Genomic DNA, 228,781 nt, shown 5'->3' on the forward strand with positions numbered 1-228,781 from the left:
CGCCCCGCCCCCCCATCGGGCCGGCGCCCGCCGCCCCGCCGGCCCTGGTGCGGAACTTTTGTTCAGGTTGCCCCGTTTTTTGGTAAGCCGCCCGCGGCCGGCCGGGGCGGGGCGCCGCCCCCGCCCCCCCGCGGCTCGCGGACATCGCGGCCCAGTCCGGGGTCAGCGAGGCCACGGTCAGCCGGGTCCTCAACGGCAAGGCGGGCGTGGCCGGCGGGACCCGGCACCGCGTCCTGGCCGCGCTCGACGTGCTCGGCTACGAGCGTCCCGTACGGCTGAAACGACGCAGCGCGGGCCTGGTCGGCCTGCTCGTGCCGGAGCTGACGAACCCGATCTTCCCCGCGTTCGCGCAGGTCATCGAGCAGGTCCTGGCCGGGCACGGCTACACCCCGGTGCTCTGCACCCAGATGCCGGGCGGCGCCACCGAGGACGAGCTGGTCGAGCAGCTGGAGGAGCGCGGGGTCACCGGCATCATCTTCCTCTCCGGGCTGCACGCGGACGCCTCCGCCGACCCGGAGCGGTACGTCCGACTCGCCGCACGGGGCGTCCCGTTCGTCCTCATCAACGGCTTCAACGAGCGGATCGACGCCAACTTCGTCTCGCCCGACGACCGGGCGGCCGCGCGGATGGCCGTGCGGCATCTGGTCGAGCTGGGCCACGAGCGGATCGGTCTGGCGATCGGTCCCACCCGGTACGTGCCCTCGCGCCGCAAGGCGGAGGGCTTCGCGGCCGAGCTGCACCAGCTCCTGGGGATGGAGCGTGCGGAGGCCGAACGGTTCGTCCGTCCCACGCTGTTCGGCGTCGAGGGCGGGCACGCGGCGGCCGACATCCTGCTGGACCAGGGCTGCACCGGCATCGTCTGCGGCTCCGACCTGATGGCGCTCGGCGCGATCCGGGCGGTGCGCGCCCGGGGCCTCGACGTGCCCGGTGACGTGTCGGTCGTCGGCTTCGACGACTCGCCGCTGATCGCGTTCACCGACCCGCCGCTGACCACCGTGCGCCAGCCCGTGCAGGCGATGGCGACGGCGGCGGTGGGGGCGCTCCTGGAGGAGGTGGAGGGGAACCCCGTGCAGCGCACGGAGTTCGTCTTCCAGCCGGAGCTGGTGGTCCGGGGCTCCACCGCGCAGCCGCCGGCCGGCGCGTCGCTGCAACTCCTTGCGTAACTCCCTGCATTGAGGGGTCCCAAGGGTTGACCGGGGCTCGGGGCACTCGTACGGTCACGGCTGAAAACAGTTGCTGTCATTTTCGGCAACTTCTTGCGACAGGGACGTCGTCAGGAGGAATCATGGCCAGAAAGACCGTGGCCGCTGCACTCGCCCTCGTGGCGGGAGCCGCTGTGGCCGTCACGGCGCCGCCCGCCCCGGCCGAGGCGGCGGCACCCGGCCCCAAGGACGTCACCGCGGTGATGTTCGAGTGGAAGTTCGCCTCGGTGGCCAAGGCCTGTACGGACCAGCTCGGTCCGGCGGGTTACGGCTACGTGCAGGTCTCGCCGCCCCAGGAGCGGATCCAGGGCTCGACCTGGTGGACCGCCTACCAGCCCGTCAGCTACAGGATCGCCGGACCGCTCGGCGACCGCACCGCCTTCAAGGCCATGGTCGACACCTGTCACGCGGCGGGCGTGAAGGTCGTCGCCGACACCGTGATCAACCACATGGCGAACGCCTCGGGCACGGGAACGGGCGGGACCTCGTTCTCCAAGTACGACTACCCGGGGCTGTACTCGGGCGCGGACATGGACGACTGCCGGGCCACGATCTCGAACTACCAGGACCGGGGCAACGTCCAGAACTGTGAACTGGTCCAACTGCCCGACCTCGACACCGGTGAGGACTACGTCCGCGGTCGCATCGCCGGCTACATGAACGACCTGCTCTCCCTCGGCGTGGACGGCTTCCGGGTCGACGCGGCCAAGCACATGCCGGCCGCGGACCTCGCGAACATCAAGTCGCGGCTGACCAACCCGGGCGTCTACTGGAAGCAGGAGGCGATATACGGGGCCGGTGAGGCCGTCTCCCCGAGCGAGTACCTGGGCAACGGGGACGTGCAGGAGTTCCGTTACGCACGGGACCTCAAGCGGATCTTCGGCTCGGAGAAGCTCGCGTACCTGAACAACTTCGGCGAGTCCTGGGGCTACATGCCCTCCGGCGCGTCCGGTGTCTTCGTCGACAACCACGACACCGAGCGCGGCGGCGACACCCTCAACTACAAGAACGGCGCGACCTACACCCTGGCGAGCGTCTTCATGCTGGCCTGGCCGTACGGCTCCCCGGACGTCCACTCCGGCTACGAGTGGTCCGACAAGGACGCGGGCGCCCCGAACGGCGGCCAGGTGAACGCCTGTTACAGCGGCGGCTGGAAGTGTCAGCACGCGTGGCGCGAGATCGCCTCCATGGTGGGCTTCCGCAACGCCGCGCGGGGGACCTCGGTCGGCAACTGGTGGGACAACGGCAACAACGCGATAGCGTTCGGCCGGGGCGACAAGGCCTACGTCGCGCTCAACCACGAGGGCTCGCCGCTGACCCGCACCTTCCAGACGGGGCTGCCGGCCGGCGCGTACTGCGACGTGCAGTCCGACACGCCCGTGACGGTCGATGCGGCGGGCCGGTTCACGGCCACGCTGGCATCGAACACGGCGCTGGCGCTGCACGTGAACGCGAAGAACTGCGGCGGCGGCATGACGACCCCGCCGCCGGCCGCCACCGGCGCTTCCTTCAACGTCAACGCCACCACGGTCTCCGGCCAGAACATCTACGTGACCGGCAACCGCGCGGAGCTGGGCAACTGGTCCCCGGCCGCGGCCCTGAAGCTGGACCCGGCCTCGTACCCGGTCTGGAAGCTCGACGTCTCCCTGCCGGCCGGCACGGCCTTCGAGTACAAGTACGTCCGCAAGGACGCGGCGGGCAACGTGACCTGGGAGTCGGGCGCCAACCGCACCGCTACGGTCCCCGCCTCCGGCCGGATCGTCCTGAACGACACCTTCCGCAACTGATCGCTCCTCTCCTCAGGGCCGCCCCGCCGGGGCGGCCCCCCTTCCCGTACCTCCAGGGAGAACCCCCGTGATACGCAAGAGAACGGCGGCCGCCGTGGCCGCCGCCCTGTGCGCGGCGATGGTGCCCGCCCTCCCGGCCGCGGCCGCGCCGCCGCCACCGCCTCCGCCGTCCGACCGGGCGCTCGCCGCGCAGCCCGCGCGGCACGACCTCACGCGCGAGCAGTTCTACTTCGTGCTGCCCGACCGGTTCGCCAACGGGGACACCGCCAACGACCGTGGCGGGCTCACCGGTACGCGTCTCGACACCGGGTTCGACCCCGCCGACAAGGGCTTCTACCAGGGCGGTGACCTCAAGGGGCTCACCAAGAAGCTCGACTACATCAAGGGCCTCGGCACCACCGCCATCTGGATGGCGCCGATCTTCAAGAACCAGCCCGTCCAGGGCACCGGGAAGGACGCCAGCGCCGGCTATCACGGCTACTGGATCACCGACTTCACCCAGGTCGACCCGCACTTCGGCACCAACGCCGACCTGGAGAGGCTGATCGACCAGGCCCACGCCAAGGGCATGAAGGTCTTCTTCGACGTCATCACCAACCACACCGCCGACGTCGTCGACTACAAGGAGAAGAGCTACGGCTACCTCTCCAAGGGCGCCTTCCCCTACCTGACGAAGGACGGTGCCCCCTTCGACGACCGCGCTGCCGCGGCCGACGGAACGTTCCCGCGCGTCGACACGGACTCCTTCCCCCGCACCCCCGTCGTCCCCGCCGAGAAGAAGGACCTCAAGGTCCCGTCCTGGCTCAACGACCCGACGATGTACCACAACCGGGGCGACTCCACCTTCGCCGGCGAGTCCTCCCAGTACGGTGACTTCGTCGGCCTGGACGACCTGTGGACCGAGCGTCCCGAGGTCGTCCAGGGCATGGAGAAGATCTACCAGCGCTGGGTCCGCGACTTCGACATCGACGGCTTCCGCATCGACACCGTCAAGCACGTCGACACCGCGTTCTGGACCCAGTGGGCAACCGCCCTCGACGAGTACGCGGCGCGGCGCGGACGCGACGACTTCTTCATGTTCGGCGAGGTCTACTCCGCCGACCCGGCGATCACCGCCCCGTACGTGACCGAGGGCCGCCTCGACGCCACCCTCGACTTCCCCTTCCAGGACGCCGCCCGAGCCTTCGCCTCCCAGGGCGGTACGGCGGACAAGCTGGCGAACCTCTTCGGACAGGACTACCGCTACACCACCGACAAGGCCAACGCCTACGAGTCGGTGCCCTTCCTCGGCAACCACGACATGGGACGCTTCGGCACCTTCCTCAAGCAGGACAACCCGAAGGCCGGCGACGCCGAACTCCTCCAGCGCTACCGGCTCGCCAACGAGCTGATGTTCCTCACCCGGGGCAACCCCGTCGTCTACTACGGCGACGAGCAGGGCTACACCGGCGCCGGCGGCGACAAGGACTCCCGCCAGACCCTCTTCGCGTCGAAGACCGCCGACTACCTGGACGACGACCAGCTCGGCACCGACCGCACCCACGCGAGCGACGCCTACGACGCCTCGCACCCCCTGTACCGCCAGATCGCCGCGCTCTCCGCGCTCACGAAGAAGCACCCGGCGCTCCGCGACGGCATCCAGGAGCAGCGGTACGCCGAAGGCTCCGTGTACGGCTTCTCCCGTACCGACGCCCGTTCCCGGACCGAGTACGTCGTGGCCGCCAACAGCTCCACCGAGGCGAAGACCGTCGAGATCCCGACCGGCTCCGCGGGCATGGACTTCACCGCGATCCACGGCGGTGACGCCCGCGTCACCAGCGCCGGCGACACGAAGATCAAGGTGACCGTCCCGGCGCTCGGCTCCCTCGTGCTCAAGGCCGCCAAGCCGCTCGGCGCGCCCGCCGCCACGCCGAAGATCGCCCTCAAGGCCCCCGAGGCCGGAGCCACCGGCACCGTCGAGCTCTCCGCCGAGGTCACCGGCGGGCAGCTCAACCGTGTCGTCTTCGCCGCCCAGACCGGCAACGGGAAGTGGCAGGTCCTCGGCTCCTCCGACCACGCCCCCCACAAGGTCACCCAGAAGATCACCGCGCCCGCCGGAACGGCCCTGCGGTACAAGGCGGTCGTCGTCGACAGCGCCGGCCGCACCGCGAGCGCGACCGCCGCGACCACCAGCGGAGCCCCGGCCGTCGAGCAGCCTCCGACCGCCACCCAGCGCGACTACGCGATCGTCCACTACAAGCGCGCCGACGGGGACTACACCGACTGGGGCCTGTACACCTGGGGCGACATCGCCGACGGCGAGGGCACCACGTGGCCCGCGGGCAAGCCCTTCACGGGCCGTGACGCGTACGGCGCCTTCGCCTACGTCAAGCTCAAGCCCGGCGCCTCCTCGGTCGGCTTCATCGCCGTGAACAAGGACGGCGTCAAGGACACCGACGCCGACCGCACCGTCGACCTCTCCAAGACCGGCGAGGTCTGGATCGAGCAGGGCAAGCCCGAGGTTCTCAACGCCGCGCCCGAGGGCGCCTACCCGCCCCAGGACACGACGAAGGCCGTCCTGCACTACAAGCGCGCCGACGGCGACTACGCCGGCTGGGGCCTGCACACCTGGACGGGCGCCGCCAACCCCACCGACTGGAGCAAGCCGCTGGAGCCGGTGCGCACCGACGCCTACGGCGCGGTCTACGAGGTCCCGCTCGCGGCCGGCGCCACCTCCCTCTCGTACATCCTCCACAAGGGCGACGAGAAGGACCTGCCCACCGACCAGTCCCTCGACCTGAAGGCCAACGGCCACGAGGTGTGGATGCTCGGCGGCCAGGAGAAGTACCTGCTGCCGCAGCCCAAGGGCAGCGGCGCCGCGCTGGACCTCACCAAGTCCCAGGCGATCTGGATCGACGAGACCACCCTCGCCTGGAACGGCAGCGACGCCGCCGCCTCCAGCGTGCTCCTCTCCTCCCGCGCCGGCTCGATCACGGTCGAGAACGGGACGCTCACCGGCGACGACCGCCGGGCGCTGCGCCTGAACCGCACCGAGCTGACCGGCGCCCAGAAGGCCGCCTTCCCGCACCTGAAGGCGTACGGGGCCTTCACGGTCGACCCGCGCGACCGCGACCGCGTCCGCGAGGCGCTCAAGGGGCAGCTCGTCGCCGCCCAGTACGCGGCGAACGGCGCCGTCCTGACCGCCACGGGCGTCCAGCTCGCCGGCGTCCTCGACGACCTCTACGCGGCGAAGGCGACCGGGGCCGACCTCGGTCCGGTCTTCCGGGGCGGCCGCCCCACCCTGTCCCTCTGGGCGCCCACCGCGCAGTCCGTCGCCCTGGAACTCGACGGCAAGGCCGTGCCCATGCGCCGCGACGACGCCTCCGGCGTCTGGTCGGTCACCGGCACGCGCGCATGGACGGGCAAGCCGTACCGCTATGTGGTGAAGGTCTGGGCGCCGAGCGTCCGGCAGATCGTCACCAACAAGGTCACCGACCCCTACTCCACCGCCCTGACCACCGACTCGGCCCGCAGCCTGGTCGTCGACCTCGCCGACCCGAAGCTGGCCCCCAGGGGCTGGAAGAGCCTGGCCAAGCCTGCGGCCGTACCGCTGCGGGACGCCCAGATCCAGGAGCTCCACATCCGCGACTTCTCCGTCGCGGACACGACGGCCGTCCCCGCCCACAAGGGCACCTACCTCGCCTTCACCGACACCGGCAGCAAGGGCTCGCGGCATCTGAGGGCGCTCGCCGCCTCCGGCACGTCCTATGTCCACCTGCTCCCGGCCTTCGACATCGGCACCATTCCCGAGAAGAAGTCCGAGCAGACCGAAACCGCCTGCGACCTCAAGGTCTACGCCCCCGACTCCGAGGAGCAGCAGGCCTGCGTCGCCGCCGCGGCGGCCAAGGACGCCTACAACTGGGGCTACGACCCGCTGCACTACACCGTCCCCGAGGGCTCCTACGCCACCGACCCCGAGGGCACCCGCCGTACGGTCGAGTTCCGGCAGATGGTCCAGTCCCTCAACGGCGCCGGACTGCGCACCGTCATGGACGTCGTCTACAACCACACCGTGGCGAGCGGCCAGGCCGACAAGTCCGTCCTCGACAAGGTCGTGCCCGGCTACTACCAGCGGCTGCAGGCCGACGGCTCCGTCGCCACCTCCACCTGCTGCGCCAACACCGCGCCCGAGAACGCCATGATGGGCAAGCTCGTGGTCGACTCGATCGTCACCTGGGCCAAGCAGTACAAGGTGGACGGCTTCCGCTTCGACCTCATGGGCCACCACCCGAAGGAGAACATCCTCGCCGTCCGCAAGGCCCTGGACGCGCTGACCGTGGCCAGGGACGGCGTCGACGGCAAGGCGATCGTGCTCTACGGCGAGGGCTGGAACTTCGGCGAGATCGCCGACGACTCCCGCTTCGTCCAGGCCACCCAGAAGAACATGGCCGGCACCGGCGTCGCGACCTTCTCCGACCGGGCCCGTGACGCCGTCCGCGGCGGCGGCCCCTTCGACGAGGACCCGGGCGTCCAGGGCTTCGCCTCCGGCCTCTTCACCGACCCCAACTCCTCCACCGCCAACGGCAGCCCCGAGCAGCAGAAGGCCCGGCTCCTGCACTACCAGGACCTGATCAAGGTGGGCCTGTCCGGCAACCTCGCGGACTACTCCTTCACCGACACCTCCGGCCGTACGGTCAGGGGCAGCCAGGTCGACTACAACGGTTCCCCGGCCGGCTACGCGGCCGCCCCCGGCGACGCGCTGGCCTACGCCGACGCCCACGACAACGAGACCCTGTACGACGCGCTCGCCTTCAAGCTCCCCGCGGGCACGCCGGCCGCCGACCGGTCCAGGATGCAGGTCCTCGCCATGGCGACGGCGACGCTCTCGCAGGGGCCCGCGCTCTCCCAGGCGGGCTCGGACCTGCTGCGCTCCAAGTCGCTGGACCGCAACTCGTACGACAGCGGCGACTGGTTCAACGCGATCCACTGGGACTGCCGCGACGGCAACGGCTTCGGCCGCGGCCTGCCTCCGGCGGCCGACAACAAGGCCAAGTGGGGGTTCGGAAAGCCCCTGCTGACCGCCCCGGCCCTCACCGTCGGCTGCCAGGAGATCGACGGCGCCTCGGCCGCCTACCGGGACCTGCAGAAGATCCGTACGACCGAGTCCGCCTTCTCCCTCGCCACCGCCGGGCAGGTCCAGGACGCCCTGTCCTTCCCGCTCTCCGGCACCGGTGAGACCCCGGGCGTGATCACCATGCGTCTGGGCGGGCTCGTCGTGGTCTTCAACGCCACGCCGGAGCGGCAGACCCAGCGGGTCGCCGCGCTGGCCGGCAAGGGTTACGCCCTCCACCCGGTCCAGGCCGGGGGCTCGGACGCCGTCGTCAAGTCCGCGTCGTACGAGACCGGTTCGGGCACCTTCACCGTCCCGGCCCGCACGGTCGCGGTGTTCAGGGCCGGGTGAGCGCCTTCTCCAGGAGCGTGACCCCGTAGAACGTGCCGTCGGCGGCGACCTTCCCGGGCTCCTCGCCGACGACCGTGTAGCCCGCGGCTTCGTAGTACGTACGGAGCCGCGGGTTGCCCGTCACACAGTCCAGCCGGGCCACCGCCCTCCCGCAGGCCGCGATCCGCTCCTCCGCATGCGCGAGGAGCACGCGGCCGGCTCCGGCGGGGGCGGCCGCCCGGTCGGTCATCAGCCGGTGGACGTAGCCCGCGACCGGCGGTTGCGGACCCCACGCCGGCTCGTCCTCCCACCACAGCTCGTACGCCCCCACGGCCCGGCCGTCACGAGCCATGAGCCACACCTCTCCGGCGGCCATCCGTGTCCGGAAGTGCTCCGCGTTCTTGTCGCCCGGCTTCCACTGGTCGATCCCGTTGCGGACCATCCAGCCCGCGGCCGTGTCGAACAGCCCCACCAGACGGTCCAGATCACGGTCGCCGGCCTGCCGGAAGGTCACCTGTGCGTCCATGACGATCACCGTAAACGGTCCGGCACCTCGCCGGATCGGCGCCCTCGGACCCCGCTACCGCGCGCCCGGACCACCCTGGGCCGGCACCCGCGGCACCAGCGCCATGAGCCGGTGGGCCAGCTCGCCGAACGGGCCGTCGGCCGGTTCGTCGGCGAGCATGCGGACCAGGATGTCCGCCATCTCCGCGTCGTAGGCCGCGCTCACCGCCGCGAGCGCCGCGAAGTCGTGCACCAGCTGCAGCTCCAGCTCCGCGCGCGGCACCCGCCGCCCGTCCAGCCAGAGCAGCGCCGTCGACTCGGCCAGCGACACCCAGGAGCGGACGACCAGTTCGAGCCGGGCGGAGGGTCGCTCGACGTCCAGGTGGGCCAGGATCTGCTCGTACGCGGCCTGCCGCACCTCGTCGATCATCGCGTTCGTGGTCGACGAGCCCACCGCGGGCCCGCCCCGCATCAGCGCCGCGAACCCCGGCCCGTGATCGTCGACGAAGTCGAAGAACCGGCCCATCACACGCAGCAGACGCGCTCCCAGCGGGCCCTGCGGCGGCTCCAGGAACCGGGCCGCCAGCTCGTCCGCCGCCCGCCGCAGAGCGGCCTCGTACAGGCTCTGCTTGCCGGGGAAGTAGTGGTAGACCAGCGGCCGCGAGATCCCCGCGGCCGCGGCGATCTCGTCGATGGACACCTCGTCGGGAGAGCGGTGGCTGAACAGCTCGAGGGCCACCCCGATCAGCTGCTGCTTGCGCTCCTCGACGCCCATCCTGCGGCGTACCCCGGTCGTCATGCGAACAGCCTAACGGGCGTCCGTTACGCTCCCTCGACATGAGCACCAACGGTTTGAGCCCGAAGCAGGCCCGCCAACTGCGGATAGCCGCCGCGTCCGTGCTGCTGGTCGCCATGGCGGCGGTCCTGGCGATCCGGCTGGCCAGCCGTACGTCGGTGCTGGTCGTGGGCGTGTACGGCCTGGCCATGATCCTCTGCGGTGTCGTGATCGAGCTCTCCCGCAACGGCCGTACGCGGCTGGGCACCTGGCTCCTGGTGGGCGGCCTGGCGGCCGCCCTCGCCTTCGACTGGCTGATCCTGCCCTGACCCGCCCGAGGGCCCGGGGGCCTGTCTCGGCCCTCTAGAGGTCGAGAACCAGCCGTTCTCCGGCGCAGCGCGAGACGCAGATCAGCATCGAGTCGGCGCGCTCCGCGTCCGTGAGCAGCTCGTCGCGGTGATCGATCTCGCCCTCCAGGACCCGCTGTTGGCAGGTGCCGCAGAAGCCCTGCTCGCAGGAGTACGCGACCCCGGGCACCGCGCCCCGGACGGCGCCGAGGACCGACTGGTCCGGCGCCACCGTCACCGTACGTCCGGAGCGGCGCAGTTCCAGCTCGAAGGGGCCGCCGCCGCCCGTGGCGGCGGGGGAGAAGCGCTCCAGATACGGTGTCCGGCCCGCCGGCATCGCCGCGGCCACCGCGTCCATCAGGCCGTCCGGACCACAGCAGTACACCGCCGTCTCCTCGGGCACCTCGGCGAGGAAGCCGAGTGCGGGGCGCCCGGACTCCTCCTCGGCGACCACCGTCACCCGGGAGCCGCCGAGCTTCTCGATCTCGTCGAGGTACGGGAGGGTGGCGCGGCTGCGCCCGCAGTACAGCAGCCGCCAGTCGGCGCCCGCCGCCTCCGCCGCGCGCAGCATCGGCAGGACGGGGGTGATGCCGATGCCTCCCGCCACGAAGAGGTACGCGGGCGCGTCGACCAGCGGGAAGCGGTTCCGGGGGCCGCGGATCTCGATCTCGGTGCCCTCGTGGAGCTGCTCGTGCACCTCGCGCGAGCCGCCCCGGCCGTCCTCCACGAGACGGGTGGCGACCGTGTACGCGTCGGTGTCGGCCAGGTCCCCGCAGAGCGAGTACTGCCGTACGAGCCCGGACGGCAGCACCAGGTCGACATGGGCGCCCGGCTGCCAGGCGGGCAGGCCCGTGCCTTCGAGCCGGAGCCGTACGACGCCTTCGGCGGGCTCGGTGCGCTCGGTGACCAGGACCTTCCGGGTCACGGTCGCGAGCCGGCCGCGGCCGGAGACCGGCTCGTCGAGGGCGGGCAGGGGCCAGAGCGGGGCGGCGTTGATCCGGCGGCGCATGGCCCGCCTGGCGAGGACCGCGGCCCCGGCGAACAGGGCGACGGTGAGCGGACGGGGCATGGTCAGCGGCCTCCGTTGGCGCCGGGGGAGTTGGCCAGATACGCGACGGCCTGGGCTGTGTTCCCCTCCTGGGAGGGGTGGTAGCCGCGGCTGAGGTAGCGCGGGACGGCCCGGAGCAGATCGGGCGTGGACGGCAGCACGCCCTCCCGGCCCTTGCGGACGAGCTGGCCGACCGACGCCCTGCCGTCGAGGAGGGTGGGGTCGTTCTCCATGAAGAAGCGGGTGCCGCGCTGCCAGAGGAAGACCATCGCCGTGAAGGCGGTGGCCCAGGTCCGGGCGCGGCGCCGGTAGCCGCCGTCGAGGTGCATGAACAGTTCGAAGGCCACGGAGCGGTGCTCGACCTCCTCGGCGCCGTGCCAGCGCAGCAGGTCCAGCATCGTGGGATCCGCTCCCCGCCGGTCCAGTTCCTCCGCGTTGAGCACCCAGTTCCCGAGGAACGCCGTGTAGTGCTCGATCGCGGCGATGAGCGCGACCCGCTCCATCAGCCACCAGCGGCGTGCCCGGCCGGGCGGCAGGGTCCGGTCCCCGAGCAGCTTCTCGAAGAACCAGTCCACCTGCGCGGTGTACGGCGTGGGGTCCAGGCCGAGCTTCTTGAGGTGCGGGAGCACGTCGTCGTGAGCCTGGGAGTGGACGGCCTCCTGGCCGATGAAGCCGATGACGTCGTCACGCAGCCGGTCGTCGGTGATGAACGGGAGCACCTGCTTGTACACGTGCACGAACCAGCGCTCGCCGGCCGGGAGCAGCAGGTGCAGCACGTTGATGGTGTGGGTGGTGAACGGATCGCCGGGAACCCAGTGGAGCGGGGTCTCCTCCCAGTCGAAGGAGACCTTGCGGGCCTTGAGTTCGATGTGCTCCGACGCCACCGGTGCAGGCTGCGTATTAGACATGTCGTCAATGTACTGAGGGGTAAGCAACGGACACCAGGGTCGTGCACGCCGATTTTTCCTGCCCCGCCACGCCCGTTGCGGGCAGGTGCCCGTCGTGGCAGGGCGCCCGTTCAGCGAAGGGCCCTCACGCGTGTTCCGTCGGCCAGCGTCCCCGTCAGGTCCGCCCGGCTGCCGGGTGCAGCCCGGACGGCGAGCAGCGGGCCGTCCGCCCCGCCCCTCACCCCGCCCGTGGTCCGCAGTGCCACGAAGTCCCCGCTCCCCGCCGCCAGGACGTACCAGCGGCCGCTCTTCGCCTGCCAGAGCACCCCGGCGAGCACCCGCGGCTCCCGCACCCCGCAGGCCGGGGACTCCTCGGCCTGCGCCACCACCGCGGCGGCCACCCCCGGCGCGGGGACCTGGAACTGGGCGAGGACCCGGCCGCCCGTGCCCCGCCAGGTCTCCGCCCGGGCGCACACCCAGGCCGCCCGGCCCCCGTCCTCCGGCAGCCGCTGCTCGGCGAACGGCCAGGCGTTCACCGACCGCACCCCGAGCGAGCGGACCGCCGTGAGCCGGCAGGCCGCCCGCTCCCAGAGCGACCGCGCCGCCTTCCCGGTCACGTCCACGGGCGCCCCGGGCGGTCCCGAGGTCAGCCGGGCGGGCGCCAGTTCGCCGAGATCGGCAAGGAGCCGCACCCCCGTCGTGTCCCGCACCTGCAGCGTGTTCCAGGCCGCGCACCCCTGTGCCTGGGCGGGGCTGAGCAGCGGCTCCGTGACGCCGTGCACGTCCCTCCCGAGCCGCCAGGGCTCCTTCGCCGGCGCCAACAGGTCCCGCACGGCCGCCTCCCGGACCCAAGGGGCCGTCACATAGCGGACGTCGGCCGTCGTACGGGAGAGCACGAGAGCCGCGGAGCCGGCCTCGTCCGCCCCGTCCGTCCGGGCGAAGTCCAGCGCCGCACCGGCCGTCCCCGCAGACGGCTCGGCGTACCGCACCGCCCGCAGCCCGTCGTGGAACAGCACCACCCGCGAGCCGTCCACCTCGCCCGCGTACAGCAGGTGCGGCGAGCCCATCGGCGGCCCCACCGGCGTCCCCGGCGTCGCCGAGGACCGCACCGAGGCACCGGGCCGAGCCCAGACCGCGAGCGCCCGCCGCAGCAGCGCCCGGTCGTCCACCAGGGCGCCCCGGGCCGGCCAGACCGAGAAGTCCGTCCGCGCCGAGTGCTGCCAGAACCCCGCCGGGACGCGGCGCAGCTTTCCCGGGTCGAGCGCGGCCTCCGCGGCCGGATTGCGGGCGTACGACGGCGCGGAGGCGCCGCCGGGCCCCCAGCCCTCCCCGGGCAGTCCGAGCAGCGTCCCGCACACCAGGACGGCCGCCGCCGCGGCGAGCGCCGCCCTGCCGTGCTGACGGCGGCGCATCAGATCCGTCGGCCGGGCCTGGAGGGAGCACGGATCGAACTCGGGCGAGTCGAGCAGTCCCGCCGCCCCGATGCCCAGCGCCGCCTCCACCTCGCCGGCCGCCACGAGCGCCGCCTCCGCGTCCGGCCCGGCCACCCCGGCCGCCGCGAGCACCCGCCGCACCTCCGGATCGCCCTGGCGCTCCAGCCACCGCAGCACGTACACCGCCCGCGCCGGTCCGGTCAGGGCGGAGAGCCGCTGGTCCAGGGCAAGCTCGTCGGCGCCGCCCGCGCGCGGGAACAGCCGCAGCCCCCACACGTGCGGCAGCAGCGGCGGGAACTGCGCCCGCCGGGGCAGCGCCCGGCGCCGCAGCGGCAGCCCCGCCACGAACGCCTGCCGGAGCACCTCGACCCGGACGTACGCGTACCCGGGGTCGACCGCGTCCTCGGAGCGGAGCGGCCCGGGGATCCCGGCCCCGGAGGTCCTCCGCCCCGGCAGCGAGCGCTGGACGAGCGCGTGCGCCGTCAGCACCCTGCGGTTGCGGCCCAGCGAGGGCGGCAGCACGAGGTACGCGATCCGGACCAGCCGCGGGTAGTGCTCGACGAGCGCGGCCTCGGCCTGTTCGACGTCGACCGGGCCGAAGGGGAAGGAGGCGAGTTCCTGGGTGCTCACATTCAGCAGAACGAGCGAATCATCCGATGGTCACCCCGGCGGACGGGCGCCCAGGGGCGGCCGGAACAGGCCCCGGGCAGCGTGTCGCGGCTCAGGCGGCGTGGACCGTCAGGCGCTCGCGGATCACGTCCGTCACCTCGTCGGGGACGCCGAGCCCGTCCCGTACGTACCGCTCCATCGAGCCGTGCCGGACCGCCACCTCGTCCAGCGCCGCCTGCAGGTACTCCGGTACGACCCCGATCAGCGACAGCGCCAGCTCCGGGTCGCCGCCCTGCGCCGTGAACCCCTCGATCATCGGCGCGAAGGCCTGCCGTACCGCCGGGTTGACCGACAGGTACTCGGCCAGGACCGTCTTCTCGTCCGCGCCGAGCAGGGTCAGCACGACCGCCGCCGCCCAGCCCGTGCGGTCCTTGCCCGCCGTGCAGTGGAAGAGCAGCGGGCCGACGCGCGGATCGCCCAGCGCGGTGAGGAACATCCGGTACGCGACGCGCGCGGAGTCGCTCGACACGAAGGCACGGTACGTCCGGGCGAACGCCTCCCGGGCCCGGCCTCCGCCGAGCGTCTGCTCGGCCAGTATCGGATTGGTGAGCAGCGTCTTCAGCCGGGCGGCGGGCGGCAGGCCGCTGGCGGCCAGGTGGTCGGCGAGCACGTCGGCGGCGAGCAGCCTCACGTCCGACGGGACCCGGTCGGGCCGGTCCGCCCGCTCCTGCGCCGTACGGAAGTCGACGACGGTACGGATGCCGAGCGCGGCCACCGCCGGGTCCGCCGGATCGAGCCGGTCGAGCTGCGCGGACCGGAAGAGCCGTCCCGAGCGGACGCTGCGGCCCTCACCGAGGGGGAGCGCGCCCAGGTCGCGGAGGTTGGCGACGGTGGCGGCGGGGATGGCGGGCATGGCGTCGACTCCTCCGTATCGGTACGTCTCCGGGACGTATCCCACCAAACCGTAACCGATGGGATTCCGGCCACCTCGACGCGACCGGGCGGGCAGGATGGGCGGATGCTGATGCGCACGCGACGAACGACGACGACGGTGGCCCTGGCTCTTCTGGCGGCGACGGTCGCCGTGACGGGGTGCCAGTCGCAGGCGGAGGCGCCCGAGGAGGCGAGCGGCACCCTGGAGCAGATCGCGGAGCGCGCCGGCTGCGCCCCGGACCTCCAGACGGACGCGGCCGAGCTCCGTCAGGCGAAGTGCGCGACGGACGACGGGACGTATGTCCTGACCACCTTCGCGACCGATCGCGGGCAGCGCGAGTGGCTCAACGAGGCGAAGGACTACGGCGGTTCGTATCTCGTCGGCCGCAAGTGGACCGTGTCCTCCGACGCCGGCACGGTGAAGCAGGTACGCGAACGGCTCGGTGGTCAGGTCGAGACCACCGAGCCGCACGCGCCGCACGCGTCGCAGTCCTCCGGAGACGGGTCGGGACCCGGGTCGGGACACGGTTCCGGTCACGGGTCGGAACACGGGTCGGGACACGGGTCCGGAGGCCACTAGGAACAGAGGCCACTAGGCACAGCGGCGCCCGTCGTTGATGCAGCTCACCACCCTCCGCATCAGCCGCTGGTCGAAGACGTTGATGAAGTCGCCGTGGTCGGTGATCGGCTTGTGGAGCTGCTCCGGGAAGGAGTCGACGGCGAAACCGGGGCCGGGGGGCACGTCGTAGACGATCCGCTGGACGAGCTGCGGGATGGCTCGGAAGCCGTTGCCGCAGCGCCCGCTGGCCGGGTCTGCGAAGGCCACATGGGTGCGGTGGTTGGCGCTGTCGGTGTTCTGTCCGTCCCAGCAGCTCTGGAAGCGGAAGGTCCGCACGACCTTGCTGCCCTCGGGGCAGATCGGGTACTTGTCCTTCAGCTGGCGGTTCTCGAAGCCGGTGCAGGACCAGGACGCGTTGGCGTTCGCGTCGCCGTTGGTGAAGGCCTTGGCGTCGCCCGTGATGATCCGCAGGAAGCGGGGCATCGCGGTGACCTTGGAGACCGGGCTGCCGACGAAGTTCAGGGTGACCTGGGCGGGTGTCTGGATCTCGCCGACGTTCTGGTCCTTGCCGCCGCCGTCCGCCTCTGCGTCGGCCTCCGCCTGTCCGTTCTGCAGGCGCAGCACGGGCCAGTAGTACGTCGAACGGTCGCCCTGGTTGCGGCAGGTGGTCCGGCCCCGTGCCAGGTCGTCGTCACTGGCGAAGGCGTCGTTGGCCTGGTTGCCGACGTAGTCGTGCATGTGGTGGGCGCCGTTGCTCACACCCGGCGCGACGATGACGTTGTCCGGGTTGAACTTGCCGTTCTTGTTCGTGCCGCAGTTGGTGACGAACGAACCGCGCGAGGCGCCCCGGCGCTGCCGGGGGAGGTTCACGTTCGGCTGGACCGTGGTGATGTCGACGAAGTCCGAGGCCTCGGGCCCGTTCCCCGCCTGGCCCTGGTCCTGCTCCTCCTCGCCGCCCTCCTCCGGCTCCCCCTCGCCGCCCGTGTCCCCGCCGCCGTCGTCCCCGCCTCCGCCGTCCCCGCCGGCCGGCTGCTCGTCGTCCGCGCGCAGGGTGCACGGCGCGAGACTCTCGACCTGCTGACCGGTCATCTGGCCGATCCGCTGCAGGATGTTGAGCCGCTCGTTCCTGAGCGGGGTCAGGATCTGCTGCTCGGCGAAGGCCGGGTCGCTCTCGACCCGCTCCTTGTTGTCGGCGAGGCGCTGGTACGCGACGGTGATCTGACTGTCCAGCGTGGCGAGTTCGCGGTCCACCGCGGACCGCGAGGACTCCGGGACCTGGGTCAGCTCGTCGCCGACGTCGGGACAGTCGATCGTCGAGACCGCGTTCTGCCGGTCCGGCGGCTGCTGCTGTTGGTTGCCCCAGCCCTGGCCGGCCGAAGCGTAGACATTGGCGGCGATCAGGCCGCCCCCGCCCAGAATCAGGGCGACGGAGGCGGCCACCGCTCGTTTCGCGCGTGTCGAACGTTTTCTTGTGCGTCGCATGGGACTTCATACGGACGGCAGGGCCCCTGCGTTCAACGCAACGGATACGGACATCAGTCCGAGAGAAGCGCCGCCTCCCGCTCCGGGGCGAGTCCCACCGACGGCCGGTCCGTGCGCTGCGGGGCCACCCCGCCGATCGACCGGAGCCACTCCCAGGTGTCCGCGACCGTCTCGGCCACCGGGCGGCAGCGCAGCCCGGTCGTCAGCGCCTTGGAGACATCGGCGTGGTGCATCGCCTCGTACAGCTCGCCCGGCGGGATCCAGATCGGCAGGTCGGACCACGGCTCGACGCCGGCGGCGAGGAGCTTCTCCGGTTCCGTCCAGCGCAGTTCGGCGTCCGAGCCGGTCACCCGCACACAGGCGTCGAGCAGCTCCTCGGTCGTGGTGTGTCCGGGCGGCGAGACCAGGTTGTACGCGCCCGAGAGCCCGGCCGCGGCGGCGTCGGCCGTCCACTCGGCGAAGTCGCGGACGTCGATGTACTGGAGCGGCAGCGCGCGCGGGCCGGGGGCGAGGACCGGGCCGCCCCGGGCGATCCGCCCCAGCCACCACGGCAGCCGGCCGATGTTCTCGTACGGGCCGATGATCAGCCCCGCGCGGACGAAGAGGGTGCGGTCCGGGCCGAACGCCTCGACGGCCGCCAGTTCGCCGCCCCGCTTGGCCTCGGCGTACGGGACGTCGCCGGCGTCCGGCGAGCCCTCGACCAGCGGGCCGTCCTCGGTCAGCCCCGCCGGCTGCGGCCAGGCGTAGACCGAACGGCTCGACACGTAGACGAAGCGGTCCACGCGGTCCGCGAGCAGCCGGGCCGCGTCGCCGACCACCGAGGGCGCCGCCGACCAGGTGTCCACGACCGCGTCCCAGCCGGCATTCCCGTCGGAGACGAGGGCGGCCGACCCGCCCGGGGCCGTACGGTCGCCGATCAGCGAGACGGCCCCGGCCGGGGGCTCGTGGCGACCGCGGTGGAAGACCGTCACCTCCCAACCCCGAGCCAGCGCCGCCTCGGCCACCGCGCGCCCCACGAACTCGGTACCGCCCAAGATCAGAAGTCTCATGCCACGACTGTGCACCGGGGGACCGGGCAGCGCCCAACGATTCCTCCACGGGTGAAAACGGGAGTCGGTCTCCCGCTCCGGGCCGGTGGATGTCACCATGGCCGGATCATGACGGATGCCCGCTCGCCGATACGCGCACTGCGAGCCGCCCTCTTCGCGGCGGTGTGCGTGACGTTGGCCGCTGTGGGGCATTCGTCCATGTCTGCACACTCACTCCCTCCGGGTTCGCTGTACTCGGCCTTCGCCGTCACGGGCGCTCTCGCCTGGCTGGCGGGCGGCCGTCGCCGCGGCGCGTTCGCGATCGCCGGGGGACTCGCGGCCGTACAGGCGGGCCTGCACCTGATCTTCTCGGCGGGCGAGGGGCACGGCGGCGCCGTGGACCACGCGGCGATGGACTCCATGGCGACGGCCGACCACGCGGCCATGGGGCACTTGGCGATGGACCCGGCGACGATGTCGGCGATGGCCTCCGTCATGGAGGGCGCCACCGGCCACTCCTCCGCCGGCATGCTCGCCGCCCACACCCTCGCCGCCCTCGTCTGCGGCCTCTGGCTGGCCAGGGGCGAGGCCGCGCTCTTCGCGCTCGGCCGGACCGTCGGAGCGCTCGCCTTCACACCGCTGCGGCTGCTGCTCGCCGTCGTCCGCGTACCCGAACTCCCGCACCCCGTACGCCCGCGTCCGCACACCCGACGGCTGCACGGCGTCGTCCTCGCGCACACCCTCTCCAGGCGCGGCCCGCCCCGGCTGTCCGTACCCCGCGCCACAGCCCTCGGAGTCCACGTCTGACCCGGGGGCCGAATCCCCCTGTCGACACCGACTCCTAGGACAGTCATGACCATCGACGATCCCGCACGCCCGGACACCGCCGAGGCGCCCTCCACGCCCGACCCGGCCGCCGCGGGCGGCGGCCCGAAGGGGACCTGGAACGCCCTGCGCCCCCTCGTCCTCCGCCTGCACTTCTACGCCGGCGTCCTCATCGCCCCCTTCCTGCTGATCGCCGCCGCCAGCGGCCTGCTCTACGCGCTCTCATTCCAGGCCGAGAAGATCGTCTACGCGCACGAGCTGGAAGTCCCCGTCGGGGACAAGGTCCTGCCGCTCTCGCAGCAGGTCCACGCCGCCACCAAGGTGAACCCCAACGGCACCGTCACGGCCGTCTGGCCCTCCGCCGAGGACGGGGCCACCACCCGTGTCCTCATGGCCGACCCCGACGTCGAGGAGGGCACGTCCCTCGCCGTCTTCGTCGACCCCTACACCGCCGAGGTGCGGGGACAGCTCCCCAGCTACGGCAGCTCCGGCGCGCTTCCGCTGCGCACCTGGATCGACGGACTCCACCGCGATCTGCACCTGGGCGACCTCGGCCGCAACTACAGCGAGCTGGCCGCCAGCTGGCTGTGGGTGATAGCCCTCGGCGGCCTGCTGCTCTGGATCGGCCGCCGCAGGAAGAACCGCCGGGCCCTCTTCGTCCCCGAGCGCGGCCCGAAGTCCCGCCGCCGCACGCTGTCCTGGCACGGCACGGTCGGCCTGTGGGCGGTGGCCGGTCTCGTCGCGCTCTCCGCCACCGGCCTGACCTGGTCGCGGTACGCGGGTGAGCACATCGGCGCGGTCCAGGACCAGCTCGGCGGGGCGACCCCGACCGTCTCCGCGACCCTCGAAGGCGCCGCCGCCGGCGGCTCGTCGGAGCACGCGGGCCACGGCTCCGGCCACGAGGCCCCGGCCGCCGAGGGCCCGGACGTCGGCATCGACGCGGTGGTCGAGGCGGCCCGCGCGAAGGGCATCGAGGGCAGGATGTCGGTCGTCCTGCCCGCCGAGGGCACGGGCTACGTCGTCAAGGAGACCGACACGCAGTTCCCGGTCCACCTGGACTCGGTGGCGGTGGACCCGGCCGACGGCACGGTCATGGACGAGCTGCGCTTCGCCGACTACCCGGTGCTCGCCCAGCTGACCCGCTTCGGCATCGACATGCACATGGGTGTGACCTTCGGCCTGGTCAACCAGCTGGGGCTCGCCGCCCTCGCCCTCGCCCTCATCCTGCTGATCGTCTGGGGCTACCGGATGTGGTGGCTGCGCCGCCCCGGGCGGCCGGTGGCGCGAGGCACCTGGCGGAGGGTCCCGCCGACCATGCTGCTGCCGCTGCTCGCGGCGACGGCGGTCGTGGGCTGGTTCGTCCCGATGCTGGGAGTCAGCCTGGTGACGTTCCTGCTCGTGGACCTCGCCCTCGGCCTGGTGGCCAGGGTGCGGGCGAGGTCCCGGGGATCCCGAACGGCCTGATCAGGGCGTGTACTTGTAGCCGACCCGCCGCACGGTCTGGATCGTGTGGCGGTGCTCGGCGCCCAGCTTGCGGCGCAGGCGCGCCACGTGCACGTCGACCGTCCGCCCGTCACCCACATGCCCGTACCCCCAGACCGTCGTGACCAACTGGTCGCGGGTGTGGACGCGGTGGGGGTGGGCGACGAGGTGGGCGAGCAGCTCGAACTCCAGGTACGTGAGATCCAGCGGCTGCCCGTCCACGATCGCGATGCGCCGGTCGCCGTCGATCTCCACGGGCCCCGGGTCCCCGGCCGCGAGGCCGGTGGCGGGGGCGGCGGCGGTGCCGGGCGTGGCCACGGGACCGACTGCGGACGGCTGCTGCTGGTCGACGGGCACCAGCACGAGGTAGCCGACCATCGGCGGCCGTCCGGGCAGCGTGGGCAGCGCGTGCGGCGGTGCGGGCAGCAGCGTGGCGCCGGGCGGCAGGAAGTCCGCGACCCGCGCGAGGTCGACGACCTCGTCGGGATCGACGGCCCGAAGTCGCGGGCGGTGGGAACGGACGGCGGTCAGGGACGCGGTACCGGTCTGGGTGTGGGCCATGAAAGCTCAGCTCTTTCGCGCGAGTCGGAGACGTACGACGTCGTTCGCGCACCGGCCGAAGGCCACGGAACCGGTCTTGTACCGGTCGGGCGTTAGAGGGCCGACGCGTTCTTCACGCGCCGACAGCACCGGTCGAAGTCATGGTGCTGCCGGGAAGGCCAGAACGGCTCGAGGTCGGTGCGACCTGTCGCGGATCCGTTCTGAGTGAGGGCCATATCCCTAGTGTACTACTCGGGAATAGGCAGGACGACCCCCGTGCCCCGGTCCACCTGCCCGGCAACGCCGAAGGGGCGCCCGCCGGTCGTCGGCGGGCGCCCCTTCGGGGTGAGCGGGGTGGATCAGACCTGGCCGGCCTTCTCCAGGGCCTCGCAGCAGGTGTCCACCAGCAGGCGGGTCACCGTGTACGGGTCCACGTTCGCGTTCGGGCGACGGTCCTCGATGTAGCCCTTCTGGTCCTGCTCGACCTGCCACGGGATGCGGACCGAGGCGCCGCGGTCCGAGACGCCGTAGGAGTACTTGTCCCACGGGGCGGTCTCGTGCAGGCCCGTCAGGCGGTCGTCGATGCCGGCGCCGTAGTTCTTGACGTGGTCGAGCGGCTTCGAGCCCTCGCCCAGGGACTCGCACGCGGTGATGATCGCGTCGTAGCCCTCGCGCATCGCCTTCGTCGAGAAGTTGGTGTGCGCGCCCGCGCCGTTCCAGTCGCCCTTCACCGGCTTCGGGTCCAGCGTCGCCGAGACCTTGAAGTCCTCGGCCGTGCGGTAGAGCAGCCAGCGCGCCACCCACAGCTGGTCCGCGACCTCCAGCGGCGCCAGCGGGCCGACCTGGAACTCCCACTGGCCCGGCATGACCTCGGCGTTGATGCCGGAGATGCCCAGACCCGCCTGCAGGCAGTTCTCCAGGTGCGCCTCGACGATGTCACGGCCGAAGATCTCGTCGGCGCCGACACCGCAGTAGTAGCCGCCCTGCGGGGCCGGGAAGCCGCCGACCGGGAAGCCGAGCGGGCGCTCGCCGTCGAAGAACGTGTACTCCTGCTCGATGCCGAAGATCGGCTCCTGGCCGGCGTACTTCGCGTAGACCTCGGCCAGCGCGGCACGCGTGTTGGACTCGTGCGGCGTCATGTCCGTGTTGAGGACCTCGCACATCACGAGGATGTCGGCACCGCCGCGGATCGGGTCCGGGCAGACGAAGACCGGCTTGAGGACACGGTCCGAGGCGTGGCCCTTGGCCTGGTTCGTGCTGGATCCGTCGAAGCCCCAGATCGGCAGCTCCTCCAGGGTGGCGCCCGTGCCCGGAAGGATCTTCGTCTTGGAGCGAAGCTTCGCGGTCGGCTCGGTGCCGTCGATCCAGATGTACTCAGCCTTGAAGGTCACGGGTCTCAATCCTTTGGCGTGCTGCTGCTGGGGTTCCCCCCGCGCCGCCGGGCGTGGGGGGTGCTGCGGCTCGCGACGCTGCGAGAGCTGCGTGGTGTGTCTGCGCGCAGCTTCGCAACACGGGATTTCCCGCCCGTTGCCCGTTTGTGAACCCCGTGTTACTCAGCTTTCCCGATCTTCGCGGAGCCGCCGTGCGACGACATGGGCGTCGAGGAGCGAGCCGAGTCCTGCGGCCCGGACGCGCCGTACGAGCTCGGTGTACGTCGTGCCCAGCGCCTCCGCCGTACGGCCCAGGTGCCAGTCGGCGTCCGCCAGGCACCGGAGCAGATGGCCCCGTCGGATCTGGCTCGCGGAGAGGCGGAAGGTCTTCAGGTAGAGCGTCCGGCCCTTGCGGTCGGCGATCAGTTCGCCGATGTGCTGTTCCTCACCCGCCCGCAGGAAGGGTGGAAGGAATCGGTACAGATCGTACGAGCCCATCCGGTACACGCGCTCGAAGGCATACGGCGTCTCCTGCAGATCCCGTGCCATCAGCCCGTCGTGGGCCTCCGCCCAGGACCGCTCCTGCGCCCGGGCCGCCGCCCGCAGATCCGCGAGCGTACGGACCGAGCCCCCCTCGTCCCGGATGCGCGCCGTGAACTCCGGTACCGGGGCGCCGTAGCACGCGTACTGGTGGATCAGCTCCCCGTACAGGTCCTCGATCAGGGTCGGGTGGAGGACGCGATAGTCCTCGGGGTGGGGGACGACGAAGGCGGCGGCCAGGGAGTCGGCGACGTACAGCATGACTCCGCACTGCCCCGGGTGGATCTCGAAGACCCGCAGCGCCTCCGCCAGCCCCGGGACGCTCCACCCCGCGTACGCCGCCTCGGTGCGCGGCGACAGACCCTGGCGTACCGCCTGCTGGGACCACTCGTCCCAGACGACTGACGGGCCGCCGAAGTGGAGGGCCAGATATCCCTCCAGGGCGAGATGCAGAGGCAGGAAGCGCAGCCGCTTCTCCGCCCGCCCGTCGGCGCGCCGGCGCTTGGCGAGCCGGTGGTGACGGCGCACCGGAACGACGTCCCGGCCCGCCCCGCCGGCCGCGTCGTCCCCGAGCCGGGTGCCGTACGCGGCCGACTCCCGCTCGTCCCCGGACCAGTCCGCGACGAAGCCGTGCGGGATGTACGAGGTGTAGGTCGTACGGTCTCCGAGGTCGACCGCTCCACCCGCCCCGTACACCTCACGGTGGAGCCGCAGCCCCTCCACCGGCTCGGCCCGCACCAGCGGCACGAGCCGGACACCGCCCCACACCTGGGCCGGCCGCACGTCGAGACCGGTCAGATCGATCCGGGTCATCGGACCGCCTCCCGCAGAAACAGTTCCACCCTGCGGTCGAGATAGGCCCGCAGCTCCGCCAGCCCCGTCCGCCCCTCGGCGAACTGGGCGATCTCCACCAGCGCCGCCAGATCCTCGGCGTCCCTGATCCCCGCGGTCGGCACGCTCGGCGCGAGCCGGCGCACGTCGAAACCGGCCGCGTCGTATACGGGGTTCACATGGACCGCGCTCGTCCGCCGCTCCGGGTCGAGGCGCGTCCGCCAGACGCGGAGCACCTCGCCCGCGAGGCCGGGCGGAGCGTTGTCCCAGCCGTCCGAGACGACCACCAGCCGGTCGGGGGCGGGGCCCTCCAGGGCGTCCAGGATCCGTGTCCCGAGCGGGGTCGGCCCCCAGGGCCGGACGAGCAGCGGATCGGTGGCGCCCGACGTCCAGTGCGCCGCGTACGCCCCCGGCGCGGCCAGCGCGTCGAGGAGGAAGTGGCAGCCGAGGGCGACCGCCAGCGGGCGGCGCCGCTTCACGGACGAACCGGAGGCGGAGTAGCTGTCGTCGAGGACCGCCGCGACCCGGCCCCAGGTCCCGGCGTACGGCCCCGCGACGCGGAGCGCGGCCGCCCGCAGCGCGGCCGTCAGCTCGGCGCGCCGCTCCACCCTCTCCCCGAAGGGGAGGGAGAGGACGTAGAGCGCGAGCCGCGTCAGGGGCATCACGGCCAGATCGCTCGCGCGCTCCGCCCGCAGCCGCTCCAGACGGGTCATCCGGGGAGCGATCCGCTCCAGGAACACCGCGCGCGGTACGCCGTGCTTCGCCGCGAACCCCTCGGCGACGGTGAACGGCAGCTCGTAGAGGGCGGCCTGCTCGTAGCGCGCACGGCGGTAGGCGTCCAGGTACGGGTGCTCGTAGCGGGCCCGGCGGCCGGGCGCGAAGAGGAAGTCCCCCGACTCGGCCGCGGCGAGCGGCAGATGGGCGTGGCGGGCGACGGCCTTCAGCCCGGCGCGGTACTTCACGGCGTCGTGGCCGAGATCGGCGCGGCCGGCCAGCCAGTCCCGGATGATCGCGCGGGTACGCCGGTTGTTGACCTTGGCGGCGCGCAGGGCGCGGAAGAGCCGGTAGACCCGCTGCGGGGGCATGCGCGCGAGCCGGGCGGCGATCAGCCGCCCCTCCGCGCGCTTCCCGTCCGCGCCGCCGGCCTCGTCGGCGGTGCGCAGCAGCTGCTCGACGATCGTCGCCGCGTTGTGGTCGTTGATGTCGAGCGCGAGCGCGGCGGCGTACACGGGCCGGTAGTTGACCCGGACGTACTCGTGCAGAAAGGCGAGCGAGAGCCGCTGTTCCCCGGCGGAGGAGCGGAACTCCCGCTGGCCGGTGGCGGTGACGGCCGCGTTGACGAAGAGCAGGACGTCCTCGGCGGCGATGAGGTCGGAGACCGTATCGGTCGGCGTGGTCATGGGTTCCCTCGCGGTGGCCTGGGTGCCGGCCGGGGAATGGGGGCGCGAACAGCGAAAACGTTGCTTCAGAGGCAGGTCCCGGAAGTCGCACCGGAGTCCCGCGGCCGGCGGAGGCAACGTAACACCGGGGGAGGGGAGGGCCGCCAGTGGATTTGCGGGGCCGGTGTCGGTGCCGACCGGCAGACTGGGGGCATGACCACGCACCTGGGCACGAAGGCCCGTATCGGACTGCTCGGCACCGGCCCCTGGGCCGCGCGGACCCACGCGCCCGCGCTCGCCGCGCACGACGGCGTCGAGTTCGTCGGGGTGTGGGGCAGACGGCCCGAGGCGGCCGCCGAACTGGCCACCGCCTTCGGCACGACCGCGTACGACGACGTCGAGGACCTCCTCGAGGCGAGCGACGCCGTGGCCTTCGCCCTTCCCCCGGACGTCCAGGCCCCGCTCGCCCTCCGGGCCGCCGCCATGGGCTGCCACCTGCTCCTGGACAAGCCGGTGGCCACGACGGTCGAGGCCGCCCGTGAGGTCGCCGAGGTGTCCGAGCTGGCGGAGGTCGCGTCCGTGGTCTTCTGCACGCTCCGCTTCGCCGGGCCCACGGCCCGCTGGATCGACGAACAGGCCGCCGCGGGTGGCTGGTTCCTCGGCGAGGCGCACTGGCTGGGCTCGCTGTACGGCCCGGGATCGCAGAGCGCGTACGCGGCCTCGCCGTGGCGGCGTGAGAAGGGCGGTCTGTGGGACGTCGGCCCGCACGTGCTCTCCGTGTACCTCCCGGTGCTGGGCGACGTCACCGACGTGACGGGCGTACGGGGCCCCGCGGACACGCACCACCTGGTCCTGCGTCACACGTCGGGGGCGACCAGCACGGCGACGCTGACCCTCTCCGCCCCGCCGGAGGCGGCGGAGGCCGCGCTCACGCTGCACGGGAAGCGGGGCCGGGCGGCGCTGCCGGCGTGGGACGGCGCAACGGAGGCCTTCGGCCGGGCGGTGGACGCCCTCCTGGAGTCGGCCAGGACGGGGGTACCGCACGCCTGCGACGCCCGTTTCGGCGCGCGGATCACGGAGATCCTCTCGCTCGCCGAGCAGGCGGCGGGCCCGGGGAGGGAGCCCGCCGCCTGACGGCCGGCCACCTCAGCCCACGCGCTCGATCCGGGCCTTGCGGATCAGGAACTTGCCGGGCTCACGGACCTGCTCGAAGGCCGCGTCGTTGAGCAGGACACAGCTGCCGGAGGTGGAGGTGACCTCGACGGTGGTCGACTTGGCGTTGTCGAGGTTGGTCACCTTCAGGCGCGTGCCGAGCGGGAACTGGTTGCTGGACGCGGCGGGGGCACCGGCCTCGCCGGAGAGCGTGACGGTCGATCCGGCGCAGACGACATCCCCGGAGCCGCCGCCTTCGCCGCCACCCGCGGGCGGGGCGGGCTCGGCGGGCTGCGCAGGCGGGGCGGGCTGCGCCTGGGTTGGTGCCAGTTGCGCGGGGGCCGGGGCGGCGGGGGCGGCCGCCCCGGTATCACCCCCGCACCCCGAAGCCGCCTGCTGGAGCCGGATCTGGGCGATCACCGCTTCCCGGTTGGCGATCCGCGCCTGCGACTGAGCGTCCGGGTTGGCACGCTGGTCCGCGATGAACCGCTCGTTGTTCGCAAGCGCCGTGTTCAGGCCGTCGCAGGCCACGGACGCCTGACTCGTCCCGGTCAGCACCACCGCCGTCCCCCCGGCGAGCACGAGGGCACCGGCGATCAGCGCGACCTTCTTCTTCCGGCTGAGCGTTTTCCTGCGTGACACGTGAGGCTCCGTTCGTTTCCTGTCGGTTCCTGTGGCGTCAGATACGAGGAGCGGACCGGTTCTGCTCAACGCTCAGCCGGGAACGCCGGCCCGCTCCAGAACCGCGGCCATCTCGGACTCGGGGAGCGCGGGGTTGGCTCCGGCGCTGGAGGCCAGCTCAGGGACACGGAGCGCCTCGCGGAGCCGGGGAAGCGGAAGGCGAGGGTCACCGGACGCCGCCTGGCGCGTCCAGACCGCCGGGTCGTGGCTGAGCCGCTCGATCAGGGCGGGTGTCGCGGCCGGATCCCGGACGGCGAGGCGGCGGTAGTTGCCGTCGGGGTGGTCCGCGAAGCGCGCGGCGAGGCCGTCGCGGGGGAAGCGGGGGTGAGTCTCCGCCATCCAGGCGGAGAACGTCCCGCCGAGCCGTGCGAACACCCGCATCAGGACCTCCTCCGGGGTGTCGGGGTGGTGGATGCCCAGGTGGTTCTCCACGATCGGGTCCTCGTCGCGGGCCAGGAGGCGCAGAAGGTCGGGCGGCAGGTGGGGGCTGGTGGCGGCGGCGCGCCGGAGCAGCGCGTGGGCCGACGTCGCGGCGCGGCGCAGCACGTCGGGGTCGGCGAGCCCGTCCCGTACCCAGTCCACGTCGCTGCGGTCGAACTCGGCCACCGTGAAGTCGATCGCCGTGCGCCGCGTCTCGGACAGTTCCGGCCTGAGCGAGACCGCGAGCCGGACGTCCTCGTCGGGATCGACGGCGAGCCGCTCCACGAGGTCGGCTGGCAGCGACGGGTTCGCGGCGAGGGCGGCGAGGTGCGTGCGCTCGTCGACGCACCGCTCGGCGTCGGCGCGGTCGAGGAGTCCGCGCCGCGTCACCTCGGCGGCGGCCTTCGGATCGGCGAGGAGTTCGGCGGTGAGACGGGCGTCCCGCCGGCACTCCCACAGCGCGGCGGCGCGGCGCACCTCGGGATCGGGGTCGGAGGCCAGCGCCGACCGCCCGCCCGGCGGCAGGACGTCCCAGGCGCTCACCGCGAGATGCCGCGCCGCCGGATCGCGGTGCGTGGCGAGCGAGGCGACGAAGGACGGTGCGAGATGCGGCGAGTCCAGCAGGGCTGCCCGGACGGAGGGTTCGGGGTCGTCGAGCAGTCGGGCGCACACGGCGTCCGGCAGCGGTGCGACCGTCGTACGCGGGGGCGGCCACTCGGGCCCGTACGCGAGAGCGGTCCGTGCCTGGGGCGACGGGTCCTCCGCGAGCCGTGCCCGCTGCCCGGGCTCCGCCCGCGGGCTCATCGCGAACGCCACGCGGGCCCGCGGGTCCGGATGCGCCAGGATCGCCGCGACGGCCGCCTCGGGGAGCCCGGCCCGCTGGACGGCGAGGGACGGGCTGTCGGCGCCGCCGTAGAAGGCGATCAGACGCAGCAGCAGCGGGGTCGGCAGCGCCGGATTGCGGGCGACTCCGTCCAGCGCGGACGCGTGGTGCGCGACCATGATCCCTACCCCCGTGTGGTCCCGGCCCTTTCGCCACCATGATCTCCCGTACGGCGGCGCGGAGCCGTGACGTTTCAGCGGGACATGGCGTCCCGTACGGCCTCCTCGGTGCGGCCCACCACCGCCGTGCCGTCCTCCGCGGTGATGATCGGGCGCTGGATGAGCCTGGGGTGCGCCGCGAGGGCCTCGACCCAGCGGTCCCGGTTCGCCTCGTCCCGGGGCCAGTCCTTCAGCTCCAGCTCCTTGGCCACGGCCTCCCCGGTCCGCGTGATGTCCCACGGTTCGAGGCCCAGCCGCTCCAGGACGGCCCGGATCTCGTCCGGGCCCGGCACGTCCTCCAGGTAGCGGCGCACGGTGTAGTCGGCGCCCTCCGCGTCGAGCAGGCCGATCGCGCTGCGGCACTTGGAACAGGCGGGATTGATCCAGATCTCCATGCGCCCCACGGTACCCCCCCGGCCTCCTCCCACCACCCCCCAAACCCCCTCTGGCCAGGGGCGATTGTCAGTGGGGGGCAGTAAAATCGTAGGTGAAGGTGAGGGTCCCGGGGAGGGCCCGCACCCACCGTTCGCCAGGAGGTCGCCCGTGGCCACAGCCATGATCCGGAAGCCGTCCCTCGAACCCTGGAAGCCCCTTCGGAAGCAGCCGCTCCCCGCGGGCCGCCCCCGCGAGTGGTACATCACGCACAACCGCCGCCTGAAGGCCATGCGCCTCGCGATCGTCCTCCTCGACGCGGGTGTGCACGACCCCGCGAAGGCGGGCAACGCGAAGATACGCACCACGGCCGAGCTGCTCGGCATCCACCCGCCCTCGGACACCACCTGCCACATGGTCCGCGCCCTGATCCGCTACGGCCGCTGACCCCGGCCCACCGCCCCGCTCCCGGACAGAGACGAGGGCCGCCACCCCGGAATCCGGGGTGGCGGCCCTCACTGTCGTTCAGCGCCGGTCGACCGCTCGACCGCTCGACCGTTCCGCGGTCTAGAGGTCGAAGTAGAGCTCGAACTCGTGCGGGTGCGGGCGCAGCTGGATCGGCGCGATCTCGTTCGTGCGCTTGTAGTCGATCCAGGTCTCGATGAGGTCGGAGGTGAAGACACCGCCGGCCTGCAGGTACTCGTTGTCCGCCTCGAGGGCGTCCAGGACCGCCGGGAGGGAGGTCGGGACCTGCTGGACGTTGGCGTGCTCCTCGGGAGCCAGCTCGTACAGGTCCTTGTCGATCGGCTCGGCCGGCTCGATCTTGTTCTTGATGCCGTCGAGGCCCGCGAGCAGCAGCGCCGAGAAGGCGAGGTACGGGTTCGAGGACGGGTCCGGCGCGCGGAACTCGACGCGCTTGGCCTTCGGGTTCGAGCCCGTGATCGGGATACGCATGGCCGCGGAGCGGTTGCGCTGCGAGTAGACCATGTTGACCGGGGCCTCGAAGCCGGGCACCAGGCGGTGGTACGAGTTCACCGTCGGGTTGGTGAACGCCAGCAGCGACGGGGCGTGCTTCAGGATGCCGCCGATGTAGTAGCGGGCGGTGTCCGACAGGCCCGCGTAGCCCTGCTCGTCGTAGAAGAGCGGGTCGCCGTTCGACCAGAGCGACTGGTGGACGTGCATGCCCGAGCCGTTGTCGCCGAAGATCGGCTTCGGCATGAAGGTCGCGGTCTTGCCGTTGCGCCAGGCGACGTTCTTCACGATGTACTTGAAGAGCATCAGGTCGTCGGCCGCGGCAAGCAGCGTGTTGAACTTGTAGTTGATCTCGGCCTGGCCGGCGGTGCCGACCTCGTGGTGCTGGCGCTCGACCTGGAGGCCGACGTTCTCCAGCTCCAGGGAGATCTCCGCGCGCAGGTCGGCGAAGTGGTCGACCGGCGGGGCCGGGAAGTAGCCGCCCTTGTAGCGGACCTTGTAACCGCGGTTGTCCTCGACCGCACCCGTGTTCCAGGCGCCGGCCTCGGAGTCGATGTGGTAGAAGCCCTCGTTGGCGGTGGTGTTGAAGCGCACCGAGTCGAAGACGTAGAACTCGGCCTCGGGGCCGAAGTACGCGGTGTCGGCGATGCCGGTGGAGGCGAGGTACGCCTCGGCCTTCTTCGCGATGTTCCGCGGGTCACGGCTGTACTGCTCGCCCGTGATCGGGTCGTGGATGAAGAAGTTGATGTTCAGCGTCTTGTCGCGGCGGAAGGGGTCCAGGCGCGCCGTCGTCAGGTCGGCGCGGAGCGCCATGTCGGACTCGTGGATGGCCTGGAAACCGCGGATCGACGAGCCGTCGAAGGCGAGCTCCTCGGACGGGTCGAACGCCGTCGCCGGGATCGTGAAGTGCTGCATCACTCCCGGAAGGTCACAGAAACGGACGTCGACCATCTTGACGTCGTTGTCCTTGATGAACTTCTTGGCCTCGTCGGCGTTCTGGAACATCCAACTCCTCCTACTCCCGGCCCGGGGAGGGGCGGGGTTGCAGCTCGGTCGTGCGGCCAGTGCGGGGGCACACGCTGGACCCGACCATAGGCAGACGGGATTTCTCAAGCATGACCCATTTGTTTCACCCAAGTTAACCGGCCCGGGTGTCCCTCCGCTTCCCGGCGCCCCTCGGCGACCCGGGCCGAAGTGATCAAAAACGGGCGCAGTACCGTTGTCGGGTGGACAACAGGCAAGCACTCGGATCATGGCTGTCCGGCCCCCGCGCGGCGGCCGAGGACGCAGGTGTCGACTTCGGCTACCGCGGTCAGCAGCTCGGGCTCCCCGAGGAGGGCCCCGGTTCGATCGCCCGCCCGGGCCGCCGGATCGGCGCCCTCGCAGTCGACTGGGCCCTCTGCATGGTGATCGCATACGGCCTGGTCACCGACGGCTACAGCCAGGCGACCGGCAACTGGGCGCTGGTCATCCTCCTCGTCCTGAGCGTGCTGACGGTCGGAACCGTCGGCTCCACCCCCGGCAAGCGGCTCTTCGGCCTCCGGGTCGCCTCGGTGAACGGTGGCCGGCTCGGCCTCGTCCGGGTCGTGGTCCGCAGCATCCTCGTCTGCCTCGCGATCCCGGCCCTGATCTGGGACCGCGACGGCCGGGGCCTCCATGACCGCCTCTCCGGCGCCGTACAGGTCCGGATCTGATCCACCCGCGACGACGGACACCCCGCACCACCACGGACACCCCGTACGACGAAGGGCGCCCCCGGAACCGACCGGTTCCGGGGGCGCCCTTCGTCGTGGAGGTGGTGGGACCTCCGTCGGTCAGCGCATCTTTCCGCCGCGCGGCATCCGCATGCCCTTCGGCATCGGGCCCTTCGGCAGCGGCATGTTGCTCATCAGGTCGCCCATGGCCCGCAGCCGGTCGTTGGCCACCGTCACCTGGGGGCCGGAGAGCACCCGGGGCAGCTTCAGCATGGTCGTGCGGACCTTCTTCAGCGGCACCTGGCCCTCGCCGTTGCCGACGACGATGTCGGTCACCGGCACGTCCACGACGATGCGGGCCATCTTCTTCTTCTCGGCCGCCAGCAGGGGCTTCACCCGGTTCGGGTTGCCCTCGGCCACCAGCACGATGCCCGCCCGGCCGACCGCGCGGTGCACGACGTCCTGGCTCTTGTTCATCGCGACCGCCGGGGTCGTCGTCCAGCCGCGCCCGATGTTGTCCAGCACCGCGGCCGCCGCACCCGGCTGGCCCTCCATCTGCCCGAAGGCGGCGCGCTCGGCACGTCGTCCGAAGACGATCGCCATCGCGAGCAGCGCCAGGATGAAGCCCAGGATGCCCAGGTAGACCGGGTGCCCGATCAGGAAGCCGATCGCGAGGAGGACACCGAGTACGACGATGCCCACGCCCGCGACGACAAGCCCGACCTTGGGGTCAGCCTTTCGGGTCATCTTGTACGTGAGGGCGATCTGCTTCAGTCGCCCCTGGTTCGCAGCGTCACCGCTGCCCGTGTTTGCCTTCCTCGCCATGTCCTGAAGTTTACGTGGCCCGGGAAGCGCGGCCAGCCACGGCCTCCATCACATGCTGGGCCTCGACCCGGTCCTTGGCCCGGCGGCGGTCCTCCAGGACCGAGTTCCAGGCGTTCCGGCGGGCCGTCCGCTGCCCGCCGGCGAGCAGCAGGGCCTCGACGGCCCTCAGGGCGTCGGTGACGGACGGGATGGCGGTGGCACGGACGTGTGTCGCGGCCTGCATGCGGGGGTCCTCCCTCAAGCGTGGATGAGACGAGGTGGGGGGTGGAGCGAGTGCGGCGCTCACGACGCTGTGGCGGTGAGTGAAGCCAGGCTCACAGACTGGTGTTACCAGTGCGTGACCCGGTGGTCAAACACTGATGAAACGTTGATGCGGCCATCTGTACGCATCCGCAGACGCCGACGCGACCCGCACTCCCCTCTGACCTGCGGGGGTGTACGGGTCGCGCCGGATCCGGCCACTACCGGCCGGTAACTACTTGTGCGTGAATTCACACGGTCGTACGCCGATCACGCGCCTGCCGGGCGATGACGCCTCAGACGGCCTGCGTGGCGTTGTCCACGGCGCCGCGCTTCTCGATCGCCTGCTGGTACAGCCGGCCCGCGCGGTAGGAGGAACGGACCAGCGGGCCCGACATCACGCCGGAGAAGCCGATCTCGTCGGCCTCCTCCTTCAGCTCCACGAACTCCTGCGGCTTCACCCAGCGCTCCACCGGGTGGTGCCGCACGGAGGGGCGCAGGTACTGCGTGATCGTGATGAGCTCGCAACCCGCCGCGTGCAGCTGCTGGAGCGCCTCGCTGATCTCCTCGCGGGTCTCGCCCATGCCGAGGATCAGGTTCGACTTCGTGACCAGACCGTAGTCCCGGGCCCGGGTGATGACGTCCAGCGAACGCTCGTACCGGAAGCCGGGACGGATCCGCTTGAAGATCCGCGGCACCGTCTCCACGTTGTGCGCGAAGACCTCGGGGCGGGAGGCGAAGACCTCCGCCAGGAGCTCCGGCACCGCGTTGAAGTCGGGGGCCAGCAGCTCGACCTTCGTACGGCCGTCGGCGCGGCCCGCCGTCTGCTCGTGGATCTGGCGCACGGTCTCCGCGTACAGCCAGGCGCCGCCGTCCTCCAGGTCGTCGCGCGCGACGCCGGTGATGGTGGCGTAGTTCAGGTCCATCGTGACGACCGACTCACCGACGCGACGGGGCTCGTCACGGTCCAGCGCCTCGGGCTTGCCCGTGTCGATCTGGCAGAAGTCGCAGCGCCGCGTGCACTGGTCACCGCCGATGAGGAAGGTGGCCTCGCGGTCCTCCCAGCATTCGAAGATGTTGGGACAGCCCGCCTCCTGGCAGACCGTGTGCAGGCCCTCGCTCTTCACGAGCCCCTGCATCTTCGTGTACTCGGGACCCATCTTCGCCCGGGTCTTGATCCACTCGGGCTTGCGCTCGATGGGGGTCTGGGCGTTACGGACCTCCAGGCGCAGCATCTTGCGTCCGTCGGGTGCGACTGCGGACACGACCGGCTCCCTGTAGCTTCGATTCTTCGGCGCACACCAGGGTACGCCCGTTGTTCGTACGGTTTTGTTTACGCCTGGGCAACCTGTGGCCAGAGCCCGGCATTCCCCGCGATTCCCTACGCGGAGGTGGCGGCCGTCTCGCGCTCGACCGGGCGCGGCTTCAGCTCCGCGTTCTCCAGGACGGCGCGCAGGTGCTTCTCGACCACCGGCAGGACCTCCTCGATCGTGACGTCCCGGCCCAGCTCGCTCGCGAGCGAGGCCACGCCCGCGTCCCGGATCCCGCAGGGGATGATCCGGTCGAACCAGGCGTTGTCCGGGTTCACGTTCAGGGCGAAGCCGTGCATGGTGACGCCCTTGGCGACCCGGATGCCGATCGCGGCCAGCTTGCGGTCCTCGCGGCGCTGGCCGGCGTTGGACGGGGCGTACTCCGGGCCGTTGAGCCGCGGGTCGAACTCCGGATCGCTCAGCCGCGGGTCGAAGTCCAGCGAGAGCCCGCCGAGCGCCGGACGCCGCTCCACCGGGTCGCCGAGGACCCAGACGCCGCTGCGGCCCTCGATCCGGGTGGTCTCCACGCCGAACTCGGCGGCCGTGCGGATCAGCGCCTCCTCCAGGCGGCGCACGTGCGCGACGACGTCGACCGGGCGGGGCAGCTTCATGATCGGGTAGCCGACGAGCTGACCGGGGCCGTGCCAGGTGATCTTTCCGCCGCGGTCCACGTCCACGACCGGCGTCCCGTCCAGGGGGCGCTCGCTCTCCTCCGTACGCCGGCCCGCCGTGTACACGGGCGGGTGCTCCAGGAGCAGACAGGTGTCGGCGATCTCGTCGGCGAACCGGGCGGCGTGCACCTCGCGCTGCTTGTCCCAGGCCACCTGGTACTCGACGGCGTCGTCGCCGAAGCCCAGACGGACGAATCGCAGCTCACTCACGGCAGTGCCTCCTCCTGGTGCGTGGCCGGGTCCGGGGATCGCCCCGGGTCGGCTCGGCACCATGCGTCATTCGCGCCCATGCCACTGTACGGCGGCACCCGAGAGACCGGTCCGGCAGGTGCGACGGCCCCCGCGCGGGGACCCCTCCGTCAGCGACGGCCCCAATCCTCACACGATCGGATGAATGTGGGGCGAAGGAGGCGGTACAGGCGGTGAGGGCCGCTAAATTCACGCCGTTCCATGAGGGGCCGCACGGGCTTCCACCTGGGCCCGGAAGGCAGGAGACCGCACAGCTGATGACGGAACGACCCCCGCAGCGCATCCCGAACCGCCGGCTCGCCGCGCTCATCGCCGAGGCCGGATTCTCCAACGCGGGCCTGGCGAGACGGGTGGACCAGCTCGGCCTGGAGCACGGACTCGACCTGCGGTACGACAAGACCTCCGTGACCCGCTGGCTGCGTGGTCAGCAGCCGCGCGGCACCACGCCCGCCCTGATCGCCGAGGTCTTCACCCGGCGCCTGGGCCGCCGCCTCTCCGCGCAGGACCTCGGTCTGGACGCCTGCGCCCCCGTGTACGCCGGTCTCGAGTTCGCGGCGACACCCGACGAGGCCGTCGACATCGTCAGCGGGCTGTGGAGGAAGGACTCCGGGAGCCACGCGGAGCTGCGCAAGATCGCCTTCACCCCGGCGGGGCTCGTCGTCCCCAGCCGCGACTGGCTGATCGGCCGCGCCGACGACCGGGTGGCGCGGAGCGAGAGCGCCGCGCCGAGCGGGCGGCTCGGCGCGGACGGCCGGCTCGGACAGGACCCCCGGGTGCCGCAGCAGGGCAGGATCTCGGTGCCCCGGCAGCGCGGTACGGACCGGGGACCCGGGCAGCGGGTCTCCAGCGGCGACGTCGCCGCGCTGCGCTCGGTCGGTGAGCTCTTCCGCACCCTCGACCACGCGTACGGCGGCGGCCACGCCCGCCAGGCACTCGTCCGCTACCTCGAGCACGAGGCCGAGCCGATGCTGCGCGGTGTCTACGGGGAGACCGTCGGCCGCCGCCTGTTCGCCGCGGCGGCCGATCTGACGAGACTGGCGGGCTGGACCTCGTACGACATCGCGGCGCACGGCCTCGCCCAGCGGTACTTCGTCCAGGCGCTGCGGCTCGCGCAGGCGGCGGGGGACCGGGCCTACGGCTCGTACGTCCTGATCACCATGAGCCGGCAGGCCGTCTACCTCGGCCACGGGCGCGAGGCCGTGCAGCTGGCCCGGGTCGCCCAGCAGGGCGTCGGCTCCGCCGCGCCGCCCGTCGTCCAGGCCCTGCTCCACTCCGTGGAGGCGCGCGGGCACGGGGTGCTCGGTGAGGCCCGGGCGTGCGGCGCCGCGCTGGCCAGGGCCGAGCGGGCGCTGGAGACGGCCAGGCCCGGGGACGACGTGCCGTACTGGGCGCGTCCCTTCGACGAGGCGCAGCTCTCCGACGAGTTCGGGCACTGCCACCGCGACCTCCAGCAGTACCGGGCCGCGGCGCAGCACGCCGAACGCTCCCTCCAGCTCCGCGCCCCGGGCTTCGCGCGCAGCCGCCTCTTCTGCCGGGTGGTCCTCGCCTCCGCCCGTCTCGGCCTCGGCGAACTGGACCAGGCCTGCGCCCTGGGCGCGGAGGCGGCGCAGCAGGCCTCCGAGATGCGTTCGGCCCGCGCGCTCGAGTACGTCCGCGACTTCGAACGGCGACTGGAGCCGTACCGCGACGCGGCTGCGGTCCGTACCTACCGCGACCGCGTGGCGGCCATCGGCTGACGCCCCCGCGCGCCTGCCGGTCGTGCCCTCCTACGCCGCCGCCTCCGCCGGGGCGCCCTGGGGCACACGGATGCCGAGGTCCGTCAGGAGCGCGTGCGCCGCGCGATGGGCGGAGGCCAGGGCCCCCTGGGGCGTGGACGTGTCCCGATGGTCGCCGCAGACGTAGAGACCGGCGAGCAGGCGGACCGGGCGACGGGCGTCGTGCGGCGGCGGCATCGCGGGTATCGCCTCGGGGGTGTGGTGCAGGGCGAGGAGCTCCCACTCGTCCGTCGACGTCCCGTACAGGGTCGCGAGGTGCTTGCGGACCCGGCGCTCCGCGTCGTCGGGCGGGGTGCCGAGGATCGTCGAGGACACCAGGACGCGGCCCGCGGGTGCCCTCGTGGGATCGACGGCGCTCATGACGGCCGTGTGCGCGACAGGGCCGCCCGGATCGGACTCCAGGATCAGGACCGGGTCGGGGGTGGGCGCCTCGGGGGCCGTGTGGTGCAGCACGGTGACCGCGTGGAAGCGTGGCACGCGCAGCCCCGGCAGCAGCTCGGCCGCCGTACGCGCGCCCGTGGCCAGCAGGACCGAACGGCAGCCGAAGACCCCGTGCTCCGCCGTCTCGACCCGGTTGATCGCGACGTCCGTGACCCGGACCCCCGTGCGCACCGTCCCCGGCGGCAGCGACGCGGCGAGCAGCTCGGGCAGCGAGCCGGCCCCGCCCTCCGGGACGCAGAGCCGCCCGCGCGCGAACGCGCGCAGTGCCAGGTCGGCCTGGCGACTGGACGTGGTCAGGTCGGGATCGCCGAGCAGCGACGCGATCAGGGGCCGTACGGCCGCCTGGACCGTGCGAGCAGGCAGCCGGGCCGTCAGCGCCTCGCGGGCCGTCCGCTCCGGCCGGGCCAGCAGGCGCTGCGCGGGCGTCGCCGCGAGCCGTGCCAGCGAGGCGCCGAGCCGCGCCTGGTCCAGCGAGGCGGCCGGATTGCGGGGGGCGCTCGCGAGGGCGCGCGCCACACTGAACGCTCCCCCCACGCGCCAGGGTGTGTGGGGGGAGCGCCGGCGCGGGTGCGGGAACGGTTCTCCGACCCTCGCGTACCGGCCGTCGCTGTGCACCAGGGCCCCCGGCGCGAACGGTCGCAGCGCCACCCCCTCCAGGCCCCGTGTCCTGAGCAGTTCGGCATGCGAGGCCGTGAGCAGCGGCCCGGTCCGGTCGAGGCGGAAGCCCTCCATGTCGTCGGTGGCCATCCGGCCGCCGACCCGTGGACCGGCCTCCAGGACCGTGACGCCGAGCCCGGCGCTGGTCAGCCGGTGGGCGGCCGCGAGCCCCGCGATCCCGGCCCCGACGATGACGACGTCCGTGGCGACGTCCTTGTGGCGTGCGGTACTGAGCACGTGCCCCTCCCCAGGTCGGCGCGGCTGGTGGGAGGCCTATGCCCCCAACCGGCCCCCGGAATGCCCGCATTCGCATTCAGGGCATGCCAGCCTGGGCCTTCGCCCGGGCCCGCGCCAGCGGCGCGCGCGGGGGTGCACGCAGCACGGGGTCGCACCGTGCGGTGTCAGGCCGCCGCGCGGATCGACTCGTCGATCGTCGGGAAGGCGAAATCGAACCCCGACTCCAACAGGCGGCTCGGCAGCACGCGCTGACTGCCCAGCACATCCACCGCGAACTCCCCGAGCGCCAGGCGCAGCGCCGGCGCCGGGACCGTGAAGAGCGTCGGGCGCCGCAGGACCCGGCCCATCGCCGCCGTCACCTCCCGGTTGGTCACCGGCTCGGGGGCGGTCAGGTTCACCGGCCCCGCCAGGGAGTCGGTGTCGACCAGGTGCCGCAGGGCGGCCACCTCGTCGTGCAGCGAGATGAAGCTCCAGTACTGCCGGCCGTCGCCCATCCGCCCGCCGACCCCGGCGCGGAAGACCGGGAAGAGCCGGCCCCACGCCCCGCCCTCCGCGGCCACGACGAGACCGGTGCGGGCGTAGACGACCCGGATGCCGGCCTCCTCGGCGGGGGCCGCCGCCGCCTCCCACTCCACGCAGACCGAGGGCAGGAACCCCTCGCCCGCGGGCGCGCTCTCGTCCACCGCGCGCGAGCCCGTGTCGCCGTAGTAGCCGAGCGCCGTGCCGCACACCAGGACCTTCGGCGGGTCGGCCAGCGAGGCGAGGGCCTCCGCGATCGCGCGCGTACCGAGCACGCGGCTGTCGCGGATCTCCTTCTTGTACGCCTCGCTCCAGCGGCGCTCGCCGACGCCCGCGCCCGCCAGGTGCACGACCGCGTCGACCCCGACGAGCCCCGCGGTGTCGACGTACAGCCGCGCCGGGTCCCACTCGATCTCGTCCGCGGTCCGGGCGGGCCGCCGCACCAGACGGCTGACGTGGTGGCCGTCGGCGCGCAGCGAGCGCACCAGGGCCGTGCCGATGAGTCCGGAGGCGCCGGTGACGGCGATACGCGAGCGTTGCATGGGGACATCCTGCCCTCCCCGGCCCGGACGTGGCACAGTGGCGCACATGATCGCGCCGGAGACGCACATACGACAGGCCCTCGCCGCCGACGGGGACGCGCTGGCGGAGCTGGACCGCGCGACCTGGTCGCCACTGCACGCCGTGCTCCCGCCGCCCGAGCCCCCGTACGCGCCCTTCTTCGACGACCGGCACCGGCCCGAGGACTTCCTGGTCGCGCAGCGCGGGCCGGACGTCGTCGGCTACCTGCGGCTCGTGCCGCCCACCCCGCTCGCCTGCAACGCGCACGTCCGCCAGATCCAGGGACTCGCCGTCGCCGAGAGCGCCCGCGGCCGGGGCGTGGCCCGCGCGCTGCTGCGCGCCGCATTCGACGAGACCAGGCGCCAGGGCTGCACACGGATCACCCTGCGCGTCCTCGGCCACAACAAGCCCGCCCGCGCGCTCTACGCCTCCGAGGGCTTCGTGGTGGAGGGCGTCCTGCCCGGCGAGTTCTTCCTGGACGGCGCGTACGTCGACGACGTCCTGATGGGCCGCTCGGTCGCGCCGTAGGAAGACCGTCCCTAGGCGTCCGTGCGCGCGGCCACGGCCGGCGTCAACGGGCCCATCCCGCCCATCAGTTCCCGCAGGCAGCGCACCGCGAGCTCGGCCGGCGCGCCCTTGCCGCGGACGGGCGCGTCCGTCTCCGCCCAGGCTTCCAGGGCGACCCGGATCGCGTCCGTGGCCGCCGCCGCCGCGAGCCGTACCTCCAGCGGGTCGGCGCCCGGGCCGGCCAGCTCCGCCACCACCGTGAGCAGCTTCTCCTCCGACTCCTGGTTCACCCGGTACCAGACGGCCCGCAGCGCCGCGTCCTCCGCGGCCGCCCTCAGCAGCCCGCGCGTCCAGCGCAGCCCCTCGGCCGCCTCCTCGTCGGCGGCCGCGAGCGCCTCGGCGATCGACCGCTCCAGGGCGGCCGGCACCGTCGACCCCGGCTCCGCCGCCGCCAGCGACTCCCGCCAGCGGTCCGCGCCGCCCGCGAGGAGCGGGGCGACCGCGTCCTGCTTGGAGCGGAAGTACCGGTAGAAGGTGCGCAGCGCGACCCCGGCGCGCAGGGCGATGTCCTCGGCCGTGGTGCCGTCGGGGCCGCGTTCGGTGAAGAGCTCGGCGGCGGCGCGCGCGATGTCGAGCTGGGTGGCCGCCTTGCGGCGCTCCGTCAGGGAGCCGGGCTTCGAGGAGGGCTTGGTGCTCACCGTACGAAGAGTACGCCGCCCCTGCCGACCATGCATTTCGTGCAAGTATGGCAAATCGTGCCACTCAGGCGTACGGTGTGCCTGCACCGAGAGAATCGCCGTCGAGAGGTCGGACAGGACATGAACCGCTACGAAGGACGCCGCGCACTGGTCACCGGTGGCGGCTCCGGCATCGGCCAGGCCACCGTGCTGCGCATGCTCGCCGAGGGCGGCAGCGTCGTCGCCGCCGACATCAGCGAGGCCGGCCTCAAGGACACCGTCGCCAAGGCCGGCGCCGACGCCGACCGGCTGAACGCCCTCGTCGTGAACATCGCCGACGAGACCTCGGTACGCGCCGGTGTCACCGCCGCCGTCGAGGCGCTCGGCGGCCTGGACGTGCTGGTCAACGCCGCCGGCATCCTGCGCTCCTCGCACACGCACGAGACGACGCTCGACGCCTTCGAGCAGGTCGTCCGGATCAACCTGACCGGCACGTTCCTGATGATCCGCGAGGCCGTCCCGGCGCTCCTGGAGGGCAACGGCTCCGCCGTCGTGAACTTCTCCTCCACCTCGGCGGTGTTCGCCCACCCGTACATGGCCGCCTACGCGGCCAGCAAGGGCGGCATCCAGTCCATGACCCACGCACTGGCCGCCGAGTACGCCAAGCAGGGCATCCGCTTCACCGCCGTGCAGCCCGGCTCCATCTCCTCCGGCATGACCGACGGCTCCGGCGCCAGCGGCCAGTCCACCGGCCCCGGCCTGCCCGAGGACACCGACTGGTCCCTCTTCGCCAAGCTCGCCCCGGCCATCGGCGAGGGCTTCGCCGGCCCCGAGACCGTGGCCGGTGTCGTCGCGATGCTCGCCTCCGACGACGGGAAGTTCATCACCGGCACCGAGGTCCGTGTCGACGGCGGGACGCACTTCTGATGAGCGCCGCCACGGTCTTCGGCGGCCGTACGGCGGTGATCACGGGCGCCTCCTCCGGGATCGGCGCCGGGCTCGCCCGGCACGCCGCCGGCCTCGGCATGAGGCTCGTGCTCGCCGACATCGCCGCCGACCGTCTCACCGCCTTCGCGGACGAGCTGCGGGAGGCGGGGGCGCAGGCCGAGGCGGTCGTCACCGACGTCGCCGACCCGTCCTCCGTGGAGGCGCTCGCCGACCGCGCGTACAGCCGCTTCGGCGCCGTCGACCTGCTGGTCAACAACGCCGGGATCATGGCCATGGGCTACTCCTGGGAGATCCCCGCCGAGCGCTGGGACGCCATGCTCCGCGTCAACGTCGGCGGCTACGTGAACGGCATCCGCGCCTTCGTGCCGCGCATGCTGGAGCGCGGCGAGCGGGCCTGGGTGGTGAACGTGTCGTCGATCGGCGGGCTGCTGCCCAGCCCCCTGATGGCCCCGTACAGCGTCACCAAGTTCGGCACGCTCGCCCTGACCGAGTCGCTGCACTACGAGATGCGGATGAAGGGCGCCCCGATCCAGGTCTCCGTGGTGACCCCCGGGGCCGTGCGGAGCGAGATCTTCCGGGCGGCTCGCCCCGGGGCGTCCGAGCCGCCCGAGGTCACCGGTTTCTCCGACCGTCTCCAGGCCATGAGCGACGAGCACGGCCTGACCCCCGAGGAACACGCGGAGCGGGTCTTCGCGCAGGTCGCGGAGGGCAAGTACTGGGTGGTCCCGCAGCCCGACACCCTCCACGAGGCGCTGCCGGCGCGGACGGACATGATCCTCGGTCAGGTGGACCCCGAGCTGCGGCTCGGCTGACGGACCGGTACAGACCCGGGGTGGGGACGGCCCCCCCGGGTCCGTACCCCACCCTCCTGGTACGGGAGGCCGGGCCGGCTACGCGCCGAAGCGCTCGGGCCGGCTACGCGCCGAACCGCTCCCACAGGCGCGGATAGCGTGCCGCGAGCGCCGTGTCGTCCTCCAGGTCGAAGGCGAGGCCCTCCGGCTCCGCGGGCTGCGGCGGAATCCCCAGGTCCGGTGCCTCCGCGCCGGTGAGCTGCTCGTACGCCTCGTCCGCCGCGAACCCCAGCTCCTCGCCGTCCCCGTCGATCTCCTCGTCGAACTCGTCGAGCAGCTCGGCGAGCGCGTCCGGGTCGTGCACCGCGCCCTCGAAGACCTCCCGGCCCTGCCCGATGAGCCAGCAGCGGAAGTAGTCGAAGGCGTCGTCGCCCGCCCCGTCGAGCAGCACCGCCGCCGCGCCCCAGAGGTCCCAGCGGTACGCGCGGTTGTAGCGGGCCTCGAAGTGGCGGGCGAAGTCGAGCACGGAGTCGGGGTCGAGCTGCAGCAGCCGCTCGACGAGCAGGTCGGCGTGTTCCTCGGGGTCGCCCTCGGCGGCCTCGCGGGTGGAGTCGATGATCTCCCAGAACTCCGTCTCGTCCATCACGGACCAAGCATCGACCTTGGGGAAGGGCGACGCACCCGGAAACAGCCAAAATCAAACCGGACAGGGGGTGTCGCACTTTCCTGTCACGCTCGTTCCATGGAGACCGAAACGAAGCCGCTCAGCGGCAGGATCGCACTGGTCGCGGGCGCCACACGGGGCGCCGGACGGGCCATCGCCGTGGCGCTCGGCACGGCGGGCGCCACCGTGTACGTGACCGGGCGCACCACCCGGGACAGGGTGAGCGAGGTCGGCCGTACGACCGAGACCATCGAGCAGACGGCCGAGCTGGTGACGGCGGCCGGCGGCGAGGGCGTCGCCGTTCCCACCGACCATCTGGAGATCGACCAGGTCCGGGCGCTCGTCGAACGGATCGACGCGGAGCGCGGCCGGCTGGACGTCCTCGTCAACGACGTGTGGGGCGGGGAACACCTGCTCAAGTTCGGCAAGAAGATCTGGGAGACCGATCTGACCGACGGGCTGCGCATGATGGAGCTCGGTGTGCGGACGCACGCGATCACCTCCCGCCTCGCGCTACCGCTGCTGATCCGCCACCCGGGCGGACTCGTCGTCGAGATGACCGACGGAACCGCCGCATGGAACACGCGGTTCCGCGAGAACTTCTTCTACGACCTCACGAAGAACGCCCCGATCCGGATGGCGTTCGCGCTCGCCCACGACCTGGAGGACGTCGGTGCCAGCGCGGTCTGCCTCACGCCCGGCTGGCTGCGTTCCGAACAGATGCTGGCGGCCTTCGGCGTGACCGAGGAGAACTGGAGGGACGCGATCGAGAAGGTCCCGGGCTTCGAGATCGCCGAGTCCCCGCTGTACGTCGGCCGCGCCGTCGTGGCCCTCGCGGCCGACCCCGACCGGGCCCGCTGGAACGGCCAGTCGCTCTCCAGCGGTCAGCTGGCCCGGGTGTACGGCTTCACGGACGTGGACGGCTCGCAGCCCGACGCCTGGGGCTACATGCTCGCAGGCGAGACCGGCACCCCCTCCGTGGACGACTACCGCTGACCACCGCGCCGTCCGGCCTCCCGGCCGTACAGCGCGGAGAGGCCCTCCGCCGCGGCCGTGAAGCGGGAGCGGAGCGGGGCGGGGGACAGGACCTCCACCTCCGGGCCCAGGGTCAGCAGCTGGCTGAAGGCGACCTCCTCGTTCTCCACGCGGAGCGTCGCCGTCAGCCGGCCCCCGCCGTCCGTCGAGGCGGCCGCGAGCGCCTCCTCCGCCGCCGCGCGGTCCGTCACGTACGGCAGCCGGCGCGCCCCCGCCTCCGAGAGCCGCAGGACGACCTCGGCGCGCAGGATCGAACGGGCGAACTCCGCGGCCCGCTCCGACCAGAACGCGGGCAGGTCGAACTCCTCGACCCGCTCGAACCGCTCCTCGCCGAGGGCCACGGCCGCGAAACGGTCCACCCGGTAGGTACGGAACGCCGTACCCGAGCGGGCGCACAGGTACCAGACGCCCGCCTTCAGGACGAGCCCGTACGGTGCCAGCTCGCGCTCCACCTCGGCGTCCCCGCGCCGGTAGCGCGCCGAGAGGAGCCGGTCGTCCCAGACCGCCTCCGCGATCGGGGGCAGCAGCTCCGGCGTCTCCGGCTCCTGGTACCAGCCCGGGGCGTCGAGCAGAAAGCGCTGCGCAGCCGAGTCCGGGGCGTCGCGCAGCGAGGGCAGCAGCGCCGCGGACACCTTCAGCCGGGCCGCCGACGCCGCGTCCTCCAGGCCCATGTCCCGCAGCGCGCCCGGCAGTCCGGACAGGAACAGCGCCTCGGCCTCGCCGCGCGCGAGGCCCGTGAGCCGCGTGCGATAGCCGCCGATCAGCCGGTACCCGCCGGCCCTGCCCCGGTCCGCATACACCGGAACCCCCGCCTCCGAGAGGGCGAGGGCATCACGGGTGATGGTCCGTTCGGACACCTCCAGCTCCGCGGCCAGTTCGGCCGCCGTCATCGACGGACGGGACTGGAGCAGAAGGACCATCTTGATGAGCCGGGCTGCGCGCATGACCCCCATCATGCGCGCACGCACCGACAGCCGGGCCGGAGTCCGGCCCGCAGGCCTTACAGGCCGTAGCGCTCGCGCGCCTCCTTCACGGCCGAGGCCGGGACCTCGCCGCGGCGGGCGAGCTGGGCCAGGGCCGCGACGACGATCGACTGCGCGTCGACACCGAAGTGGCGACGGGCCGCGTCACGCGTGTCCGACAGACCGAAGCCGTCCGCACCGAGCGACGACCAGTCCTGCTCGACCCACTGCGCGATCTGGTCCGGGACCTGACGCATGTAGTCCGAGACGGCGAGGACCGGGGACTCCACGCCCTCCAGCGCCCTGCGGATGTACGGGACCTGCTCCTCGCCGCGCAGCAGCGCCGCGTCGGACTCCAGCGCGTCGCGCCGCAGCTCCGTCCAGGAGGTCGCGGACCACACGTCCGCGCCCACGCCCCACTCGGCGGCGAGCAGCTTCTGCGCCTCCAGGGCCCAGTGGATGGCCGTACCGGAGGAGAGCAGCTGGATCCGCGCGGCGTTCGCCGGCAGGTCGAGACCCGCCGACTCCGCCGTGTTGAAGCGGTACAGGCCCTTGACGATGCCCTCGTCGACCCCGGCCGGCTTGGCCGGCTGCGGCATCGGCTCGTTGTAGACCGTGAGGTAGTAGAAGACGTCCCGGTCCTCGCCCTCGGCGCCCTCGCCGTACATCCGGCGCAGGCCCTCCTTGACGATCGCCGCGACCTCGTAGGCGAACGCAGGGTCGTACGTCAGGGCGGCCGGGTTGGTCGCCGCGATGACGGGGGAGTGGCCGTCGGCGTGCTGCAGGCCCTCACCGGTCAGCGTCGTACGGCCCGCCGTGGCACCGACGAGGAAGCCGCGGCCGAGCTGGTCGCCGAGCTGCCACATCTGGTCGGCCGTGCGCTGCCAGCCGAACATCGAGTAGAAGATGTAGAACGGGATCATCGCCTCACCGTGCGTGGAGTACGCGGTGGACGCGGCGATGAAGTCGGCCATCGAGCCGGCCTCGGTGATCCCCTCGTTGAGGATCTGGCCGTTGACGGCCTCCTTGTAGTACATCAGCTGGTCGCGGTCGACCGGCTCGTACGTCTGGCCCTTCGGCGAGTAGATGCCGAGCGACGGGAACAGCGACTCCATACCGAAGGTACGGGCCTCGTCCGGGACGATCGGGACCCAGCGCTTGCCGGTCTCCTTGTCGCGGATCAGGTCCTTGACCAGACGGACGAAGGCCATCGTCGTCGCCATCGACTGCGAGCCGGAGCCCTTGTCGAAGGCGGCGAACGCCTTCTCCGCCGGGGCCGGCAGCGGGGCGAGCGCGTGCGAGCGGCGGGCCGGGGCCGGGCCGCCGAGCGCCGCGCGGCGCTCCTGGAGGTAGCGGACCTCGGCGGAGTCGGCACCGGGGTGGCCGTACGGCACCACGCCGTCGACGAACTGCGCGTCCGAGATCGGCAGACCGAGGAGGTCACGCATGTTCTTGAACTCGTCGGTCGAGAGCTTCTTCATCTGGTGGTTCGCGTTCTTCGACGCGAAGCCCTCACCCAGGGTGAAGCCCTTCACGGTCTGCGCGAGGATCACCGTCGGGGCGCCCTTGAACTCCAGGGCGGCCTTGTACGCGGCGTACACCTTGCGCGGCTCGTGGCCACCGCGGGAGAGGTGGAAGCACTCGAGGATCTTGTCGTCGCTCAGCAGCTGCGCCATCGCGACGAGCGCCGGGTCCTTGCCGAAGAAGTCCTCGCGGATGTAGGCGGCGTCGCGGGTCTGGTACGTCTGGACCTGCGCGTCCGGGACCTCGCGGAGGCGGCGGACGAGGGCGCCGGTGGTGTCGAGCGCGAACAGCTCGTCCCAGGCGTTGCCCCACAGCGACTTCACGACGTTCCAGCCGGCGCCGCGGAACTGGGCCTCCAGCTCCTGCACGATCTTGAAGTTGGCGCGGACCGGGCCGTCGAGGCGCTGCAGGTTGCAGTTGATGACGAAGGTCAGGTTGTCCAGACCCTCGCGGGCGGCGAGCGCGAGTGCCGCCGTCGACTCGGGCTCGTCCATCTCGCCGTCACCGAGGAACGCCCACACGTGGGAGGCGGAGACGTCCTTGATGGCGCGGTTGGTGAGGTAGCGGTTGAAGCGCGCCTGGTAGATGGCGGAGAGCGGGCCCAGACCCATGGAGACGGTCGGGAACTCCCACAGCCAGGGGAGGCGGCGCGGGTGCGGGTAGGAGGGGAGGCCGTTGCCGCCCGACTCCTGCCGGAAGTTGTCGAGGTGGGCCTCGTTCAGGCGTCCGTCGAGGAACGCACGGGCGTAGATGCCCGGGGAGGCGTGGCCCTGGATGTAGAGCTGGTCGCCGGAACCGTCGGCTTCCTTGCCCTTGAAGAAGTGGTTGAAGCCGGTCTCGTAGAGCCAGGCCGCCGACGCGAACGTGGCGATGTGGCCGCCGACCCCGTGCTTGGCACCGCGCGTCACCATGGCGGCGGCGTTCCAGCGGTTCCAGGCGGTGATCCTGCGCTCCATCTCCTCGTCGCCGTCGATGACGGGCTCCGCGGAGGTGGGGATGGTGTTGACGTAGTCCGTCTCCAGCAGCTTGGGCAGGGCCAGGCCCGTGCCCTCGGCGTGCTGCAGCGTGCGGCGCATCAGGTAGGCGGCCCGGTGCGGGCCGGCGGCCTTGGTGACGGCGTCCAGGGAGGCCGCCCACTCGGCGGTCTCCTCGGTGTCACGGTCCGGGAGCTGGTCGAGCTCACTCGGAATCTTGCCTACGGGATCGGTCATGATCGCCGCCTTCCGGACAGATGGGGGTGGAGAAGGGGTGCCTTGTCTGGCAGGACAGGGCGAAGGGCCGGGTAGCGGCCCGCCGAAGACTGTAAGCCGCCGATCGATGATCGATCAAAGGGTAGCCGGGGAAAACCGCTCCAGATCGCGAAAGTCGGCACAGGGTGCCGCGAAAACGGGCACCGGGTGCCTTGTTTTCGCAGGTGGGAGGCCGAATGAGAGGCCCCTCGCACGAATGAGCGGGCCCGTGGAGGGCCCGCTCATCGGGTACGGAGGGGGGTCGGGCGCCGCGCGTCGCGCCGGTGCGTCAGGCTCTCGGGGCGCAGCCGAGGACGTGGGCCTTGACCAGGGAGCCGATGTTCGGGTCGCCGCGCCGGAAGGCCTCCACGAGCTCCTGGTGCTCCTCGGCGTACGACTTCTGGACCGTGCCGAGCCAGCGGATCGACAGCGCCGTGAAGACCTCGATGCCCAGGCCCTCCCAGGTGTGCAGCAGCACGCCGTTCCCGGCCGCCTTCACCAGCTCGCGGTGGAAGCCCACCGTGTGCCGTACCTGGGCCGTTCCGTCCGCCGTCCGGTCCGCCTCGTACAGCGCCGCCACATGCGGCTCCAGGGCCGAGCAGTCGGCCGCGAGCCGGGTCGCCGCGAGCTCCGCCGCGATCTGCTCCAGACCGGCCCGGACCGGATAGCTCTCCTCCAGGTCCGCCGCGGTCAGATTCCGCACCCGGACGCCCTTGTTGGGGGAGGACTCGATCAGCCGCAGCGACTCCAGCTCGCGCAGTGCCTCGCGGACCGGCGTCTGGCTGACCTCCAGCTCGGTCGCGATCCGGCGCTCCACGATCCGCTCGCCCGGCTTCCAGCGGCCGCTGACGATGCCCTCCACGATGTGCTCGCGGATCTGTTCGCGCAGCGAGTGGACGACGGGCACGCTCATGAAGCCGCTCCTTAAGGGACGCGTTGACTCTCAAGACAATACGGCGGCGCCCCCGCCCGGAAACACTTCCGGGCGGGGGCGCCGCAGGTGAGGCTTGTTACGTTGCCAATCGGGCCTCGCCCTACAGGCCGAGGTCGACCTCGAACTCGCCGGCCTCCAGGATCGCCTTGACGGCCGTCAGGTAACGGGCCGCGTCGGCGCCGTCCACCAGGCGGTGGTCGTAGGAGAGCGTCAGGTACGTCATGTCGCGGACGCCGATGACGGTGCCCTCGGCGGTCTCGATGACGGCCGGACGCTTGACCGTGGCACCGATACCCAGGATGGCGACCTGGTTCGGAGGCACGATGATCGTGTCGAACAGCGCACCGCGCGAACCGGTGTTGCTGATGGTGAAGGTCGCACCGGCCAGCTCGTCCGGGGTGATCTTGTTGCCGCGGACCTTGCCGGCCAGGTCGGCCGTGGCCTTGGAGATGCCGGCGATGTTCAGGTCGCCCGCACCCTTGATGACCGGCGTCATCAGACCCTTCTCGGAGTCCACGGCGATGCCGATGTTCTCCGAGTCGAAGTACGTGATGGTGCCCTCGTCCTCGTTGATCCGGGCGTTGATGACCGGGTGGGCCTTCAGGGCCTGGGCCGCCGCCTTCACGAAGAACGGCATCGGGGACAGCTTGACGCCCTCGCGGGCGGCGAACGCGTCCTTGGCACGGGCGCGCAGCTTCATCAGCTTGGTGATGTCGACCTCGACGACCGAGGACAGCTGGGCCTGGCCGTGCAGCGCCTTCATCATGTTGTCGCCGATGACCTTGCGCATGCGGGTCATCTTGACGGTCTGACCGCGCAGCGGCGACGCCTCCAGGGCAGGGGCCTTGGGAGCGGCGGCCGCGGGAGCGGCGGCGGGGGCCGGGGCGGCCTTCTTGGCCTCGGCGGCCGCGAGGACGTCCTGCTTGCGGATACGGCCGCCGACGCCGGAGCCCTTGACGGACGCCAGGTCGATGCCGTTCTCGGAGGCGAGCTTGCGGACCAGCGGGGTCACGTAGGCGCCGTCGTCCGCCGGCTGTGCGGCGGCGGGGGCGGGCGCGGCCGGAGCCGGGGCGGCCACGGGGGCCGGAGCGGCGACCGGAGCCGGGGCGGCGGGCGCGGCCTGGGCCGGAGCCGGGGCGGCCGGAGCAGCCGGAGCCGGGGCCGGGGCGGCCGGAGCAGCCGGAGCCGGGGCCGGGGCGGCCGGAGCAGCCGGAGCCGGGGCAGGGGCGGCGGGCGCGGCCTGGGCCGGAGCCGCCGGAGCCGGAGCGGCGGCCGGAGCGGCACCCTCGGCACCGATGACGGCCAGCTTGGCGCCGACCTCGGCGGTCTCGTCCTCGGCGACGACGATCTCCAGGAGGACACCGGAGGCCGGGGCCGGGATCTCGGTGTCGACCTTGTCGGTGGAGACCTCGAGCAGCGGCTCGTCGGCCTCCACGGTCTCGCCGACCGACTTCAGCCAGCGGGTGACGGTGCCCTCGGTGACGGACTCGCCGAGCGCCGGCAGGACGACGTCGGTGCCCTCGGCGGAGCCGCCGCCGGAGGCGGCCTCGGCGGTCGGGGCCGGGGCGGGCTGCTGGGTCTCGGCGGACGGCTGGGCCTGCGGGGCCTCCTGCGCCGGGGCCTCGGCGGCGGCGGCCGCCGGAGCCGGGGCGGCAGCCGGCGCACCGGAGCCGTCGTCGATGATCGCGAGCTCGGCGCCGACCTCGACGGTCTCGTCCTCGGCGACCTTGATGGAGGCGAGGACGCCCGACGCGGGGGCGGGGATCTCGGTGTCGACCTTGTCGGTCGAGACCTCGAGCAGCGGCTCGTCGGCCTCGACACGCTCACCCTCGGCCTTGAGCCAGCGGGTGACGGTGCCCTCGGTGACGCTCTCGCCGAGCGCCGGCAGGGTTACGGAAACCGACATGGTTTCAGTTGCTCCTAACGAATTGCGGTAAGTGGTCGTCGCGCCCGTGATGACGTGAGCGTCAGTCGTGGGAGTGCAGAGGCTTGCCGGCCAGCGCCAGGTGCGCCTCGCCGAGCGCCTCGTTCTGCGTCGGGTGGGCGTGGATGAGCTGCGCGACCTCGGCCGGCAGCGCCTCCCAGTTGTAGATCAGCTGCGCTTCGCCGACCTGCTCGCCCATGCGGTCACCGACCATGTGGACGCCGACCACGGCACCGTCCTTGACCTGGACGAGCTTGATCTCGCCCGCGGTCTTCAGGATCTTGCTCTTGCCGTTGCCCGCGAGGTTGTACTTCAGGGCGACGACCTTGTCCGCGCCGTAGATCTCCTTGGCCTTGGCCTCGGTGATGCCGACGGAGGCGACCTCGGGGTGGCAGTACGTCACCCGGGGCACGCCGTCGTAGTCGATCGGAACGGTCTTCAGACCGGCCAGGCGCTCCGCGACCAGGATGCCCTCGGCGAAGCCGACGTGGGCCAGCTGCAGGGTCGGGACGAGGTCGCCGACCGCCGAGATCGTGGGCACGTTGGTACGCATGTACTCGTCGGCGAGGACGTAGCCGCGGTCCATCGCGACACCCTGCTCCTCGTAGCCGAGACCGGCCGAGACCGGGCCGCGGCCGATGGCGACGAGCAGGACCTCGGCCTCGAAGGTCTTGCCGTCGGCCAGGGTGACCTTGACGCCGCTGTCGGTGTACTCGGCGGACTGGAAGAACGTGCCGAGGTTGAACTTGATGCCGCGCTTGCGGAACGCGCGCTCAAGAAGCTTGGAGCTGTTCTCGTCCTCGACCGGGACCAGGTGCTTCAGGCCCTCGATGACCGTGACGTCGGTGCCGAAGGACTTCCACGCGGAGGCGAACTCGACGCCGATGACACCGCCGCCGAGGATGATCGCGGACTCCGGGACGCGGTCCAGGGTCAGCGCGTGGTCCGAGGAGATGATCCGGTTGCCGTCGATCTCCAGACCCGGCAGCGACTTCGGTACGGAACCGGTGGCGAGGAGGACGTGGCGACCCTCGACGCGGCGGCCGTCGACGTCGACGGAGGTCGGGGAGGAGAGCCGGCCGTGGCCCTCGATGTACGTCACCTTGCGGGAGGCGACCAGACCCTGCAGGCCCTTGTACAGGCCCGAGATCACGTCGTCCTTGTACTTGTGCACGGCCTTGATGTCGATGCCCTCGAAGGAGGCCTTGACACCGAACTGCTCCGCCTCGCGGGCCTGGTCGGCGACCTCGCCGGCGTGGAGCAGGGCCTTCGTCGGGATGCAGCCGTTGTGCAGGCAGGTGCCGCCGAGCTTGTTCTTCTCGATCAGTGCGACGTCCAGGCCCAGCTGCGCTCCGCGCAGCGCCGCGGCGTAACCGCCGCTACCGCCGCCGAGGATCACTAGGTCGAAAACGGTGCTGGCGTCGTTCGCCACGTCACGTCCTCCATGCATGTGCGCCGGGCGCCGGTCTCCGATGACCGGGCGGCGGCTGGTGTTCGGCCGCTTTTTCTTCGGCCCTGTGGTGGGGGCCCTGTCCTGCCGAGAACCCATCTTCGCACTTGTTGCCGGACGGCGGGACGCGGGGCCGGTGTGTGAGACCGGGCGATCGTCCGTACGGGCGGGTAACACCGGCGTACGAACCTACGGATTTCGTCGAGAGCGCAACGGCCCCCGGGAGCCTCCCGGGGGCCGTGACGTTCGGGACGGGCCCGAGGGGACGGTCAGAGCTCGCCGTCGGCTGTGCGCTCCGCCAGCTTCACCAGCGTGCGGACCGCGGAGCCCGTGCCGCCCTTGGGGGTGTAGCCGTACGGCGCACCCTCGTGGAAGGCCGGGCCCGCGATGTCGAGGTGGGCCCAGGTGATGCCCTCGCCGACGAACTCCTGCAGGAACAGACCGGCGACCAGGCCGCCGCCCATCCGCTCACCCATGTTCGCGATGTCCGCGGTCGGGGAGTCCATGCCCTTGCGCAGGTCCGCCGGGAGCGGCATCGGCCAGGACTGCTCGCCGACCTCCTCGGCGATCTCGTGGATCGCGGTGCGGTAGTCGTCGTCGTTGGCCATGATGCCGAAGGTGCGGTTGCCCAGGGCCAGCACCATCGCGCCGGTCAGGGTCGCGACGTCGACGATCGCGTCCGGGTTCTCCTCCGAGGCCCGGGTGAGGGCGTCGGCGAGGACGAGCCGGCCCTCGGCGTCGGTGTTGAGGACCTCGACGGTCTTGCCGCTGTACATGCGCAGCACGTCGCCGGGGCGGGTGGCCGAGCCCGACGGCATGTTCTCGGCGAGCGCCAGCCAGCCGGTCACGTTGACGGCCAGGCCGAGGCGGGAGGCGGCGACGACGGCGGCGAAGACGGCGGCGGCGCCGCTCATGTCGCACTTCATCGTCTCGTTGTGGCCGGCCGGCTTCAGGGAGATGCCGCCCGAGTCGTAGGTGATGCCCTTGCCGACCAGGGCGAGGGTCTTCTCCGCCTTCGGGTGGGTGTAGGCGACGCGGACCAGGCGCGGGCCGCGGACGGCGCCCTGGCCGACGCCGAGGATGCCGCCGAAGCCGCCCTTGACGAGCGCCTTCTCGTCGAGCACCTGCACCTTGAGGCCGTGCTCCTTGCCCGCCGCGGTGACGGCGGCGGCGAACGTCTCGGGGTAGAGGTCGTTCGGCGGCATGTTGATCAGGTCGCGGGCGCGGTTGATCTCCTCGGTGACCGCCTGCGCGCGCTCGGCGGCGGCCTTGAAGGCCTTGTCGCGCGGCTTGGCGCCGAGCAGGGCCACCTCGGCCAGCGGCTTCTTCGCGTCCTTGCCGTTCCTGGCCTCCTGGTACGCGGTGTAGGCGTACGCGCCGAGCAGCGCGCCCTCGGCGATCGCCTCGGCGTCCTCGGGGGCGGTGACCGGCAGGGCGAACGCGGCCTTCTTGGCGCCGTTCAAGGCGCGGGCGGCGGTGCCGGCGGCGCGGCGGAGCGCCTCGGCGCCGTACGCCTCGCCGTCCTCGGGGGCGGAGCCCAGGCCGACGGCGAGCACGACGGGGGTCTTCAGACCGGCGGGGGCGGGCAGCTTGATGGCCTCACCCTCGGCACCCGCGGCGCCCAGGGTCTCCAGGACGGCGGCGAGCCTGCCGTCGAACGCCTTGTCCACGGCCTCGGCGCCGGGGGCGACGACCAGGCCCTTGCCGGACTTCGCGACACCGACGACGAGGGCGTCGGCGCGCAGCGTCGCGGCCCCGGCTGTGCTGAGAGTGAGAGCAGTCACGGTGGTGAAATCTCGCTTCCATTGAGTTCTGTGGCGGTCGAGGGATGGGCCGACCATGCCCGCCGCATCGTATTTCGGCCCGGAGAGCGCCGAGAACGAGCCTACGCTCGCTCTACGTGTTCGCTCACGGCGACGGTGATTCACTCATCCGTGGTGTCTCTTTCACGTTTACCCCTCAAGGTCGGAGAGCTCGTCCACACTCGCCTCATTCGCGCAAGGGCGGCAGCCGCCCCTTTGCACCATCCGCAACATCTCCACGGGTCCTTCGCATTCGACGGGCCCGTCGAGGGGGGACACCACCGATGGACTCTGCTGGATCCCGCACGCCCCGAACCTCGGCCTCGGGCCTGGGGCGTACGCCCAGGACCGCCGCGCTGATCGCGGCCGCGCTCCTCGCCACCGTCGTTCCGACGGCGGGCGCGAGCGCTGCCGCACCGCCGGTCCCGCGGATCGACCTGACCGTCCTGGTCGTCGACGACGGAGGCGGCGCGGTGGAGGCGATCACCGCCGAGCTGCGCTCCACCGGTGTCCCGTACCGCCGGGTCGATCTGGCCGATTCCGGCCGTCCGGTCATCGATGCGGCCTTCCTCAGCGACACGGTCTCGGGGCGCCCCCGCGCCAAGTACCAGGGCGTCGTCCTGCCCCACGAGGCCGCCTTCGGCCCCGACTCCGCGGAGCAGGCCGCGCTCACGGCGTACGAGAAGAGCTTCGGCATCCCGCAGGTCGACGCCTACACCTGGGCCCACCCCGGTGTCGGGCTCGACTACACCAGCGACGGGGGCTTCTCCGGCCCCCTCGACGGAGCCGCCGCCGCCGTCACCGCCGTCGGCAGGACCGGCGCCTTCCGCTACCTGGACGGACCGGTCACCTTCGAGGACAACGACCCGTCGATCTCCGAGAGCTACGGCTACGCGGGCCGTCCGCGCGAGGGCTTCACCAGCCTCCTCGACATCCCCGTCGACGGCGGCGGACGGGCCAGCCTCATCGGCGAGTACGCCCACGACGGCCGGCGCGAACTGGTCGTCACCTTCGCCTACAACCAGTACCAGCGGCAGTTCCGCGTGCTCGCGCGCGGCATCGTCGAGTGGCTCACCCAGGGCGTCCACCTCGGGCAGAACCGGAACTACTTCTCCGTCCACGTCGACGACGTCTTCGCCCCCGACGCCCGCTGGGACACCACGCGGAACTGCACCCCCGGCGACTTCGACTGCCCCGGAGGCGACGGCGAGGCGGGCGAGAACCCGGTCCGGATGACCGCCGACGACGCCGCGTACGCCGCCGCCTGGCAGAAGTCCGCCGGCTTCACCATGGACATGGTCTACAACGGAGGCCAGGGCGAGCAGTGGAAGACCGAGCACGGCGGCACCGACCCGCTCGCCGCCCGGCTGATCGCCGACCGCGCCCAGTACCGCTGGATCAACCACACCTACACCCACCCCTTCCTGGGCTGCGTGCAGGACAACAGCACCGTCCCCTGGCAGTGCGCGAAGACCGCGGCCGGAGCCACCCAGTGGACGAGCCGGAGCACCATCTCGGCGCAGATCCGCGACAACCACAACTGGGCCGTCGCCAAGGGCATCTCCGTCGACCGCACCGAACTCGTCACCGGCGAGCACTCCGGCCTCAAGACCTCGCCGCAGCAGACCGTCGACAACCCCAACCTGTCCGGGGCGCTCTCCGACAACGGCGTGAAGTGGATCGCGAGCGACAACTCCCGCGAACCCCAGCAGCGCGCCGTCGGAGCCGCGAAGACCGTCCCGCGCCACCCCATGAACGTGTACTACAACGTCGGCACGGCCGCCGAGATGGCCGACGAGTACAACTGGGTGTACACCTCGCGGGCCCACGGCGGCAGCGGGATCTGCGAGTCCAACCCGGCCTCCACCTGCCTGCCCGCCCCGCTCGACACCGCCACCGGGTACGCCACCCACATCGTCCCGCAGGAGGCCCGCACGGCCCTCTCCCACGTGGTGGCGAACGACCCCCGCCCGCACTACGTCCACCAGTCCAACCTCGCCGAGGACCGCATCCTCTACCCCGTCCTCGACCGGGTCCTGGCCGACTACCGGGCCCTGTTCGCCGACAACACCCCGCTGGTCAACCCGCGCCAGCGTGACGTCGGCACGGAGCTGGACCGCCGCACCTCCTGGGACCGGGCGCTCGCGGCCGGCCAGGTCACCGCGTACCGCATCGGCGAAACGGTCACGGTGAAGGCGCCTTCCGGGGTGACCGCCCCCGTCACCGTCCCCGAGGGAACCCGCAAGCAACTCCTGCTCGGCACCGCGGCGTTCGGGACGCCCTACGCCGGAGCGCGCTCGGCCTGGACCGGCCCCGAGGCGCTGCAGTCCACGACCACGCTCAAGCTCCCGACCGCCTGACCACGTGCCCGTACGTTCTGGGGGAAACGAACATGCCGAGCAGTGGCCGTCACGTCACCATGCTCACGGAAGGCACCTATCCGCACGTCCACGGGGGAGTGAGCACCTGGTGCGACCAGCTCGTCCGGGGCATGCCCGAGGTCGACTTCCAGATCCTCGCCCTCACCGGCAGCGGCCGCGAACCCGTGACCTGGGAGCTGCCGCCGAACATCTACCGGCACACCGCCTTCCCGCTCTGGGGCACCGCCCCGGAGCGGGGGCGGGCCCCGCGGGGGCGTGAGCGCCGCCGGTTCGTCGACACCTACGAGCGCTTCCTGCTCTCCATCCTCGACCCCGGCTCGGGCTGCGACTTCGGCGAGAGCCTCTACGCCCTCGCCGAACTGGCCCGGCGCGGCGGCCTCACCGCCGCCCTGCGCTCCGAGCGCGTGCTGCGCTCGCTGATGTGGATCTGGACCATGCCGCATCTGCCGACGGCAGCCGCCCGGCCCACCGTCCACGACGCGCTCACCGCCACAGACCTGCTCGAACACGCGCTGCGCCCGCTCGCCGCCCGGATACCCGACGACAGCGTCGCGCACGCGGTCTCCAGCGGACTCGCGACCCTGCCGGCGCTGACCGCCCAGCACTTCGAAGGAGTGCCCTTCCTGCTGACCGAACACGGCATCTACCTGCGGGAGCGGTACCTCGGCTACCGCACCGAGGCCCAGCGCTGGCCGGTCAAGGCCCTGATGCTCGGCTTCTACCGCGAGCTCAACACCCTCGGCTACCGCAAGGCCGACCTGATCACCCCGTGCAACCAGTACAACCGGCGCTGGGAGGAGCGCGGCGGCGCTCCCGCGGACCGGATCCGGACCGTCTACAACGGCGTCGACCCGGCCGCGTTCCCCGACGCCGGCCCCGAGCCGGAGGTCCCCACGCTCAGCTGGTGCGGCCGCGTCGACCCCATCAAGGACCTGGAGACGCTGATCCGGGCGTACGCCATCACCCGCGCCGAACTGCCGGAGCTGCGGCTGCGGTTGTTCGGGCCGGTCCCGGCGGGCAACGAGGACTACCTGACCCGTCTGGAGAAGCTCGCCGCCGAGCTGGGCGTGACCGACGGCATCACCTTCGAGGGGCGGGTCTCCGACGTCGCCCGCGCCTACGCGGCCGGAAGCGTGGTGATGCTCTCGTCGATCAGCGAGGGCTTCCCGTTCTCCCTGATCGAGGCGATGTCCTGCGGCCGGGCCACCGTCTCCACCGACGTCGGCGGCGTCCGGGAGGCCGTCGGCGACACCGGACTGGTCGTCCCGCCCCGCGAGCCCGCCGTGATGGCCGCGGCCGTCACGGAGCTGCTGCGGGACGGGGCGCGCCGGGCCGAACTGGGTCGCATGGCCCGGCAGCGGGTCGTCGACCGGTTCACGCTGCACCGCTCGGTGGACGGCTTCCGCCGGATCTACCGCGAGCTCGCCGGCCGGCCCGTCCACACCGCGCCCGAGGCGGAGGACTGGACGGCGCTCCTCACCGACCCCTGGCGCCAGGAACTCGTGGGCGGAGGCTCCCTGTCATGAGCGGCTCCCTCTGGCTGAAGAACGGCACGATGCGCGACACCCTGCCCGCGATCCCACGGCAGCGCGTGGACGACACCCCGCACGGCACGGCGTACGCCGACGATCCCGTCGGCGAACTCGCCGACCGCCTGAGCGCGTTGGCGGCCCACGCCGTGCACCCGGACGAGATAGCCGCGATCCTGGAGTCCGACGGCATGACGGACGACCACATACGGCTCACCTACGGCCGCGCCGACTCCTTCGCCCTCGCCGAGGACATCTACGCGCGCGTGGAGCGCCACCACCCCGGGCCCGAGGCCGCGCCCGCGGGCCCGTGGCACATCGGGCTCACCGGCTGTCTGCTGCGCGGTCTCGTCTTCGCGCTGCCCGGGCTCGCCTACGTCCTGGGAGCCCCGCTCCTGGGCGGGGCGAGCACCACCCCGCTGATCGCGGGGGCCGTGGCCGGGTGGGTCTGGAACCAGGCCCTCTCCCACCGCGCGTACTCCTGGCTCGGTCTGGGCGATCCCCAGGCCGCCGCCAGGGCCCTGCTCCTCGGCGCTCCGGCGGGCGCTCTCCTCGGCTCCGCGGTCGCGTTCGCGGCCGCGGAGCCCGGCGAGTGGCCGGCCGTGGTGTTCGCGGCGGGGCAGGCTCTCTACCTGGGCGCCGCGACCGTCCTGCTCGTCCTCGGCCGCGAACGCGCCCTGCTCTGCGCGCTGTCACCGCTCCTGGGGGCCGTGCCCGCGTTCTGGTACGACCTCCCCGACCCGTTCAGGGCCGGTCTGCCGGCCCTCTCCCTGGCGGCCGCGATCACCTTCGCGGCGGCGGTGCTGCGCCCGGGGCACCTGCGGCGGCCCCGCTCGGGTCCCCCGCTGGCCGCCTCCCTCCCGTACGGCCTGTTCGGCCTCGGCACCGGACTCCTGGTGCTGTACGCGGGGACCGGCGACGCCCTCGTCACGGGCGCGGGGCCCGTGGTCGCGCTGACGCTCTCCATGGGGCCCGCCGAGTGGCTGCTCCACCGGTTCCGCCGTGTCAGCCTCGCCCGGCTGCGCACGCTCACCACGGCCCGCGCCTTCCGGCGGGCCGCGGCCGGGAACCTCGTCCACTGCCTCGGTGCCTACCTCGTCGTCCTCCTCGCCCTGGCCGCCGTCGGCACCCTGCTGTGGCCGGGAGCCGAGGCGCTGGGCGGCGCACGGCTGCTCGGTCTCGTGCTGGTCGGGGTCGTGCTCTGGCTCGGCCTGCTCCTGCAGGCCTTCGGCGCGGTGCGCAGCGCGGCCGCCGTGTGCGTGGCCGCCGCCGCGACCCAGACCCTCGTACCGAGTGCGGGCCCGGCCGTCTCCGCCGTGGCCGCGGCCGTCCTCGCCGTCCTGACGTGCGTGCTCCTCGTCCGCCCGACCGCCCACCGCGCCTGAGGAAGTCCGTGATCCCCTCCAGCCCCTCCCTGCTCGTACCGTTCTACGAGCACCCCGCCGACCGGCCAGAGGAATGGGACGCCGTGGTCGCGGCCGCGCCGTCCCTGTACGGCGTCGTCCTCAACCCCGCGAGCGGCGCGGGGACGGCCCCGGACCCCGGCTTCGCCGTCGTCGCCGAACGGCTCCGCGCGGCCGGGGTCCGGGTCCTCGGCTACACCGACACCGCCTACGGGCGGCGCCCGCACGGCGAGGTCGTCGGCGAACTGCTGCGCCACCGCGACTGGTACGGAGCGGACGGAGCCTTCCTCGACCAGGTGCCGACCGCGCCCGAGGCCCTCGCCCATGTCCGTCGCATATCCGTCGCCGCCCGCGCCGCGGGCGCCCGCACCCTGGTCCTCAACCACGGCGCCCATCCCGACCCGGGCTACGCCGAACTCGCCGACCTGCTGGTCACCTTCGAGGGCCCCTGGGACTCCTACCGGGGCCTCGATCTTCCGCTCGCCGACCACTACTGCCACCTGGTCTACGCGGCCCCGCGCGGCGCGCTCCCGACGACCCGCGTCCACTGTGCGGTCCCCGGCACGGGTTCCCACCCCTGGGGCACCCTTCCGCACGCCCTCGCCCGGAAGCCCGACCCGGCGCCGGCCGGATAGGGGGCGCGCCTTCTGCCGGCGACGGACACCGCTCAGGACGTGGGGACCGTGCCCAGGGTCAGGGCGACGAGCACCACCGTGGCCGTCACCTCCTCCACCGCCCCGAACACGTCGCCCGTCACCCCGCCGAACCTCCGCACACAGCGCCGCAGCAGCAGGGCCGCCGCGGCGAGACCCGCGCCCGCCGCGAGGACGTGGCGCAGGGCGTCGTAGGGGGAGAACAGCGCCCCGGCCGCGGCGCAGGTCACCAGGACGGCCGCGGTGACGAGTGACGCGGCGCGGGCCGGGACGGTGGCGGCGACCATCGCACCCAGGCCCTCGGGGCGGGCCGCCGGGATGCCCTCGCGGGAGGCGTGGGTGAGGGCGAGCCGGGCGACGGCCGCGGCGAGGACGGCGCCGACCGCGCCGTACGCCCAGCCCTCCTCGTACAGCCGGTACAACGCGCCGACCTGGGCGAGGAGGACGAAGAGCAGCACGATCACACCGAACGGACCGATGTCCGACTGCTTCATGATGCGCAGCGCGTCCTCGGCCGGCTTCGCGCTGCCGAGCCCGTCCGCCGTGTCCGCGAGTCCGTCCAGGTGCAGGCCGCGGGTCAGCAGGGCCGGCACGGCCGCCGTGGCGACGGCGGCGAGCAGCGGGCCGGAGCCGAGCAGCAGGAGCACCCCGCCGGGCGCGGCCGCGAGCAGCCCGACCACGAGGCCCGCGAACGGGGCCCACAGCATGCCGGCGCGCGCCGCGTCCCTGTCCCAGCGGGTGATGCGGGCGGGGAGCACGGTGAGGGTGCCGAAGGCAAAACGCAGGCCGTCCATCCGGGCAGGGTAGGCCAGCCCCTCAACCTGTAAATTGCGCATATCGCGTATACGGTGCAAATCCGAAGCAGGTGGCATGGGTCACTGGTTCTACCGAAACTTCGTCGAGCCGGGAAAGCTCCCGCTGCTCATCGCCCTCTTCTCGTTCGTGGTGACGTTCCTGGTCACACGGACGATCGTGCGGATGATCCGGGCGGGGAAGGGCCCGTTCGGCAATGTGGAGTCCGCCGGCGGACTCCACATCCACCATGTCGTACCGGGCGTCGTCCTCACCGTCGTCGGCGGCTTCGGGGCCGTCGCCAGCGGCCGGGAGGGCGTCACCGCCTGTGTCTTCGCGGTGGTCTTCGGGGTCGGCGCGGGGCTCGTCCTGGACGAGTTCGCGCTGATCCTCCACCTCGACGACGTCTACTGGAGCGACCAGGGGCGCAAGAGCGTCGAGGTCGTCGTCCTGACCGCCGCCCTGGTGATGCTGGTCCTCGGAGGCTTCTCGCCGCTGGGCGTCAACGAACTGACGCCGGACCAGCGGCAGAACCGGGGCACGTTCATCCTCACGCTGCTCGTCAACTTCCTCTTCGTCCTGATCACCCTGGTGAAGGGGAAGTTCCGGCTGGCGGTGCTCGGGACCCTGGTGCCGTTCGTGGCGATCGTCGGGTCCGTCCGCCTCGCCCGGCCCGGCTCCTGGTGGTCCCGGCGCCTCTATCGGCGCCGTCCCAAGGCCCGGGCCCGCTCCCGGCTGCGCACCTATCGGCACGACCGGCGCTGGGACAAGGTGCGGCGCAGACTTCAGGACGTGATCGGCGGCTTCCAGGAGCGGGTGCCGGGCCGCAGCTCCGGATCGGGGTCCGACGGCGGCGGCTGACGGCGCTCCCGCCAGGACTCGACCGCCATGAGCGCCAGCACGGCGGCGATCGCCGCGAGGTGTTCCTTGCCCGCCAGGTTCGTCTTGACCAGGACCTCCACCACCATGGCGACGACCACGAGCGCCCCGGTCCACCGGGCCCGGTAGCGCCCGCAGACGTACACGGCGAGGCCGACGACGGCCGCCGACGGGCCGGTGTCGACCACCTGCGCGTCGGAGGCGGGCAGCCCCAGCGGGCCGTCCGGACCGAGGGCGATGCCGACGCGCGCGTACAGCGTCCCGGCCAGCGTCGCGAGAGAGGCGATGGCGAGGGTACGCCACCGCCCCAGGCATATCTCGGCGATGCCGAAGACCAGCAGCAGCTGCGCGAGCGCGCCCCACACCGGCAGGTCGAGCGCCGGCACGAAGAGGGAGAGCGGGGTGCGCAGCAGGGCGAGCCAGAGCGGGTCCTCGGCCCGGACCGAGCCGATGTTCTGGACCGGCTGGTATCCCCAGTCCTGGTTCTGCACGAGCTGGAAGAGCGCCGTGAGGCAGACGGCGCCCAGCGTCATCGGCACCGCCCGCCACCGCCGGGTCACGAGCGCGGTCCGTACGGCGGAGTGCAGCGGCCCCCACTCGCGGCGGGCGAAGTCCGTGAGTGCGGACCTCACCGCTTGCCCTCCAGGTGCTTGCGGTGCATCCACTTCGGCAGGCCGGGGGCCTCCAGGAAGCCCTCGGCGCGTCCGGCGGCCAGGCCGATGCGCAGCAGGTCGGCGCTCTTCTCGAAGAGCATGAAGCGGGGCTCCCAGATCGGTCGGTACTTGGCGTTGGCGCGGTACAGCGACTCGATCTGCCACCAGCGGGAGAAGAAGCTGAGGAGGGAACGCCACATCCGCAGCACGGGTCCCGCCCCGAGCTTCGAGCCACGTTCGAAGACGGAGCGGAACATGGCGAAGTTGAGTGAGACCTGAGTGATCCCGATCTCCTCGGCGCGCTGGAGGAGCTCGATGACCATGAACTCCATCAGGCCGTTCTCCGCGTCCCGGTCACGGCGCATCAGGTCGAGCGAGAGGCCCTTGGGGCCCCAGGGGACGAAGGAGAGCACCGCCCGCAGCGCCCCGGTCTCGTCGCTGCACTCCAGCATCACGCAGCGGCCGTCCCGGGGGTCGCCGAGCCGGCCGAGCGCCATGGAGAAGCCGCGTTCGGTGGTCCCGTCGCGCCAGTCGTCGGCCTTGCGGAGCAGCTCGTCCATCTCGTCGGCGGGGATGTCCTCGTGGCGCCGGATCCGGACCTCGTAACCGGCCCGCTTCACCCGGTTGTACGCCTGCCGCACGGTCCGCATGGCCCGGCCGTCGAGGGTGAACTCGTCGGTCTCCACGATCGCCTCGTCGCCCAGCTCCAGGGCGTCCAGGCCGTGCCGGGCGTAGACGGTGCCAGCCTCCTCGCTCGCGCCCATGACGGCCGGGATCCAGCCGTGTTCGCGGGCCTCGGCCAGCCACGGCTCGATGGCGCCGGGCCAGGCCTCGGGGTCGCCGATCGGATCACCCGAGGCGAGCGAGACCCCGCCGACGACCCGGTAGGCGATGGCGGCCTTCTCGCTGGGGGACCACACCACGCTCTTCTCGCGCCGCAGCGCGAAGTAGCCGAGCGAGTCGCGTTCGCCCTGCTTCTCCAGGATGTGACGCAGCCTCTCCTCGTCCTCGTCCGTGAGCGGGTCGACCGCCCGGCGCGAGCGGAACGCCGCGTAGAGGACGGCGATGATCAGTAGCGTGGAAAGCACGTTGATGGCGACGTCGACCCAGCCCGGGGTGGCGATCCCGTCGAAGCGCGAGTCGTCGGCGGCCAGGGTGATCAGCCGCATGACGCCGTACCGCCAGCGCTCGAGGAACGTCGAGGTGCCCGCCGAGGTGTTGGTGACGGTCACCAGGAACGAGGCGAGCAGCGAGGTGACCAGGAGCCCGCCGACCGCGACGACCGCGGCGAGCAGCGGGTTGGAGCGGTCGCCCTTGGCGTAGAACTCCTTGCGGCCGAGGACCAGCGCGAGGACGAACGCGGCCGTCAGGGTGAGCGAGACCCAGTTCTGGGGGTGCTCCCGGATCTCGGCGAAGGCCATGGCCAGGGCGAAGAGCAGCAGGAAGAGGCCGCTGAGGACGATGTTGAGGATCCACGCGGCGCGCTTGCGGCGGCGCATGGTGATCGCCAGGAAGAGCGTGAAGACGCCCGAGGCGAAGCCCGCCGTCAGCAGGTAAGGGGTGAAGTAGTCGTCGGTGTTGTGCCGACGGAGGTCCTGGCCGAGCGAGACCCAGACGGCGCTCAGGAAGTTGATGAACGTGACGGCGCGCAGGTACCAGACGGCGAACGCGGCGCTGCGCCGCGAGCGCGGGGTGGTGCCCCGGGGCGTTCCTTCGGCGGACAAACGGACCTCTCCCATGAAAAGCGATCATATGGGGCATCGCTCGCCATGGCGGGGCGACGGAAGCGGCCGTCCGCCCGATGGGGGTCCCCCAGGACGGAGTCCGCGGGGGGAGACCGCACGGGAGGACCGCTTCCGGCGCCGTGATCCGTCTAGCCCTCCTCGTCGGGCGCGCCGACCGGCGCGTCCTCCGGAACGGTCTTCTCCGGACGCTCGGGCAGCTCCGCCGCCAGCGCGGCGGCGGCCCGGACGAGAGGCAGAGCGAGCAGTGCCCCGGTTCCCTCGCCCACAGTGACGCCGTGATCGAGCAGCGGGTTGAGCGCCATCCGGTCCAGCGCCTTCGCCTGCGCCGGCTCACCGCTCACCTGGCCCGCCAGCCACCAGTCCGGAGCCCGGAACGCCGCCCGCTGCGCCACCAGCGCGCAGGCCGCCGCCACCACACCGTCCAGGATCACCGGCGTCCGGCGCACGGCGCTCTGCAGCAGGAAGCCCGTCATCGCCGCCAGATCCGCCCCGCCGACCGCGGCGAGCAGCTCCAGCTGGTCGCCCAGGACCGGCCGTGCGCGCCGCAGCGCGTCACGGACCGCCGCGCACTTGCGCATCCACGCCAGGTCGTCGATGCCCGCGCCACCCCGGCCGGTGACCACCGAGGCGTCCGTCCCGCAGAGGGCCGCGATCAGGGTCGAGGCCGGCGTCGTGCCGCCCACGCTCAGATCGCCGAGCACGACCAGATCGGTCCCCGAGTCGGCCTCCTCGTCGGCGATCGCCATGCCGAGCCGGATCGCCGCCTCGGTCTCCTCGGCGGTCAGCGCGTTCTCGAGGTCGATCCGGCCGGTGCCGCGTCGCACCCGGTGCCGTACGACCTCGGCGGGCAACAGCTCCGGATCGCAGTCGAGGCCGGCGTCCACCACCCGTACCGGCACCCGCGCGCTACGGGCCAGCACCGCCACCGGGCTCGCCCCGTCCAGCACCGCACGGACGAGCTCGTGCGCGGTCCCGGCCTCACGGCCCGACACCCCGAGCGAGGCCACCCCGTGGTCGCCCGCGAAGAGCACCACCTTCGGCTGCTCGATCGCCCGCACCTCGACCGACCCCTGCGCCGCCGAGAGCCACTCGCCGAGTTCGTCGAGGCGGCCGAGCGCACCGGGCGGAACGATCAGACGCTCCCGGCGTTCCTCGGCGTCACGTCGCACCCCGCCGTCGGGGCGCTCGATCAGATCGGAGAAGTCGTCCAGGTTCAAGGCTCTTCCTCGTGACGTCGGTCGGCGATGGAATGGGTGATCGAACCCTACCCGCGCAGCACCAGCGCCTGGCCGGAGACGACGAGGAGCACCTGCTCGCACTCGTCGCCGAAGGCCGCGTTCAGCCGGCCCAGCTCGTCCCGGTACCGCCGACCCGACGCGGTGGCCGGCACGACCCCCGACCCCACCTCGTTGGTGACGGCGACGACCGTACGGGACGTGGCGCGGACCGCCGCCACCAGCTCCCCGACCCGCTCGCGCAGTGCCTCCTGCCCGCCGTCCGCCCACCGCTCCTCGTCCCAGGCGCCCACCCGGTCCATGGCGTCCGTCAGCCAGAGCGACAGACAGTCGATCAGCAGCGCCGGACCCCCGTCCTCCCGCAGCAGCGGTACGAGATCACAGGTCTCGGCCGTACGCCACGAGCCCGGCCGCCGGTCCCGGTGCAGGGTCACCCGCTGCGCCCACTCCGGGTCGCCCTCGCGCGTCCCGCCGGTCGCCACGTACAGCACCTCGGGGAAGGTCTCCAGACGGCGCTCGGCCTCCACCGACTTGCCCGACCGCGCCCCGCCGGTCACCAGCGTGCGACGCGGTACGTCGGGCACGGCGTGGTACTCGCCGACGTACAGGGTCGTGCCGTCCGGCACCGTACGCGCCCCGGCGGCGGCGAGCCGGCGGTCCAGCTCGGCACCGTTCGGCACGGCGTGGTCGAGGTGGACGGCGATCACGTCGGTGCTCGCCCCGACCGCCCCCGTCGACCGCAGCCGGGCCAGCGCGTCCGACCGGCCCGTGACGTCCATGACGACCATGTCGTACGGCGGCCGGTGATCGTCCGGCAGGCCGGCGGGGGAGCCGCCGGGCGGGAGGTAGAGCAGCCGCTCGCCGTCCGGCGAGGTCACCTCGTACCCGGTGCCGGGCGAGTCCATCGACACGGCCCGCACCCGGTGCCCGCTGATCAGCGTCAGCTCCCGGCCGTCCGGCACCCGCCCGGCCGCGGGCAGCCCGGCGGGCACTTCCACCGCGGGCCCGTCATGCGGATGCGTGAGGAGCACCTGCCGTACGCCGACCAGCGAATGCCCGGCGCGGGCGGCCGCCAGTGCGGCCCCGGGCGTCAGATCGAGCAGCAGCGACTCGTCCACGAGCAGCGAGGTGGCCGCCCGCGCCCGGTCGCCGCGGGAGGACGCGCACACGGCGCAGGGACATTCGGGGCGGGGGAGCCCGAGCGGGGCGCCGGTGCCGAGCAGAGTCAGTTCCACCCCTTGATCCTCCCGCGTCGCCGCAAGGGGTGCGCGCCCGGCTACGCTGCGGGCAGGAAACCGATCATCCGGTGAACCTCAGGAGGCGGACATGGCATGGACGTGGCGGTTCGAGAAGGCCGACGGCTCGGAGACGGCTCCCGCGGTGGAGCCGGAGGACTGGACCACTCAGGGCGACGCCGAATCCTGGATCGGTGAGGTCTGGAAGGAGCTCCTGGAGGGCGGAGTCGAGCAGGTGACCCTCTTCGAGGACGACGGGAAGATCTACACGATGTCGCTCACGAGCGCGGCCGAGGCCTAGGCCGCCGCGTAGAGACGCCGAGGCGGTCCGGACCCGAGGGCCCCGGACCGCCTTTGTCGTGTCCGCGCGGGCCAGGGCCCGCGGTGCCGGGGCCACCCCTCGCGGCCTCGGGCGGCGAGGGCCGCCGCCGAGTGCCGGGCCGCGCCTGCGGCGCCCGGGTCACCGGCCGTCGGCGGCGCGAACGAGGCGTCGGACACGGGAGACATCCCTGCCCGGAGTCATGTTCGTCGAGGTCCGCACGCCTGGGTGGAGGCGGCCGATCAAGGGCGCGGGACGCGTCGGCGTCAGCCTCGTACCCCGCACAGGTGCAGCAGCGCCGCGACCCTCCGGTAGGGCTCCGTCCGCCCGGCCCGGTCCTCCGCGGCGAGCAGCCGCTCCAGCTCCTCGGCGGCCGGCAGTCCCACATCGCCCGCCACGCCGTCGGTCAGGACCCGCACGCCGTACCAGGCGTGCAGCGGTGCGGCGATCCCCGCCAGCGTCGACGTCAGCGCGTCGAGCCGGTCGGCCCGGACCTTGAAACCGTTGTCGTCGGTGTACGTGTCCGACTCGAAGCCGGACAGCGCGCCCGACCAGTCCCCGGCCAGACCCGGCCGCATGGCCAGGGAGTCGGCGTTCCGCACGACCAGGGAGAGCAGACCGCCGGGCGCCAGCATCCGCGCGAGGCCCGCGAGGAGAGCGTCCGGCTCGTCCGCGTACATCAGCACGCCGTGGCAGAGCACGACGTCGAAGCTGCCCGGCAGGAAGTGCACGCCCGTCTCGCGGCCGTCGCCCTCGACCAGCCGGACCCGCTCACGGATCCCGGCCGGCTCGGTGGCCAGCGACTCACGGGCGGCCTTGAGCAGCTCGGGATCGGCCTCGAGACCGGTCACCGTGTGACCGGCCCTGGCGAGGCGCAGCGCCTGGGTGCCCTGCCCCATGCCCGCGTCCAGGATCCGAAGCCGCTGGCCCACCGGGTAGCGGCCGGCTATCTGCTCGTCGAGCTGGCGGGCGACGAGCTCCTGGCGGACGGTCTCGCGCAGCCCGCCGTACCCGCTCGGCCAGGGGGAGGTGGCGGGCAGCAGCGGACCGCCACCCGTACCCGTACCCGCGACCGTCTCGGAGCTTCCCGCGCTCAGGGCCGCTCTCCGCGCTTGACCTGCGGCTTCGGCAGTCGCAGTCGGCGCATCTGGAGCGTACGCATGAGGCCGTAGGCCACGGCACCGCGCTTCGGCTCGTTCGGGAAGCGCTCGTTGAGCTGCTTCTTCAGGCGGAGCCAGATGCCGATCGAGTCGATGACGATCATCACGATCACGCCGAGCCAGAGCAGCAGAGAGACGTTCTGCAGCACAGGGACGCGGATCATCGACAGCACGAGGATCACCACGGCCATCGGGAGGAAGAACTCGGCGATCGCGAAGCGCGAGTCGACGAAGTCGCGCACGAAGCGACGGACCGGACCCTTGTCGCGGGCCGGCAGATAGCGCTCGTCGCCACTGGCCAGCGCCTCGCGCTGGCGGGCCAGGTCGGAACGGCGGGCCTCGCGCTGGCGCTTGGCGGCCTCCTTGCGGTCGGTCGGCACCGTCGCGGCGCGACGGCGCTGGGTCTGCGCGTCACTCCGCTTCGGGGTCGGGCGGCCCTTGGGGGCCTCGGGGTCGCGGGGCTGCTTGGAGAGGTCCGCCGTCACCTTGTCGGTGGGGGCCTTCTCTTCCTTGGAACGGCTACGGAACACAAAGCCCAGGGTACGTGGTGGGGGGTGTGGACCCCAGTGCGGCCGGGAACGATCTGGTATCGGCCCGCGTCTGTGGGGGTACGTACGGACGACACGCACGGTTTCCCCGAGGTCCATCTACTCCCTGGGCCGGAGAGAGCCCGTTCGCACTCGTCCTTGGGGAGGAGCACATCCGGCCCCGAACAGTGCGTCAATGGAGACAGGGCCCGTACTGTGGATCCTGTTGGAGTGCTTGAGCCGAGTCCGTCAGAAGGGGGCGCGCGAAGCCCATGAGCGGTGTCATGAAGCGTATGGGGATGATCTTCCGCGCGAAGGCAAACAAGGCCCTTGACCGGGCCGAGGATCCGCGCGAGACCCTCGATTACTCCTACCAGAAGCAGCTGGAGCTCCTGCAGAAGGTCCGCCGGGGCGTCGCCGACGTGGCGACGTCGCGCAAGCGGCTCGAACTGCAGCTGAACCAGCTCCAGGGCCAGTCCGCGAAGCTGGAGGACCAGGGCCGCAAGGCGCTGGCGCTCGGCCGCGAGGACCTGGCCCGTGAGGCGCTCTCCCGTCGGGCGGCGCTCCAGCAGCAGGTGAGCGACCTCGAGGTGCAGCACCAGACGCTGCAGGGCGAGGAGGAGAAGCTCACACTGGCGGCGCAGCGCCTCCAGGCCAAGGTGGACGCCTTCCGTACGAAGAAGGAGACCATCAAGGCGACGTACACGGCCGCCCAGGCGCAGACCCGGATCGCCGAGTCCTTCTCCGGCATCTCGGAGGAGATGAGCGACGTCGGCGTGGCCATCCAGCGCGCAGAGGACAAGACGGCACAGCTCCAGGCACGCGCCGGCGCCATCGACGAGCTGCTCGCCTCGGGCGCGCTCGACGACCAGTCGGGCCTGGCCAAGGACGACATCCAGGCCGAGCTGGACCGGCTGTCCGGCGGCACGGACGTCGAGCTGGAGCTCCAGCGGATGAAGGCGGAGCTGGCCGGCGGGCCCTCGGCCTCGAAGCAGGCCATCGAGGGCGGCAACGGCGCCGCCACGCCGCAGGACCAGCAGCAGTCCCAGCCGCGCTTCGACAAGCAGTAGCGAGCGGTAGCGGGCCGGAGCGGGCAGGAGTAAGCAGGAGAGCGAGAAGCGGCACCGAGCGGTAACGAGCCCGAAGGACGCGTCATGATCGTACGGATCATGGGGGAGGGCCAGCGGACGCTGGCCGACAGCCACGTCGCCGAGCTGAACAAGCTGGACGACAAGCTGCTCGCAGAGATGGAGTCGGGGGACTCCGACGGCTTCCGCCGCACCCTGTGCGCCCTGCTCGACGAGGTCCGCCGGCTCGGGGAACCCCTCCCGGACGACGCCCTGGAGCCCTCCGAACTGATCCTGCCGTCGCCGGACGCGACCCTCGACGAGGTGCGCGAGATGCTCTCCGACGACGGCCTGATCCCGGGCTGAGCCGCACGACTCCAACGCACCGGTGCCCCGCCCCTCGCCCGAGGGAGCGGGGCACCGGTGCGTCGCACCCCGTACCGTTGCCTGTCGTGACCACCCTCGACAGCGGCTTCCAGCGGGGCCGGCAATGGCTGCGGGCGCACCCCCTCGCCTTCGACGGGGCCCTCGCGTCCGCCGTGCTCGTCTGCATGATCACGGCCTCCTTCGCCGACCCCCACGGCAGCCGCAACGGCCCCACCTTCGGCGACCGCACCCCCGACGCGAGCAGCGTGCTCCTCATGGTGCTCGGCGCCGGCGCCCTGGTCCTGCGGCGGCGCGACCCCCTCGCCGTCCTCGCCTTCACCGGCGCGGTCACCCTCGTCGAGCTGATCACCGACAACAGCCCGGCGCCCGTCACGATGAGCACCGTCATCGCGCTCTTCACGGTCGCCGCCCGTACCGACCGCCCCACCACCTGGCGCGTCGGCCTCACCACGATGGCCGTGCTGACCTGCGGCGCGATGCTGTTCGGACCCACCCCCTGGTACGCGCAGGAGAACCTCGGCGTCTTCGCCTGGACCGGTATGGCCGCGGCCGCGGGCGACGCCGTCCGCAGCCGCCGCGCCTTCGTCGACGCCATCCGGGAGCGGGCCGAGCGCGCCGAGCGCACCCGGGACGAGGAGGCCCGGCGCCGGGTCGCCGAGGAGCGCCTGCGGATCGCCCGCGATCTGCACGACGTCGTCGCCCACCACATCGCGCTGGTCAACGTCCAGGCCGGGGTCGCCGCCCATGTCATGGACAGGCGGCCCGACCAGGCCAAGGAGGCCCTGGCCCACGTCCGCGACGCCAGCCGCTCCGCCCTCAACGAGCTGCGCGCCACCGTCGGCCTGCTCCGTCAGTCGGGCGACCCGGAGGCGCCCACCGAACCGGCGCCCGGCCTCACCGTCCTCGACGAGCTCCTCGCCACCTTCCGTCACGCCGGACTCCCGGTCGAGCTGGCCCGCGCCTCCGACGACGCCGAGCTTCCCGCGGCCGTCGACCTCGCCGCGTACCGGATCATCCAGGAGGCGCTGACCAACGTGCAGAAGCACGCGGGCCCGGAGGCCAAGGCCGAGGTGAGCGTCGTCCGGGTCGGCCGGACCGTCGAGATCACCGTCCTCGACAACGGCGTCCCGCAGCAGCCGGCACCCCCCGACGGCGCCGGCGGCCACGGACTGATCGGGATGCGCGAGCGTGTCGGTGCCCTCGGCGGCACACTGACCGCGGCACCCCGGTACGGCGGGGGCTTCCGCGTCCAGGCGATACTTCCCGTGACGGCCCGTACGGGGGAGGACGCATGACCATCCGAGTGCTGCTCGCCGACGACCAGGCGCTGCTCCGCAGCGCGTTCAAAGTGCTCGTGGACTCCGAGCCGGACATGGAGGTCGTCGCGGAGGCGGCGGACGGGGCCGAGGCGGTCGCGCTCGCCCGGTCCACCCGGGCCGACGTCGTCCTGATGGACATCCGGATGCCGGGTACGGACGGACTGGCCGCCACCCGCCTCATCACCGCGGACCCCGAGCTCTCCGACGTACGGATCGTCATGCTGACCACCTTCGAGGTCGACGAGTACGTCGTGCAGTCGCTCCGCGCCGGGGCCTCCGGCTTCCTCGGCAAGGGGGCGGAACCGGACGAACTGCTCAACGCCATCCGCATCGCCGCCGCGGGGGAGGCCCTGCTCTCGCCCGTCGCGACCAAGGGCCTGATCGCCACGTTCCTGGCGCAGGGCGGAAACGCGGGACCCGACGGCGACCCGGACTCGCCGGCGTACTCCGAGCGGCTGGCCGCCCTCACCACCCGTGAACGCGAGGTTCTCGTCCTCGTCGCGGGCGGCCACTCCAACGACGAGATCGCCGAACGCCTGGAGGTCAGCCCCCTCACGGTGAAGACGCATGTGAACCGGACCATGGCCAAACTCGGTGCGCGGGACCGGGCCCAGCTCGTCGTCACGGCGTACGAGTCGGGGCTGGTACGTCCAAGGGTGGAGTGAGGGAGTACTCCGGCGTACTCCAGACGCGGTATGCGCCGGATAAGGATTTGGACCCCGGGGCCGAGGATCCGGCGCTTCCCATGGCTGATCGTGTAGGCGGGCACCCATCACCGCCCGCCTGCCGAGCACGCCACAGAAGAGAGACCCCATGTCCTGGCTGTCCAGATTCAGCCTCGCGCAACGGGCCCTGATCGGGCTGATGTCCATCGTGGCCATCGTCTTCGGGGCGATAGCCATCCCGCAGCTGAAGCAGCAACTGCTGCCCTCGATCGAGCTCCCGATGGTCTCGGTCCTCGCCCCCTACCAGGGCGCGTCGCCCGACGTGGTCGAGAAGCAGGTCGTCGAACCGCTCGAAAGCACCATCAAGGCCGTCGACGGCATCAAGGGCGTCACCTCCACCGCCTCCGAGGGCAACGCCCTCATCATGGCCACCTTCGACTACGGCGACGAGGGCACCAAGCAGCTCGTCGCCGACGTCCAGCAGGCCGTGAACCGGGCCCGCGTGGCGCTTCCCGACGGAGTCGACCCGCAGGTCGTCGCCGGTTCCACCGACGACATCCCGACCGTGGTGCTCGCCGTCACCTCCGACAAGGACCAGCAGGCGCTCGCCGACCAGCTGGAGCGCACGGTCGTCCCCGCCCTCGAGGACATCGACGGCGTCGGCCAGGTCTCCATCGACGGCGTCCAGGATCTCCAGGTCTCCGTCACCCCCGACGACAGGAAGCTCGCCGCGGCCGGCCTCACCACCATGAAGCTCGCCGAGGCCATCCGGTCGGGCGGCGGCACGGTGCCCGCGGGTTCCTTCTCCGAGGACGGCAAGAGCCGCACGGTGCAGGTCGGCGGCGGCTTCACCTCGCTCCAGCAGATCCAGGACCTGCGCATCAAGCCCGAGAAGGGCGAGGCCGTCCGCCTCGCCGACGTGGCCACGGTGAAGCAGACGGAGGCCTCCCGGGTCTCCATCACCCGTACGGACGGCAAGCCGAGCCTCGCCGTCATGGCCACCATGGACAACGACGGAAGCGCCGTCGCCATCTCGGACGCGGTCAAGGACAAGCTCCCCGAGCTGCGCGCGGACCTCGGCTCGGGCGCCGAGCTCACCGTCGTCTCCGACCAGGGCCCCGCGGTCGCCAAGTCGATCTCCGGTCTGACCACGGAGGGCGCGCTCGGTCTCGTCATGGCCGTCCTGGTGATCCTGGTCTTCCTCGCCTCGATCCGCTCCACCCTGGTCACCGCGGTCTCCATCCCGCTCTCGGTCGTCCTCGCCCTGATCGTGCTGTGGACCCGTGACCTCTCGCTCAACATGCTGACGCTGGGCGCCCTCACCATCGCCATCGGGCGGGTCGTCGACGACTCGATCGTGGTCCTGGAGAACATCAAGCGGCACCTCGGCTACGGCGAGGAGCGCCAGGCGGCGATCCTCACCGCCGTACGCGAGGTCGCGGGCGCCGTGACCTCCTCCACGCTCACCACCGTCGCGGTCTTCCTGCCGATCGGTCTGGTCGGCGGCATGGTCGGGGAGCTCTTCGGCTCGTTCAGCCTGACGGTCTCCGCGGCCCTCCTCGCCTCGCTCCTGGTCTCGCTGACCGTCGTCCCGGTGCTCTCGTACTGGTTCCTGCGCGCCCCCAAGGGCACGTCGGAGGACCCGGACGAGGCCCGGCGCCTGGCGGAGGAGAAGGAGAGCCGGAGCCGGCTGCAGCGCCTGTACGTCCCCGTTCTGCGGTTCGCGACCCGGCGCCGGCTCACCAGCGTGGCGATCGCGATCGTCGTCCTGGTCGGCACCTTCGGCATGGCCCCGCTCCTGAAGACGAACTTCTTCGACCAGGGCGAGCAGGAGGTCCTGAGCATCAAGCAGGAGCTGGCTCCCGGCACCAGCCTCGCGGCCGCCGACGAGTCAGCGAAGAAGATCGAGAAGGTCCTCGCCTCCACCGACGGGGTGAAGAACTACCAGGTCACGGTCGGCTCCTCGGGCTTCATGGCCGCCTTCGGCGGCGGCACGGGCGCCAACCAGGCCTCGTACCAGGTCACGCTGGACGACTCGGCGTCGTACGAGAAGACCCGTGACGCCATCGACAAGGCCCTCGGCGAGCTCGACGGCATCGGCGACACGACGATCGCGGCGGGCGACGGCTTCGGCAGCCAGGACCTGAGCGTGGTGGTCAAGGCCTCCGACGCGGACACCCTGAAGAAGGCCTCCGAGGCGGTCAAGGCGGAGGTCGCGAAGCTGAAGGACGTCACCGACGTCCAGAGCGACCTGTCGCAGTCCGTGCCGCGGATCTCCGTCAAGGCCAACGCGAAGGCCGCGGACCTCGGCTTCGACGACACGACGCTCGGCATGGCCGTCGCGCAGGCGGTCCGCGGCACCCCGGCGGGCAAGGCGATCCTCGACGACTCCGAGCGGGACATCGTCCTGACCTCGGCGAAGCCGGCCACCACGATGGAGAGCCTGAAGGCGCTGCCGCTCGGACCGGTCAAGCTCGGCGACATCGCCGACGTGAAGCTGGTCCCGGGTCCCGTCTCGATGACCCGGATCGACGGCTCGCGGGCCGCGACGATCACCGCCAAGCCGACCGGTGACAACACCGGCGCGGTGAGCGCGGACCTCCAGTCGAAGATCGCGGCCCTCGACCTCCCGAAGGGCGCGACCGCCTCCATCGGCGGTGTCTCCGAGGACCAGTCCGAGGCGTTCGTCAACCTCGGCCTCGCGATGCTCGCGGCGATCGCGATCGTCTTCATGCTCCTGGTCGCGACCTTCAAGTCGCTCGTCCAGCCGCTGATCCTGCTGGTGTCGATCCCGTTCGCGGCGACGGGCGCGATCGGTCTGCTGGTGATCACGGGCACGGCGATGGGCGTCCCGGCGATGATCGGCATGCTGATGCTGATCGGCATCGTGGTGACCAACGCGATCGTCCTGATCGACCTGATCAACCAGTACAGGTCGCAGGGGCTGGGGATCGTCGAGGCGGTCGTCGAGGGCGGCCGTCACCGGCTCCGCCCGATCCTGATGACGGCCCTGGCGACGATCTTCGCGCTGCTGCCGATGGCGCTCGGCGTCACCGGCGAGGGCGGCTTCATCGCCCAGCCGCTGGCGGTGGTCGTGATCGGCGGTCTGATCACCTCGACGCTGCTGACGCTGCTGCTCGTCCCGACGCTCTACGCGATGGTGGAGCTCCGCAAGGAGCGCCGCGCGAAGAAGAAGGCGGACAGGAAGGCGAAGAAGGCGAAGAAGCGGGACGGCACGCTCGACAACCCCGAGCAGCCGGACGGGACCCCCGCGGACGCGACGCTGCTGGACGCGCTCGACATCTGACGCCCCACACGGCGAAGGGCGCCCCGCTCTGTGCGGGGCGCCCTTCGGCGCGTCTACCGGAGAACCGTTACGGCAGCGCCAGCATCCGCTCCAGCGCCAGCTTCGCGAAGCTCTCCGTCTCCTTGTCGACCTGGATCCGGTTGACCAGGTTGCCCTCGGCCAGCGACTCCAGCGCCCACACCAGGTGCGGCAGGTCGATCCGGTTCATGGTCGAGCAGAAGCAGACCGTCTTGTCGAGGAAGACGACCTCCTTGTCCGGGTGCGCGTTGGCCACGCGGCGGACCAGGTTCAGCTCCGTGCCGATCGCCCACTTCGAGCCGGCCGGGGCCGCCTCCAGCGTCTTGATGATGTACTCCGTCGAGCCGACGTAGTCCGCGGCGGCGACGACCTCGTGCTTGCACTCGGGGTGCACCAGCACGTTCACGCCCGGGATCCGCTCGCGCACGTCGTTGACCGAGTCCAGCGAGAACCGGCCGTGCACCGAGCAGTGGCCGCGCCACAGGATCATCTTGGCGTTCCGCAGCTCCTCGACGGTCAGGCCGCCGTTCGGCTTGTGCGGGTTGTACAGGACGCAGTCGTCGAGCGACATGCCCATCTCCCGCACCGCCGTGTTCCGGCCCAGGTGCTGGTCAGGCAGGAACAGGACCTTCTCACCCTGTTCGAAGGCCCAGTCGAGGGCGCGCTTGGCGTTGGACGAGGTGCAGATCGTGCCCCCGTGCTTCCCCGTGAAGGCCTTGATGTCGGCCGAGGAGTTCATGTACGAGACGGGTACGACCTGCTCGGCCACGCCGGCCTCGGTCAGCACGTCCCAGCACTCGGCGACCTGCTCGGCGGTGGCCATGTCGGCCATCGAGCAGCCGGCCGCGAGGTCGGGCAGGACGACCTTCTGGTCGTCCGTGGTGAGGATGTCGGCCGACTCGGCCATGAAGTGCACACCGCAGAAGACGATGTACTCGGCCTCCGGGCGGGCGGCCGCGTCACGGGCGAGCTTGAAGGAGTCGCCCGTGACGTCGGCGAACTGGATGACCTCGTCGCGCTGGTAGTGGTGGCCGAGCACGAAGACCTTGTCCCCGAGCTTCTCCTTGGCCGCGCGGGCGCGCTCCACCAGGTCGGGGTCGGAGGGCGACGGAAGGTCGCCGGGACATTCCACTCCGCGCTCGCTCTTCGGGTCGGCCTCGCGGCCGAGCAGCAGCAGGGCGAGCGGCGTCGGCTGGACGTCCAGGGGCTGGGCGGTGGTCACGTCACGCACCCTTTCTTATCTGCGGCAACGCTTTTCGTCTAAATGACGCTATCTATCATAACCGCTTCACGTCACTTTGACGATGTCCATAGTGTCGATGTGACGAATTCGCGGTCGACGGCTCGGATCTTGCCGTTCTCCGCTTGGCGGGCGGGTGTGCGAGCATGAAGGGGAAAAGACGTGAAGGCCGAGCCTCGCCCGGAATGAATCCGGGGCCCCGCCGGTTGGACCCGTCGGCAAGCAGTCTCCGTACAACCCGGGAGAGAAGCAGATGTCCGTATCGGACGAGAAGACCACTGTCAGCGACGGCATCCTCCTGTCTGACGCCGCCGCGGCCAAGGTCAAGGCCCTGCTCGACCAGGAAGGCCGCGACGACCTGGCGCTGCGCGTCGCCGTACAGCCCGGCGGCTGCTCCGGCCTGCGCTACCAGCTCTTCTTCGACGAGCGTTCGCTCGACGGCGACGTCGTCAAGGACTTCGACGGCGTCAAGGTCGTCACCGACCGCATGAGCGCCCCGTACCTGGGCGGCGCCTCCATCGACTTCGTCGACACCATCGAGAAGCAGGGCTTCACGATCGACAACCCGAACGCCACGGGCTCCTGCGCCTGCGGTGACTCGTTCAGCTGAGTCGTCAGTCGTACGTACGAGGGCGGCCGCCCCGGAGTCCCCGGGGCGGCCGCCCTCGTACGTACGACGTGGTGCGCGTGCCTACCGGCGCGGAACGGGCTCCCCGCTCGGCGCGTCCACGACCGTCCGGCCGCCCAGCGGCTGCTCCAGTGTCACCGTCCGGGTCACCTCGACCGCCATGGCGATGCACGCCCGGCCCGGGTCCGTCGCCTTCTCCGTCACGCGCACGGTGACCTTGTCGGCGCTCTCGCCGGCCGTCGCCGTGTAGGTGCTGCACACCCCGCCCCAGAAGGTCACCGAGAGCTTCGTCCCGGTGCCGTCGACCCGGTACGACTGGATCTGACGCACGGGTGCCGTGCCCTGGCCGGGGTCCGGCGTCGGCGTGGGGCTCGGCTCGGCAGGGGGCGCCAGGTGCTCCGGCGCCACCGCCGTCCGTACCACCGTGTGGGGCTTCGCCCCGGCCTCCGGCTCCACCCGGAACAGCCAGGACGGTACGAGCGCCCGCTCACCGTCGACGAACTGCGCCGCGAGCCCGAGGGTCGCGCCCGTGACGGCCAGCTCCTTCGGCTCGGCGCCCGGCTCGCAGGTCACCGTCGGGGCCTCCCGGGCCGCCTCGCCGGCCGGCGGATCCGTCGCGCAGCCGCCGATGCCGATCGAGCCGGGGCCGGACGACGCCTTGTTCAGCTCCTCCAGGGCCTTGTCCGCGCTGATCAGCGGGTAGTCGGCCCCCTTCGCCGGCTCCTTCAACTGCCCGCTTCCCGCGACCGGTTCACCGTCCGGGCCGACATGGATGCCGGTCGACCAGCCGTATGTCGGCAGCCCGCCCACGACCGGGTCGGCGTTCACCACCCGTACCGCCCCCATCAGCTGGCTCGCGTCCAGCTTCGCGTCCTCCTGGCCGATCGCCTTCAGTACGGGGGTGGCCGCGGCCCTCGCCGCCGCCTCGCTCACCGGGCCGCCGCTCGGGGGCTTCACCTCGCCCGGCGGAGGACACGCCTTGCCCTTGAGGCAGGTGTCACCGGCCGGACCCCCCTCGTACCGCGAGAACGTCCAGCTGCCGGGGGCCTCGGCCGACACGTCCAGCCGCAGCCCGGAGCCGTCCTTCTCCGGCGCGATCTTCCAGACCTCGCCCTCGAGGCGCGGCGCGCCCGGGATGCCCAGGGCGCGGGCCAGCCGGGTCACCTCCGCCGCCGTGACCCGGCCCTCGGGCCGGTGGACCGCGGCCGACGAGGGGCCGTCGGGCAGGGGTCCCCTGGCCCGGTACACGGCTCCGCCGCCGCCGGGGTCGGGCTCGCCCGGCGCGATGCCGGGCCCACCGTCCGTAGCGCCCGTACCGTCCACGCCGCCCGTGCCGTTCTTGGCGTCCAGACGCAGCGGCGGGGGAGCGGCCGCGCCCGCGGGCCGGCTGTCACCGCCCTCGGAGGCCGTGGTCGCGAGGTACACACCGCCGCCCCCGGCCAGCAGGACGCCCGTCGCCACCGAGGCCACGAGCAGCGGCCGGTGCCGCATCCGCCGGTTCTCCGTACCGCTCACCGCATCGCTCCTTCGTCCCTGCCCCTGGAAGGCGTCCTTCCGGGAGACAGCCCCGGGAGGACATCAGTGGGACGGAATGGACGAGCGGGTGGTTCCGTCGCTCAGGAGCCGTATTCGGACGTCGCGGCGATCAGCCGCGCCGAGGCGGGCGGAACGACGACGCCGTGGATGCGGGCGGGGGAGACCCTGGCGGGAACGTCGACCGCGGGCACCACCCAGTGGGGGGCCATCCGCGCACTGTCGCCGCACAGCTGGGCCAGGCTGAACTCGGACTCCTGATGCTCACGAGGAGCGGGGTACGTGGACATACGCGCACCGTACGCACGCGAAGCCTCCGGGGAAAAGACCTACTCTGAGGTAGTTTCCACTGTTCGGCAGGACAGCCTCCAGCCGGTAGCGTGAACTGTCAACCCCTTTCCGTCCCGCAGGAGCGCCCAGCCGTGCGTATCGCAGTCACCGGCTCCATCGCCACCGACCACCTCATGACCTTCCCCGGCCGGTTCGCAGACCAGCTCGTCGCGGACCAGCTGCACACGGTCTCCCTCTCCTTCCTCGTCGACAACCTCGACATCCGCAGGGGAGGCGTGGGCCCGAACATCTGCTTCGGCATGGGCCAGCTCGGCGGCAACCCGATCCTCGTGGGTGCGGCCGGTTACGACTTCGACGAGTACCGCGCCTGGCTCGACCGCCACGGCGTCGACACCGGTTCGGTGCGGATCTCCGAGGTCCTGCACACCGCCCGGTTCGTCTGCACCACGGACAAGGACCACAATCAGATCGGCTCCTTCTACACGGGCGCGATGAGCGAGGCCCGGCAGATCGAGCTGAAGGCCGTCGCCGACCGCGTGGGCGGCCTCGACCTCGTCCTGATCGGCGCCGACGACCCCGAGGCGATGCTGCGCCACACCGAGGAGTGCAAGGCGCGGGCCATCCCCTTCGCCGCGGACTTCTCCCAGCAGATCGCGCGCATGGACGGCCAGGAGATCCGCACGCTCCTGGACGGCGCCACGTACCTCTTCTCCAACGAGTACGAGAAGGGCCTCATCGAGTCCAAGACCGGCTGGACCGACGAGGAGATCCTCGGCCGGGTCGGCCACCGGGTCACCACGCTCGGCTCGCGCGGTGTGCGCATCGAGAGCGCGGGCGGGGAGACCATCGAGGTCGGCTGCGCGGAGGAGGACGCCAAGGTCGACCCGACCGGGGTCGGCGACGCCTTCCGTGCCGGCTTCCTCACCGGCCTGTCGTGGGGCGTCACCCTGGAGCGCGCGGCCCAGGTCGGCTGCATGCTCGCCACGCTGGTGATCGAGACCCTGGGCACCCAGGAGTACACGCTGCGCCGGGCGAACTTCATGGAGCGCTTCACCAAGGCGTACGGCGACGAGGCCGCGGCCGAGGTCCAGGCGCACCTGAGCTGACCCCCGTAGGGGCTCCGCCGTCGCGGAGCGGGCGCGGAGCCCCTACGCCACCCGGCGCGGAGTGGGCGGAGCCCCTACGCCACCCGGCGCACCACGTACGCCGACCCGCCCTTCGGGGACGGCTCCTCGCCCACGTACTCCTGGCCGCGCATCTCGCACCAGGCCGGGATGTCCAGACGGGCCGCCTCGTCGTCCGCGAGGACGGTGACCGTGCCCCCCAGCGGCACGTCGCCGATCACCTTCGCCAGCTCGATCACCGGGATCGGGCAGCGCTTGCCCAGCGCGTCGATCACGAGCGACCCCGAGACGCCCGGCTCCGTCGCCGCCTCCGGAGCGCCGAGCCGCTCCCGTACCTGCGCGACCACCCCCGGCAGCACCGCCAGGAAGCGGTCCACGTCCTCCTCCGCCGTGCCCGCAGGCAGGGACACCCGGACGTTGCCCTCGCTCAGCACCCCCATCGCGCGCAGCACATGGCTGGGCGTCAGCGTCGAGCTCGTACACGACGAACCGGACGAAACGGAGAAACCCTCCCGGTCCAGCTCGTGGAGCAACGTCTCTCCGTCGACATAGAGACAGGAGAACGTGACGAGATGGGGGAGCCGGCGCACCGGGTCGCCCACCACCTCCACATCGGGGACGAGCTCCGGAACCCGCGCCCGGATCCGGTCCACCAGAGCCCGCAGCCGCGCCCCCTCGGCCTCCGCCTCCGCCCGCACGGCCCGCAGGGACGCCGCCGCCGCCACGATCGCCGGCAGGTTCTCGAAACCGGCCGACCGGCCCGACTCCCGCTCGTCCGCCGGACCTTGGGCGGAGAAGCGGACACCCTTGCGGACCGCGAGCAGGCCGACGCCCGCCGGACCGCCCCACTTGTGCGCACTCGCCGCCAGCAGCGACCAGGGCCCCTCCACCGGCCCCCAGCCCAGCGACTGCGCCGCGTCCACGAGCAGCGGCACCCCCGCCGCACGGCACGCCTCCGCCACCTCCGCGACCGGCTGCGCCGTCCCCACCTCGTGGTTGGCGGACTGCAGACAGGCCAGCGCCGTCCCCGGCTCCAGGGCCGCCGCGAAGGCCGCGGCCTCCACCGCCCCGGACCGGCCCACCGGCACCTCCGTCAGCGAACCGCCCGCCGCGGCGTGCGCCTCGCCCGCGTGCAGTACGGAGGAGTGCTCGACCGCCGAGACCACCAGCCGGTCCCCGACACGCCGACGCCCCGCGAGCGCGCCGGCAATTCCCGCATGCACCGCCCGCGTCCCCGAAGGAGTGAACACCAGCTCGTCGGGGCGGCAGCCCACGGCATCCGCCGCGGCCTCCCGCGCGGCGTCGAGCAGCATCCTGGCCCGCCGTCCCTCCCGGTAGAGCCGGGCGGGATCGGCCCAGCCCTCGTCCAGGGAGGCAAGCAGCGCCTGGCGGGCGACGGGGTGGAGCGGGGCGGAGGACGCGGCGTCGAAGTAGGGCACGCGCCCACGCTAGCCCCCGCTCCGTAATCCCCCGTCAGATGCCCCGCGCGGGCCGTCGATCGCCGCACGTCCGGGGGCCCGGACCCGCCTGCGGAGGGAGCCGGTCCACCCCTTCGGGGAGTCGGACGGCGCGTTGGGCACCCTCCCCGCGCGACCCCAAATAGCGTCCAGTAGGGTTTGGTCCGCATAAACATCCAAACCCCTGCCCGCGGCCGGGGCGGCGACCGACCAGCGAGACGGCCGTAGCCGACCAGCGCGGGCCGAGACTCTCGGGAAGGCGCTACGTGAGTCCCAACGGCTCCGACCGCTCGTCGCGGCGCCCGATGCGGCGGAAGCTGCCGCAGGTGCTGACTGCGGGCCTGATCCTGGCGACAGCCACCGGCTGCTCGTACAACTGGGAAGACTTCCCCCGCCTTGGTATGCCCACCCCCGTCACGGAAGAGGCTCCCACGATCCTCTCCCTGTGGCAGGGCTCGTGGGCGGCTGCGCTCGTCACGGGCGTCCTGGTGTGGGGGCTGATCCTGTGGTCCGTCATGTTCCACCGGCGCAGCCGCACCAAGGTCGAGGTACCTCCGCAGACGCGGTACAACATGCCCATCGAGGCGCTGTACACGGTCACTCCACTCATCATCGTGTCGGTGCTCTTCTACTTCACCGCGCGCGACGAGTCGAAGCTCCTTTCGCTCTCCGACAAGCCGGCCCACACGATCAACGTGGTCGGCTACCAGTGGAGCTGGGGCTTCAACTACATCGAGAACGTGCCCGGGGTGACGGGTGACGCTCAGACGGCCCCCAACCTCGACGCCATTCCGGACAAGTACCAGGACCAGTTCCCGGCGAACGCCGGCGGTGTCTACGACGCCGGCATCCCCGGCGACCGGAACCCGCAGACCGGCAACCCGGGCCCGACCCTGTGGCTGCCCGAGGGTGAGAAGGTCCGGTTCGTCCTGACCTCCCGTGATGTCATCCACTCCTTCTGGGTGGTCCCCTTCCTGTTCAAGCAGGACGTCATCCCGGGTCACACCAACGTCTTCGAGGTGACCCCGAACCGCGAGGGCACCTTCATGGGCAAGTGTGCCGAGCTGTGCGGTGTCGACCACTCCCGGATGCTCTTCAACGTCAAGGTGGTCTCCCCGGAGCGCTACCAGCAGCACCTGAAGGAGCTGGCGGAGAAGGGGCAGACCGGCTACATCCCGTCGGGCATTGAGCAGACGGACCCGGCCAGGAATGCGGAGAAGAACCAACTGTGAGCATCCTCAACGAACCCCAGGGTGCGGCCGCGGCTGAGGACTCGTACGAGAACGAGCTCCCGGTACGCCGCAAGCAGCCCGGCAATGTGGTGGTGAAGTGGCTGACCACCACCGACCACAAGACGATCGGCACGCTGTACCTGGTCACGTCGTTCGTCTTCTTCTGCATCGGCGGCCTGATGGCGCTCTTCATGCGCGCCGAGCTGGCCCGTCCGGGCACGCAGATCATGTCGAACGAGCAGTTCAACCAGGCGTTCACGATGCACGGCACGATCATGCTGCTGATGTTCGCGACGCCGCTGTTCGCCGGATTCGCGAACTGGATCATGCCGCTGCAGATCGGCGCGCCCGACGTGGCGTTCCCGCGGCTGAACATGTTCGCGTACTGGCTGTACCTCTTCGGCTCGATCATCGCGGTGGCCGGCTTCCTCACCCCGCAGGGTGCGGCCGACTTCGGCTGGTTCGCCTACTCCCCGCTGTCGGACGCCGTCCGCTCGCCGGGTGTCGGCGCGGACATGTGGATCATGGGTCTGGCCTTCTCCGGCTTCGGCACGATCCTCGGCTCGGTCAACTTCATCACCACGATCATCTGCATGCGCGCTCCGGGCATGACGATGTTCCGCATGCCGATCTTCACCTGGAACGTGCTGCTGACCGGTGTGCTGGTCCTGCTCGCCTTCCCGGTCCTCGCCGCCGCGCTCTTCGCGCTGGAGGCCGACCGCAAGTTCGGCGCGCACGTCTTCGACGCGTCCAACGGCGGCGCGCTGCTGTGGCAGCACCTCTTCTGGTTCTTCGGACACCCAGAGGTGTACATCATCGCGCTGCCGTTCTTCGGCATCGTCTCCGAGGTCATCCCGGTCTTCAGCCGCAAGCCGATGTTCGGCTACATCGGTCTGGTGGCCGCGACCATCGCGATCGCCGGTCTCTCCGTGACCGTGTGGGCCCACCACATGTACGTCACGGGCGGCGTGCTCCTGCCGTTCTTCTCCTTCATGACGTTCCTCATCGCCGTACCGACCGGTGTGAAGTTCTTCAACTGGATCGGAACGATGTGGAAGGGCTCGTTGTCCTTCGAGACACCGATGCTCTGGACGATCGGCTTCCTGGTCACCTTCACCTTCGGTGGCCTGACGGGCGTCATCCTGGCCTCGCCGCCGATGGACTTCCACGTCTCCGACTCGTACTTCGTCGTCGCGCACTTCCACTACGTCGTCTTCGGCACCGTGGTCTTCGCGATGTTCGCCGGCTTCCACTTCTGGTGGCCGAAGTTCACCGGCAAGATGCTGGACGAGCGGCTCGGCAAGATCACCTTCTGGACGCTCTTCATCGGCTTCCACGGCACGTTCCTGGTGCAGCACTGGCTGGGTGCCGAGGGAATGCCGCGCCGTTACGCGGACTACCTCGAGGCCGACGGCTTCACCGCGCTGAACACGATCTCGACGATCTCCTCGTTCCTGCTCGGCCTGTCGATCCTGCCGTTCCTCTACAACGTCTGGAAGACCGCCAGGTACGGCAAGAAGATCGAGGTCGACGACCCGTGGGGTTACGGCCGTTCGCTGGAGTGGGCCACCTCCTGCCCGCCCCCGCGGCACAACTTCCTCACCCTGCCGCGGATCCGTTCCGAATCCCCGGCGTTCGACCTGCACCACCCTGAGATCGCCGCTCTCGACCAGCTCGAGAACAAGCCGCACGAGGCCGAGGCCCTCACCGGCAGCAAGGAGGCCGGCAAGTGAAGATCCAGGGCAAGATGTTCATCTGGCTGAGCGTCTTCATCCTCGCCATGGCGATCCTCTACGGCGTCTGGTCGAAGGAGCCGGTCGGTACCACGGCGCTCTTCCTGGCCTTCGGCCTCGCCATCATGATCGGCTACTACCTGGCCTTCACGGCCCGGCGGGTCGACGCGATGGCGCAGGACGACAAGGAGGCCGACGTCGCGGACGAGGCCGGCGAGGTGGGCTTCTTCGCCCCGCACAGCTGGCAGCCGCTCTCGCTCGCCATCGGTGGCGCGCTCGCCTTCCTGGCCGTCGCGATGGGCTGGTGGATCCTGTACTTCTCGGCTCCGCTGATCCTGGTCGGCCTGTTCGGCTGGGTGTTCGAGTTCTACCGCGGTGAGAACCAGAACCAGTAGCCCGTAGAGGCGCCCCGCAACACCCCGAGGGGCCCGGACACTTCGTCACCCGAAGTGTCCGGGCCCCTCGTTTGCAGCACTCGGCGCGCTGGCCGCGAGGATTGTTCTTACGGTGATGTCATGAACGACACGCCGCGCATTCGGACTGTTCTGAGCTGCACCCTTTTGGCCCTCCTGGTCACCGCCGGCGCCGGTGCCTGCGCGGGCACCGACGGCAATCCGCTCTCCGCCAAGCCCTACGACGCGGCGGAGCAGGTCGCCTTCAGCGCCCCCACCGACGGCAAGAAGGCCGACCCGGACAAGGCCCTGGAGATCACGGCCAAGGGCGCGGACGGCCGCATCACGGACGTGACGGCCGTCGACGCGACCGGGCACCACCTGGCCGGCGAACTGACCGCCGACGGCCGTCTCTGGCGCTCCACGGGCTCCCTGACGGCCGGCGCGACCTACACCGTCAAGGTGTCCACGGAGGACGAGGACGGGGCCCCCGGCACCCGCACGTTCACCTTCGAGACGGCCCCGGCCAAGCGGGCCCTGACGGTCGCGTTCGGCCCGGAGGCGGGCAAGTACGGCGTCGGACAGCCCATCACGGCCGACCTCAGCCTCCCCGTCAAGGACCGCAAGGCACGCGCGGTCGTCGAACGGGCGCTGAAGGTGCGCTCCACCCCGGCCGTCGAGGGATCCTGGCACTGGGTCGACGACCGGAAACTGCACTTCCGTCCGAAGGAGTACTGGCCCGCCGGCGCGGCGATCACGGCCACCGCCAACCTGGCGGGCGTCAAGGTCGGCGACAAGCTGTACGGCGGGGACTCCAAGCCGCTCGAGCTGACGATCGGCGACCGGATCGAGGCCGTCGCGGACGCCGGCACGTTCTCCATGACCGTGCGGCGCAACGGAGAAGTGATCAAGACCATGCCGGTGACCACCGGCAAACCGGGCTTCTCCACCCGCAACGGCATCAAAGTCATCCTCGGCAAGGAGTACTTCGTCCGGATGCGCGGCACCAGCGTCGGCATCGCGGAGGGCAGCTCCGAGTCGTACGACCTGCCCGTCTACTACGCGACACGGGTGACCTGGAGCGGCGAGTACGTCCACGCCGCGCCCTGGTCCGTGGGCTCGCAGGGGTTCGCGAACGTCAGCCACGGCTGTGTCGGCATGTCGACGGGGAACGCGGCCTGGTTCTTCGAGACCGTCCGTCCGGGCGACATCGTGCAGACCGTCAACAGCATCGGCGACACGATGGACCCGTTCGGGAACGGATTCGGCGACTGGAACCTGCCCTGGGACAAGTGGCGCGAGGGCAGCGCCCTGGTCGCGGACACCAAGAGCGCCGCCCACCAGCCGGACCCGACCCGGCTGAGGCCTCTCGTCTGAGGCTCCGTTCCGGTCCTGTTACGCGTCGATCGACAGGCGCGAGCGGAGCAGGGCCGCCAGGGACGCCGCGAACTCGACCGGTTCCACCGGAAGGGTGACCGCGGCGTCCGCACGGCTCCAGGTGGCCAGCCACGCGTCCTGCGGGCGGCCGATCAGGAGCAGCACCGGCGGGCAGCGGAAGACCTCGTCCTTGATCTGCCGGCAGACGCCCATGCCGCCCGCCGGCACGGCCTCGCCGTCCAGCACGCAGGCGTCGACGCCACCCTCCTCCAGCCGCTTGAGCACGGCCGGGAGTGTCGCGCACTCGATGAACTCGACCGGCGGAACGTCGGCCGCGGGCCTGCGACCCGCCGCCAGGCGCACCTGTTCCCGCGTGTTCGCGTCGTCGCTGTAGACCAGGACCGTGGCGCTCGACTGCATCGTTCCTCCGTGAAGGTCATCAACCGATGCGCGGGATGCTACTCCGTCCCACACCCCGTCAACACCGGTACGACACCGGTTGGGAGGCCACTTCGATGGGCCGTTCGGGCTGGACAGACGCCCCTGACACTCCGAACGGCACCCCCCGGAGTGAGGGCGGGATAAGCGACCGACATAATGTCGGTCGTGGCGACAGTAACGACAGTAGAAACCGGGCACGCGCACCCGTCGGTCAATCGACCGAACCTCACCAGCGTCGGAACGATCATCTGGCTGAGTTCCGAGCTGATGTTCTTCGCGGCCCTCTTCGCGATGTACTTCACCCTGCGATCGGTGACCGGTCCCGAGTTCTGGACGGAAAAGGCCGACGCCTTGAACTTCCCGTTCTCGGCGACCAACACCACGATCCTGGTGCTCTCCTCCCTCACCTGCCAGCTCGGCGTCTTCGCCGCCGAGCGGGGCGATGTGAAGAAGCTCCGGACGTGGTTCATCATCACGTTCGTGATGGGTGCGATCTTCATCGGCGGCCAGGTGTTCGAGTACACCGAGCTGGTCAAGCACGAGGGGCTCTCGCTCTCGTCGGACCCCTACGGCTCGGTGTTCTACCTGACCACCGGCTTCCACGGCCTGCACGTGACGGGCGGTCTCATCGCCTTCCTGCTGGTCCTGGGCCGGACGTACGCCGCCAAGAGGTTCACTCACGAGCAGGCAACCGCCGCCATCGTCGTGTCCTACTACTGGCACTTCGTCGATGTCGTCTGGATCGGCCTCTTCGCCACGATCTACATGATCAAGTAATCGGGTCCCGGGACCCGAACACATCCAGCAAGCACCGACGCAGAAGATCCTGACACCGGGGTAATCCGTGAAAAAGCTCTCCGCACGACGACGCCATCCGCTGGCGGCGGTCGTCGTCCTACTCCTCGCGCTGGCGGCCACCGGGGGGCTGTACGCCGCGTTCGCGCCCGCGGGCACGGCGAAGGCCGATGAAACCGCCCAGTCCCTCGCCATCGAGGAGGGCCAGAAGCTCTACGCCGTCGGCTGCGCCAGCTGCCACGGCACCGGCGGTCAGGGCACCTCTGACGGCCCGTCCCTGGTAGGCGTCGGCTCCGCGGCCGTCGACTTCCAGGTCGGCACGGGCCGCATGCCGGCCCAGCAGCCGGGCGCCCAGGTGCCGAAGAAGAAGGTCATCTACTCGCAGGCTGAGATCGATCTGCTCGCGGCGTACATCGCCTCCCTCGGCGCCGGCCCGATCACGCCGAAGGAGGGGCAGTACAGCCCCGACGGGGCCGACATCGCCCGTGGTGGCGACCTGTTCCGCTCCAACTGTGCCCAGTGCCACAACTTCACCGGTGAGGGCGGCGCGCTCACGCACGGCAAGTACGCCCCGAACCTCGAAGGCGTGAGCCCGAAGCACCTGTACGAGGCCATGCAGACCGGCCCGCAGAACATGCCCTCCTTCCCTGACACGACCATGCCGGAGAAGGAGAAGAAGGACATCATCGCGTACGTCCAGGCCGTCAACGGCGAAAAGGCCGACAGCCCCGGCGGGCTCTCGCTCGGCGGCCTCGGCCCGGTCAGCGAGGGTCTGTTCGCCTGGGTCTTCGGTCTCGGTGCGCTGATCGCAGTTGCCGTCTGGGTCGCGGCCCACACCGCTAAGGCCAAGAAGTCATGAGTAGCCAAGAGATTCCAGAAGAGAACCTGCCCGCTGAGCAGGACACCGCGCACGGCGCGGTGAAGGTCCTCGACGACCCGTTCGCGGACCCGGGCCTTCCGCCCCACAAGCCGCGCATCCAGGACATCGACGAGCGGGCCGCCCGACGGTCCGAGCGTGCGGTCGCCTTCATGTTCACGCTGTCGATGCTGGCCACGGTCGGCTTCATCGCGTCGTACGTGATCTTCCCGGTCGACAAGATCGTCTACATCTGGCCGTTCGGCCGGGTGAGCGCGCTCAACTTCGCCCTGGGTCTCACCCTCGGCGCGGCGCTCTTCTTCATCGGCGCGGGCGCGGTCCACTGGGCCCGCACCCTGATGTCCGACGTGGAGATCGCCGACGAGCGTCACCCGATCGCGGCGCCGGCGGAGACCAAGGCGAAGGTCATGGCGGACTTCGCGGCCGGTGCCGCCGAGTCCGGCATGGGCCGCCGCAAGCTGATCCGCAACACGATGTTCGGTGCGCTGTCGCTCGTACCGCTCTCCGGCCTCGTGCTGCTGCGTGACATGGGCCCGCTGCCCGAGAAGAAGCTCCGGTCCACCCTGTGGGCCGAGGGCAAGCAGCTCATCAACATGAACACGCACGAGCCGCTGCGTCCCGAGGACGTCGCGGTCGGTTCGCTGACCTTCGCGATGCCCGAGGGCCTGTCCGAGCACGACCACGACTTCCAGGTCGAGATCGCCAAGGCCGCCCTGATGATCGTCCGGATCCAGCCGGAGGACATCAAGGACAAGCGCGAGCTCGAGTGGTCGCACGAGGGCATCGTGGCCTTCTCGAAGATCTGCACCCACGTGGGCTGCCCGATCTCGCTGTACGAGCAGCAGACGCACCACGTGCTCTGCCCGTGCCACCAGTCCACCTTCGACCTCTCCGACGGCGCCCGTGTCATCTTCGGCCCGGCCGGCCACGCCCTTCCGCAGCTGCGGATCGGTGTGAACGACAAGGGCAACCTGGAGGCGCTCGGCGACTTCGCCGAGCCCGTCGGCCCTGCCTTCTGGGAGCGCGGATGAGCACTGTGACCGATTCGAAGAAGAAGGCACCCGCCGGTGAGCGGGTGGCCGACTGGGCCGACGGCCGTCTCGGGATCTACTCCCTGGCCAAGGCCAACATGCGGAAGATCTTCCCGGACCACTGGTCCTTCATGCTGGGTGAGATCTGCCTCTACAGCTTCATCATCATCATCCTCACGGGTGTGTACCTGACGATGTTCTTCCACCCGTCGATGAACGAGGTGGAGTACCACGGCAGCTACATCCCGCTGCAGGGCCAGCTGATGTCCGAGGCGTTCAACTCGACCATGCACATCTCCTTCGATGTGCGCGGTGGTCTGCTCATCCGGCAGATCCACCACTGGGCGGCGCTGATCTTCCTCGCCGGCATGTTCGTGCACATGATGCGCGTGTTCTTCACGGGCGCGTTCCGCAAGCCGCGTGAGATCAACTGGCTGTTCGGCTTCCTGCTGTTCTTCCTGGGCATGTTCACCGGCTTCACCGGTTACTCGCTCCCGGACGACCTGCTCTCCGGCACCGGTGTCCGCTTCATGCAGGGCGCGATCCTGTCCGTCCCGGTCATCGGCACGTACCTGTCGATGTTCCTGTTCGGCGGGGAGTTCCCCGGCGGCGACTTCGTGGCCCGGTTCTACTCGGCGCACGTCCTGCTGCTGCCCGGCATCATGCTCGGTCTGGTGGTCGCCCACCTGATCCTGGTCTTCTACCACAAGCACACGCAGTTCGAGGGCCCCGGCCGTACGAACAAGAACGTCGTGGGCATGCCGCTGCTGCCGGTCTACATGGCCAAGGCCGGAGGCTTCTTCTTCCTGGTCTTCGGTGTCATCGCGGTCATCGCGGCGATCGCCTCGATCAACCCGATCTGGGCGCTCGGCCCGTACCGTCCGGACCAGGTGTCCACCGGCGCCCAGCCCGACTGGTACATGGGCTTCGCCGAGGGTCTGATCCGTGTCATGCCGGGCTGGGAGATCAACCTCTGGGGCCACACGCTCGTCCTGGGCGTGATGATCCCGCTGGCGATCTTCCCCGCGGTCCTCGCGGCGATCGCGGTCTACCCGTTCATCGAGTCGTGGATCACCGGCGACAAGCGCGAGCACCACATCGCGCAGCGCCCGCGCAACGCTCCGACGCGCACCGCCTTCGGTGTCGCCTGGATCACCGCGTACATGATCATGCTCGTCGGTGGTGGAAACGACCTCTGGGCGACCCACTTCCACCTGTCGCTGAACTCGATCACCTGGTTCGTCCGGATCTTCTTCTTCGTCGGGCCGGTCCTCGCGTTCATCCTCACCAAGCGGATCTGTCTCGGCCTGCAGCGCCGCGACCACGACAAGGTGCTGCACGGACGCGAGTCCGGCATCATCAAGCGTCTGCCGCACGGTGAGTTCGTCGAGGTCCACCAGCCGCTCAGCCAGGGCGAGCTGTACCGCCTCACGGCGCACGAGCAGAACAAGCCGGCCGAGCTCGGCCCGCTCGTCGACGAGAACGGCGTCGAGCGCAAGATCGGCCGCATGGAGAAGCTCCGCGTCAGGCTCAACAAGAGCTACTACGGCGAGGACAGCCAGATCGCCAAGCCGACCGTCGAGGAGTACAAGGAGATCACCAGCGGCCACGGCCACCACTGATCACCTGATCCACCCGACCTGAGGTCGCCACAGCGGGAGCCCCGTCCATTCGATGGACGGGGCTCTTTGCCGTCTCCGTTGCTCGATAGGGTGGAGTCGTCACCGTCACGCACTGATCAGGAGCCGCCATGAGCGCTGCGACCCCCGCTGGAGGACCTACGTCGGCGGGCCGCTCCTGGCCCACCGTCCTGGACGGCCTGCTGACCGGCCGCGACCAGAGCGCCGAGGACACCGCCTGGGCGATGGACCGCATCCTGCGCGGCGAGGCCACCGACGCCCAGATCGCCGGTTTCGCCGTGGCCCTGCGTGCCAAGGGCGAGACCGTCGAGGAGATCTCCGGCCTCGTGCGGACGATGTACGAGCACGCCAACGTGATCGAGGTGCCCGGCCCCTCCGTCGACATCGTCGGCACCGGCGGCGACGGCGCGAAGACCGTCAACATCTCCACCATGTCGGCGATCGTCGTGGCCGGCACCGGCGCGAAGGTCGTCAAGCACGGCAACCGCGCCGCCTCCAGCGCCAGCGGCGCCTCCGACGTCCTGGAGAAGCTCGGCGTCAACCTGCAGCTCACCCCGCAGCGTGTGGTCGAGGTCGCGGAGGAGGCGGGGATCACCTTCTGCTTCGCGGTGAAGTTCCACCCGGCGCTGCGCCATGTGGCCGCGGCCCGCAAGGAACTGGGCATCCGGACCACGTTCAACTTCCTCGGTCCGCTCACCAACCCCGCCCGCGTCAGGGCGCAGGCGACCGGTGTGGCCGACGCCCGGATGGCCCCGATCATGGCCGGTGTGCTCGCCGAGCGCGGCTCCTCGGCGCTGGTCTTCCGCGGCGACGACGGCCTGGACGAGCTGACGACCACGGCCACCTCCCGGGTGTGGGTCGTACGGGACGGCGCGGTGCGCGAGGAGGCCTTCGACCCGCGGGACGTCGGCATCGAACTCGTACCGGTGGAGGCGCTGCGCGGCGCCGACGCCTCGTACAACGCCGATGTCGCCCGCCGGCTGCTCGCGGGCGAGACCGGTCCCGTACGGGACGCGGTACTGCTCAACTCGGCGGCGGCGCTCACGGCCCTGGAGCCGGGCGCGGGCACCCTGGCGGAGCAGCTGCGCGAGGGAATCACGCGGGCGGCCGAGTCGATCGACTCGGGGGCGGCCAGGCAGGCGCTGGAGCGCTGGGTCGCGGCCAGCAACAGGTAGCGGCGCCGGGCGCGCCCCGTTCCGCCATCCGGAACGGGGTTGCGCACCGGCGATCACGTGGCATACGTTCAGTGCCAGGTCATGAGTGACAGCCTCGAAGCCCCGGCTGGCTGTCCGGCAACCCTCCGTCCGTGGCGGGGTGCCCCGGGTGAAGACCAGGCCGTGGACAGCAAGGTCCGCGGCAAGCGCGGACCCCTGCACACCCTGGGGTCCTGGTCCTCAAGGGAGCAGTCTCGTGAGCAAGCGAATGCGCTAGGGCCCTTCGGCCCCGTTTCCCCACCCTCCGTACGAACACCGTGCGTCGAGGCAACACCCGTGTGAGGCACCCTCCTTCGCGCTGCCCCGCGGGCCCTTCGCTGACCTTCCCCCTCAGGAGACACCGCCATGTCCGCGTACCCGAACGCCGCCGCCACCACGAACGCCGCCGTGACCGCAGTCCCCTCCGCCGCCACCGACTCCGAGGCCGGAGACCCCTGCTGCGCCGCCCCGCTCCCGGTCCTCGGGCGGGACGTCACCGTTCCCCTCGTGACCGGGGGCGAGGTCACCTACGCCGCGCTCGACTACGCCGCCAGCGCGCCGGCCCTGCAGCGGGTCTGGGACGACGTCGCCGCCTACGCCCCGTACTACGGCAGCGTCCACCGCGGCGCCGGGTACCTCTCGCAGCTCTCCACCGACCTCTTCGAGAGCAGCCGCGTCACCGTCGCCGAGTTCCTCGACTGCCGCCCCGCCGACCAGGTCGTCTTCACCCGCTCCACCACCGACTCGCTCAACCTGCTCGCCGCCGCGCTCCCCGCCGGCTGCGAGGTCTTCGTCTTCGAGACCGAGCACCACGCCTCGCTCCTGCCGTGGAGGGACGCGCGCGTCACCTACCTCAACGCCCCGCGTACGCCCGCCCAGGCCGTCGAGACCCTGGAGCGCGCCCTCGCCGACCGTGACCCCTACGGCCCCGCGCTCGTCTGCGTCACCGGCGCCTCCAACGTCACGGGCGAGCTGTGGCCGGTCCGGGAACTGGCCGCCGCCGCCCACGCCCACGGCGCCCGGATCGTCCTCGACGCCGCCCAGCTCGCGCCCCACCACCCGGTCTCCGTACAGGAGTTGGACGTGGACTGGGTGGCCTTCTCCGGCCACAAGCTGTACGCCCCCTTCGGCTCGGGAGTCCTCGCGGGCCGCGCCGACTGGCTCCAGGACGCCGAGCCCTACCTCGCCGGCGGGGGTGCGTCCAAGAAGGTGAGCCGACGGGTCGCCGGGGAAGGGGCCGGAGGAGTGGACGTCGAGTGGCACACCACCGCCGCCCGCCACGAGGCCGGTTCGCCGAACGTCATCGGCGTCTACTCCATCGCCTCCGCCTGCAAGGCGCTCACCGAGGCCGGGTTCGACTCCCTCGTCGCCCGTGAGCAGCACCTCGTCGCCACCGTCCGGGAGGGGCTCGCCGTGGTCCCGGAGGTCAAGGTGCTCTCGCTCTTCGGCGAGGAGGCTCCGCGCGTCGGTGTCCTGTCCTTCGTCGTCGAGGGCTGGAACAGCTCCCACTTCGCCGCCGCGCTCTCCGCCGAGTACGGCATCGGCGTCCGCGACGGCCTCTTCTGCGCCCACCCGCTCGTCCGCACCCTGCTCGGCAGCGACCCGCAGACCCAGGGCGAGTGCGGAGCCCCCGAGGCCGCGCCCGGCGAGAAGTCGCTCAACGCCATCCGCGTCAGCTTCGGCGCCGGTACGCCCGACGAGCACGTGGAGCGTTTCGTACGGGCCGTGAAGGAGCTCGTCCGGGACGGCGCGCAGTGGAAGTACCGCACCGAGGACGGCCGTTGCGTCCCGGACCGCGGCTGAACACTCACTCGTACGGGTGAAGGGGGCCGCCTGCCGCGGCCCCCCCCCCGCGTCAGGACTCCAGGCCGATCGCGAAGGCCGCTTCGAGGTCGTGCTGGGAGTACGTCCGGAAGGCCACGTGCGTGTCCGTCGCCTCCACGCCCGGGATCTTGCTGATCCGGCCGGGGATGACGTCCGCGAGGTCGTCGTGCCGCGGCACGCGGACCATGGCGATCAGGTCGTACGTACCGGTCACCGAGAAGACCTCGCTGACGCTGTCGAGCGCGGCGATCGACTCCGCGATCTCGGGGATGCGGTCCACGCTGGTCTTGATGAGCACGATCGCGGTGATCACGGCTGGCTTTCTCCCTCGGTCGCCGCGGCTGGGGACTTCACTGTATCCCCACCTCGGTAGCGGACCCAGGCGTAGAGGAAGCCGACGGCGAAGCCCACCACATGGGCCAGATAGGCGACACCGGGGCCCGCCCCGGCCGAGCGGGCCGCGAGCCACTGGAGCGCGAACCAGAAGACGAGCACGATCCAGGCGGGGAACCGCAGCGGCAGGAAGAACAGGAACGGGAACAGGCTCGTCACCCGGGAGCGCGGGAAGAGGTAGAGGAACGCCCCGAGCACCCCCGAGATCGCCCCCGACGCCCCGACCAGCGTCTGCTCGCTGCTCGCGTACGCCGCCGCGTAGCCGAGCAGCGCCAGATAGCCGCAGCCCGCGTAGAAGAGGGCGAAGCCGAGCGCCCCCATCCGCTCCTCGGCCATCGCGCCGAAGACGAACAGGAACAGCATGTTCCCGAGCAGGTGCAGCCAGCTGCCGTGGACGAAGAGGGCGGTCAGCGGGGTGACGAGCGTGCCCGGTTCACCGCTCATCAGCTCGGCCGGCACGACCCCCCAGCGGTGGAAGTACGCGCTCTGCGCCGCCAGGGCCCGGTCCCCGGTCCCGTAGGAGGGGTCGAGGCCCGACACCGGGCTGATCAGGAACGTGAGGCAGCAGGCGGCGATCAGGGCGTACGTCACAGTGGGCCCGCTCCAGGCTCCCCGGCACGCCCCGAGCGCCGCCTCCCGCCATGCGATGCGCCGCCTGTCGATCATGGACAGATCATGGCGTAACGGTGCCCACCTGGACAGAGTGCCTCGCCGCGACACGGGGTACCCGCGAGGCCGTAGGGTTACGGGCAGTACCTCCGCAGTTCAATGGCGCACCGCGGCACCCGCATCCGCATCACGCACATGAAAGAGGACGGCACGATGACGACGGTTCCCCTGCCGACCGCCGAGACCCGCTGGCGCTGCACCCTGTGCGGCAACCTGACCCGGTTCGATGTGACCCGGTCCTCCAAGGTCGTCGAGTACGTCCATCTGGATCTCGCGGGAGAGCCGAAGGTCGAGGAGCGCGAGGTGGTCAGTGAGACCATCGAGTCGGTCCGCTGCCGCTGGTGCAACGCGGTGGACCAGATCGAACTGGTGGACAGGCCCGGCACCGCTTCCTGACGGCGGCGGTGCGCAACACGATGGGGTGACGCAACGTGGAGCAGCCCGCGCACGGTGGTGAACCGGCCGGCGCGGCAGGTGACGCTGCCGAGGCGCTCGACCGCCCGCTGCCGGACGGCGTACGGCGGCGGGTCGTCGCGCTGGTCTCGGACGCCTTCGGCGGGCTGACCGTCGCGGAGCTTCCGGCCCCCCTGAGGCAGTACGCCCGCTTCACCGCGAGCCGGCGGGCCAAGTTCGCGGGCAACGCCATGGCCGCCGCCCTGGAGAGCGATCCGCTCTTCCGGCAGCGGATCGGCGAGCGGTTCAAGGAGGCGCAGCCCGAGCTGGCCGGGGCCGTCGAGACCGGCGCCCCGCCCGCCGCCGCCGACCCCGTCGACGTCGCCGCGGCCGCCTACGTGCTGCGCCCCGCCGGCTGGGTCAAGCTGGTCGCCGCCGCGGGCGAGGAGGCCCAGCGGGCCGACGCCGAGCGCGCCGACGAGGCAGGCCGGCGCGAGCTGGAGCGGCTGCGCGAGGAGGTCGCCGCAGCCAGGGACCGCGGGCGTGCGGAGACCGAGGAACTGCGCCACGACCTGGAGGCGGCGCGCAGGGAAGCCGAATCGCTTCACCGCAAGCTGCGCAGCGCGCAGAGCGATGTGAAGCGCGGCGAGGCGGCGCTGCGCCGCACCCACGCCGAGATCGACACGATCAAGGCGGAGGCCGCGGCGCAGGTTTCGGCCGCGGAGAGCGAGACCCGCCGTCTCAAGGCCCGCCTCGGTGAGGTCGAGGCCGCCCTGGAGGCGAGCCGCCGGGCCGCCCGTGAGGGGCGCTCGGTGGAGGACATGCGGCTGCGGCTGCTGCTCGACACGGTGCTCGACGCCGCGCAGGGGCTGCGCCGCGAACTGGCCCTGCCGCCCGTCTCCGTCCACCCCGCCGACACCGTCGACGCGGTGGAGCCCGGACGGATGTCGCCGAAGGACATCGCCGCCCGCGCGCTCTCCGAGACCGACCCGGCGCTCCTGGACCAACTCCTGGCGCTGCCCCAGGCGCATCTGGTCGTGGACGGCTACAACGTCACCAAGACCGGCTATCCGACCATGCCGCTGGAGAAGCAGCGGCTGCGGCTGCTGGGCGGGCTGTCCACGCTCGCGGCCCGCTCGGGCGCCGAGGTCACCTGTGTGTTCGACGGGGCGGAGCTCGCGGCGCCGGTGCTCCTCGCCCCGCCGCGCGGGGTGCGGGTGCTCTTCTCCAAGCCGGGCGTGACGGCCGACGAGTTGATCCGTCAGCTGGTGCGCGCCGAGCCGCCGGGCCGTCCGGTCGTCGTGGTCTCCACCGACCGTGAGGTGGCCGACGGGGTGGCCAAGGCCGGGGCGCGTCCGGTCGCGTCCGCCTTGTTGCTGAAGCGGCTTTCGCGCGCCTCGTGATATCTCGTAACTCCTGGGCCTAATGCCCGAATTCTGGAGGGCGTACGGTCAAGTGGCCGTTACTGCCCGTGTGGTGTGTGTAAATAAAGTGCCGCGTGAGCGAGATTTTGCTCATGAGGATTTGAACTGATCACAAGATGGTCACTAGGGTCGGGCCTCGAACCTCCGCGCGGTTGATCATCCATCCGGGATGGCAGCGGAGGAACCGCCTGCCGCAGCCTGGTTGGGCGGCTCGAGGAAGAAGGAGATCGCCTTCGTGGCGTCCCACCGTCGTCCCAAGCAGCCGAGCCGCACCCGCGTGACCGTGCTCACCGCGACCGCCGCCGCGGCCGTCGCGCTCTCCGTCCAGTCCGGCGCCCAGGCCGCCCCCAAGCCGAAGATCGACGACGTCAAGTCGAAGGTCGACAAGCTGCACCACGAGGCCGAGGAGGCCACGGAGCAGTACAACCTGGCCGAGGAGCGCCGCGGCAAGCTGCAGAAGGAGATCGGCGCCCTGCAGGACAAGGTGGCGCGCGGTCAGCAGGAGCTCAACACCCTGCGGGACAACATCGGTTCGGTCGCCAGCGCGCAGTACCGCTCCGGTGGCATCGACCCGGCGCTCCAGCTCTTCCTCTCCTCCGACCCGGACACCTACCTCGACAAGGCGTCCGCGATCGACCAGCTCGGCGCCAAGCAGGCCGACGTGCTCCAGTCGATCCAGTCCAAGCAGCGCACGCTCGCCCAGCAGCGCGCCGAGGCGACGACGAAGCTCGCCGACCTCGAGGACGTCCGCAAGACCCTCGGTGAGAAGAAGAAGGCCTACCAGGGCAAGCTCGCCGAGGCGCAGAAGCTGCTCAACACCCTCACCGCCGCCGAGCGCGCCAAGATGCAGGCCGAGGAGCAGCGCGCCAGCCGCGCCGCCGGCGACCGCGTCGACCTCGGCAACGAGGTCCCGGCCTCGCAGCGCGGTGCCGCCGCGCTCAGCGCCGCCGCCACCCAGATCGGCAAGCCGTACGTCTCCGGCGCCGAGGGCCCCAACTCGTACGACTGCTCCGGTCTGACGCAGTGGGCCTACCGCCAGGCCGGCGTAGGGATCAGCCGTACCACCTACACCCAGCAGAACGACGGCGTGAAGATCGGCCGCAGCCAGCTCAAGCCGGGCGACCTGGTCTTCTTCAACGGCCTTTCGCACGTGGGCCTGTACGCCGGCAACGGGCAGATCCTGCACGCTCCCAAGCCCGGTGCGTCGGTCCGCTACGAGTCCATGAGCTACATGGGCACCTTCCAGTTCGGCGTGCGCATCTGACGCATCCGCCGCGCTCCGACGTGACGCCCAATCGGGTGGAATGTCGCATCTCTCGATGACGTGACGCCCCGCCGGTGACCTGTGGTCTCCGGCGGGGCGTCACTTTGCGTGTCGGGAAGCTTCGTTGGACGGAGAGTGATCACCGGCTACTGTCTGCCGCGCCAGTCTGGGCAACACCGAACGGAGCGCGATACGTGGCGTCCCACCGACGACCCGCGAGGGTCACCGTCCTGACCGCCGCCGCGGCCACCGCGGCCACGGCCTTCGGAGCCGTCCCGGCGAGCGCCGATCCGAGCGGCACCGCGGAGACGACCCGCGCCACCGTCGACCGGCTCTTCGAGGAGGCCGAGAAGGCCACCGAGGGCTACAACAGGGCCGACGAGCGGGCGGACGAGCTGCGCAGGACGGTCTCCCGGGCGAAGGACAGCGTGGCGCGCGGCCAGGAACGCGTCAACCGCATGCGGGGCGCGCTCGGTTCGGTGGCCGGAGCCCAGTACCGCTCCGGCGGGATGGACCCCGCGCTCGCGCTGCTGCTCTCCTCCGACCCCGACTCCTACCTCGACCGGGCCTCCGTCCTGGACCGGGTGACCGACCGGCAGAGCGTGGCGCTCGGCCGGCTCCAGCACGAGCTGCGCCGGCTGAACCAGGAGCGGACCGAGGCCGGTCGGCTCCTCGTCGAGCTGGAGCGCAGCCGCACTCAGGTCGCCCGGCACAAGCGCACCGTCGAGCGCAAGCTCGCCGAGGCCCGCCGGCTGCTGCAGTCGCTGACGGACGAGGAGCGGGCGGCGTTCGAGGGCCGGGCCGACCGCTCGGGCCGGGACGCACTCGCCGGGGAGCTGCCGCCCCTCGCCGATCTCGGCCCGGCCTCCTCGCGCGCCGCCGCCGCGGTGGTCGCCGCCCGCAGCGCCATCGGCAAGCCGTACGTGTGGGGCGCGACGGGGCCGTCCGCCTTCGACTGCTCCGGCCTGATGGTCTGGTCGTACCGGCAGGCCGGCATCAGCCTCCCGCGGACCTCGGCGGCCCAGCGGAACGCGGGCCGGCGGGTGCCGCTCTCGCAGGCGCAGCCGGGCGACCTCGTCACGTACCGCGGCGACGCCAGCCACGTCGGGATCTACGCGGGCGACGGACAGGTCATCCATGCCCCGTATCCCGGCGCGCGGGTGCGCTACGACCCCGTCGGGATGATGTCCCACGTGACGGTGACGCGGGTCTGACCGGACGCCTGTCCGGTCGCTTGCCCGTACGATCGGTGCGTGGCAGGTCAGGGGTGTGGAGCGGTGCGACGGGCGGCGGCCTGTCTGGCGGCCGTCCTGCTCGCCCTCACCGGCTGCGCGGCGCCGGAGGTCTCCGATCCGGCGCCCGAGGAGATCCGCACCCTCCTCGACCGGCACGCGCGGGCGCTGCTCGCCCGCGACGAGACGGCGTACGCGGCGGGGCTCGACCCGGCGTTCGCGCCCACCGCGCTCAGGGAGTACGACCGGCTCACGGAGGTGCCGCTCGCCTCGTGGGGCTACCGCGTGACGGATGTCGACCGGGCGGGGGAGGACCGGGCGACGGTCCGCGCCGAGCTCAGCCACCGGATCGCCGGCTACGACTCCGGGCCGGTCACCAGCGAGCGCGTCCTGGACCTGACGGAACGCGACGGCCGGTGGTACGTGACCGGTGAACGGCCCGCCGAGGGCGCCACCCAGCAGCTGTGGCAGCAGGGCGAGGTGGACGCGGTACGAGGAGCGCGCAGCCTCGTCCTCGGCGTCGGGCAGCCGGAGGAGCGCCTGAAGGCCGTCGCGGCGGCGGCCGACCGGGCGGTGCCCGCGGTCTCGTCGGCCTGGGCCGGCACGTGGGCGGGCCGGGTGGTGGTCCTCGTCCCCGCCTCGCTGGACGCCATGGGCGGGCTGCTCGGGGCGCCCGCGGCCTCGTACCGGGGGATAGCGGCGGTCACGACCGGGGAGGTCGGCGGCGGGCCGGACGCGCCCGCGGACCGGGTGATCGTCAACCCCGAGGCGTACGGGGTCCTCGGGGGCTTCGGGCAGCAGGTCGTCCTCACGCACGAGACGACCCACGTGGCCACCCGCGCCACCACCTCCGCGTCCACTCCGGTCTGGCTCTCCGAGGGCTTCGCCGACTGGGTCGCGTACCGGGGCACGGGCCGCACGGCCGCCCAGGCGGCCCCGGAGCTGCGCCGCGCGGTCGGCGCCGGCGACGTCCCCCCGGCCCTGCCGGACGACAAGGCCTTCGCCTTCGGCAGCGACGCCGACGCCCTGGCCCGCGCCTACGAGGGCGGCTGGCTGGCCTGCGCGCTGATCGCGGAGCGCTGGGGCGAGGCGAAGCTCACCGCCTTCTACCGCGCGGTGGGCGCCCACCCGCAGCGCGAGGGCGCGACGGAGAAGGCCCTCGCCGAGGTCCTCGGCACGACCCCCGGGGAGTTCACGACGGCCTGGCGGGACTATGTGCGGGACCGCCTGGCGTAGGACCGGCCGGGGCGCTCAGGTGCGGGCGTCCAGCTCGCGCGGCCGCCGGCGCGCTCTCGTGCCCGTCACTCAGCCGACCGGCAGGCTCCGCGCGCGCTCCGGTTCCGGCTCCGCCTGAGCCGGGATCTTCACCGGGGTGAGCCGCGGTTCGGTGACCGTCTGCTGCCAGAGGACGCGACAGGCCGAGACCGACGCGGCGACCAGCAGCCCGTTCCTTATGAGCAGCAGTGCGATGCCCAGCGGATCGCTGTCCGTGACATGCGAGAACCACACCGGGAACTCGAACTGCGTCACCGCCGTCGCCCACACCACCAGATGCGCAGGACGCTGCATCCGGCTCGCCCGGTACGCCAGGCACACCGCGGCCAGACCCACCAGCCACAGCATGTACTGCGGGCTGATCACCCGGCTCGTGGTGGTGAACAGCAGCACCGCCACGAACGCCGCGTCCGCGGGGGTCGTCGACGCGAACTGCCGGGCGCGTATCCGCCACACGAGCAGCCAGCAGAAGGCGGCGACGGTCAGACCCATCGCGACCGTGGCGACGGAGGAGACGTACGGGCCGAGGAACTCGATCGAGCCGTAGTTCATCTGTGCCACGCCGTCCCAGCCGAGATGCCGGGCCACGTGGAAGACCATCGCGCCCAGGGACTCCAGTTCGAGCCCCCGATCACGCTGGTACGTCAGGAAGGCCAGCGCCCCGGGCGCCGCGAGCACGCACAGGAGCAGGAGCCCGGCCGCCGCACCGGCCGCCGTCGACCACGAACGGAACGTCGCACGGCCGCGGGGCGTACCCGCGAGCACCAGCGCCGGCCAGACCTTCAGCATCGCCCCGAAGCCCGCCAGGGCGCCGAGGACGCGCGGCCGGTGGACGCCGGCGAGCAGCGCGGCCACCGCCACCGCGGTGACCATCAGGTCGTAGCGGGCGTACGCGGTGGGGCCGAGCAGCGGCACGCCCGCGATCCAGATCCAGGCGCCGTGCCGGCTCCGGCCGCGCCGCCGGCCCGTGTACATCAGCAGCGCGAAGACGAGCGCGTCGCAGAGGAAGGCGAGGACGAAGAAGGCCGCGGAGTAGCCGAGGAACGGCAGCACCGCGGGGGAGAGGATCGCGAGGGCGGCGAGCGGCGGGTACTGCCAGGTCACGTCGTCCAGCGGGTACGTGCCGGTCTTCAGGACGTCGAACCAGCCCTGGTAGATCTGCTCGATGTCACTGGTGATGTCCGGCCCCGGGACCGTGACGACCTTGAAGACACAGAGGAGCAGAACGACCCGGGTGATCCCCCAGAGCACTATGGGGTTTCTTCTCGCGCGCTCGGCAGCCGTACCCAGTACGCCCGTCATGCCTACCTCGTCCCATCCTGTCGGTCTGTTCGGTCCGCGTCCGCGGACGGGTGGTGTTGCCGGGCGGGGGGTGCCGTCACGTACATTCGGCGACGATGCACAAGACCCTGATCGTAACCAACGACTTCCCGCCCCGACCCGGTGGAATCCAGGCGTTCCTGCACAACATGGCGCTGCGTCTGGATCCAGAGAAGATCGTGGTCTACGCCTCCACGTGGAAGCGCAGCCGCGAGGGGATCGAGGCGACCGCCGCGTTCGACGCCGAGCAGCCTTTCACGGTCGTGCGGGACAGCACCACCATGCTGTTGCCCACACCTCGGGTCACCGCGCGCGCGACGGCGCTGCTCCGTGAGCACGGCTGCGAGTCGGTCTGGTTCGGGGCCGCGGCCCCGCTCGGCCTGATGGCCCCCGCGCTGCGCAGGGCGGGCGCGCGACGGCTCGTGGCGACGACCCACGGGCACGAGGCGGGCTGGGCGCAGCTGCCCGGCTCCCGGCAGCTGCTCCGGCGGATCGGCGAGGGCACGGACACGATCACGTACCTCGGGGAGTACACCCGCTCGCGGATCGCCGCCGCGCTGACCCCGGCCGCGGCCGGGCGGATGGTGCAGCTTCCGCCCGGCGTCGACGAGAAGACCTTCCACCCGGGCTCGGGCGGGGACGCGGTACGGGAGCGGCTCGGGCTCAGCGGCCGGCCCGTGGTCGTGTGCGTCTCCCGGCTCGTCCCGCGCAAGGGCCAGGACACGCTGATCCGCGCCCTGCCCGAGATCCTGCGCCGGGTGCCGGACGCGGTGCTGCTGATCGTCGGCGGCGGCCCGTACGAGAAGGACCTGCGGCGCCTCGCGGCGACGACCGGGGTGGCCGATTCCGTACGGTTCACCGGCGCGGTGCCCTGGGAGGAGCTGCCGGCCCACTACGGCGCCGGAGACGTCTTCGCGATGCCCTGCCGCACCCGCCGCGGCGGCCTGGACGTCGAGGGCCTCGGCATCGTCTACCTGGAGGCCTCGGCCACGGGCCTGCCGGTCGTCGCGGGCGACTCGGGCGGCGCGCCGGACGCGGTCCTGGACGGCGAGACGGGCTGGGTGGTCAGGGGCGAGGACCCGGAGGAGTCGGCGGACCGCATCGCGACCCTCCTGCTCGACCCGGAGCTGCGCGCCCGCATGGGCGCCCGCGGCCGTGACTGGGTGGAGGAGCGCTGGCGCTGGGACCTCCTGGCCGAGCGCCTGAGGGAACTGCTCTAGCCCGCCCCGGGCGCGCCCCGGCCTGCCCGTGCCCGCCCCGGGCCTGCCTCGCCGTCTCGTGAGGCGGGGCTGCGGCACGTGGGGCCGGGGGGAGAACGAACGGGCCCCGTGGGACGCCGTCCGGCGTCCCACGGGGCCCCTCGGATTTCGGGCACCCGCGCGATCAGGCGCGGTAGATCCCCTCGATCTCGTCCGCGAAGTCCTTCGCCACCACGTTCCGCTTCAGCTTCAGCGACGGCGTGATGTGGCCCGCCTCCTCGGTGAACTGGGACGGCAGGACGCGGAACTTCCGGACCGACTCGGCCTTGGACACCGCGGCGTTGCCGTCGTCCACCGCCCGCTGGACCTCGGCGAGCAGGTCGGCGTCGTCGCGCAGCGACGCGGCCGTCGCGCCCGCGGGCTTGCCGTGCTCGGCCGCCCAGCGGCCCAGGAACTCCTCGTCCAGGGTGACGAGCGCGCCCACGAACGGGCGCCCGTCGCCGACCACCATGCACTCCGCGACCAGCGCGTGCGCGCGGATCCGGTCCTCGATGACCGCCGGGGCGACGTTCTTGCCGCCCGCCGTCACCAGGATCTCCTTCTTCCGGCCGGTGATCGCGAGGTAGCCGTCCTCGTCCAGCGTGCCGATGTCGCCCGTGTGGAACCAGCCGTCCGCCAGCGCCTCGGCCGTCGCCGTCTCGTTCTGCCAGTAGCCCGAGAAGATGTGCTCGCCGTGCAGCAGCACCTCGCCGTCGTCGGCGATCCGCACCACCGAGCCCGGCAGCGGCTGCCCGACCGTACCGATCTTCTGCCGGTCCCACGGGTTGAACGCGGTCGCCGCGCAGGACTCCGTCAGGCCGTAGCCCTCCAGGACCGTGAAGCCGATCCCGCGGAAGAAGTGGCCGAGCCGCTCACCGAGCGGCGCTCCGCCCGAGATCGCGTACTCGCCGCGCCCGCCGAGCACCGCCCGCAGCTTGGAGAAGACCAGCTTGTCGAAGACCTTGTGCTTGAGCCGCAGGCCGAGGGACGGGCCCTGCGGCGTGCCGATCGCCCGGCTGTACGCGATCGCCGTGTGCGCCGCCTTGTCGAAGATCTTGCCCTTGCCGTCGGCCTGGGCCTTCGCCCGGGCCGAGTTGTACACCTTCTCGAAGACACGCGGCACACCGAGGATCAGTGTCGGCCGGAAGGAGGCCAGCTCGTCGGTGAGGTTCTTGATGTCCGGTACGCAGCCCAGCTTGATCGGCGCCATCACCGACGCGATCTCGACGAGCCGCCCGAAGACGTGCGCGGCCGGCAGGAACAGCAGGACCGAGCATTCGCCGGTACGGAAGAGCGGCTTCAGGCGCTCCACCACGTTGCCGCACTCGGCGAAGAACGCGCGGTGCGTCAGCACACAGCCCTTGGGACGGCCGGTGGTGCCCGAGGTGTAGACGATCGTCGCCGGGTCGTCGGCGTGCGCGGTCGACATCCGCTGGTCGAGGAGCTCGTCCGAGATGTCCGCGCCGGTCCCCGCGAGGTGCGCCACCGCGTCGTCGTCGATCTGCCAGATCCCCTTGAGGGCGGGCAGGTTCGCCTGGACCGAGACCACCGCCTCCTGGTGGGCCGCCGTCTCGACGAGGGCGAGCGTGGCGCCCGAGTCGCCGAGGATCCACTGGATCTGCTCCGGCGAGCTGGTCTCGTAGACCGGCACCGTCACCGCGCCCGCGCTCCAGATCGCGAAGTCGAGGAGCACCCACTCGTACCGCGTCCGGGACAGCAGGGCCACGCGGTCGCCCGGCTCGACGCCGGCGGCGATCAGGCCCTTCGCCGCCTCGCGGACCTCGGCGAGGAACTGCTTGGCGGTGACGTCCGTCCAAACGCCGGCCACCTTGCGTCCCATCACGGCGGTGTCTGGGTGCTGAGTGGCGTTGCGGCGGATGAGATCCGTCAGGTTGCCGTCCGAGGGGACCTCGTACAGGGCCGGAAGGCTGAACTCGCGCAAGACTGCTGCTCCTCATCGGGCGCCGGCGCCACGGCTCTGTGTGAATGCACCGGTGCGGTCCAAGATCGGGCAGGTGCTCAGTGGGGTGAGCACAACTGGACTGCCCGGACGTTACCCATCAGTACTGGGTTCCCGATAGGGGGTCCTGGCCAGATGTTCCATGCGTCACACAGCTGTGGCGATGCTTCGCGCACAGTAGTCCACAGCTTTGACGACTCGGAAGTAACCGCAGGTCCGACGCCCTACGCTGAACCGCATGAGGATCAACGTGGTCAGCGACGTACACGGGAACAGCGGGGCCCTCGCCAAGGCGGGGCAGGGCGCGGACGCCCTGGTCTGTCTGGGTGACCTGGTGCTCTTCCTCGACTACGCCGACCACAGCCGGGGCATCTTCCCGGACCTCTTCGGTGTCGAGAACGCCGACCGAATCGTCGAACTGCGCACCGCGCGACGCTTCGACGAGGCGCGTGACCTGGGACGACGCCTCTGGTCCGAGCTCGCCGTGGACCGCGACACCGCGATCGAGTCCGCGGTCCGCCGCCAGTACGAGGAGCTCTTCGCGGCCTTCCCGAACCCCACGTACGCGACGTACGGAAACGTCGACATCCCCGGCCTGTGGTCCGAGTACGCCCGCCCCGGGACGACGGTCCTGGACGGTGAGCGGGTCGAGCTCGACGGACTGGTGTTCGGCTTCGTCGGCGGCGGGCTGCGGACGGCGATGCGGACGCCGTACGAGATCTCCGACGAGGAGTACGCGGCGAAGGTGGAGGCCCTCGGCGAGGTCGACGTGCTCTGCAGCCACATCCCGCCGGACGTGCCGGAGCTGACGTACGACACCGTGCCGAGGCGCTTCGAGCGCGGCAGCCGGGCGCTGCTCGACGCGATACGGCGCACGCGGCCGCGGTACGCGCTCTTCGGCCACGTCCACCAGCCGCTGGCGCGGCGGATGCGGGTCGGGCGCACGGAATGCGTGAACGTCGGCCACTTCGCGGCGACGGGCAGGCCGTGGACGCTGGAGTGGTGACGGGCGTTCGGTGACGGCGCGATAGCCTTCGGTCGGCACGTTCGTGCCCCTTACGACTTCCGCCGGACCGCACAGTGGAGGAGCCACCACGATGGCCGAACACACCAGCTCGAGCATCACCATCGAGGCGGCGCCGGCCGACGTCATGAGCGTCATCGCCGACTTCGCGCGCTACCCCGAGTGGACGGGCGAGGTGAAGGAGGCCGAGGTCCTGGAGAAGGACGCGGCCGGCCGCGCGGAGAAGGTCCGGCTGCTGCTCGACGCGGGCGCGATCAAGGACGACCACACGCTGGCGTACACCTGGACCGGCGACGACGAGGTCTCCTGGACGCTGGTCAAGTCCCAGATGCTCCGCGCGCTCGACGGCTCCTACCGGCTGGCGCCGGCGGGCGGCGGGACGCGGACCGAGGTCACGTACCAGCTGACGGTGGACGTGAAGATCCCGATGCTGGGAATGATCAAGCGCAAGGCGGAGAAGGTCATCATCGACCGTGCGCTGGCGGGCCTGAAGAAGCGAGTCGAATCAGGCGCGTAGCCCTCACGGGACGCCCGCGCCGGTTTGTGGGCGGTGGGGACCGGCCCTGTTGAGGGCCCGGGCGGGTGGGCCTCGGGGCGGCGGTAACGTCTGGGGCATGGGGATCATGCTTGTCACCGGCGCCGGCGGCGCCGGCCGCACCACCGTCGCCACCGCCGCCGCCCTCGCCGAAGCCCACGCCGGACGACGCGTCCTGCTCGTCTCCGCCGAGGCCGACGAGGGCCTCGGCGTCGACATCCTCCGGCCGAGCCCCGCCGCCGACTTCCGGCGCGAGTTCCTCGCCCTGCAGGAGCGCTCGACCGCCGCCTTCGACCTCCTCGGCGCCACCCCCTTCGAGGACGCCGAGCTCACCGAACTCCCCGGCAGCGCCCCCTTCGCCCTCCTCCGCGCGCTGCGCGACGCCGCCGCACAGGACCGGGACCTCGTCGTCGTCGACCTGCCCCCGCTCCTGGACGCCCTCGCCCTCCTCGCCCTGCCCGAGCAGCTGCGCCGCTACCTCCGCCGGCTCCTGCCGCCCGAACGGCAGGCCGCCCGCGCCCTGCGCCCCATGCTGGCCCAGCTCGCCGGCGTCCCCATGCCCGCGCAGTGGCTCTTCGAGACGACCGCCCGCTGGGAGGCCGAGCTCGCCGCCGTCCAGGCCGTCGTCGACGCCCCCACCACCGGCGTCCGCCTCGTCGTCGAGCCGGGGCCCGCCGCCGCCGATACCCTGCGCACCGCCCGCCTCGGGCTCGCGCTCCACGGCCTCACCCTCGACACCGTCGTCGCCAACAAGCTGCTCCCCGCCGAGTCGGCCGACCCCTGGTTCGCCGCGCTGACCGCCCAGCAGCACGAGCACCTGGCCCGGCTCCGTACCGGACACGACGGAGTCGTCCACGCGCTCCCGCACCTCGGCCGGGACCCCCGCGGCCCCGAGGACCTCGCCCTGCTCGCGGTGGACGCCAAGCCCGTCGCGGCCCCGGAGTGGACCGTCGAGGACCGCCGCGCCGAGGACGGCATCCTGGTCTGGCACATCCCGCTGCCGGGCGCCGTCAAGGAAGAGCTGTCCCTCGTCCGCCGGGGCGACGAACTGCTCCTCGCCGTCGGGCCGTTCCGCCGCAACGTCCCGTTGCCGGCGGCCCTGCGCCGCTGCACGGTCGCCGGTGCCGGGCTGGTCGACGGCGATCTCCGGATCAGGTTCACCCCGGACACCGGCCTCTGGCCGAAGCGGCCGTAGCGCAGAAGTGGCCGCAGCGGCCACGGCTCCGTAGCCCCCCGAGGCCCCGGCGCCGTGTACCGTCGACGGTATAAGCCGTAAGGAGTACGCCATGAGCGATTCGGATGCCTGGGCCAAGGCGTGCGCCGAGGACCTGGAGGCCGAGAAGGCCCGCCGCCGCGCCGCGGCCGGCCAGGAGCCCGGCCCGGCCGCCGAGGAGTTCCGCAAGCTCTTCGACGCCGTCGCCGAGAAGGTCTCCACGCTGCGCAACCCGCTGATGGGCATGGCCGCCCAGGGCACGGTGCAGCAGTTCGTCAACCAGGCGAAGGCCGCCGTCGAGCCGATCATCGAGCGCAACCCGCAGGTCTTCGACCACCTCGCCGCGGCCGGCAACGAGCTGCTCGCCGCGTACCGCTCGGCGGTCGAGAACCACGAGACGCGCTGGACGCGCGACGAGCCGGACGACCCGCGCAGGGAGACCCCGGCCGAGCGGACCGAGGACACGAAGAGGGACGACGAGGGGCCCGGAACCGGGCAGCACATCGACCTGGACTGATCAGGACGGTCGGCCCCCTCGGGTACGGTTGGCCTTAGCGGGGCTCGACCGAAAACTGAGGGACACATGGGACTCACCATCGGCGTCGACATCGGCGGCACGAAGATCGCGGCCGGCGTGGTCGACGAGGAGGGCAACATCCTCGACACGCACAAGGTGCCCACCCCGCCGACCCCCGAAGGCATCGTCGACGCCATCTGCGCCGCTGTCTCCGAGGCCGGCAAGGGCCACGAGATCGAGGCTGTGGGCATCGGTGCCGCGGGCTACGTCGACGACAAGCGCGCCACCGTCCTCTTCGCGCCGAACATCGACTGGCGGCACGAGCCGCTGAAGGACAAGGTCGAGCAGCGGGTCGGTCTGCCGGTCGTCGTCGAGAACGACGCGAACGCGGCGGCCTGGGGCGAGTACAAGTTCGGCGCGGGCAAGGGCCACGAGGACGTCATCTGCATCACGCTGGGCACCGGCCTCGGCGGCGGCATCATCATCGGCAACAAGCTGCGCCGCGGACGCTTCGGCGTGGCGGCTGAGTTCGGCCACATCCGGGTCGTCCCGGACGGTCTGCTCTGCGGCTGCGGAAGCCAGGGCTGCTGGGAGCAGTACGCCTCCGGGCGCGCGCTCGTCCGGTACGCCAAGCAGCGCGCCAACGCCACCCCCGAGCGGGCCCAGGTCCTCCTCGGCCTCGGCGACGGCACCGTCGGGGGCATCGAGGGCAAGCACATCAGCCAGGCCGCCCGCGCCGGCGACCCGGTGGCCGTCGACTCCTTCCGCGAGCTGGCCCGCTGGGCCGGCGCCGGCCTCGCCGACCTCGCCTCGCTCTTCGACCCGTCCGCATTCATCGTCGGCGGCGGCGTCTCCGACGAGGGCGAGCTGGTCCTCGACCCGATCCGGAAGTCCTTCCGGCGCTGGCTGATCGGCGGCCAGTGGCGGCCGCACGCCCAGGTCCTGGCCGCCCAGCTCGGCGGCAAGGCCGGCCTGGTCGGCGCGGCCGACCTGGCCCGCCAGGGCTAGCTTTCCCGGCACACCGACACCCGCCCGCCGCGTCCTCCCGGGACCGGCGGGCGGGTGTCGTATGTTGCTGGGCATGGCGATCACCCCGTTGCCCAACTCCCGTACCGAGGCGGACGGTTCGGCCGTCCTCCGGGTCCTCAGCTACAACGTCCGCTCGATGCGGGACGACGAGGACGCCCTCGCCCGGGTCATCCGGGCCTGCGCGCCCGACCTCGTCTTCGTCCAGGAGGCACCGCGGTTCTTCCGCTGGCGCAAGCACGCCGCCCGGCTCGCCGCGAAGAGCGAACTCGTCCTGCTCAGCGGTGGCGCGACCGCCGCCGGGCCGCTGCTGATGTGTTCGCTGCGGGCCACCGTGGAACGCACGGAGGACGTGCTGCTGCCCCTCACTCCCGGCCTGCACCGGCGCGGCTTCGCCACCGCGGTCGTACGGTTCGCGGGTGCCCGGGTCGGCCTGATCAGCTGCCATCTGAGTCTGCGGAGCGAGGAACGGTACGCCCAGTCCGGGATGCTCCTGGACCGGGTGGCCGCCATGGACGCCCCGCACACGATCGTGGCCGGAGACCTCAACGAGCGCCCCGGCGGCCGGAGTTTCACCCGGCTCGCGAAGGAGTTGCAGGACGGCTGGGCGGTCAGCCCCTGGGGCGGCGAGTACACGTCGACGCCCGACGACCCGCATCAGCGCATCGACGCGATCCTCGCCACGCCCGGGGTGGAGTTCCTGGGCTGTGGCGTACCGCAGGACCTCGATCCGGCGGACCTCCGGGCGGCCACGGACCACCTGCCGGTCCTGGCCGCCGTACGGATCCCGGCCTCCTGACCCCGGTCGGGCGGCAAGTGCCAGGCGGGGACGGGCCGCGGCCGGAAACGCGACGGCCCCCGCCGGACCGAGGCGGGGGCCGTCGTACGCGAGGGTGGCGCACCCTACGCGAGGGTGTACGCCGTCACACGACCGCGCCGCGGCCCGGGTCGTCGAAGTCGTCGTCCTCGTCGTCGTGGCGCATCCGGGCGACCAGCGTCGCGAAGCCGCCCAGGAAGCCGCCCACGCACACCGTGGTCAGCCACCACGTCATGTCCCACCGGAGCAGCACGGCGAGGAGCATGAGGACCGGGCCGCCGACGACGCCCAGCCACGCGAACTTGGTCGTCGCGTCCGCCTCCGGCAGCGGCGGCGGCTCCGGCGGGACGAAGTGGCCCTCGCCGTCGTCGTCGCCCTTCTTCCCCGCCTTCCCGCCGCCCTCGGCGGCAGCCCCGGCGTCCGGGTCCGCGAGCTCGTAGTCCCGGGGGCCGCCGCCGGCCACGCCCACACCCACCCCGGGGGCGAAGACGACCGAGCTGCCCAGCGCGGGTCTGGCGGGTCCTTCGCGGTCCCCGTCCCCGTCCCCGTCCCCGTCCTCGTCCTCGTCGTCTTCGTCGTTCTCGTCCTCGGCGGCGTCCGCCGCGCCGTCCGCGTCACCGCCGTCCTGGGGGTCCACCGGCTCCGGGAGCGCCAGATCCTCCACCGACCGGAACGGCCTCGCCCCCGGAGGGTCCACCGGCTCCTCGCCGTACCCCGCGACGATCGCGGCCCAGGCCGCCTCCTCGTCGATGGGCTGGGGGTCGCCGCGCTCCCCGTCCTGCTGCTCAGCCACCGCTCGTGCTCCCCTTCTCACCGACCACGTCCGGAGCGAGCCGGCCCACGAAGGCCAGGCTCTCCTCGAAAATCCGCTCCGCGTCATGGTCCAACGTCGCCACGTGGTAGCTCTGTTCCAGCAGGATCTCCGTCACGTCCGTCGAGGAGATCCGGCTCAGGATCCGTGCCGTGTCGGCGGGCGGCACCACGTGGTCCTGCGGGCTGTGCAGGATCACCACCGGCTGCGTGACCTGGGGGAGCTCGGCATCCACCGTCTGGAACAGCCGGCGCAGGGAGTGCGCCGCGTGCAGCGGCACCCGGTCGTAGCCGAGCTCCGTCACGCCCTCCTTGGCGATGTCGCTCGCGATGCCGTTCGTCGAGCGGACGAAGTGGCGGACGACCGGCAGCGCGTGCGCCGCGACGCCGTGCACCTTGTTGCCCGGGTTCACCAGGACCATGCCCCGTACCGCGTCGCCGTGCTTGGCCGCGAGGCGCAGCGCCAGCGCCCCGCCCATGGAGAGACCGAAGACGAAGACCTGCTCGCACCGGGCGAGCAGCTCGCGCAGCTCCCGGTCCACCTCCGCGTACCAGTCGTGCCAGGTGGTGAGCTGCATGTCCTCCCACCGCGTGCCGTGACCGGGCAGCAGTGGCACCGACACCGTCAGTCCGCGCTCGGCCAGGTACTCGGCCCAGGGGCGCATCGACTGCGGGGAACCGGTGAATCCGTGACAGAGAAGGACGCCGACCTTGCCGCCCTCGTGGCGGTACGGCTCGGCTCCAGGAAGGACCGGCACCGGGGTCTCCTGTTCGGGGGGTTTCGGCTTCGAGGAGGACGAGGCTTCGACGAAGCGACGACAAAAGGGGAAGGCCTTCACGGTACGCGACCGGACCGACACCGACCAGGTCCGTATCCACGAAGGTGCCACGCTCACGGCCGCACCCGCGAGGGCGGGCGCGAAAAGGCGGGATAAGGTCTGTCCGACGGCACACGGAAGGTACTCGAGTTGATCTACGGCGCAATGAAGTTCTCCATCGGAGGGTCACTGAAGCTCGCCTTCAGGCCGTGGGTGGAGGGCCTCGAGAACATTCCCGCCGAGGGGCCGGCGATCCTCGCGAGCAACCATCTCTCCTTCTCGGACTCCTTCTTCCTGCCGGCCGTCCTCGACCGCAAGGTCACCTTCATCGCCAAGGCCGAGTACTTCACCTCGCCCGGAGTGAAGGGCAAGCTCACCGCCGCCTTCTTCAAGGGTGTCGGCCAGCTCCCCGTGGACCGCTCCGGCGCCCGTGGCGCGGGCGAGGCGGCGATCAAGGCCGGCATAGAGGTCATCGAGAAGGGCGGGCTCTTCGGCATCTACCCCGAGGGCACCCGCTCGCCCGACGGCCGGCTCTACCGGGGCAAGCCCGGCGGCCTCGCGCGCGTTGCGCTGGCCACCGGCGCGCCGGTCATCCCGGTCGCCATGATCGACACCGAGAAGATCCAGCCGCCCGGCAAGGTCGTCCCCAAGCTGATGCGCCCGGGGATCCGGATCGGCAAGCCGCTCGACTTCAGCCGCTACCACGGCATGGAGGGTGACCGCTTCATCCTCCGCTCGGTGACCGACGAGGTCATGTACGAGATCATGAAGCTGTCCGGCCAGGAGTATGTCGACATCTACGCGACGGCCGCCAAGCGCCAGATCGCGGAGGCCGAGAAGGCCGCCAAGGAGGCCGTCAAGGCCGAGATCGCGGCACGGGAAGAGTCCGGCGCCTGATCCTCGCGTAGCGGGGGGCGCCCGGGGGGTGGGGGAGATGGCCAAGCGCGAGCGTGTCGTGCGGATGTCGGTCGAGCAGCCGCTGTGGCGCGCGCTCACCGCGTACCGCGTCGGAACGATGGTCTACGCCGTTCTGATCTTCGTCTTCGCCCGGGACCGCTACGAGCGGCCCTGGGTAGCCGTCGCCTTCCTCGCGGTCATGTGCGTCTGGACCCTCGCCACCCTGCCCAAGGTGGCGAACGCGGCCAGCTGCACCAAGCGCTTCCTCATCGCCGACCTCACCGTCGCGCTGACCGGCATCCTGCTCACCCCGCTCGCGGACCAGCACGCCCAGTCGGTCGACGGGCCCACCCTGCCGACGATATGGACCGCCGGAGCCGTCCTCGCGTACGCGATCAAGGGCGGCTGGCGCTGGGCCGGCTTCGCCTCCTCGCTGGTCGCCGTCGCCAACATCATCGAACGTTCCCACCCCACCCGGGACACCCTCCACAACGTCCTGCTGGTGTGGGTGGCGTCCATCGCCATCGGCTACGTCGTCGAGGTCGCCCGCGCCTCCGAACGGACCCTCGCCCGCGCCCTGGAGATCGAGGCCGCGACCCGGGAGCGGGAGCGCCTCGCCCGGGACATCCACGACAGCGTCCTGCAGGTCCTGGCGATGGTGCAGCGACGCGGTACGGCGCTGGGCGGCGAGGCCGCCGAGCTGGGCCGGATGGCGGGCGAGCAGGAGATCGCCCTGCGCACCCTGGTGGCCGGCGGGCTGAACAGGCCGTCGCTCGTCTCGGAGGACGAGTCCCAAGGTGCGGTGGTCCGCGTCGTCGAGGAGCCGGACGACGACGCCCCGGTCGATCTGCGCGCCCTGCTCGTCCCGCGCGCCGGGGCGAAGGTGACGCTCTCGGACCCGGGCGCCCCGGTCCTGCTGCCGCGCGCCGCCGGCCGTGAGCTGGCCGCCGCCGTCGGAGCCGCCCTGGACAACGTCCGGGTGCACGCGGGCGAGGACGCGCGGGCGTGGATCCTCGTCGAGGACTGGCCGGACGAGGTGATCGTGACGGTACGGGACGACGGGCCGGGCATCCCGGAGGGGCGGCTCGCGCAGGCGGAGGGCGAAGGACGGATGGGCGTCGCGCTCTCCATCCGCGGCAGACTGCGCGACCTGGGCGGCACGGCCGAGCTGATCTCGGTACCGGGCCAGGGCACGGAAGTGGAACTGAAGGTCCCGAGGGGCACACGCCCGACGGGCGCACGGGGGAAGGCGGGAACGAGATGAGCGAGCAGCAGATCGAGCAGCAGCGGATCAAGGTGATGGTCGTCGACGACCATCCGATGTGGCGGGACGCGGTCGCCCGCGACCTGGCCGAGGCCGGGTTCGACGTGGTGGCCACCGCGGGCGACGGCGAGCAGGCCGTGCGGCGCGCCGGGGCGGTCGTCCCGGACGTGCTCGTCCTCGACCTCAACCTGCCCGCCAAGCCGGGGGTCAAGGTCTGCAAGGAGCTGGTCGGCGCCATGCCCGCGCTGCGGGTCCTGGTCCTCTCCGCGAGCGGCGAGCACGCCGACGTCCTGGAGGCGGTCAAGTCCGGCGCCACCGGCTATCTGCTGAAGTCGGCCAGCACGGCCGAGCTGATCGACGCGGTACGCCGCACGGCGGCGGGCGACCCCGTCTTCACCCCCGGTCTCGCGGGCCTGGTCCTCGGCGAGTACCGCAGGCTGGCCTCCGAGCCCGCTCCGGCCGTCGGCGCGGACGAGCGCAAGGCGCCCGAGCTGACCGAGCGTGAGACCGAGGTGCTGCGGCTCGTGGCCAAGGGCCTGAGCTACAAGCAGATCGCCGAACGTCTGGTGATCTCGCACCGGACGGTGCAGAACCACGTCCAGAACACGCTCGGCAAGCTCCAGCTGCACAACCGGGTGGAGCTCGTCCGGTACGCGATCGAGCGCGGTCTCGACGACGCCTGAGGCCGCCGCCGAGGCCCTTCCGCAGCCGCGCCCGGGCGCCCGGGCGCGGAGCCGTACGCCCGTACGGCGCAGGACAATTCACCCTCCGTGCCGTGTCGAAGTGACCCACGTCACTACTAGCGTGGGTCGCGCATCCCGTCCGCACGGCGAAGGAGAGGTCCATGCGCGTCGGCGTACTGACCGGAGGCGGCGACTGCCCCGGTCTCAACGCGGTCATCCGCGCCATCGTCCGCAAGGGCGTCCAGGAGTACGACTACGAGTTCACCGGCTTCCGTGACGGCTGGCGCGGCCCCCTGGAAGGCGTCGCCGTACCGCTCGACATCCCCACCGTCCGGGGCATCCTGCCGCGCGGCGGCACGATCCTCGGCTCCTCCCGCACCAATCCGCTCACCGCCGAGAACGGCATCCGCCGGATCAAGGAGAACCTCGCCAAGTTCGAGATCGACGCGCTGATCGCGATCGGCGGCGAGGACACCCTCGGTGCGGCCGCCCGGCTGGTCGACGAGTACGGCGTCCGCTGCGTGGGCGTCCCCAAGACGATCGACAACGACCTGTCCGCCACCGACTACACCTTCGGCTTCGACACGGCCGTCGGCATCGCCACCGAGGCGATCGACCGGCTGCACACCACCGCCGAGTCCCACATGCGGGTCCTGGTGGTCGAGGTGATGGGCCGTCATGCCGGCTGGATCGCGCTGCACTCCGGTCTCGCGGGCGGCGCCAACGTCATCCTCATCCCCGAGCAGCGCTTCGACCTCGACCAGGTCTGCGCCTGGGTCACCTCCCGCTTCAAGGCCACCTACGCCCCGATCGTGGTGGTCGCCGAGGGGGCGATGCCCCGGGACGGCGACATGGTCCTCAAGGACGGCACGCTCGACTCGTACGGACACGTCCGGCTCTCCGGTGTGGGCGAGTGGCTCGCCAAGGAGATCGAGAAGCGGACGGGCCACGAGGCCAGGACCACCGTCCTCGGCCATGTGCAGCGCGGCGGCACGCCCAGCGCCTTCGACCGCTGGCTCGCCACCCGGTTCGGTCTGCACGCCATCGACGCCGTCCGCGACGGGGCCTGGGGGCAGATGGTCGCCCTGCGTGGCACCGACATCGTCCGCGTTCCCATCGCCGAGGCCACCGCGCGGCTGAAGACGGTCGATCCGGAGCTGTACACGGAGGTGGGCGTCTTCTTCGGCTGAGCGGCACCGGCGCCGGCGTCGCGCGGTCGGCGGGGCAGGCGGGGCCGAGCGCCGGTGTTCCGGCCGGTCTGCCGTCCCGGCCTGCGGTGCGGACCGCTCCCGGGGTCGTATATTCGCTGGTACCCGACAATTCCGGCGAAACCCCGGGAGGGGATCCGTGGACATCCTGGCATTCGGTGTGCAGGCCGACGAGAAGCCGCTGATCGAGAAGGCCTTCGCCGGACTCCACGACGTCCGCTGCCTGGACGTGTTCCTCACCGAGGTCACCGCCCGCATCGCGACGGGCCACGAGATCGTCTCCACGAGCGTCAACGCCGACCTCGGCGAGGGTGTCCTGCGCACCCTCGCCGCCGGCGGCACGAAGCTCATCGCCCAGCGCTCCACCGGCTTCAACAACATCGACCTCGACGTCGCCGAGCGCCTCGGCCTGACCGTCGCCCGCGTCTCGTACTACTCCCCGTACTCCGTCGCCGAGTTCGCCTGGACCCTGGCCATGGCCGTGAACCGGCGGATCGTCCGCGCCTCCAACCGGACCCGCGACTTCGACTTCCGGCTCGACGGACTGATGGGCCGTGCCCTGCGCGGCCGTACGGTCGGCGTCCTCGGCACCGGGAAGATCGGCGAGGCGTTCACCCGGATCGCCCACGGCTTCGGCATGCGCCTGCTCGGCTGGGACGTAGCCGAGAACCCCGCCTGTCTCGAACTCGGCATGAAGTACGTGGAGAAGGAGCGGCTCCTCGCCGAGTCCGACCTCGTCAGCCTGCACGTACCGCTGCTCCCCGCCACCCGGCACCTGCTCGACGCCGCCGCGCTCAGGACGATGAAGGACGACGCCATCCTCGTGAACTCCAGCCGCGGCGGCCTCGTCGACACCGACGCGCTGGTGGCCGAGCTCCGCGCCGGCCGGTTCACCGGCGTGGGACTCGACGTGTACGAGGCGGAGGCCGGGCTCTTCTTCCTCGACAGGTCGCTGGAGGTCGTCGAGGACGACACCCTGGCCCGCCTGGTGACCTTCCCGAACGTGGTGGTCACCTCGCACCAGGCGTACTACACGGTCGACGCGGTCGGTCAGATCATCGACACGACCGTCCAGAACGTCCTCGACTACACCGCCGGGCGGCGCAGCGAGAACGTCCTGGTCCCGGCCGCCTCCTCCTAGACCAGCACCCCGGCGAGCAGGGACGCCGTCACCGCCGCCCCCTCCATCGTCAGCACCGACTCCGGGTGGAACTGGACGCCCGCGAAGCCGGGGCCGCGGAGCGCGTGGACCTCGTCCGTCTCCCCGTCCCGGCTCACCTCGATGCGGTGCAGGGCCAGTTCGGTGGCGGTCCGGTCGTCGCAGCGGGCCGTGAAGCTGTTGTAGAAGCCGACCGTCTGCTCCTGCCCGAAGAGATCGATCCGCACCTGCGCCCCCTGGAACGGGGTGCGCTTGCGGACGATCTCCAGGCCCAGTTCGGCCGCGATCAGCTCATGACCGAGGCAGACGCCCAAGAGACAGGGGCGGCCCGAAGGGCCTCGATCAGGGGTGGTGGCCGGGTGACGGGCGGGCCCGTGCCGGTGGTCCCGGACGAGATCGGCCGTCAGCCCGCGCAGGAAGCGCATCTTCGGATCGGCGGCGTCCGACGGATCCCCCGGCCCGGGGCCGAGCACCACCGGACCACGGTGGGCGAGCGCGAGCTCCCGCAGCCCCGGTTCGTCGTAGCGGACGACGGAGACCTCCAGGCCGGACGAGCGCAGCAGATGCGCCAGCATCGCGGTGAAGGTGTCCTCCGCGTCGATCACCAGCGCGTGGCCGGCCAGCTCGGCCGAACGCACCTGCATCCGCAGCCAGAACGGCGCGAGGTCGGCCCTCCGGGCGTCCAGTGCCGCCCGTACCCGCGGATCGTCCGCCAGCCGGGGAGCGACCGGCGACTCGTCACGCGGCCGCCCCTCCCGCACCCCCAGCGCGGCGAGCACGCCCGCCGCCTTGGCGTGCGTCTCGGCGACCTCGCCCGCCGGGTCCGAGTGCCGTACCAGCGTCGCGCCCACCGGCACCCGCAGCCGCCCGTCCCCGGAGATGTCGGCGGTCCGGATCAGGATGGGGGAGTCCAGGGTCTGCGCCCCGCTCCCGTCGGTGCCGAGCAGGGCCAGAGCGCCCGCGTAGTAGCCGCGCCCCCCGGCCTCGTGCCGCTCGATCACCCGGCAGGCGTTCTGCACGGGCGAACCCGTGACGGTCGCCGCGAACATCGTCTCCCGCAGCACCTCCCGCACGTCGAGTGACGAACGGCCCCGCAACTCGTACTCGGTGTGCGCGAGATGCGCCATCTCCTTGAGCCGTGGCCCGACCACCACCCCGCCCATGTCGCCGACCGTGCACATCATCTTCAGCTCCTCGTCGACCACCATGGAGAGCTCCTCGGTCTCCTTGCGGTCGGCGAGGAACGTCAGCAGATCCTCCGGGGTGGGCGCCGCCCCGGCCGGGTAGCGGTACGTCCCGCTGATCGGGTTCATGACGACCGTTCCGCCCGACATCCGGACGTGCACCTCCGGGCTCGCCCCGACGAGGGTCCGGTCGCCGGTGTGCACGACGAACGTCCAGTACGCGCCCCGCTCACCGGCCAGGAGCCGCCGGAACAGCGCGAGCGCGTCCGCCCGCCCGAAGCCCGGGATCTCCCCGGTGTAGGTCCGGCGGATGACGAAGTTGGCGCCCTCACCGGCGCCGATCTCCTCGTCGATCACCCGCCGCACGGTCTCGGCGTACGCCTCGTCCGACACGTCGAACCCGCCGCCCTCGACACGGACGGCGTGTGCCGGGAGCTGGGCGAGCGCGTCGGCGAGCGGCAGCTCGTACGCCTCCTCGGCGACGAGCACGGAGAGCGGGGTGCCGTCGTCACGCACGTCGAAGCCGCGCTCGCGGATCTGCCGGAACGGCACGAGGGCGAGCGTCGGCAGCGCCCCGACGGGCAGCTCGGCCTCCCGGACCGGGCCGATCAGCACCTCGACGGTGTCGTGGTCGCGGCCGGGGGTGCGCCTGCGGAGCAGGGCGAAGGGCGGGCAGGAGTCGTCGAGGAGACGGGACAGGTCCAGGTCCAGGTCCATGGCGCGTGTTCCTTCCGGTGGATCGGAGAGGAACGGCCCTGGGAAACGCGGAAGGCCGCCCCTCGGGGCGGCCTTTGCGTGTCGTGGAGGTACGCGCAGTCAGTGGGCCGCCGGATGAGCGGTCCACCACCAGTTCTGGGTCGTCTGCGCGAACATGCCTGCACTGTAACGCAGCCGGGCATCGGCAAGGGGCCCGGTTCACACCGCGGACGGTGCGAACCGGGCCCCTCAGCCGTGCGGGCGGACCGGAACCGGGATCAGAAGATCAGGTTGTAGGTCTCCCAGCCGCTGCCGACCTTGGTGCGGGCGGCGAACGGGGCGGTGGCGCTGCCGGTGCCCTTGTAGTACCAGAGGACTCCGGCGCCGTCGCGGCCGATGAGGTCGACCTTGCCGTCGGCGTTCAGGTCGCTCGGGCCGACGAGCTGGTTGTACGTCTGCCAGCCGCTGCCGACCTTCACGCGGGCGGCGTACGGGGTGGTGGTGCTGCCGGTGCCCTTGTAGAACCAGAGGACTCCGGCGCCGTCGCGGGCGACGAGGTCGGCCTTGCCGTCGGCGTTCAGGTCACCGGTGCTGACGAGCTGGTTGTACGTCTGCCAGCCCGCACCGACCTTGGTACGGGCGGCGAACGGCGAGGCGGGGTTGCCCGTGCCCTTGTAGAACCAGAGCATGCCGGACTTCTCGCGGGCGATCAGGTCCGGTATGGAGTCCCCGCTCAGGTCACGGGCGCCGACGATCCGGTCGTAGATCTGCCAGCCGCCACCGGTCCTGAGCCGGGCCTTGAAGGGGGAGGAGGGATTGCCGGTGCCCTGGTAGTACCAGAGCACGCCGGAGGCGTCCCGGCCGACCATGTCCCCGGTCCCGTCCGCGCGCAGCGCGGTCATCGGGGTGATGGCGTTGAACATGTTCCACCCGCTGCCGACGCGGTACCGGGTCAGGAACGGCGCGGTGGCGCTGCCGGTGCCCTGGTACTGGTAGAGCACGCCGGAGGCGTCACGGGCGAGGAGGTTGTAGCGGTTGGTGGCGGTGACCGGCGCGGTGGTGCCGATCTCCTGGATGTCGCTGGTCCTGACCCAGGCGATGCGGTGGTTGTAACGGATCGGCGTGAAGAGGTTCGTCTTCCCCGAGACCAGCGTGCCGTCGGTGTTGTACGCGCTGAAGTAGTAGTCGCCGGGAGACGACACGCCCGCCTTCGCGTATGCCTGTCCCGCCGGGAGGCTGTACTTCGTCAGGGAAGCGGAGTTCTCCGACTGGACCGGGACACCCGTGCCCGTGTAGGCGGCGTCCTCGGGGTACGCGCGCCCGTAGATCGGGATCGACGTCGCTCCGGCCTTGGCCGTCACCGCGGTCTGGGAGGTGCTGCCGACCGGCGCGGTGAACTGACCGCCCGGGTTGCGGAACCAGGCCTTCTTGCCGCCGTACCAGATCGCGGTCCAGTCCGTCCGGGCCTCGGCGACCACGTACTTGCCGCCCGCGACGACCTTGTCGGCCCAGTTGGGGCCCTCGGACCAGGTCTGCGTGCCCAGGTACGGATCGGTCAGCGCCTTGGCCGGGTCGGCGACAGGCTCGGTGTACAGGTAGCCGAAGTTCGCCGGCTGCGTCGCCACGGCGTTGCCGCCGTACGTCAGCGTGGGCTGGTTCGCCGTGGTGAAGGGGGGCACGACACGCACGAGCTGGCCGGCCTTGAGCAGGCCGCCGGCGCCGCCCGCGCCGGTGGGGGCGCCCATCAGCGACATGTAGTGGTTCCAGTCCCAGAACGGGCCCGGGTCCCAGTGCATCCCCCGCACCTTGGCGTCGAGGACGCCCGGGATCTCGTCGTGGGCGATGATGTGCTCACGGTCCAACGGGATGCCGTACTTGTTGGCCAGGTACTTGACCACGGCCGCGGAGGACTCGTACTGCGGCTCGGTGTACCAGCTGCCCGCCTTGATGGCGTAGCCCTCGTGCTCGATGCCGATCGAGTGCATGTTCGCGGTCTTGTTGCCCGCGTGCCACGCCTCGTTCTTCGTCGCCACCATCTGCGTGACCTGGCCGTCCGAGGCCCGGATCAGGTAGTGCGCGCTCGCGTACGACGCCGGGTTCTGGAAGACCGCCAGAGAGCCCGCGTAGCCGCCCTCGGTGTCATGAATGATGATCTGGCGGATGTCGAAGCCGTTGGCGGGGCGGCTGGCGAGGTTGTAGTTGCCGTCGTTCTGCGAGTACGCAGCGGGCTTGAAGTCGCAGGGGAGGCCCGCCGGGCACTCGATGGCCGGGGCGTCCGTCGTGCCGGCGAAGGCGGCGGCGAGCGGCACGTTCGACGGCTTGACCGGCTCGACCGACGGGTCGGCGGGAAGCGTGACGAGCTCGCCACTCGTGGTGAGCTCCTGCTCCCCCGTCTTGATCGACTCGAAGACGCGCTTCGCGAAGAGGTCGGCGCCCTTCTTGTCGGGCGACTGGCTGTAGCGCGCCACCGCCGGGTACCAGGCGCCCGCCTCGTCGGACAGCTCGGCGCCGGCCTGCTTCTGGTACTCCGCGAGGAGCGCCGCGCCGGCCCGGATGGACTCGGAGGAGTCGTTCTGGACTGCCTCGGCGGTGCCGTCGACCAGCTCGGCGGCCTTGTCCAGCGTGTGCAGCCGCGGGTCGTCGGTGTCGACCGTCTCCTTCGGCAGCGCGCGCAGTGCCTTCTGTGCGTCGAACTTCTTCTCGATGCGCGGATCGCCGCTGCGGTTCATGTGCTCGACGCGGTGCTCGTCCGCGTCGGGCTCCACGTCCTCAGGATCGACGTCCGTCAACCCCATGACGTTGTACGCACCCGTCGTGCTCGGCTCCCCGTCGTGGGACTCCCACCGCGTCTGCCGGTAGGACACCGCCATCAGCACGCTCTGCGGGACGTCGAACTCCGCCGCCGCCTCCGCGAACTGCGTCTGCAGCGACGTTTCTGCGCCGGCCTTGTCGTCCGACGCGCCGAGGATCCCCGGCGACGCCACGGCGATCGTGCCGATCGTGGCGGTGGCGACGACGGCCGCCGCCGCACCGTAAAGCAGCCGTCTCTTCTTGCGGTCCCTGCGGTGCCCCTGGCTCACGCCCACCCCTGTGAAATATTTAGGCCTCAGATGTTTAAACACGTGTTTGAACGCGCGTGAGGGTAACACCCGTTCGAGGCGCGATCATCGCCCACGGACATTTCGGGCACGCGTCTCACTCAATGGGCGCGTCCCTGGACAAGCCGCCGGACACCGTAATGTGGTGGTTGTGACCGTGAACGCTAAGACCACCGCAACCGGTGGCAACACCTGGCGAGACCTTCCCGCGGCGCAGCAGCCCGAGTACCCCGATGCCGAGGCTCTGCGCGATGTGATCGCGGACCTCGAGTCGTATCCGCCGCTCGTCTTCGCGGGCGAGTGCGATCAGCTGCGCGCCCGCATGGGAGCCGTCGCCCGTGGCGAGGCGTTCCTGCTCCAGGGCGGCGACTGCGCCGAGGCCTTCGACGCCGTGTCCGCCGACCACATCCGTGCCAAGCTCAAGACGCTGCTCCAGATGAGCGCCGTCCTGACGTACGCGGCCTCCGTGCCCGTCGTCAAGGTCGGCCGGATCGCCGGGCAGTACTCCAAGCCCCGCTCCAAGGGGACCGAGACCCGCGACGGCGTGACCCTGCCGACGTACCGCGGCGACTCGGTCAACGGCTTCGACTTCAACGAGAAGGCCCGCGTCCCGGACCCCGAGCGTCTGAAGCGGATGTACAACGCGTCCGCCTCCACGCTCAACCTGGTGCGCGCCTTCACGACCGGTGGCTACGCCGACCTGCGCCAGGTACACGCCTGGAACCAGGACTTCGTGAAGTCGTCCCCCTCGGGTCAGCGCTACGAGCAGCTGGCGCGCGAGATCGACAACGCGCTGAACTTCATGAAGGCCTGCGGCACCGACCCGGCCGAGTTCAAGGCCGTCGAGTTCTACGCCTCCCACGAGGCGCTGCTGCTCGACTACGAGGGCGCCCTCACCCGTACGGACTCGCGTACCGGCAAGCTGTATAACACCTCCGGCCACATGGTCTGGATCGGTGAGCGCACCCGCCAGCTGGACCACGCCCACATCGAGTTCGCCTCGCAGATCGCGAACCCGATCGGCATCAAGCTCGGCCCGACGACCACGGTCGACGACGCGCTGACGTACATCGACCGGCTCGACCCGGAGCGCGAGCCCGGCCGGCTCACCTTCATCGTCCGCATGGGCGCCGACAAGGTCCGGGACAAGCTTCCGGAGCTGGTCGAGAAGGTCACCGCCTCGGGCGCGACCGTCGCCTGGGTCACCGACCCGATGCACGGCAACACCTTCGAGGCGGCCTCCGGCCACAAGACCCGGCGCTTCGACGACGTGCTCGACGAGGTCAAGGGCTTCTTCGAGGTCCACAAGAGCCTCGGTACGCACCCGGGCGGCATCCATGTCGAGCTCACCGGTGACGACGTCACCGAGTGCGTGGGCGGCGGCGACGAGATCTTCGTCGACGACCTGCACCAGCGCTACGAGACGGCCTGCGACCCGCGACTGAACCGGAGCCAGTCCCTGGACCTGGCGTTCCTGGTGGCGGAGATGTACCGCGATCAGTAAGTAGCTTCGTACGACGATGGGGCGCGGATCCATGTGATCCGCGCCCCATCGTCGTCGGGAGGGCTTTTGAGCCTCGTGAGCGCCGGGTAAGGTTAGGTTAGCCTTATCGATCTCGGCAGGAGGTGAACCGCGTGTACGTATGCTCATGCTTCGGTGTCACGGAGAAGCAGGTCCAGGAGCACGCGGACGCGGGCGCCTGCACGCCTCGCCAGATCGCCTCGGCCTGCAAGGCCGGAACCGACTGCGGTTCGTGCGTACGACGTATTCAGGCCATTCTCGGGCGCGGCAACTGCCCGCGGCGGGAGCTCCTGGACCAGGGGCTGCCGGCGCTGACCTCGGTCTCGGACCCCGAGGATCTGCAGGACCTGCCTGAGGCGGCCTAGGCCTGCCTCAGCTCGGCTGCTCGATCAGCGTCGAGATGTAGAGCGCCTCGCCCAGGCTCTCGATCAGCTCCAGCTGGGTGTCGAGGTAGTCGATGTGGTGCTCCTCGTCGGCCAGGATCTCCTCGAAGAGGTTGGCCGAGGTGATGTCCCCCTTGGCCCGCATGACCTCGATGCCGCGCTTGAGGCGGTCGATCGCCTCGACCTCCACCTGGCGGTCCGCCTTGAACATCTCGGTCACCGTCTGACCGACCCGCACATGGAAGAGCCGCTGGTAGTTGGGCAGGCCGTCCAGCATCAGGATGCGCTCGGTCAGCTTGTCCGCGTGCTTCATCTCGTCGATGGACTCTTCGCGGGTGTACTTGGCGAGTTTCGCCCAGCCCTTGTTGTCCTGGATGCGGTAGTGCAGCCAGTACTGGTTGATGGCCGTCAGCTCGCCGGTCAGCTGCTCGTTGAGGAACTCGAGGACCTCGGGGTCGCCCTGCATCGCAGAGGCTCCTTCCACGCATGTCTGGGTCGTGACTGGGCAGGATGGCCGCATCCTTGCACCACGGATGGGGGGCGTCCAGTAAGTGGAGGCTTAGTGGGACTTGCCCCGAATCGTGCGCGCGTGCGAGGTTGCCTGGTCATGACCACCCCTCGCGGTCTGTCACCATGGATGACATGGGTCAGCCGGAGAGCGGAGTACGCCGGGAAGCAGAGCAGTCGGATCTTCCGCCGGGACAGCGGCTGCAGCGCGGCTGGCCGGTCACCCATTACGGCCCCGTCCCCAAGTTCAAGCCGGACCGCTGGGAGTTCCGGGTCTTCGGGGCGACGGCGGACGGCGACAAGCGGTGCTGGAACCACGAGGAGTTCTCGGCGCTCCCGTTCTCGACGGTCGTGGCCGATCTGCACTGCGTCACGAAATTCAGCATGCTCGGGGCCGAATGGGGTGGCGTGCCCGCCCGGACGATCCTGGAGCTGGCCCCGCCTGCCCCCGGTGTCACGCATGTGATGGTCTGGGCCGAGTACGGCTTCAGCGCGAACATGCGGCTGGCCGACTTCGCCGCCGAGGGCACCATCTTCGCCACCCACAAGGACGGTGAGCTGCTCACCGCCGAGCACGGCTTCCCGCTGCGGCTCGTCGTCCCGCACCTCTACGCCTGGAAGGGGCCCAAGTGGGTCCGGGGCGTGGAGTACATGACCGCCGATCGCCGGGGCTTCTGGGAGGAGCGCGGCTATCACAACATCGGCGACCCCTGGAAGGAACAGCGGTACTCGTACCAGGAGGAGCCGGGCGACGGCCCGGAGCTCTAGGCGCCCCGGGCCGGACGGCTCAGTGGTGGTACCGGTGCACCACCGCGTGGCCCTTGCCGCGGCCGATCATCCACTTGTTGACGGGTGTGGTGATCAGGAAGGCGATGAGGAAGGCGAAGGCGAGGGCGCCCCAGAACAGCGCGTCCGAGAGATGCGCGTCCATCGCTCCCGGGACCAGGAGCAGGACTCCGTTGTCGACGATCTCCATGACGAGGATCGAGAGGGTGTCGGCGGCGAGCGCGACACCGACGGCCGCCTTCAGGCTCAGGCCGGCGCGGACGACCGCCCACAGGGTGAGCGAGTAGCCGAAGAAGAAGGCCAGGGCGATGGCGAGGACCATCGTCGGGGCGTTGCCCCAGCCGAGCGCGGTGCCGATGATCATGCCGAGGACCTCGCCGACGGCGCATCCGGTGAGGCAGTGGAGGGTCGCCTTCATCGCCATGGACCAGCTGGCCTTGCCGGGGCCGTGGCCCTCGTGGGCGTGGTGGCCCTCGTGAGAGGTGGCGTGGTGATGCGCGTGCGCTTCGTGGTGCTCCATGGGTCCCCCAACGACCGGTGGCGGTTCCTGTTGCTACACAGGAACCGTATACCCCCTAGGGGTATTCCTCAACGCCTCACCCCCGGAGCTTCTTCAGCCTCTCCACGTCCGCCGCATGCCCTTCCTTGCCGCCCGGCGTCTCGATGATCAGAGGTACGCCCTCGGTCGCGTGGTGCCGCATCAGCTCGCGGAACGGCTCTTCGCCGATATGGCCGGCCCCGATGTTCGCGTGCCGGTCCTTGTGCGCGCCGACGACGTCCTTGGAGTCGTTGGCGTGGATCAGTTTCAGCCGTCCCTCGCCCACGGTCGCGACCAGCTGGTCGAGCGTCTGCGCCATGCCGTGCGGGCCGGTCAGATCGTGGCCCGCCGCGAAGATGTGGCAGGTGTCGAGGCAGATCCCGAGCTTCGGGTGGCGGTCGAGCGCGTCGAAGTACGGGCCGAAGTCCTCCGCCCGCGAGCAGAGCGAGAAGCCCTGCCCCGCCGTCGACTCCAGCAGCAGGAACGGGTCGTCCGGGTGCGTCAGCTCGTCCAGCAGAGGCCGCATCCGCTCCCGTACCTGCGCCAGCGCCTCCGCGCGAGGGCGGCCTCCGGTCGCCGATCCGGTGTGCACCACCACGCCCTTCGCGCCGATCTCCCGGCCCCGGCGCAGCGAGTGCCGCAGCGACTCCACCGACCGGTCGACGGTGGCCTCGGTGTGGGAGCCGAAGTTGATCAGGTACGGGGCGTGGACCCAGGCCGACAGGGACTCCGCCTCGCACGCGGCGCGGAACAGCTCGTCCTGCCGCGGGTTGCCCACGGGGGTCGCCCAGCCCCGGGGGTTGGCGACGAAGACCTGGACGGTCTCGGCGCCCAGCTCGCGGGCGTAGCCGAGACCCACCGTGGCGAGGCCGCCGGCCACGGGGACATGGCCGCCGACGGGGTTGCGCATGAGTTCTTACAGTCCCTTGATCGTGATCGTGATGGTGGAGCCCTCGGGGGCGGTGGAGCCGCCGTCGACCGACTGGCCCGAGACGGTGTCCCCGAGGAAGGGGAAGGTCTTCTCGACCTTCACCTCGAAGCCCGCCCCCTCCAGGGCCTGCCGCGCCGCGTCGGCCGACTCGCCCGTCACGTCGGGGACCTCGATCATCCGGGGGCCCTTGGAGACGGTCAGGACGATCCGGTCGCCCTTCGCGGCACGGCTGCCCTCGGCGAGCGACTGCGCCGCCACCGTGCCCGCCTCCTCGGAGGAGTGGATCTGCTCGGTCGCGACCCGCACGCTGAGACCGGCGTCCTGGAGCGTGCGGGTGGCGTCGGCCACCGACTCGCCGGCCACGTCGGGCACGTCGACGGGGCTGCCCTTGCTGACCGTGAGCGCGACGGCTGAGTCCGGGCTGCGCTCGGTGCCGGGCTCGGGGTCGGAGCCGATCACGGCGCCCTGCGCGACGTCCTCGCTGAAGGCGCTGGTGATCACGCCGGGGGCCAGACCCTCCTTCGCCAGGAGCCGCTTGGCCTCCGCCAGCGGCTTCCCCTTCAGGTTCGGGACCTTCACGATCTCGGGACCCCGGGAGATGGTCAGGGTGACCGTGCCGTTGCCTCGGATCCGCGCGCCGGAGGCGGGGTCGGTGGCCATGACCGTGCCGCGCTCGTACACCTCGCTGAACGCCCGCTTCGTCGTGCCGACGTCCAGCCCCGCGTCCGTGAGGCGCCCGGTCGCCTCGCTCTCGGTCTGGCCGAGGACGGCGGGCACCCGCGTGAACTGGCCGGAGTTGATGTACCAGACGCCGCCGCCGAGCCCCAGGACGAGCAGAACGGCGGCGACGACGAGGAGCGGCCCACGGGGCGGACCAGCGGGGTTCCGGCGTCGCGACGGAGGCTCGGGCGGCGGCATGGTCAGCCGGCTGGTGTGCTGCACCGGCTGCTCGGTCTCGGTCTCCACGGGCAGGATCCGGGGGATCACGCTGGTCCGGTCCTCGGAGCCGGTCCGGTCCTCGGGGTGGGCCTGCGGCGGGACCGCGTCCAGCTGCTCGTCCCGGAGCGTGGCCCGGGCCTCACGGGCCTGCGCGAGGAGCGCGACGGCGTCGTGCGGGCGGATGTCGGGGTTGCGGGCGGTGGCGCTCGCCACGAGCTCGTCCAGCTCCAGGGCGAGGCCGGGGACGGCCGCCGAGGGGGCGGGCACGTCGGTGTTCAGGTGCTGGTAGAGGACCTGGGCGGGGGTGTCCCCGGAGTGCGGCTTGCCGCCCGTCAGCATCTCGTACAGGACGACACCACAGGCGTACACGTCGGCGCGGGTGTCGGCGGTGCCGTGCTCGATCTGCTCCGGGGCCAGGTACGAGACGGTGCCGAGGACGGAGCCGGTGGTGTTCGTGGCCGAGCCGACCGCGCGGACGAGACCGAAGTCGGCGACCTTCACCCGGCCGTCGTCCCCTATGAGGACGTTCTCGGGCTTCATGTCACGGTGGACGAACCCGGCCCGGTGCGCGGCACCCAGCGCGGCGAGCACCGGCTCCAGGACGTCGAGCGCGGCGCGCGGCTGGAGCGCCCCGCGCTCGCGCAGCACGTCGCGGAGGGTGCACCCGGCCACGTACTCCATGGCGAGGTAGACGTACGCGCCGTCCGCGCCCTGGTCGAAGACCCCGACGACGTTGGGGTGGGAGAGCCGGGCGACGGACTTGGCCTCGCGGATGAAGCGCTCGACGAACGTGGCGTCGGAGGCGAGGGCCGGGTGCATCACCTTGAGCGCGAGCACCCGGTCGAGGCGGATGTCGACGGCCCGGTAGACCGTGGCCATCCCGCCGACGGCGATGCGCGCGTCGACGCGGTAGCGGCCGTCGAGCAGCTGCCCGACGAGAGGGTCCTGAAGGGTCGTGTCCACGGCCCCGAGTTTACGAGCCGCCGAGCACCACCCGCCTCCACCGCCCCCGACCGCAGCACAGCTGTGACGTGCGGCCCCGTGTCAGAACGCCGGGCGCTCCGGGTCCAGGGCGCCCCGGCCGTCCGTGGGGGAGGAGGCCCGGGCGAAGTGGCGCCGGGGGATGCGGCCCGCCCGGTGGGCCAGCCGGCCCGCCTCCACCGCGTGGCGCATGCCCTCCGCCATCAGGACCGGGTCCTGGGCCCGTGTCACCGCGGAGGCGAGCATGACCGCCGAGCACCCCAGCTCCATCGCCTGCGCCACGTCCGAGGCGGTTCCGGCCCCCGCGTCCAGGATCACCGGCACGCCCGCGGACTCCACGATCAGCTCGAAGTTGTGCGGGTTGCGGATACCGAGCCCGGAACCGATCGGCGAGCCGAGCGGCATGACCGCCGCGCAGCCCACGTCCTCCAGCTTCCGTGCGAGGACCGGGTCGTCGCTGGTGTACGGCAGGACGGTGAAGCCGTCGTCCACCAGCGTCTCCGCCGCTTCCAGCGTCTCGACGGGGTCCGGCAGCAGGGTCCGCTCGTCGGCGATGACCTCCAGCTTGATCCAGTCGGTACCGAGCGCCTCCCGGGCCAGGCGGGCGGTGAGGACGGCCTCGCCCGCCGTGTAGCAGCCCGCGGTGTTCGGCAGGACGCGGATCGAGAGCCGGTTCAGGACGGACAGGACCGAGCCCTGGACGGTCGGGTCCAGACGGCGCATGGCGACGGTCGTCAGCTCGGTGCCGCTGACGGCCAGCGAGCGTTCGAGCACGTCGAGGCTGGGCGCCCCGCCGGTTCCCATGATCAGCCGCGAGGAGAACTCCGTACCGCCGAGGAGGAAGGTGTCGTCGGACACGGCGCTCAGCCTCCCTGCACGGCGGTGAGGATCTCGACCCGGTCGCCCTCGACGAGGACGGTCGCGGACCACTGGCTGCGCGGCACGACGCTCTCGTTGACCGCCGCGGCCACGCCCGACGGCGCGGCCGTCAGCGTCGCCACCAGCACGTCGAGGGTGGTGGGCCCGGCGAGGACACGCGCCTCGCCGTTGACGGAGACGTTCGCCGGGCCGTTCGCCGACGTGCCGGTCGGGCTGTTCGTCGAGACGTTCATGCGGGCTGCTCCTGTCGTACGGGGGAGAAGCGGCGGGGAGTGAAGGGGCGGGCCTCGTCCGGGAGCACGCCCGTGGTGAGCAGCTCGGCCATGACGTCGCCGGTGACCGGCGTGAGCAGGACCCCGTTGCGGTAGTGCCCGGTGGCCAGCTGGAGGCCGGGCAGCGCGGTCGGGCCGAGCAGGGGCGCGTTGTCGGGGGAGGCGGGCCGCAGACCCGCCAGCGTCTCGGTGAGCGGCAGCTCGGTGAGTCCGGGTACCAGCTCGTGGGCGTCCCGGAGCAGCTCGTAGACCCCGCCCGCCGTGACGGTGGTGTCCCAGCCCAGCTCCTCGCTGGTCGCGCCGACCACCAGCTCCCCGCTCTCGCGGGGCACCAGATAGACGTGGCTGCCGCGGACGACGGCGCGGACGGTCCGGGACAGGAACGGGGCGAACGCGGGCGGCACGGTGAGCCGCAGCACCTGACCCTTCACCGGGCGTACGGGAGGCAGGACGTCCCGCGGCACGCCGGCGAGCCGCCCGCTGAGGCTGCCCGCGGCCAGCACGACCTGCTCCGCGGTGAGCTCGGAGCCGTCCGTGAGCACCACGCCCGTGGCCCGGTCCCGTACGACCGTCAGCCGCTCGGCGAGGTCCAGGTGGAAGACCACCCCGGCCCGCTCGCAGGCGGTGACCAGCGCGGCGGCGAGCCGGCGCGGATCGACCTGGTGGTCGCCGTCGACCCGGAGCCCGCCGCGCACGCCCGGCGCCAGCATCGGCTCCAGACGCCGGCAGTCGCGCCCGCTGAGCCACTCCGACTCCAGGCCGCAGCGGATCTGCAGGGCGTGCAGCTCGCGCAGATGCGCCCGGTCGTCGGCGTCGAGGGCGACGGCGAGCGTGCCGGAGGCGCGGTAGCCGACGTCCTGCCCCGTGGTGTCCCGGAGTTCGGCGACGAACTCCGGATAGCGGCGCGCGGAGGCGAGGTTGAGGGCGAGCAGCGTCTCCTCGCCGTAGTGGAGTTCGGTGACGGCGGCCAGCATCCCGGCCGCCACCCGGGCGGCCCCGCCGCCCGGTTCGGGGTCCACGACCGCGGCGCCCAGCCCGCGCTGCGCGGCCCGCCAGGCCGTGACCAGGCCGATGATTCCGCCTCCGACGACGAGAACGTCCGAGGTACTGCGTGTACGCGACATGGGCGTCCAGCCCCTCCCTTCGCCGGCATGACCCGGATCAGGTTCGTACGGTCGGAGGCCGGTCAGCCTCCCTCTCAGCCCGGTGCGTCCGGGCTCCCGCGAGTGCTCTACGTTGACGGTCAGCGTAACCCCCGCCCCCGACGCCCAGTAAGGGAGCCTCCGTGACCCGCCCTCCCGTCTCCCGCCACCACCCTGGACCGACGGGCTCCGCCCCGGCCTCTCCGTCTCTCGACGGACTCGTCCTCGTCCCCGTCGCCGACCAGGCGCCCGGCCAGGTCGGGACGCGCACCAAGTTCACGTACCACGAGGAGGACGGCCGGATCTGGGCCGAGTACGCGGGCGGGGACGTGGTCCGCGGGAATCTCGTCGGCACGCGCGCGGGGGACCGGCTCGACTTCCGTTACGTGCAGTTGAAGAGGGACGGATCGACCTCTTCCGGGCATTGCGTCTCCACCGTCGTGGAGCTGCCCGACGGCCGCGTTCGACTGGAGGAGAGCTGGGCATGGGAGTCCCAGGAGGGCTCCGGCACCAGTGTCGTGGAGCAGCGGCCTTCCTGATGGTGCGTCAGATACGTAAGGTGATCGGGTGAGCGAGCAGAAGCAGGCACAGCAGCGGGTCGTCGTCGTGGGCGCCGGGATGGCGGGGGTGCAGACCGCCGTCGCCCTGCGCGAGCAGGGCTTCACCGGCGCGGTCACCCTCATCGGGGCCGAGCCCCACCAGCCCTACGACCGCCCGCCCCTCTCCAAGGCGGTCCTCCTCGGCAAGGCCGAGGACTCCGCCTTCGACGTCGACTTCGAGGCGCTCGCCATCGAACTGCGCCTCGGCCTCGACGTGACCGGGCTGCGGGCCGGCGCCCACGAGGTCGACACCGAGGCCGGGCCCGTCCCGTACGACGTCCTGGTCGTCGCCACCGGCGCCGAACCCGTCACCCTCCCCGGCACCGAGGGCGTGCCCGGGGTCCATCTGCTCCGCACCCTCGACGACGCCGCCCGACTCAAGCCCGTCCTGGAGCGGCGGCACGACATCGTGGTGGTCGGCGCCGGCTGGATCGGCGCCGAGTTCGCCACCGCCGCCCGCGAGGCGGGCTGCGCGGTCACCGTCGTCGAGGCCGCCGACCGCCCGCTCGCCGGTGCGCTGCCCGTCGAGGTCTCCGCCCCGATGGCCCGCTGGTACGAGGAGAGCGGCGCCCAACTCCTCACCCACGCGCGCGTGGACCGGATCGAGCCCGGCACGGTGCACCTGGCCGACGGCCGGCGGCTGCCCGCCGACGCGGTCGTCGTCGGCATCGGCGCCCGGCCCGCCACCCGCTGGCTCGCCGGCTCCGGCATCGCCCTCGACGCCGACGGCTCCGTCACCGCCGACGACCGGCTGCGCACCTCGCTGCCCGACGTGTACGCCGTCGGCGACTGCGCCTCGTTCCCCTCCGCCCGCTACGGCGCCCGGCTCCTGGTCCACCACTGGGACAACGCGCTCCAGGGCCCCCGTACCGTCGCGGCCGACATCATCGGCGAGACCCCCGGGGTATACGACCCGGTGCCGTACTTCTGGTCCGAGCAGTTCGGCCGCTTCGTGCAGTACGCCGGACATCACGCCGGAGACTCCGAACTGGTCCACCGAGGGGATCCGGCCGAGCCCTCCTGGTCCGCGCTGTGGCTGCGCGACGGCGCCCTGGTGGCCCTGCTCGCCGTCGGCCGCCCCCGCGACCTGGCCCAGGGGCGCAAGCTGATCGAGTCCGGCGCGCGGCTCGACCCGGAGCGCGCCGCCGACTCCACCGTCCCCCTGAAGGCGGCAGTCCTGTAGGCCCGACTACCGGCTGTCAGTCCGGGATGGCAGGCTTGTCCCGTGACCGAGATTGACGCAAAGACCGATGCTCTCGTCCCCGCCTGGCTCTACCTCCCCGACATCGCGGAAATGCTCGACGTCGAGGTGACGCGCGTGCGGCAGCTGGTCAAGGAGGGCCAGCTCATCGCCGTGCGCCGCGGCGAGAACAAGGCGCTCCAGGTGCCCGCCGCCTTCATCGACGGCGACAAGGTGGTCAAGGGGCTCTCCGGGACCCTGACCCTCCTGAGGGACGACGGCTTCTCCGACGAAGAGATGCTGGAGTGGCTTTTCACTCCCGACCCGACCCTGCCGGGCACGCCCGCGCAGGCCCTCAGCGAGAATCGCGGCACGGAGGTGAAGCGCCGCGCCCAGGCGCTCGCCGTCTGACGCACCGAAGACACCACAAGGAGTCCCCGGGGGCCGGGTCCGCCCGGCCCCCGGGGTCACCGCACTCAACGGGGGGAAGCACCCATGTCCACGTCTCGCGCGCAGCTCGCCGACGCCCGGCTCTACCTCTGTACGGACGCCCGCCGGCGCCAGGGCGACCTGCCCGCGTTCCTCGACGCCGTGCTCTCCTCCGGCGTGGACATCGTGCAGCTGCGCGACAAGGGCATGGAGGCCGGCGAGGAGCTGGAGCACCTCGCCGTGTTCGCCGAGGCCTGCCGTCGCCACGGCACGCTGCTCTCCGTGAACGACCGGGCCGACGTCGCCCACGCCATCGGCTCCGACGTGCTGCACCTGGGCCAGGGCGACCTCCCGGTGCCCGCCGCCCGCGCGATCCTCGGCGAGGAGATCCTCATCGGACGGTCCTGCCACGCCGAGTCCGAGGTGGACGCGGCCGTGGCCGAGCCCGGCGTGGACTACTTCTGCACCGGCCCCTGCTGGCCCACCCCCACCAAGCCCGGGCGGTACGCCCCCGGCCTCGGCCTCGTGCGCCACGCGGCCGCCCTGGAGCAGGACCGGCCCTGGTTCGCCATCGGCGGGATCGACGAGACCAACCTGGACGAGGTCCTGGACGCCGGAGCGCGCCGGATCGTGGTCGTCCGGGCGATCACCGAGGCCGACGACCCGGCCGCGGCCGCCTCCCGGCTGGCCAAGCGGGTCCGCGAGCGCCTCTAGCCGACGCCCCGGCCCTCACCGTCCGGTTTGTCGTAACGTCCGAGAGGCCCACCCGTCCGCTGGGCGATGTCCAAAATCGTGTCCATTACTCGGACGCTGCTTCGTCGGCCGTGGCACCCCGTCTAACCTGCCGGTATGGCCCTTGGTACCGCTTCCACCCGCTCGGACCGCGCGCGAACGGTCCGCGACATCCTCGCCTCCGGCGGGCCTTCGTACTCCTTCGAGTTCTACGCGCCCAGGACCGAGAAGGGCGAGCGAAGCCTCTGGAACGCCCTGCGACGGGTCGAGGCGGTCGGCCCCAGCTTCGTCTCCGTGACCTACGGAGCCGGCGGCTCCACCCGCGGCGGCACCGTCAAGGCCACCCAGAAGATCGCCGGCGACACCACCCTCACCCCCGTCGCCCACCTCACCGCCGTCGACCACTCGATCGCCGAGCTGCGCAACGTCCTGGGCCAGTACGCCGACGCCGGCATCCGCAACATGCTCGCCCTGCGCGGCGACCCGCCGGGCGACCCGCTGGGGGAGTGGATCGAGCACCCCGAGGGCGTCCGGTACGCCGCCGACCTGGTCCGGCTGATCAAGGAGTCCGGCGACTTCTGCGTCGGCGTCGCGGCCTTCCCCGAGATGCACCCGCGCTCCACCGACTGGGACACGGACATCCGTCACTTCGTGGACAAGTGCCGGGCCGGCGCGGACTACGCCATCACCCAGATGTTCTTCGACCCCGAGAACTATCTGCGGTTGCGCGACAGCGCGGCGAAGGCCGGCTGCGAGACGCCGATCATCCCCGAAGTCATGCCCGTTGTGAACGTGAAGACCCTCGACCGGCTGCCCCAGCTGAGCAACGCGACCTTCCCCGCCCATGTGAAAGACCGCATCCTCGCCGTCAAGGACGATCCGGCCGCTGTACGCTCCATGGGCATCGAGTTCGCGACGGAGTTCTGCGCGCGTCTGCTCTCCGAGGGTGTCCCCGGACTGCACTTCATCACGCTGAACAACTCCACCGCGACGCTGGAGATCTACGAGAATCTCGGACTGCACGTGCAGTCGTGACCGGCGTACCCGCCCCAGACCCGCGGCGGTGGCCGTAGGTAGGAGAGGGGCGGGCATGGGGTGGACGGTCCTCTACATCGCGTTCGGTGTCGTCGCGTTGTGGCTGCTGGGCGAGGTGCTCCTGCAGTACAAGGCGAGGCTGCGCTGGCGTGTGCTCGCCTTCTGCGGCTTCCTCGGAGTCGTCCTCGGCGTGCTGATGCCGTCCGTCGCGGTGATCATCGTGGGCGCGGTGGCCTTCGCCGTCGGCCAGACCTACGTGACCCTCTCGTTCCGGCGCGGCTTCTCCACCGGGTGGGCGATCGGAGGCAGCCCCGGCGCGAGCCGGCGGCGCAAGTCCGGCGCGCCCGTCGAGGCCGGCCCCACCCTGGAGGTCAGCGACCTCTCCTACGAGCAGGCCGACCCGTCCCCCGCCGAGACCACCGCCGTCTACGAGCCCCAGCCGATGCCCGAGGACACCGGCCAGTACGGCGTGTACGACACCTCGTACGACCACTCCCAGGCACCCGCCGAGGCGCCGCAGCACGCCTACGGGGAGTACGACGGCTACGGCACGCAGGGCGCACCGGGCTACGCCCAGCAGCCCGGCGGCTACGAGGAGCAGCCCGGCTACGCGCAGCCCGCCTACGACTACGGCACCGGCCAGCAGCAGTACGCCACCTACTCGGACCCGTACATCGGCCCGACCGCGGACGGCCAGCAGTACGCCGGGTACGACTACGGCACGGACGGCCGGCAGCAGCCCTACGCGGACCCGTACGCCCCCTCGTACGGCTACGACACGCCGCCCGGCGGCGTCTGGGTGCCCCAGCAGCGCGACGGCGAGCAGCCCGCGCAGCCGCCGCAGCAGGGATACGAGAGCTACGAGCCGTACAACAACGACCAGCAGTACCGGTACTAGGAGTGTCAGGCGGCTCCCGGCCTCACCGGGAGCCGCGGAAGCCGTCGCCCTCCACGATCAGCCCCGCGACCAGCGCGCCCGACATGCCCGCGTGGGCGAGCCCGCCGCCCGGGTGGGACCAGCCGCCCGCGAAGTACAGCCCGGGCAGCGGAGAGCGGTTGGCCGCGGGCAGGAAGGCCCCCCGCCCGCCCGCGAGCGCGGGCCCCGGCACCTCGGCCGCGCCCGTCTCCCGCAGGGTGTCGTCCGGGGTGCGGACCTCCTGCCACAGCAGCCGTTCACGCAGCCCCGGCACGGCCGGCTCCGCGGCCCTCACCATCCCCTCGGCGATCTCCGCCCAGTCGTGCTCCGGGTACAGGTTCACCGTCGCGGTGAGGGTGACCGACTCGTGGTCGTCGTCGGGGCGGAGCGAGGGGTCGCCGGGCCGCAGCACGGTCGTCGTCGGGTGGTCCGCCGTCGCGTGGACGACCGTGCGGTGCACGGCGTCCGCCTCCCGCGCGCCGCGCAGGGCCAGACAGACCGTCATCCGGCCCGTCCCGCCGTCCTGGTACCGCGGCCACTCGTCCTGGCGTTCCCAGCCCACGACGTGCTCCCGGTACAGCGCGGGCACGGGGGCGCCCGCGACGACGTGGTCCGCCTCGACCGCCTCGCCCCCCGCCAGGACGACGCCGGCCGCTCTGCCGCCCCGCTCCGTCACCTCGGCGACCCCCGTGTCGAAGACGAACTCCACCCGCCGCTGCAGACAGCGCTGGTACACCGCGTCCGCGAGCGCCCGGATTCCGCCGTCCACGTACCAGGTCCCGAACGTCTGCTCCATGTACGGCAGGACGGCGGCCGCGGCGGGGGCTGCGGCCGGATCGAAGCCGTACGCCCAGGCGTACGAGTCGAGGAGCGCGACCAGCCGGGGATCGCGCAGCTCCCGCGCGCCGACCTGCGCGAGCAGGGTCGTGGGGCGCCGCAGCAGCCCCGCCTTCAGGGCCGGGTACGGCTCGCGGGCCAGGGGCGAGACGTCCGCCGTCTGCGGCTCCTCCAGGAGCGGGCGGCGCGTGCGGTCCCAGGCCTCGCGGGCCCGGACCAGGAAGTCGCCCCAGCGCTCGCCGGCGCCCGCGCCGAGCGCCTCGTCCAGGGCGGAGACCGTGCCCGCCCGCGAGGCGTTCGGCAGGTCCACGCGGGTGCCGTCGGCGAAGACGTGACGGCTCGCCGGATCGACCTGCCTCAGCTCGACGCAGTCCTCCAGCGGCTCCTTGCCGGTCTTGACGAAGAGATCGCGGTACACCGCGGGCAGATGCAGCAGCCCGGGGCCGGTGTCGAAGCCGAACCCGTCCCGCTCGAAGCGGCGCACCGCACCGCCGTACGTCCCGCCCCGCTCGTACACCGTCACCCGATGGCCCGCCACGGCCAGCCGGGCGGCGGTCGCCATGGCGCCGAGACCTGCGCCGATCACCACAATCCGTGCCATGTCAGCGACCTTATCGGCCGTCACCGACAGTCAGGCCGGGCGCCCCTGTCAGTAGGGATGGACCCTCCGGGCCTCCGTCGCGGCCAGGCGCCGCTCCTCCCGCCGCTGCGCTCTCCGGCGCAGGAAGCGGCGGATGCTCCGGGCGAGGACGACGAGTATCACCAGGCCGAGCAGGAGCAGGACGGCCGCGATGATCGCCGCCACCTCCGGATTGAATATGGCGAAGGTGATGATCCCGGCCACCCCGAGGTCCTCCGCCGTGCTCATGGCGATGTTGGAGAACGGCTCGGGCGAGGTGTTGATCGCCATCCGGGTCCCCGCCTTGACGAAGTGGCTCAGGAGGGCGGTGGTACCGCCCACCGCGCCCGCCGCGAGCTCGGGGATCGATCCGGACTGGCCGGCGAGCAGCGCTGCCACCACGGCGCCCGCCACCGGCCGGATCACCGTGTGGACCGAGTCCCAGACGGAGTCGACGTAGGGGATCTTGTCCGCCACCGCCTCGCAGAGGAACAGCACCCCGGCGACGATCAGGACGTCGGTGCGCTGCAGCGACTCGGGCACCTCGTCGGTGAGACCGGTCGCGCCGAAGACGCCGAGGAGCAGGACCACCGCGTAGGCGTTGATCCCGCTGGCCCAGCCGCTGGTGAAGACGAGGGGGAGTACGGACACGCCCGTGATCGTAACCAGGTCTGAGTACCCGTACCTATACCTCCGGATGAGTAGGTACGCGGATGGGTTCCGACCTGCGAAGACGAGAGAGTGGGGACCACGGAGGGGGCGCGGCTCCGGCACCGCCGACACGGGGTGGCGGAACGGGGTCGCGTGCCCGACGGCACGGGGGTGCAACGGGGGTTGCAGGAAACGGCGGACGGCGAGGCTCGGGGGGATCGAGCCTCGCCGTCCGTCGTGTCTGCCGTCCGTCGTGCTCGCCGTGCGGGTCCGCCGGGCGGCCGGTATGCGGGTCCGGCCTGAGGCGGCTTCGGTCCGCTGGGCGGTCAGACGGGCGGTCAGCGGCCGCTCACGCGCCCGTGCAGCAGCCGGGACAGCGCGCTGTGGACGTCGTCGATCGAGCGCTCCCGCTGGAAGGCCTGCCAGTCGAGTGCGGCCACCAGGACCATCCCCACCAGCGCCGCCGCGGTGAGCGGGATGTCGATCTCGTCGCTCAGCTCGCCCTCCGCGACTCCGTCGCGCAGCACGCCCTCCACCACCGCGACCGCCTGCTGCCGGACCACCAGCAGGGTCGAGTTCCAGGCCCGGTTGGTGCGCCAGAGCTCGGCCACGTACAGCTGGGTGAAGGCCGGGTAGCGGTCGATGAAGAGCAGTCCCGCCCGGATCATCGCGTCGAGCGCGTCGACCCGGCTCCCACCGCGTTCCGCCGTCTCCTCGGCCGCCGCCCGAAGGGAGGCGGTGAGGAGCCCGACGCCGTGCCGCAGCAGCTCCTCGAACAGCTCGGTCTTGCTCTTGAAGTTGTAGTAGACCGTGCCCTTGGCGACGCCCGCGCGCTCGGCGATCTCGTCCACCGTCGTCGCCGAGAAGCCCTGCTCGGCGATGAGGGTGACGGCGGCCTCGTAGAGCTTCGCGCGCGTGGCCTGGCGTCTGGTGCTGCTGCTGTCCATGGGCTCGATTCTCACAGGTCTCGCGGGTGCCACAGGGGCGGATTCACAGGGACAGATCGGGGTGGAGCCGGTCCAGCGTCCACACCTGCTTGCGCCGCGCGGAGACGGCCGTCAGCGCCAGCGCGCCCACCGTGAAGGCGGCCAGGACCGCGCACGCCTGCCAGACCGGTCCGATCCCGCCGCCCGAGATCAGCCGGCGCAGCGACTCGACCACGTAGCTCATCGGCAGGAACGGGTGGATCGCGTTGAAGAAGCCCGGGCTGGTCTGTACGGGGTAGGTGCCGCCCGCCGACGTCAGCTGGAGCATCAGCACCGCCAGCACCAGGATCCGGCCCGCCGCGCCGAAGCGGGCGTTGAGCCACTGGATGATCGCGGCGAAGCAGCAGGTCACCAGGGCCAGGAAGCCGACCGTGCCGGCGGCCCGGGCCATCTGCAGACCCAGCCCCCAGTGCAGGACCGACATCAGCGCGGCGACCTGGAGCAGTCCGATGGCGGCGACGGGCAGCCAGCCCGCCAGGGCGATCCGCCAGGCCGAGGCCCCTGCGGCGAGCGCGCGCCGGTTGAGCGGCTGGATCAGCATGTACGCCACCATCGCGCCGACCCAGAGGGAGAGCGGGATGAAGTACGGGGCGAAGCCGGTGCCGTAGTTGGGCGCCTTGTGGAGGGACTGGGAGGCGAGTTCGACGGGGTCGGCCATGACCTCCGTACGCCGGTCGCGGTCCTGCTTGTCGTAGTCGGGGATCTTGGCGACCCCCTCCTTCAGGCCGGTGGCCAGCTCGCCCGAGCCGTCGGCGAGCTTGAACAGTCCGCCGTCGAGCTCTCCCGCGCCCTTCTTGAGCTTGCCGACGCCGCTGTCGAGATTCGCCGAGCCGGTCTTGGCGCTGGTCAGGCCCGTGTGGAGCTCGTCGGCACCCTTGGCGACCTTCTGGGCGCCCTCGTTCAGCCTGTTGATCTTCTTGACGGCGCTTTCGAGGTCGTCGTCCAGGTGGGGGGCGTCCTTGGCGAGCTGGTTGGCCTGCTTCTGGACCTCGGCGAGCCGCTTGTCCAGCTTCTTCAGGTCGCCGTCGCTGTCCTTGGTCAGCTCGTGGAGGTCGTCGGCGATCTTGGCGACGTCGTCGGCCGAGGTCTTGGCCTCCTTCAGGACCGGGCAGGCCTTCGGGTCGGGCAGCGGGTTGTCGACGCAGCTCTTCTTGTGGAGGGCCTCCAGCTTGTCGTCCGCGACGTGGGCGGCGCTGCGGGCGATCGGGGCACGGCGGACCACGTCGTCCAGGTCGTGACGGACCGCGCCTGCGGCGTCGGCTACCAGGCGGGCGGTGTCGCCGATCGTCTTGCCGTTGTTCTTCAGGTACGGGCGGACCTTGTCGGCCTTTCCGTTGACCTTGTCCGCGAGCGCCTTGGTGCCGGCGGCGACCTGCCGGGAGCCGGTCTCGAGGTCGCCCGCGCCCTTGTCGAGCTTCTTCAGACCGGAGGAGAGGTTCCCGCTGCCGGTCTTGGCGTCCTTCAGCCCGTCGGCCAGGCTCTTGGAGCCCTTCTTGGCCTTGTCCACGCCGTCCTTGAGGTCACCGGCACCCTTGGCCGCGTCGGCGGTGGCGTCGTGGATGTCGGAGAAGGAGATGAAGATCTTGTCGAGGAACGAGCGCGAGGACTTGGTGGAGGCCGCGGTGCGGACCTCGGAGAAGACCGTCCGCGAGATCTGCCCGACGATGTAGTTGTTGGCGTCGTTCGTACGGACCTTCAGCGCTCCGGTCTCGGGGGTGTCGCCCGAGCTGGAGGCGATCCGGCTGCTGAAGTCCTCGGGCATGGTCAGCGACAGGTAGTACGTCCCGTCCTCGACGCCCTTGCGGGCCTCCTCGTCGCTCACCTGACGCCAGGCGAAGACCTTGCTGTCGAGCAGGTTCTCGGTGATGTCGTCACCGGCGTTGATCTTCTTGCCGTCGGCGGTGGCGCCCTTGTCGGCGTTGACGAGCGCGACGGGTATCCGGTCGAGCCTGCTGTACGGGTCCCAGAAGGACCAGAGGTACAGCGCTCCGTAGAGCAGCGGCAGCAGCAGGATCGCGACGAGCGCGGCGCGCGGCAGCTTCCCCCTGCCGAACCGCTTCAGCTCAAGCGCGGCCAGTCTCGGCGAGCGCATCGGCCTCCCCCTCCTCGGTCGTGTCTTCGTTCGCGTCACCGGCGTCGGCGCCGGCGGTGGAGACGTCGGTCGCGTCTTCGGCCGTGGCGTCGGCGGTGTCTTCGGCCGGGTCTCCATCGGCCGGGTCTTGCTTGGCCGGGTTTTCCTCGGCCGGGTTTTCCTCGGCCGGGTCTTGCTTGGCCGGGTCTTGCTTGGCCGGGTTTTCCTCGGTGTCCCGGTCCGCGCCGGCCGTCGTCGTCACGGCGTTACCGGACTCCGGGGTGTCCTCGGCGATGCGGGGTGCCGTGGTGACCTTCAGGGCGCCTTCGGGGGCCTCGCTGCACACGGCGAGCACCGTCGTGCCCGCGTCGGCGATGGAGCGCAGGAGCGCCCACGCCTCTGCCCGGTCGGCCGCCGAGAGCTTGAGGTCGGTGTCGTCGAGGGCGAGCAGCCGGGGCCGGCCGATGAGGGCCAGGGCCACGGACAGGCGCAGCGCCTCCAGACGCTCCAGGTCCCGAACGGAGGTCCGCTCGCCCTTCGGCAGGGACTCCAGGTCGAGCCCGGCGGCCTCCAGCGCGGCGTCGATCCGGGCCCGGGTCGCGGCGGCCCGCTCGCCGGGCGGCCGCAGCAGGGCCCGGACGGCCCCGTCGTAGCGGCGCTGGAGAAGCGCCCGCTCGCGCAGGTGCTCGGCGACGGTGAGGGAGGGGTCGAGGTCGCTGACCCCGGGTACCGGACCGAGCGAGCTGATCCGGCGCACGGCGGCCATCCTGCGGGGCAGCGGGTGTCCCGCGACCTCGGCGTGGCCCTCCTGCGGCTTCATCCGGCCGGTGAGCGCGAGCAGCAGACAGGTGCGGCCCGAGCCCGACGGTCCCTCGATCGCGACGAGCGCGCCCGGTTCGGCCCGGAAGCCGACCTCGCGGAAGACCCAGCCGCGTGGTCCCTTCAGCCCGAATCCGTCCGCGACGACGGCTGCGCCGTGCGGCTCCTCCGGGTTCGCTTCCACCGGTCCACCCCCAACTTCCCCGTTTTGAACTGACCAGTCAGTTCAAAAACTTACCCCTTGATCGTCGTTCTCGGCAAAACAGCAGGTCAGCGCGATTGTCAGTGGTGCCCTTCACGATGGACACATACGGACACAGAGCCGTCACACGACGACAGGAGGCTCGTCATGACCAGCTCCTCCGCAGCAGCCGCGCCCAGGCGCCGCCCCGGAAGCCGACCCGCCCCCGCACTGGCAGGACCACCGTCCGACGTCCACCCCGTGCTGCGCCGCTCCACGGCGCCGCCCGCCGCCCTCGACCTGCTCGCCCAGGCCCGTACCGGGCTCGAAGAGGCGGCCGCCTTCGACCGGCCGAACGAGCGGTACGCCACGGCCCACCTCGCCGCCCTCCGCACCGCGGCCGCCGTGCTCGCCGTCCGGGGACGCCCCGAGACCGATCCCCGCAAACGGTCCAGGATCCGCAGCGCCTGGGAGGTGCTGCCCGAGATAGCGCCCGAGCTCGCCGAGTGGAGCGCCCTCTTCGCCGCCGGCGCCTCCCGCCGGGCCCGGGCCGAGGCGGGCATACCGGGCGCCGCGACCGGCCGGGACGCCGACGACCTGATCCGGGACGCCGCGATGTTCCTGCGCCTGGTCGAGCGGCTTCTCGTCCTGCAGCCCGTGCTGCCCCGCCAGGCCGCCGCCGGCGAGGCCACGGGGTGAGCGGCGGTTGATCGGGGCAGCGCGGCCGAGGCCATAGGGTGGGAGGCGTTCGTACACCGTCACCGAGGAGTCAACAGCCGTGTCGGACCCTTCCCCTGTCTTCGGTCGAGAGGCGTCGTCGCGCCCGTCGCGCGCCTCCCTGCGTACGGCCGTCGTCTGGGACGTCCTCAAGGACGCCCTCGATCGCCGGGTCAAGGCCACCGGGAAGGACAGCCTGGATGTCCTCGACACGGGCGGCGGCTCCGGGAACTTCGCCGTGCCGGTGGCCCGCCTCGGCCACCGGGTCACCGTCGTCGACCCCAGCCCCAACGCGCTGTTCGCGCTGGAGCGCCGGGCCGCCGAGGCCGGCGTCGCCGAGCGGGTCAGCGGGGTCCAGGGCGACATCCGGGGCCTCTTCGACGTGGTCGGACGCGACGGCTTCGACGTGGTGCTCTGCCACGGTGTCCTGGAGTACGTGGACGACCCGGCCGAGGGCGTACGGAACGCGACCGCGGCGCTCCGGGGCGGCGGCGCGCTCAGCCTGCTCGCCGCGGGCGTCGGCGGTGCGGTCCTCGCCCGCGCGCTGGCCGGGCACTTCACCGAGGCCAGGAACGCCCTCAGCGACCCGGCCGGGCGCTGGGGGACCGGCGACCCGGTGCCCCGGCGGTTCACCGCGGAGCAGCTCACCGAACTGGCGGGCACGGCCGGTCTGGACGTCGGAGCGGTGCACGGCGTGCGGGTCTTCGCCGACCTCGTCCCCGGGGTTCTCGTCGACACCGAGCCCGGCGCGGCCGAGGCGCTGCTCAAGCTGGAGGCCGCCGCGGCGGAGCTCCCCTCGTTCCATGCCATCGCCACCCAGTTGCACGTCCTGGGGGAGAAGCCCGCCTGATACCGCGGTTGCGCCGCTGATCAGCGGCGCAACCGCACATGGAGTACGCCACAGCACCTCCGGTCGCGGGCTTTGCCCCGTATGATCGGGGGACACCGTCCGGCATGACGGGCAGGTAGCCGGGGAATCAACGCCTCAGCAACCGAACCGCATGGCGGCCCGGTCTGGCGAATAGGCGTTGAGGGCGGGTTTCACGGGGACGATTCCCTGCCTATCCTGAAAGGGCCGCATCCCGGTCGCCCCCGCGACCGACGACTAGGAGGACTCCGTGCCGCTCTCGGAGCACGAGCAGCGAATGCTCGAGCAGATGGAGCGAGCGCTGTACGCCGAAGATCCCAAGTTCGCGACAGCGCTCGAGGGAAGCGGACTGCGTACGTACACCCGGCGACGGGTCTACCAGGCAGTCGCCGGCTTCCTGGTGGGTATCGCGCTCCTCATGGCTGGAATGGTCGCTCAGCAGATCTGGATCAGCGTGGTGGGGTTCCTCGTCATGCTGGGCTGCGCGGTACTGGCGGTCACCGGATGGCGCAAGGCGCCCAAACCGGGTGAGCAGCAGGCGAGTGGCGGGGAGGCGGCCGGTGGCCGTCAGACCCGGCAGCGCCGCTCGATGATGAACCGGATCGAAGAGCGGTGGCAGCGCCGCCGCGACGAGCAGCAGGGCGGCGGCCACTGACGCCGCGCTGAGGGCGCGACGCGCCCCTACACGCCACCGAGCCCCCGCGGGCCCGCGCCACAGCGCGTCCCGCGGGGGCTCGTTCGTTTCCCGCTCCGTGCCCTGCCGGGGGGCGCCGGACGGCGCCCCCCGGCAGGGTCAGGGGTTCGTGCGGGTCAGGCGGCGGAGGGTGGTGGTCAGGCGGAGCGTCGCCGTCTGGCGGCGGGTGGCCCAGCGGTCCGTCAGGGCCGACCAGCCGGCCGACGCCCTCCAGATCACCCGCGCGGCCGAGCGCGGGGCCAGCAGCGCCCGCAGCCGGACCTTCCGGGAGGCCGCCGACGCGAAGCCGGCGCCGACCAGGGCCACCTCGTCCGCCAGGCCCGTGCCCGGACGGGGCTCCGGGGCGTAGAGGACCTGCTCCACCGCCCGCGCCACCCGGTGCACCGCGTCGGCCGACTCGCCCTCCAGGGCGCCGAGCCGGACGATCCGCGCCGCCGTCCTCCGAGGCGTGATCGACTCGTCCGGCACCACCCCGTGGTCCCAGGCCGTGTCCACGATCTCCTGCCACGCGGCCAGCGTCCTGGCCACCGCGTCTTCGGCGGTACGGCCCGACGAGCCGAGGCGCCGCGACCGCAGCCGCCTGCGCCACAGCAGAGGCGTCAGCGGCAGCAGTACCACCACCGCCACGCCCAGGCACACCAGAACCACCGTCAGCGGATCGATCCCGCCGCCGTCCGACGAGGCACCGCCCGCCGCCGGGTCAGGGCCGCACTCGCCGAGGCGGCGCAGCTGCGGCGGGCAGCTGTCCGACGCACTCGGCACCGCCGACGGCGCGGCGGAGGCGCCGGCCGACGGCTGCGCCGTCTCGGTCGGCGTCCCCGAAGGGGACTGCTGCCGGGTGTACTCCGGCGTGAAGCCCCGCGTCGGCGTCGGCTCGAACCGGGTCCACCCCGCGCCCTCGAAGTACAGCTCGGGCCAGGCGTGGGCGTCCCGGATGCCCACCGACATCGCGCCGTCGGCCTGCTGGCTGCCCGGCATGAAGCCGACCGCCACCCGCGCCGGGATGCCCAGGGTCCGCGCCATCGCCGCCATCGAGAACGAGAAGTGGACGCAGAAGCCCTCCCGCCGTTCCAGGAAGCGCGAGATGGCCTGGACCCCCGTACCGGACTCGACGTCGACGTCGTAGCGGAAGCCGCCGTCCGACGCGAACCAGTCCTGCAGCTTCACGGCCCGCTCGTAGTCGTTGCGCGCGCCCTTGGTGACCTGGAGCGCCGTCGCCCGTACGTCGAGCGGCAGCGAGTCGGGGACCTTCGTGTACTCGGCGCGGAGCGCCGACGACGCCGGCGGGGCCGCCGCCAGCTGCGCGGCCGTGGGCCGCACGTCGAGGCTGGCCACCGTGTACCGGGCGCCCCGGGTGGTCTGCCCGTCGTCGCCGACGAGCATCCGCCCGGCCGGCTCGTACCGCCAGCGCCCGCCGATCTCCACCCGGGACGCCGGGTAGGGCATCGGCAGCCACTTCTGCTCGTACGCCGGGGCGGCGACGAAGTTGCCCGTCACCTCGGTCGTCGCGACCTGTCCGCTCAGGCCGTCCGGCCGCGGCAGCGGCTTGGGCACGTCCTCGATCGGGCGGACGGAGGACTTCCACGACGTGCCGTCGAACTGGTCGAGCGCCACGAGCCGCAGATACATGCCGCTGGTGTCGGTCGCGTTCGTCCGGTACCGCAGCACCTCGCGGTCCTCGGGCTGGCGCAGGTTGTCCTGGAGCGAGACCAGCGGGTTCACCGCCGAGATCGTCCCGCCCTTGCCGCCCTCGCCCGGTCCGTCGCCCGAGCCGCCGAGCAGGCCGCCGGAGAGCGTGGGCAGCGCCGCCACGGCCAGCGCGACGCCCATGGCGGCCACGCCGATCCGCCGGCCGGTTCGCACCGGGGCGAGGGGTCGCGCGCCCCCGGAGCCGGCCGTACCGGCACGCGGCGCCGCGCCGAAGACCCGCCCCCACTGCGAGAGCCGGTCCCGGCTCTCGGCCAGGAGCAGCATGAGATAGCCGGAGGCCGCGAGCAGGAAGTACAGCGGGCTCGCGCCGCCCTCGGAGAGCCCGGCGGCCACCGAGTAGAGCGCCAGCAGCGGCAGTCCGGCCGGGGCCGCGCTGCGGAAGGTCACCGCGAGCGTGTCCACCAGCAGCCCGATCACCAGCACGCCGCCGACCACCATCAGCCGGATGCCCGCGGTGTCCGGGGCCGGGATCGCGAAGGTCCCCACGTCGTCGACGCCCGACCGGAAGAGCGTGGCGAACCGTCCGAACGCCTCCGGCCCGGGCACCAGCCCGAGCAGCGCCTGCTCCCGGGCGAAGACCAGGGTCATCGCCAGCACGCCCACGACGGCCTGCGCCGTGATCGTCAGTGGCCTGGCCAGCGGAACCCGCCGGGCCAGCGCGCCGACCCCGCTCTGCACCGCGAGCAGAAGCGCCGCCGTGAAGATCCAGTTCGCCGGCCGCACCAGCGGAAAGAGCGCGCCCGCCGCCATCATCGTGGCGGCGTAGGCGCCCAGCGTCAGCCGCCCGAGGCCGCTCATGACCAACCTCCGTACGTCTCACCCGCGGCGCTCTCCGCGCGGATCCCGCCCGCCTGCTGCCACAACTCGGCGAGCCGGGCGCCCGGAGGAACGGACAGTGCCGTCCAGCCGGCCTCCCGGAGCTGCCTCAGCCGCTCCTCGACCGCCCCGGACGCCGCGCCTCCGGAGATCCACGTGCCGGAGTCCAGGACGAAGGCCACGGCCGCGCCGCTGCGCTGCCGCATCCGGGCGGCGAGCGCCGCCTGCTCCTCGTCGATGTCGCCGACGAAGGCGATCAGCAGACCCTCGTTACCGCCGCGCAGCACGTCGTAGGCGCGTGAGAGGCCGGCACCGTCGGAGTGGTCCACGACGGCGAGGGTGTCCATCATCAGCCCGGCCGCCTCGGCCGAGTCGTGCGTGGTGCCGGCGAAGCCCTCGGTGCCCGCGCCCGGCACCGAGGTGCCCGTGTCGGTGAGGAGCCGTACCGAGAAGCCGCGCTCCAGCATGTGCACCAGCGCGGAGGCCGCTCCGGAGACCGCCCACTCGAAGGCCGAGTCCGGCCCGGCGCCCTCGTAGGCGAGGGCCCGGGTGTCGAGCAGCACCGTGCAGCGGGCGCGCTGCGGCTGCTCCTCACGGCGCACCATCAGCTCGCCGTAGCGCGCGGTGGAGCGCCAGTGGACCCGGCGCAGATCGTCGCCGTGGCGGTAGGTGCGCGGGATCACGTCGTCGTCGCCGGCCAGCGCCAGCGAGCGCAGGCTGCCGTCGCCGTACCCCGCCGCCTCGCCGGTCAGCTTCACCGGCGGCAGCGGCTCGGTCCTGGGGACCACGGTGAGGGTGTCGTACGCGCTGAAGGAACGCGTCAGCTCGCACAGGCCGAACGGATCGTTCAGCCGGAGCTGGAGCGGGCCCAGCGGGAAGCGCCCGCGCAGGTCGGAGCGGACCCGGTACGACACCTCGCGCCGGCCGCCCGCCTCGACCCGGTCCAGGACGAACCGGGGCCTCGGCCCGAGCATGTACGGGACGTGGTCCTGGAGCATGAGCAGCCCGGTGGGCAGCCGGGAGACGTTGTCCATCCGCAGGTGGACGCGGGCCTCCGAGCCGACCGGCACCCGCTGCGGGGAGAGCCGCCGGCTGCCGGCGACCCGGTAGCGGGTGCGGTGGAGCACCACGGCGCAGAGCAGCGGCAGCACCGCGAGCAGCACCCCGACCCGCAGCAGGTCGCTCTGGCCGAGGACGAAGGCGCAGATCGCGGCGGCGACACCGGCGGCGAGGAAGGACCGGCCGCGCGTGGTGAGTCCGCTCAGGGCTGCCCGCAGACCGCCCCGGTCGTCACCCGCGCGAGCGCCCAGGTCGTCTCCCCGCTGCCCCTCAGGCGTGGCAGCGGTCGTCATCACAGCGGCCGAACGCCGGGCTGCTGGTGGCCGAAGTGCGGGCCGGCGGGCGGCGCGGAGGCCGGGACGGGCGTGCGCTGCAGGATGTCGAGCACGACCTGTTCCGCCGTACGCCGGTTCAGCTGGGCCTGCGCCGTCGGCAGCAGCCGGTGCGCGAGGACCGGCACGGCCAGCGCCTGGAGGTCGTCCGGCAGGACGTACTCGCGGCCGCTGAGCGCCGCGGAGGCCTTGGCGGCGCGCAGCAGGTGGAGCGTGGCACGCGGGGAGGCGCCGAGTCTCAGGTCCGGGTGGGTTCTCGTCGCTGCGACGACGTCCACGGCGTACCGGCGCACGGAGTCGGCGACGTGCACGGCCCGTACCGCGTCGATCAGCTTGACGATGTCATGGGCGTGGGCGACCGGCTGCAGATCGTCCAGCGGGTTGACCGCACCGTGGATGCCGAGCATCTGGAGCTCGGCCTCGGCGCTGGGGTAGCCGATCGAGACGCGCGCCATGAAGCGGTCGCGCTGGGCCTCGGGGAGCGGGTACGTGCCCTCCATCTCCACCGGGTTCTGCGTTGCGACGACCATGAAGGGGCTCGGCAGCTCGTACGTCTGCCCGTCGACCGTGACCTGCCGCTCCTCCATGGACTCCAGGAGCGCGGACTGGGTCTTCGGCGAGGCGCGGTTGATCTCGTCGCCGATCACGATCTGGGCGAAGATCGCGCCCGGTTTGAACTCGAAGTCCCGCCGCTGCTGGTCGAAGATCGACACGCCGGTGATGTCCGACGGCAGCAGGTCGGGCGTGAACTGGATACGGCGCACCGAACAGTCGATGGACCGCGCCAGCGTCTTGGCCAGCATCGTCTTGCCGACGCCGGGGACATCCTCGATCAGAAGATGTCCCTCGGCGAGCAGCACTGTCAGCGAAAGCCGTACGACCTCAGGCTTGCCCTCGATCACACCCTCCACCGACCTGCGGACACGCTCCGCTGTGGTGGTCAGATCTGTGAGGCTCGCTCGATCGTCATAGGTCGTCACCCGGCCCTCCTCGGCCCCTCCGAAAAACACCGACACCTGCCCCCGCGGTTCCTTGCGGGGGGTGTCACCCGAGCATTCTTGTTGCCCTTGCCGGGTTGTGTCACTCGCCTGTGGACAAGTGGGAGCGTTATGCCGGGGTTTGCCATGTTGCGCCCTGCGGATCAGGCGGGGTCGATCTCGCGGAGAAGACCGGTGGTCACGTCGAAGACGAACCCGCGGACATCGTCGGTGTGCAGCAGGAACGGCGAGGTCCGGACGCGCTGCATGGACTGCCGGACGTCCTGGTCGACGTCGCGGAAGGCCTCCACGGCCCAGGCCGGCCGCTGGCCGACCTCCATCTCCAGTTCGTGCCGGAACTCCTCGGTGAGCGACTCCAGACCGCAGCCGGTGTGGTGGATGAGCACCACGCTGCGGGTCTTGAGCGCGCGCTGGCTGATCGTGAGCGAGCGGATCACGTCGTCGGTGACGACGCCGCCCGCGTTGCGGATGGTGTGACAGTCGCCGAGCTCCAGGCCGAGCGCGGCGTGGAGGTCGAGACGGGCGTCCATGCAGGCGACCACGGCCACGTTCAGCACGGGGCGGGCGTCCATGCCCGGATCGGTGAAGCCGGCGGCGTACCGCCCGTTGGCCTCGACGAGTCGGTCGGTGACCGTGCCGGCGGTCCGTATCACGTCGGCGGAAGGGTGCGCAGAGGTCGACATGTCTATGACGGTAGTGGTCACGGGCGTTCCTGGCCCGCTGTGAGAGCGGACAAAGAACGTCAATGAGGCTTGTTGTGAGGTAACCCACAGGCATGGGAAGTGGAGGCCCATTCGGGTGAGTCATCCTGAATGCCCCGCTCCGACCGAAGCCCTGTGCGACGCGCCAGCCGGTTGATTGACCGCCACGGCCAGTGGACTAAAGTAACGCGAAGTTCACGGAGAACATTGAGCGATTTCCGCGCTTTCTCCCCCGCGTGCGCGGCGGATGCGTAGCGGCCGCGCCGAATCTGAGCCGAATTCTGAGAGGGCGCAATTGAGCAACGACCGACACGTCCCGGTGATGCTCCAGCGGTGCCTGGACATGTTGGCCCCTGCCCTGGAGCGCCCCGGCGCGATCGTCGTCGACTGCACCCTCGGCCTCGGCGGCCACAGCGAGGCGCTGCTCGCGCGGTTCCCCGAGACGCGTCTCGTCGCCCTCGACCGGGACAAGGAGGCGCTGCGTCTCTCCGGCGAACGGCTCGCCCCGTACGGTGAGCGCGCGACGCTCGTCCACGCGGTCTACGACGAACTGCCCGAGGTCCTCGACCGGCTCGGCATCCCGCGCGTCGACGGCATCCTCTTCGACCTGGGCGTCTCCTCCATGCAGCTCGACGAGGCCGACCGCGGCTTCGCCTACGCGCAGGACGCCCCGCTCGACATGCGCATGGACCAGACGACCGGCATGAGCGCGGCGGAGGTCCTCAACACCTACCCGGCCGGCGAGCTGGTCCGCATCCTGCGGGCGTACGGCGAGGAGAAGCAGGCCAAGCGGATCGTCTCCGCGATCGTGCGCGAGCGCGAGAAGGAGCCGTTCACCAACAGCGCCCGCCTGGTCGAGCTGATCCGCGACGCGCTGCCGCAGGCGGCCAAGCGCACCGGCGGCAACCCGGCCAAGCGCACCTTCCAGGCCCTGCGCATCGAGGTCAACGGCGAGCTGACCGTCCTGGAGCGGGCGATCCCGGCGGCGGTGAAGGCACTCGCCGTGAGCGGCCGGATCGCCGTCCTCTCGTACCACTCCCTGGAGGACCGCCTGGTCAAGCAGGTCTTCGCGGCGGGCGCGGCGAACACCGCGCCGCCCGGCCTGCCGGTGGTCCCCGAGCAGTACCAGCCCCGGCTCAAGCTGCTCACCCGAGGCGCCGAACTCCCCACCGAGGAGGAGATCGCCGAGAACCGGCGAGCCGCTCCGGCCCGGCTCCGAGGGGCGCAGCGCATCCGGGAGGACGTACTGTGACCGCCCGCCCGTCTTCCGCCGCCACCCCGCGCGCAGCGCTCGGCGCCGCCACGGCTCCGCGTCACTCGGGCGGGGAAGAAGCGCACGGAAGCGTGCGGGCATGACGACGAAGGGGCCGCTCAAAGGGCGGGCGGCGCGGCTCGGGCGACTCATGCCCTCGGGGCCCAGCACCGCCGCCCGTACCCCCTTCGTCCTTCTCGTCGTGGTGCTCCTCGGCGGCGGTCTCATCACGCTCCTGCTGCTCAACTCCGCCCTCAACCAGGGCTCCTTCAAGCTGCGTGACCTCAAGACCCGCACCACCGAGCTGACCGACGAGGAGCAGGCCCTCCAGCGGGACGTGGACGACTACTCCGCGCCCGACGCGCTGGAGCGCAGGGCCCGGGAGCTCGGCATGGTCCCCGGCGGCAGCCCCGCCTTCCTCGACCCGAGCGGCAAGGTTCTCGGCGAGCCCTCCGAGGCGACGGCCGCGCCGAATCCGCCGCCCGCCCCCAGGCCCGACCCGACCCCGCCGCGTACGAGCCCGGCCACGAGCGCCCCCGCCACGCCGGCCACGCGGCCCGGCGCGTCCCCTGCGAAGCCGCCAGAGACGGCAGAGACGCCAGAGGCGCCCGAGACGACGCAGAAGACGACCGCGCCCGCCCCGACGACCTCCGGCAGGTGACCGCTGTGCCCCCCAAGGAGCCCCCGCGCCGGCGGGTCCCCGGTCCCGCCGGGCCCGCGCGCCCCGTCCGCCCCCGGCCCGCCGCCGCCCGCTCCGGTGGCGCACGCTCCGGCGCCCCGCGCAGGCCCGCCTCCCGGCCTCCCGCACGGCCCAAGGTGCGCACCATCCGGCTCGGCAGCCCGAAGCCCCGGCTGCGGCTCGTCTCGCTCGGCCTGACCCTCGTGATGCTGGTGTTCGTCGTCCGCCTGCTCCAGGTGCAGGCCGTCGACGCGAGCGCCCTGGCCGCGAAGGCCGAGGCGCACCGCTACCAGGAGTACACGCTCTCCGCGGAGCGCGGCGAGATCACCGACCGCTCCGGGATCGCCCTGGCCGCCAGCGTCGACGCGTACGACATCACCGCCGACCCCAAGCTCTTCACCCCCGAGGAGAGCAAGGTCCAGGACGCCCCCGAGCAGGCCGCCGCGCTCCTCGCACCGCTCCTGGGCAAGGAGCCCGCCGACCTGGCGAAGAAGCTGCGTACCCCCAAGTCCCGCTACACCCTGCTGGCCCGCAAGCAGACCCCGCAGGTCTGGAACCAGATCAAGGACCTCAAGAAGGTCTACGGGCAGAAGTCCAAGCCCTCCGAGGGCGGCAACGGCGTCAACCTGCTCGGCGGCATCCTGAGCGAGCCCAGCAGCAAGCGCGTGTACCCCAACGGGGAGCTCGCCGCCGGGATACTGGGCTACGTCAACGCCGAGGGCCGGGGCGCCGGCGGCCTCGAGTCCATGCTCGACAAGGACCTCGCGGGCCAGGAGGGCAAGATCAGGTTCGCCGAGTCCGGCGGCCGCCAGGTGCCCACCGCGGGCTCCCGCGGCACCCCGGCCGTGCCCGGCTCGGACATCGAGCTGACCATCGACCGGGACATCCAGTGGGCCGCCCAGCAGGCCATCACCGAGCAGGTGGAGAAGTCCAAGGCGGACCGCGGCTACGTCATAGTGCAGAACACGCGGACCGGCGAGGTCCTGGCCATGGCCAACGCCCCCGGCTTCGACCCCAACGACCTGTCCGCGGCCAACGCCGCCGCGATGGGCAACGCGGCCCTCCAGGACGCCTACGAGCCCGGCTCCACCAGCAAGGTCATGTCCATGGCCGCCGTCCTGGAGGAGGGCGCGGCGACGCCCGGCACCCATGTCGTCGTCCCCAACCGCCTGCACCGGGGCGACCGGCTCTTCAAGGACGACATCGACCACCCGACCTGGTATCTGACGCTCAACGGCGTCCTCGCCAAGTCCAGCAACATCGGCACCATCCTGGCCACCGGCCAGCTCGGTGACACCCAGGCCGAGTCCAACCGGGTCCTCCACTCCTACCTGCGCAAGTTCGGCATCGGCAGCCCCAGCGGGCTCGGCTACCCCGGCGAGACCCCGGGCATCCTCGCCAAGCCCGAGAACTGGTCGACCTCGCAGCAGTACACGATCCCCTTCGGCCAGGGCCTCTCCGTCAACGCCATGCAGGCCGCCTCGGTCTACTCGACCATCGCCAACGGAGGCGTACGGATCGAGCCCACCCTCGTCCGCGGCACCAAGGGACCCGACGGCCGCTTCACACCCGCGCCCGCCCCGAAGGAGACCCGGGTCGTGAGCGAGAAGACCGCCAGGACCGTCGCGCAGATGCTGGAGTCCGTCGTCGGCGACGAGGAGGGCACCGGCACCAAGGCCCGGATCCCCGGCTACCGCGTCGCGGGCAAGACCGGAACCGCCAACCGCGTCGACCCCGAACTCGGCCGCTACAAGGGGTACACGGCTTCGTTCGCGGGCTTCGCGCCGGCCGACGACCCGCAGATCACGGTCTACTGCGCCATCCAGAACCCCACCAAGGGCAGCTACTTCGGCGGCCAGATCTGCGGCCCCATCTACAAGAAGGTCATGGAGTTCGCCCTCAAGACGCTCCATGTGGCCCCGACGGGCAGCGAGCCCGCCCGACTGCCGGTCATGTTCAAGGACAGCGAGTGACACCCCGGGAGCACCAGTGAGCACGATCACCCCCGATTCCGGGAACCGGAAATCGAACTCCGGCGACGCCCCGGCCTCTTTTGGCCCCGCGGCGGGTGGGCCCGGTACGCTCACCGCCGTGCCACACGCTGATCAGTACCGAACCGCCCCGCCCCGCCCCGAGCAGGCCCGCCCGACACCCCTGGGCGACCTGGCCGCCCGGCTCGGGACCGAGACGCCCGGCGACGCCGCCGTCACGGGCATCACCCACGACTCGCGGGCGGTACGGCCCGGCGACGTGTACGCGGCCCTCCCCGGCGCCCGGCTGCACGGCGCCGACTTCGCCGCCCAGGCCGCCGGCCTCGGCGCCGCCGCGATCCTCACCGACCCGGCCGGCGCCGAACGCGCCGCCGCGACCGGCCTGCCGGTGCTGGTCGTGGAGAACCCGCGCGGACGGATGGGCGAGCTCGCCGCCGAGATCTACGGCCGGCCGGGCGAGGACCTCCTCCAGATCGGCATCACCGGCACCTCGGGCAAGACCACCACGGCCTACCTCGTGGAGGGCGGCCTCAAGGCGGCCGGGCTCAGGAGCGGCCTCATCGGCACCGTCGAGATGCGGATCGGCGACGAGCGCATCAAGTCGGAGCGTACGACCCCCGAAGCCACCGACCTCCAGGCCCTGTTCGCCGTGATGCGCGAACGCGGCGTCGAGGCGGTCGCCATGGAGGTCTCCAGCCACGCCCTCGTGCTCGGCCGGGTCGACGGCTGCGTCTTCGACGTCGCCGTCTTCAACAACCTCAGCCCGGAGCACATGGAGTTCCACTCCGACATGGAGGACTACTTCGCGGCCAAGGCGCAGCTCTTCACCCCTGAGCGCAGCAGGCGCGGTGTGGTCAACCTCGACGACGCCTACGGCCGCAGGCTCGCCGCCGGGGAGGCCGGTGTCCCGGTCGTCACCTTCTCCGCCGAGGGCCACCCGGACGCCGACTGGCGCGCCGAGGCCGTCGAGATCGGCTCCCACGGCTCCACGTTCACGGTCGTCGGCCCCGGGGGCGAGCGGATCTCCGCCGCCGCGCCGCTGCCCGGCCCGTTCAACGTCGCCAACACCCTGGCCGCGATCGTCACCCTGGCCGTCGCCGGGATCGACCCGCAGACCGCCGCCGACGGCGTCGCCGCCGTCCCCGGCGTCCCCGGCCGGCTGGAGCGCGTCGACGCCGGCCAGCCGTACCTCGCGGTCGTCGACTACGCCCACAAGACGGACGCCGTCGAATCGGTCCTGCGCTCGCTGCGCAAGGTCACCGAGGGGAAGGTGCACATCGTCATCGGCTGCGGCGGCGACCGGGACACCACCAAGCGCGGCCCGATGGGCGCCGCGGCGGCCCGTCTCGCCGACACCGCCGTTCTGACCTCCGACAACCCCCGTTCCGAGGACCCGCTCGCGATCCTCGCCGCGATGCTCGCCGGCGCCGCCGAGGTGCCCGCCCACGAGCGCGGCGACGTCCTGGTCGACGCCGACCGCGCCGCGGCCATCGCCGCGGCCGTGGCCCGCGCCGAGCCCGGCGACACCGTGCTCGTCGCCGGCAAGGGCCACGAGCAGGGTCAGGACATCGCCGGTGTGGTCCGCCCCTTCGACGACCGCCAGGTCCTGCACGCAGCGATTGAACAGAACCTCAAGAACAGTCAGGGATAAGTTGTGATCGCCCTCTCCCTCGCCGAGATCGCCGAAATCGTCGGCGGGCAGTCGTACGACATACCGGATCCGGCCGTCCGGATCACCGGTCCCGTCGTCATCGACTCCCGTGAGGTGAAGCCCGGCAGCCTCTTCGCCGCCTTCGCCGGCGAACAGGTCGACGGCCACGACTACGCGGCCCGCGCCGTCGAGGCGGGCGCGGCAGCCGTGCTGGCCGCCCGCCCCGTCGGCGTACCCGCGATCGTCGTGGACGACGTCCAGACGGCCCTCGGTGCCCTCGCCCGCGCCGTCGTCGAACGCCTCGGCACCGATGTCGTCGCGCTGACCGGCTCGGCCGGCAAGACCTCCACCAAGGACCTGATCGCCCAGGTCCTCGACCGCCACGCACCCACCGTGTGGACACCCGGCTCGCTCAACAACGAGATCGGGCTCCCGCTGACGGCGCTGCGCGCGAGCGACGAGACCAGGCACCTGGTCCTCGAGATGGGCGCCCGCGGCATCGGTCACATCCGCTACCTCACCGGACTGACCCCGCCGCGCATCGGACTCGTGCTCAACGTGGGCACCGCCCACATCGGCGAGTTCGGCGGCCGCGAGCAGATCGCCCAGGCGAAGGGCGAACTCGTCGAGGCGCTGCCCCCGGCCGACGAGGGCGGTGTGGCGGTCCTCAACGCCGACGACCCGCTCGTCCGGGCCATGGCCCAGCGGACCCGGGCGCGCGTGACGCTCTTCGGAGAGTCGGACGAAGCGGTCGTACGTGCCGAGAATGTCCGTCTCACAGCGAACGGACAGCCCTCTTTCAAGCTCCACACACCCACCGGGTGCAGTGACGTGACCTTGCGCCTGTACGGTGAGCACCACGTGTCGAACGCGCTCGCCGCGGCCGCCGTCGCCCATGAGCTGGGCATGCCCGTCGAGGAGATCGCCACCGCGCTCTCGGAGGCGGGCACCCTGTCGCGCTGGCGCATGGAGGTCACCGAGCGTCCGGACGGCGTGACGATCGTCAACGACGCCTACAACGCGAATCCCGAGTCCATGCGAGCCGCTCTGCGCGCGCTCGCGGCCATGGGCCGGGCCGCACAGGCCCAGGGGGGCCGGACGTGGGCGGTGCTCGGCAAGATGGCCGAGCTCGGGGACGCATCGCTCGCCGAGCACGACGCGGTCGGACGGCTCGCCGTCCGGCTCAACGTCAGCAAGCTCGTGGCAGTAGGGGACAGGGAAGCGTCCTGGCTGCAACTGGGCGCATATAACGAGGGTTCGTGGGGTGAGGAGTCGGTGCACGTGTCCGACGCGCAGGCGGCTGTCGACCTGTTGCGCAGAGAGCTGCGCCCGGGGGATGTCGTCCTTGTGAAGGCTTCCAGGTCTGTCGGTCTTGAGCAGGTCGCCCTGGCACTGCTCGACTCCGAGAGCGAGGTCACGGGCCGATGAGGCAGATCCTCTTCGCGGGAGCCATCGGGCTCTTCCTGACCCTGATCGGCACCCCGCTGCTCATCAAGCTCCTTGCCCGCAAGGGGTACGGGCAGTTCATCCGCGACGACGGCCCGCGCGGCCACGCCGGCAAGAAGGGCACGCCCACCATGGGCGGTATCTCCTTCATCCTGGCCACGCTCATCGCGTACGCGCTCGCCAAGGTCATCACCGGTGAGGACCCGACGTACTCGGGTGTGCTCGTCCTCTTCCTGATGGCCGGCATGGGCCTCGTCGGCTTCCTCGACGACTACATCAAGATCGTCAAGCAGCGTTCGCTGGGTCTGCGGGCCAAGGCGAAGATGGCCGGCCAGCTGATCGTCGGCATCGCCTTCGCCGTGCTCTCCCTGCAGTTCGCGGACCTGCGCGGGCTCACCCCCGCCTCCACGAAGCTCTCCTTCATCACCGACTTCGGCTGGGCCATCGGGCCGGTGCTGTTCGTGGTCTGGGCGCTCTTCATGATCCTGGCCATGTCCAACGGCGTGAACCTGACGGACGGTCTGGACGGCCTGGCCACCGGCGCGTCGGTGATGGTCTTCGGCGCGTACACGTTCATCGGCCTGTGGCAGTTCCAGGAGTCCTGCGCCAACGCGGTCACCCTGACCAACCCCAACGCCTGCTTCGAGGTCCGCGACCCGCTCGACCTCGCGGTCGTCGCCTCCGCCCTCATGGGTGCCTGCTTCGGCTTCCTGTGGTGGAACACCTCGCCGGCCAAGATCTTCATGGGCGACACCGGCTCGCTGGCGCTCGGCGGCGCGCTCGCCGGTCTCGCCATCTGCTCCCGTACCGAGCTGCTGCTCGCCCTGCTCGGCGGCCTGTTCGTGCTGATCACCATGTCGGTGGTCATCCAGGTCGGCTCGTTCAAGATGACCGGCAAGCGCGTCTTCCGGATGGCCCCGCTCCAGCACCACTTCGAACTCAAGGGGTGGTCGGAGGTCCTGGTCGTCGTCCGGTTCTGGATCATCCAGGGCATGTGCGTGATCGTGGGCCTGGGCCTCTTCTACGCGGGATGGGCATCCGAAAAGTGAGCTGGAACGGCAAGAGGGTCACCGTCGCGGGTCTCGGGGTCTCCGGGATCCCGGCCGCCCGCGCCCTGCACGGCCTGGGCGCCGTCGTGACCGTCGTCAACGACGGCGACGACGAGCGCTCCCGGGCGCAGGCCGAGGAGCTGCGGGCCGAGGGGATCACCGTCCGCCTCGGTGACGGCGACACCCTGCCGGAAGGCAGCGAACTGGTCGTCACCGCCCCCGGCTGGCGGCCCGACAAGCCGCTCTTCGCGGCCGCCGCCCAGGCGGGCGTGGAGGTCTGGGGCGACGTCGAGCTCGCCTGGCGGCTGCGTGAGACCCCGCCGGGAAGGACTCCCGCTCCCTGGCTCGCCGTGACCGGCACCAACGGCAAGACCACGACCGTGCGGATGCTCGCCTCGATCCTCCAGGCCGCGGGGCTGCGGACCGCCGCCGTCGGGAACATCGGGGTCTCCCTCCTCGACGCCGTCCTCGGCGAGGAGACGTACGACGTCCTCGCCGTCGAGCTCTCCAGCTACCAGCTCCACTGGGCCCCGAGCCTGCGGGCCCACTCGGCCGCGGTGCTCAACCTGGCGCCCGATCACCTCGACTGGCACGGCAGCATGGAGGCGTACGCCGCCGACAAGGGCCGGATCTACGAGGGCAACACCGTGGCCTGCGTCTACAACGTGGCCGACAAGGTCACCGAGGACCTGGTCCGCGAGGCGGACGTCGAGGAGGGCTGCCGGGCCATCGGCTTCACCCTCGGCACCCCCGGCCCGTCCCAGCTCGGCGTCGTCGAGGGCATCCTCGTCGACCGGGCCTTCGTCGAGAACCGGCAGAAGCAGGCCCAGGAGCTCGCCGAGGTCGCCGACGTCCAGCCGCCGGCCCCGCACAACATCGCCAACGCGCTCGCCGCGGCCGCCCTCGCCCGCGCCTTCGGCGTCGAGCCGAAGGCCGTACGGGACGGGCTGCGGGCCTTCCGGCCCGACCCGCACCGCATCGAACTGGTCGAGGAGATCCAGGGCGTCGTCTACGTCGACGACTCCAAGGCGACCAACACCCATGCCGCGGAAGCCTCGTTGGCGGCCTACGACCCGATCGTCTGGATCGCCGGCGGCCTCGCCAAGGGCGCCGCCTTCGACGAGATCGTGGCCAACTCGGCGAAGCGCCTGCGCGGTGTCGTCCTCATCGGCGCCGACCGTGCGCTGATCCGCGAAGCCCTGGCGCGACACGCCCCCGAGGTCCCGGTCGTGGACCTCGACCGGACCGACACTGGGGCGATGTCCGCGGCGGTCGAGGAGGCGTCCCGGCTCGCGCAGCCTGGCGACACGGTCCTGCTGGCCCCGGCCTGCGCCTCGATGGACATGTTCACCAATTACAACAAGCGGGGCGAGGCCTTCGCGGACGCCGTCCGTGCCCTCGCCGCGGCCGGGCGCGACTGACCTGACCAGCAAGGAGGTCCGGCAGCGCCGGGCACGACTGGAGGGGACAGCGACCATGCCGAGCAGAACCGCCGGGACCCGCCGGCCCTCCGCCGTCCGCGGCGGAGGCCGCGTTCCCGCGCCGCCGCGCGCCTCCCGCGCCGGCGGCGTACGGCGGATGTACGAGCAGGCGCGGCGGGCCTGGGACCGGCCTCTCACCGCGTACTACGTCATCCTCGGCGCCGCCCTGCTCATCACCGCGCTCGGCCTGGTGATGGTCTACAGCGCCTCGATGATCACGGCGCTCCGGTACGACCTCGTGCCCTCGTACTTCTTCCGCAAGCAGTTCTTCGCCGCCGTCCTCGGCGCGGTGCTGCTCCTGGTGGCGTCCCGGATGCCCGTGAAGCTGCACCGGGCGCTCGCGTACCCGATCCTCGTCGGTGCGGTCTTCCTGATGGTGCTCGTGCAGATCCCGGGGATAGGGCGGGCGGTCGGCGGCAACCAGAACTGGATCTCGCTGGGCGGCCCGTTCATGCTGCAGCCCAGCGAGTTCGGCAAGCTGGCGCTCATCCTGTGGGGCGCCGACCTGCTGGCCCGCAAGCAGGACATGAAACTGCTCACGCAGTGGAAGCACATGCTCGTGCCGCTGGTGCCCGCGGCGTTCCTGCTGCTCGGGCTCATCATGCTCGGCGGGGACATGGGCACGGCGATCGTGCTGACCGCGATCCTCTTCGGGCTGCTGTGGACGGCCGGCGCCCCCACCAGGCTCTTCGTCGGCGTGCTGGCGGTGGCCGGGGCCATCGGATATCTGCTGATCACGACGAGCGACAACCGGCTGAAGCGGTTCGCCTGCATCGGCGCCACCGACCCCGGCGGAGAGGGCGCGCCCTGTCTCCAGGCCGCCCACGGGATCTATGCTCTGGCCTCGGGCGGATGGTTCGGTTCCGGACTGGGTGCCAGTGTGGAAAAATGGGGCCAACTACCCGAAGCGCACACCGACTTCATCTTCGCCGTCACCGGGGAGGAACTGGGTCTGGCGGGGACGCTGTCGGTACTCGCCCTGTTCGCGGCTCTAGGCTATGCGGGTATCCGCGTGGCCGGACGCACGGAGGACCCCTTCGTGAGGTACGCCGCGGGAGGTGTGACCACGTGGATCACGGCCCAGGCCGTGATCAACATCGGTGCGGTGCTCGGTCTGCTGCCGATCGCCGGGGTCCCGCTCCCGCTGTTCTCCTACGGAGGGTCGGCCCTGCTGCCGACCATGTTCGCCGTCGGGCTCCTCATCGCCTTCGCGCGACAGGAACCCGCCGCGAGAGCGGCCCTGGCCATGCGGCGCCCCGGCTGGGGTAGGCGGGCCGGGGTGAGATGGAAGTCGATGCGACGGCGCGTCAAGAAGCGTCCGTCCGGAGAGCGGTGAATTTCGGTGCATGTCGTACTCGCCGGTGGGGGGACCGCCGGCCACATCGAGCCCGCGCTCGCCCTCGCGGACGCCCTGCGCAGGCAGGACCCGAGCGTGGGCATCACGGCGCTCGGCACGGAGAAGGGCCTGGAGACCCGACTCGTCCCCGAGCGGGGCTACGAGCTGGCGCTCATCCCTGCCGTGCCGCTGCCGCGCAAGCCCACCCCTGAGCTGATCACCGTCCCCGGACGGCTGCGCGGCACCATCAAGGCGGCCGAGCAGATCCTGGAGCGCACCAAGGCGGACTGTGTGGTCGGCTTCGGCGGCTACGTGGCCCTGCCCGGCTATCTCGCGGCCAAGCGCCTCGGAGTGCCGATCGTGGTCCACGAGGCCAACGCCCGGCCGGGCCTGGCCAACAAGATCGGCTCGCGGTACGCGGCCGGGGTCGCCGTCGCGACGCCGGACTCGAAGCTCCGCAACGCCCGTTACATCGGCATCCCGCTGCGGCACACCATCGCCACCCTCGACCGGGCCCGGGTCCGGCCCGAGGCGCGCGCCGCCTTCGGTCTCGACCCGAACCTGCCGACGCTGCTCGTCTCCGGCGGCTCGCAGGGCGCACGCCGGCTCAACGAGGTCGTCCAGCAGATCGCGCCCGTGCTCCAGCGCTCCGGCATCCAGATCCTGCACGCGGTCGGCCCGAAGAACGAGCTGCCGCGTGTCGACAACATGCCCGGCATGCCGCCGTACGTCCCGGTACCGTACGTGGACCGGATGGACCTCGCGTACGCGGCGGCGGACATGATGCTCTGCCGCGCGGGCGCGATGACCGTCGCCGAGCTCTCCGCCGTCGGGCTGCCCGCCGCCTACGTCCCGCTGCCCATCGGCAACGGCGAACAGCGGCTCAACGCCCAGCCGGTGGTCAAGGCGGGCGGCGGGCTGCTCGTCGACGACGCGGAGCTGTCGCCGCAGTGGGTGCAGGGCAACGTCCTGCCCGTGCTGGCGGATCCGCACCGGCTGTACGAGATGTCCCGCGCCGCCGCCGAGTTCGGCCGCAGGGACGCCGACGACCTGCTCGTCGGCATGGTGTACGACGCGATCGCAGGGCGCTGAGGCGAGCGCGCCGAAGGGCGCGCGGTCCGTCGGCGCGCACGGAGCGCCCGGAGGCGAGTGAGCCTCGATGGGAAGGAGAGTGGACGTGTCCGGACCGACGACCGCGGAGAAGCGCGGCACGAGCGACCCGAAGGGGTCGTCGGACCGGCCGGTGGGGACGGGCGCCCGGGACAGTGGATTCCGGGTGCCCGGGCCGCGGGCCCTGCTGGTGGCGCTCGCTCTCGTCCTGATCGGGTCCGGCACGGTCTGGGCACTCTACGGCTCGTCCTGGCTGCGCCTGGAGCGCGTGTCGACCTCCGGAACACGGATTCTGACACCCCGTGAGGTCGAGACGGCCGCCGCCGTGCCGATCGGTTCCCCGCTCGTCTCGGTCGACACCGACGCCATCGAGGCACGACTGCTCCGGGGACTGCCCCGTATCGACACCGTCGAGGTCACTCGGTCCTGGCCGGATGGAATCGGTCTGAAAGTGACGGAACGAAAGCCGGTCCTGGTGGTGGAAAAGGGCGGAAAGTTCACGGAAGTGGACGCCACCGGAACGCGATTCGCCACCGTGGACAAAGCGCCCCCAGGCGTACCCGAACTCGTGCTGAAGGCCGCCTCCGCGCCGAGCCTGCGCCGCTTCGACGAGGACCGGCTCCTGCTCGAGGCGGTGGGCGTGGCGGGCGAACTCCCGGAGAAAATCGCCCGGGACACTCGTGTCGTGGAGATCACCTCGTACGACTCCGTCACCCTGGAGCTCGGCGGCGGTCGTACGGTCTTCTGGGGCAGCGGCGAGGAGGGTGCCGTCAAGGCCCGTGTACTCACCGCCCTGATGAAGGCCATGCCCAAAGCGGGGCACTTCGATGTAAGCGCCCCCACAGCCCCCGCCACCTCGGGGAGTTGACGCCCATTCCCGCTGGCCAGCACCCTGGTTGGCCAGCGCTACGGGTGATCACATAGGGTGAAAAGAAAAACGGGAGGTTCGGCGTGTTCGTTGAACGTGCGCCACTTGTCGACTTAGTGTCCTGTTCGGAAGAGTCCAGCGAACAGAGACACTGGTAACCCTAAACTTCAACGTTAGGGTTTGGGTCGGCGTTTCGGACCGTCCCATCGGCATCCGTCGTCGCAGCGCGACTACCACCGCGAAGCGGCGACACGTAACTCGAGGCGAGAGGCCTTCGACGTGGCAGCACCGCAGAACTACCTCGCAGTCATCAAGGTCATCGGTGTCGGCGGCGGTGGTGTCAATGCCATCAACCGAATGATCGAGGTCGGTCTCAAGGGCGTCGAGTTCATCGCGATCAACACCGACGCGCAAGCGCTGTTGATGAGCGACGCCGACGTCAAGCTCGACGTCGGCCGTGAACTCACCCGTGGCCTCGGGGCCGGGGCGAACCCGGCAGTCGGTCGCAAGGCGGCAGAGGACCACCGTGAGGAGATCGAGGAGGTCCTCAAGGGGGCCGACATGGTCTTCGTGACCGCCGGCGAAGGTGGCGGCACCGGCACCGGCGGCGCACCCGTCGTGGCCAACATCGCGCGCTCGCTCGGCGCCCTGACGATCGGTGTGGTCACCCGGCCGTTCACCTTCGAGGGACGCCGTCGGGCCAACCAGGCGGAGGACGGCATCGCCGAGCTCCGCGAAGAGGTCGACACCCTCATCGTCATCCCGAACGACCGGCTGCTCTCGATCTCGGACCGCCAGGTCTCCGTGCTCGACGCCTTCAAGTCGGCCGACCAGGTGCTGCTGAGCGGTGTGCAGGGCATCACCGACCTCATCACCACCCCCGGTCTGATCAACCTCGACTTCGCCGACGTCAAGTCGGTCATGTCCGAGGCCGGTTCGGCCCTCATGGGCATCGGCTCCGCCCGCGGCGACGACCGCGCGGTCGCGGCGGCCGAGATGGCGATCTCCTCGCCGCTCCTGGAGGCGTCCATCGACGGCGCCCGTGGCGTGCTGCTCTCCATCTCCGGCGGTTCGGACCTCGGTCTCTTCGAGATCAACGAGGCCGCGCAGCTGGTGAGCGAGGCCGCCCACCCCGAGGCCAACATCATCTTCGGTGCCGTCATCGACGACGCCCTGGGCGACGAGGTACGGGTCACGGTCATCGCGGCCGGCTTCGACGGCGGTCAGCCGCCGACCCGCCGCGACAACATCCTCAGCTCGGCCTCGGCCAAGCGCGAGGAGCCGGCCCCCGCGCCGCGCGCCACCGAGCGCCCGCTCGGCGGCCTCGGCACCGTCGCCCCCCGGGACGAGCCGGCCGCCCCGGCCGAGCCTGCGGCCCCCGCGGTCTCCGCCGAGACCACGCTGCCGCCGACCGTCCCCCCGGTCGTCCCGCCGGCCCGCCCGTACCCGGACACCCAGGCCGAAGAGCTGGACGTTCCGGACTTCTTGAAGTGATAGAGCAGCTCGAACCCGTGAGCGGCGCGCATTTCGCCTTCACCGACAGGTGGGGCGGGGTGAGCGCCGTTCCGTACGAGGAGCTCAACCTCGGCGGCGCGGTGGGGGACGACCCCGAGGCCGTGCTCGTCAACCGGGCCCGGGCGGCCGGGGCCCTGGGCCTCGACCCCGGGCGTGTCGTCTGGATGAACCAGGTGCACGGCCCGGATGTCGCGGTGGTCGACGGACCCTGGGGGGACCGGCCGGTTCCCCAGGTCGACGCGATCGTCACCACCCGGCGCGGACTCGCCCTCGCGGTCCTCACCGCCGACTGCACACCGGTCCTGCTCGCCGATCCCGTCGCCGGAGTCGCGGCCGCCGCCCACGCCGGGCGGCCGGGGATGATCGCCGGGGTCGTGCCGGCCGCCGTGCGGGCCATGATCGAACTCGGCGCCGAACCGGCCCGGATCACCGCCCGTACCGGCCCCGCCGTCTGCGGGCGCTGCTACGAGGTGCCGGAGGCGATGCGCGCCGAGGTGGCCGCCGTCGAGCCGGCCGCCTTCGCCGAGACGAGCTGGGGCACCCCGGCCGTCGACGTCACCGCCGGGGTCCACGCCCAGTTGGAGCGGCTCGGCATCCGGGACCGGCAGGCGAGCGAGGTCTGCACCCGCGAGTCGGGTGACCACTACTCGTACCGCCGCGATCGCACCACAGGGCGACTCGCGGGATATGTCTGGTTGGACGGATATGACGGACCGTAAGTCGGAACTCGCCGAGAACCTGGCGCGGGTGGAGGAACGTATCTCTGCCGCCTGCGCCTCCGCCGGCCGCAAGCGGTCGGAGGTGACCCTGATCGTGGTCACCAAGACCTACCCGGCGAGCGACGTGCGCATCCTGCACGAACTCGGTGTACGGGACGTCGCCGAGAACCGCGACCAGGACGCCGCCCCCAAGGCCGCGGCCTGCGCGGATCTGGACCTCCGCTGGCACTTCGTCGGCCAGTTGCAGACGAACAAGGTCCGTTCTGTGACGAGTTATGCGGATGTCGTGCAGTCCGTCGACCGGTTGAAGCTGGTCACCGCTCTCGCCGCGGCGGCGGAGAAGTCGGGGCGCGAGCTCGGCTGCCTCGTCCAGGTCGCGCTCGACGCAGAGTCGGGCGAGCGCGGAGAGCGCGGCGGCGTGTCGCCGGACCGCGTCGAGGAGTTGGCCGCCGCGGTGGAGGCCGCACCCGGGCTGAGGCTCGACGGACTGATGACCGTCGCGCCGCTCGCCGGTCCCTTCGCGGGCCGCCAACGTGCGGCGTTCGACCGCCTGATGGATTTGTCGACTCTCCTGCGCGCGACCCGTCCGGCTGCGAACATGGTGTCCGCGGGAATGAGCGCGGACCTCGAGGACGCTGTGGCGGCCGGAGCGACACATGTACGCATCGGTACGGCGGTACTGGGTGTCCGCCCCAGGCTCGGGTAACGTCGCCAAGCAAGTCGGACCACAGCAGAAAATATGGTCATTCCCGCCGGTCGGCGGGCAGACCTCGTGGATCACGGGCACTTGGTGACGAGGCCGATCCACCACAGAGCGGAGGACTCAGAGAATGGCCGGCGCGATGCGCAAGATGGCGGTCTACCTCGGCCTCGTGGAGGACGATGGGTACGACGGCCGGGGCTTCGACCCCGACGACGACTTCGAACCCGAGCTGGAACCGGAACCCGAGCGCGAGCGGCGCCATCAGCCCCCGCGACAGCTGGAGCGCGAGGAGCCGGTACGTGTGGTGCAGCAGCCCGCGCCGCGCGAGCCGGTCGCTCACGCCGCCTCGCTATCCGCCGAAAGCGGACGTCCGGCTCGAATCGCCCCCGTGGCGTCCATCACACCCGAACGCCCGAGCCTGGAGAAGAACGCACCGGTGATCATGCCCAAGGTCGTGTCCGAGCGGGAGCCGTACCGCATCACCACGCTGCACCCGAGGACCTACAACGAAGCCCGTACCATCGGGGAACACTTCCGTGAGGGCACTCCGGTGATCATGAACCTCACGGAGATGGACGACACGGACGCGAAGCGACTTGTCGACTTTGCCGCCGGACTCGTCTTCGGGCTCCATGGCAGCATTGAGCGCGTGACGCAGAAGGTGTTCCTGTTGTCGCCTGCTAACGTCGATGTCACGGCGGAGGACAAGGCCCGGATCGCAGAGGGCGGATTCTTCAACCAGAGCTGAGAAAACGAAGACCGGAACGGCCGGCCGCAAGGCCGGGCAAGTGAGAGCACGAGAGCCAGGGGAGAGGGAAGCGCGGGATGGGCGTCGCACTACAAGTGGTCTACATCGCTCTGATGTGCTTCCTCATCGTGCTGATCTTCCGGCTCGTCATGGACTACGTCTTTCAGTTCGCACGTTCATGGCAACCCGGTAAGGCGATGGTGGTCGTTCTGGAGGCCACCTACACTGTCACCGATCCACCGCTCAAGCTTCTGCGGCGGTTCATCCCGCCGTTGCGTCTCGGGGGCGTGGCACTTGACCTGTCCTTCTTCGTTCTGATGATCATCGTCTACATCCTGATCTCCATCGTGAGCGGCTTCGCGAGGTGAATGTGGACGATACGGTCTTGCCGACTGCCGACGACTACGTAGAGGTGAAGAAGAGATGCCGCTGACCCCCGAGGACGTGCGGAACAAGCAGTTCACGACCGTCCGCCTTCGAGAAGGCTATGACGAGGACGAGGTCGATGCCTTCCTCGACGAGGTCGAAGCCGAACTGACCCGCCTGCTCCGCGAGAACGAGGACCTGCGGGCCAAGCTGGCCGCGGCGACGCGTGCCGCTGCGCAGAACCAGCAGCAGCAGGGCATGCGCAAGCCCCCGGAGCAGCAGGATCGTCCCGTCGGTCCCGGCGCCCCGGTGCCCGCCGCCATATCCGGACCGCCCGTCCAGCAGCAGCCCCCGCAGATGGGCCCGCCGCAGCTGCCGTCCGGTGCGCCCCAGCTTCCCGCCGGTCCCGGTGGCCACGGCCCCGGCCCGATGCAGGGTGGCCCGATGGGCCCCGGCCCGATGCAGGGCGGCCCGATGGGTCAGCCGATGGGCGGCCCCATGGGTCACCCCCAGCAGCAGATGCAGCAGCCGATGCAGCAGCCCCAGCAGGGCCCCGGTGGCGACAGCGCCGCCCGTGTCCTCTCGCTGGCCCAGCAGACGGCCGACCAGGCGATCGCGGAGGCCCGTTCCGAGGCCAACAAGATCGTCGGCGAGGCGCGCTCGCGCGCCGAGGGCCTGGAGCGGGACGCCCGCGCCAAGGCTGACGCGCTGGAGCGGGACGCGCAGGAGAAGCACCGCGTCGCGATGGGCTCCCTGGAGTCCGCTCGCGCGACGCTGGAGCGCAAGGTCGAGGACCTGCGCGGCTTCGAGCGCGAGTACCGCACGCGTCTGAAGTCGTACCTGGAGTCGCAGCTGCGCCAGCTGGAGACCCAGGCGGACGACTCGCTGGCTCCGCCGCGTACGCCGGCCACGGCCTCCCTGCCGCCGTCGCCCTCGATGGCCTCGGCGGGCGCGGGTGCGCCGTCGTACGGCGGCAACGGCTCGATGGGCGGCCCGCCGTCCATGGGCGGTGCCCCGTCCTACGGTGGCCAGCAGCAGATGTCGCCGGCGATGACCCAGCCGATGGCTCCGGTCCGCCCGCAGGCGCCGCAGCCGATGCAGCAGGCGCCGGCGCCGATGCGCGGCTTCCTGATCGACGAGGACGACAACTGACGGCGGCGGTTCGCGCGGTGAGCGCGTAGCCGTCGGCAGGCTGAAGGCCGGGCCCCTGGGAAACCAGGGGCCCGGCCTTTTTGCGTGGGCATGGGCGCGGACGGGGGTGGTGACCCACGGTCCTGCGGGGGCACGGAGAAGCCCGGCCCCCCTGTGGGGGCCGGGCTTCTCGGTGCCGCTGGTTACGCCTTGCGGAGGCTGAAGGTCAGGGACAGGCCTTCGTCCGTGAACGGGGTGCCGAACGTGGTGTCCGGGGCGGTCGGGGCGAAGTCCGTCGCCAGGACCTCGTCCGCGATCAGCTCCGCGTGGGCCGTCAGGGCCTCCGTCGTCTCGGGGGACTCCGACGCCCAGCGCAGGGCGATCCGGTCCGCCACGTCCAGGCCGCTGTTCTTGCGGGCCTCCTGGATCAGGCGGATCGCGTCACGGGCCAGGCCCGCCTTCCGCAGCTCCGGGGTGATCTCCAGGTCCAGGGCGACCGTCGCGCCCGCGTCCGAGGCGACCGACCAGCCCTCACGGGGCGTCTCCGTGATGATGATCTCCTCGGGGGTGACGAAGATCGTCTCGCCGTTCACGTCCAGCGTCGCCTCGCCCGCCTGGCGCAGCGCCAGCGACAGCTCCGCCGCGTCCGCCGCCGCGACCGCCTTCGCCACGTCCTGGACGCCCTTGCCGAAGCGCTTGCCGAGCGCGCGGAAGTTCGCCTTCGCCGTCGTGTCGACCAGCGAGCCGCCGACCTCGGAGAGGGAGGCCACGGACGTGACGTTCAGCTCCTCCGTGATCTGGGCCTGCAGCTCCGGGGAGAGCTCGGTGAAGCCCGTCGCCGCCACCAGGGCGCGGGAGAGCGGCTGGCGGGTCTTGACGCCCGACTCCGCCCGCGTCGCCCGGCCCAGCTCGACCAGGCGGCGGACCAGGGTCATCCGGGTCGAGAGCGCCGGGTCGACCAGGGACGCGTCCGGCTCCGGCCACGTCGAGAGGTGGACCGACTCCGGGGCGTCCGGCGTCACCGGGACCACGAGGTCCTGCCAGACCCGCTCCGTGATGAACGGGGTCAGCGGGGCCATCAGCCGCGTGACCGTCTCCACCACGTCGTGCAGGGTCCGCAGCGCCGCCTTGTCGCCCTGCCAGAACCGGCGGCGCGAGCGCCGCACGTACCAGTTCGACAGGTCGTCCACGAACGCCGAGACGAGCTTGCCCGCCCGCTGCGTGTCGTACGACTCCAGCGCCTGTGTGACCTCGGAGACCAGCGTGTTCAGCTCGGACAGGAGCCACTTGTCCAGGACCGTGCGGTCCGCCGGCGCCGGGTCGGCCGCGCTCGGCGCCCAGCCGGACGTACGGGCGTACAGCGCCTGGAAGGCGACCGTGTTCCAGTAGGTGAGGAGGGTCTTCCGCACCACCTCCTGGATCGTGCCGTGGCCCACCCTGCGCGCCGCCCACGGGGAGCCGCCGGCCGCCATGAACCAGCGGACCGCGTCCGCGCCGTGCTGGTCCATCAGCGGGATCGGCTGCAGGATGTTGCCCAGGTGCTTGGACATCTTGCGGCCGTCCTCGGCGAGGATGTGGCCCAGGCAGACCACGTTCTCGTACGACGACTTGTCGAAGACCAGCGTGCCGACCGCCATCAGCGTGTAGAACCACCCACGCGTCTGGTCGATGGCCTCGGAGATGAACTGCGCCGGGTACCGGGACTCGAAGAGTTCCTTGTTCTTGTACGGGTAGCCCCACTGGGCGAACGGCATCGAGCCCGAGTCGTACCAGGCGTCGATGACCTCCGGCACGCGCGTCGCCGTCTTGGAGCAGCTCGGGCAGGGGAAGGTCACCGCGTCGATGTACGGGCGGTGCGGGTCGAGCTCCGACTGGTCGGAGCCCGTCAGCTCGGTCAGCTCGGCGCGCGAGCCCACGCACGTCAGGTGGCCGTCCTCGCAGCGCCACAGCGGCAGCGGCGTGCCCCAGTAGCGGCTCCGGGAGAGCGCCCAGTCGATGTTGTTGTTCAGCCAGTCGCCGAAGCGGCCGTGCTTGACCGAGTCCGGGAACCAGTTCGTCTTCTCGTTCTCTTCGAGAAGGCGGTCCTTCACGGCGGTCGTGCGGATGTACCAGGACGGCTGCGCGTAGTAGAGCAGGGCCGTGTGGCAGCGCCAGCAGTGCGGGTAGCTGTGCTCGTACGGGATGTGCTTGAAGAGCAGGCCGCGCGCGTCCAGGTCGGCGGTCAGCTGCTCGTCGGCCTTCTTGAAGAAGACGCCGCCGACCAGCGGTACGTCCTCCTCGAAGGTGCCGTCGGGGCGGACCGGGTTCACGACCGGCAGGCCGTAGGCGCGGCAGACCTTGAGGTCGTCCTCACCGAAGGCGGGGGACTGGTGGACCAGACCCGTGCCGTCCTCGGTCGTGACGTACTCCGCGTTGACCACGTAGTGCGCCTCGGAGGGGAACTCGACGAGCTCGAAGGGGCGCTGGTACGTCCAGCGCTCCATCTCGGCGCCCGTGAAGGACTCGCCCGTGGTGACCCAGCCCTCGCCGAGCGCCTTCTCCACCAGCGGCGCGGCGACGACGAGCTTCTCCTCGCCGTCGGTCGCGACGACGTAGGTGACCTCGGGGTGCGCGGCGACCGCCGTGTTGGAGACCAGGGTCCAGGGGGTCGTCGTCCAGACCAGGAGCGCCGCCTGGCCGGCCAGCGGGCCGGAGGTCAGCGGGAACCGGACGAAGACGGAGGGGTCGACGACCGTCTCGTACCCCTGGGCCAGCTCGTGGTCCGAGAGGCCGGTGCCGCAGCGCGGGCACCAGGGGGCGACGCGGTGGTCCTGGACGAGCAGGCCCTTGTCGAAGATCTGCTTGAGCGACCACCAGACCGACTCGATGTACTCGGGGTCCATCGTCCGGTACGCGTCGTCCAGGTCGACCCAGTAGCCCATGCGCGTCGTGAGCTCGGCGAAGGCGTCGGTGTGGCGGGTCACGGACTCGCGGCACTTGTCGTTGAACGCGGCGATGCCGTATTCCTCGATGTCCTTCTTGCCGGAGAAGCCGAGTTCCTTCTCGACGGCGAGCTCGACCGGGAGGCCGTGGCAGTCCCAGCCGGCCTTGCGGGCCACGTGGTAGCCGCGCATGGTCCGGAAGCGGGGGAAGACGTCCTTGAAGACGCGGGCCTCGATGTGGTGGGCGCCGGGCATGCCGTTGGCGGTCGGCGGGCCCTCGTAGAACACCCACTCGGGGCGGCCCTCGGACTGCTCCAGGGTCTTGGCGAAGATCTTGCTCTCGCGCCAGAAATCGAGCACGGCGTGCTCGAGCGCGGGCAGGTCGACCTGGGCGGGCACCTGGCGGTACTGCGGCGGTTTCATCGGCGAGCTTCCTCCGGCGGACTGCTTCGTTTCCGTCCGGAGGGACGAGAGCGCCGTGCTGCGCGGCTCCCGCGGTACCACCCTCCTTGGCCCCGGACGGTGTCGTCCGTGGCCCCCTCATTGGGGTCGCGATGCCGGTTCTAGTCGCCTGACGGCTTTCTTCCGGCGGCTCCGGGGTGATCCTTCACATCGGGCTGGCCCCCGGGCTCTCACCGTCCCCGGGTCGCTCATGGCTGCGTACGACGCTACTCGTCCCCATCCAAGCCTTTCGCTCAGCCCAGTGTACGGGGCCGGAAGCCGCTCGGCAGACCGCTTTTCCGGCGGCGCGCGGGGCGGCCGGACATGACCCGAATGGCCATACGGCCCTGGCCGGACTTCACCGGCCGCCGCGGGGCGGATTACGGGGCGGGGAGCTGGGCACAACGGATGCAGACTCGCCGTGCCGGCGGCATGGGGCGGGTGCGAACGGCGGCGTGCCCCGTTGCCGCGGGCCTTGGGCCGATTTATCGTCCCAGCACGATTCGCGAGCAAGATCACAAAATGTGAAGGGGCCGCGACATGGTGGCGAAGAAGACCGCCGCGAAGAAGACCTCGACCGCCGGATCCACCGGTGTGGACGGGGCGGCCAAGGACGTCACCGGCAAGAAGACGACGGTCGCGAAGAAGGCGGCGGCGAAGAAGGCCCCGGCACGCGGGACGACGAAGAGCACGGCGAAGAGCACGGAGAAGGCCGAGGCCACCCCGGCGAAGACGTCCGCCAGGAAGACCACCGCGAAGAAGACCTCCGCCGGGAAGACCCCGGCCTCCGAGGCGGCCGCCACGAAGGCTCCGCCGACGAAGGAGACCTCGGCGGCCGAGAAGGCCCCGGCCGCCGGCAGGACGGTCGCGAAGAAGACCGCGGCCGAGAAGACCGCAGCCAAGAAGAAGGCCGCATCCGCGGCGCACGTGAAGCAGACAGGAGCCGCGACAGTGGCAGCTAAGAAGACCGCGGGTGGCGTCACGACGGCAGACGGCGAGGCCGCGGTCCCTCCGGCGCGCGCCGGTGAGCTCGCCGTACGCCCCGGTGAGGACCCCTGGACGCCCGCGGAGGTCGCGGAGGCCCGGGCCGGGCTGGAGAGCGAGGTCCTCCGCCTGCGGGCCGAGCTGCTCCACTCCCAGGAGGAGCTGACCGGCCTCATGCGGGACTCCGGGGACGGCGCGGGGGACGACCAGGCCGACACCGGCACCAAGAACATCACCCGCGAGCACGAGCTCGCCCTGGCCGCCAACGCCCGCGAGATGCTGGAACAGTCCGAGCACGCCCTGGAGCGCCTCGACGCGGGCACGTACGGCCTCTGCGAGGTGTGCGGCAAGCCGATCGGCAAGGCGCGCATGCAGGCGTTCCCGAGGGCCACCCTCTGCGTCGAGGACAAGCAGAAGCAGGAGCGCCGCGGCTGACGGCCCCGAAGGGGTGTGCCGTACCCTCGTGCACAGTCAGGGCACCTAGGTTGAGGGACTCACGTGGCAGAGGCGGAGCGCATCATCGGTACGCCGGATTCAGACGCGGACGGCTCGGGCGGCGAGGCCGCCGCCCCGGTCGCGGACGAGCGGCCGAAGGGCCGGCGCAAGATCGTCGCGCTGCTGGTCGTGGCGCTCTTCGCGTATCTGCTCGACCTCGGAAGCAAGATGCTCGTGGTCGCCGAGCTGGAGGGCCACGAGCCGATCCAGGTGATCGGTGACGTGCTGAGGTTCGAGGCGATCCGGAACCCGGGCGCCGCCTTCGGCATGGGTGAGGCCTTCACGATCATCTTCACCTTCATCGCGGCGGCGGTGATCGTGGTGATCATCCGGCTCGCGCGCAAGCTGTACAGCACGTGGTGGGCGGTCGCGCTCGGTCTGCTGCTCGGCGGTGCCCTGGGCAACCTGACCGACCGGATCTTCCGCTCGCCGGGCGTCTTCGAGGGCGCGGTCGTGGACTTCATCGCGCCCGCGCACTTCGCCGTCTTCAACCTCGCGGACTCGGCGATCGTCTGCGGCGGCTTCCTGATCGTCATCCTGTCGTTCCGGGGCCTGGACCCCGACGGCACCGTCCACAAGGACTGACAAGGCATACTCGACGGGTGAGTACGAGTCCCGAGATCCGCACCCTGCCCGTTCCCGATGGCCTGGAGGGCGAGCGCGTCGACGCCGCCATCGCCCGGATGTTCGGGTTCTCCCGCACGAAGGCGGCGGAGCTGGCCGCCTCCGGCAAGGTCCAGGTCGACGGCGCCGTCGTCGGCAAGTCCGAGCGGGTCAGCGGCGGCGCTTGGCTCGAGGTCGAGATGCCCGGCGCCCCGGCTCCGGTGCAGATCGTGGCCGAGCCTGTCGAGGGCATGGAGATCATCCACGACGACGACGACATCGTCGTGATCATGAAGCCGATCGGGGTCGCCGCGCACCCGAGCCCCGGCTGGACCGGGACGACGGTCATCGGCGGCCTCGCCGCCGCCGGGTACCGCATCTCCACCTCCGGCGCCGCCGAGCGCCAGGGGATCGTGCACCGCCTCGACGTCGGTACGTCGGGTCTCATGGTCGTCGCCAAGTCCGAGCGGGCGTACACGCTGCTCAAGGCGCAGTTCAAGGAGCGGGTCGTCGACAAGCGCTACCACGCGCTGGTCCAGGGGCACCCGGACCCGATGAGCGGCACGATCGACGCCCCGATCGGGCGACACCCCCAGCACGACTACAAGTGGGCCGTCACCGCCGAGGGCAAGCCCTCGGTGACGCACTACGACCTGATCGAGGCCTACCGCGCGGCCTCGCTGCTGGACATCAAGCTGGAGACCGGCCGTACGCACCAGATCCGCGTGCACATGTCGGCCCACCGCCACCCCTGCGTCGGCGACCTCACCTACGGCGCGGACCCGACGATGGCCAAGCGGCTCGGACTGACGCGCCAGTGGCTGCACGCCGTGCGCCTCGGCTTCGAGCACCCGTCGGACGGGCGCTGGGTCGAGTTCGAGAGCACGTACCCGGCGGACCTGCAGAACGCCCTGGACCGGATCGCGGCGGAGAGCGCATGAGCACCGGATACGCGGTCCGCGAGGCGATCGGCCCGGACGACCGGGAGGCCTGCTTCACGGTGCGCCGCGAGGTCTTCGTCGTCGAGCAGAACGTGCCGCAGGACATCGAGTACGACCGTTACGACGAGACCGCCGTCCACGTCCTCGCCGTGCGCGAGGACGGGCTGCCGCTGGGCACCGGCCGGCTGCTGCACGGAGCCGACGCGCTGGGCAAGACCGGCGGGGACGCCTCGGTCGGCTCGCTCGGCCGGCTCGCCGTCTCCAAGGCCGCGCGCGGCCTCGGGGTCGGCGCGGCGCTGGTCCGCGCGATCGAGGACGCGGCGCGCGCGCGTGGCCTGACGGCCGTCGACCTGCACGCCCAGACCCATGCGCTCGGCTTCTACGAGCGGCTCGGCTACGAGGTGTACGGCCCCGAGTTCCCGGACGCGGGCATCCCGCACCGCGCGATGCGGCGGGCGCTCTAGGAGGCGAGACACCCCCTGGGGCTTGGCGGGCGGCGCCCTGCTCCGATCGGTCCGGTCCAGCCGGTCCGGTCCGGTGGCGGGGTGCAGGGGCACATGGGGTGGTCCGGGGTGATTCGTCCCCCGGCGTGGCAGGGTTGAGGTCCGATCATCGACCGTGCCTGCCCGCCGCCAGGCCGGAAGGGCGCCCCCGTGGACCAATTGGCCCTGCTGTTCGTGCTGTTGCTCGGCGCCGTGCTCACGGTGCCGCTCGGGGACCGGCTCGGACTGCCCGCCCCGGTGCTCATGACCGTCGTCGGAGTCGTGTTCGCGTTCCTGCCCTTCGTACCGAACGTCGACATCCCGCCCGAGTACATCCTCCCGCTCGTCCTGCCACCGCTGCTCTACGCCTCGGTCCAGCGCACCTCCTGGCGGCAGTTCGCGGCCAACCGGCGGCCCATCTTCCTGCTGGCCGTCGCCCTGGTCTTCGTCACCACGGCCGCCGTCGCCGCCACCGCGAACGCGCTCGTCCCCGGGCTGCCCCTCGCCGCCGCCGTCGCGCTCGGCGCCCTCGTCGCCCCGCCCGACCCGGTCGCCGCGACCGCCGTCGCCGGGTCGCTCGGGCTGCCGCGGCGGCTGATCTCGATCCTGGAGGGGGAGGGGCTGTTCAACGACGTCACCGCGATCGTCCTGTACCACGTGGCGATCTCGGCGGTCGTCGGCGGCAGCTTCAGCTGGGAGGGCGCGGGCCTGGAACTGGTCCTCTCCGCCGTGGTGGCCGTCGCCGTCGGGCTCGTCCTCGGCTGGCTCAGCAACAAGCTCATGGGGATCCTCGGAGAGGCCACCCTGCAGACCGGGCTCACCCTCCTCGTCCCGTTCGTCGCCTACGTCCTCGCCGAGGAGCTGCGCGGCTCCGGCGTCCTCGCCGTGCTGGTCGTCGCCCTCTATCTCGCGGAGAACGCGCTCGACGCCGACGACGTGATGGGCCGGCTCGCCGGACAGACCTTCTGGGAGATCGTCGACACCCTCGTCACCGGCATCGCCTTCGGGCTCATCGGCCTGGAGCTCCACAACGTCTTCGGCACGGCCGACAACCGGCTCGGCGAGATGCTCGGCTGGGGCGCGGTCGTGGCCGGTGTCGTGATCGGCGTACGGCTGCTGTGGCTGCTGCCCGCCACCTGGCTGGCCAAGCGGCTGCACACCCGGCGCGACTACGACGAGCAGATCCCCGTCAGCTGGCGGGAGACCGTCGTCATGTGGTGGGCCGGAATGCGCGGAGTGGCGTCCGTGGCGCTCGCTCTCGCCATTCCGTTCCGTACGGACGACGGCTCGCCGTTCCCCGCGCGGGACCAGATCATCTTCATCGCCTTCTGTGTGATCATGGTCACACTCCTGCTCCAGGGGCTCACCCTGCCCTGGCTGGTCAGGCGGCTCGGCGTGCAGGCCGACACGGACGCCGAACGGGCCCTGGAACGCGAGCTGGCACTGCGCGCGGCCAAGGCGGCCCGGCGCCGGCTGAAGCAGATCGAGGAGCTCGAGGAGCTGCCGGAGGAGGTCCAGGAGCGGCTCCAGCGCGGGGCGTTCGACATCGGGGCGCGGATCAGCCCGGAGATGGTGGACGAGGAACGGCGGGCCGCCTTCGTCGAGCGCGCCGGGCGCCTCAAGGCCGTCCAGCGGATCCAGCGGGAGATGATGTCGGCCGCCCGGCACGAGGTGCTCGCGGCGCGCAGCGAGCCGGGCGCCGATCCCGAGGTGGTGGACCGGGTGCTGCGCCAGCTGGACGTCCGCAGCATGCGGTGACCCGGGACCGCTCGCGCCGCCGTACCGGACCTCCGGCCGTCCCGCCGCTCCCGCTCCCGCCCTCGGTTCTCATGCTCCCGGCTCTCCCGCTCTCAGCCGCGGCCGGTCCGCGTGGGCTCGTCGCCGTTGGTGTACACGGCCGGATGGTCCGCCACGCGCGGCGACGGCACCGCGGACGAGGTCGCGATCCGCGGCAGGGCGTGCGGCTGCTTCTCCGCCAGCCAGGCCACGAGGCCCTCCCGCACGGTGCACCGCACCGTCCAGAGGTCGTCCGCGTCCTTGGCGGTGACCACCACCCGTACCTGGATCGTGCTGGGCGTGGTGTCCGTGACCGCCAGGCTCCAGTCGCGGCCGTCCCAGGCCCGGCACTGCGCCAGGATCTCCTCGGTCCTCAGGCGCATCGCGTCGAGTGGCGCGGAGTGGTCGAGATGGAGGAGGACCGCCCCCGTCATCTGCGCCCCGCCGCGCGACCAGTTCTCGAAGGGCTTGCCGGTGAAGTACGAGACCGGCATGGTGATCCGGCGCTCGTCCCAGGTCCGTACCGCGAGGAACGTCAGCGTGACCTCCTCGACCACGCCCCACTCGCCGTCGACGACCACGGTGTCGCCGATCCGCACCATGTCGCCGAAGGCGATCTGGAAGCCGGCGAAGAGGTTGCCGAGGGTGGACTGGGCGGCGACGCCCGCGACGATGCCGATGATGCCTGCGGAGGCCAGCATCGAGGTCCCGACGGTGCTGAGCGCGGGGAAGGTCAGCAGCGCCGCGGCCACGGCGACCACGGCGACGACCGCCGTCACGATGCGGGTGATGAGCGTGACCTGGGTGCGCACCCGGCGGACCCGGGCCGGGTCGCGGGTGGCGGAGGCGTACCGGGCGAAGGTGGCCTCGACCACGGCCGAGGCGATGTGGATGACCAGCCACGCGCCGGAGCCGATGAGGATCAGGGAGAGGATCTGGCCGATGCCCGCCGCGTGTTCCTCGACCGGGCTCCACTTCGTCTGGCGGTAGGTGCCGCGCAGGAGCGAGGCGAGCAGGACCGCCTGGAGCGGTGGCCGGCAGCGGCGCAGCAGCCCCCAGAGCGGGGTCTCGCGGTGATGGGCGTCGGCCCGGCGCAGCAGCACGTCGACGGCCCAGCCGACGAGCGCCGTGAGCAGGAGCGCCCCTCCGACGACGAGGAGCGGGCGCAGCGCGGTGTCCATGTGATCGAGACCTCCGTGTCTCCGGCTCGGTGGGCCCGGCTGGCAGGATGGACCGCATGGACATCATGCTTTTCCACTCGACCTACGGCTTGCGTCCGGCGGTGGAGTCCGCGGCCGAGCGGCTGCGGTCCGCCGGGCATCAGGTTCGGGTGCCCGACCTCTTCGGGGGCCAAACCGCGGAGACGGTCGAGGAGGGGATGGAGCTCCAGAAGTCGATCGGCAAGGACGAGCTGCTGCGGCGTGCCGTCCTCGCTGCCGCGCCCTACTCGGACCGCGGTCTCGTCTACGCCGGCTTCTCCTTCGGCGCCTCGGTGGCGCAGACCCTGGCCCTGGGGGACGAGAAGGCGCGCGGTCTGCTGCTGCTCCACGGCACCTCGGACATCGCCGAGAGCGCGGCCGTCGACGACCTTCCCGTACAGCTGCACATCGCCGACCCGGACCCCTTCGAGTCGCACGACTGGCTGACGTCCTGGTACCTGCGGATGGGGAAGGCGGGGGCGGACGTGGAGGTCTACCGCTACCCGGGCGCCGGGCACCTGTTCACCGACCCGGACCTGCCGGACTGGGACGAGGCGGCGGCCGAGCGGACCTGGGCGGTCGCGCTGGCGTTCATCGAGAGCCTGTAGGACCGAGGGTTCCGGACATACGGAAAGGGTGCGGCGGGGGCTCTCCCGCCGCACCCTTCACGTCCTGCGGTGTGTCAGCCCGCGCGGTACGCGGTCCACATGCTGCCCATCCGCGTGACCTGGCCCGCGGTGAACTGGTACATGCACGCGTCGTACGTGTAGTCCATGAAGTTGTGGATCGGGTCCACACCGGTCTTGTTGGCGCAGCTGTCACGCCCGGTCGGGCACTCGTACGCCGGGCTCTTCTCGGCCGGGGTGTCGCTCACCGAGTCGCCGCTGCCGCTGCAGCCGCCCTGGAACGTGTGGTAGAGCCCCAGCCAGTGGCCGACCTCGTGGGTCGCGGTGTCGCCCTCGTTGTAGTTGGCCGCGGAGCCGCCCGGCAGCGAGGAGTCGAGGACGACCACACCGTCCATGGACGGGCTGGAGTTGTACGAGGACGGGAAGGTCGCCCAGCCGAGCAGACCGCCGCCGAGCTTGGCGGTGTAGAAGTTCAGCGCGCCGGCGCCGCCCTTGCGCAGCGTCTGCTTCATCTGCTTCTCGGCCGTGGAGCCGGACGACAGGTTGTACCAGGTGGCGTTGTCCGTGTAGTCGGTCGAGGCGAGCGTGAACTGGAAGTTGGTGTTCACGTTGCCGGTGCCCTGGCCGCCGTAGGCCGCGTTGAGCACGGCCATCTGGTTGTTGATCGCGGTGGCGCTCAGCTTGCCGGTGGTGCCGCTGTGGATGACGTGGAAGTAGACCGGGATGTTCACCACGGCGGCGGTGGCGTTCATGCCGCTCGCGCGGACCGACTCGAGTCTCTTCTTCAGGTCCGCGTCCATGGCCTTGGCCTGGGCGGCGGAGAGCTCGTTGGGCTCGTGGCCGTGGTTGTCGGCGCCACGGGACTTGCGGGCGCCGGAGAGGGCCTCCGCACCGTCCGCGCACTCCTCGGCGGAGACGCCGGCGGCGGAGGTGGTGGTGGCCGGGGCGGCCGCCGGGGCGGAGAGCGGGGCCAGGGCCAGAGTTCCGGCCATGACCGCGGTGCCGAGCAGACGACGTGACATACGCGGCGATATACGAACAAGAGCACGCACAGGTGACTCCTCGCGGGGGGTTCGTGGAGAGGGGATTCCTCGCCACCGCGGGGAGATTACGGGTCCATGTCAGAAGCTGTTGAGCATGGAACAAGCCCAATCATCCGTGGGGCAAACCGGGTTATCAGGAAGAAGAACTTTTGCCGGTTCCGGAGTTTGAGACGCGGACGTAACGAGCCAGGGGACGGAGGCGGGTGGTGTGTCCGGATTCGATCGCCCCGGACTCACCACCCGCCGTGATGATGTGATCTCCCGTTAACAGGAGGGATCATGGCCGAAAATCGACCCTGCGGTCATCTCATCGCACCGGCTGGTACACGCGCTCGACGCGCTGGGTTCCGTTCCGCGTCCGGTACGAGCGCGCCCACGCGGTCGTCGCGTCCGCCTTCGTCTTGTCGGAGACCGTGTAGTAGTCCATCTGGGAGTGCTCGGCCGTGACGTCCAGGACGCCGTAGCCGTGGTTGTCCATGTCCACCCACTTCACATGGCGGTTGGCGGCCTTGATCGCCCCGGCGGCCACCAGGGAGAGCGTGCCCGGCGCCACGTGGAGCAGGTCGTCGATGTTGTCCGAGGTCACCGAGGTCACCACGAACTCGGTCGCCGCCGACTGCGACAGCGGGTAGGTCGCCGCCTTCACCGGCACGTCGGTGGCCCAGGCCATGTGGATGTCACCGGTCAGGAAGACGGTGTTCCGTACGGACCGCTGCGTCAGATGCGCGAGCAGCTCCTTGCGGTCGTCCGTGTAGCCGTCCCACTGGTCGACGTTGATCGCGAGCCCCTCCTTCGGCAGGCCGAGCAGTTCGGCGAGCGGACCGAGGAGCTGGGCCGGCAGCGAGCCGAAGGCGACCGGCGAGATCATCACCGAGGTGCCGACCAGCTTCCAGGTGGCGTCCGAGCTCGCGAGCCCCGACTTCAGCCAGTCGAGCTGCGCGCGGCCGGTGATCGTGCGCTCCGGGTCGTCGACCGAGCCGCTGCCGATCTTGGCCTGCTGGGAGCGGAACGACCGCAGGTCGAGCAGGTGCAGATCGGCCAGTTTGCCGAAGCGCAGCCGCCGGTAGACCGTGCCCTCGGTGGAGGCGCGGACCGGCATCCACTCGAAGTACGCCTGCTTCGCGGCGGCGACCCGTGCCGCCCACTCGCCCTCGGCGCCCGGCGTGTGGTTCTCCGCGCCCCCCGACCAGGCGTCGTTGGCCACCTCGTGGTCGTCCCAGATCGCGATCACGGGGTGGGCCGCGTGCAGCGCCTGGAGGTCGGTGTCCGTCTTGTACGTGGCGTGCCGCAGGCGGTAGTCGGCGAGTGAGACGATCTCGTGCTTCGGCTCGTGCTGCCGTACGGAGTACGCGGCGTCCGGGTAGGAACCGGCCGCGTACTCGTAGATGTAGTCGCCGAGATGGAGGATCGCGTCCAGGTCCGCGCGGGCGGCGAGATGGCGGTACGCGGAGAAGTGGCCGGCCTCCCAGTTGGCGCAGGAGACCACGCCGAACCGGACGCCCGGGGTGGCGGCGTCGGTCGCCGGAGTGGTGCGGGTTCGGGCCACGGGGGAGACGGTGCCGCCCGCCGTGAAGCGGAACCAGTAGGCGGTCGCGGGGCGCAGGCCCCGGACGTCCACCTTCACCGTGTGGTCCGAGGCGGCCGTCGCGGCCGTGGTGCCGCGGGCCACGGTCCGGGCGAACTCCCGGTCCTCGGCGACCTCCCAGCCGACGGTGACGTCGGCGCCTCTGCCCGAGCCGGGCGTGGCGTCGGAGGTGGGGGTGACGCGCGTCCAGAGCAGGACACCGTCGGGCAGCGGGTCGCCGGAGGCGACACCGTGGAGGAAGACGGGGGCCTCGGAGCCCGCGAGCGCGGGAGAGGCGGCGCCCACCAGGACCGGGGTGGCGACGGCCGTGACGGCGGCGGCCTTCACGACGGTGCGGCGGGTGGGCGCGGAGGATATGTGTCGACTGGTCACGGGCAGTCAGATTACTGACCGGTATGCCGAACAGGCAGGCGAAATCCGGAAAGTTCGCGCACTCGTCGCCCCGAGGTCGTGATCCCTCGGACACCTCGGGACCGGCCGGACGGATCGGGAGCGTCCGGATGCCCTGGGACCCTCCGGACGAACGGCGGGTCCGCGGGAGCGAACTCCCGCGGACCCGTACCGTCGGCCGGGCGAACCGGCCGTCGCCCGATGTCAGCCCTTGAGTGCCGGGGTGAGCGCCGCGTTGAACTCCTCCACCGTCAGCGGCGGGTTCTTGCTGCCCGCGACCGTCAGCGCCTTGCCGTCCATCTTCAGCGTCGGAGTGCCGGTCACCCCGCTCTTGTCGAAGGCGGCGGACATCTTCATCGCCCAGGCGTCGAAGGTGCCGTTCTCCACGTTCTTCTTGAACTCCGCGTTCCCCTTCAGCGCCGGGACCGAGTCCGCGACCTCCAGGAGGTAGGAGTCCTTGGCGAACTTGTCCTGGCTCTCCTCCGGGTGGAACTGGGTGGAGTACAGCGCCGCCTTGTACTTCATGAACGCCTCGGGGCTCACGTTCAGCGCCGCGCCCAGCGCCGAGAGGGCGTTCTTCGAGCCCTCCCCCTGGTCGGCGTTGTCGATGAAGGTGGCGCCGACGTACTTCAGCCTGTACTTGCCGGCCTCCACGTCCTTGTCGACGGTCGAGCCGACCTGCTGCTCGAACTGCGCGCACACCGGGCAGCGCGAGTCCTCGTAGATCTCCAGGGTCTTCTTCGCGGACGGCTTGCCGACGACGACCGTCGTGCCGTCCGTGCCCTCGGTGTTCTTGGGCGCGGTGACGTTCGACGCCTCGGCCGCCGCCTCCCAGTGGGACGGCTTGTTGGCCTGGACGACGGCGTAGCCGACTCCGCCGGCGACCGCCAGGACGGCGACGGCCGACACGGCGACGGTCACCTGGCGGCGGACCTTCTCCTTCTTGGCCTGGCGTTCGCGCTCGACGCGCAGCCGCTCGCGGGCGGCAGCCTTGTTGGACTGGCTGTTGCGTGCGCTCATGATCGTGATCTCCGTGAGAGTCGAAAGCCCGGAAAGGGCGAAAAGGGGACTGCGAGGGCTCAGGCGAGGACGAAGCCCGGCCGCGGCGGTCCCCGCCGTCCGACGGAGTGCACGAGAAGGCGGGTACGACGGGACCGGCGCGGCCGGTCCAGGGGGCGCCCGCCGCGCCCACGGGTCGCGCGCGGGGTGCCGAAGAGCGCGACGACGAGCATCAGGGGGCGGAACGCGAAGGCGGCCACCGCGGAGAGCAGCCGGGCGAGCGCCCGCTCGCCGTGCCGAAGCCAGGCCGCCGCGAACAGGCCGACCGACACATGGGCGGCGAGCAGCAGCCACGGCAGGGCCGGGGCGGGGGAGCTCAGCAGGGCGGCCGCGGTCCCGCCCTCGGGGGCGGCGACGCCCGGCAGCGGAGTGCCGAGGGCGCCGCCGCACAGCACGTCCACGCCCACCGAGCGCAGCGAACCGGCGACCGGGCCGCCGGACGGGCCGTAACAGACTGTCTGACCGGCGGTGAAGACCGTGTCGGCCGCCAGCTCCAGCGGGACGAGCAGCCCGGCGATCGGCCAGAAGCGACGCTCCCGGCCGGCCAGGGCGTACGCGACGGCGAAGACGCCGACCGTGAGCAGCCCCACGGTGAGGAGGGGCAGCGGCACCTGGGACAGCAGCACGTGCGAGCCCGCGGACAGCGTCACGACCAGTGCCGTGAAGAGCGCCGCCCGCAGCCCCCTGAGCCGCGTCCCTGATATGTCCATAGCGGAGGAAGTCTGCCACGCCCGCCCGTAAGAGGCCCCTAAGGGCGAGCTGTGAGAAGGGTCGCCGAGCCGCGGACCGGCCTACAGACCCGGGATCCGGCCGTTGCGGAACAGGTCCACGAAGATCTGGTGGTCCGCACGCGCGCGTGCCCCGTAGCCGTGCGCGAAGTCGACCAGCAGCTCCGCGAAGCCGTTCTCGTCGGCCGCGATCGCCGCGTCGATGGCCCGCTCGGTGGAGAACGGCACCAGGGAGTGACCGCTGGAGTCGTCGGCCGCCGCGTGCATCGTCGCCGTCGCCCGCCCCAGGTCGGCCACGGTCGCCGCGATCTCCGCCGGGTCGTCGATGTCCGACCAGTCCAGGTCCACCGCGTACGGCGAGACCTCGGCGACCAGCTGCCCGGAGCCGTCCAGCTCCGTCCAGCCCAGCCACGGGTCGGCGTGCGCCTGCAGGGCCCGCTGGGAGATGACCGTGCGGTGGCCCTCGTGCTGGAAGTACTCCCGCACCGCCGCGTCCGTGACATGGCGGGACACCGCCGGCGTCTGCGCCTGCTTCATGTAGATCACGACGTCGTTCTCCAGGGCGTCGCTGTTGCCCTCCAGGAGGATGTTGTACGACGGGAGACCGGCCGAGCCGATGCCGATCCCGCGCCGCCCCACGACGTCCTTGACCCGGTACGAGTCGGGGCGCGCGAGCGAGGACTCCGGCAGGGTCTCCAGATAGCCGTCGAAGGCCGCCAGGACCTTGTAGCGGGTCGCCGCGTCCAGCTCGACCGAGCCGCCGCCGGAGGAGAAGCGGCGCTCGAACTCGCGGATCTCGGTCATCGAGTCCAGGAGCCCGAACCGGGTCAGCGAGCGGGCGACGCGCAGGGCGTCCAGGAGGGGCCCCTCGGCGGTGTCCAGGGTGAAGGGCGGCAGCTCGTCGTCCTTGGCTCCGGTTGCCAGGGCGTGGACCCGCTCGCGGTAGGCGGCGGCGTATATCCGGACCAGCTCCGTGATCTGCTCGTCGCTGAGCGCCTTCGTGTAGCCGATCAGGGCGAGCGAGGCGGAGAGCCGCTTCAGGTCCCAGGTGAAGGGGCCGACGTACGCCTCGTCGAAGTCGTTGACGTTGAAGATCAGCCGGCCGTTGGCGTCCATGTACGTGCCGAAGTTCTCCGCGTGCAGATCGCCGTGGATCCACACCCGGCCGGTCCGCTCGTCCAGATACGGCCCGCCGGGCACGCCCCCGTCCGCCCGCCCTTCGTGCTCCGCCTCCAGGTCCGCGTAGAAGAGGCACGCCGTGCCCCGGTAGAAGGCGAAGGCGGAGCCGGCCATCTTCCGGAACTTCACGCGGAAGGCGGCCGGATCGGCCGCGAGGAGCTCTCCGAAGGCGGTGTCGAAGACGGTGAGGATCTGCTCACCGCGCGCGGCGGCGGTGGGCTGGGGGACCGACATCGAGGGTGCCTCCTGGTGAAAGACTGTTCATGACAATTGGGACAGGGCGTCCCTGACGTCCAACGGGCGACGGTACCGCCGAGTGCCCGCGGCCTGTCAGTCCGGAGACGTAGACTTCCACGCTGTCCCCCCAGAATTTCATCGGAGGCATGCCGTCGTGACCAAGCCGCCCTTCACGCACCTTCACGTACACACCCAGTACTCGCTGCTGGACGGTGCCGCGCGGCTCAAGGACATGTTCGAGGCGTGCAACGAGATGGGCATGACCCACATCGCCATGTCCGACCACGGCAACCTCCACGGGGCGTACGACTTCTTCCACTCGGCCAAGAAGGCCGGCGTGACGCCGATCATCGGCATCGAGGCGTACGTCGCCCCGGAGTCCCGGCGGAACAAGCGGAAGATCCAGTGGGGCCAGCCGCACCAGAAGCGGGACGACGTCTCCGGTTCGGGTGGCTACACCCACAAGACGATCTGGGCGGCGAACAGCACAGGACTGCACAACCTCTTCCGCCTCTCCTCCGACGCGTACGCCGAGGGCTGGCTCCAGAAGTGGCCCCGGATGGACAAGGAGACCATCTCCCAGTGGTCCGAGGGGCTCATCGCCTCCACCGGCTGCCCCTCCGGCGAGCTGCAGACCCGGCTGCGCCTCGGCCAGTTCGACGAGGCCCTGAAGTCCGCCTCCGAGTACCAGGACATCTTCGGCAAGGACCGGTACTTCCTGGAGCTGATGGACCACGGCATCGAGATCGAGCGGCGCGTCCGCGACGGGCTCCTGGAGATCGGCAAGAAGCTCGGCATCCCGCCGCTGGTCACCAACGACTCGCACTACACGTACGCGCACGAGGCGACCGCCCACGACGCGCTGCTGTGCATCCAGACCGGCAAGAACCTCTCCGACCCGGACCGCTTCAAGTTCGACGGCACGGGCTACTACCTGAAGTCCACGGACGAGATGTACGCCGTCGACTCCTCGGACGCCTGGCAGGAGGGCTGCCGCAACACGCTGCTCGTCGCCGAGCAGGTCAGCACCGACGGCATGTTCGTCGAGAAGAACCTCATGCCGAAGTTCGACATCCCCGAGGGCTACACCGAGGTCTCCTGGTTCCGCGAGGAGACCATGCGCGGCATGCACCGCCGCTTCCCGGGCGGTATCCCCGACGACCGCATGAAGCAGGTCGAGTACGAGATGGACACCATCATCTCGATGGGCTTCCCCGGCTACTTCCTCGTCGTCGCCGACTTCATCATGTGGGCCAAGAAGCAGGGCATCGCCGTCGGCCCCGGCCGAGGCTCCGCGGCCGGCTCGATCGTCGCGTACGCCATGGGCATCACCGACCTCGACCCGATCCCGCACGGACTGATCTTCGAGCGGTTCCTCAACCCCGAGCGCGTCTCCATGCCCGATGTCGACATCGACTTCGACGAGCGCCGGCGCGTCGAGGTGATCCGGTACGTGACGGAGAAGTACGGCTCCGACAAGGTCGCCATGATCGGCACGTACGGCAAGATCAAGGCGAAGAACGCCATCAAGGACTCGGCCCGCGTCCTCGGCTACCCGTACGCCATGGGCGACCGGCTCACCAAGGCGATGCCCGCCGACGTCCTCGGCAAGGGCATCGACCTCAACGGCATCACCGACCCCTCCCACCCGCGCTACAGCGAGGCGGGCGAGATCCGGGCGATGTACGAGAACGAGCCCGACGTGAAGAAGGTCATCGACACCGCCAAGGGCGTGGAGGGCCTCGTCCGGCAGATGGGTGTGCACGCGGCCGGCGTGATCATGTCCAGCGAGCCCATCGTCGACCACGCCCCGATCTGGGTGCGGCACACGGACGGCGTGACCATCACGCAGTGGGACTACCCCCAGTGCGAGTCGCTCGGCCTGCTGAAGATGGACTTCCTGGGCCTGCGGAACCTGACCATCATGGACGACGCCGTCAAGATGGTGAAGGCCAACAAGGGGCTCGACCTCGACCTCCTCGCCCTGCCGCTGGACGACCCGAAGACCTTCGAACTGCTCCAGCGCGGTGACACCCTCGGCGTCTTCCAGTTCGACGGCGGCCCCATGCGCTCGCTGCTGCGGCTGATGAAGCCCGACAACTTCGAAGACATCTCCGCCGTGTCCGCCCTGTACCGGCCGGGCCCGATGGGCATGAACTCGCACACGAACTACGCCCTGCGCAAGAACAAGCAGCAGGAGATCACCCCGATCCACCCCGAGCTGGAGAAGCCGCTCCAAGAAGTGCTCGCGGTCACCTACGGCCTGATCGTCTACCAGGAGCAGGTGCAGAAGGCCGCCCAGATCATCGCCGGGTACTCCCTCGGCGAGGCCGACATCCTCCGGCGGGTGATGGGCAAGAAGAAGCCCGAGGAGCTGGCGAAGAACTTCGTCCTCTTCCAGAAGGGCGCCCGGGAGAAGGGCTACAGCGACGAGGCCATCCAGGCCCTGTGGGACGTCCTGGTCCCCTTCGCCGGCTACGCCTTCAACAAGGCGCACTCCGCCGCGTACGGCCTGGTCTCCTACTGGACGGCGTACCTCAAGGCCAACTACCCGGCCGAGTACATGGCCGGTCTGCTGACCTCGGTGAAGGACGACAAGGACAAGTCCGCGGTCTATCTGAACGAGTGCCGCCGCATGGGCATCAAGGTCCTGCCGCCGAACGTCAACGAGTCCGAGTCGAACTTCGCCGCCCAGGGCGACGACGTGATCCTCTTCGGCCTCTCCGCCGTCCGCAACGTCGGTACCAACGTCGTCGAGTCGATCATCAAGTCGCGCAAGGCCAAGGGGAAGTACTCCACGTTCCCCGACTTCCTCGACAAGGTCGAGGCGGTCGTCTGCAACAAGCGGACCATCGAGTCGCTGATCAAGGCCGGCGCCTTCGACGAGATGGGCCACACCCGCAAGAGCCTGGTCGCCCACCACGAGCCGATGATCGACAACGTGGTCGCGGTCAAGCGCAAGGAGGCCGAGGGACAGTTCGACCTCTTCGGCGGCATGGGCGACGAGGCGAGCGACGAGCCCGGCTTCGGCCTGGACGTGGAGTTCTCCGACCTCGAGTGGGAGAAGTCCTACCTGCTCGCCCAGGAGCGCGAGATGCTCGGCCTCTACGTCTCCGACCACCCGCTCTTCGGCATCGAGCACGTCCTCTCGGACAAGACGGACGCGGCGATCTCCCAGCTGACCGGCGGCGAGCACTCCGACGGCGCGGTCGTCACCATCGGCGGCATCATCTCCGGCCTCCAGCGCAAGATGACCAAGCAGGGCAACGCCTGGGCCATCGCCACCGTCGAGGACCTGGCCGGCTCCATCGAGTGCATGTTCTTCCCGGCCACGTACCAGCTGGTGTCCACCCAGCTCGTCGAGGACACGGTCGTCTTCGTCAAGGGACGCCTCGACAAGCGCGAGGACGTGCCCCGGCTGGTCGCCATGGAGCTGATGGTCCCCGACCTGTCGAACGCCGGGACCAACGCGCCCGTGATCCTCACCATCCCGACCGTGAAGGTCACCCCGCCGATGGTCAGCCGGCTCGGCGAGATCCTCGGCCACCACAAGGGCAACACCGAGGTACGGATCAAACTCCAGGGCCCGCGCACGACCACCGTCCTGCGGCTCGACCGGCACCGGGTCCAGCCCGACCCCGCGCTCTTCGGCGACCTGAAGGTGCTGCTCGGCCCGTCCTGTCTGGCCGGCTGACGCCCGGAACCCGGCGGTGACGCCGGGGCCGCACGCGCGGAAGGGGCGCGCCCGTCGTCACGGGTGCGCCCCTTCCGGGGTTTACGCGCGATCAGTTGTGACCGAAGCGCTTCTGCCGGCCCTTGCGGGCCATGTCGCCGGGAGTCACCTGGGAGGCGCGCTGCTCGGCCTGCGACTCCATCGAGGACTGCTGCGCCTGCTGGGCGCCGCGCTCGGCCTGCGAGGACTGCTGACTGCGGTTCTGCTTTCGATTCTTGGCCATGGTGATGCCTCCTCAAAGGGATCTCGGGGCCAGGGCCGCTGTCAGACTCACACATGGGGTGAACCGTCGCATTTTGGATCATTACCGACAGTGAGTGGAGTGCCGGGAGGTCGCGGAGTGATATTCGCCACGCCGATGATCCAGTTCCGACGGTCTACCTCCCCACGTTCGGGCAGACTCGAAGGAAATCCGAAGCAACTTCCGATCCCGAGGTTCCCGAAAGAGGGTGGAACACGTGGACCGCTGCGTCGTTCTGGTGGACGCCGGCTATCTGCTGGGCGCCGCCGCGAGCCTTCTCGCCGGGGAACCGGCCCGCTCCCGGATCACCGTCGACCACGCCGCCCTCATCCAGGGCCTGCGCGAACGAGCCGAGGCGGACACCGAACAGCCCCTGCTCCGTATCTACTGGTTCGACGGCGCACCCGACCGCGTGCCCCAGCCGGAGCACCGCAGGCTGCGCGTGATGCCCCGGGTCACCGTCCGGCTCGGCGCCCTGACCCGCAGCGACGGCCGCTGGGCACAGAAGGGCGTCGACGCCGCGATGCACGCCGAGCTCACCGAGCTGGCCAGGAACCGGGCCTGCTCCGACGTGGTCCTGGTGACCGGCGACGGCGATCTGCTGCCGGGCCTGATGTCCGCCAAGGAGCACGGCGTCGCCGTCCACCTCTGGGCGGTGCAGGCCGCCGACGGCGACTACAACCAGTCCGAGGACCTCGTCGCCGAGGCCGACGAACGCCGCGTCCTCGACCGGGCCTGGATCACCCGGGCCGTCCGGGCCAAGGACCTCAGCGGGCTCTGCGCGCCCCCGCCCGCCCCGCGCCCCGAGATCGCCGCCATCCTCTCCGCCCCGCTGCCCGAGTCGGCGCTCGCCGCCTCCGCCGAGCGCGCCGCCGCGGCGGCGGCCGCGGAAGCCGCCTCCGTGCACAACGGGGCGTCGGCCCCCGCCGACTCCGCGCCCGCGGACACCGAGGGCGGACCGGCGTCCGCCGTTCCGGCCCCGGCCGCGGGCCGGGGCGTCCCCACACCCAAGGACCTCGCCGGACTGCGCGGGCCCGGCGGCCCCGCCGCCCCGCCGGCCACCAACGCCACGCTCCGCTGGTCCTCCGACAAGGGCTGGATCGAGCGCCCCGGCGGCGCGCTCGGCGAGCCGCCCGAGACGGCCTCCCTGCCCACCCTCGCCCAGCTCACCAGCGCCGAGCAGCGATGGGCCGACCGAGAGGAGGACATCACCACCGTCGGCGGCGACCCCTTCGAGGTCGGGCAGGTGTTCGCCCGCCGCTGGATGGAGCGGCTCCCCGAGCAGAGCCACGTCCAGAAGCTCTCCGTGATGTACCCGAGGATCCCGCACCGCATCGACGGCGAACTGCTCCGCTACGCGGCCAGGTTCGGCCTGCTCGCGCACAAGGACGACCAGATCGACGAGCACGACCGGTACGCGATCCGGGCGGGGTTCTGGCGCGAGATCGACGTCCGGGCCGCCGCGGAACGCGCCCCCGCGGGGGAGTAGGCCGGGGGACCCCGTAGGCTCATCCCTCGTGAGTACGGTGTGCGTGGTGCGGGATCTGGTCAAGACGTACCCCGCCGCGCGCGCCCGCAGGGGGGCGCCCGCGACCCCCGAGATCCGCGCCACCGACGGCATCAGCCTCGATGTCCGCGGCGGCGAGATCTTCGGTCTGCTCGGGCCGAACGGCGCCGGGAAGTCGACGCTGGTCCGCCAGCTGACCGGGCTGATGCGCCCCGACTCCGGAACGGTCGAGCTGCTCGGCCACGATCTCGTACGCCATCCGGAACGCGCCGCGCGCCTGCTCGCCTACCTCGGACAGGAGTCGACCGCGCTCGACGAGCTGACGGTCGCGCTCGCCGCCGAGACCACCGGGCGGCTGCGCGGGCTGACCGCACGGGACGCGCGCGCCGCGACGGACGCCGTCCTGGAGGAGCTGGGCCTCACCGAGCTCGCCGGCCGCGCGCTGAAGAAGCTCTCGGGCGGACAGCGGCGGCTCGCCTGCGTCGCGACCGCCCTGGTGGGAGAGCGGCCGGTCCTGGTCCTCGACGAACCCACCACCGGCATGGACCCGATCGCCCGGCGGGCCGTCTGGTCCGCCGTCGACCGGCGGCGCGCCGAGCACGGCACCACCGTGCTGCTCGTCACCCACAACGTGATCGAGGCCGAGACCGTACTGGACCGGGTCGCCGTCCTGGAGCGGGGCCGGGTCATCGCCTGCGACACGCCGGCCGGGCTCAAGGAACGCGTCGCGGGCGAGATCCGGGTCGATCTGGTGTGGCGCGAGCGCGCCCCGCTGGACGTGCCCGAGGTCGCCGCGCTGCGCGGACTCGCCCAGGAGTCGGGCCGGCGCTGGACGCTCCGGCTCGCCCCGGACGAGGCGCGGGCGACGGTGGCGGCCGTGACGGGCGGGGCGGCGTTCGCGGCCCTGGACGACTTCACACTGGCCACGCCGAGCCTGGAGGACGTGTATCTGGCGCTGGGCGGCGAGACGCAGGGGCTGGTCAAGGCGTGAGGAGCTGTACGGAGTGAGTATCGTGCCCGCCCAGGCCGCGTCGGCGTCGGGACCGGCGCCGGGACAGGCATCGGCCGAGGGCCCGGCGGCCCGGGCCGCGGGAGCGGCGGCCGGGAACCCGGTCGCGGCCGCGCCGCTCGCGCCGCGCGCCCGGCTGCTGCCCGCACTCGCAGCCGTCTACCGCGCACAGCTGTCGCGTGCCCGGGTCTCCCGCATACCGCTGCTCTTCGTGGCGACGTTCCAGTCCGTGGGGATCATGGTCCTGATGCGGGGTGTCGTCGACGGCGGGTCGGAGGCGCGCGCCGTCGTGGCGGGCTCGTCGGTGCTCGTGGTCGCGTTCGTCGCGCTCAACCTGCTCGCCCAGTACTTCGGGCAGCTGCGGGCGACCGGCGGCCTCGACCACTACGCCACGCTGCCGGTGCCGCCCGCCGCGGTCGTCCTCGGAGCGGCGGGGGCGTACGCCTCCTTCACGGTGCCGGGGACCGTGGTGACCGCGGTCATCGGCTCGCTGCTCTTCGGGCTGCCGCTCGGTCACCTGTGGATCCTCGCGGCGGTCGTGCCGCTGGCGGGAGCCGCGCTGGCCGGTCTCGGGGCGGCGCTCGGGCTGCTCGCACCGCGTCAGGAGCTCGCGACGCTGCTCGGCCAGCTGGGCATGTCGGCCGCGCTGCTGCTCGGTGTGCTGCCGGCGGACCGGCTGCCTGGACCCATCGGCTGGGCACGGGACCTGCTGCCGTCGACGTACGGCGTGGAGGCGCTGGCCCGGACGTTCGACGCGCACCCGGACTGGGCGGCGGTCGGGCTCGACCTCGCGGTCTGCGGGGCGGTCGGGGTGGTCTCGCTCGCGGTGGCGACCTGGGCGTACCGGCGGGCGGCGGTCCGCTGAGGCGGGTCGTTCCCGTACCTGGCACGATGGCGGTGTGACCGCACCTCTGACACCGCCTCACCAGCCGCCGAACGACGCCGTGCCGCCGCACGGCTGGCCGGCGCACCATCCGCCGAAGCACTCCGGGGACGGTGCCCCGAGCGTGGCCAAGGAGCTCCGGCAGGCCGGGGTGGTGGCCGCGGTCTCGGCGGTCGCCGGGGCGGCGCTGGGACTGCTGTGGCTGTGGCTGGCGCCGCGCGTTCCGCTGATCTCGGACGGCAAGGCGGTGTTCCTGCGGAACAGCGAGGGCGAGTCGGCGGTCGGGGCGGACGGGACGTTCGTCCTGCTGGCGCTCGGTTTCGGCGCGGTGGCGGCGGCGCTCGTCTTCCTGTTCCACCGGCACGGCGGCGTGGCGCTGGTGCTCGCGCTGGCGGCGGGCGGGGTGCTCGGGTCACTGCTCGGCTGGGGCGTGGGCACGGCCCTGGGACCCACGCACGACGTGGTCGCGCACGCGCGCGAGGTGGGGGCCGGGGTGCAGTTCGACGCTCCGCTGAAGCTGCAGATGTGGGCGGGGGCGATGCTCGCGTGGCCGCTCGCGGCGATGGTCGTCCACCTCTCCCTGACCGCGCTCTTCGGCCCGAGGGACCCGGAACCGGACTGGCCCGAGGAGTCCTGACCCGCCAAGAGGAGTCCTGACCCGCCTGGGCCTGGAGGCCTGGGCCGGGCCCGAGGGCTCGGACCGGTCGCTACGCGCGGCCGATGGGGGCGAGGACGGCCGTGGTGAGGCTGGTCAGATCCTGGGGGGCGAGTTCGACCTCCAGGCCACGGCGGCCCGCCGAGACACAGATCGTGGCGTGCGCCGAGGCCGAGGCGTCCAGGACCGTGCGCAGGCGCTTGCGCTGGCCCAGCGGGGAGATGCCGCCACGGACGTAGCCCGTCGTACGTTCCGCCAGGGCGGGATCCGCCATCGCCGCGCGTTTGCCGCCGACCGCCGAGGCCAGGGCCTTCAGGTCCAGCTGCCCGGCGACCGGGACGACCGCGACCGTCAGTTCGCCGTCGACGTCCGCGACCAGCGTCTTGAAGACCCGGTCGGGCGAGACGCCGAGGGCCTCCGCCGCCTCCTCGCCGTACGAGGGCGACGCCGGGTCGTGGTCGTAGGAGTGGACGGTGAACGTCACGCCGGCCGTCGTCAGGGCCACCGTCGCCGGGGTGCCGCCCGTCTGCTTCTTCTGCTTCTTCGCCACCGCGCTCCTCCGTCAGTTCGGGCTCGTCGGCGCCCGGGTCAGCTCCACCGCCGGCAGCGACGGCAGATGCCGCAGCACGGCCGTCTCCGACCGGAGCAGCGTCAGCTCCTCCCGCAGCCGCGTCGCCGTGTCCGGTGCCTGCAGCAGCCGCTGCTTCGACGGGATGTCGAGCACCGCGGCCGCCGCGACGAGGTAGGACACCACCGACGGGTCGTCCGGCAGTTCGCTCGTCGTCAGCGACCGCTCCCGCGCCCCCGCCAGCCGCTTCTGGTAGCTCCTGAACGCCCGCAGCACACCCTCCGCGAGCGTGCCCGCCTCGTCGCCCTGCTCCTCCGGGATCTCCTCGACCTCGGCGACCAGGAACGGCCCCGTCGCGTCCACCGACAGCAGCTTCACCCGGGTCGTCCCCGTCGCCATCACCTCGAAGCTGCCGTTCGACCGCTCCCGGATCGTCGCCGCGTCGGCGATGCAGCCGACCCGGTGGAACGCCTGGATCGGGTCGGGGCCGAAGCCCGCGGCGGGCCCCTTCTCCGGCAGCGCCGTCTGGTCCGGCATCCCCGGCGCCGTCGGCGCGACCTCACGGCCGTCGCGGATCGCGACGACGGCGAACCGGCGCGGTTCCGACTCGTCGGTCTTGAGCAGCTCGCGCATCATGGCGCGATACCGCTCCTCGAACACGTTCAGGGGCAGCACGAGGCCCGGGAACAGCACCGCGTTGAGCGGGAAGAGTGGCAGGCTGGCGGTGGTCACAGCGGTCAAGAGTAATGGCCGTCGGGCGCACCCCGTCAGGCCCGTCCGGCTCCGGCTCCGCGCAGTGCCCTCGTGCGGCCCGCCTCGGCCCGCACCAGGTCCCTCGTCTCCAGGAAGGCCGCGAGCGGATCCTCCTCGACGAGCCCCCAGGGAAAGGTCGTCGCGTACGGACCGATCTTGCGGAACTCCTCCAGCGCGTCCGCCCAGCGTCCCCGCCTGACCAGCACGTACACCAGCAGATTGCGGACCTCGGCCGCCCACGGGTCGCCCTCGGGGAACTCCGCGGACAGTGCGATGCCCCGGTCCGCCGCGGCGTCCGTCCGGTCGTCGTGGACCGGGCCGTCGCCGGCGAGGAGCCGGGCGAAGGCCGCGTTGACCGGGAGCGCCCGGGCCAGGGAGCCCGGCGGCGCGTCCGCGGCGGCCTCCTCCGCGAAGTCGAAGCACTCGTGGTGCGAGCCGTACCACTGGGCCGACAGATACCGCAGCGCGGCGACATGGCAGCCGTAGTGGTGCGGTGAGCGCCGCACGGCCTGCTCCCACAGCGCCTCGAAGGCCGTGTGCCCGGCATGGGTGCCCCGAGCGTGGTCCAGGGCGAGCCGCCACGGCACCGGGTCGCGCGGCGAGGCCTCGGCGGCCGCGTCGATCAGCGGTCCGAGTTCGCGCAGCCGCTCGGAGCGGGCCGGCGACTCCCAGGCCCTGCGCACCGCCAGCTCCGCCTTGACGAGCAGGGCGTCCGGGTCGCGGGGCGAGACGGCCAGCCAGTGGGCCAGCCACCCGTCACGGCTGTACGCGAAGGTGGCGAGCCGCGCCACGTACCGGTCGCGCTTCTCCCATTCGGCCGCGTCCCGGGTCGTCGCGAGCAGCTTCGCGGCGGGTTCGGGGTCGGCGAGCGCCGCCGCCACCAGGGCCGGGGCGAGCCTGTCGTCCGGCGCGTCGAGCAGCACGTCGTCGTCCGGCGGCAGGGCGGCGTCGAGCCGCGGTGCAAGCCGGAGCATCCGGGCGGTGCCGATCAGGGCGCGGAGCAGAGACATCGTGCGGACCATTCAAAAACCGCAGGTGGGGGCGGCGCCAGTGGGGGACTGTGAAGCTTTGGTAGCGGCAGGAAAGTTGTCCTGCGGGAGGTCAAGACAGCGTAAAGAAAGGGGTGGGAGTCGGCACAATCCGCCCCCCACGCCCCATCCGTCACCCCCGTCGCAACAGCCTCGACGCTCCCGCCGCCACCGTCGTCGCCAGCACCCAGCCGAGCAGGATGAGCGCCGTCGCGACCCACTGCCAGAGGCCTTCCAGCCGCCAGTAGCCGTCCTGGCCGAGATTGATCACCGGCAGCAGCAGATCCAGCGCGTACAGCGTGGCGTTCCAGTGGGGCGACTCCTCCGCCTTCAGCGGCACCGGGTCGTGCCGCGAGAACGCCAGCGCCCCGGCCGCCCAGAGCACCGCCATCCACAGCGCCGCCCGGCCCGGCCGGTAGCCGTACGCCACCGTCCAGTCCTGGAGATAGCCCCAGAGCTTCCCGGCCACCGGCAGCGTCTCCCGGCGCCGCCGCTGCTTGGCGAGCAGTACGACCCGGGCGTCCGCGTCCTCCCCGCTGTTGCGCAGCACCGTCGCCAGCCGCTCGTACGGCTCCGGGGCGTACTCCGGGGTCGCCGCCGCCACCCACTCCAGACGGCGCGTCAGCGGGAAGTGTCCGTACGGCACGAGGTTCTCGTAGACGAAGCCGTTCATGGAGAGGCCGCCCGGGCCCGGCCAGCTCGTGGACAGGTCGATCAGCGTCACCACCCGGGCGCCGTTGAGCACCACCCGCCCCTCCTCCGGGCGCTCCCCGTTGAACCGCAGCTCCGGCGTGGCGATCCGGCGCAGCGACACCTCCTCCCGGCTCGCACCGTTCAGCATGAACCGCGCGTAGTGCAGGTCCACCGCGTCGCCGAACCGTCCGTCGTCGAGGCGCACCCCGCCGTGGCACTCCACCGGTTTTCGCCGGGCGCCGCGCACCGGGGTGTACCCCACGCCGTACGGGGGAGTGGCCGTCGAGTTCCCCGAGCCCTCGTACACCCACGCCGCGTTCAGATAGAGCGAGCGCTCCACCGTCAGCTGCGGCGCGTTCAGCGCGCGGCGCTGCTGCGCGCCGCGCAGCACGCTGCCCCGCAGGCTCAGCGACACGCCCACCTTCGCCCCGCGCAGGCTCAGCTCGCCGTACGTCTCGATCAGCTCGGCCTGGAGGTCCTGCGCCACCACCAGCCCGTCCGCCGTGATCGCCCGGCCGCGCCGGTCGGGCCACACCCGGATCTGGTTGATCAGCAGATCGGTGCCTATCTGCGCGTCCGTCAGCCGGATCCCGCGCTGAACGCGGCAGCGCGGCAGATGCAGATCCCCCTCCGTGTGCAGCCGCGCCGCCTCGAGGCGCGGGATCGCGCACTCCACCATCCGCACCGTGCCGAAACGCGCCTCCGGCAGCACGATCTCCTGGTCGAAACGGCAGCGGTTCCATTCCACGTACGGGTCGATCGTCCCGCCGGCCAGATTGAGCACGCCGGTGATCCGCACGCCGCGCAGCTTCAGCGCCGCGACCCGCCCGGCCCGGGCCTGCGGGCCGTCGAGCAGCAGCAGCGCCACCACCTCGGCCCGCACACTGCGCTGCTCGCCCCACGCCTCCGCCCCGAACGGGTCGTCCCGTGCCGCGTCCCCCTCGCTCAGATCACAGCTCCTGCCGATCCGGAAAGCCCGCCACATGGCCCGCTCCGGGCTCGTCAGACCGTCCGGCATTCCGTCCTCGTGCGGCTCGGTCACTGCCGCCCCCTCGCTTTCCACGAACCCGCTTCCCTGGATTCGTACAGCCGTTCTTCCCGCTGAGTGACGGACTGAACGCTAACGGTCAGCTGTGGCGACTAGACGCCACTGTGGCTCGTATCAGCCAGTGATACGGACGTCCGACGCTTGTGGGGCGTCTGCGAGAATTGACCCGTGATCTCTCGTATCGACCTGCGCGGCGACGCCCTCCCCGAGGGTGGCGCACTGCGCGACCTGCTGCCCCGTGCCGAGTTCGACGTGGAAGCCGCCCTGGAGAAGGTGCGGCCCATCTGCGAGGACGTCCATCATCGGGGCGACGCGGCACTGGTCGAGTACGCGGAGAAGTTCGACGGCGTGAGGCTGGAGCACGTCCGCGTGCCGGCCGAGGCGCTCGGCGCGGCCCTGGAGCAGCTCGACCCGGCCGTCCGCGCGGCCCTGGAGGAGTCCATCCGGCGGACCAGGATCGTCCACCGCGCCCAGCGCCGTACGACGCACACCACCCAGGTCGTGCCCGGCGGCACGGTCACCGAGAAGTGGATCCCCGTCCAGCGCGTCGGCCTCTACGCGCCCGGCGGCCGCTCCGTGTACCCCTCCTCCGTGATCATGAACGTCGTCCCGGCGCAGGAAGCGGGCGTGGAGTCCGTCGCGCTCGCGTCCCCGCCGCAGAAGGAGTTCGGCGGGCTGCCGCACCCCACGATCCTCGCCGCCTGCGCACTGCTCGGCGTCGACGAGGTGTACGCGGCCGGAGGCGCCCAGGCCGTCGCGATGTTCGCGTACGGCACCGAGTCCTGCGCCCCCGCCAACATGGTCACCGGCCCCGGCAACATCTGGGTCGCCGCCGCCAAGCGGTACTTCACCGGCCGGATCGGCATCGACGCCGAGGCCGGGCCGACCGAGATCGCGATCCTCGCGGACTCCACGGCCGACCCGGTGCACGTCGCCGCCGACCTCATCAGCCAGGCCGAGCACGACCCGATGGCCGCCGCCGTCCTCGTCACCGACTCCGAGGAGCTGGCCGAGGCCACCGAGGCCGAGCTGAAGACCCAGGTCGCGGCCACCAAGCACATCGACGACCGGGTCGTCCCCGCCCTCGCCGGCAAGCAGTCCGCGATCGTCCTCGTCAGGGACCTGGAGGACGGCCTCAAGGTCGTCGACGCGTACGGCGCCGAGCACCTGGAGATCCAGACCGCCGACGCCGCCGCGCGCGCCGAGCGCGTCCGCAACGCGGGCGCGATCTTCGTCGGCCCCTGGGCCCCCGTCTCCCTCGGCGACTACTGCGCCGGATCCAACCACGTACTGCCCACCGGCGGGTGCGCCTGCCACTCCTCGGGCCTGTCCGTGCAGTCCTTCCTGCGCGGCGTCCACATCGTGGACTACACCCGGGACGCCCTCGCCGAGGTCACCCACCACGTGGTCACCCTCGCCGAGGCCGAGGACCTGCCCGCGCACGGTGCCGCGCTCAAGGCCCGGTTCGGTTGGAAGGTGCCAGAAAGCAAGTGACCTCGAACGACACCATCCGGATCGACGACCTTCCGATCCGCGACGAGCTGAAGGGCAAGTCCCCCTACGGCGCGCCCCAGCTCGACGTCCCCGTGCAGCTGAACACCAACGAGAACCCGTACCCGCTGCCCGAGCCCCTCGTGGCCCGGATCGCGGAGCGGGTCGCCGAAGCCGCCCGCGGCCTCAACCGCTACCCCGACCGGGACGCGATCGAGCTGCGCACCGAGCTCGCCCGCTACCTCACCCGTACCGGAAAACACCCCGTCGCCGTCGGGAACGTCTGGGCCGCCAACGGTTCCAACGAGGTCCTCCAGCAGCTGCTGCAGACCTTCGGCGGCCCCGGCCGCACCGCCATCGGCTTCGAGCCCTCGTACTCGATGCACGCGCTGATCGCGCGCGGCACCGGCACCGGCTGGATCTCGGGGCCGCGCAACGACGACTTCACCATCGACGTCGAGGCGGCCGGGAAGGCGATCGCCGAGAACCGGCCCGACGTCGTCTTCGTCACCTCGCCCAACAACCCCACCGGCACGGCGGTGGAGGCCGAGACGGTCCTCGCCCTCTACGAGGCCGCCCAGGCGGCCAAGCCCTCGCTCGTCGTCGTCGACGAGGCGTACGTCGAGTTCAGCCACCGGGACTCACTCCTGCCGCTGATCGAGGGCCGGCCGAACCTGGTCGTCTCCCGCACCATGTCCAAGGCCTTCGGCGCGGCCGGTCTGCGCCTGGGCTACCTCGCCGCGCACCCGGCCGTGGTCGACGCCGTGCAGCTCGTACGGCTGCCGTACCACCTCTCCGCCGTCACCCAGGCCACCGCCCTCGCCGCCCTGGAGCACACCGATACGCTCCTCGGGTACGTCGAGCAGCTCAAGACCGAGCGGGACCGCCTCGTCACCGAGCTGCGGGCGATCGGCTACGAGGTCACCGAGTCCGACGCCAACTTCGTCCAGTTCGGCCACTTCGACGGAGTCGAGGGCTCCCACGAGGCCTGGGCGAAGATCCTCGACCGGGGTGTCCTGGTCCGGGACAACGGCGTACCGGGCTGGCTGCGGGTCACCGCCGGCACCCCCGAAGAGAATGACGCGTTCCTCGATGCGGTTCGCGCACTGAAGAAGGAGCAGAGCTCATGAGCCGCGTTGGCAGAGTCGAGCGCACCACCAAGGAGACCTCCGTCGTCGTCGAGATCGACCTCGACGGCACCGGCAAGGTCGATGTCGCCACCGGCGTCGGGTTCTACGACCACATGCTCGACCAGCTCGGCCGCCACGGGCTCTTCGACCTCACCGTCAAGACCGACGGCGACCTGCACATCGACTCGCACCACACCATCGAGGACACCGCCCTCGCCCTCGGCGCCGCCTTCAAGCAGGCGCTCGGCGACAAGGTCGGCATCTACCGCTTCGGCAACTGCACCGTCCCGCTGGACGAGTCGCTCGCCCAGGTGACCGTCGACCTCTCCGGCCGCCCGTACCTGGTGCACACCGAGCCCGAGAACATGGCGCCGATGATCGGCTCCTACGACACGACCATGACCCGTCACATCTTCGAGTCCTTCGTGGCGCAGGCGCAGATCGCGCTCCACATCCACGTGCCGTACGGGCGCAACGCCCACCACATCGTGGAGTGCCAGTTCAAGGCGCTGGCCCGGGCCCTGCGCTACGCCTCCGAGCGCGACCCGCGCGCGGCCGGCATCCTGCCTTCCACGAAGGGCGCGCTCTAACTCCATGACCGGCCTCTCCACCATCCTCATCGTCGTCGGTCTCTTCCTCGCCGGCGGTGTGTACTCCTTCTCCAAGCAGGAGCTGCCCAAGGGCGTGATCGTCCTCCTCGCCGTCGCCTCCGCGATGTGCCTGGTCGCGGGCGTCCTCCGGATTCAGGGGATCTGGGAATGAGCACTGCGCGTACTTCCAAGAAGGTCGTCGTCTTCGACTACGGCTTCGGCAACGTCCGCTCCGCCGAGCGGGCCCTCGCCCATGTCGGCGCCGAGGTCGAGATCACCCGCGACTACGACAGGGCCATGAACGCCGACGGACTCCTCGTCCCCGGCGTCGGCGCCTTCTCCGCCTGCATGAAGGGCCTCAAGGAGGCCCGCGGCGAGTGGGTCGTCGACCGCCGCCTCTCCGGCGGCCGCCCCGTCATGGGGATCTGCGTCGGCATGCAGATCCTCTTCGCCCGGGGCATCGAGCACGGCGTGGAGACCGAGGGCCTCGACGAGTGGCCCGGTACGGTCGAGCCGCTGAAGGCCCCGGTCGTGCCCCACATGGGCTGGAACACCGTCGAGGCGCCCGAGGACAGCGAGCTGTTCGCGGGCCTCGACGCCGACGCCCGGTTCTACTTCGTGCACTCCTACGGAGTGCGGGAGTGGACCCTGGAGGTCGGCAACCCGAACATGCGTGCCCCCAAGGTCACCTGGGCCACCCACGGCGAGCCGTTCGTCGCGGCCGTCGAGAACGGCGCCCTGTGGGCGACCCAGTTCCACCCCGAGAAGTCCGGCGACGCCGGAGCGCAGCTGCTCACCAACTGGATCGGAACCCTGTGACTGTGTCTTCTGACAGCGTGCTCGAACTCCTCCCCGCCGTCGACGTCCGCGACGGCCAGGCCGTCCGCCTGGTGCACGGGGAGTCCGGTACGGAGACCTCCTACGGCTCCCCGCTGGAGGCCGCTCTCGCCTGGCAGCGCTCCGGCGCCGAGTGGCTGCACCTGGTCGACCTGGACGCCGCCTTCGGCACCGGCGACAACCGTGAGCTGATCGCCGAGGTCGCCAAGGCGATGGACATCAAGGTCGAGCTCTCCGGCGGCATCCGCGACGACGCCTCGCTCGCCGCCGCCCTCGCCACCGGCTGCACCCGCGTCAACCTGGGCACCGCCGCGCTGGAGACCCCCGAGTGGGTCGCCAAGGTCATCGCCGAGCACGGCGACAAGATCGCCGTCGGCCTCGACGTGCGCGGCACGACCCTGCGCGGCCGCGGCTGGACCCGCGACGGCGGCGACCTCTACGAGACGCTCGCCCGCCTCGACTCCGAGGGCTGCTCCCGCTACGTCGTCACCGACATCGCCAAGGACGGCACGCTCCAGGGCCCCAACCTGGAGCTGCTGAAGAACGTCTGCGCCGCCACCGACAAGCCCGTCGTCGCCTCCGGGGGCGTGTCCTCCCTGGACGACCTGCGCGCCCTGTCCGGGCTCGTCCCGCTGGGGGTCGAGGGCGCGATCGTCGGCAAGGCGCTGTACGCCGAGGCGTTCACCCTGGAGGAGGCGCTGGAGGCGGTGGCTTCCGTATGAGCGACGGCGTGAAGAAGGTCGTCACCGGCGCCCCCTGGGAGGAGCAGTTCGGCTACTCCCGCGCGGTGGAGCTGCCGAACGGCCTGGTCCTCGTCGCCGGCTGTACGTCGGTGGTCGGCGGCCAGATCGCCGGCGGAGGCCCGTACGAGCAGGCCGTCAACTCGTTCAACGTGGCCTTCGACGCCCTCAAGAAGCTCGGTCTGGGCCCGGAGGACGTCGTCCGGACCCGGATGTACATCACGCACGCGCGGGACGTGGAGGAGGTCGGCCGCGCCCACAAGGAGCTGTTCGACGCCGTCCGCCCGGCCGCTTCGATGATCATCGTCTCCGGCTTCGTCGACCCGAGCCTGGTCGTCGAGGTCGAGGTCGAGGCCTACCGGAGTGGTGCGGAATGAGCCTCGCCGTACGGGTGATCCCCTGCCTGGACGTGGACAACGGCCGCGTCGTGAAGGGCGTCAACTTCCAGAACCTGCGTGACGCGGGCGACCCCGTCGAGATGGCGAAGCTGTACGACGCCGAGGGCGCCGACGAGCTGACCTTCCTCGACATCACCGCCTCCTCCGGCAACCGGGAGACGACCTACGACGTGGTGCGCCGCACCGCCGAGCAGGTCTTCATCCCGCTGACCGTGGGCGGCGGGGTGCGTGCGGCGGAGGACGTCGACAAGCTGCTGCGCGCCGGTGCCGACAAGGTGGGCGTGAACACGGCCGCCATCGCCCGGCCCGAGCTGATCCGCGAGATCGCGGAGCGCTTCGGCCGCCAGGTGCTCGTCCTCTCCGTGGACGCCCGGCGTACGGCCTCCGGGGCGTTCGAGGTGACGACGCACGGCGGTCGCAAGGGCACCGGCATCGACGCCGTCGAGTGGGCGCACCGGGCCGCCGAGCTGGGCGCGGGCGAGATCCTGCTCAACTCGATGGACGCGGACGGAACGAAGGACGGCTACGACACCGAGATGATCGCGGCCGTGCGCAGGCACGTGACCGTGCCGGTGATCGCTTCCGGCGGCGCCGGCCGGCTGTCCGACTTCCCGCCGGCCATCGAGGCGGGCGCGGACGCGGTGCTGGCCGCCTCGGTGTTCCACTTCGGCGACCTGCGGATCTCCGAGGTCAAGGGCGCACTGCGGGACGCGGGCCACGCGGTCCGCTGAGCAGCGCTTCCAGGAAGGCCCCCGGTCGGGGGCCTTTCTTTCCGAAAGATGTGCAGGATTATTTGTGCAATTTCAGTTGTGCAAGGTTTCTTTCGCATCTACGGTCGTGGGCATGACCTCGCAGGAGAACCGCCGGATCACCGATCTCGGCACCCTCAAGGCCCTCTCGCACCCGCTGCGGATGCGCCTCTACCGCGCCCTCTTCGTCGCCCGCACCGCCACCGCGTCCCAGCTCGCCGACCAGGTCGACGAGGCGGTCTCCCTCGTCAGCTATCACCTGCGCAAACTGGCCGAGCACGACCTCATCGAGGAGGCGCCGGGACACTCCGCCGACGGCCGCGAGCGCTGGTGGCAGCCCAGCTCGTACGGCGTCTCCATCCGGGACGAGGACGTCCGGAGCACACCCGAGCTGGTCGCCGCCGGCGACGCCCTCGGACGCACGATCAACGAGCAGCGGTCCGAACTCCACCGCCGCTTCCTCGACGAGCGGCTCACCTGGTCCGACGAGTGGCGCTCCGCCTCCATCAGCTCCGAGTGGCTGCCCCGCCTGACCGCGTCCGAACTCGCCGCGCTCGGCGGGGAGCTCGACGAGCTGCTCAAGAAGTACGACCAGGCCGCCCGCGCCGCCGAGCGGGCCGGTGACACCGACGGCCGCGAGAACGTCGCCATCCACCTCCACGGCTTCCCCTACCGCTCATGACGGCGCTCACCGCCGTCCGAGCCGCCCGGCCCGCCCACCGCGACCCGAACGTCCTGCGCTGGCTCGGCGCCTACAGCGCCTCCACCCTCGGCGACAGCGTCTACCACCTCGCCCTCTCCTGGTCCGCCGTACGCGGCGGCACCCCCGCCGAGGCCGGGCTCGTCATGGCCGTCAGCGCCGTGCCGCGAGCCCTGCTCATGCTCGGCGGGGGAGTGATCGCCGACCGCTTCGGGCCGCGCCGGGTCGTGGTCCTCTCCGACACCGTCCGCTGCCTGGTCGTCCTCGGTGTGGCCGCCCTCGTGCTCCTCACGAGCCCGGCCCTCTGGGCGCTGGCCGCCGTCGCCCTCGTCTTCGGCGCCGTCGACGCCGTCTTCCTGCCGGCCGTCGGCGCGCTGCCGCCCCGGATCGCCCCCCGCGAGGAGCTCGCCCGCGTCCAGGGGATGCGCGGGCTCGCCTATCGCGCCGGGCTCGTCCTCGGCGCCCCGTTCGGCGGCCTTGCCGTCGCCCTCGGCGGACCGGCGGCCGCGTTCGGAGCCGCAGGGCTCCTCTTCGCCTTCTCCCTGCCCCTGCTCCTGAGGCTCCGGATCGCCCCGCTGCCCGGCGACGAGCCCGTCCGCGACGGCACCGCACTGCGCGACCTCGCCGACGGACTGCGCTACATCCGCCGGCACCGCGTCCTCGGCCCGCTGATGATCGTCGTCGCGCTCAGCGACCTCGGCTTCGTCGGCCCCCTCAACGTCGGGCTCGCACTCCTCGCCGACCGGCGCGGCTGGGGCGCCGCGGGCATCGGCTGGGTCCTCGCCGGATTCGGCGCCGGAGCGGCCGCCGCCTCGCTGCTGCTGACCGTGCGGGGCCGGATACCCCGCGCCGGGGCCGTCATGGCCTGGACGATCACCCTCGGTGCGGGCTCGATCGGCGCCCTCGCCCACGTACCGCAGCTGCCCGTCGCCGTCGCCGTGTCCGTCTCCGTCGGCCTGCTCGCGGGACTCAGCGGCGCGCTCTGCGGCGCGCTCACCCAGACGGAGTGCGACCCGGCGTACCTCGGGAGGGTGACAGCCGTCTCCAGCTTCTTCAGCCTCGGCGTCGCCCCGCTGAGCTTCCCCCTCACCGGGGCGGCGATCGGCCTGTGGGGACTCGCCCCGGTGTACACCGCCAGCGCCGCGGTCTGCGCGCTCGGCGGCGTGTACGGACTCTCCGTACGGGCCCTGCGCCGCGCGGAACTGCCCCGACGGGACGCCGCCCGACCGTCCGGGGGCTAGATGCCCAGCTGCTTCGTCTCGTGCAGGCGGTCGATCGCGTCCTGGTCCCCGTCCAGCTCCACCTTCGCCTGGTCCTGGCGGCCGAAGACGAACATCGTCAGCTCGCCCGGCTCCCCGGAGACCGTCACCACCGGGGTGCCGCGGTGGGCCACCGCCGTCTGGCCGTTCGGGCGGCGCAGCACCAGGCCCACCGGGGCCCTGCGGCCCAGCAGCTTCGCGCCCTTCTCCAGACGGGACCAGAGGGCGTCCGAGAAGACCGGGTCCAGCTCGCGCGCCGACCACTCCGGCTGGGCGCGCCGCACGTCCTCCGCGTGGACATAGAACTCGACGATGTTCGCCCCCTCGTCCACCTGCTTGATCGTGAACGGGGACATCCGCGGCGGCCCCGTGCGGATGAGCCGGATCAGCTCCTCGTAGGGCTTCTCCGCGAACTCCGCCTGCACCCGGTCGAGCCGCGCCTTCAACACCGGTACGACCGTTCCGGCGGCCGCGTCCGGACGGCGTTCGCGCACCACCACATGGGCCGCGAGGTCACGGGTCAGCCAGCCCTCGCAGAGTGTCGGGGCATCGGGCCCGGCCGCCTCCAACAGGTCGGCGAGCAGAAGGCGTTCACGCTTCGCATGGGTCGACATGCTCGCCAGCGTACGGCCGCCGCCCGCGGTCCGCCCAGTGGACGGTCATCCGGACGCACCCGCCGGTCACGGCACAATGGCCCCATGAGCAGCAATCTCGACCCGGCCATCGCCGCCCGCCTCAAGCGCAGCCCGGACGGCCTCGTCCCGGCCATCGCCCAGCAGTACGACACCGGCGAGGTGCTGATGCTCGGCTGGATGGACGACGAGGCCCTCCACCGCACCCTCACCACCGGCCGCTGCACCTACTGGTCGCGCAGCCGCCAGGAGTACTGGGTCAAGGGCGACACCTCCGGCCACGTCCAGCACGTCAAGTCCGTCGCGCTCGACTGCGACGCCGACACCGTGCTCGTCAAGGTCGACCAGATCGGCGCCGCCTGCCACACCGGCGCGCGGACCTGTTTCGACGCCGACGTCCTGCCCCTGGGCAAGTAGGGTCTGGCGCCATGGATCTCGAGACCTTCCGCAAGCTGGCGGCAGACCGCCGTGTCATCCCCGTCAGCCGCCGCCTCCTCGCGGACGGGGACACCCCGGTCGCGCTCTACCGGAAGCTCGCCGCCGAGCGCCCCGGCACGTTCCTCCTCGAATCCGCCGAGAACGGCCGCTCCTGGTCGCGCTACTCCTTCATCGGGGTCCGCAGCGACGCCGCCCTCACCGTCCGCGACGGCCGCGCGCACTGGCTGGGCACCCCGCCCGTCGGCGTACCCACGGACGGCGACCCGCTCGCCGCGCTCCGCGCCACCGTCGAGGCCCTCCACACTCCGCGCGACCTCGCCTCCGGCATGCCGCCCTTCACCGGCGGCATGGTCGGCTACCTCGGCTACGACGTCGTCCGCCGCCTGGAGCGCATCGGCGACTCCACCCGGGACGACCTGGAACTCCCCGAGCTGACCATGCTGCTCACCAGCGACCTCGCCGTCCTGGACCACTGGGACGGCACGGTCCTGCTGATCGCCAACGCGATCAACCACAACGACCTGGAGACCGGGGTCGACGAGGCGTACGCCGGCGCCGTCGCCCGGCTCGACGCCATGCAGGCCGACCTGGCCCGCCCCGTCGCCTCCGTGCCCGCCGCGCTCCCGCCGTCCGAGCTGCCGGAGTTCTCCGCCCTCTGGGGCGGCCAGGCCTACCAGGACGCCGTCGAGGACATCAAGGAGCGGATCCGGGCCGGCGAGGCCTTCCAGGTGGTCCCCTCGCAGCGCTTCGAGACCCCCTGCCACGCCTCGGCGCTCGACGTCTACCGGGTCCTGCGGGCCACCAACCCGTCCCCGTACATGTACCTCTTCCGCTTCGAGAACGGCTTCGACGTCGTCGGATCCAGCCCCGAGGCGCTGGTCAAGGTCGAGGACGGGCAGGCGATGGTGCACCCCATCGCCGGCACCCGGCACCGCGGCGCGACCCCGCAGGAGGACCACGACCTCGCCGAGGAACTGCTCGCCGACCCCAAGGAGAGGGCCGAGCACCTGATGCTCGTCGACCTCGGCCGCAACGACCTTGGCCGGGTCTGCGAGCCGGGTTCGGTGGAGGTCGTCGACTTCATGTCGATCGAGCGGTACTCGCACGTCATGCACATCGTCTCGACCGTGACCGGACGGGTCGCCGAGGGGCGGACCGCCTTCGACGTCCTCACCGCCTGCTTCCCCGCCGGCACGCTGTCCGGCGCGCCGAAGCCGCGCGCCATGCAGATCATCGAGGAGCTCGAACCCTCCCGGCGCGGACTGTACGGCGGCTGCGTCGGCTACCTCGACTTCGCCGGCGACTCCGACACCGCGATCGCCATCCGTACGGCCCTGCTGCGTGACGGCACCGCGTACGTGCAGGCGGGAGCGGGTGTCGTCGCCGATTCCGACCCGGTCGCGGAGGACAACGAGTGCCGCAACAAGGCCGCCGCCGTGCTCCGTGCCGTGCACACCGCCAACCGGATGAACGGCGCGTGACGGCGTAAGGGATAGTGGGGTACGTGAGTGCTGTTCCCGTACCCCAGCCCCGAGCCGCTCGCGCGGACGGCGCCGCCGCCGCGTCCGGCGGCCGCCGCAGCCTGGCCGCGGCTCTCCTGCTCGGCGCCCTCGGTGCCACCGTCGTACTGCTGTCCGCGGGCCAGATCTGGGCCGAGGGCACGGCGTCGGTCGGCGGCGGCACGGTGCCCGTCGAGGCCGACGGCGGCGCCGTCACCGGCGTACCGACGGCGCTCGCGATCGTCGGCCTCGCCGCGCTCGTCGCCGTCTTCGCCGTCCGCCGCGCCGGCCGCACCCTGGTCTCCGGCCTCCTCGCGCTCAGCGGCGCGGGAGCGGCGGCCGCCGCGTTCCTCGGCGCGTCCGACGGCGCCGCGCTGGACGCCGAGGCGGCCCGGATCTCCGGCGACACCGCGGCGACGGTCGCGGGCCTCACGCACACCGCGTGGCCGTACGTCACGGCCGGCGGCGCGCTGCTGATCCTCGTCGCGGGGCTGCTCGCGCTGCGGTTCGGCACGCGCTGGCCGACGATGGGCGGACGGTACGAGCGGACCGGCACGCCCCGTGCGGCGCGCCGGGCCCCGGCCGTGTCGCCGGACCGGCCCGAGGACCTGTGGAAGGCCCTGGACCGCGGCGAGGACCCGACGCGCGAGGGATGATCGCGGAGGCCGGACGCGACGCGTGATCGTCGCACCACCCCGATTCATCCTCGCGCCCCTGTGTGCGGGACAATGAACCACGAGTGTCCGCGCACGCGAGACCTCACCATCGAGCCACCGAGCAACAGCAACGAGGAGCAACTCATGGCGGGCAGCGCCCACGGACACACCCCGGCCGCCTGGACCGGTGTCATCATCTCCTTCATCGGCTTCTGCGTCGCCGGAGTCTTCATGGTGGCCGCCAACGTGGCCGGCTTCTGGGCCGGCATGGCCGTCGTCCTGCTGGGCGGCGTGATCGGCCTGGCGATGAAGGTGGCGGGCCTGGGCATGCCGAAGGAGTCGGCGGCGGTCGCCGCGGCCCGCGAGACGGCGACGGCGAAGGCGCGCGCCGTCTGAGGGACGACGTACGCGACGCGACCAGCGACACGCGCGAAGGCGCAGTCCGGCGGGGCCGGGCTGCGCCTTCGCGCGTGAGGCGCGAGAATCACCGCGTGGACGCCAACCCCGAGCCCTTCTCGCACGCAGATCCCGCGGCCGCTTCGGCGGCGCCCCCTGCGGCAGCCGGCTCCGGCAGAGCCGTGCCGGCTCCTGCCGCCGGATCTCCGGACGAGCCCGGGCCCCCGTCCCCGCCGCGCGCGAACCCGGCCGAGCCCGTCCACGGGGCGGCCGCGGCGGGTCCGGCCGGGGACTTCCGGGGTCCAGGGAGCCCGCCGTTCCACGGCGTGCTCGACGCGGCCGGGGCCCCGGGGCACGTTCCCGGGCAGCCCGAAGGGCCCGGCTGCCGGGCCGGGCGGGCCGTGGCGCGGCGTCTGCCGGTGCCGGTCGGGGTGCTCGGCGGGGCCGCCGTCGCCTTCGCGTACGTCGGGGCCGTCGATCCCAACGAGCCCGGGCACTATCCCGTCTGCCCGCTGCTCCGCTTCACCGGGCTGTACTGCCCCGGCTGCGGCGGCCTGCGCAGCGCCCACGCCTTCGTCCACGGCGACCTCGCCGCCGCGTTCGGCGCCAACGCCCTCGCCGTCGTCGGCTACGGCCTCTTCGCCGTCGTCATGGCCCTGTGGCTGATTCGCGCCGTACGCGGCGTGCCCATGAGGATCGGCGTCACCCCCGCCTGGGGGTGGGCGATCGGCGCCCTCCTCGCCCTCTTCACCCTTGTGCGGAACCTTCCGTTCGGCTCCGCGCTCGCCCCCTGATCCCGCACCGGAAGTCCCAGTGGGTGGGACGCATCTCTGCCGGATGCGAGTCCGGACCCTCGGTGCGGATACCATCGACATGGCTGAACCTGGTTCATCTGCACCACCGCCACCATCACCGTCCCGGAAGGGGGCCTCTCGCGTGAGTGTGCTCGACGAGATCATCGAAGGCGTGCGCGCCGACCTCGCAGAGCGGCAGGCGCGGGTCTCCCTCGACGAGCTCAAGGAGCGCGCCGCCAAGGCGCCGCAGGCCAAGGACGGCGTCGCCGCACTGCGCGGCGAGGGCGTCACCGTGATCTGCGAGGTCAAGCGCTCCAGCCCGTCCAAGGGCGCGCTCGCCGCGATCGCCGACCCGGCCGGTCTGGCCGCGGACTACGAGGCGGGCGGCGCCGCCGTCATCTCCGTGCTGACCGAGGAGCGCCGCTTCGGCGGCTCGCTCGCCGACCTGGAGGCCGTGCGTGCCCGGGTCGACATCCCGGTCCTGCGCAAGGACTTCATCGTCACGGCGTACCAGCTGTGGGAGGCCCGTGCCTACGGCGCCGACCTCGCCCTCCTGATCGTCGCCGCCCTCGAGCAGGAGGCCCTGGTCTCCCTGATCGAGCGCGCCGAGTCCATCGGCCTGACGCCGCTGGTCGAGGTCCACGACGAGGACGAGGTCGAGCGTGCCGTCGACGCCGGCGCCCGGATCATCGGCGTCAACGCGCGGAACCTCAAGACCCTCAAGGTCGACCGCTCCACCTTCGAGCGCGTCGCCCCCGAGATCCCGGCCGGCATCGTCAAGGTCGCCGAGTCCGGCGTCCGCGGGCCGCACGACCTCATCGCGTACGCCAACGCCGGCGCCGACGCGGTCCTGGTCGGCGAGTCCCTCGTGACCGGCCGCGACCCGAAGGCCGCCGTCGCCGACCTCGTCGCCGCCGGCGCCCACCCCGCCCTGCGCCACGGGCGGGGCTGACCCCGCCATGACCCCGCACCGCGCCACGCCCACCACCCAGGGCCTCGCCGCCCCGGGTGGGTCCGGCGCGCGCGCGGTGATCTCGATGCCCAGCCGTGCGCTGCGCACCCGCCTTCGTACCGCCGCCGCGCCCGCCCACGCCCCGCTGGCCCGGGGCTGCCGGCCGCGCGGCTGCCGCGCACCCGCCCGCCGTGTCCACGGCCGCCGGGTGCGGTATGTGATCGGTGACGAGCCGGGGCAGGTCAACGGCATGCGATGGCGCCCGCACCCCGCGCGCACCTTCACGACGGCCTGACTCCGGGCCCGCTCACGTTGTGGGCATTCGTTCCGCACGGCGGAACGGGTGGGCACAACGGAACGGCGCCCTGGCGGGCGCGTCCGCCCCGTGCCTGCCCCGCCCCGTGACCGTTCCGCCCTCGTGGGCGCCGGGCACCTGGAGCGGGCGCACCCGCAGGGGTGCCGTCCCGTGTGCCCACCCGTCCCGCCCCGGCGGGACGATTGCCCACACGCAGGGTGCGGGGGTCGCGCGCAGTACGTGACCACCGTCGAGCACGTCACCGGGGCATCCGCCCCGCGAGGAGCAGCCGCATGTCCAGCGAGTTCTTCATTCCGGACCCGGAGGGTCAGGTTCCGAACGCCGAGGGTTACTTCGGTGCCTTCGGCGGCAAGTTCATCCCGGAGGCGCTCGTCGCCGCCGTGGACGAGGTCGCCGTCGAGTACGACAAGGCCAAGGCCGACCCCGAGTTCGCCCGTGAGCTCAACGACCTGATGGTCGACTACACCGGCCGTCCGAGCGCCCTCACCGAGGTGCCCCGGTTCGCCGAGCACGCCGGTGGTGCCCGGGTGTTCCTCAAGCGCGAGGACCTCAACCACACCGGCTCGCACAAGATCAACAACGTCCTCGGCCAGGCCCTGCTCACCAAGCGCATGGGCAAGACCCGCGTCATCGCCGAGACCGGCGCCGGTCAGCACGGTGTCGCCACCGCCACCGCCTGCGCCCTCTTCGGGCTCGAGTGCACCATCTACATGGGCGAGATCGACACCCAGCGCCAGGCGCTGAACGTCGCCCGGATGCGCATGCTCGGCGCCGAGGTCGTGCCGGTGAAGTCCGGCAGCCGCACCCTCAAGGACGCCATCAACGAGGCGTTCCGCGACTGGGTCGCCAACGTCGACCGCACGCACTACCTCTTCGGCACCGTCGCCGGGCCGCACCCGTTCCCCGCCATGGTCCGCGACTTCCACCGCGTCATCGGCGTCGAGGCCCGCCGGCAGATCCTGGAGCGCGCGGGCCGCCTCCCGGACGCGGCCATCGCCTGCGTCGGCGGCGGATCGAACGCGATCGGCCTCTTCCACGCCTTCATCCCCGACGCCGACGTGCGCCTCATCGGCTGCGAGCCGGCCGGTCACGGCGTCGAGACCGGCGAGCACGCCGCCACGCTCACCGCCGGTGAGCCCGGCATCCTGCACGGCTCGCGGTCGTACGTCCTCCAGGACGACGAGGGCCAGATCACCGAGCCGTACTCCATCTCCGCCGGTCTGGACTACCCGGGCATCGGCCCGGAGCACTCCTACCTCAAGGACAGCGGCCGCGGCGAGTACCGCGCCGTCACCGACGACGCGGCCATGCAGGCCCTGCGGCTGCTCTCCCGTACCGAGGGCATCATCCCGGCCATCGAGTCCGCGCACGCGCTCGCCGGAGCCCTCGAGGTCGGCAGGGAGCTGGGCCCCGAGGGCCTGCTCGTCGTCAACCTCTCCGGACGTGGCGACAAGGACATGGACACCGCCGCCCGCTACTTCGGGCTGTACGACACCGACGCGGCCCCCGTCGAGGCCGACGCCGCCGCCGAGGACGGCGCGGGCGAGATCCGGAGGGACACCAAGTGAGCGGCAACATCCAGCTCCTCAGCGACACCCTGGCCAAGGCGAAGGCCGAGAACCGCGCCGCTCTCATCGCCTACCTCCCGGCCGGATTCCCCACCGTGGACGGCGGCATCGAGGCGATCAAGGCCGTCTTCGACGGCGGCGCCGACATCGTCGAGGTCGGCCTCCCGCACAGCGACCCGGTCCTGGACGGCCCCGTCATCCAGACCGCCGACGACATCGCCCTGCGCGGCGGTGTCAGGATCGCCGACGTGATGCGCACGGTCCGCGAGGCCTTCGAGGCCACCGGGAAGCCCGTCCTGGTCATGACGTACTGGAACCCGATCGACCGCTACGGCGTCGAGCGCTTCACCGAGGAGCTGGCCGCGGCCGGCGGCGCGGGCTGCATCCTGCCCGACCTGCCGGTCCAGGAGTCCGCCCAGTGGCGTGAGCACGCCGAGAAGCACGGGCTCGCGACCGTCTTCGTGGTCGCCCCGAGCAGCCAGGACGCCCGGCTCGCCACCATCACCGCCGCCGGCTCCGGCTTCGTCTACGCCGCCTCGCTCATGGGCGTCACCGGCACCCGGGAGTCCGTCGGCGCCGAGGCGGCCGACCTCGTCCGCCGCACCCGCGCCACCGCCGACCTGCCCGTCTGCGTCGGTCTCGGCGTCTCCAACGCCGAGCAGGCCAAGGAGGTCGCGGGCTTCGCCGACGGTGTCATCGTCGGCTCCGCCTTCGTCAAGCGGATGCTCGACGCCGACGGCGAGGCCGCCGGGCTCACCGCCGTAAGGGAACTGGCGGCCGAACTCGCCGAGGGCGTCCGTCGCGTTTCGTAACCCGTACGGGTGGATCTGTGACCGGGGAGGCGCGGACGCGCCTCCCCGGTTCGTTGCTGAGGGCGTGAGCCAGAAGAACAGTGACGGTAATCGGAGCGCGCGGGAGCGCCTCCAGCAGCAGCGTGAGCGCGAGAAGGCACGGGAGAAGCAGCGGCGCGTCCTGATCGTGTCGGCCGCGGTCGTCGGCGTCCTCGGCCTGGCGGCGGTCGCCGGGGTGATCGCCGCCAACACCGGGGGCGACGACGGCGGCTCGGACAAGGCGGGGCCGGTCGTCGCCCCGACCGGTTCGATCGAGGGGGACAAGCCCGCGATCCCCACGGGGGCGGAGGACGCCCCGTCCACGCTCGCGATCTGGGAGGACTTCCGCTGCCCGGCCTGCGCCTCCTTCGAGAACGCGTTCCGGGACACGATCCACGAGCTGGAGGCCTCGGGCGCGCTCAAGACCGACTACCACCTCGCGACCCTCATCGACCGGAACATGGGCGGCCAGGGCTCGCTCCGGGCGGCGAACGCGGCGGCCTGCGCCCAGGACGCCGGGAAGTTCACCGCGTACCACGACACGCTGTACATCAACCAGCCGCAGGAGACGGACGACGCCTTCGGCGACAACGCCAAGCTGATCGAGCTCGCGGCGAAGGTGCCGGGGCTCGACACGCCGGCCTTCCGCAGCTGCGTCGAGGACGGTACGCACGACAGCTGGGTCGGGAAGTCGAACGAGGCCTTCCAGAAGGGCGACTTCCAGGGCACGCCGTCGGTGCTGCTCAACGGAGAATCGATCTTCCCGTCGAAGGGGAGCGAGCAGATCTCCCCGGAGAACCTGAAGAAGTGGGTCGCCGAGGCCAACCAGGGCAAGAAGCCCGGCACGGCCTCGCCCTCGGCGGGCTGACGTCCACCGGGATGATCCCCTTAGTTACGCAGACGTTGCCGGGTGGGCTGCCGCCACGCCCGCCCGGCAAGGTAGCGTCGGTTCTGCCATGGACCTTGCCTACATTCCCAGCCCGTCGACCGGTGTCCTCCACCTCGGACCGGTCCCGCTGCGCGCCTACGCCTTCTGCATCATCATCGGTGTCTTCGTCGCCGTCTGGATCGGCAACAAGCGCTGGATCGCCCGGGGCGGCAAAGCCGGCACCGTGGCCGACATCGCCGTCTGGGCCGTGCCCTTCGGCCTCGTCGGCGGCCGGCTCTACCACGTCATCACCGACTACCAGCTCTACTTCAGCGAGGGCGAGAACTGGGTCGACGCCTTCAAGATCTGGGAGGGCGGCCTCGGTATCTGGGGCGCCATCGCGCTCGGCGCGGTGGGCGCCTGGATCGGCGCCCGCCGGCGCGGCATCCCGCTGCCCGCGTACGCGGACGCGATCGCTCCCGGCATCGCCCTCGCCCAGGCCATCGGCCGCTGGGGGAACTGGTTCAACCAGGAGCTGTACGGCAAGGAGACCACGCTCCCCTGGGGCCTGGAGATCTCCGCCGGCACGAACCGCGAGGCGGGGATCTACCACCCGACCTTCCTGTACGAGTCGCTCTGGTGCATCGGTGTCGCGCTCCTGGTCATCTGGGCCGACCGCCGGTTCCGGATGGGCCACGGCCGGGCGTTCGCGCTGTACGTCGCCGCGTACTGCGCGGGCCGGGGCTGGATCGAGTACATGCGGGTCGACGAGGCGCACCACATCCTCGGCCTCCGGCTGAACGTCTGGACCGCGATCGTCGTCTTCGTCCTTGCCGTGGCGTACATCGTGATCTCGTCGCGGCTCCGCCCGGGCCGGGAGGAGATCGTGGAGCCCGAGAAGGACAAGCCGGCCGGTGACGGCAAGGGAGCGGCCGCGACCGAGACCTCCCCGCTGGAGGGCGAGGGCGACGGTGAGACCGAGGGCGGGACCGCCCGGCGCGAGGCCGTGACCGACGAGCCGGACGACGCGCCCGCGAACGGCACGGAGTCCGCCGCCAAGGGCTGACCGGGCAGAATCGCGCCACAGGGCCGCCGGGACCGATGGGTTCCGGCGGCCCTGTGGCGTTCGGGCGGAAGCCCGGACCGTGGTCAGGCGCTTCGCGCCGACAGGGTCAGCACGCGGCGGGCGCCCTCGACGACCGCCGCGTCGACGAAACGGCCGTCCGGGAGGGCCAGTGCGCCCTCCTCCGTCTGGGAGGCCTTCACGACCTCCTCGGCCGCGGCGACCTCGTCGGGTGTGGGGAGGTAGGCCTGCTCGATGACCGGGAGCTGGCGGGGGTGGATCGCCGCCCGGCCGAGGAAGCCCATGGCCCGGCCGCGCGCGCAGCCGGCCGCCAGCGAGTCCAGGTCGCGGATGTCGGGGTGGACCGACTGGATCGGCGGAGGGAGGGCCGCCGCGCGGGCGGCGACCACGAGACGGCCGCGCGACCAGTCGAGCCCGCAGTCGTCGCGTACCCCCAGATCGGCGCGGAGGTCCGCCTCGCCGAGGGCGATGCCGTGGACGGAGGGATGGGCGGTGGCGATCGTGTACGCCCGTTCGACGGCGAGCGCGTTCTCCAGGAGCGCGTAGAGCGGGAGGCCGGAGGTGACCTCGGCGATCCGGTGGATGTCGGTGGCGTGTGTCACCTTGGGGACACGGAGACCACGGAGGCCGGGGAGGGGGGCCAGGGACGGGATGTCACGGGGGGAGTGGATGCGGACATGGATCGGTACGGGGTGGGGATCGGCGAGCAGATCGGCCGTGGCGGCGAGCGCGTACGCCTTGCGGTCCGGGGCCACCGCGTCCTCCAGATCGACGATCACCACGTCCGCGCCGGAGACCAGGGCCTTCTGGACGACGGCGGGGCGGTCCCCGGGGGCGTACAGCCAGGTGAGGGGGAAGTGCGTTCCACTCATACGGCTCCTTCACCGCGTAGGGCGCGGATCTCGGCCGGAGTGAGACCGAGCTCGGCGAGGACCTCGGCCGTGTCCGCGCCGTGCGGGCGTCCGGCCCAGCGGATCCCGCCGGGGGTCTCGGAGAGCCGGAAGAGGACGTTCTGCATACGGATCGGCCCCAGCTCGGGGTCGGGGACCTCCGTGACCGTGTCCAGGGCGCGGAACTGCGGATCCTCCATCACGTCCCGGACGTCGTAGACGGGCGCGATCGCCGCCTCCGCCTTCTCGAAGGCGGCCATCGCCTCTTCGCGGGTGTGGCGGGCGATCCAGGTGCCGACCGCCTCGTCGAGCTCGTCCGCGTGGGCGGCCCGGCCGGCTCCGTCGGCGAACCAGGGCTCGTCGATCAGCTCGGGTCGGCCGACCAGCCGGAGCACGCGCTCGGCGATCGACTGGGCGGAGGTGGAGACGGCGACCCAGGATTCGTCGGACGTGCGGTACGTGTTGCGGGGGGCGTTGTTGCGGGAGCGGTTTCCGGTGCGGGGCTGGACATAACCGAGCTGGTCGTACCAGAGGGGGTGGGGGCCGATGACGGCGAGCATCGGTTCGATGATGGCCATGTCGACGATCTGGCCGCGGCCCGTGGCCGTCCTGGCGGTGAGCGCGGTCATTACGGCGTACGCGGTGGCCAGGGCGGCGATCGAGTCGGCGAGGCCGAAGGGGGGCAGGGTGGGCGGACCGTCGGGTTCGCCGGTGATGGCGGCGAAGCCGCTCATCGCCTCGGCCAGGGTGCCGAAGCCGGGACGGTGGGAGTACGGGCCGGACTGGCCGAAGCCGGTGACCCGGGCGAGGACGAGCCCGGGGTTGGCGGCGGACAGCTTCTCCCAGCCCAGACCCCAGCGCTCCAGGGTGCCGGGGCGGAAGTTCTCCACGATCACGTCCGCGTCGGCGGCCAGCCGCAGCAGGGTGTCCCGGCCGCCGGGGGAGGAGAGATCGAGGGTGATGGTCCGCTTGTTGCGGCCGAGGACCTTCCACCAGAGACCGACCCCGTCCTTGGCGGGTCCGTGACCGCGGGACGGATCGGGCTTGCGGGGGTGCTCGACCTTGATCACGTCGGCCCCGAAGTCGCCGAGCATCATCGCCGCGAGCGGGCCGGCGAAGAGGGTGGCGAGATCCAGGACGCGCAGTCCGTCGAGGGGAGGCGCGGTGTCGGGGGTACGGGCGGTCATACGGCGTCGACCTCCTGGCCGTCGAGAGAGTCGTGGGCCGCGTCGATCTCGGGGCGGTACGGCATCGAGGACGAGGCGCCTTCGTGCTGGACGGAGAGCGCCGCCGCGGTCGAGGCCCAGGCCATGGCCTCGCGGACGGGCCGCCCCTCGCCGAGGGCGACGGCGAGCGCGCCCACGAAGGTGTCGCCCGCGGCGGTGGTGTCCACGGCACGGACGCGGGGCGCGGGGACCGCGAACGGCTCGGTGCCGCGGGACGCGTAGAGGGAGCCGGCCGCGCCGAGCGTGATGACCACCTCGGGGACCTGGGCGAGCAGGGCGACGGCGGCGGAGCGCGGGTCGGCGACGCCGGTGAGCGCGGCGGCCTCGTGCTCGTTGGGGACCAGGAGGTCGGTGGCGGCGAGGAGTTCGGGAGGCAGTGGCTGCGCAGGGGCGGGGGTGAGGACGGTGCGGACGCCGAGGCGACGGGCGGTGACGGCGCCTTCGACGACCACGGGGAGGGGGAGTTCGAGCTGGAGGAGCAGGGTTCCGGCGTTGGTGATCAGGGCCTCGTCGCCGTGGTCGAGGGAGGCGACGGTGCCGTTGGCGCCGGGGACGACCACGATCGCGTTGCCGCCCTCGTCGTCGACGACGATGTGCGCGGTACCGGAGGGGCCCTCGACGGTGCGCAGCAGGTCGGTGTCGACCCCGGAGGCCTCGAGCGCCGCCCGGAGCCGTCCGCCGAAGTCGTCGGTGCCGACCGCGCCGATCATCGACACGTCGGCGCCGGCCCTGGCCGCGGCGACCGCCTGGTTGGCCCCCTTGCCTCCGGGAATCGTCCGGAACTCCCTTCCGGTGACGGTCTCTCCGAGCGCGGGGGCCCGGGGGACGAAGGCGACGAGGTCCATGTTGGTGCTGCCGAGCACCACGATGCTGGTCATGGGCGTACTGCCTCCAGATACGTCAGTTCGGCCAGGGTGTCGAAGCCGGTCCCGTCGAAGGTCGGGATCGAGGTGGAGAGCCGGTTCTTGAGCGGGGCGGTCCAGCGCTCGGGCAGCCGGTCGGGGTGGCCGGCGAGGAGACCGGCGACGGAACCGGCGGTGGCGCCGTTGGAGTCGGTGTCCCAGCCGCCGGAGACCGCCGCGCAGATGGTGCGCGAGAAGTCGCCGTCGCCATGGGTGAGGGCGGCGGCGAGGAGGGCGGAGTTCGGGACGGCATGGACCCAGTGATACCCGCCGAGGGCGGCGTGGAGCCGGTCCACGACGGCGTCGAAGTCGGGGGTCGCGCGGGCCGCCTCGATGCCGAGGCGGACGGCGCAAGCGAGCCGCGAGCGGGGCGGGATCACGGCGAGACCCGCGGCCAGGGCCTGGTGGACGTCGGCGGTGCCGCCCGCGGCGGCGGCGATCGTCGCGGCGACGAACCGGGCGCCGTGGACGCCGTTCGCGGTGTGGGTGAGCGCCGCGTCCCGGTGCGCCTGCTCGGCGGCGGCCCCGGGGTCCCCGGGGTTCGTCCAGCCGTGGACGTCGGCGCGGATCTGGGCGCCGATCCACTCGCGGAAGGGGTTGCGGTGGACGGCGGTCAGCGGGGGTTCGATGCCGTCGAGGAGGTTGCGGTAGGCGACGCGCTCGGCGGTGAAGGTACGGCCGGCGGGGAGTTCGTCGAGCCAGAGTCGGGCGACGTCGGCGGTGGAGAAGCCGCGGCCGTACCGCCGGAGGAGCAGCAGGTTGAGGAGGGGGTAGTTGAGGTCGTCGTCCTCGGGCATGCCGTCGATGTTCTCGGCGAGCGAGGTGGCCGCGGAGCGGCGGTTCCACGGGTGGGCGGCGAGCAGTTCCGCGGGGACGCCGGTCGCGGTGAACCAGGTGGTGAGGGGCCAGTTTCCGGCGGCGCGGGCAAGGGCGCGGATGGCGGGGAGGGGGAGCTTCTCGACGGGCTTGCCGAGGAGACAGCCGGCGGCGCGGCCGAGCCAGGCGGCGTGCAGCCGGTCGACCGGGCGGCGGCCTCCCGCCACCCCGGGCCTTCCCGGGTCCCCGGCCGGTCCGTCGGCTCCGGACCCGTCTCCCCGGGATCGCGGGGCCTCGCGCGCGGAGATCGCCCGGTTGTCCCCGGTGCGCGGAGGCGGGCTGCCGTGGGTGGGTCGGAGCCGGTCGTCGCGCGGGGCGCCGTGGGTGGGTCGGAGCCGGCCGTCCGGCGGGGCGCCGGGGGCGAAGGCCCCCGGCTCGTCGGGGTCGGGTGAAGGCAGGGCGGCGAGTTCGGAGAGAAGGGTCTCGGCCAGCGCACGGAGGTCCGGGCGCGGGGTCGGGGAGGCGCCGGCCGTCAGGGGGGCGGGGTGGCCGCCCGCCCGATGCCAGCGGGCGGCGATGGCCGTCGCGTCGCGGCCGTCCTCCGCGGCCTGGCGGAGCTCGTGGCCGACGAGGTCCTCCGGCTGGACCCAGGTGACGCGCAGGGTCATCGGACGGCCGCGCTCGTGAGGGTCGCGTACGCGGACTCGTGGGCCCGGCGGCGGGCCGTGTCGCGGGCGAAGACCTCGTGCGCGACGGCCGTCAGCGCCCGCGCCGGGGCGTGCAGGTCCAGCCGGCTCGCCTCGGCGACCTGCTTCGCCCAGGCGGCCGGTACCGCGGACTCGCCGGCCAGGGCGCCGGCGATCGCGCCCGCCATCGTCGCGATCGAGTCGCAGTCCCGCCCGTAGTTGACCGCGCCCAGGACCGTACGACGGTAGTCTCCGCCGCCGACGAGCAACATCCCCAGAGCGATCGGGAGCTCCTCGATCGCGTGCAGCCGCGACGGGCGGCGCGCCCCGAGCGACGGCGCGCGGTAGTCGGGGCCGACCGTGTCGAACGGCGCCACGGCCTGGCGCAGAGGCACGAGGGCGGACTCGAAGTCCGTGTGCCGGGCGGCGACTTCGGCGACCGACTCGATCGCCGCGCGGGTGCCGTCCTTGGCCAGGGCGCCGGCGGCGGTCACGACCGACCCGGGGGTCGCGCCCGGTGCGCACGCCGCCGCCACCGCCGCCGCGAACACCCCCGCCGCCTCCCGGCCGTACGAGGACTGGTGCGGCGCCGCGATGTCCAGCGCCTCCGCGTACGCCGCCTCCGGGTGTGCCGCGTTGATCAGACCCACAGGCGCCATGTACATCGCCGCACCGCAGTTGACGATGTTTCCGCTGCCCGCCTCGCGCGGATCGACATGGCCGTAGTGGAGCCGGGCCACCAGCCACTTCTCCGCCAGGAAGATCCGCTGGAGGGGGAGCGCCTCCGCTTCGAGTTCGGGGATCCAGACCGGGTTGCCGATGAGTTCGGGAACGAGGTGGTCCGCCACCGCGTACGCGTCGAGATGGTCACGCACCTTCTCGTACACCCTGATCAGGGCGTGGGTCATCAAGGTGTCGTCGGTGACGTGTCCGTCGCCCTTGTGGTACGGCGCGATGGGACGGGCCGTGCGCCAGGCGTCCCCGTTCCAGGGACCGACGACGCCGGTGACCCGGCCGCCGTGGCGCTCGACGATCTGCTCGGGGGTGTAGCCCTCCACGGGGCCGCCGAGGGCGTCGCCGACGGCGGCCCCGAGGAGACTTCCGGTGATCCGGTCATCCAGTGTGGGAGTCATGTCGGAATTGTCCACCCGGGGTGGCCAGTTCCGTGTCTCCGAGCAGCCCGGCGAGTTCGACGAGATCCGTGCCCGCGAGGCGGGGGAGCGCGCAGCCTGCGAGCCTGCGGCAGGCCTCCCGCCAGGTGACGGGAAGGGCGTCGGTGCCGCCGAGCGCACCGGTGAGCGCGCCCGCGAGCGCGGGGGCGGAGTCCGCGACACGCGAGAGACAGGCGGCGGCGGGTACGGCCCCGGCCGCCTCGCCGCGCGCCGCGAGCGCGAGGGCCAGCGCGACCGGGACGGTCTCGGCAGCGGCGATGCCGTAGCTGTAGACGTGGTCGACGATCTGGTGCTCCAGGAGGGGGACCAGCTCGAAGGCGCTCGTGACGTCCTGCGCCATCTTCACCGCCTGCTGGGCGTTGCGGCCGATCTCGGTGGTGGGCGGGAGTTGGGCGAGCGCCGCCGCCACGGCCTCGTCGACGGTGGCGCCGCCGAGGGCGGCGGCGACGGCGGCGGCCATCGCGCGGGCGCCGTGGACGCCGTCGCCGTCCTGGGTGTACCGGGCGTCGAACTCGGCGAGTTCGGCGGCCGCGACCGGGTCTCCCGGGTGGACGATCGCGAGCACGGCGGCGCGGACGCAGGCGGCGTCGTCGAAGTAGTGCGGATTGTCATGGCCGGTGGCGGGGGGACGCAGGCCGGTGGCGAGGTTGCCGAGCCCGGCGCGCACGGAGATGCGGGCCCGCAGCGGCAGGACGGCGGACTCCACCTCGGGGGCGCGGTCGGCGGCGGCCGCGACCTGGCTCGCGAGGGAGTTCCAGGCGAGGTCGACGGCGGCGCGCAGACGGCGCTCCGGCGGAAGGGTGGCGAAGAGCGGGCCGGACGCGGCGAGGACGGCCTCGGCGGTGAAGACCGCCCATTCGGCGTCGTCGGAGGGGCCGAGACGGAGGGGTTCGGGGGGCTGGTTGAGGGCGATGGGGACGGGGAGGGTGGTGGTGGCGTTCTGTTCGGCGAAGGTGTCGAGTTCGCGGGTGAGGCGGCGGGTCCACTCGGGCATGCGGGCGGCGCGGTGGCGGGCGGCGGGCCAGCCGGCGGCGTCGCCCGCGGCGAGGCCGAGGAGGAGGCCGGCGATCTTGGCGGGGCCGGGGCGTCTGTCCTGGGCACCGGCACCGGGCCCGCCCTCGGGGCTGCCGTGGGCGCCGGCCTTGTCCTGGGGGCCGCGCTCGTGGCCCGAGCCCAGCCTCACCCGGACTTCGTCCGAGGGGACCCCCACCGCCCCGGCGGAGCGAACGCCCACGGCCGGCGAGGCGGAGTGGGGGCCGAGCGAGAGGGTCGAGCCCGAGCCGTAGGTGCGGTGGGTGGGGTCCGTGGTGGTCATGCCGCCTCCTCCTCGTCCGCCGTCAGCAGGTCCGCGATGTCCAGCACGTGGTAGCCCCGCATCGACGGGAGGCAGCTGCCCGTCACCGGGGCGATCGCCGTCGCCCATTCCTCCGGGATCGCCGATACGCCCGACGCGGCGCCCGCGAGCGCGCCCGCCACGGCCGCCGTCGTGTCGGCGTCGCGGCCCATGTTCACCGCCATGAGCACCGCCGTACGGAAGTCGCCGCGGGCCGCCGCGAAGGCGCCGAACGCGAGGCCCACCGCCTCCGGGGCGAGGTCCGTCCACGGGTAGCCGCCGATGACCACCGCCGAGCGGACCGTCCGTTCGCGGACCAGCGGATCGGGGTCCACCCGTTGGGCCGCCACCACCGCGCGGCGCATCGAGCGGGCCGTCCAGGAGTCCATCGGGACCACCGAGAGCGCCGCCGCGATGACCGAGGTCACCGACGCGCCGCCCATCGCCGCCGCGACACCCGCCGCGACCGCCTGGCCGCCGTAGATGCCCTCGCCGTCGTGGCTCACCGTGCCGTCGATGGCGACCAGCCGGGCCGCCTCCGCCGGACGGCCCGCGGCGAAGACCCCGAACGGCGCGGCCCGCATCGCCAGACCGTCCGACCACGCGTGCCGGTGCTGGGCCGAGATGGGCGCGGCAAGGCCCCGCCGGAGGTTCTCCAGGGTGCCGCGCTCGCTGAAGCCCGCCCCGCGGAACGGGCCCTCGTCCAGGTCCGCGATCCAGTGGTGCCAGGCCCGTTCCACGTGCCGGACGGTCAGCGCCGAGCCGTGCCGGGCGAGCAGCAGCCCCGAGAAGATCGCGTACTCGGTGTCGTCCGTGCCGGACGGACGGTCCGTCACGAAGCCCTCGATCCGGCCCCAGCGGCGGCGGATCTCCGACGGGCGCATGTTCTCGGCCGGCGCGCCGAGCGCGTCACCGACCGCGAGGCCGAGCAGGGCGCCCCGCGCGCGCCCGCGCGCATCGCATGCCGTCGTTGCCGTCTCGCTCACCATCTCGCACCCCTTTCACGGTTCCTGAATCTGTGCCACATCGGGAGGCGATGACGTCGCAGAAACGTCTCTGTCACCCGGCTGACACCCCGCCAGAAGAGCAAGGTCAGCCTTAGTAAGTACGGCCTGCCTTGCTGGCGCGCCCCTTACATCGGGCGTATTTTCGAGGGTGTTGGGGGCGGCGGGTGCAGCCCGGCCCGCCGGAGAAGACAGGGGAGAGGCATGTCCATCATCGAAGTCCAGGCACCACTGCACGAGGCCCACCGCGACAACCACACGCACCGCGATGTGAACGGCGGCTGGCTTCGCCCGGCGGTGTTCGGCGCCATGGACGGACTGGTCTCCAACCTCGCGCTGATGACCGGTGTCGCGGGCGGCGCGGTGTCGCAGCAGACCATCGTCATCACCGGCCTCGCCGGACTCGCGGCCGGCGCCTTCTCCATGGCGGCCGGCGAGTACACCTCCGTCGCCTCGCAGCGCGAACTCGTCCAGGCGGAACTGGACGTCGAGCGGCGTCAGTTGCGCAAGCACCCGGTCGACGAGATGGAGGAGCTCGCCGCGCTGTACGTGTCCCGCGGTGTCGAGCCCGCGCTCGCCCGCGAGGTCGCGATGCAGCTCTCCCGTGACCCGGAGCAGGCGCTGGAGATCCACGCCCGCGAGGAGCTGGGCATCGACCCCGACGACCTTCCGTCGCCGATGACCGCCGCCGTCTCGTCCTTCGCCTCGTTCGCGCTCGGCGCCCTGCTTCCCGTACTGCCCTATCTGCTCGGCGCGAGCGCGCTGTGGCCGGCCGTGCTGCTGGCGCTCCTCGGGCTCTTCGGCTGCGGCGCGCTGGTCGCCCGGGTGACGGCGCGCAGCTGGTGGTTCAGCGGACTGCGTCAGCTCGTGCTCGGTGGCGCCGCCGCGGCTCTCACGTACGGACTCGGCATGCTCTTCGGGGCTGCGCTCTGACCTCGCAGCCCCGCCCCTGCGTACCCCCATGGAAGGCCCTCGCCCTGCGGTGAGGGCCTTCCGCGTGCATGCTGGCTGTGACGTATATCCCCTGGGCGGATCGGCCGCCCGGTGAGACACTATGCACAGCGCGACATATGTAGCCGTTACTCGGCGGTTTCGAATCCATGACCACCGGGCATGAGGCGTAAGCGCCGCGGGCAATGAGGCTCGCTCTGCGTCGGGTCTACCGACCCCCCTTGAGATGGGTCTGCCGACCCCCTTGAGAACCACCCTTAGACCCCACACTTCACGCGTGAACCACCATCACCGCTCCGTGTCAGCGGTGTCCGCATGTTGGAATGAGCTATCCACTTCGCGAGAAGCCAGCCATCATGTAACCTGCACGAAATTTCGCGGAGGGCCAACGTCGTCCCTCGGCAGCTGCATATGCCACGACGACGACGGGAGAGCCGATGCGTTCCGACGCCTGGTCGCCCATGGACGGTCGCCCCGCTCCGCAGGGGATGTACGACCCCCGTAACGAACACGACGCCTGTGGTGTCGGGTTCGTGGCCACCCTGACCGGTGTTGCCAGCCACGCCCTGGTCGAGCAGGCGCTGACCGTACTGCGCAATCTCGAGCACCGCGGCGCCACCGGCTCCGAGCCCGACTCCGGAGACGGCGCCGGCATCCTGCTCCAGGTTCCCGACGCCTTCCTGCGCGAGGTCACCGACTTCGACCTCCCCGCCGCCGGCGCCTACGCCGTCGGCATCGCCTTCCTCCCTGCCGACGGCTCCGCACAGGCCGTCTCGCAGATCGAGACGATCGCGTCCGAGGAGGGTCTGAACGTCCTCGGCTGGCGCGAGGTCCCCGTCGCCCCCGAGCTGCTCGGCGCCTCCGCCCGCTCCACCATGCCGGTCTTCCGTCAGCTCTTCGTCGCCGACGGCACGAGCACGGGCATCGCGCTGGACCGCAAGGCGTTCGTGCTGCGCAAGCGCGCCGAGCGTGAGGCCGGGACGTACTTCCCGTCGCTCTCCGCCCGCACCATCGTCTACAAGGGCATGCTGACCACCGGCCAGCTGGAGCCCTTCTTCCCGGACCTGTCGGACCGCCGCTGCGCCACCGCCGTGGCCCTGGTCCACTCCCGGTTCTCCACCAACACCTTCCCGAGCTGGCCGCTGGCCCACCCGTACCGCTTCGTCGCCCACAACGGTGAGATCAACACCGTCAAGGGCAACCGGAACTGGATGACCGCCCGCGAGGCCCAGCTCGACTCCACCGTCTTCGGTGAGGGCTCGCTGGACCGGATCTTCCCGATCTGCACCCCGGACGCCTCCGACTCGGCCTCCTTCGACGAGGTCCTGGAGCTGCTCCACCTCGGAGGCCGCTCCCTGCCCCACGCGGTCCTGATGATGGTCCCGGAGGCGTGGGAGAACCACGAGTCCATGGACCCGGCCCGGCGCGCCTTCTACCAGTACCACTCCACGATGATGGAGCCCTGGGACGGCCCGGCCTGTGTCACCTTCACCGACGGCGTCCAGGTCGGCGCGGTCCTGGACCGCAACGGTCTGCGCCCCGGCCGCTACTGGGTCACCGACGAGGGCCTCGTCGTCCTCTCCTCCGAGGTCGGCGTCCTCGACATCGACCCCGCCAAGGTCGTCCGCAAGGGCCGCCTCCAGCCCGGCAAGATGTTCCTCGTCGACACCGCCGAGCACCGGATCGTCGAGGACGACGAGATCAAGGCCGGCCTCGCCGCCGAGAAGCCGTACGCCGAGTGGCTGGAGACCGGGGAGATCGAGCTCTCCGACCTGCCCGAGCGCGAGCACATCGTGCACACCCACGCCTCGGTCACCCGCCGCCAGCAGACCTTCGGCTACACCGAGGAAGAGCTGCGCGTCATCCTCGCCCCGATGGCCCGCACCGGTGGCGAGCCGCTCGGCTCCATGGGCACCGACTCGCCGATCGCGGCGCTGTCCGAGCGCCCCCGGCTGCTCTTCGACTACTTCACCCAGCTCTTCGCGCAGGTCACCAACCCGCCGCTGGACGCCATCCGCGAGGAGCTCGTCACCTCGCTGCACTCCTCGCTGGGCCCGCAGGGCAACCTGCTCGACCCCACCGCCGCGTCGTGCCGCAGCGTCACGCTGCCCTTCCCGGTGATCGACAACGACGAGCTGGCCAAGCTCATCCACATCAACGCCGACGGCGACATGCCCGGCATGAAGGCCGCGACCCTCTCCGGCCTGTACCGGGTCTCCGGCGGAGGCGACGCGCTCGCCGCCCGCATCGAGGAGATCTGCGCCGAGGCCGACGCGGCGATCGAGGGCGGCGCCCACCTGCTCGTCCTCTCGGACCGGCACTCCGACGCCGAGCACGCGCCGATCCCGTCGCTGCTGCTCACCGCGGCCGTCCACCACCACCTCATCCGCACCAAGCAGCGCACCAGGGTGGGCCTGCTGGTCGAGGCCGGCGACGTCCGCGAGGTCCACCACGTGGCCCTCCTCATCGGCTACGGCGCCGCCGCCGTCAACCCGTACCTGGCGATGGAGTCGGTCGAGGACCTGGTCCGCGCCGGCACCTTCATCGAGGGCCTCGAGCCCGAGCAGGCCATCCGGAACCTGATCTACGCCCTCGGCAAGGGCGTCCTCAAGGTCATGTCCAAGATGGGCATCTCGACCGTCGCCTCCTACCGCGGCGCCCAGGTCTTCGAGGCCGTCGGCCTCGACACCGCCTTCGTCGAGAAGTACTTCAACGGCACGGCCACCAAGATCGGCGGCGCCGGTCTCGACGTCGTCGCCAAGGAGGTCGCCGCCCGCCACGCCAAGGCGTACCCCGCCTCCGGCGTCCCCTCCGCGCACCGCGCGCTGGAGATCGGCGGCGAGTACCAGTGGCGCCGCGAGGGCGAGCCCCACCTGTTCGACCCGGAGACCGTCTTCCGCCTGCAGCACGCCACGCGCAACAAGCGGTACGACATCTTCAAGAAGTACACGGACCGGGTGAACGAGCAGTCCGAGCGTCTGATGACGCTCCGCGGTCTCTTCGGCTTCGCCGAAGGCCGGGAAGCGATCTCCATCGACGAGGTCGAGCCGGTCTCCGAGATCGTCAAGCGGTTCTCGACGGGCGCCATGTCGTACGGCTCCATCTCCCGCGAGGCGCACGAGACCCTCGCCATCGCCATGAACCAGCTGGGCGGCAAGTCCAACACCGGTGAGGGCGGCGAGGACCCGGAGCGCCTGTACGACCCGGCGCGCCGCTCCTCCATCAAGCAGGTCGCCTCCGGCCGCTTCGGCGTGACGAGCGAGTACCTGGTCAACGCGGACGACATCCAGATCAAGATGGCCCAGGGCGCCAAGCCCGGCGAGGGCGGCCAGCTGCCCGGCCACAAGGTCTACCCGTGGGTCGCCAAGACCCGGCACTCCACCCCGGGCGTCGGTCTGATCTCCCCGCCGCCGCACCACGACATCTACTCCATCGAGGACCTGGCTCAGCTGATCCACGACCTCAAGAACGCCAACCCGGCCGCGCGTATCCACGTGAAGCTGGTGTCGGAGGTCGGTGTCGGCACGGTCGCCGCCGGTGTCTCCAAGGCGCACGCGGACGTCGTCCTGATCTCCGGCCACGACGGCGGCACGGGCGCCTCCCCGCTCACCTCGCTGAAGCACGCGGGCGGTCCCTGGGAGCTCGGCCTCGCCGAGACCCAGCAGACGCTGCTGCTCAACGGCCTGCGCGACCGGATCGTCGTGCAGACCGACGGCCAGCTCAAGACCGGCCGTGACGTCGTCATCGCCGCACTGCTCGGCGCCGAGGAGTTCGGTTTCGCGACCGCTCCGCTCGTCGTCTCCGGCTGCGTCATGATGCGCGTCTGCCACCTGGACACCTGCCCGGTCGGCATCGCCACGCAGAACCCGGTCCTGCGCGACCGCTTCTCCGGCAAGGCCGAGTTCGTCGTGAACTTCTTCGAGTTCATCGCCGAGGAGGTCCGCGAGATCCTCGCCGAGCTGGGCTTCCGTACGCTCGAAGAGGCCGTCGGCCACGCCGAGCTGCTCGACACCAGCCGCGCCGTGACGCACTGGAAGGCGCAGGGCCTGGACCTGGCCCCGCTCTTCCACGTGCCCGAGCTGCCCGAGGGCGCGGTCCGCCACGCCCTGATCGAGCAGGACCACGGTCTGGAGAAGGCCCTCGACAACGAGCTGATCGAACTCGCCGCCGAGGCGCTGGGCGCGGCGACGGCCGAGGAGGCCCAGCCGGTCCGGGCCCAGGTCGCGATCCGCAACATCAACCGGACGGTCGGCACCATGCTCGGCCACGAGGTGACGAAGAAGTTCGGCGGCGCGGGCCTGCCGGCCGACACCATCGACATCACCTTCACCGGCTCCGCCGGCCAGTCGTTCGGCGCGTTCCTGCCGGCCGGTGTCACGCTCCGCCTGGAGGGCGACGCCAACGACTACGTCGGCAAGGGCCTCTCCGGTGGCCGTGTCGTCGTCCGCCCGGACCGCGGCGCCGACCACCTGGCCGAGTACTCGACCATCGCGGGCAACACCATCGCGTACGGCGCGACCGGCGGTGAGCTGTTCCTGCGGGGCCGCACCGGCGAGCGCTTCTGCGTCCGCAACTCCGGCGCGCTGGTCGTCTCGGAGGGCGTGGGCGACCACGGCTGCGAGTACATGACCGGCGGCACGGCGGTCGTCCTCGGCGAGACGGGCCGCAACTTCGCGGCCGGCATGTCGGGCGGCGTCGCGTACGTCGTCGACCTCGACCGGGACAACGTCAACTCCGGCAACCTGTCCGCCGTGGAGGCGCTCGACGACGCCGACCGGCAGTGGCTGCACGACGTCGTGCGCCGCCACCACGAGGAGACCGGTTCGACGGTCGCGGAGAAGCTCCTTGCCGACTGGTCCGTGAACGCGGAGCGCTTCAGCAAGATCATCCCGACCACGTACAAGGCAGTGCTCGCCGCCAAGGACGCCGCTGAGCTCGCAGGTCTCTCCGAGGCCGAGACCACCGAGAAGATGATGGAGGCGGCGACCCATGGCTGACCCCAAGGGCTTCCTGACCACCGGGCGCGAAGTCGCCAAGACCCGTCCGGTGGGCGAGCGCGTCAAGGACTTCAACGAGGTCTACGTCCCCGGCTCCCTGCTGCCGATCATCAGCAAGCAGGCCGGCCGCTGCATGGACTGCGGCATCCCGTTCTGCCACAACGGCTGCCCGCTCGGGAACCTGATCCCCGAGTGGAACGACTACGCCTACCGCGAGGACTGGGCGCAGGCGTCCGAGCGGCTGCACGCGACCAACAACTTCCCGGAGTTCACCGGCCGTCTGTGCCCGGCTCCGTGCGAGGCGGCGTGTGTGCTCGGCATCAACCAGCCGGCCGTCACCATCAAGAACGTCGAAGTCTCGATCATCGACAAGGCGTGGGACAGCAACGACGTCAAGCCGCAGGCGCCCGAGCGCCTGTCCGGCAAGACCGTCGCCGTGATCGGCTCGGGCCCGGCGGGTCTCGCCGCCGCCCAGCAGCTGACGCGGGCGGGCCACACGGTCGCCGTGTTCGAGCGCGCGGACCGGATCGGCGGACTGCTGCGGTACGGCATCCCCGAGTTCAAGATGGAGAAGCGGCACATCAACCGCCGCATCGAGCAGATGCGCGCGGAGGGCACCAAGTTCCGTACGGGTGTCGAGATCGGCCGCGACATCACGGCGACGGACCTGCGCAAGCGGTACGACGCCGTGGTCGTCGCGGCGGGCGCCACGACCGCGCGTGACCTGCCGGTCCCGGGCCGCGAGCTGTCCG

Annotated in this window: 205 protein-coding genes and 2 riboswitches (1 of these 207 only partly in view); of the genes, 118 read left to right on the forward strand and 87 right to left on the reverse strand. The window is 71.9% G+C overall.

Features of this window, described 5'->3' with window-relative positions:
* Positions 1-143 precede the first annotated feature (143 nt).
* From ACF1G2_RS09535 to pulA, 3 genes are all read left to right on the forward strand, one after another.
* Complete coding sequence (locus ACF1G2_RS09535) at positions 144-1,163, forward strand: LacI family DNA-binding transcriptional regulator (protein ID WP_391798125.1); 1,020 nt, start codon at positions 144-146, stop codon at positions 1,161-1,163.
* A gap of 122 nt (positions 1,164-1,285) precedes the next feature.
* On the forward strand, positions 1,286-2,989 hold the full coding sequence (locus ACF1G2_RS09540; RefSeq protein WP_391797732.1) for a carbohydrate-binding module family 20 domain-containing protein: 1,704 nt from the start codon (positions 1,286-1,288) through the stop codon (positions 2,987-2,989).
* A gap of 118 nt (positions 2,990-3,107) precedes the next feature.
* A complete protein-coding gene (gene pulA, locus ACF1G2_RS09545) occupies positions 3,108-8,429 on the forward strand; it encodes a pullulanase-type alpha-1,6-glucosidase (RefSeq protein ID WP_391798126.1) in 5,322 nt (1,773 codons plus the stop codon).
* On the opposite strand, the gene ACF1G2_RS09550 is transcribed toward pulA, so the two are convergent.
* Complete coding sequence (locus ACF1G2_RS09550; protein WP_391797733.1) at positions 8,416-8,934, reverse strand: GNAT family N-acetyltransferase; 519 nt, start codon at positions 8,932-8,934, stop codon at positions 8,416-8,418. The two genes, pulA and ACF1G2_RS09550, sit on opposite strands and share 14 nt — an antisense overlap.
* 54 nt (positions 8,935-8,988) lie before the next feature.
* Positions 8,989-9,711, reverse strand: coding sequence for a TetR/AcrR family transcriptional regulator (locus ACF1G2_RS09555; RefSeq protein ID WP_391797734.1), 723 nt, complete (start codon positions 9,709-9,711; stop codon positions 8,989-8,991).
* A 38-nt stretch (positions 9,712-9,749) separates the two neighbouring features.
* Here ACF1G2_RS09555 and ACF1G2_RS09560 point away from each other — a divergent pair, with 38 nt between their 5' ends.
* On the forward strand, positions 9,750-10,016 hold the full coding sequence (locus tag ACF1G2_RS09560) for a hypothetical protein (protein ID WP_391797735.1): 267 nt from the start codon (positions 9,750-9,752) through the stop codon (positions 10,014-10,016).
* 34 nt (positions 10,017-10,050) lie between these two features.
* Here ACF1G2_RS09560 and ACF1G2_RS09565 read toward each other — a convergent pair whose 3' ends face one another.
* The 4 genes from ACF1G2_RS09565 to ACF1G2_RS09580 form a co-directional block, all read right to left on the reverse strand.
* On the reverse strand, positions 10,051-11,103 hold the full coding sequence (locus ACF1G2_RS09565; protein ID WP_391797736.1) for a PDR/VanB family oxidoreductase: 1,053 nt from the start codon (positions 11,101-11,103) through the stop codon (positions 10,051-10,053).
* A gap of 2 nt (positions 11,104-11,105) precedes the next feature.
* On the reverse strand, positions 11,106-11,990 hold the full coding sequence (locus ACF1G2_RS09570) for a metal-dependent hydrolase (protein ID WP_391797737.1): 885 nt from the start codon (positions 11,988-11,990) through the stop codon (positions 11,106-11,108).
* Positions 11,991-12,100: 110 nt separating this feature from the next.
* Positions 12,101-14,041, reverse strand: a complete 1,941-nt coding sequence (locus tag ACF1G2_RS09575; RefSeq protein ID WP_391798127.1) for a hypothetical protein — start codon at positions 14,039-14,041, stop codon at positions 12,101-12,103.
* Positions 14,042-14,123: 82 nt separating this feature from the next.
* Entirely contained in the window at positions 14,124-14,924 is an 801-nt protein-coding gene (locus tag ACF1G2_RS09580) for a tyrosine-protein phosphatase (RefSeq protein ID WP_391797738.1), read from the reverse strand.
* Positions 14,925-15,035: 111 nt separating this feature from the next.
* On the opposite strand from ACF1G2_RS09580, the gene ACF1G2_RS09585 reads away from it, so the two are divergent.
* Positions 15,036-15,524 carry a hypothetical protein gene (locus ACF1G2_RS09585; protein ID WP_391797739.1) on the forward strand — a complete coding sequence of 163 codons (489 nt, stop codon included), beginning with the start codon at positions 15,036-15,038 and terminating at the stop codon, positions 15,522-15,524.
* Between the two features lie 12 nt (positions 15,525-15,536).
* On the opposite strand, the gene ACF1G2_RS09590 is transcribed toward ACF1G2_RS09585, so the two are convergent.
* Together ACF1G2_RS09590 and ACF1G2_RS09595 are read right to left on the reverse strand one after the other, a co-directional pair.
* Positions 15,537-16,985 (reverse strand): DUF1996 domain-containing protein, encoded by a 1,449-nt coding sequence (locus tag ACF1G2_RS09590; RefSeq protein ID WP_391797740.1) that lies wholly within the window; start codon positions 16,983-16,985, stop codon positions 15,537-15,539.
* Positions 16,986-17,038: 53 nt separating this feature from the next.
* Entirely contained in the window at positions 17,039-18,034 is a 996-nt protein-coding gene (locus tag ACF1G2_RS09595) for an NAD-dependent epimerase/dehydratase family protein (protein WP_391797741.1), read from the reverse strand.
* Between the two features lie 198 nt (positions 18,035-18,232).
* Here ACF1G2_RS09595 and ACF1G2_RS09600 point away from each other — a divergent pair, with 198 nt between their 5' ends.
* The gene (locus ACF1G2_RS09600) at positions 18,233-18,820 is read left to right on the forward strand and encodes a hypothetical protein (protein WP_391797742.1); all 588 of its coding nucleotides are present in this window, start codon (positions 18,233-18,235) and stop codon (positions 18,818-18,820) included.
* Positions 18,821-18,865: 45 nt separating this feature from the next.
* The gene (locus ACF1G2_RS09605; protein ID WP_391797743.1) at positions 18,866-20,302 is read left to right on the forward strand and encodes a PepSY-associated TM helix domain-containing protein; all 1,437 of its coding nucleotides are present in this window, start codon (positions 18,866-18,868) and stop codon (positions 20,300-20,302) included.
* On the opposite strand, the gene ACF1G2_RS09610 is transcribed toward ACF1G2_RS09605, so the two are convergent.
* The 4 genes from ACF1G2_RS09610 to ACF1G2_RS09625 form a co-directional block, all read right to left on the reverse strand.
* A complete protein-coding gene (locus ACF1G2_RS09610) occupies positions 20,303-20,881 on the reverse strand; it encodes a winged helix-turn-helix domain-containing protein (RefSeq protein ID WP_391797744.1) in 579 nt (192 codons plus the stop codon).
* Between the two features lie 338 nt (positions 20,882-21,219).
* Positions 21,220-22,251, reverse strand: coding sequence for a glutamine synthetase (glnII, locus tag ACF1G2_RS09615; RefSeq protein ID WP_391797745.1), 1,032 nt, complete (start codon positions 22,249-22,251; stop codon positions 21,220-21,222).
* Positions 22,252-22,413: 162 nt separating this feature from the next.
* Positions 22,414-23,583 (reverse strand): hypothetical protein, encoded by a 1,170-nt coding sequence (locus ACF1G2_RS09620; protein ID WP_391797746.1) that lies wholly within the window; start codon positions 23,581-23,583, stop codon positions 22,414-22,416.
* The gene (locus tag ACF1G2_RS09625; protein ID WP_391797747.1) at positions 23,580-25,001 is read right to left on the reverse strand and encodes a hypothetical protein; all 1,422 of its coding nucleotides are present in this window, start codon (positions 24,999-25,001) and stop codon (positions 23,580-23,582) included. Before ACF1G2_RS09625 ends, ACF1G2_RS09620 begins: the two co-directional genes overlap by 4 nt.
* 192 nt (positions 25,002-25,193) lie before the next feature.
* On the opposite strand from ACF1G2_RS09625, the gene ACF1G2_RS09630 reads away from it, so the two are divergent.
* Positions 25,194-26,114, forward strand: a complete 921-nt coding sequence (locus ACF1G2_RS09630; RefSeq protein ID WP_391797748.1) for a Gfo/Idh/MocA family protein — start codon at positions 25,194-25,196, stop codon at positions 26,112-26,114.
* A 12-nt stretch (positions 26,115-26,126) separates the two neighbouring features.
* On the opposite strand, the gene ACF1G2_RS09635 is transcribed toward ACF1G2_RS09630, so the two are convergent.
* The 3 genes from ACF1G2_RS09635 to ACF1G2_RS09645 form a co-directional block, all read right to left on the reverse strand.
* The gene (locus ACF1G2_RS09635; protein WP_391797749.1) at positions 26,127-26,774 is read right to left on the reverse strand and encodes a hypothetical protein; all 648 of its coding nucleotides are present in this window, start codon (positions 26,772-26,774) and stop codon (positions 26,127-26,129) included.
* 72 nt (positions 26,775-26,846) lie between these two features.
* On the reverse strand, positions 26,847-28,235 hold the full coding sequence (locus ACF1G2_RS09640) for a Mucin-2 (RefSeq protein WP_391797750.1): 1,389 nt from the start codon (positions 28,233-28,235) through the stop codon (positions 26,847-26,849).
* Between the two features lie 74 nt (positions 28,236-28,309).
* Complete coding sequence (locus ACF1G2_RS09645; protein WP_391797751.1) at positions 28,310-28,669, reverse strand: arsenate reductase family protein; 360 nt, start codon at positions 28,667-28,669, stop codon at positions 28,310-28,312.
* A 160-nt stretch (positions 28,670-28,829) separates the two neighbouring features.
* On the opposite strand from ACF1G2_RS09645, the gene ACF1G2_RS09650 reads away from it, so the two are divergent.
* Positions 28,830-29,093 (forward strand): hypothetical protein, encoded by a 264-nt coding sequence (locus ACF1G2_RS09650; protein ID WP_352191430.1) that lies wholly within the window; start codon positions 28,830-28,832, stop codon positions 29,091-29,093.
* 120 nt (positions 29,094-29,213) lie between these two features.
* On the opposite strand, the gene glnA is transcribed toward ACF1G2_RS09650, so the two are convergent.
* Positions 29,214-30,623 (reverse strand): type I glutamate--ammonia ligase, encoded by a 1,410-nt coding sequence (gene glnA, locus ACF1G2_RS09655; RefSeq protein ID WP_391797752.1) that lies wholly within the window; start codon positions 30,621-30,623, stop codon positions 29,214-29,216.
* A 221-nt stretch (positions 30,624-30,844) separates the two neighbouring features.
* Here glnA and ACF1G2_RS09660 point away from each other — a divergent pair, with 221 nt between their 5' ends.
* Positions 30,845-31,312 carry an RDD family protein gene (locus tag ACF1G2_RS09660; RefSeq protein ID WP_391797753.1) on the forward strand — a complete coding sequence of 156 codons (468 nt, stop codon included), beginning with the start codon at positions 30,845-30,847 and terminating at the stop codon, positions 31,310-31,312.
* Positions 31,313-31,432: 120 nt separating this feature from the next.
* On the opposite strand, the gene ACF1G2_RS09665 is transcribed toward ACF1G2_RS09660, so the two are convergent.
* The 4 genes from ACF1G2_RS09665 to lipB all read right to left on the reverse strand — a co-directional run bounded on the left by ACF1G2_RS09665 (position 31,433) and on the right by lipB (position 34,568).
* Entirely contained in the window at positions 31,433-32,137 is a 705-nt protein-coding gene (locus ACF1G2_RS09665) for a DUF4191 domain-containing protein (protein WP_391797754.1), read from the reverse strand.
* A 10-nt stretch (positions 32,138-32,147) separates the two neighbouring features.
* The gene (locus tag ACF1G2_RS09670; RefSeq protein WP_391797755.1) at positions 32,148-32,360 is read right to left on the reverse strand and encodes a hypothetical protein; all 213 of its coding nucleotides are present in this window, start codon (positions 32,358-32,360) and stop codon (positions 32,148-32,150) included.
* 313 nt (positions 32,361-32,673) lie between these two features.
* Positions 32,674-33,642 carry a lipoyl synthase gene (lipA, locus tag ACF1G2_RS09675; RefSeq protein WP_391797756.1) on the reverse strand — a complete coding sequence of 323 codons (969 nt, stop codon included), beginning with the start codon at positions 33,640-33,642 and terminating at the stop codon, positions 32,674-32,676.
* 116 nt (positions 33,643-33,758) lie between these two features.
* Positions 33,759-34,568, reverse strand: coding sequence for a lipoyl(octanoyl) transferase LipB (gene lipB, locus ACF1G2_RS09680; protein ID WP_391797757.1), 810 nt, complete (start codon positions 34,566-34,568; stop codon positions 33,759-33,761).
* Positions 34,569-34,864: 296 nt separating this feature from the next.
* On the opposite strand from lipB, the gene ACF1G2_RS09685 reads away from it, so the two are divergent.
* Positions 34,865-36,343, forward strand: coding sequence for a regulator (locus ACF1G2_RS09685; RefSeq protein WP_391797758.1), 1,479 nt, complete (start codon positions 34,865-34,867; stop codon positions 36,341-36,343).
* Positions 36,344-36,373: 30 nt separating this feature from the next.
* Here the strand turns inward: ACF1G2_RS09685 and ACF1G2_RS09690 are convergent, their stop codons facing one another.
* Both ACF1G2_RS09690 and ACF1G2_RS09695 read right to left on the reverse strand, forming a co-directional pair.
* On the reverse strand, positions 36,374-37,717 hold the full coding sequence (locus tag ACF1G2_RS09690; RefSeq protein ID WP_391797759.1) for an NAD(P)/FAD-dependent oxidoreductase: 1,344 nt from the start codon (positions 37,715-37,717) through the stop codon (positions 36,374-36,376).
* A 164-nt stretch (positions 37,718-37,881) separates the two neighbouring features.
* Positions 37,882-38,778, reverse strand: a complete 897-nt coding sequence (locus tag ACF1G2_RS09695; protein WP_391797760.1) for a TIGR01777 family oxidoreductase — start codon at positions 38,776-38,778, stop codon at positions 37,882-37,884.
* A gap of 46 nt (positions 38,779-38,824) precedes the next feature.
* On the opposite strand from ACF1G2_RS09695, the gene ACF1G2_RS09700 reads away from it, so the two are divergent.
* A complete protein-coding gene (locus ACF1G2_RS09700) occupies positions 38,825-39,325 on the forward strand; it encodes a GNAT family N-acetyltransferase (protein WP_391797761.1) in 501 nt (166 codons plus the stop codon).
* 11 nt (positions 39,326-39,336) lie between these two features.
* Here the strand turns inward: ACF1G2_RS09700 and ACF1G2_RS09705 are convergent, their stop codons facing one another.
* Entirely contained in the window at positions 39,337-40,002 is a 666-nt protein-coding gene (locus ACF1G2_RS09705) for a TetR family transcriptional regulator (protein ID WP_391797762.1), read from the reverse strand.
* Positions 40,003-40,122: 120 nt separating this feature from the next.
* On the opposite strand from ACF1G2_RS09705, the gene ACF1G2_RS09710 reads away from it, so the two are divergent.
* Positions 40,123-40,908, forward strand: a complete 786-nt coding sequence (locus ACF1G2_RS09710; protein ID WP_391797763.1) for an SDR family NAD(P)-dependent oxidoreductase — start codon at positions 40,123-40,125, stop codon at positions 40,906-40,908.
* Positions 40,908-41,741, forward strand: a complete 834-nt coding sequence (locus tag ACF1G2_RS09715; RefSeq protein ID WP_391797764.1) for an SDR family NAD(P)-dependent oxidoreductase — start codon at positions 40,908-40,910, stop codon at positions 41,739-41,741. Before ACF1G2_RS09710 ends, ACF1G2_RS09715 begins: the two co-directional genes overlap by 1 nt.
* Positions 41,742-41,844: 103 nt before the next feature.
* Here ACF1G2_RS09715 and ACF1G2_RS09720 read toward each other — a convergent pair whose 3' ends face one another.
* Complete coding sequence (locus ACF1G2_RS09720) at positions 41,845-42,363, reverse strand: DUF4240 domain-containing protein (RefSeq protein ID WP_391798128.1); 519 nt, start codon at positions 42,361-42,363, stop codon at positions 41,845-41,847.
* 99 nt (positions 42,364-42,462) lie between these two features.
* Here ACF1G2_RS09720 and ACF1G2_RS09725 point away from each other — a divergent pair, with 99 nt between their 5' ends.
* Complete coding sequence (locus ACF1G2_RS09725; protein WP_391797765.1) at positions 42,463-43,380, forward strand: SDR family oxidoreductase; 918 nt, start codon at positions 42,463-42,465, stop codon at positions 43,378-43,380.
* Here ACF1G2_RS09725 and ACF1G2_RS09730 read toward each other — a convergent pair.
* The 6 genes from ACF1G2_RS09730 to ACF1G2_RS09755 form a co-directional block, all read right to left on the reverse strand.
* Positions 43,371-44,363, reverse strand: a complete 993-nt coding sequence (locus ACF1G2_RS09730; RefSeq protein WP_391797766.1) for a helix-turn-helix transcriptional regulator — start codon at positions 44,361-44,363, stop codon at positions 43,371-43,373. The two genes, ACF1G2_RS09725 and ACF1G2_RS09730, sit on opposite strands and share 10 nt — an antisense overlap.
* Before the next feature lie 56 nt (positions 44,364-44,419).
* The gene (aceE, locus tag ACF1G2_RS09735; RefSeq protein WP_391797767.1) at positions 44,420-47,116 is read right to left on the reverse strand and encodes a pyruvate dehydrogenase (acetyl-transferring), homodimeric type; all 2,697 of its coding nucleotides are present in this window, start codon (positions 47,114-47,116) and stop codon (positions 44,420-44,422) included.
* Positions 47,117-47,423: 307 nt separating this feature from the next.
* Entirely contained in the window at positions 47,424-48,047 is a 624-nt protein-coding gene (locus ACF1G2_RS09740; RefSeq protein ID WP_391797768.1) for a GntR family transcriptional regulator, read from the reverse strand.
* Between the two features lie 121 nt (positions 48,048-48,168).
* Complete coding sequence (gene sucB, locus ACF1G2_RS09745) at positions 48,169-49,974, reverse strand: 2-oxoglutarate dehydrogenase, E2 component, dihydrolipoamide succinyltransferase (protein ID WP_391797769.1); 1,806 nt, start codon at positions 49,972-49,974, stop codon at positions 48,169-48,171.
* Positions 49,975-50,035: 61 nt separating this feature from the next.
* On the reverse strand, positions 50,036-51,424 hold the full coding sequence (gene lpdA, locus ACF1G2_RS09750) for a dihydrolipoyl dehydrogenase (RefSeq protein ID WP_391797770.1): 1,389 nt from the start codon (positions 51,422-51,424) through the stop codon (positions 50,036-50,038).
* A gap of 287 nt (positions 51,425-51,711) precedes the next feature.
* Entirely contained in the window at positions 51,712-53,226 is a 1,515-nt protein-coding gene (locus ACF1G2_RS09755; RefSeq protein ID WP_391797771.1) for a leucyl aminopeptidase, read from the reverse strand.
* Between the two features lie 302 nt (positions 53,227-53,528).
* Between ACF1G2_RS09755 and ACF1G2_RS09760 the strand changes: the two genes are divergently transcribed.
* From ACF1G2_RS09760 to ACF1G2_RS09775, 4 genes are read left to right on the forward strand one after another with little or no spacing between them, the layout of a single operon-like run.
* The gene (locus ACF1G2_RS09760; protein ID WP_391797772.1) at positions 53,529-55,604 is read left to right on the forward strand and encodes a hypothetical protein; all 2,076 of its coding nucleotides are present in this window, start codon (positions 53,529-53,531) and stop codon (positions 55,602-55,604) included.
* 32 nt (positions 55,605-55,636) lie between these two features.
* The gene (gene pelF, locus ACF1G2_RS09765; protein WP_391797773.1) at positions 55,637-57,151 is read left to right on the forward strand and encodes a GT4 family glycosyltransferase PelF; all 1,515 of its coding nucleotides are present in this window, start codon (positions 55,637-55,639) and stop codon (positions 57,149-57,151) included.
* Positions 57,148-58,539, forward strand: a complete 1,392-nt coding sequence (locus tag ACF1G2_RS09770; RefSeq protein WP_391797774.1) for a hypothetical protein — start codon at positions 57,148-57,150, stop codon at positions 58,537-58,539. The genes pelF and ACF1G2_RS09770 overlap by 4 nt, the downstream gene beginning before the upstream one ends.
* Before the next feature lie 8 nt (positions 58,540-58,547).
* Positions 58,548-59,192, forward strand: coding sequence for a spherulation-specific family 4 protein (locus ACF1G2_RS09775; RefSeq protein ID WP_391797775.1), 645 nt, complete (start codon positions 58,548-58,550; stop codon positions 59,190-59,192).
* Positions 59,193-59,224: 32 nt separating this feature from the next.
* On the opposite strand, the gene cobS is transcribed toward ACF1G2_RS09775, so the two are convergent.
* Positions 59,225-60,004: an adenosylcobinamide-GDP ribazoletransferase gene (cobS, locus tag ACF1G2_RS09780; RefSeq protein ID WP_391797776.1), complete on the reverse strand. Its 780-nt coding sequence runs from the start codon at positions 60,002-60,004 to the stop codon at positions 59,225-59,227.
* Positions 60,005-60,080: 76 nt separating this feature from the next.
* Here cobS and ACF1G2_RS09785 point away from each other — a divergent pair, with 76 nt between their 5' ends.
* On the forward strand, positions 60,081-60,863 hold the full coding sequence (locus ACF1G2_RS09785; RefSeq protein WP_391797777.1) for a hypothetical protein: 783 nt from the start codon (positions 60,081-60,083) through the stop codon (positions 60,861-60,863).
* On the opposite strand, the gene ACF1G2_RS09790 is transcribed toward ACF1G2_RS09785, so the two are convergent.
* The 4 genes from ACF1G2_RS09790 to ACF1G2_RS09805 all read right to left on the reverse strand — a co-directional run bounded on the left by ACF1G2_RS09790 (position 60,788) and on the right by ACF1G2_RS09805 (position 65,749).
* Entirely contained in the window at positions 60,788-61,513 is a 726-nt protein-coding gene (locus ACF1G2_RS09790) for a hypothetical protein (RefSeq protein ID WP_391797778.1), read from the reverse strand. The two genes, ACF1G2_RS09785 and ACF1G2_RS09790, sit on opposite strands and share 76 nt — an antisense overlap.
* Entirely contained in the window at positions 61,510-63,273 is a 1,764-nt protein-coding gene (locus ACF1G2_RS09795) for a phosphatidylglycerol lysyltransferase domain-containing protein (RefSeq protein ID WP_391797779.1), read from the reverse strand. Before ACF1G2_RS09795 ends, ACF1G2_RS09790 begins: the two co-directional genes overlap by 4 nt.
* Before the next feature lie 134 nt (positions 63,274-63,407).
* Positions 63,408-64,496, reverse strand: coding sequence for a nicotinate-nucleotide--dimethylbenzimidazole phosphoribosyltransferase (cobT, locus tag ACF1G2_RS09800; RefSeq protein WP_391797780.1), 1,089 nt, complete (start codon positions 64,494-64,496; stop codon positions 63,408-63,410).
* A 47-nt stretch (positions 64,497-64,543) separates the two neighbouring features.
* The gene (locus ACF1G2_RS09805; protein WP_391797781.1) at positions 64,544-65,749 is read right to left on the reverse strand and encodes a bifunctional adenosylcobinamide kinase/adenosylcobinamide-phosphate guanylyltransferase; all 1,206 of its coding nucleotides are present in this window, start codon (positions 65,747-65,749) and stop codon (positions 64,544-64,546) included.
* 91 nt (positions 65,750-65,840) lie between these two features.
* Between ACF1G2_RS09805 and ACF1G2_RS09810 the strand changes: the two genes are divergently transcribed.
* On the forward strand, positions 65,841-66,050 hold the full coding sequence (locus ACF1G2_RS09810; protein WP_352189339.1) for a hypothetical protein: 210 nt from the start codon (positions 65,841-65,843) through the stop codon (positions 66,048-66,050).
* Positions 66,051-66,334: 284 nt separating this feature from the next.
* Here the strand turns inward: ACF1G2_RS09810 and ACF1G2_RS09815 are convergent, their stop codons facing one another.
* Positions 66,335-67,111 carry a class I SAM-dependent methyltransferase gene (locus ACF1G2_RS09815; RefSeq protein ID WP_391798129.1) on the reverse strand — a complete coding sequence of 259 codons (777 nt, stop codon included), beginning with the start codon at positions 67,109-67,111 and terminating at the stop codon, positions 66,335-66,337.
* Between the two features lie 50 nt (positions 67,112-67,161).
* Complete coding sequence (locus ACF1G2_RS09820; protein ID WP_391797782.1) at positions 67,162-67,758, reverse strand: DUF3043 domain-containing protein; 597 nt, start codon at positions 67,756-67,758, stop codon at positions 67,162-67,164.
* 269 nt (positions 67,759-68,027) lie between these two features.
* On the opposite strand from ACF1G2_RS09820, the gene ACF1G2_RS09825 reads away from it, so the two are divergent.
* From ACF1G2_RS09825 to ACF1G2_RS09845, 5 genes are all read left to right on the forward strand, one after another.
* Positions 68,028-68,825 (forward strand): PspA/IM30 family protein, encoded by a 798-nt coding sequence (locus tag ACF1G2_RS09825; RefSeq protein ID WP_352189337.1) that lies wholly within the window; start codon positions 68,028-68,030, stop codon positions 68,823-68,825.
* 84 nt (positions 68,826-68,909) lie between these two features.
* Entirely contained in the window at positions 68,910-69,188 is a 279-nt protein-coding gene (locus ACF1G2_RS09830; RefSeq protein WP_391797783.1) for a hypothetical protein, read from the forward strand.
* 86 nt (positions 69,189-69,274) lie between these two features.
* A complete protein-coding gene (locus ACF1G2_RS09835; protein WP_391797784.1) occupies positions 69,275-70,504 on the forward strand; it encodes a sensor histidine kinase in 1,230 nt (409 codons plus the stop codon).
* The gene (locus ACF1G2_RS09840; protein ID WP_391797785.1) at positions 70,501-71,193 is read left to right on the forward strand and encodes a response regulator; all 693 of its coding nucleotides are present in this window, start codon (positions 70,501-70,503) and stop codon (positions 71,191-71,193) included. The genes ACF1G2_RS09835 and ACF1G2_RS09840 overlap by 4 nt, the downstream gene beginning before the upstream one ends.
* 148 nt (positions 71,194-71,341) lie before the next feature.
* Positions 71,342-74,500 (forward strand): efflux RND transporter permease subunit, encoded by a 3,159-nt coding sequence (locus tag ACF1G2_RS09845; RefSeq protein ID WP_391797786.1) that lies wholly within the window; start codon positions 71,342-71,344, stop codon positions 74,498-74,500.
* A 67-nt stretch (positions 74,501-74,567) separates the two neighbouring features.
* Here ACF1G2_RS09845 and nadA read toward each other — a convergent pair whose 3' ends face one another.
* Positions 74,568-75,749 (reverse strand): quinolinate synthase NadA, encoded by a 1,182-nt coding sequence (nadA, locus tag ACF1G2_RS09850; RefSeq protein WP_352189332.1) that lies wholly within the window; start codon positions 75,747-75,749, stop codon positions 74,568-74,570.
* Between the two features lie 262 nt (positions 75,750-76,011).
* Between nadA and ACF1G2_RS09855 the strand changes: the two genes are divergently transcribed.
* On the forward strand, positions 76,012-76,368 hold the full coding sequence (locus ACF1G2_RS09855) for an iron-sulfur cluster assembly accessory protein (RefSeq protein WP_018848827.1): 357 nt from the start codon (positions 76,012-76,014) through the stop codon (positions 76,366-76,368).
* An 81-nt stretch (positions 76,369-76,449) separates the two neighbouring features.
* On the opposite strand, the gene ACF1G2_RS09860 is transcribed toward ACF1G2_RS09855, so the two are convergent.
* The gene (locus ACF1G2_RS09860; RefSeq protein WP_391797787.1) at positions 76,450-77,901 is read right to left on the reverse strand and encodes a hypothetical protein; all 1,452 of its coding nucleotides are present in this window, start codon (positions 77,899-77,901) and stop codon (positions 76,450-76,452) included.
* A gap of 101 nt (positions 77,902-78,002) precedes the next feature.
* Positions 78,003-78,209, reverse strand: a complete 207-nt coding sequence (locus ACF1G2_RS09865; RefSeq protein ID WP_391797788.1) for a hypothetical protein — start codon at positions 78,207-78,209, stop codon at positions 78,003-78,005.
* Positions 78,210-78,341: 132 nt separating this feature from the next.
* Between ACF1G2_RS09865 and ACF1G2_RS09870 the strand changes: the two genes are divergently transcribed.
* Entirely contained in the window at positions 78,342-79,316 is a 975-nt protein-coding gene (locus tag ACF1G2_RS09870; protein ID WP_391797789.1) for a carbohydrate kinase family protein, read from the forward strand.
* A gap of 74 nt (positions 79,317-79,390) precedes the next feature.
* Here ACF1G2_RS09870 and ACF1G2_RS09875 read toward each other — a convergent pair whose 3' ends face one another.
* Positions 79,391-80,773, reverse strand: a complete 1,383-nt coding sequence (locus ACF1G2_RS09875; RefSeq protein WP_391797790.1) for a cysteine desulfurase/sulfurtransferase TusA family protein — start codon at positions 80,771-80,773, stop codon at positions 79,391-79,393.
* A gap of 284 nt (positions 80,774-81,057) precedes the next feature.
* Here ACF1G2_RS09875 and coxB point away from each other — a divergent pair, with 284 nt between their 5' ends.
* From coxB to ACF1G2_RS09895, 4 genes are all read left to right on the forward strand, one after another.
* A complete protein-coding gene (coxB, locus tag ACF1G2_RS09880) occupies positions 81,058-82,023 on the forward strand; it encodes a cytochrome c oxidase subunit II (protein WP_391797791.1) in 966 nt (321 codons plus the stop codon).
* The gene (gene ctaD / locus ACF1G2_RS09885) at positions 82,020-83,756 is read left to right on the forward strand and encodes a cytochrome c oxidase subunit I (protein WP_391797792.1); all 1,737 of its coding nucleotides are present in this window, start codon (positions 82,020-82,022) and stop codon (positions 83,754-83,756) included. The genes coxB and ctaD overlap by 4 nt, the downstream gene beginning before the upstream one ends.
* Complete coding sequence (locus tag ACF1G2_RS09890) at positions 83,753-84,151, forward strand: cytochrome c oxidase subunit 4 (RefSeq protein WP_352189325.1); 399 nt, start codon at positions 83,753-83,755, stop codon at positions 84,149-84,151. Before ctaD ends, ACF1G2_RS09890 begins: the two co-directional genes overlap by 4 nt.
* Before the next feature lie 120 nt (positions 84,152-84,271).
* A complete protein-coding gene (locus ACF1G2_RS09895; protein WP_391797793.1) occupies positions 84,272-85,525 on the forward strand; it encodes an Ig-like domain-containing protein in 1,254 nt (417 codons plus the stop codon).
* An 18-nt stretch (positions 85,526-85,543) separates the two neighbouring features.
* On the opposite strand, the gene ACF1G2_RS09900 is transcribed toward ACF1G2_RS09895, so the two are convergent.
* Entirely contained in the window at positions 85,544-85,945 is a 402-nt protein-coding gene (locus ACF1G2_RS09900; RefSeq protein ID WP_391797794.1) for a hypothetical protein, read from the reverse strand.
* Positions 85,946-86,122: 177 nt separating this feature from the next.
* Between ACF1G2_RS09900 and ACF1G2_RS09905 the strand changes: the two genes are divergently transcribed.
* From ACF1G2_RS09905 to ACF1G2_RS09930, 6 genes are all read left to right on the forward strand, one after another.
* Positions 86,123-86,743, forward strand: coding sequence for a heme-copper oxidase subunit III (locus ACF1G2_RS09905; protein ID WP_352189322.1), 621 nt, complete (start codon positions 86,123-86,125; stop codon positions 86,741-86,743).
* A 67-nt stretch (positions 86,744-86,810) separates the two neighbouring features.
* Positions 86,811-87,620, forward strand: coding sequence for a c-type cytochrome (locus tag ACF1G2_RS09910; protein WP_391797795.1), 810 nt, complete (start codon positions 86,811-86,813; stop codon positions 87,618-87,620).
* Positions 87,617-88,669, forward strand: coding sequence for a Rieske 2Fe-2S domain-containing protein (locus tag ACF1G2_RS09915; RefSeq protein ID WP_391797796.1), 1,053 nt, complete (start codon positions 87,617-87,619; stop codon positions 88,667-88,669). The genes ACF1G2_RS09910 and ACF1G2_RS09915 overlap by 4 nt, the downstream gene beginning before the upstream one ends.
* Positions 88,666-90,291, forward strand: a complete 1,626-nt coding sequence (locus ACF1G2_RS09920; RefSeq protein ID WP_391797797.1) for a cytochrome bc complex cytochrome b subunit — start codon at positions 88,666-88,668, stop codon at positions 90,289-90,291. Before ACF1G2_RS09915 ends, ACF1G2_RS09920 begins: the two co-directional genes overlap by 4 nt.
* Before the next feature lie 128 nt (positions 90,292-90,419).
* Positions 90,420-91,484 (forward strand): anthranilate phosphoribosyltransferase, encoded by a 1,065-nt coding sequence (gene trpD / locus ACF1G2_RS09925; RefSeq protein WP_391797798.1) that lies wholly within the window; start codon positions 90,420-90,422, stop codon positions 91,482-91,484.
* Positions 91,485-91,561: 77 nt separating this feature from the next.
* Positions 91,562-91,678: riboswitch (SAM riboswitch) on the forward strand.
* A 190-nt stretch (positions 91,679-91,868) separates the two neighbouring features.
* A complete protein-coding gene (locus tag ACF1G2_RS09930; protein WP_391797799.1) occupies positions 91,869-93,305 on the forward strand; it encodes an aminotransferase class V-fold PLP-dependent enzyme in 1,437 nt (478 codons plus the stop codon).
* Between the two features lie 52 nt (positions 93,306-93,357).
* On the opposite strand, the gene ACF1G2_RS09935 is transcribed toward ACF1G2_RS09930, so the two are convergent.
* Positions 93,358-93,639, reverse strand: a complete 282-nt coding sequence (locus ACF1G2_RS09935) for an Lrp/AsnC family transcriptional regulator (protein ID WP_017238849.1) — start codon at positions 93,637-93,639, stop codon at positions 93,358-93,360.
* Positions 93,636-94,385 carry a rhomboid family intramembrane serine protease gene (locus ACF1G2_RS09940; RefSeq protein WP_391797800.1) on the reverse strand — a complete coding sequence of 250 codons (750 nt, stop codon included), beginning with the start codon at positions 94,383-94,385 and terminating at the stop codon, positions 93,636-93,638. Before ACF1G2_RS09940 ends, ACF1G2_RS09935 begins: the two co-directional genes overlap by 4 nt.
* A gap of 156 nt (positions 94,386-94,541) precedes the next feature.
* Here ACF1G2_RS09940 and ACF1G2_RS09945 point away from each other — a divergent pair, with 156 nt between their 5' ends.
* From ACF1G2_RS09945 to ACF1G2_RS09965, 5 genes are all read left to right on the forward strand, one after another.
* The gene (locus ACF1G2_RS09945; protein WP_260228851.1) at positions 94,542-94,784 is read left to right on the forward strand and encodes a hypothetical protein; all 243 of its coding nucleotides are present in this window, start codon (positions 94,542-94,544) and stop codon (positions 94,782-94,784) included.
* A 35-nt stretch (positions 94,785-94,819) separates the two neighbouring features.
* A complete protein-coding gene (locus ACF1G2_RS09950) occupies positions 94,820-96,184 on the forward strand; it encodes an NYN domain-containing protein (protein WP_391797801.1) in 1,365 nt (454 codons plus the stop codon).
* A gap of 256 nt (positions 96,185-96,440) precedes the next feature.
* Positions 96,441-97,469, forward strand: coding sequence for an NlpC/P60 family protein (locus ACF1G2_RS09955; RefSeq protein ID WP_391797802.1), 1,029 nt, complete (start codon positions 96,441-96,443; stop codon positions 97,467-97,469).
* 194 nt (positions 97,470-97,663) lie between these two features.
* On the forward strand, positions 97,664-98,683 hold the full coding sequence (locus ACF1G2_RS09960; protein ID WP_391797803.1) for an NlpC/P60 family protein: 1,020 nt from the start codon (positions 97,664-97,666) through the stop codon (positions 98,681-98,683).
* Positions 98,684-98,722: 39 nt separating this feature from the next.
* Positions 98,723-99,937, forward strand: coding sequence for a hypothetical protein (locus tag ACF1G2_RS09965; RefSeq protein WP_391797804.1), 1,215 nt, complete (start codon positions 98,723-98,725; stop codon positions 99,935-99,937).
* A 69-nt stretch (positions 99,938-100,006) separates the two neighbouring features.
* Here the strand turns inward: ACF1G2_RS09965 and ACF1G2_RS09970 are convergent, their stop codons facing one another.
* Positions 100,007-101,278 carry a glycosyltransferase 87 family protein gene (locus tag ACF1G2_RS09970; RefSeq protein ID WP_391797805.1) on the reverse strand — a complete coding sequence of 424 codons (1,272 nt, stop codon included), beginning with the start codon at positions 101,276-101,278 and terminating at the stop codon, positions 100,007-100,009.
* Positions 101,279-101,373: 95 nt separating this feature from the next.
* Here ACF1G2_RS09970 and ACF1G2_RS09975 point away from each other — a divergent pair, with 95 nt between their 5' ends.
* The gene (locus ACF1G2_RS09975; protein WP_391797806.1) at positions 101,374-102,516 is read left to right on the forward strand and encodes a glycosyltransferase family 4 protein; all 1,143 of its coding nucleotides are present in this window, start codon (positions 101,374-101,376) and stop codon (positions 102,514-102,516) included.
* A gap of 163 nt (positions 102,517-102,679) precedes the next feature.
* On the opposite strand, the gene ACF1G2_RS09980 is transcribed toward ACF1G2_RS09975, so the two are convergent.
* Positions 102,680-104,476, reverse strand: a complete 1,797-nt coding sequence (locus tag ACF1G2_RS09980) for an AMP-dependent synthetase/ligase (RefSeq protein WP_391797807.1) — start codon at positions 104,474-104,476, stop codon at positions 102,680-102,682.
* A gap of 256 nt (positions 104,477-104,732) precedes the next feature.
* Between ACF1G2_RS09980 and ACF1G2_RS09985 the strand changes: the two genes are divergently transcribed.
* The 6 genes from ACF1G2_RS09985 to ACF1G2_RS10010 all read left to right on the forward strand — a co-directional run bounded on the left by ACF1G2_RS09985 (position 104,733) and on the right by ACF1G2_RS10010 (position 109,608).
* A complete protein-coding gene (locus ACF1G2_RS09985) occupies positions 104,733-105,500 on the forward strand; it encodes a metallophosphoesterase (protein ID WP_391797808.1) in 768 nt (255 codons plus the stop codon).
* 91 nt (positions 105,501-105,591) lie between these two features.
* On the forward strand, positions 105,592-106,035 hold the full coding sequence (locus ACF1G2_RS09990; RefSeq protein WP_352191848.1) for an SRPBCC family protein: 444 nt from the start codon (positions 105,592-105,594) through the stop codon (positions 106,033-106,035).
* Between the two features lie 97 nt (positions 106,036-106,132).
* Positions 106,133-107,248, forward strand: a complete 1,116-nt coding sequence (locus ACF1G2_RS09995) for an ArsA-related P-loop ATPase (protein WP_391797809.1) — start codon at positions 106,133-106,135, stop codon at positions 107,246-107,248.
* Between the two features lie 91 nt (positions 107,249-107,339).
* Positions 107,340-107,783 (forward strand): DUF5304 domain-containing protein, encoded by a 444-nt coding sequence (locus ACF1G2_RS10000; RefSeq protein ID WP_391797810.1) that lies wholly within the window; start codon positions 107,340-107,342, stop codon positions 107,781-107,783.
* Positions 107,784-107,849: 66 nt separating this feature from the next.
* On the forward strand, positions 107,850-108,791 hold the full coding sequence (locus ACF1G2_RS10005; RefSeq protein ID WP_391797811.1) for an ROK family glucokinase: 942 nt from the start codon (positions 107,850-107,852) through the stop codon (positions 108,789-108,791).
* A gap of 73 nt (positions 108,792-108,864) precedes the next feature.
* Positions 108,865-109,608, forward strand: coding sequence for an endonuclease/exonuclease/phosphatase family protein (locus ACF1G2_RS10010; protein WP_391797812.1), 744 nt, complete (start codon positions 108,865-108,867; stop codon positions 109,606-109,608).
* Between the two features lie 124 nt (positions 109,609-109,732).
* On the opposite strand, the gene ACF1G2_RS10015 is transcribed toward ACF1G2_RS10010, so the two are convergent.
* Both ACF1G2_RS10015 and ACF1G2_RS10020 read right to left on the reverse strand, forming a co-directional pair.
* Positions 109,733-110,419 (reverse strand): hypothetical protein, encoded by a 687-nt coding sequence (locus ACF1G2_RS10015; RefSeq protein WP_391797813.1) that lies wholly within the window; start codon positions 110,417-110,419, stop codon positions 109,733-109,735.
* The gene (locus ACF1G2_RS10020; RefSeq protein WP_391797814.1) at positions 110,412-111,194 is read right to left on the reverse strand and encodes an alpha/beta hydrolase; all 783 of its coding nucleotides are present in this window, start codon (positions 111,192-111,194) and stop codon (positions 110,412-110,414) included. The genes ACF1G2_RS10015 and ACF1G2_RS10020 overlap by 8 nt, the downstream gene beginning before the upstream one ends.
* A gap of 225 nt (positions 111,195-111,419) precedes the next feature.
* Here ACF1G2_RS10020 and ACF1G2_RS10025 point away from each other — a divergent pair, with 225 nt between their 5' ends.
* From ACF1G2_RS10025 to ACF1G2_RS10045, 5 genes are all read left to right on the forward strand, one after another.
* The gene (locus tag ACF1G2_RS10025; RefSeq protein WP_361433551.1) at positions 111,420-112,151 is read left to right on the forward strand and encodes a lysophospholipid acyltransferase family protein; all 732 of its coding nucleotides are present in this window, start codon (positions 111,420-111,422) and stop codon (positions 112,149-112,151) included.
* Positions 112,152-112,188: 37 nt separating this feature from the next.
* Positions 112,189-113,415: a MacS family sensor histidine kinase gene (gene macS / locus ACF1G2_RS10030; RefSeq protein ID WP_391797815.1), complete on the forward strand. Its 1,227-nt coding sequence runs from the start codon at positions 112,189-112,191 to the stop codon at positions 113,413-113,415.
* Complete coding sequence (locus tag ACF1G2_RS10035; protein WP_391797816.1) at positions 113,412-114,098, forward strand: response regulator; 687 nt, start codon at positions 113,412-113,414, stop codon at positions 114,096-114,098. Before macS ends, ACF1G2_RS10035 begins: the two co-directional genes overlap by 4 nt.
* 161 nt (positions 114,099-114,259) lie before the next feature.
* Positions 114,260-115,288, forward strand: coding sequence for a 6-phosphofructokinase (locus tag ACF1G2_RS10040; RefSeq protein ID WP_391797817.1), 1,029 nt, complete (start codon positions 114,260-114,262; stop codon positions 115,286-115,288).
* A 157-nt stretch (positions 115,289-115,445) separates the two neighbouring features.
* A complete protein-coding gene (locus ACF1G2_RS10045) occupies positions 115,446-116,447 on the forward strand; it encodes a 2-hydroxyacid dehydrogenase (RefSeq protein ID WP_391797818.1) in 1,002 nt (333 codons plus the stop codon).
* Here the strand turns inward: ACF1G2_RS10045 and ACF1G2_RS10050 are convergent.
* The 3 genes from ACF1G2_RS10050 to ACF1G2_RS10060 all read right to left on the reverse strand — a co-directional run bounded on the left by ACF1G2_RS10050 (position 116,444) and on the right by ACF1G2_RS10060 (position 121,425).
* On the reverse strand, positions 116,444-118,366 hold the full coding sequence (locus ACF1G2_RS10050; protein WP_391797819.1) for an anthranilate synthase family protein: 1,923 nt from the start codon (positions 118,364-118,366) through the stop codon (positions 116,444-116,446). The genes ACF1G2_RS10045 and ACF1G2_RS10050 overlap by 4 nt on opposite strands.
* Before the next feature lie 99 nt (positions 118,367-118,465).
* Positions 118,466-118,522, reverse strand: coding sequence for a trp operon leader peptide (locus tag ACF1G2_RS10055; protein WP_078513512.1), 57 nt, complete (start codon positions 118,520-118,522; stop codon positions 118,466-118,468).
* Positions 118,523-118,623: 101 nt separating this feature from the next.
* Entirely contained in the window at positions 118,624-121,425 is a 2,802-nt protein-coding gene (locus ACF1G2_RS10060) for an N-acetylmuramoyl-L-alanine amidase (RefSeq protein WP_391797820.1), read from the reverse strand.
* Between the two features lie 169 nt (positions 121,426-121,594).
* Between ACF1G2_RS10060 and ACF1G2_RS10065 the strand changes: the two genes are divergently transcribed.
* Both ACF1G2_RS10065 and ACF1G2_RS10070 read left to right on the forward strand, forming a co-directional pair.
* Positions 121,595-122,947, forward strand: a complete 1,353-nt coding sequence (locus tag ACF1G2_RS10065; RefSeq protein ID WP_391797821.1) for a class II 3-deoxy-7-phosphoheptulonate synthase — start codon at positions 121,595-121,597, stop codon at positions 122,945-122,947.
* 122 nt (positions 122,948-123,069) lie between these two features.
* A complete protein-coding gene (locus ACF1G2_RS10070; protein ID WP_391797822.1) occupies positions 123,070-123,330 on the forward strand; it encodes a bacterioferritin-associated ferredoxin in 261 nt (86 codons plus the stop codon).
* Between the two features lie 7 nt (positions 123,331-123,337).
* Here the strand turns inward: ACF1G2_RS10070 and bfr are convergent, their stop codons facing one another.
* Entirely contained in the window at positions 123,338-123,814 is a 477-nt protein-coding gene (gene bfr, locus ACF1G2_RS10075) for a bacterioferritin (protein ID WP_352191833.1), read from the reverse strand.
* 176 nt (positions 123,815-123,990) lie between these two features.
* Here bfr and ACF1G2_RS10080 point away from each other — a divergent pair, with 176 nt between their 5' ends.
* On the forward strand, positions 123,991-124,623 hold the full coding sequence (locus tag ACF1G2_RS10080) for a sulfite oxidase-like oxidoreductase (RefSeq protein ID WP_383221387.1): 633 nt from the start codon (positions 123,991-123,993) through the stop codon (positions 124,621-124,623).
* 19 nt (positions 124,624-124,642) lie between these two features.
* Here the strand turns inward: ACF1G2_RS10080 and ACF1G2_RS10085 are convergent, their stop codons facing one another.
* From ACF1G2_RS10085 to thiO, 6 genes are all read right to left on the reverse strand, one after another.
* On the reverse strand, positions 124,643-125,161 hold the full coding sequence (locus tag ACF1G2_RS10085; protein WP_391797823.1) for a DUF4396 domain-containing protein: 519 nt from the start codon (positions 125,159-125,161) through the stop codon (positions 124,643-124,645).
* Between the two features lie 76 nt (positions 125,162-125,237).
* Positions 125,238-126,089: a deoxyribonuclease IV gene (locus ACF1G2_RS10090; protein WP_391797824.1), complete on the reverse strand. Its 852-nt coding sequence runs from the start codon at positions 126,087-126,089 to the stop codon at positions 125,238-125,240.
* A 6-nt stretch (positions 126,090-126,095) separates the two neighbouring features.
* On the reverse strand, positions 126,096-128,012 hold the full coding sequence (gene pknB / locus ACF1G2_RS10095; RefSeq protein WP_391797825.1) for a Stk1 family PASTA domain-containing Ser/Thr kinase: 1,917 nt from the start codon (positions 128,010-128,012) through the stop codon (positions 126,096-126,098).
* Between the two features lie 81 nt (positions 128,013-128,093).
* Positions 128,094-128,888 carry a thiazole synthase gene (locus ACF1G2_RS10100; RefSeq protein WP_391797826.1) on the reverse strand — a complete coding sequence of 265 codons (795 nt, stop codon included), beginning with the start codon at positions 128,886-128,888 and terminating at the stop codon, positions 128,094-128,096.
* A 5-nt stretch (positions 128,889-128,893) separates the two neighbouring features.
* Positions 128,894-129,142 (reverse strand): sulfur carrier protein ThiS, encoded by a 249-nt coding sequence (thiS, locus tag ACF1G2_RS10105; protein ID WP_391797827.1) that lies wholly within the window; start codon positions 129,140-129,142, stop codon positions 128,894-128,896.
* Positions 129,139-130,305 (reverse strand): glycine oxidase ThiO, encoded by a 1,167-nt coding sequence (gene thiO / locus ACF1G2_RS10110; RefSeq protein ID WP_391797828.1) that lies wholly within the window; start codon positions 130,303-130,305, stop codon positions 129,139-129,141. The genes thiS and thiO overlap by 4 nt, the downstream gene beginning before the upstream one ends.
* Positions 130,303-130,415: riboswitch (TPP riboswitch) on the reverse strand. Its footprint overlaps the gene before it by 3 nt.
* A 51-nt stretch (positions 130,416-130,466) precedes the next feature.
* Between thiO and ACF1G2_RS10115 the strand changes: the two genes are divergently transcribed.
* The 6 genes from ACF1G2_RS10115 to ACF1G2_RS10140 all read left to right on the forward strand — a co-directional run bounded on the left by ACF1G2_RS10115 (position 130,467) and on the right by ACF1G2_RS10140 (position 135,196).
* A complete protein-coding gene (locus ACF1G2_RS10115) occupies positions 130,467-130,862 on the forward strand; it encodes a hypothetical protein (protein ID WP_391797829.1) in 396 nt (131 codons plus the stop codon).
* Between the two features lie 28 nt (positions 130,863-130,890).
* Positions 130,891-132,105: an NAD(P)/FAD-dependent oxidoreductase gene (locus ACF1G2_RS10120; RefSeq protein WP_391797830.1), complete on the forward strand. Its 1,215-nt coding sequence runs from the start codon at positions 130,891-130,893 to the stop codon at positions 132,103-132,105.
* Positions 132,106-132,147: 42 nt separating this feature from the next.
* Positions 132,148-132,513, forward strand: a complete 366-nt coding sequence (locus ACF1G2_RS10125; RefSeq protein ID WP_391797831.1) for an Rv2175c family DNA-binding protein — start codon at positions 132,148-132,150, stop codon at positions 132,511-132,513.
* A gap of 84 nt (positions 132,514-132,597) precedes the next feature.
* Positions 132,598-133,245, forward strand: coding sequence for a thiamine phosphate synthase (gene thiE, locus ACF1G2_RS10130; protein WP_391797832.1), 648 nt, complete (start codon positions 132,598-132,600; stop codon positions 133,243-133,245).
* Positions 133,246-133,380: 135 nt separating this feature from the next.
* Positions 133,381-134,298, forward strand: a complete 918-nt coding sequence (gene metF / locus ACF1G2_RS10135) for a methylenetetrahydrofolate reductase [NAD(P)H] (protein ID WP_391797833.1) — start codon at positions 133,381-133,383, stop codon at positions 134,296-134,298.
* A gap of 55 nt (positions 134,299-134,353) precedes the next feature.
* On the forward strand, positions 134,354-135,196 hold the full coding sequence (locus tag ACF1G2_RS10140) for a hypothetical protein (protein ID WP_391797834.1): 843 nt from the start codon (positions 134,354-134,356) through the stop codon (positions 135,194-135,196).
* Between the two features lie 22 nt (positions 135,197-135,218).
* Here the strand turns inward: ACF1G2_RS10140 and ACF1G2_RS10145 are convergent, their stop codons facing one another.
* From ACF1G2_RS10145 to ACF1G2_RS10165, 5 genes are all read right to left on the reverse strand, one after another.
* Positions 135,219-136,652 carry a phytoene desaturase family protein gene (locus tag ACF1G2_RS10145; RefSeq protein ID WP_391797835.1) on the reverse strand — a complete coding sequence of 478 codons (1,434 nt, stop codon included), beginning with the start codon at positions 136,650-136,652 and terminating at the stop codon, positions 135,219-135,221.
* A 48-nt stretch (positions 136,653-136,700) separates the two neighbouring features.
* Positions 136,701-137,321 carry a DUF4126 domain-containing protein gene (locus ACF1G2_RS10150; RefSeq protein ID WP_391797836.1) on the reverse strand — a complete coding sequence of 207 codons (621 nt, stop codon included), beginning with the start codon at positions 137,319-137,321 and terminating at the stop codon, positions 136,701-136,703.
* A 338-nt stretch (positions 137,322-137,659) separates the two neighbouring features.
* The gene (locus tag ACF1G2_RS10155) at positions 137,660-138,268 is read right to left on the reverse strand and encodes a TetR/AcrR family transcriptional regulator (protein ID WP_391797837.1); all 609 of its coding nucleotides are present in this window, start codon (positions 138,266-138,268) and stop codon (positions 137,660-137,662) included.
* A 43-nt stretch (positions 138,269-138,311) separates the two neighbouring features.
* Positions 138,312-140,399, reverse strand: coding sequence for a YhgE/Pip family protein (locus tag ACF1G2_RS10160; protein ID WP_391797838.1), 2,088 nt, complete (start codon positions 140,397-140,399; stop codon positions 138,312-138,314).
* Positions 140,371-141,381, reverse strand: coding sequence for an ATP-binding cassette domain-containing protein (locus tag ACF1G2_RS10165; protein ID WP_391797839.1), 1,011 nt, complete (start codon positions 141,379-141,381; stop codon positions 140,371-140,373). The genes ACF1G2_RS10160 and ACF1G2_RS10165 overlap by 29 nt, the downstream gene beginning before the upstream one ends.
* Positions 141,382-141,546: 165 nt before the next feature.
* On the opposite strand from ACF1G2_RS10165, the gene ACF1G2_RS10170 reads away from it, so the two are divergent.
* From ACF1G2_RS10170 to ACF1G2_RS10180, 3 genes are all read left to right on the forward strand, one after another.
* Positions 141,547-142,077 (forward strand): SAV_6107 family HEPN domain-containing protein, encoded by a 531-nt coding sequence (locus ACF1G2_RS10170; RefSeq protein ID WP_391797840.1) that lies wholly within the window; start codon positions 141,547-141,549, stop codon positions 142,075-142,077.
* A gap of 79 nt (positions 142,078-142,156) precedes the next feature.
* Positions 142,157-142,945 carry a class I SAM-dependent methyltransferase gene (locus tag ACF1G2_RS10175; RefSeq protein ID WP_391797841.1) on the forward strand — a complete coding sequence of 263 codons (789 nt, stop codon included), beginning with the start codon at positions 142,157-142,159 and terminating at the stop codon, positions 142,943-142,945.
* 268 nt (positions 142,946-143,213) lie between these two features.
* Positions 143,214-143,618 carry a DUF3040 domain-containing protein gene (locus ACF1G2_RS10180; RefSeq protein ID WP_391797842.1) on the forward strand — a complete coding sequence of 135 codons (405 nt, stop codon included), beginning with the start codon at positions 143,214-143,216 and terminating at the stop codon, positions 143,616-143,618.
* Positions 143,619-143,756: 138 nt separating this feature from the next.
* Here the strand turns inward: ACF1G2_RS10180 and ACF1G2_RS10185 are convergent, their stop codons facing one another.
* The 4 genes from ACF1G2_RS10185 to ACF1G2_RS10200 form a co-directional block, all read right to left on the reverse strand.
* A complete protein-coding gene (locus ACF1G2_RS10185) occupies positions 143,757-146,165 on the reverse strand; it encodes a DUF3488 and DUF4129 domain-containing transglutaminase family protein (protein ID WP_391797843.1) in 2,409 nt (802 codons plus the stop codon).
* Positions 146,162-147,535, reverse strand: a complete 1,374-nt coding sequence (locus ACF1G2_RS10190; RefSeq protein ID WP_391797844.1) for a DUF58 domain-containing protein — start codon at positions 147,533-147,535, stop codon at positions 146,162-146,164. Before ACF1G2_RS10190 ends, ACF1G2_RS10185 begins: the two co-directional genes overlap by 4 nt.
* Complete coding sequence (locus tag ACF1G2_RS10195) at positions 147,535-148,554, reverse strand: AAA family ATPase (protein WP_391797845.1); 1,020 nt, start codon at positions 148,552-148,554, stop codon at positions 147,535-147,537. Before ACF1G2_RS10195 ends, ACF1G2_RS10190 begins: the two co-directional genes overlap by 1 nt.
* A 161-nt stretch (positions 148,555-148,715) precedes the next feature.
* A complete protein-coding gene (locus ACF1G2_RS10200; protein ID WP_391797846.1) occupies positions 148,716-149,255 on the reverse strand; it encodes a beta-class carbonic anhydrase in 540 nt (179 codons plus the stop codon).
* Between the two features lie 313 nt (positions 149,256-149,568).
* Between ACF1G2_RS10200 and rsmH the strand changes: the two genes are divergently transcribed.
* From rsmH to ACF1G2_RS10280, 16 genes are all read left to right on the forward strand, one after another.
* Entirely contained in the window at positions 149,569-150,525 is a 957-nt protein-coding gene (rsmH, locus tag ACF1G2_RS10205; RefSeq protein WP_391797847.1) for a 16S rRNA (cytosine(1402)-N(4))-methyltransferase RsmH, read from the forward strand.
* A 100-nt stretch (positions 150,526-150,625) separates the two neighbouring features.
* On the forward strand, positions 150,626-151,186 hold the full coding sequence (locus tag ACF1G2_RS10210) for a septum formation initiator (protein WP_391797848.1): 561 nt from the start codon (positions 150,626-150,628) through the stop codon (positions 151,184-151,186).
* Between the two features lie 5 nt (positions 151,187-151,191).
* Positions 151,192-153,177, forward strand: coding sequence for a penicillin-binding transpeptidase domain-containing protein (locus ACF1G2_RS10215; protein ID WP_391798130.1), 1,986 nt, complete (start codon positions 151,192-151,194; stop codon positions 153,175-153,177).
* Positions 153,178-153,193: 16 nt separating this feature from the next.
* Positions 153,194-154,846, forward strand: coding sequence for a UDP-N-acetylmuramoyl-L-alanyl-D-glutamate--2,6-diaminopimelate ligase (locus tag ACF1G2_RS10220; RefSeq protein ID WP_391797849.1), 1,653 nt, complete (start codon positions 153,194-153,196; stop codon positions 154,844-154,846).
* A gap of 3 nt (positions 154,847-154,849) precedes the next feature.
* Complete coding sequence (gene murF / locus ACF1G2_RS10225; protein WP_391797850.1) at positions 154,850-156,274, forward strand: UDP-N-acetylmuramoyl-tripeptide--D-alanyl-D-alanine ligase; 1,425 nt, start codon at positions 154,850-154,852, stop codon at positions 156,272-156,274.
* Positions 156,271-157,341: a phospho-N-acetylmuramoyl-pentapeptide-transferase gene (gene mraY, locus ACF1G2_RS10230; RefSeq protein ID WP_189802264.1), complete on the forward strand. Its 1,071-nt coding sequence runs from the start codon at positions 156,271-156,273 to the stop codon at positions 157,339-157,341. Before murF ends, mraY begins: the two co-directional genes overlap by 4 nt.
* On the forward strand, positions 157,323-158,762 hold the full coding sequence (murD, locus tag ACF1G2_RS10235) for a UDP-N-acetylmuramoyl-L-alanine--D-glutamate ligase (RefSeq protein ID WP_391797851.1): 1,440 nt from the start codon (positions 157,323-157,325) through the stop codon (positions 158,760-158,762). Before mraY ends, murD begins: the two co-directional genes overlap by 19 nt.
* Positions 158,763-158,817: 55 nt before the next feature.
* Positions 158,818-160,158, forward strand: coding sequence for a putative lipid II flippase FtsW (ftsW, locus tag ACF1G2_RS10240; protein WP_391797852.1), 1,341 nt, complete (start codon positions 158,818-158,820; stop codon positions 160,156-160,158).
* A gap of 6 nt (positions 160,159-160,164) precedes the next feature.
* Positions 160,165-161,250, forward strand: a complete 1,086-nt coding sequence (gene murG / locus ACF1G2_RS10245; protein ID WP_391797853.1) for an undecaprenyldiphospho-muramoylpentapeptide beta-N-acetylglucosaminyltransferase — start codon at positions 160,165-160,167, stop codon at positions 161,248-161,250.
* An 85-nt stretch (positions 161,251-161,335) separates the two neighbouring features.
* Positions 161,336-162,136, forward strand: coding sequence for a cell division protein FtsQ/DivIB (locus ACF1G2_RS10250; RefSeq protein ID WP_391797854.1), 801 nt, complete (start codon positions 161,336-161,338; stop codon positions 162,134-162,136).
* Positions 162,137-162,415: 279 nt separating this feature from the next.
* Positions 162,416-163,630, forward strand: coding sequence for a cell division protein FtsZ (gene ftsZ, locus ACF1G2_RS10255; protein ID WP_391797855.1), 1,215 nt, complete (start codon positions 162,416-162,418; stop codon positions 163,628-163,630).
* Positions 163,627-164,370 carry a peptidoglycan editing factor PgeF gene (pgeF, locus tag ACF1G2_RS10260; protein ID WP_391797856.1) on the forward strand — a complete coding sequence of 248 codons (744 nt, stop codon included), beginning with the start codon at positions 163,627-163,629 and terminating at the stop codon, positions 164,368-164,370. The genes ftsZ and pgeF overlap by 4 nt, the downstream gene beginning before the upstream one ends.
* Entirely contained in the window at positions 164,357-165,076 is a 720-nt protein-coding gene (locus ACF1G2_RS10265; RefSeq protein WP_391797857.1) for a YggS family pyridoxal phosphate-dependent enzyme, read from the forward strand. The genes pgeF and ACF1G2_RS10265 overlap by 14 nt, the downstream gene beginning before the upstream one ends.
* A gap of 124 nt (positions 165,077-165,200) precedes the next feature.
* Positions 165,201-165,821 (forward strand): cell division protein SepF, encoded by a 621-nt coding sequence (locus tag ACF1G2_RS10270; RefSeq protein ID WP_391797858.1) that lies wholly within the window; start codon positions 165,201-165,203, stop codon positions 165,819-165,821.
* Positions 165,822-165,898: 77 nt separating this feature from the next.
* A complete protein-coding gene (locus ACF1G2_RS10275; protein ID WP_352190508.1) occupies positions 165,899-166,189 on the forward strand; it encodes a YggT family protein in 291 nt (96 codons plus the stop codon).
* A 55-nt stretch (positions 166,190-166,244) separates the two neighbouring features.
* Positions 166,245-167,339 carry a DivIVA domain-containing protein gene (locus tag ACF1G2_RS10280; protein ID WP_383172523.1) on the forward strand — a complete coding sequence of 365 codons (1,095 nt, stop codon included), beginning with the start codon at positions 166,245-166,247 and terminating at the stop codon, positions 167,337-167,339.
* 182 nt (positions 167,340-167,521) lie between these two features.
* Here ACF1G2_RS10280 and ileS read toward each other — a convergent pair whose 3' ends face one another.
* Complete coding sequence (ileS, locus tag ACF1G2_RS10285; RefSeq protein ID WP_391797859.1) at positions 167,522-170,662, reverse strand: isoleucine--tRNA ligase; 3,141 nt, start codon at positions 170,660-170,662, stop codon at positions 167,522-167,524.
* A gap of 558 nt (positions 170,663-171,220) precedes the next feature.
* Here ileS and ACF1G2_RS10290 point away from each other — a divergent pair.
* From ACF1G2_RS10290 to ACF1G2_RS10310, 5 genes are all read left to right on the forward strand, one after another.
* Positions 171,221-172,099, forward strand: coding sequence for a TraR/DksA C4-type zinc finger protein (locus ACF1G2_RS10290; protein WP_391797860.1), 879 nt, complete (start codon positions 171,221-171,223; stop codon positions 172,097-172,099).
* Between the two features lie 63 nt (positions 172,100-172,162).
* Positions 172,163-172,744: a signal peptidase II gene (gene lspA / locus ACF1G2_RS10295; RefSeq protein ID WP_383221334.1), complete on the forward strand. Its 582-nt coding sequence runs from the start codon at positions 172,163-172,165 to the stop codon at positions 172,742-172,744.
* Positions 172,745-172,761: 17 nt separating this feature from the next.
* Positions 172,762-173,703, forward strand: a complete 942-nt coding sequence (locus ACF1G2_RS10300; protein WP_352190513.1) for an RluA family pseudouridine synthase — start codon at positions 172,762-172,764, stop codon at positions 173,701-173,703.
* Complete coding sequence (locus ACF1G2_RS10305; RefSeq protein WP_391797861.1) at positions 173,700-174,167, forward strand: GNAT family N-acetyltransferase; 468 nt, start codon at positions 173,700-173,702, stop codon at positions 174,165-174,167. The genes ACF1G2_RS10300 and ACF1G2_RS10305 overlap by 4 nt, the downstream gene beginning before the upstream one ends.
* Positions 174,168-174,356: 189 nt before the next feature.
* Positions 174,357-175,943, forward strand: coding sequence for a Na+/H+ antiporter (locus ACF1G2_RS10310; protein WP_391797862.1), 1,587 nt, complete (start codon positions 174,357-174,359; stop codon positions 175,941-175,943).
* A 92-nt stretch (positions 175,944-176,035) separates the two neighbouring features.
* Here ACF1G2_RS10310 and ACF1G2_RS10315 read toward each other — a convergent pair whose 3' ends face one another.
* Complete coding sequence (locus ACF1G2_RS10315) at positions 176,036-177,142, reverse strand: mechanosensitive ion channel family protein (RefSeq protein WP_391797863.1); 1,107 nt, start codon at positions 177,140-177,142, stop codon at positions 176,036-176,038.
* Between the two features lie 47 nt (positions 177,143-177,189).
* Here ACF1G2_RS10315 and ACF1G2_RS10320 point away from each other — a divergent pair, with 47 nt between their 5' ends.
* On the forward strand, positions 177,190-177,768 hold the full coding sequence (locus tag ACF1G2_RS10320; protein ID WP_391797864.1) for a dienelactone hydrolase family protein: 579 nt from the start codon (positions 177,190-177,192) through the stop codon (positions 177,766-177,768).
* Positions 177,769-177,842: 74 nt separating this feature from the next.
* Here the strand turns inward: ACF1G2_RS10320 and ACF1G2_RS10325 are convergent, their stop codons facing one another.
* The 5 genes from ACF1G2_RS10325 to ACF1G2_RS10345 all read right to left on the reverse strand — a co-directional run bounded on the left by ACF1G2_RS10325 (position 177,843) and on the right by ACF1G2_RS10345 (position 184,004).
* Complete coding sequence (locus ACF1G2_RS10325) at positions 177,843-178,808, reverse strand: zinc metalloprotease (protein WP_391797865.1); 966 nt, start codon at positions 178,806-178,808, stop codon at positions 177,843-177,845.
* 328 nt (positions 178,809-179,136) lie between these two features.
* Positions 179,137-180,786 (reverse strand): alkaline phosphatase D family protein, encoded by a 1,650-nt coding sequence (locus tag ACF1G2_RS10330; protein ID WP_391797866.1) that lies wholly within the window; start codon positions 180,784-180,786, stop codon positions 179,137-179,139.
* Positions 180,787-181,008: 222 nt separating this feature from the next.
* Positions 181,009-181,824: a DsbA family protein gene (locus ACF1G2_RS10335; RefSeq protein ID WP_391797867.1), complete on the reverse strand. Its 816-nt coding sequence runs from the start codon at positions 181,822-181,824 to the stop codon at positions 181,009-181,011.
* 59 nt (positions 181,825-181,883) lie between these two features.
* Positions 181,884-182,573, reverse strand: coding sequence for a hypothetical protein (locus tag ACF1G2_RS10340; RefSeq protein WP_391797868.1), 690 nt, complete (start codon positions 182,571-182,573; stop codon positions 181,884-181,886).
* Positions 182,574-182,654: 81 nt separating this feature from the next.
* Positions 182,655-184,004, reverse strand: coding sequence for a DUF2252 domain-containing protein (locus ACF1G2_RS10345; protein ID WP_391797869.1), 1,350 nt, complete (start codon positions 184,002-184,004; stop codon positions 182,655-182,657).
* A gap of 157 nt (positions 184,005-184,161) precedes the next feature.
* Here ACF1G2_RS10345 and dnaE point away from each other — a divergent pair, with 157 nt between their 5' ends.
* Positions 184,162-187,701: a DNA polymerase III subunit alpha gene (gene dnaE / locus ACF1G2_RS10350; protein WP_391797870.1), complete on the forward strand. Its 3,540-nt coding sequence runs from the start codon at positions 184,162-184,164 to the stop codon at positions 187,699-187,701.
* 91 nt (positions 187,702-187,792) lie between these two features.
* Here the strand turns inward: dnaE and ACF1G2_RS10355 are convergent, their stop codons facing one another.
* Positions 187,793-187,963 (reverse strand): hypothetical protein, encoded by a 171-nt coding sequence (locus tag ACF1G2_RS10355; RefSeq protein WP_352190524.1) that lies wholly within the window; start codon positions 187,961-187,963, stop codon positions 187,793-187,795.
* A 226-nt stretch (positions 187,964-188,189) separates the two neighbouring features.
* Between ACF1G2_RS10355 and ACF1G2_RS10360 the strand changes: the two genes are divergently transcribed.
* Genes ACF1G2_RS10360 through ACF1G2_RS10375 form a run of 4 tightly spaced genes read left to right on the forward strand, consistent with a single transcriptional unit; the run spans position 188,190 to position 192,017 of the window.
* A complete protein-coding gene (locus ACF1G2_RS10360; RefSeq protein ID WP_391797871.1) occupies positions 188,190-189,470 on the forward strand; it encodes an NYN domain-containing protein in 1,281 nt (426 codons plus the stop codon).
* 28 nt (positions 189,471-189,498) lie between these two features.
* On the forward strand, positions 189,499-190,479 hold the full coding sequence (locus ACF1G2_RS10365; protein ID WP_391797872.1) for an ABC transporter ATP-binding protein: 981 nt from the start codon (positions 189,499-189,501) through the stop codon (positions 190,477-190,479).
* 4 nt (positions 190,480-190,483) lie between these two features.
* Complete coding sequence (locus ACF1G2_RS10370; RefSeq protein WP_391798131.1) at positions 190,484-191,362, forward strand: ABC transporter permease; 879 nt, start codon at positions 190,484-190,486, stop codon at positions 191,360-191,362.
* A gap of 34 nt (positions 191,363-191,396) precedes the next feature.
* A complete protein-coding gene (locus ACF1G2_RS10375) occupies positions 191,397-192,017 on the forward strand; it encodes a DUF2567 domain-containing protein (RefSeq protein WP_391797873.1) in 621 nt (206 codons plus the stop codon).
* A gap of 70 nt (positions 192,018-192,087) precedes the next feature.
* Here the strand turns inward: ACF1G2_RS10375 and ybaK are convergent, their stop codons facing one another.
* The 4 genes from ybaK to ACF1G2_RS10395 all read right to left on the reverse strand — a co-directional run bounded on the left by ybaK (position 192,088) and on the right by ACF1G2_RS10395 (position 196,119).
* A complete protein-coding gene (gene ybaK, locus ACF1G2_RS10380; RefSeq protein WP_391797874.1) occupies positions 192,088-192,585 on the reverse strand; it encodes a Cys-tRNA(Pro) deacylase in 498 nt (165 codons plus the stop codon).
* A 12-nt stretch (positions 192,586-192,597) separates the two neighbouring features.
* Positions 192,598-193,335 carry an LON peptidase substrate-binding domain-containing protein gene (locus ACF1G2_RS10385; RefSeq protein ID WP_391797875.1) on the reverse strand — a complete coding sequence of 246 codons (738 nt, stop codon included), beginning with the start codon at positions 193,333-193,335 and terminating at the stop codon, positions 192,598-192,600.
* 35 nt (positions 193,336-193,370) lie between these two features.
* Positions 193,371-194,378, reverse strand: a complete 1,008-nt coding sequence (locus tag ACF1G2_RS10390) for a hypothetical protein (RefSeq protein WP_391797876.1) — start codon at positions 194,376-194,378, stop codon at positions 193,371-193,373.
* A gap of 139 nt (positions 194,379-194,517) precedes the next feature.
* On the reverse strand, positions 194,518-196,119 hold the full coding sequence (locus ACF1G2_RS10395; protein WP_391797877.1) for an oxidoreductase: 1,602 nt from the start codon (positions 196,117-196,119) through the stop codon (positions 194,518-194,520).
* A gap of 174 nt (positions 196,120-196,293) precedes the next feature.
* On the opposite strand from ACF1G2_RS10395, the gene hisD reads away from it, so the two are divergent.
* The 10 genes from hisD (at position 196,294) to ACF1G2_RS10445 (ending at position 204,001) form a co-directional block, all read left to right on the forward strand.
* The gene (hisD, locus tag ACF1G2_RS10400) at positions 196,294-197,619 is read left to right on the forward strand and encodes a histidinol dehydrogenase (protein ID WP_391797878.1); all 1,326 of its coding nucleotides are present in this window, start codon (positions 196,294-196,296) and stop codon (positions 197,617-197,619) included.
* Positions 197,616-198,746, forward strand: coding sequence for a histidinol-phosphate transaminase (locus tag ACF1G2_RS10405; protein ID WP_391797879.1), 1,131 nt, complete (start codon positions 197,616-197,618; stop codon positions 198,744-198,746). Before hisD ends, ACF1G2_RS10405 begins: the two co-directional genes overlap by 4 nt.
* Positions 198,743-199,336 (forward strand): imidazoleglycerol-phosphate dehydratase HisB, encoded by a 594-nt coding sequence (hisB, locus tag ACF1G2_RS10410; RefSeq protein ID WP_158986436.1) that lies wholly within the window; start codon positions 198,743-198,745, stop codon positions 199,334-199,336. The genes ACF1G2_RS10405 and hisB overlap by 4 nt, the downstream gene beginning before the upstream one ends.
* A 4-nt stretch (positions 199,337-199,340) precedes the next feature.
* Entirely contained in the window at positions 199,341-199,508 is a 168-nt protein-coding gene (locus tag ACF1G2_RS10415; protein WP_175439076.1) for a hypothetical protein, read from the forward strand.
* On the forward strand, positions 199,505-200,155 hold the full coding sequence (hisH, locus tag ACF1G2_RS10420; protein WP_391797880.1) for an imidazole glycerol phosphate synthase subunit HisH: 651 nt from the start codon (positions 199,505-199,507) through the stop codon (positions 200,153-200,155). Before ACF1G2_RS10415 ends, hisH begins: the two co-directional genes overlap by 4 nt.
* A 2-nt stretch (positions 200,156-200,157) precedes the next feature.
* Entirely contained in the window at positions 200,158-200,895 is a 738-nt protein-coding gene (priA, locus tag ACF1G2_RS10425; protein WP_383292810.1) for a bifunctional 1-(5-phosphoribosyl)-5-((5-phosphoribosylamino)methylideneamino)imidazole-4-carboxamide isomerase/phosphoribosylanthranilate isomerase PriA, read from the forward strand.
* Positions 200,892-201,290 carry a RidA family protein gene (locus ACF1G2_RS10430; RefSeq protein WP_391797881.1) on the forward strand — a complete coding sequence of 133 codons (399 nt, stop codon included), beginning with the start codon at positions 200,892-200,894 and terminating at the stop codon, positions 201,288-201,290. The genes priA and ACF1G2_RS10430 overlap by 4 nt, the downstream gene beginning before the upstream one ends.
* The gene (hisF, locus tag ACF1G2_RS10435) at positions 201,287-202,042 is read left to right on the forward strand and encodes an imidazole glycerol phosphate synthase subunit HisF (RefSeq protein ID WP_391797882.1); all 756 of its coding nucleotides are present in this window, start codon (positions 201,287-201,289) and stop codon (positions 202,040-202,042) included. The genes ACF1G2_RS10430 and hisF overlap by 4 nt, the downstream gene beginning before the upstream one ends.
* A 112-nt stretch (positions 202,043-202,154) precedes the next feature.
* A complete protein-coding gene (locus ACF1G2_RS10440; protein WP_391797883.1) occupies positions 202,155-202,742 on the forward strand; it encodes a helix-turn-helix domain-containing protein in 588 nt (195 codons plus the stop codon).
* Positions 202,739-204,001 carry an MFS transporter gene (locus ACF1G2_RS10445; RefSeq protein ID WP_391797884.1) on the forward strand — a complete coding sequence of 421 codons (1,263 nt, stop codon included), beginning with the start codon at positions 202,739-202,741 and terminating at the stop codon, positions 203,999-204,001. Before ACF1G2_RS10440 ends, ACF1G2_RS10445 begins: the two co-directional genes overlap by 4 nt.
* Here ACF1G2_RS10445 and ACF1G2_RS10450 read toward each other — a convergent pair.
* Positions 203,998-204,633, reverse strand: coding sequence for a TIGR03085 family metal-binding protein (locus ACF1G2_RS10450; RefSeq protein WP_391797885.1), 636 nt, complete (start codon positions 204,631-204,633; stop codon positions 203,998-204,000). The two genes, ACF1G2_RS10445 and ACF1G2_RS10450, sit on opposite strands and share 4 nt — an antisense overlap.
* Positions 204,634-204,717: 84 nt before the next feature.
* Here ACF1G2_RS10450 and hisI point away from each other — a divergent pair, with 84 nt between their 5' ends.
* The 11 genes from hisI (at position 204,718) to lgt (ending at position 214,034) form a co-directional block, all read left to right on the forward strand.
* Positions 204,718-205,068, forward strand: a complete 351-nt coding sequence (gene hisI, locus ACF1G2_RS10455) for a phosphoribosyl-AMP cyclohydrolase (RefSeq protein WP_352190540.1) — start codon at positions 204,718-204,720, stop codon at positions 205,066-205,068.
* Positions 205,069-205,079: 11 nt separating this feature from the next.
* Positions 205,080-206,570 carry an anthranilate synthase component I gene (locus ACF1G2_RS10460; protein ID WP_391797886.1) on the forward strand — a complete coding sequence of 497 codons (1,491 nt, stop codon included), beginning with the start codon at positions 205,080-205,082 and terminating at the stop codon, positions 206,568-206,570.
* 14 nt (positions 206,571-206,584) lie between these two features.
* Positions 206,585-207,244: a TIGR02234 family membrane protein gene (locus ACF1G2_RS10465; RefSeq protein ID WP_391797887.1), complete on the forward strand. Its 660-nt coding sequence runs from the start codon at positions 206,585-206,587 to the stop codon at positions 207,242-207,244.
* Between the two features lie 144 nt (positions 207,245-207,388).
* On the forward strand, positions 207,389-207,640 hold the full coding sequence (locus ACF1G2_RS10470) for an HGxxPAAW family protein (protein ID WP_391797888.1): 252 nt from the start codon (positions 207,389-207,391) through the stop codon (positions 207,638-207,640).
* A 95-nt stretch (positions 207,641-207,735) separates the two neighbouring features.
* Entirely contained in the window at positions 207,736-208,434 is a 699-nt protein-coding gene (locus tag ACF1G2_RS10475) for a DUF2752 domain-containing protein (protein ID WP_391797889.1), read from the forward strand.
* A 142-nt stretch (positions 208,435-208,576) separates the two neighbouring features.
* A complete protein-coding gene (trpC, locus tag ACF1G2_RS10480) occupies positions 208,577-209,386 on the forward strand; it encodes an indole-3-glycerol phosphate synthase TrpC (RefSeq protein ID WP_361432948.1) in 810 nt (269 codons plus the stop codon).
* An 85-nt stretch (positions 209,387-209,471) separates the two neighbouring features.
* Positions 209,472-209,681, forward strand: coding sequence for a tryptophan biosynthesis modulator TrpM (trpM, locus tag ACF1G2_RS10485; RefSeq protein WP_391798132.1), 210 nt, complete (start codon positions 209,472-209,474; stop codon positions 209,679-209,681).
* A gap of 293 nt (positions 209,682-209,974) precedes the next feature.
* Positions 209,975-211,270, forward strand: a complete 1,296-nt coding sequence (gene trpB, locus ACF1G2_RS10490) for a tryptophan synthase subunit beta (RefSeq protein WP_383221290.1) — start codon at positions 209,975-209,977, stop codon at positions 211,268-211,270.
* Positions 211,267-212,082 carry a tryptophan synthase subunit alpha gene (gene trpA, locus ACF1G2_RS10495; RefSeq protein WP_391797890.1) on the forward strand — a complete coding sequence of 272 codons (816 nt, stop codon included), beginning with the start codon at positions 211,267-211,269 and terminating at the stop codon, positions 212,080-212,082. The genes trpB and trpA overlap by 4 nt, the downstream gene beginning before the upstream one ends.
* Positions 212,083-212,146: 64 nt before the next feature.
* Positions 212,147-212,968 (forward strand): thioredoxin domain-containing protein, encoded by an 822-nt coding sequence (locus ACF1G2_RS10500; RefSeq protein WP_391797891.1) that lies wholly within the window; start codon positions 212,147-212,149, stop codon positions 212,966-212,968.
* 88 nt (positions 212,969-213,056) lie between these two features.
* Positions 213,057-214,034, forward strand: a complete 978-nt coding sequence (lgt, locus tag ACF1G2_RS10505) for a prolipoprotein diacylglyceryl transferase (RefSeq protein WP_391797892.1) — start codon at positions 213,057-213,059, stop codon at positions 214,032-214,034.
* A gap of 83 nt (positions 214,035-214,117) precedes the next feature.
* Here lgt and ACF1G2_RS10510 read toward each other — a convergent pair whose 3' ends face one another.
* The 7 genes from ACF1G2_RS10510 to ACF1G2_RS10540 are packed head-to-tail and all read right to left on the reverse strand — an operon-like array spanning position 214,118 to position 222,066.
* Complete coding sequence (locus ACF1G2_RS10510) at positions 214,118-214,924, reverse strand: aldolase/citrate lyase family protein (protein WP_352186399.1); 807 nt, start codon at positions 214,922-214,924, stop codon at positions 214,118-214,120.
* Positions 214,921-216,129 carry a CaiB/BaiF CoA transferase family protein gene (locus ACF1G2_RS10515; protein ID WP_391797893.1) on the reverse strand — a complete coding sequence of 403 codons (1,209 nt, stop codon included), beginning with the start codon at positions 216,127-216,129 and terminating at the stop codon, positions 214,921-214,923. Before ACF1G2_RS10515 ends, ACF1G2_RS10510 begins: the two co-directional genes overlap by 4 nt.
* Complete coding sequence (rbsK, locus tag ACF1G2_RS10520) at positions 216,126-217,046, reverse strand: ribokinase (protein WP_391797894.1); 921 nt, start codon at positions 217,044-217,046, stop codon at positions 216,126-216,128. Before rbsK ends, ACF1G2_RS10515 begins: the two co-directional genes overlap by 4 nt.
* On the reverse strand, positions 217,043-218,554 hold the full coding sequence (locus ACF1G2_RS10525) for an ADP-ribosylglycohydrolase family protein (RefSeq protein WP_391797895.1): 1,512 nt from the start codon (positions 218,552-218,554) through the stop codon (positions 217,043-217,045). The genes rbsK and ACF1G2_RS10525 overlap by 4 nt, the downstream gene beginning before the upstream one ends.
* Positions 218,551-219,705 (reverse strand): ADP-ribosylglycohydrolase family protein, encoded by a 1,155-nt coding sequence (locus tag ACF1G2_RS10530; protein WP_391797896.1) that lies wholly within the window; start codon positions 219,703-219,705, stop codon positions 218,551-218,553. The genes ACF1G2_RS10525 and ACF1G2_RS10530 overlap by 4 nt, the downstream gene beginning before the upstream one ends.
* Entirely contained in the window at positions 219,686-221,059 is a 1,374-nt protein-coding gene (locus ACF1G2_RS10535; protein WP_391797897.1) for an ADP-ribosylglycohydrolase family protein, read from the reverse strand. The genes ACF1G2_RS10530 and ACF1G2_RS10535 overlap by 20 nt, the downstream gene beginning before the upstream one ends.
* Positions 221,056-222,066 carry an ADP-ribosylglycohydrolase family protein gene (locus ACF1G2_RS10540; RefSeq protein WP_391797898.1) on the reverse strand — a complete coding sequence of 337 codons (1,011 nt, stop codon included), beginning with the start codon at positions 222,064-222,066 and terminating at the stop codon, positions 221,056-221,058. The genes ACF1G2_RS10535 and ACF1G2_RS10540 overlap by 4 nt, the downstream gene beginning before the upstream one ends.
* Positions 222,067-222,285: 219 nt before the next feature.
* Between ACF1G2_RS10540 and ACF1G2_RS10545 the strand changes: the two genes are divergently transcribed.
* From ACF1G2_RS10545 to ACF1G2_RS10555, 3 genes are all read left to right on the forward strand, one after another.
* Positions 222,286-223,014, forward strand: coding sequence for a VIT1/CCC1 transporter family protein (locus tag ACF1G2_RS10545; protein WP_352186392.1), 729 nt, complete (start codon positions 222,286-222,288; stop codon positions 223,012-223,014).
* A 455-nt stretch (positions 223,015-223,469) separates the two neighbouring features.
* Positions 223,470-228,029, forward strand: coding sequence for a glutamate synthase large subunit (gene gltB / locus ACF1G2_RS10550; RefSeq protein ID WP_391797899.1), 4,560 nt, complete (start codon positions 223,470-223,472; stop codon positions 228,027-228,029).
* A protein-coding gene (locus ACF1G2_RS10555) for a glutamate synthase subunit beta (RefSeq protein ID WP_391797900.1) crosses the window boundary here: on the forward strand, positions 228,022-228,781 show its 5' portion. Its footprint extends 701 nt past the window's final position; only the first 760 of its 1,461 coding nucleotides appear in the window; the start codon lies at positions 228,022-228,024; its stop codon lies off the right edge, out of view. The genes gltB and ACF1G2_RS10555 overlap by 8 nt, the downstream gene beginning before the upstream one ends.

Origin of the sequence: Streptomyces sp. NPDC013457, from assembly GCF_043089925.1 — a bacterium.
In the GTDB taxonomy this organism is placed as follows: Bacteria; Actinomycetota; Actinomycetes; order Streptomycetales; family Streptomycetaceae; genus Streptomyces.

Bases quoted from the DNA above. Each gene is read 5' to 3' on its own strand.
- ACF1G2_RS09540 (WP_391797732.1), top strand. From the start codon at position 1,286: ATGGCCAGAAAGACCGTGGCCGCTGCACTCGCCCTCGTGGCGGGAGCC.
- pulA (WP_391798126.1), top strand. From the start codon at position 3,108: ATGGTGCCCGCCCTCCCGGCCGCGGCCGCGCCGCCGCCACCGCCTCCG.
- ACF1G2_RS09550 (WP_391797733.1), bottom strand. From the start codon at position 8,934: ATGGACGCACAGGTGACCTTCCGGCAGGCCGGCGACCGTGATCTGGAC.
- ACF1G2_RS09555 (WP_391797734.1), bottom strand. From the start codon at position 9,711: ATGACGACCGGGGTACGCCGCAGGATGGGCGTCGAGGAGCGCAAGCAG.
- ACF1G2_RS09560 (WP_391797735.1), top strand. From the start codon at position 9,750: ATGAGCACCAACGGTTTGAGCCCGAAGCAGGCCCGCCAACTGCGGATA.
- ACF1G2_RS09565 (WP_391797736.1), bottom strand. From the start codon at position 11,103: ATGCCCCGTCCGCTCACCGTCGCCCTGTTCGCCGGGGCCGCGGTCCTC.
- ACF1G2_RS09570 (WP_391797737.1), bottom strand. From the start codon at position 11,990: ATGTCTAATACGCAGCCTGCACCGGTGGCGTCGGAGCACATCGAACTC.
- ACF1G2_RS09580 (WP_391797738.1), bottom strand. From the start codon at position 14,924: ATGCCCGCCATCCCCGCCGCCACCGTCGCCAACCTCCGCGACCTGGGC.
- ACF1G2_RS09585 (WP_391797739.1), top strand. From the start codon at position 15,036: ATGCGCACGCGACGAACGACGACGACGGTGGCCCTGGCTCTTCTGGCG.
- ACF1G2_RS09590 (WP_391797740.1), bottom strand. From the start codon at position 16,985: ATGCGACGCACAAGAAAACGTTCGACACGCGCGAAACGAGCGGTGGCC.
- ACF1G2_RS09595 (WP_391797741.1), bottom strand. From the start codon at position 18,034: ATGAGACTTCTGATCTTGGGCGGTACCGAGTTCGTGGGGCGCGCGGTG.
- ACF1G2_RS09600 (WP_391797742.1), top strand. From the start codon at position 18,233: ATGTCTGCACACTCACTCCCTCCGGGTTCGCTGTACTCGGCCTTCGCC.
- ACF1G2_RS09605 (WP_391797743.1), top strand. From the start codon at position 18,866: ATGACCATCGACGATCCCGCACGCCCGGACACCGCCGAGGCGCCCTCC.
- ACF1G2_RS09610 (WP_391797744.1), bottom strand. From the start codon at position 20,881: ATGGCCCACACCCAGACCGGTACCGCGTCCCTGACCGCCGTCCGTTCC.
- ACF1G2_RS09620 (WP_391797746.1), bottom strand. From the start codon at position 23,583: ATGACCCGGATCGATCTGACCGGTCTCGACGTGCGGCCGGCCCAGGTG.
- ACF1G2_RS09625 (WP_391797747.1), bottom strand. From the start codon at position 25,001: ATGACCACGCCGACCGATACGGTCTCCGACCTCATCGCCGCCGAGGAC.
- ACF1G2_RS09630 (WP_391797748.1), top strand. From the start codon at position 25,194: ATGACCACGCACCTGGGCACGAAGGCCCGTATCGGACTGCTCGGCACC.
- ACF1G2_RS09640 (WP_391797750.1), bottom strand. From the start codon at position 28,235: ATGGTCGCGCACCACGCGTCCGCGCTGGACGGAGTCGCCCGCAATCCG.
- ACF1G2_RS09645 (WP_391797751.1), bottom strand. From the start codon at position 28,669: ATGGAGATCTGGATCAATCCCGCCTGTTCCAAGTGCCGCAGCGCGATC.
- ACF1G2_RS09650 (WP_352191430.1), top strand. From the start codon at position 28,830: ATGATCCGGAAGCCGTCCCTCGAACCCTGGAAGCCCCTTCGGAAGCAG.
- glnA (WP_391797752.1), bottom strand. From the start codon at position 30,623: ATGTTCCAGAACGCCGACGAGGCCAAGAAGTTCATCAAGGACAACGAC.
- ACF1G2_RS09665 (WP_391797754.1), bottom strand. From the start codon at position 32,137: ATGGCGAGGAAGGCAAACACGGGCAGCGGTGACGCTGCGAACCAGGGG.
- ACF1G2_RS09670 (WP_391797755.1), bottom strand. From the start codon at position 32,360: ATGCAGGCCGCGACACACGTCCGTGCCACCGCCATCCCGTCCGTCACC.
- ACF1G2_RS09685 (WP_391797758.1), top strand. From the start codon at position 34,865: ATGACGGAACGACCCCCGCAGCGCATCCCGAACCGCCGGCTCGCCGCG.
- ACF1G2_RS09695 (WP_391797760.1), bottom strand. From the start codon at position 38,778: ATGCAACGCTCGCGTATCGCCGTCACCGGCGCCTCCGGACTCATCGGC.
- ACF1G2_RS09700 (WP_391797761.1), top strand. From the start codon at position 38,825: ATGATCGCGCCGGAGACGCACATACGACAGGCCCTCGCCGCCGACGGG.
- ACF1G2_RS09710 (WP_391797763.1), top strand. From the start codon at position 40,123: ATGAACCGCTACGAAGGACGCCGCGCACTGGTCACCGGTGGCGGCTCC.
- ACF1G2_RS09715 (WP_391797764.1), top strand. From the start codon at position 40,908: ATGAGCGCCGCCACGGTCTTCGGCGGCCGTACGGCGGTGATCACGGGC.
- ACF1G2_RS09720 (WP_391798128.1), bottom strand. From the start codon at position 42,363: ATGGACGAGACGGAGTTCTGGGAGATCATCGACTCCACCCGCGAGGCC.
- ACF1G2_RS09725 (WP_391797765.1), top strand. From the start codon at position 42,463: ATGGAGACCGAAACGAAGCCGCTCAGCGGCAGGATCGCACTGGTCGCG.
- ACF1G2_RS09730 (WP_391797766.1), bottom strand. From the start codon at position 44,363: ATGCGCGCAGCCCGGCTCATCAAGATGGTCCTTCTGCTCCAGTCCCGT.
- aceE (WP_391797767.1), bottom strand. From the start codon at position 47,116: ATGACCGATCCCGTAGGCAAGATTCCGAGTGAGCTCGACCAGCTCCCG.
- ACF1G2_RS09740 (WP_391797768.1), bottom strand. From the start codon at position 48,047: ATGAGCGTGCCCGTCGTCCACTCGCTGCGCGAACAGATCCGCGAGCAC.
- sucB (WP_391797769.1), bottom strand. From the start codon at position 49,974: ATGTCGGTTTCCGTAACCCTGCCGGCGCTCGGCGAGAGCGTCACCGAG.
- ACF1G2_RS09760 (WP_391797772.1), top strand. From the start codon at position 53,529: ATGGACTCTGCTGGATCCCGCACGCCCCGAACCTCGGCCTCGGGCCTG.
- pelF (WP_391797773.1), top strand. From the start codon at position 55,637: ATGCCGAGCAGTGGCCGTCACGTCACCATGCTCACGGAAGGCACCTAT.
- ACF1G2_RS09770 (WP_391797774.1), top strand. From the start codon at position 57,148: ATGAGCGGCTCCCTCTGGCTGAAGAACGGCACGATGCGCGACACCCTG.
- cobS (WP_391797776.1), bottom strand. From the start codon at position 60,004: ATGGACGGCCTGCGTTTTGCCTTCGGCACCCTCACCGTGCTCCCCGCC.
- ACF1G2_RS09785 (WP_391797777.1), top strand. From the start codon at position 60,081: ATGGGTCACTGGTTCTACCGAAACTTCGTCGAGCCGGGAAAGCTCCCG.
- ACF1G2_RS09795 (WP_391797779.1), bottom strand. From the start codon at position 63,273: ATGGGAGAGGTCCGTTTGTCCGCCGAAGGAACGCCCCGGGGCACCACC.
- ACF1G2_RS09810 (WP_352189339.1), top strand. From the start codon at position 65,841: ATGGCATGGACGTGGCGGTTCGAGAAGGCCGACGGCTCGGAGACGGCT.
- ACF1G2_RS09825 (WP_352189337.1), top strand. From the start codon at position 68,028: ATGAGCGGTGTCATGAAGCGTATGGGGATGATCTTCCGCGCGAAGGCA.
- ACF1G2_RS09830 (WP_391797783.1), top strand. From the start codon at position 68,910: ATGATCGTACGGATCATGGGGGAGGGCCAGCGGACGCTGGCCGACAGC.
- ACF1G2_RS09840 (WP_391797785.1), top strand. From the start codon at position 70,501: ATGACCATCCGAGTGCTGCTCGCCGACGACCAGGCGCTGCTCCGCAGC.
- ACF1G2_RS09845 (WP_391797786.1), top strand. From the start codon at position 71,342: ATGTCCTGGCTGTCCAGATTCAGCCTCGCGCAACGGGCCCTGATCGGG.
- ACF1G2_RS09855 (WP_018848827.1), top strand. From the start codon at position 76,012: ATGTCCGTATCGGACGAGAAGACCACTGTCAGCGACGGCATCCTCCTG.
- ACF1G2_RS09865 (WP_391797788.1), bottom strand. From the start codon at position 78,209: ATGTCCACGTACCCCGCTCCTCGTGAGCATCAGGAGTCCGAGTTCAGC.
- ACF1G2_RS09895 (WP_391797793.1), top strand. From the start codon at position 84,272: ATGAACGACACGCCGCGCATTCGGACTGTTCTGAGCTGCACCCTTTTG.
- ACF1G2_RS09900 (WP_391797794.1), bottom strand. From the start codon at position 85,945: ATGCAGTCGAGCGCCACGGTCCTGGTCTACAGCGACGACGCGAACACG.
- ACF1G2_RS09905 (WP_352189322.1), top strand. From the start codon at position 86,123: ATGTCGGTCGTGGCGACAGTAACGACAGTAGAAACCGGGCACGCGCAC.
- ACF1G2_RS09915 (WP_391797796.1), top strand. From the start codon at position 87,617: ATGAGTAGCCAAGAGATTCCAGAAGAGAACCTGCCCGCTGAGCAGGAC.
- ACF1G2_RS09920 (WP_391797797.1), top strand. From the start codon at position 88,666: ATGAGCACTGTGACCGATTCGAAGAAGAAGGCACCCGCCGGTGAGCGG.
- trpD (WP_391797798.1), top strand. From the start codon at position 90,420: ATGAGCGCTGCGACCCCCGCTGGAGGACCTACGTCGGCGGGCCGCTCC.
- ACF1G2_RS09930 (WP_391797799.1), top strand. From the start codon at position 91,869: ATGTCCGCGTACCCGAACGCCGCCGCCACCACGAACGCCGCCGTGACC.
- ACF1G2_RS09940 (WP_391797800.1), bottom strand. From the start codon at position 94,385: ATGATCGACAGGCGGCGCATCGCATGGCGGGAGGCGGCGCTCGGGGCG.
- ACF1G2_RS09945 (WP_260228851.1), top strand. From the start codon at position 94,542: ATGACGACGGTTCCCCTGCCGACCGCCGAGACCCGCTGGCGCTGCACC.
- ACF1G2_RS09970 (WP_391797805.1), bottom strand. From the start codon at position 101,278: ATGACGGGCGTACTGGGTACGGCTGCCGAGCGCGCGAGAAGAAACCCC.
- ACF1G2_RS09975 (WP_391797806.1), top strand. From the start codon at position 101,374: ATGCACAAGACCCTGATCGTAACCAACGACTTCCCGCCCCGACCCGGT.
- ACF1G2_RS09985 (WP_391797808.1), top strand. From the start codon at position 104,733: ATGAGGATCAACGTGGTCAGCGACGTACACGGGAACAGCGGGGCCCTC.
- ACF1G2_RS09990 (WP_352191848.1), top strand. From the start codon at position 105,592: ATGGCCGAACACACCAGCTCGAGCATCACCATCGAGGCGGCGCCGGCC.
- ACF1G2_RS09995 (WP_391797809.1), top strand. From the start codon at position 106,133: ATGGGGATCATGCTTGTCACCGGCGCCGGCGGCGCCGGCCGCACCACC.
- ACF1G2_RS10000 (WP_391797810.1), top strand. From the start codon at position 107,340: ATGAGCGATTCGGATGCCTGGGCCAAGGCGTGCGCCGAGGACCTGGAG.
- ACF1G2_RS10005 (WP_391797811.1), top strand. From the start codon at position 107,850: ATGGGACTCACCATCGGCGTCGACATCGGCGGCACGAAGATCGCGGCC.
- ACF1G2_RS10010 (WP_391797812.1), top strand. From the start codon at position 108,865: ATGGCGATCACCCCGTTGCCCAACTCCCGTACCGAGGCGGACGGTTCG.
- ACF1G2_RS10025 (WP_361433551.1), top strand. From the start codon at position 111,420: ATGAAGTTCTCCATCGGAGGGTCACTGAAGCTCGCCTTCAGGCCGTGG.
- macS (WP_391797815.1), top strand. From the start codon at position 112,189: ATGGCCAAGCGCGAGCGTGTCGTGCGGATGTCGGTCGAGCAGCCGCTG.
- ACF1G2_RS10035 (WP_391797816.1), top strand. From the start codon at position 113,412: ATGAGCGAGCAGCAGATCGAGCAGCAGCGGATCAAGGTGATGGTCGTC.
- ACF1G2_RS10040 (WP_391797817.1), top strand. From the start codon at position 114,260: ATGCGCGTCGGCGTACTGACCGGAGGCGGCGACTGCCCCGGTCTCAAC.
- ACF1G2_RS10050 (WP_391797819.1), bottom strand. From the start codon at position 118,366: ATGGACCTGGACCTGGACCTGTCCCGTCTCCTCGACGACTCCTGCCCG.
- bfr (WP_352191833.1), bottom strand. From the start codon at position 123,814: ATGCAGGGCGACCCCGAGGTCCTCGAGTTCCTCAACGAGCAGCTGACC.
- ACF1G2_RS10080 (WP_383221387.1), top strand. From the start codon at position 123,991: ATGGGTCAGCCGGAGAGCGGAGTACGCCGGGAAGCAGAGCAGTCGGAT.
- ACF1G2_RS10085 (WP_391797823.1), bottom strand. From the start codon at position 125,161: ATGGAGCACCACGAAGCGCACGCGCATCACCACGCCACCTCTCACGAG.
- ACF1G2_RS10090 (WP_391797824.1), bottom strand. From the start codon at position 126,089: ATGCGCAACCCCGTCGGCGGCCATGTCCCCGTGGCCGGCGGCCTCGCC.
- thiS (WP_391797827.1), bottom strand. From the start codon at position 129,142: ATGAACGTCTCGACGAACAGCCCGACCGGCACGTCGGCGAACGGCCCG.
- thiO (WP_391797828.1), bottom strand. From the start codon at position 130,305: ATGTCGCGTACACGCAGTACCTCGGACGTTCTCGTCGTCGGAGGCGGA.
- thiE (WP_391797832.1), top strand. From the start codon at position 132,598: ATGTCCACGTCTCGCGCGCAGCTCGCCGACGCCCGGCTCTACCTCTGT.
- metF (WP_391797833.1), top strand. From the start codon at position 133,381: ATGGCCCTTGGTACCGCTTCCACCCGCTCGGACCGCGCGCGAACGGTC.
- ACF1G2_RS10140 (WP_391797834.1), top strand. From the start codon at position 134,354: ATGGGGTGGACGGTCCTCTACATCGCGTTCGGTGTCGTCGCGTTGTGG.
- ACF1G2_RS10145 (WP_391797835.1), bottom strand. From the start codon at position 136,652: ATGGCACGGATTGTGGTGATCGGCGCAGGTCTCGGCGCCATGGCGACC.
- ACF1G2_RS10155 (WP_391797837.1), bottom strand. From the start codon at position 138,268: ATGGACAGCAGCAGCACCAGACGCCAGGCCACGCGCGCGAAGCTCTAC.
- ACF1G2_RS10160 (WP_391797838.1), bottom strand. From the start codon at position 140,399: ATGCGCTCGCCGAGACTGGCCGCGCTTGAGCTGAAGCGGTTCGGCAGG.
- ACF1G2_RS10170 (WP_391797840.1), top strand. From the start codon at position 141,547: ATGACCAGCTCCTCCGCAGCAGCCGCGCCCAGGCGCCGCCCCGGAAGC.
- ACF1G2_RS10185 (WP_391797843.1), bottom strand. From the start codon at position 146,165: ATGAGCGGCCTCGGGCGGCTGACGCTGGGCGCCTACGCCGCCACGATG.
- ACF1G2_RS10190 (WP_391797844.1), bottom strand. From the start codon at position 147,535: ATGACGACCGCTGCCACGCCTGAGGGGCAGCGGGGAGACGACCTGGGC.
- ACF1G2_RS10200 (WP_391797846.1), bottom strand. From the start codon at position 149,255: ATGTCGACCTCTGCGCACCCTTCCGCCGACGTGATACGGACCGCCGGC.
- ACF1G2_RS10210 (WP_391797848.1), top strand. From the start codon at position 150,626: ATGACGACGAAGGGGCCGCTCAAAGGGCGGGCGGCGCGGCTCGGGCGA.
- mraY (WP_189802264.1), top strand. From the start codon at position 156,271: ATGAGGCAGATCCTCTTCGCGGGAGCCATCGGGCTCTTCCTGACCCTG.
- murD (WP_391797851.1), top strand. From the start codon at position 157,323: ATGGGCATCCGAAAAGTGAGCTGGAACGGCAAGAGGGTCACCGTCGCG.
- ftsW (WP_391797852.1), top strand. From the start codon at position 158,818: ATGCCGAGCAGAACCGCCGGGACCCGCCGGCCCTCCGCCGTCCGCGGC.
- ACF1G2_RS10265 (WP_391797857.1), top strand. From the start codon at position 164,357: ATGACGGACCGTAAGTCGGAACTCGCCGAGAACCTGGCGCGGGTGGAG.
- ACF1G2_RS10270 (WP_391797858.1), top strand. From the start codon at position 165,201: ATGGCCGGCGCGATGCGCAAGATGGCGGTCTACCTCGGCCTCGTGGAG.
- ACF1G2_RS10275 (WP_352190508.1), top strand. From the start codon at position 165,899: ATGGGCGTCGCACTACAAGTGGTCTACATCGCTCTGATGTGCTTCCTC.
- ACF1G2_RS10280 (WP_383172523.1), top strand. From the start codon at position 166,245: ATGCCGCTGACCCCCGAGGACGTGCGGAACAAGCAGTTCACGACCGTC.
- ileS (WP_391797859.1), bottom strand. From the start codon at position 170,662: ATGAAACCGCCGCAGTACCGCCAGGTGCCCGCCCAGGTCGACCTGCCC.
- ACF1G2_RS10290 (WP_391797860.1), top strand. From the start codon at position 171,221: ATGGTGGCGAAGAAGACCGCCGCGAAGAAGACCTCGACCGCCGGATCC.
- ACF1G2_RS10305 (WP_391797861.1), top strand. From the start codon at position 173,700: ATGAGCACCGGATACGCGGTCCGCGAGGCGATCGGCCCGGACGACCGG.
- ACF1G2_RS10315 (WP_391797863.1), bottom strand. From the start codon at position 177,142: ATGGACACCGCGCTGCGCCCGCTCCTCGTCGTCGGAGGGGCGCTCCTG.
- ACF1G2_RS10320 (WP_391797864.1), top strand. From the start codon at position 177,190: ATGGACCGCATGGACATCATGCTTTTCCACTCGACCTACGGCTTGCGT.
- ACF1G2_RS10325 (WP_391797865.1), bottom strand. From the start codon at position 178,808: ATGTCACGTCGTCTGCTCGGCACCGCGGTCATGGCCGGAACTCTGGCC.
- ACF1G2_RS10335 (WP_391797867.1), bottom strand. From the start codon at position 181,824: ATGAGCGCACGCAACAGCCAGTCCAACAAGGCTGCCGCCCGCGAGCGG.
- ACF1G2_RS10340 (WP_391797868.1), bottom strand. From the start codon at position 182,573: ATGGACATATCAGGGACGCGGCTCAGGGGGCTGCGGGCGGCGCTCTTC.
- ACF1G2_RS10345 (WP_391797869.1), bottom strand. From the start codon at position 184,004: ATGTCGGTCCCCCAGCCCACCGCCGCCGCGCGCGGTGAGCAGATCCTC.
- ACF1G2_RS10355 (WP_352190524.1), bottom strand. From the start codon at position 187,963: ATGGCCAAGAATCGAAAGCAGAACCGCAGTCAGCAGTCCTCGCAGGCC.
- ACF1G2_RS10390 (WP_391797876.1), bottom strand. From the start codon at position 194,378: ATGGTCCGCACGATGTCTCTGCTCCGCGCCCTGATCGGCACCGCCCGG.
- hisB (WP_158986436.1), top strand. From the start codon at position 198,743: ATGAGCCGCGTTGGCAGAGTCGAGCGCACCACCAAGGAGACCTCCGTC.
- ACF1G2_RS10415 (WP_175439076.1), top strand. From the start codon at position 199,341: ATGACCGGCCTCTCCACCATCCTCATCGTCGTCGGTCTCTTCCTCGCC.
- hisH (WP_391797880.1), top strand. From the start codon at position 199,505: ATGAGCACTGCGCGTACTTCCAAGAAGGTCGTCGTCTTCGACTACGGC.
- ACF1G2_RS10430 (WP_391797881.1), top strand. From the start codon at position 200,892: ATGAGCGACGGCGTGAAGAAGGTCGTCACCGGCGCCCCCTGGGAGGAG.
- hisF (WP_391797882.1), top strand. From the start codon at position 201,287: ATGAGCCTCGCCGTACGGGTGATCCCCTGCCTGGACGTGGACAACGGC.
- ACF1G2_RS10440 (WP_391797883.1), top strand. From the start codon at position 202,155: ATGACCTCGCAGGAGAACCGCCGGATCACCGATCTCGGCACCCTCAAG.
- ACF1G2_RS10445 (WP_391797884.1), top strand. From the start codon at position 202,739: ATGACGGCGCTCACCGCCGTCCGAGCCGCCCGGCCCGCCCACCGCGAC.
- ACF1G2_RS10450 (WP_391797885.1), bottom strand. From the start codon at position 204,633: ATGTCGACCCATGCGAAGCGTGAACGCCTTCTGCTCGCCGACCTGTTG.
- hisI (WP_352190540.1), top strand. From the start codon at position 204,718: ATGAGCAGCAATCTCGACCCGGCCATCGCCGCCCGCCTCAAGCGCAGC.
- ACF1G2_RS10460 (WP_391797886.1), top strand. From the start codon at position 205,080: ATGGATCTCGAGACCTTCCGCAAGCTGGCGGCAGACCGCCGTGTCATC.
- ACF1G2_RS10470 (WP_391797888.1), top strand. From the start codon at position 207,389: ATGGCGGGCAGCGCCCACGGACACACCCCGGCCGCCTGGACCGGTGTC.
- trpM (WP_391798132.1), top strand. From the start codon at position 209,472: ATGCCCAGCCGTGCGCTGCGCACCCGCCTTCGTACCGCCGCCGCGCCC.
- trpB (WP_383221290.1), top strand. From the start codon at position 209,975: ATGTCCAGCGAGTTCTTCATTCCGGACCCGGAGGGTCAGGTTCCGAAC.
- lgt (WP_391797892.1), top strand. From the start codon at position 213,057: ATGGACCTTGCCTACATTCCCAGCCCGTCGACCGGTGTCCTCCACCTC.
- ACF1G2_RS10510 (WP_352186399.1), bottom strand. From the start codon at position 214,924: ATGAGTGGAACGCACTTCCCCCTCACCTGGCTGTACGCCCCCGGGGAC.
- ACF1G2_RS10515 (WP_391797893.1), bottom strand. From the start codon at position 216,129: ATGACCGCCCGTACCCCCGACACCGCGCCTCCCCTCGACGGACTGCGC.
- rbsK (WP_391797894.1), bottom strand. From the start codon at position 217,046: ATGACCAGCATCGTGGTGCTCGGCAGCACCAACATGGACCTCGTCGCC.
- ACF1G2_RS10525 (WP_391797895.1), bottom strand. From the start codon at position 218,554: ATGACCCTGCGCGTCACCTGGGTCCAGCCGGAGGACCTCGTCGGCCAC.
- ACF1G2_RS10530 (WP_391797896.1), bottom strand. From the start codon at position 219,705: ATGACTCCCACACTGGATGACCGGATCACCGGAAGTCTCCTCGGGGCC.
- ACF1G2_RS10535 (WP_391797897.1), bottom strand. From the start codon at position 221,059: ATGACCACCACGGACCCCACCCACCGCACCTACGGCTCGGGCTCGACC.
- ACF1G2_RS10540 (WP_391797898.1), bottom strand. From the start codon at position 222,066: ATGGTGAGCGAGACGGCAACGACGGCATGCGATGCGCGCGGGCGCGCG.
- ACF1G2_RS10545 (WP_352186392.1), top strand. From the start codon at position 222,286: ATGTCCATCATCGAAGTCCAGGCACCACTGCACGAGGCCCACCGCGAC.
- gltB (WP_391797899.1), top strand. From the start codon at position 223,470: ATGCGTTCCGACGCCTGGTCGCCCATGGACGGTCGCCCCGCTCCGCAG.